The sequence below is a fragment of the Halomonas sp. B23F22_20 genome (assembly GCF_043496985.1).
In the GTDB taxonomy this organism is placed as follows: domain Bacteria; phylum Pseudomonadota; class Gammaproteobacteria; order Pseudomonadales; family Halomonadaceae; genus Halomonas.
Genome location: NZ_JBIEKH010000002.1, coordinates 1 through 230,686, shown reverse-complemented (window position 1 = coordinate 230,686; position 230,686 = coordinate 1). Strand labels below are relative to the sequence as shown.

Annotated in this window: 173 protein-coding genes and 1 tRNA gene (1 of these 174 cut by a window edge); 66 read left to right on the top strand and 108 right to left on the bottom strand. The window is 66.5% G+C overall.

The window, feature by feature from the left end:
* The 5 genes from ACGTN6_RS02180 to ACGTN6_RS02160 form a co-directional block, all read right to left on the bottom strand.
* Window positions 1-413, bottom strand: partial view of an alpha/beta hydrolase gene (locus ACGTN6_RS02180; RefSeq protein ID WP_394589585.1) — the 5' portion only. Its footprint begins 256 nt before the window's first position; the window shows 413 of its 669 coding nt (coding positions 1-413); the start codon lies at window positions 411-413; the stop codon falls past the left edge of the window.
* 61 nt (window positions 414-474) lie between these two features.
* Window positions 475-2,244 (bottom strand): SLC13 family permease, encoded by a 1,770-nt coding sequence (locus ACGTN6_RS02175; protein WP_394589584.1) that lies wholly within the window; start codon window positions 2,242-2,244, stop codon window positions 475-477.
* Between the two features lie 246 nt (window positions 2,245-2,490).
* Window positions 2,491-2,697 (bottom strand): cold-shock protein, encoded by a 207-nt coding sequence (locus ACGTN6_RS02170; protein ID WP_045994373.1) that lies wholly within the window; start codon window positions 2,695-2,697, stop codon window positions 2,491-2,493.
* Window positions 2,698-2,899: 202 nt separating this feature from the next.
* On the bottom strand, window positions 2,900-4,552 hold the full coding sequence (locus tag ACGTN6_RS02165; protein ID WP_394589583.1) for a GMC family oxidoreductase: 1,653 nt from the start codon (window positions 4,550-4,552) through the stop codon (window positions 2,900-2,902).
* Window positions 4,553-4,643: 91 nt separating this feature from the next.
* Window positions 4,644-5,243, bottom strand: a complete 600-nt coding sequence (locus ACGTN6_RS02160; protein WP_394589582.1) for a CBS domain-containing protein — start codon at window positions 5,241-5,243, stop codon at window positions 4,644-4,646.
* A 171-nt stretch (window positions 5,244-5,414) separates the two neighbouring features.
* Here ACGTN6_RS02160 and ACGTN6_RS02155 point away from each other — a divergent pair, with 171 nt between their 5' ends.
* The 3 genes from ACGTN6_RS02155 (at window position 5,415) to ACGTN6_RS02145 (ending at window position 8,814) form a co-directional block, all read left to right on the top strand.
* A complete protein-coding gene (locus tag ACGTN6_RS02155; RefSeq protein ID WP_394589581.1) occupies window positions 5,415-7,055 on the top strand; it encodes an FMN-binding glutamate synthase family protein in 1,641 nt (546 codons plus the stop codon).
* A 325-nt stretch (window positions 7,056-7,380) separates the two neighbouring features.
* Window positions 7,381-7,959: a manganese efflux pump MntP gene (gene mntP / locus ACGTN6_RS02150; RefSeq protein ID WP_394589580.1), complete on the top strand. Its 579-nt coding sequence runs from the start codon at window positions 7,381-7,383 to the stop codon at window positions 7,957-7,959.
* A 327-nt stretch (window positions 7,960-8,286) separates the two neighbouring features.
* A complete protein-coding gene (locus tag ACGTN6_RS02145) occupies window positions 8,287-8,814 on the top strand; it encodes an HPP family protein (RefSeq protein WP_183388264.1) in 528 nt (175 codons plus the stop codon).
* Window positions 8,815-8,841: 27 nt separating this feature from the next.
* Here ACGTN6_RS02145 and ACGTN6_RS02140 read toward each other — a convergent pair whose 3' ends face one another.
* Both ACGTN6_RS02140 and ACGTN6_RS02135 read right to left on the bottom strand, forming a co-directional pair.
* Window positions 8,842-10,494, bottom strand: coding sequence for a phosphoethanolamine transferase (locus ACGTN6_RS02140; protein ID WP_394589579.1), 1,653 nt, complete (start codon window positions 10,492-10,494; stop codon window positions 8,842-8,844).
* Window positions 10,491-11,222, bottom strand: coding sequence for a phosphatase PAP2 family protein (locus tag ACGTN6_RS02135; protein ID WP_183388265.1), 732 nt, complete (start codon window positions 11,220-11,222; stop codon window positions 10,491-10,493). Before ACGTN6_RS02135 ends, ACGTN6_RS02140 begins: the two co-directional genes overlap by 4 nt.
* Window positions 11,223-11,457: 235 nt before the next feature.
* Between ACGTN6_RS02135 and ACGTN6_RS02130 the strand changes: the two genes are divergently transcribed.
* A complete protein-coding gene (locus ACGTN6_RS02130) occupies window positions 11,458-13,416 on the top strand; it encodes a metallophosphoesterase family protein (protein WP_394589578.1) in 1,959 nt (652 codons plus the stop codon).
* A gap of 31 nt (window positions 13,417-13,447) precedes the next feature.
* Here ACGTN6_RS02130 and ACGTN6_RS02125 read toward each other — a convergent pair whose 3' ends face one another.
* The 5 genes from ACGTN6_RS02125 to ACGTN6_RS02105 form a co-directional block, all read right to left on the bottom strand.
* Window positions 13,448-14,782 (bottom strand): PepSY-associated TM helix domain-containing protein, encoded by a 1,335-nt coding sequence (locus ACGTN6_RS02125; RefSeq protein ID WP_394589577.1) that lies wholly within the window; start codon window positions 14,780-14,782, stop codon window positions 13,448-13,450.
* Window positions 14,783-14,878: 96 nt separating this feature from the next.
* On the bottom strand, window positions 14,879-15,325 hold the full coding sequence (locus tag ACGTN6_RS02120; RefSeq protein WP_394589576.1) for a DUF2946 domain-containing protein: 447 nt from the start codon (window positions 15,323-15,325) through the stop codon (window positions 14,879-14,881).
* Between the two features lie 118 nt (window positions 15,326-15,443).
* The gene (locus ACGTN6_RS02115) at window positions 15,444-15,929 is read right to left on the bottom strand and encodes a phosphatidylglycerophosphatase A family protein (RefSeq protein WP_394589575.1); all 486 of its coding nucleotides are present in this window, start codon (window positions 15,927-15,929) and stop codon (window positions 15,444-15,446) included.
* 6 nt (window positions 15,930-15,935) lie between these two features.
* Window positions 15,936-16,502 carry an NnrU family protein gene (locus ACGTN6_RS02110; RefSeq protein ID WP_394589574.1) on the bottom strand — a complete coding sequence of 189 codons (567 nt, stop codon included), beginning with the start codon at window positions 16,500-16,502 and terminating at the stop codon, window positions 15,936-15,938.
* A gap of 85 nt (window positions 16,503-16,587) precedes the next feature.
* Entirely contained in the window at window positions 16,588-17,028 is a 441-nt protein-coding gene (locus ACGTN6_RS02105; RefSeq protein WP_394589573.1) for a YtoQ family protein, read from the bottom strand.
* A 187-nt stretch (window positions 17,029-17,215) separates the two neighbouring features.
* Here ACGTN6_RS02105 and ACGTN6_RS02100 point away from each other — a divergent pair, with 187 nt between their 5' ends.
* From ACGTN6_RS02100 to ACGTN6_RS02065, 8 genes are all read left to right on the top strand, one after another.
* Window positions 17,216-17,806: a gamma-glutamylcyclotransferase gene (locus ACGTN6_RS02100; protein ID WP_394589572.1), complete on the top strand. Its 591-nt coding sequence runs from the start codon at window positions 17,216-17,218 to the stop codon at window positions 17,804-17,806.
* A gap of 288 nt (window positions 17,807-18,094) precedes the next feature.
* Window positions 18,095-19,834, top strand: coding sequence for an isocitrate/isopropylmalate family dehydrogenase (locus ACGTN6_RS02095; protein ID WP_394589571.1), 1,740 nt, complete (start codon window positions 18,095-18,097; stop codon window positions 19,832-19,834).
* Between the two features lie 31 nt (window positions 19,835-19,865).
* Window positions 19,866-20,189: a YnfA family protein gene (locus ACGTN6_RS02090; RefSeq protein ID WP_394589570.1), complete on the top strand. Its 324-nt coding sequence runs from the start codon at window positions 19,866-19,868 to the stop codon at window positions 20,187-20,189.
* Between the two features lie 310 nt (window positions 20,190-20,499).
* Complete coding sequence (locus tag ACGTN6_RS02085; protein ID WP_394589569.1) at window positions 20,500-20,757, top strand: hypothetical protein; 258 nt, start codon at window positions 20,500-20,502, stop codon at window positions 20,755-20,757.
* A gap of 293 nt (window positions 20,758-21,050) precedes the next feature.
* A complete protein-coding gene (sstT, locus tag ACGTN6_RS02080; RefSeq protein ID WP_394589568.1) occupies window positions 21,051-22,277 on the top strand; it encodes a serine/threonine transporter SstT in 1,227 nt (408 codons plus the stop codon).
* Between the two features lie 247 nt (window positions 22,278-22,524).
* Complete coding sequence (locus tag ACGTN6_RS02075; RefSeq protein ID WP_394589567.1) at window positions 22,525-23,055, top strand: helix-turn-helix domain-containing protein; 531 nt, start codon at window positions 22,525-22,527, stop codon at window positions 23,053-23,055.
* The gene (locus tag ACGTN6_RS02070; RefSeq protein ID WP_394589566.1) at window positions 23,052-23,798 is read left to right on the top strand and encodes an AzlC family ABC transporter permease; all 747 of its coding nucleotides are present in this window, start codon (window positions 23,052-23,054) and stop codon (window positions 23,796-23,798) included. Before ACGTN6_RS02075 ends, ACGTN6_RS02070 begins: the two co-directional genes overlap by 4 nt.
* The gene (locus ACGTN6_RS02065) at window positions 23,791-24,135 is read left to right on the top strand and encodes an AzlD domain-containing protein (RefSeq protein WP_394589565.1); all 345 of its coding nucleotides are present in this window, start codon (window positions 23,791-23,793) and stop codon (window positions 24,133-24,135) included. Before ACGTN6_RS02070 ends, ACGTN6_RS02065 begins: the two co-directional genes overlap by 8 nt.
* Before the next feature lie 56 nt (window positions 24,136-24,191).
* Here the strand turns inward: ACGTN6_RS02065 and ACGTN6_RS02060 are convergent, their stop codons facing one another.
* Window positions 24,192-24,908, bottom strand: a complete 717-nt coding sequence (locus ACGTN6_RS02060; protein WP_394589564.1) for a DUF4336 domain-containing protein — start codon at window positions 24,906-24,908, stop codon at window positions 24,192-24,194.
* 129 nt (window positions 24,909-25,037) lie between these two features.
* Window positions 25,038-25,649 carry a TetR/AcrR family transcriptional regulator gene (locus tag ACGTN6_RS02055; RefSeq protein ID WP_394589563.1) on the bottom strand — a complete coding sequence of 204 codons (612 nt, stop codon included), beginning with the start codon at window positions 25,647-25,649 and terminating at the stop codon, window positions 25,038-25,040.
* 218 nt (window positions 25,650-25,867) lie between these two features.
* Here ACGTN6_RS02055 and ACGTN6_RS02050 point away from each other — a divergent pair, with 218 nt between their 5' ends.
* The 4 genes from ACGTN6_RS02050 to ACGTN6_RS02035 all read left to right on the top strand — a co-directional run bounded on the left by ACGTN6_RS02050 (window position 25,868) and on the right by ACGTN6_RS02035 (window position 29,930).
* On the top strand, window positions 25,868-26,473 hold the full coding sequence (locus tag ACGTN6_RS02050; RefSeq protein WP_394589562.1) for a sigma-70 family RNA polymerase sigma factor: 606 nt from the start codon (window positions 25,868-25,870) through the stop codon (window positions 26,471-26,473).
* Window positions 26,470-27,231: an anti-sigma factor gene (locus tag ACGTN6_RS02045; RefSeq protein ID WP_394589561.1), complete on the top strand. Its 762-nt coding sequence runs from the start codon at window positions 26,470-26,472 to the stop codon at window positions 27,229-27,231. Before ACGTN6_RS02050 ends, ACGTN6_RS02045 begins: the two co-directional genes overlap by 4 nt.
* Window positions 27,232-27,342: 111 nt before the next feature.
* A complete protein-coding gene (locus ACGTN6_RS02040) occupies window positions 27,343-27,774 on the top strand; it encodes a DUF7282 domain-containing protein (protein WP_394589560.1) in 432 nt (143 codons plus the stop codon).
* A gap of 269 nt (window positions 27,775-28,043) precedes the next feature.
* The gene (locus ACGTN6_RS02035; RefSeq protein ID WP_394589559.1) at window positions 28,044-29,930 is read left to right on the top strand and encodes a methyl-accepting chemotaxis protein; all 1,887 of its coding nucleotides are present in this window, start codon (window positions 28,044-28,046) and stop codon (window positions 29,928-29,930) included.
* 539 nt (window positions 29,931-30,469) lie between these two features.
* Here ACGTN6_RS02035 and ACGTN6_RS02030 read toward each other — a convergent pair.
* Window positions 30,470-30,700: a hypothetical protein gene (locus ACGTN6_RS02030; RefSeq protein WP_394589558.1), complete on the bottom strand. Its 231-nt coding sequence runs from the start codon at window positions 30,698-30,700 to the stop codon at window positions 30,470-30,472.
* Window positions 30,701-31,452: 752 nt separating this feature from the next.
* Here ACGTN6_RS02030 and ACGTN6_RS02025 point away from each other — a divergent pair.
* Window positions 31,453-35,436 carry an RNA-directed DNA polymerase gene (locus tag ACGTN6_RS02025; protein ID WP_394589557.1) on the top strand — a complete coding sequence of 1,328 codons (3,984 nt, stop codon included), beginning with the start codon at window positions 31,453-31,455 and terminating at the stop codon, window positions 35,434-35,436.
* A gap of 250 nt (window positions 35,437-35,686) precedes the next feature.
* Here ACGTN6_RS02025 and ACGTN6_RS02020 read toward each other — a convergent pair whose 3' ends face one another.
* The 10 genes from ACGTN6_RS02020 to ACGTN6_RS01975 all read right to left on the bottom strand — a co-directional run bounded on the left by ACGTN6_RS02020 (window position 35,687) and on the right by ACGTN6_RS01975 (window position 50,666).
* Entirely contained in the window at window positions 35,687-38,707 is a 3,021-nt protein-coding gene (locus ACGTN6_RS02020; RefSeq protein ID WP_394589556.1) for a DEAD/DEAH box helicase, read from the bottom strand.
* 247 nt (window positions 38,708-38,954) lie between these two features.
* Window positions 38,955-39,413, bottom strand: a complete 459-nt coding sequence (locus ACGTN6_RS02015) for a hypothetical protein (protein WP_394589555.1) — start codon at window positions 39,411-39,413, stop codon at window positions 38,955-38,957.
* A gap of 100 nt (window positions 39,414-39,513) precedes the next feature.
* A complete protein-coding gene (locus ACGTN6_RS02010; protein WP_444875038.1) occupies window positions 39,514-40,395 on the bottom strand; it encodes a nucleotidyl transferase AbiEii/AbiGii toxin family protein in 882 nt (293 codons plus the stop codon).
* A gap of 28 nt (window positions 40,396-40,423) precedes the next feature.
* Entirely contained in the window at window positions 40,424-41,200 is a 777-nt protein-coding gene (locus tag ACGTN6_RS02005; RefSeq protein WP_394589553.1) for a type IV toxin-antitoxin system AbiEi family antitoxin domain-containing protein, read from the bottom strand.
* Window positions 41,201-41,419: 219 nt separating this feature from the next.
* Window positions 41,420-41,776 (bottom strand): nucleotide pyrophosphohydrolase, encoded by a 357-nt coding sequence (locus ACGTN6_RS02000; protein ID WP_394589552.1) that lies wholly within the window; start codon window positions 41,774-41,776, stop codon window positions 41,420-41,422.
* A 107-nt stretch (window positions 41,777-41,883) separates the two neighbouring features.
* Window positions 41,884-44,274 (bottom strand): DNA/RNA helicase domain-containing protein, encoded by a 2,391-nt coding sequence (locus tag ACGTN6_RS01995; protein WP_394589551.1) that lies wholly within the window; start codon window positions 44,272-44,274, stop codon window positions 41,884-41,886.
* 150 nt (window positions 44,275-44,424) lie between these two features.
* Window positions 44,425-44,625, bottom strand: coding sequence for a hypothetical protein (locus tag ACGTN6_RS01990; protein WP_394589550.1), 201 nt, complete (start codon window positions 44,623-44,625; stop codon window positions 44,425-44,427).
* 270 nt (window positions 44,626-44,895) lie between these two features.
* Entirely contained in the window at window positions 44,896-46,239 is a 1,344-nt protein-coding gene (locus tag ACGTN6_RS01985) for a short-chain fatty acid transporter (RefSeq protein WP_394589549.1), read from the bottom strand.
* A gap of 22 nt (window positions 46,240-46,261) precedes the next feature.
* Window positions 46,262-47,188: a bifunctional Delta(1)-pyrroline-2-carboxylate/Delta(1)-piperideine-2-carboxylate reductase gene (gene lhpI / locus ACGTN6_RS01980; RefSeq protein ID WP_394589548.1), complete on the bottom strand. Its 927-nt coding sequence runs from the start codon at window positions 47,186-47,188 to the stop codon at window positions 46,262-46,264.
* A 22-nt stretch (window positions 47,189-47,210) separates the two neighbouring features.
* Entirely contained in the window at window positions 47,211-50,666 is a 3,456-nt protein-coding gene (locus ACGTN6_RS01975; RefSeq protein ID WP_394589547.1) for a molybdopterin-dependent oxidoreductase, read from the bottom strand.
* A 107-nt stretch (window positions 50,667-50,773) separates the two neighbouring features.
* On the opposite strand from ACGTN6_RS01975, the gene ACGTN6_RS01970 reads away from it, so the two are divergent.
* Window positions 50,774-51,688 carry a LysR family transcriptional regulator gene (locus ACGTN6_RS01970; protein ID WP_394589546.1) on the top strand — a complete coding sequence of 305 codons (915 nt, stop codon included), beginning with the start codon at window positions 50,774-50,776 and terminating at the stop codon, window positions 51,686-51,688.
* A gap of 154 nt (window positions 51,689-51,842) precedes the next feature.
* Here the strand turns inward: ACGTN6_RS01970 and ACGTN6_RS01965 are convergent, their stop codons facing one another.
* On the bottom strand, window positions 51,843-52,220 hold the full coding sequence (locus ACGTN6_RS01965) for a type I restriction-modification system subunit M N-terminal domain-containing protein (RefSeq protein WP_394589545.1): 378 nt from the start codon (window positions 52,218-52,220) through the stop codon (window positions 51,843-51,845).
* A gap of 222 nt (window positions 52,221-52,442) precedes the next feature.
* Here ACGTN6_RS01965 and ACGTN6_RS01960 point away from each other — a divergent pair, with 222 nt between their 5' ends.
* Genes ACGTN6_RS01960 through ACGTN6_RS01950 form a run of 3 tightly spaced genes read left to right on the top strand, consistent with a single transcriptional unit; the run spans window position 52,443 to window position 54,493 of the window.
* Window positions 52,443-53,096 carry a MarR family transcriptional regulator gene (locus ACGTN6_RS01960; RefSeq protein WP_394589544.1) on the top strand — a complete coding sequence of 218 codons (654 nt, stop codon included), beginning with the start codon at window positions 52,443-52,445 and terminating at the stop codon, window positions 53,094-53,096.
* Window positions 53,097-53,099: 3 nt separating this feature from the next.
* The gene (locus ACGTN6_RS01955; protein ID WP_394589543.1) at window positions 53,100-53,804 is read left to right on the top strand and encodes a hypothetical protein; all 705 of its coding nucleotides are present in this window, start codon (window positions 53,100-53,102) and stop codon (window positions 53,802-53,804) included.
* A complete protein-coding gene (locus tag ACGTN6_RS01950) occupies window positions 53,804-54,493 on the top strand; it encodes a PP2C family protein-serine/threonine phosphatase (RefSeq protein ID WP_394589542.1) in 690 nt (229 codons plus the stop codon). Before ACGTN6_RS01955 ends, ACGTN6_RS01950 begins: the two co-directional genes overlap by 1 nt.
* A 120-nt stretch (window positions 54,494-54,613) precedes the next feature.
* Here ACGTN6_RS01950 and ACGTN6_RS01945 read toward each other — a convergent pair.
* Window positions 54,614-54,690: transfer RNA gene (locus ACGTN6_RS01945), tRNA-Ile, on the bottom strand.
* Between the two features lie 67 nt (window positions 54,691-54,757).
* Window positions 54,758-55,795 carry a hypothetical protein gene (locus ACGTN6_RS01940; RefSeq protein ID WP_394589541.1) on the bottom strand — a complete coding sequence of 346 codons (1,038 nt, stop codon included), beginning with the start codon at window positions 55,793-55,795 and terminating at the stop codon, window positions 54,758-54,760.
* Between the two features lie 252 nt (window positions 55,796-56,047).
* Here ACGTN6_RS01940 and ACGTN6_RS01935 point away from each other — a divergent pair, with 252 nt between their 5' ends.
* The 10 genes from ACGTN6_RS01935 to ACGTN6_RS01890 all read left to right on the top strand — a co-directional run bounded on the left by ACGTN6_RS01935 (window position 56,048) and on the right by ACGTN6_RS01890 (window position 68,765).
* Window positions 56,048-58,180: a TonB-dependent receptor gene (locus ACGTN6_RS01935; protein WP_394589540.1), complete on the top strand. Its 2,133-nt coding sequence runs from the start codon at window positions 56,048-56,050 to the stop codon at window positions 58,178-58,180.
* A gap of 140 nt (window positions 58,181-58,320) precedes the next feature.
* A complete protein-coding gene (gene fhuF / locus ACGTN6_RS01930) occupies window positions 58,321-59,070 on the top strand; it encodes a siderophore-iron reductase FhuF (protein WP_394589539.1) in 750 nt (249 codons plus the stop codon).
* Window positions 59,067-60,011: a helix-turn-helix transcriptional regulator gene (locus ACGTN6_RS01925; protein ID WP_394589538.1), complete on the top strand. Its 945-nt coding sequence runs from the start codon at window positions 59,067-59,069 to the stop codon at window positions 60,009-60,011. The genes fhuF (ACGTN6_RS01930) and ACGTN6_RS01925 overlap by 4 nt, the downstream gene beginning before the upstream one ends.
* A gap of 105 nt (window positions 60,012-60,116) precedes the next feature.
* Window positions 60,117-62,198, top strand: coding sequence for a TonB-dependent siderophore receptor (locus ACGTN6_RS01920; protein WP_394589537.1), 2,082 nt, complete (start codon window positions 60,117-60,119; stop codon window positions 62,196-62,198).
* A 382-nt stretch (window positions 62,199-62,580) separates the two neighbouring features.
* Window positions 62,581-63,447, top strand: a complete 867-nt coding sequence (locus tag ACGTN6_RS01915) for a heme/hemin ABC transporter substrate-binding protein (RefSeq protein ID WP_394589536.1) — start codon at window positions 62,581-62,583, stop codon at window positions 63,445-63,447.
* Entirely contained in the window at window positions 63,444-64,496 is a 1,053-nt protein-coding gene (locus ACGTN6_RS01910; protein WP_394589535.1) for a FecCD family ABC transporter permease, read from the top strand. Before ACGTN6_RS01915 ends, ACGTN6_RS01910 begins: the two co-directional genes overlap by 4 nt.
* Window position 64,497: 1 nt before the next feature.
* Window positions 64,498-65,271: a heme ABC transporter ATP-binding protein gene (locus ACGTN6_RS01905; RefSeq protein WP_394589534.1), complete on the top strand. Its 774-nt coding sequence runs from the start codon at window positions 64,498-64,500 to the stop codon at window positions 65,269-65,271.
* On the top strand, window positions 65,268-65,966 hold the full coding sequence (locus ACGTN6_RS01900; protein WP_394589533.1) for an O-methyltransferase: 699 nt from the start codon (window positions 65,268-65,270) through the stop codon (window positions 65,964-65,966). Before ACGTN6_RS01905 ends, ACGTN6_RS01900 begins: the two co-directional genes overlap by 4 nt.
* A gap of 102 nt (window positions 65,967-66,068) precedes the next feature.
* Window positions 66,069-68,063, top strand: coding sequence for a TonB-dependent receptor domain-containing protein (locus ACGTN6_RS01895; RefSeq protein WP_394589532.1), 1,995 nt, complete (start codon window positions 66,069-66,071; stop codon window positions 68,061-68,063).
* Between the two features lie 114 nt (window positions 68,064-68,177).
* Window positions 68,178-68,765 (top strand): PadR family transcriptional regulator, encoded by a 588-nt coding sequence (locus ACGTN6_RS01890; protein WP_394589531.1) that lies wholly within the window; start codon window positions 68,178-68,180, stop codon window positions 68,763-68,765.
* Between the two features lie 69 nt (window positions 68,766-68,834).
* Here the strand turns inward: ACGTN6_RS01890 and ACGTN6_RS01885 are convergent, their stop codons facing one another.
* From ACGTN6_RS01885 to fhuF (ACGTN6_RS01875), 3 genes are all read right to left on the bottom strand, one after another.
* Window positions 68,835-70,634 (bottom strand): ABC transporter ATP-binding protein, encoded by a 1,800-nt coding sequence (locus ACGTN6_RS01885; RefSeq protein WP_394589530.1) that lies wholly within the window; start codon window positions 70,632-70,634, stop codon window positions 68,835-68,837.
* A gap of 117 nt (window positions 70,635-70,751) precedes the next feature.
* Entirely contained in the window at window positions 70,752-72,431 is a 1,680-nt protein-coding gene (locus ACGTN6_RS01880) for a multidrug ABC transporter permease/ATP-binding protein (protein ID WP_394589529.1), read from the bottom strand.
* Window positions 72,428-73,243, bottom strand: a complete 816-nt coding sequence (fhuF, locus tag ACGTN6_RS01875) for a siderophore-iron reductase FhuF (RefSeq protein WP_394589528.1) — start codon at window positions 73,241-73,243, stop codon at window positions 72,428-72,430. Before fhuF (ACGTN6_RS01875) ends, ACGTN6_RS01880 begins: the two co-directional genes overlap by 4 nt.
* 451 nt (window positions 73,244-73,694) lie before the next feature.
* Between fhuF (ACGTN6_RS01875) and ACGTN6_RS01870 the strand changes: the two genes are divergently transcribed.
* Complete coding sequence (locus ACGTN6_RS01870; protein WP_394589527.1) at window positions 73,695-74,462, top strand: ABC transporter ATP-binding protein; 768 nt, start codon at window positions 73,695-73,697, stop codon at window positions 74,460-74,462.
* Window positions 74,463-74,726: 264 nt separating this feature from the next.
* Here ACGTN6_RS01870 and ACGTN6_RS01865 read toward each other — a convergent pair whose 3' ends face one another.
* Window positions 74,727-75,338 carry a superoxide dismutase gene (locus tag ACGTN6_RS01865; protein ID WP_394589526.1) on the bottom strand — a complete coding sequence of 204 codons (612 nt, stop codon included), beginning with the start codon at window positions 75,336-75,338 and terminating at the stop codon, window positions 74,727-74,729.
* 190 nt (window positions 75,339-75,528) lie between these two features.
* The gene (locus tag ACGTN6_RS01860; RefSeq protein ID WP_394589525.1) at window positions 75,529-77,163 is read right to left on the bottom strand and encodes a cyclic peptide export ABC transporter; all 1,635 of its coding nucleotides are present in this window, start codon (window positions 77,161-77,163) and stop codon (window positions 75,529-75,531) included.
* Window positions 77,164-77,387: 224 nt separating this feature from the next.
* On the opposite strand from ACGTN6_RS01860, the gene ACGTN6_RS01855 reads away from it, so the two are divergent.
* The 3 genes from ACGTN6_RS01855 (at window position 77,388) to ACGTN6_RS01845 (ending at window position 82,066) form a co-directional block, all read left to right on the top strand.
* Window positions 77,388-78,449: a GNAT family N-acetyltransferase gene (locus tag ACGTN6_RS01855; protein ID WP_394589524.1), complete on the top strand. Its 1,062-nt coding sequence runs from the start codon at window positions 77,388-77,390 to the stop codon at window positions 78,447-78,449.
* A gap of 26 nt (window positions 78,450-78,475) precedes the next feature.
* Window positions 78,476-79,774: a lysine N(6)-hydroxylase/L-ornithine N(5)-oxygenase family protein gene (locus tag ACGTN6_RS01850; protein WP_394589523.1), complete on the top strand. Its 1,299-nt coding sequence runs from the start codon at window positions 78,476-78,478 to the stop codon at window positions 79,772-79,774.
* 141 nt (window positions 79,775-79,915) lie between these two features.
* Entirely contained in the window at window positions 79,916-82,066 is a 2,151-nt protein-coding gene (locus ACGTN6_RS01845; RefSeq protein ID WP_394589522.1) for a TonB-dependent siderophore receptor, read from the top strand.
* Between the two features lie 427 nt (window positions 82,067-82,493).
* Here ACGTN6_RS01845 and ACGTN6_RS01840 read toward each other — a convergent pair whose 3' ends face one another.
* The 6 genes from ACGTN6_RS01840 to ACGTN6_RS01815 all read right to left on the bottom strand — a co-directional run bounded on the left by ACGTN6_RS01840 (window position 82,494) and on the right by ACGTN6_RS01815 (window position 113,988).
* A complete protein-coding gene (locus tag ACGTN6_RS01840; protein WP_394589521.1) occupies window positions 82,494-94,298 on the bottom strand; it encodes an amino acid adenylation domain-containing protein in 11,805 nt (3,934 codons plus the stop codon).
* Window positions 94,298-102,037 (bottom strand): amino acid adenylation domain-containing protein, encoded by a 7,740-nt coding sequence (locus ACGTN6_RS01835; protein ID WP_394589520.1) that lies wholly within the window; start codon window positions 102,035-102,037, stop codon window positions 94,298-94,300. Before ACGTN6_RS01835 ends, ACGTN6_RS01840 begins: the two co-directional genes overlap by 1 nt.
* A gap of 25 nt (window positions 102,038-102,062) precedes the next feature.
* Window positions 102,063-105,215, bottom strand: coding sequence for a non-ribosomal peptide synthetase (locus ACGTN6_RS01830; RefSeq protein ID WP_394589519.1), 3,153 nt, complete (start codon window positions 105,213-105,215; stop codon window positions 102,063-102,065).
* A gap of 32 nt (window positions 105,216-105,247) precedes the next feature.
* Entirely contained in the window at window positions 105,248-112,894 is a 7,647-nt protein-coding gene (locus tag ACGTN6_RS01825) for an amino acid adenylation domain-containing protein (RefSeq protein ID WP_394589518.1), read from the bottom strand.
* 117 nt (window positions 112,895-113,011) lie between these two features.
* Window positions 113,012-113,752, bottom strand: a complete 741-nt coding sequence (locus ACGTN6_RS01820) for a thioesterase II family protein (protein WP_394589517.1) — start codon at window positions 113,750-113,752, stop codon at window positions 113,012-113,014.
* A 5-nt stretch (window positions 113,753-113,757) separates the two neighbouring features.
* Window positions 113,758-113,988, bottom strand: a complete 231-nt coding sequence (locus tag ACGTN6_RS01815; RefSeq protein WP_394589516.1) for an MbtH family protein — start codon at window positions 113,986-113,988, stop codon at window positions 113,758-113,760.
* Window positions 113,989-114,205: 217 nt separating this feature from the next.
* Here ACGTN6_RS01815 and ACGTN6_RS01810 point away from each other — a divergent pair, with 217 nt between their 5' ends.
* Together ACGTN6_RS01810 and fhuB (ACGTN6_RS01805) are read left to right on the top strand one after the other, a co-directional pair.
* The gene (locus tag ACGTN6_RS01810; RefSeq protein ID WP_394589515.1) at window positions 114,206-115,108 is read left to right on the top strand and encodes an ABC transporter substrate-binding protein; all 903 of its coding nucleotides are present in this window, start codon (window positions 114,206-114,208) and stop codon (window positions 115,106-115,108) included.
* Window positions 115,101-117,089 (top strand): Fe(3+)-hydroxamate ABC transporter permease FhuB, encoded by a 1,989-nt coding sequence (gene fhuB / locus ACGTN6_RS01805; RefSeq protein WP_394589514.1) that lies wholly within the window; start codon window positions 115,101-115,103, stop codon window positions 117,087-117,089. Before ACGTN6_RS01810 ends, fhuB (ACGTN6_RS01805) begins: the two co-directional genes overlap by 8 nt.
* 12 nt (window positions 117,090-117,101) lie before the next feature.
* Here fhuB (ACGTN6_RS01805) and ACGTN6_RS01800 read toward each other — a convergent pair whose 3' ends face one another.
* Window positions 117,102-117,803, bottom strand: a complete 702-nt coding sequence (locus ACGTN6_RS01800; protein WP_394589513.1) for a 4'-phosphopantetheinyl transferase family protein — start codon at window positions 117,801-117,803, stop codon at window positions 117,102-117,104.
* Between the two features lie 12 nt (window positions 117,804-117,815).
* Window positions 117,816-118,301: an RNA polymerase factor sigma-70 gene (locus ACGTN6_RS01795; protein WP_394589512.1), complete on the bottom strand. Its 486-nt coding sequence runs from the start codon at window positions 118,299-118,301 to the stop codon at window positions 117,816-117,818.
* A 485-nt stretch (window positions 118,302-118,786) separates the two neighbouring features.
* Between ACGTN6_RS01795 and ACGTN6_RS01790 the strand changes: the two genes are divergently transcribed.
* From ACGTN6_RS01790 to ACGTN6_RS01775, 4 genes are read left to right on the top strand one after another with little or no spacing between them, the layout of a single operon-like run.
* Window positions 118,787-119,680, top strand: a complete 894-nt coding sequence (locus ACGTN6_RS01790) for an iron-siderophore ABC transporter substrate-binding protein (RefSeq protein ID WP_394589511.1) — start codon at window positions 118,787-118,789, stop codon at window positions 119,678-119,680.
* A complete protein-coding gene (gene fhuB, locus ACGTN6_RS01785; protein WP_394589510.1) occupies window positions 119,670-121,673 on the top strand; it encodes a Fe(3+)-hydroxamate ABC transporter permease FhuB in 2,004 nt (667 codons plus the stop codon). Before ACGTN6_RS01790 ends, fhuB (ACGTN6_RS01785) begins: the two co-directional genes overlap by 11 nt.
* Window positions 121,670-122,350 (top strand): DUF1007 family protein, encoded by a 681-nt coding sequence (locus tag ACGTN6_RS01780; protein WP_394589509.1) that lies wholly within the window; start codon window positions 121,670-121,672, stop codon window positions 122,348-122,350. Before fhuB (ACGTN6_RS01785) ends, ACGTN6_RS01780 begins: the two co-directional genes overlap by 4 nt.
* Complete coding sequence (locus tag ACGTN6_RS01775) at window positions 122,335-123,396, top strand: nickel/cobalt transporter (RefSeq protein ID WP_394589508.1); 1,062 nt, start codon at window positions 122,335-122,337, stop codon at window positions 123,394-123,396. The genes ACGTN6_RS01780 and ACGTN6_RS01775 overlap by 16 nt, the downstream gene beginning before the upstream one ends.
* A 97-nt stretch (window positions 123,397-123,493) precedes the next feature.
* On the opposite strand, the gene ACGTN6_RS01770 is transcribed toward ACGTN6_RS01775, so the two are convergent.
* Together ACGTN6_RS01770 and ACGTN6_RS01765 are read right to left on the bottom strand one after the other, a co-directional pair.
* A complete protein-coding gene (locus ACGTN6_RS01770) occupies window positions 123,494-125,560 on the bottom strand; it encodes a TonB-dependent siderophore receptor (RefSeq protein WP_394589507.1) in 2,067 nt (688 codons plus the stop codon).
* A 163-nt stretch (window positions 125,561-125,723) separates the two neighbouring features.
* A complete protein-coding gene (locus ACGTN6_RS01765) occupies window positions 125,724-127,394 on the bottom strand; it encodes a multidrug ABC transporter permease/ATP-binding protein (RefSeq protein WP_394589506.1) in 1,671 nt (556 codons plus the stop codon).
* A gap of 223 nt (window positions 127,395-127,617) precedes the next feature.
* Between ACGTN6_RS01765 and ACGTN6_RS01760 the strand changes: the two genes are divergently transcribed.
* From ACGTN6_RS01760 to ACGTN6_RS01730, 7 genes are all read left to right on the top strand, one after another.
* A complete protein-coding gene (locus ACGTN6_RS01760) occupies window positions 127,618-129,768 on the top strand; it encodes a TonB-dependent receptor (RefSeq protein WP_394589505.1) in 2,151 nt (716 codons plus the stop codon).
* A gap of 214 nt (window positions 129,769-129,982) precedes the next feature.
* On the top strand, window positions 129,983-131,431 hold the full coding sequence (locus ACGTN6_RS01755) for a DHA2 family efflux MFS transporter permease subunit (protein ID WP_394589504.1): 1,449 nt from the start codon (window positions 129,983-129,985) through the stop codon (window positions 131,429-131,431).
* Entirely contained in the window at window positions 131,428-132,477 is a 1,050-nt protein-coding gene (locus ACGTN6_RS01750) for an ABC transporter substrate-binding protein (RefSeq protein ID WP_394589503.1), read from the top strand. Before ACGTN6_RS01755 ends, ACGTN6_RS01750 begins: the two co-directional genes overlap by 4 nt.
* The gene (locus ACGTN6_RS01745) at window positions 132,471-133,469 is read left to right on the top strand and encodes a FecCD family ABC transporter permease (protein ID WP_394589502.1); all 999 of its coding nucleotides are present in this window, start codon (window positions 132,471-132,473) and stop codon (window positions 133,467-133,469) included. The genes ACGTN6_RS01750 and ACGTN6_RS01745 overlap by 7 nt, the downstream gene beginning before the upstream one ends.
* A 2-nt stretch (window positions 133,470-133,471) precedes the next feature.
* A complete protein-coding gene (locus tag ACGTN6_RS01740) occupies window positions 133,472-134,518 on the top strand; it encodes a FecCD family ABC transporter permease (protein WP_394589501.1) in 1,047 nt (348 codons plus the stop codon).
* An 82-nt stretch (window positions 134,519-134,600) separates the two neighbouring features.
* Complete coding sequence (locus ACGTN6_RS01735) at window positions 134,601-135,458, top strand: ABC transporter ATP-binding protein (RefSeq protein ID WP_394589500.1); 858 nt, start codon at window positions 134,601-134,603, stop codon at window positions 135,456-135,458.
* On the top strand, window positions 135,455-136,351 hold the full coding sequence (locus ACGTN6_RS01730) for a sucrase ferredoxin (RefSeq protein ID WP_394589499.1): 897 nt from the start codon (window positions 135,455-135,457) through the stop codon (window positions 136,349-136,351). Before ACGTN6_RS01735 ends, ACGTN6_RS01730 begins: the two co-directional genes overlap by 4 nt.
* Before the next feature lie 42 nt (window positions 136,352-136,393).
* Here ACGTN6_RS01730 and ACGTN6_RS01725 read toward each other — a convergent pair whose 3' ends face one another.
* From ACGTN6_RS01725 to ACGTN6_RS01710, 4 genes are read right to left on the bottom strand one after another with little or no spacing between them, the layout of a single operon-like run.
* Entirely contained in the window at window positions 136,394-137,524 is a 1,131-nt protein-coding gene (locus ACGTN6_RS01725; RefSeq protein ID WP_394589498.1) for a metal ABC transporter permease, read from the bottom strand.
* Window positions 137,524-138,672: a metal ABC transporter permease gene (locus ACGTN6_RS01720; protein ID WP_394589625.1), complete on the bottom strand. Its 1,149-nt coding sequence runs from the start codon at window positions 138,670-138,672 to the stop codon at window positions 137,524-137,526. Before ACGTN6_RS01720 ends, ACGTN6_RS01725 begins: the two co-directional genes overlap by 1 nt.
* A complete protein-coding gene (locus tag ACGTN6_RS01715; RefSeq protein ID WP_394589497.1) occupies window positions 138,672-139,454 on the bottom strand; it encodes a metal ABC transporter ATP-binding protein in 783 nt (260 codons plus the stop codon). Before ACGTN6_RS01715 ends, ACGTN6_RS01720 begins: the two co-directional genes overlap by 1 nt.
* 34 nt (window positions 139,455-139,488) lie before the next feature.
* Window positions 139,489-140,463 (bottom strand): metal ABC transporter solute-binding protein, Zn/Mn family, encoded by a 975-nt coding sequence (locus tag ACGTN6_RS01710; RefSeq protein ID WP_394589496.1) that lies wholly within the window; start codon window positions 140,461-140,463, stop codon window positions 139,489-139,491.
* A 174-nt stretch (window positions 140,464-140,637) separates the two neighbouring features.
* On the opposite strand from ACGTN6_RS01710, the gene ACGTN6_RS01705 reads away from it, so the two are divergent.
* A complete protein-coding gene (locus ACGTN6_RS01705; protein ID WP_394589495.1) occupies window positions 140,638-141,186 on the top strand; it encodes a PRC-barrel domain-containing protein in 549 nt (182 codons plus the stop codon).
* A gap of 61 nt (window positions 141,187-141,247) precedes the next feature.
* Here the strand turns inward: ACGTN6_RS01705 and ACGTN6_RS01700 are convergent, their stop codons facing one another.
* The 6 genes from ACGTN6_RS01700 to ACGTN6_RS01675 all read right to left on the bottom strand — a co-directional run bounded on the left by ACGTN6_RS01700 (window position 141,248) and on the right by ACGTN6_RS01675 (window position 148,192).
* The gene (locus ACGTN6_RS01700) at window positions 141,248-142,036 is read right to left on the bottom strand and encodes an ABC transporter ATP-binding protein (RefSeq protein WP_394589494.1); all 789 of its coding nucleotides are present in this window, start codon (window positions 142,034-142,036) and stop codon (window positions 141,248-141,250) included.
* Window positions 142,033-143,130 carry a FecCD family ABC transporter permease gene (locus tag ACGTN6_RS01695; RefSeq protein ID WP_394589493.1) on the bottom strand — a complete coding sequence of 366 codons (1,098 nt, stop codon included), beginning with the start codon at window positions 143,128-143,130 and terminating at the stop codon, window positions 142,033-142,035. The genes ACGTN6_RS01700 and ACGTN6_RS01695 overlap by 4 nt, the downstream gene beginning before the upstream one ends.
* A 22-nt stretch (window positions 143,131-143,152) precedes the next feature.
* Window positions 143,153-144,124, bottom strand: a complete 972-nt coding sequence (locus ACGTN6_RS01690; protein WP_394589492.1) for a FecCD family ABC transporter permease — start codon at window positions 144,122-144,124, stop codon at window positions 143,153-143,155.
* 56 nt (window positions 144,125-144,180) lie between these two features.
* Window positions 144,181-145,119 carry an ABC transporter substrate-binding protein gene (locus ACGTN6_RS01685; protein WP_394589491.1) on the bottom strand — a complete coding sequence of 313 codons (939 nt, stop codon included), beginning with the start codon at window positions 145,117-145,119 and terminating at the stop codon, window positions 144,181-144,183.
* A 145-nt stretch (window positions 145,120-145,264) separates the two neighbouring features.
* A complete protein-coding gene (locus tag ACGTN6_RS01680; RefSeq protein WP_394589490.1) occupies window positions 145,265-146,161 on the bottom strand; it encodes an ABC transporter substrate-binding protein in 897 nt (298 codons plus the stop codon).
* Window positions 146,162-146,236: 75 nt separating this feature from the next.
* The gene (locus tag ACGTN6_RS01675) at window positions 146,237-148,192 is read right to left on the bottom strand and encodes a ligand-gated channel protein (RefSeq protein WP_394589489.1); all 1,956 of its coding nucleotides are present in this window, start codon (window positions 148,190-148,192) and stop codon (window positions 146,237-146,239) included.
* A 228-nt stretch (window positions 148,193-148,420) separates the two neighbouring features.
* On the opposite strand from ACGTN6_RS01675, the gene ACGTN6_RS01670 reads away from it, so the two are divergent.
* The 9 genes from ACGTN6_RS01670 (at window position 148,421) to ACGTN6_RS01630 (ending at window position 157,901) form a co-directional block, all read left to right on the top strand.
* On the top strand, window positions 148,421-149,332 hold the full coding sequence (locus ACGTN6_RS01670; RefSeq protein WP_394589488.1) for a LysR family transcriptional regulator: 912 nt from the start codon (window positions 148,421-148,423) through the stop codon (window positions 149,330-149,332).
* Between the two features lie 113 nt (window positions 149,333-149,445).
* A complete protein-coding gene (locus ACGTN6_RS01665; protein ID WP_394589487.1) occupies window positions 149,446-149,661 on the top strand; it encodes a DUF1656 domain-containing protein in 216 nt (71 codons plus the stop codon).
* A gap of 2 nt (window positions 149,662-149,663) precedes the next feature.
* The gene (locus ACGTN6_RS01660; RefSeq protein ID WP_394589486.1) at window positions 149,664-150,524 is read left to right on the top strand and encodes an efflux RND transporter periplasmic adaptor subunit; all 861 of its coding nucleotides are present in this window, start codon (window positions 149,664-149,666) and stop codon (window positions 150,522-150,524) included.
* A 6-nt stretch (window positions 150,525-150,530) separates the two neighbouring features.
* Window positions 150,531-152,582 carry an FUSC family protein gene (locus tag ACGTN6_RS01655; protein ID WP_394589485.1) on the top strand — a complete coding sequence of 684 codons (2,052 nt, stop codon included), beginning with the start codon at window positions 150,531-150,533 and terminating at the stop codon, window positions 152,580-152,582.
* Window positions 152,583-152,619: 37 nt separating this feature from the next.
* Complete coding sequence (locus tag ACGTN6_RS01650; protein WP_394589484.1) at window positions 152,620-153,495, top strand: AEC family transporter; 876 nt, start codon at window positions 152,620-152,622, stop codon at window positions 153,493-153,495.
* A gap of 67 nt (window positions 153,496-153,562) precedes the next feature.
* Window positions 153,563-154,738, top strand: coding sequence for a PQQ-dependent sugar dehydrogenase (locus ACGTN6_RS01645; protein WP_394589483.1), 1,176 nt, complete (start codon window positions 153,563-153,565; stop codon window positions 154,736-154,738).
* A 178-nt stretch (window positions 154,739-154,916) separates the two neighbouring features.
* Entirely contained in the window at window positions 154,917-156,119 is a 1,203-nt protein-coding gene (locus ACGTN6_RS01640; protein WP_394589482.1) for a quaternary amine ABC transporter ATP-binding protein, read from the top strand.
* Between the two features lie 5 nt (window positions 156,120-156,124).
* Complete coding sequence (locus ACGTN6_RS01635; protein WP_394589624.1) at window positions 156,125-156,958, top strand: ABC transporter permease; 834 nt, start codon at window positions 156,125-156,127, stop codon at window positions 156,956-156,958.
* An 82-nt stretch (window positions 156,959-157,040) separates the two neighbouring features.
* A complete protein-coding gene (locus tag ACGTN6_RS01630) occupies window positions 157,041-157,901 on the top strand; it encodes a glycine betaine ABC transporter substrate-binding protein (RefSeq protein WP_394589481.1) in 861 nt (286 codons plus the stop codon).
* A 180-nt stretch (window positions 157,902-158,081) separates the two neighbouring features.
* Here ACGTN6_RS01630 and ACGTN6_RS01625 read toward each other — a convergent pair whose 3' ends face one another.
* Window positions 158,082-159,002: a LysR substrate-binding domain-containing protein gene (locus tag ACGTN6_RS01625; protein WP_394589480.1), complete on the bottom strand. Its 921-nt coding sequence runs from the start codon at window positions 159,000-159,002 to the stop codon at window positions 158,082-158,084.
* A gap of 94 nt (window positions 159,003-159,096) precedes the next feature.
* Here ACGTN6_RS01625 and ACGTN6_RS01620 point away from each other — a divergent pair, with 94 nt between their 5' ends.
* A complete protein-coding gene (locus ACGTN6_RS01620; protein ID WP_394589479.1) occupies window positions 159,097-160,023 on the top strand; it encodes a DMT family transporter in 927 nt (308 codons plus the stop codon).
* An 85-nt stretch (window positions 160,024-160,108) separates the two neighbouring features.
* Here the strand turns inward: ACGTN6_RS01620 and ACGTN6_RS01615 are convergent, their stop codons facing one another.
* The 9 genes from ACGTN6_RS01615 to ACGTN6_RS01575 all read right to left on the bottom strand — a co-directional run bounded on the left by ACGTN6_RS01615 (window position 160,109) and on the right by ACGTN6_RS01575 (window position 170,317).
* Window positions 160,109-160,615: a hypothetical protein gene (locus ACGTN6_RS01615; RefSeq protein ID WP_394589478.1), complete on the bottom strand. Its 507-nt coding sequence runs from the start codon at window positions 160,613-160,615 to the stop codon at window positions 160,109-160,111.
* A gap of 86 nt (window positions 160,616-160,701) precedes the next feature.
* Entirely contained in the window at window positions 160,702-162,111 is a 1,410-nt protein-coding gene (locus tag ACGTN6_RS01610) for an aminotransferase (RefSeq protein ID WP_394589477.1), read from the bottom strand.
* Window positions 162,112-162,185: 74 nt separating this feature from the next.
* Window positions 162,186-163,604: an APC family permease gene (locus tag ACGTN6_RS01605; protein WP_394589476.1), complete on the bottom strand. Its 1,419-nt coding sequence runs from the start codon at window positions 163,602-163,604 to the stop codon at window positions 162,186-162,188.
* A 68-nt stretch (window positions 163,605-163,672) separates the two neighbouring features.
* Complete coding sequence (locus tag ACGTN6_RS01600) at window positions 163,673-165,160, bottom strand: aldehyde dehydrogenase (protein ID WP_394589475.1); 1,488 nt, start codon at window positions 165,158-165,160, stop codon at window positions 163,673-163,675.
* A gap of 210 nt (window positions 165,161-165,370) precedes the next feature.
* Window positions 165,371-166,321, bottom strand: a complete 951-nt coding sequence (locus ACGTN6_RS01595; RefSeq protein WP_394589474.1) for a LysR family transcriptional regulator — start codon at window positions 166,319-166,321, stop codon at window positions 165,371-165,373.
* Window positions 166,322-166,498: 177 nt separating this feature from the next.
* A complete protein-coding gene (argE, locus tag ACGTN6_RS01590; protein WP_394589473.1) occupies window positions 166,499-167,710 on the bottom strand; it encodes an acetylornithine deacetylase in 1,212 nt (403 codons plus the stop codon).
* A 149-nt stretch (window positions 167,711-167,859) separates the two neighbouring features.
* On the bottom strand, window positions 167,860-168,534 hold the full coding sequence (locus ACGTN6_RS01585; RefSeq protein WP_394589472.1) for a DUF1028 domain-containing protein: 675 nt from the start codon (window positions 168,532-168,534) through the stop codon (window positions 167,860-167,862).
* Complete coding sequence (locus tag ACGTN6_RS01580; protein WP_394589471.1) at window positions 168,531-168,968, bottom strand: RidA family protein; 438 nt, start codon at window positions 168,966-168,968, stop codon at window positions 168,531-168,533. The genes ACGTN6_RS01585 and ACGTN6_RS01580 overlap by 4 nt, the downstream gene beginning before the upstream one ends.
* On the bottom strand, window positions 168,968-170,317 hold the full coding sequence (locus ACGTN6_RS01575; protein WP_394589470.1) for a flavin-containing monooxygenase: 1,350 nt from the start codon (window positions 170,315-170,317) through the stop codon (window positions 168,968-168,970). Before ACGTN6_RS01575 ends, ACGTN6_RS01580 begins: the two co-directional genes overlap by 1 nt.
* Before the next feature lie 453 nt (window positions 170,318-170,770).
* Between ACGTN6_RS01575 and ACGTN6_RS01570 the strand changes: the two genes are divergently transcribed.
* Both ACGTN6_RS01570 and ACGTN6_RS01565 read left to right on the top strand, forming a co-directional pair.
* Window positions 170,771-171,196 carry a universal stress protein gene (locus ACGTN6_RS01570; protein WP_394589469.1) on the top strand — a complete coding sequence of 142 codons (426 nt, stop codon included), beginning with the start codon at window positions 170,771-170,773 and terminating at the stop codon, window positions 171,194-171,196.
* A 46-nt stretch (window positions 171,197-171,242) separates the two neighbouring features.
* A complete protein-coding gene (locus tag ACGTN6_RS01565) occupies window positions 171,243-172,901 on the top strand; it encodes a BCCT family transporter (RefSeq protein ID WP_394589468.1) in 1,659 nt (552 codons plus the stop codon).
* Between the two features lie 231 nt (window positions 172,902-173,132).
* Here ACGTN6_RS01565 and ACGTN6_RS01560 read toward each other — a convergent pair whose 3' ends face one another.
* From ACGTN6_RS01560 to ACGTN6_RS01510, 11 genes are all read right to left on the bottom strand, one after another.
* A complete protein-coding gene (locus ACGTN6_RS01560) occupies window positions 173,133-174,431 on the bottom strand; it encodes an adenylosuccinate synthase (RefSeq protein ID WP_394589467.1) in 1,299 nt (432 codons plus the stop codon).
* 58 nt (window positions 174,432-174,489) lie between these two features.
* Window positions 174,490-175,686 (bottom strand): ATP phosphoribosyltransferase regulatory subunit, encoded by a 1,197-nt coding sequence (locus ACGTN6_RS01555; RefSeq protein WP_394589466.1) that lies wholly within the window; start codon window positions 175,684-175,686, stop codon window positions 174,490-174,492.
* Between the two features lie 223 nt (window positions 175,687-175,909).
* Window positions 175,910-176,794, bottom strand: a complete 885-nt coding sequence (gene hflC, locus ACGTN6_RS01550) for a protease modulator HflC (protein ID WP_394589465.1) — start codon at window positions 176,792-176,794, stop codon at window positions 175,910-175,912.
* Between the two features lie 2 nt (window positions 176,795-176,796).
* A complete protein-coding gene (hflK, locus tag ACGTN6_RS01545; protein WP_394589464.1) occupies window positions 176,797-178,020 on the bottom strand; it encodes an FtsH protease activity modulator HflK in 1,224 nt (407 codons plus the stop codon).
* 142 nt (window positions 178,021-178,162) lie between these two features.
* A complete protein-coding gene (hflX, locus tag ACGTN6_RS01540; protein WP_394589463.1) occupies window positions 178,163-179,479 on the bottom strand; it encodes a ribosome rescue GTPase HflX in 1,317 nt (438 codons plus the stop codon).
* A gap of 8 nt (window positions 179,480-179,487) precedes the next feature.
* Window positions 179,488-179,739: an RNA chaperone Hfq gene (gene hfq, locus ACGTN6_RS01535; protein ID WP_097790042.1), complete on the bottom strand. Its 252-nt coding sequence runs from the start codon at window positions 179,737-179,739 to the stop codon at window positions 179,488-179,490.
* Between the two features lie 115 nt (window positions 179,740-179,854).
* Window positions 179,855-180,793 carry a tRNA (adenosine(37)-N6)-dimethylallyltransferase MiaA gene (gene miaA, locus ACGTN6_RS01530; protein ID WP_394589462.1) on the bottom strand — a complete coding sequence of 313 codons (939 nt, stop codon included), beginning with the start codon at window positions 180,791-180,793 and terminating at the stop codon, window positions 179,855-179,857.
* 126 nt (window positions 180,794-180,919) lie between these two features.
* Window positions 180,920-182,896 carry a DNA mismatch repair endonuclease MutL gene (gene mutL, locus ACGTN6_RS01525; RefSeq protein WP_394589461.1) on the bottom strand — a complete coding sequence of 659 codons (1,977 nt, stop codon included), beginning with the start codon at window positions 182,894-182,896 and terminating at the stop codon, window positions 180,920-180,922.
* Window positions 182,897-183,127: 231 nt separating this feature from the next.
* Window positions 183,128-184,579: an N-acetylmuramoyl-L-alanine amidase gene (locus ACGTN6_RS01520; RefSeq protein WP_394589460.1), complete on the bottom strand. Its 1,452-nt coding sequence runs from the start codon at window positions 184,577-184,579 to the stop codon at window positions 183,128-183,130.
* Entirely contained in the window at window positions 184,576-185,058 is a 483-nt protein-coding gene (gene tsaE / locus ACGTN6_RS01515) for a tRNA (adenosine(37)-N6)-threonylcarbamoyltransferase complex ATPase subunit type 1 TsaE (RefSeq protein ID WP_394589623.1), read from the bottom strand. The genes ACGTN6_RS01520 and tsaE overlap by 4 nt, the downstream gene beginning before the upstream one ends.
* 2 nt (window positions 185,059-185,060) lie before the next feature.
* The gene (locus tag ACGTN6_RS01510) at window positions 185,061-186,581 is read right to left on the bottom strand and encodes an NAD(P)H-hydrate dehydratase (RefSeq protein ID WP_394589459.1); all 1,521 of its coding nucleotides are present in this window, start codon (window positions 186,579-186,581) and stop codon (window positions 185,061-185,063) included.
* A 114-nt stretch (window positions 186,582-186,695) separates the two neighbouring features.
* Here ACGTN6_RS01510 and queG point away from each other — a divergent pair, with 114 nt between their 5' ends.
* Window positions 186,696-187,799: a tRNA epoxyqueuosine(34) reductase QueG gene (gene queG / locus ACGTN6_RS01505; RefSeq protein ID WP_394589458.1), complete on the top strand. Its 1,104-nt coding sequence runs from the start codon at window positions 186,696-186,698 to the stop codon at window positions 187,797-187,799.
* A 138-nt stretch (window positions 187,800-187,937) separates the two neighbouring features.
* On the opposite strand, the gene ACGTN6_RS01500 is transcribed toward queG, so the two are convergent.
* Together ACGTN6_RS01500 and orn are read right to left on the bottom strand one after the other, a co-directional pair.
* Window positions 187,938-188,969 carry a CNNM domain-containing protein gene (locus ACGTN6_RS01500; protein WP_394589457.1) on the bottom strand — a complete coding sequence of 344 codons (1,032 nt, stop codon included), beginning with the start codon at window positions 188,967-188,969 and terminating at the stop codon, window positions 187,938-187,940.
* 83 nt (window positions 188,970-189,052) lie between these two features.
* Window positions 189,053-189,655 carry an oligoribonuclease gene (gene orn / locus ACGTN6_RS01495; RefSeq protein ID WP_394589456.1) on the bottom strand — a complete coding sequence of 201 codons (603 nt, stop codon included), beginning with the start codon at window positions 189,653-189,655 and terminating at the stop codon, window positions 189,053-189,055.
* Between the two features lie 84 nt (window positions 189,656-189,739).
* Between orn and rsgA the strand changes: the two genes are divergently transcribed.
* The 3 genes from rsgA to asd all read left to right on the top strand — a co-directional run bounded on the left by rsgA (window position 189,740) and on the right by asd (window position 192,793).
* Complete coding sequence (rsgA, locus tag ACGTN6_RS01490; RefSeq protein ID WP_394589455.1) at window positions 189,740-190,774, top strand: small ribosomal subunit biogenesis GTPase RsgA; 1,035 nt, start codon at window positions 189,740-189,742, stop codon at window positions 190,772-190,774.
* A gap of 74 nt (window positions 190,775-190,848) precedes the next feature.
* Window positions 190,849-191,679, top strand: a complete 831-nt coding sequence (locus ACGTN6_RS01485; RefSeq protein WP_394589454.1) for a sulfurtransferase — start codon at window positions 190,849-190,851, stop codon at window positions 191,677-191,679.
* Window positions 191,680-191,956: 277 nt separating this feature from the next.
* Window positions 191,957-192,793 (top strand): archaetidylserine decarboxylase, encoded by an 837-nt coding sequence (asd, locus tag ACGTN6_RS01480; RefSeq protein WP_394589453.1) that lies wholly within the window; start codon window positions 191,957-191,959, stop codon window positions 192,791-192,793.
* Window positions 192,794-192,906: 113 nt separating this feature from the next.
* Here the strand turns inward: asd and ACGTN6_RS01475 are convergent, their stop codons facing one another.
* From ACGTN6_RS01475 to efp, 31 genes are all read right to left on the bottom strand, one after another.
* On the bottom strand, window positions 192,907-193,296 hold the full coding sequence (locus ACGTN6_RS01475) for a hypothetical protein (protein WP_394589452.1): 390 nt from the start codon (window positions 193,294-193,296) through the stop codon (window positions 192,907-192,909).
* 106 nt (window positions 193,297-193,402) lie between these two features.
* Complete coding sequence (locus tag ACGTN6_RS01470; RefSeq protein ID WP_394589451.1) at window positions 193,403-193,597, bottom strand: PAAR domain-containing protein; 195 nt, start codon at window positions 193,595-193,597, stop codon at window positions 193,403-193,405.
* Window positions 193,594-194,637, bottom strand: a complete 1,044-nt coding sequence (locus ACGTN6_RS01465; RefSeq protein ID WP_394589450.1) for a hypothetical protein — start codon at window positions 194,635-194,637, stop codon at window positions 193,594-193,596. Before ACGTN6_RS01465 ends, ACGTN6_RS01470 begins: the two co-directional genes overlap by 4 nt.
* 33 nt (window positions 194,638-194,670) lie before the next feature.
* Window positions 194,671-194,937: a PAAR domain-containing protein gene (locus ACGTN6_RS01460; RefSeq protein ID WP_183388953.1), complete on the bottom strand. Its 267-nt coding sequence runs from the start codon at window positions 194,935-194,937 to the stop codon at window positions 194,671-194,673.
* Window positions 194,934-195,872: a hypothetical protein gene (locus ACGTN6_RS01455; protein WP_246393009.1), complete on the bottom strand. Its 939-nt coding sequence runs from the start codon at window positions 195,870-195,872 to the stop codon at window positions 194,934-194,936. Before ACGTN6_RS01455 ends, ACGTN6_RS01460 begins: the two co-directional genes overlap by 4 nt.
* On the bottom strand, window positions 195,859-197,775 hold the full coding sequence (locus ACGTN6_RS01450; protein ID WP_394589449.1) for a hypothetical protein: 1,917 nt from the start codon (window positions 197,773-197,775) through the stop codon (window positions 195,859-195,861). Before ACGTN6_RS01450 ends, ACGTN6_RS01455 begins: the two co-directional genes overlap by 14 nt.
* Window positions 197,772-199,133 (bottom strand): DUF4123 domain-containing protein, encoded by a 1,362-nt coding sequence (locus tag ACGTN6_RS01445; protein WP_394589448.1) that lies wholly within the window; start codon window positions 199,131-199,133, stop codon window positions 197,772-197,774. The genes ACGTN6_RS01450 and ACGTN6_RS01445 overlap by 4 nt, the downstream gene beginning before the upstream one ends.
* 144 nt (window positions 199,134-199,277) lie before the next feature.
* On the bottom strand, window positions 199,278-199,544 hold the full coding sequence (locus ACGTN6_RS01440) for a PAAR domain-containing protein (protein ID WP_183388953.1): 267 nt from the start codon (window positions 199,542-199,544) through the stop codon (window positions 199,278-199,280).
* Window positions 199,541-200,587: a hypothetical protein gene (locus ACGTN6_RS01435; protein ID WP_394589447.1), complete on the bottom strand. Its 1,047-nt coding sequence runs from the start codon at window positions 200,585-200,587 to the stop codon at window positions 199,541-199,543. Before ACGTN6_RS01435 ends, ACGTN6_RS01440 begins: the two co-directional genes overlap by 4 nt.
* Window positions 200,572-202,470 carry a hypothetical protein gene (locus tag ACGTN6_RS01430; protein ID WP_394589446.1) on the bottom strand — a complete coding sequence of 633 codons (1,899 nt, stop codon included), beginning with the start codon at window positions 202,468-202,470 and terminating at the stop codon, window positions 200,572-200,574. The genes ACGTN6_RS01435 and ACGTN6_RS01430 overlap by 16 nt, the downstream gene beginning before the upstream one ends.
* On the bottom strand, window positions 202,467-203,837 hold the full coding sequence (locus tag ACGTN6_RS01425; protein ID WP_394589445.1) for a DUF4123 domain-containing protein: 1,371 nt from the start codon (window positions 203,835-203,837) through the stop codon (window positions 202,467-202,469). Before ACGTN6_RS01425 ends, ACGTN6_RS01430 begins: the two co-directional genes overlap by 4 nt.
* 3 nt (window positions 203,838-203,840) lie before the next feature.
* Window positions 203,841-205,820, bottom strand: a complete 1,980-nt coding sequence (locus tag ACGTN6_RS01420) for a type VI secretion system Vgr family protein (RefSeq protein WP_394589444.1) — start codon at window positions 205,818-205,820, stop codon at window positions 203,841-203,843.
* 1 nt (window position 205,821) lies between these two features.
* Complete coding sequence (locus tag ACGTN6_RS01415) at window positions 205,822-206,001, bottom strand: hypothetical protein (RefSeq protein ID WP_394589443.1); 180 nt, start codon at window positions 205,999-206,001, stop codon at window positions 205,822-205,824.
* Window positions 206,002-206,031: 30 nt separating this feature from the next.
* On the bottom strand, window positions 206,032-206,646 hold the full coding sequence (locus ACGTN6_RS01410; RefSeq protein WP_394589442.1) for a GNAT family N-acetyltransferase: 615 nt from the start codon (window positions 206,644-206,646) through the stop codon (window positions 206,032-206,034).
* Window positions 206,630-210,283, bottom strand: a complete 3,654-nt coding sequence (gene tssM, locus ACGTN6_RS01405) for a type VI secretion system membrane subunit TssM (protein ID WP_394589441.1) — start codon at window positions 210,281-210,283, stop codon at window positions 206,630-206,632. Before tssM ends, ACGTN6_RS01410 begins: the two co-directional genes overlap by 17 nt.
* A gap of 46 nt (window positions 210,284-210,329) precedes the next feature.
* On the bottom strand, window positions 210,330-211,778 hold the full coding sequence (tssA, locus tag ACGTN6_RS01400; protein WP_394589440.1) for a type VI secretion system protein TssA: 1,449 nt from the start codon (window positions 211,776-211,778) through the stop codon (window positions 210,330-210,332).
* Window positions 211,779-211,789: 11 nt separating this feature from the next.
* Window positions 211,790-212,467: a type VI secretion system-associated protein VasI gene (vasI, locus tag ACGTN6_RS01395; protein ID WP_183388945.1), complete on the bottom strand. Its 678-nt coding sequence runs from the start codon at window positions 212,465-212,467 to the stop codon at window positions 211,790-211,792.
* The gene (locus ACGTN6_RS01390; protein ID WP_394589439.1) at window positions 212,464-214,038 is read right to left on the bottom strand and encodes a sigma-54 interaction domain-containing protein; all 1,575 of its coding nucleotides are present in this window, start codon (window positions 214,036-214,038) and stop codon (window positions 212,464-212,466) included. The genes vasI and ACGTN6_RS01390 overlap by 4 nt, the downstream gene beginning before the upstream one ends.
* Window position 214,039: 1 nt before the next feature.
* Window positions 214,040-216,754: a type VI secretion system ATPase TssH gene (gene tssH, locus ACGTN6_RS01385; RefSeq protein WP_394589438.1), complete on the bottom strand. Its 2,715-nt coding sequence runs from the start codon at window positions 216,752-216,754 to the stop codon at window positions 214,040-214,042.
* Window positions 216,755-216,804: 50 nt separating this feature from the next.
* Window positions 216,805-217,617, bottom strand: coding sequence for a type IVB secretion system protein IcmH/DotU (icmH, locus tag ACGTN6_RS01380; RefSeq protein WP_394589437.1), 813 nt, complete (start codon window positions 217,615-217,617; stop codon window positions 216,805-216,807).
* 3 nt (window positions 217,618-217,620) lie between these two features.
* Window positions 217,621-218,955, bottom strand: a complete 1,335-nt coding sequence (gene tssK, locus ACGTN6_RS01375; RefSeq protein WP_394589436.1) for a type VI secretion system baseplate subunit TssK — start codon at window positions 218,953-218,955, stop codon at window positions 217,621-217,623.
* Window positions 218,955-219,527: a type VI secretion system lipoprotein TssJ gene (gene tssJ, locus ACGTN6_RS01370; RefSeq protein ID WP_394589435.1), complete on the bottom strand. Its 573-nt coding sequence runs from the start codon at window positions 219,525-219,527 to the stop codon at window positions 218,955-218,957. The genes tssK and tssJ overlap by 1 nt, the downstream gene beginning before the upstream one ends.
* Window positions 219,524-220,840: a type VI secretion system-associated FHA domain protein TagH gene (gene tagH / locus ACGTN6_RS01365; RefSeq protein ID WP_394589434.1), complete on the bottom strand. Its 1,317-nt coding sequence runs from the start codon at window positions 220,838-220,840 to the stop codon at window positions 219,524-219,526. The genes tssJ and tagH overlap by 4 nt, the downstream gene beginning before the upstream one ends.
* 4 nt (window positions 220,841-220,844) lie before the next feature.
* A complete protein-coding gene (tssG, locus tag ACGTN6_RS01360) occupies window positions 220,845-221,864 on the bottom strand; it encodes a type VI secretion system baseplate subunit TssG (RefSeq protein WP_183388939.1) in 1,020 nt (339 codons plus the stop codon).
* Window positions 221,828-223,591 (bottom strand): type VI secretion system baseplate subunit TssF, encoded by a 1,764-nt coding sequence (gene tssF, locus ACGTN6_RS01355; RefSeq protein ID WP_394589433.1) that lies wholly within the window; start codon window positions 223,589-223,591, stop codon window positions 221,828-221,830. The genes tssG and tssF overlap by 37 nt, the downstream gene beginning before the upstream one ends.
* Before the next feature lie 7 nt (window positions 223,592-223,598).
* A complete protein-coding gene (tssE, locus tag ACGTN6_RS01350) occupies window positions 223,599-224,033 on the bottom strand; it encodes a type VI secretion system baseplate subunit TssE (RefSeq protein ID WP_183388937.1) in 435 nt (144 codons plus the stop codon).
* A 4-nt stretch (window positions 224,034-224,037) separates the two neighbouring features.
* Window positions 224,038-225,525: a type VI secretion system contractile sheath large subunit gene (gene tssC / locus ACGTN6_RS01345; protein ID WP_394589432.1), complete on the bottom strand. Its 1,488-nt coding sequence runs from the start codon at window positions 225,523-225,525 to the stop codon at window positions 224,038-224,040.
* Between the two features lie 29 nt (window positions 225,526-225,554).
* On the bottom strand, window positions 225,555-226,073 hold the full coding sequence (tssB, locus tag ACGTN6_RS01340; RefSeq protein WP_183388935.1) for a type VI secretion system contractile sheath small subunit: 519 nt from the start codon (window positions 226,071-226,073) through the stop codon (window positions 225,555-225,557).
* A 718-nt stretch (window positions 226,074-226,791) separates the two neighbouring features.
* Window positions 226,792-227,310 (bottom strand): Hcp family type VI secretion system effector, encoded by a 519-nt coding sequence (locus ACGTN6_RS01335; protein WP_379812983.1) that lies wholly within the window; start codon window positions 227,308-227,310, stop codon window positions 226,792-226,794.
* Window positions 227,311-227,506: 196 nt separating this feature from the next.
* On the bottom strand, window positions 227,507-228,481 hold the full coding sequence (gene epmA, locus ACGTN6_RS01330) for an EF-P lysine aminoacylase EpmA (protein WP_394589431.1): 975 nt from the start codon (window positions 228,479-228,481) through the stop codon (window positions 227,507-227,509).
* A gap of 240 nt (window positions 228,482-228,721) precedes the next feature.
* A complete protein-coding gene (efp, locus tag ACGTN6_RS01325; RefSeq protein WP_183388932.1) occupies window positions 228,722-229,288 on the bottom strand; it encodes an elongation factor P in 567 nt (188 codons plus the stop codon).
* Between the two features lie 108 nt (window positions 229,289-229,396).
* On the opposite strand from efp, the gene epmB reads away from it, so the two are divergent.
* Window positions 229,397-230,422, top strand: a complete 1,026-nt coding sequence (epmB, locus tag ACGTN6_RS01320; RefSeq protein WP_394589430.1) for an EF-P beta-lysylation protein EpmB — start codon at window positions 229,397-229,399, stop codon at window positions 230,420-230,422.
* Window positions 230,423-230,492: 70 nt separating this feature from the next.
* Here epmB and ACGTN6_RS01315 read toward each other — a convergent pair.
* Window positions 230,493-230,686: integrase core domain-containing protein (locus ACGTN6_RS01315; protein ID WP_394589429.1), on the bottom strand; the 194-nt coding region annotated here is incomplete at its 5' end.

The following is a 230,686-nucleotide window of genomic DNA, read 5'->3' as shown; positions in this document are numbered from 1 at the left end:
CCGCCCAGCCGCTCGGGGAAGGTGAGCGCCGCCTGGTATGCCACGGCACCGCCTTGAGAGAAGCCGGCCAAGATGATCCGCTCGGCGGGGATACCGTGCTCGATCTGCTCGCGAACGAGGCCCTGGATCCGCTCGGCGGAGGCCTTGAGCTGCGCCTCGTCGACTCGACGGTCAAGGCTCATTTCCTTGATGTCGTACCAAGCCGGCATGACCATGCCGCCGTTGATGGTCACCGGCAAGCGCGGCGCATGGGGCAGGATGAAGCGGGCATCGAGCCCCTCGGGCAGCCCCAGGGCGGGTACCAGCGGCTCGAAGTCGTGTCCGTCGGCCCCCAGGCCATGAAGGATGAACACGCAGGCATCGGCGGGTCGACCGCTACGCGGCTCGATGATCAGCTCGTCGGGTGCACTCATGGGCTCGTCTCCAGCACAAAAGCGACACCCTAGCGCAAAGCGCCCACGTCGGCGAGGGGTGTCAGAACGGCCAGACGAGCGGAATCAACACCAGCGCCACCGCCGCGGTCAGCAGATTCAGCGGCCCGCCCACGCGCAGGTAGTCCTTGAGGTGATAGCCCCCGGGGCCATAGACCATCAGGTTGGTCTGATAGCCAATCGGCGTCAGGAAGCTGGCCGAGGCGGCAAACATCACCGCCACCACGTAGGGCATGATGCTGACGCCCAGGTTCTCGGCGGCGGCAGTAACGATGGGAAAGGTGATCACCGCCGCGGCATTGTTAGTGACCAGTGAGGTCAGCAGCGCCACCATCACGTAGACGCCGGCCAACAGCAGCCAGGGACTGCCATCGATATAGGCCAGGCCGGCAGTGGCCATGCTCACCGCAGCGCCGGAACTCTCCAGCGCCGCTCCTAACCCGAAGGAGGCGGCAATGGTCAGCAGTACCCGAGTGTCCATGCCGCGCTTGGCAGCGCCCACCGAGCAGCAGCCGGTAAGCACCGAGGCCGCTGCACCGAGCATGGCGGCATTGAGCATGCTCATTACGCCGAAGGTGGCCAGCATCACCACGCCGAGCAGAATGCTCCAGGCCAGCCAGGCCTTTTCGTGATTGGGGCGCGCCGAGCCGTTGACCTGGCTGATCAGCAGGAAATCCCGCGACTGACGGTGGCGCTCGATGAACGGCGGTCGCGCCTCGAGCAACAGCACGTCCGCCGGTTGCAGGCGAATCTGCCCAAGGTTGCCGGCGACACGTTCGCCGCCCCGACACACCGCCAGCACCGCGGCCCCGTAAAGGGTACGAAAGTGTCCCTCACGGATACGCTGGCCGATGAACTGGCACTGATCCGAGACCACCGCCTCGACCAGGCGGCGTTCCTTGAAGTCCTTCTCCAGACTCGACTCGCCCTGGTGGGAGGGCATCAGGCCACGGATCTGCTGCAGCTCCACGGCGCCCGCCGAGGTCCCGGCGAACACCAGGCGATCATTGCCCTTTAGCTTCTCGCCGGGCCCCACCACGCTGACCACGTTGCCGCCGCGCTCGATCTCGACCAGAAACAGCTCCTGGAGGTGGCGCAAGCCGGCCTCCTCGACCGTCCGGTCGACCATCGGTCCATCGGGATCGACCTCCATCTCGATGGTGAACTCACGGGGATTCTCGAACACCTGGGTGGCGCTGCCGCGCTGGGCGAGCAGGTGGCGGCCCACTACCAGCAGGTAAGCGACGCCGACCACCGCCACCGGCACCCCGACCCAGGCGATGTCGAAGAGCCCCATGGCCAGCGACGGATAGCGCTCGATCAGCAGGCCATTGACCACCAGATTGGTGCTGGTGCCGAGCAGCGACACGGTGCCGCCGAGGATGGAAGCAAAGCTCAGCGGCATCAGAAAACGCGAGGCCGGCATTCCCAGGCGCCGGCTCCAGCCAAGCACCGCGGGAATATAGGTGGCCACGACGGGAGTATTGTTGAGAAAACCGCTGATGGCGGCCACCGGCAGCAACAAGCGACACTGCGCCCCGGCCTCGCTGGCGGGACGTCCCAGCACGTAACGGATGATCAGGTCGATGCCGCCGGTTTCGCGAATGCTGGCCACCAGTACGTACATGAAGGCCACGGTGAACAGACCGCTGTTGGAAAACCCTGCCAGCGCCTGGTTCGGGTCGATGACCCCCAGGGTCAGCAGCCCGATCACGGCTCCGAGCAGGATCATGTCGGTCCCGATCCGAGTCATCGCCATCAGGGTAAAGACGACGACCACCACGGCAATCGTCAGCCAGGCATCCAAGGGCATGAGGCATCCACGTGAAAAATGAGAAATCACCCCATTGTGACGGTACGCGAATATGCCTGAAAGTTATTTGTAGAAATTGATCTAGAAGAAAAAGAGATAAAAGAGGGAAGAGGGAAGAGGGAAGAGGGAAGAGGGAAGAGGGAAGAGGGAAGAGCAGAGTGCGCGGCGAGGCCACAACGCACAAGGCCCGCCGAGGCGGGCCTTGAGTCTCGCTACTCTGGGGTAGCGAACATCACGGTCAGACGCTTAGTCGATGACCTTGATGTTGGAAGCCTGCAGGCCTTTCTTGCCCTGAGTGACCTCGAAGGAAACCTTCTGGCCATCCTGCAGAGACTTGAAGCCGTCGGCTTGGATCTCGGAGAAGTGAGCGAACAGGTCGTCACCGTTGTCGTCCGGAGAGATGAAGCCGTAGCCTTTGGTGTCGTTGAACCACTTGACGGTACCGGTAGCCATGTTTCGAATGCCTCGAATAGCGTGATTTGTAGCCGGGGGAATACCCGAGTTGCAGTGGGTAAACAAGAAACTTTCACCGGGCGACCGACGCTATTCAGCCTTCGATGACCACTTGCGATGTTCGACTTGCCAACCAACTGCTTCCAGCATGCGCCCTCGAGGGGCGCAGGTCAAACACTATTTGCGTCGTGTGACAACCCCGTTACGTTTCCGCACACAGCCAGGCGGCCGCCTTCTCGGCGATCATCAGGGTCGGCGAGTTGGTGTTGCCGCTGGTGATGGTGGGCATCACGCCAGCATCCACCACGCGCAGCCCCTCCACGCCACGCACCCGCAGGTGCGAATCGACCACCGCCATGGGGTCATCGTCGCGGCCCATGGCGGTGGTGCCCACCGGGTGAAAGATAGTGGTGCCGATCTCGCCGGCCAGCCGCGCCAGATCCTCGTCACTCTCGTACTGCACCCCCGGCTTGACTTCCTCGGGCGCGTAGCGAGCGAAAGCCGGCTGTGCGGCGATGTGGCGAGTCAGGCGCAGGGAATCCGCGGCGACTCGGCGATCGTCCTCGGTTGCCAGGTAGTTGGGTGCGATACGCGGCGCCGCGGCCGGATCCCGCGAGGCGAGGCGCACCGTTCCGCGACTGGTGGGATTGAGATTGCACACGCTGGCGGTGATCGCCGGAAAGTCGTGCAGCGGCTGGCCGAAGGCTTCCAAGCTCAGCGGCTGGACGTGATATTCCAGGTTGGGATGAGCAAGTTCAGGCGAGCTGCGGGTGAAAGCGCCGAGCTGTGACGGCGCCATGCTCATGGGTCCCGAACGCTTCAGCAGGTACTCCAGGCCGATACGCGCCTTGCCGGCCCAGGTCCCGGCCAGGGTGTTGAGGGTCCGAGCGCCGGTAACCCGAAAGACGGCGCGAATCTGCAGGTGATCCTGAAGATTCTCCCCTACCCCGGGCAGGTCGTGGACCAGCGGGATGCCATGCTCGGCGAGCCGCGCCGCCGGCCCGATACCGGAGAGCTGCAGCAGCTGCGGCGAGCCGATGGCGCCGGCAGACAGCACCACGCCACGGTTCGCCGCCGCCTCGACGATCTCACCGTCCCGCATGACGCACACGCCGCTGCAGCGGGGTCGACCACCCTCTCCCGCCGTGAAGGTCAGCCGCTGCACCTGGCTGGAATGCCAGAGGGTCAGATTGGGACGCTTCTCGGCGCCACGCAGGAAAGCCTTGGCGGTATTCCAGCGAAAGCCCGAGCGCTGGTTGACCTCGAAGTAGTCAACGCCCTCGTTGCAGCCGCGGTTGAAGTCGTCGGTGCGTGGGATGCCCGCCTGGACGGCGGCCTCGGCGAAGTCATCCAGCACCTGCCACTTGAGGCGCTGTCGCTCCACCCGCCATTCGCCGCCGTGACCGTGGAAGTCGCGATGAGCGGCGTCGGCGTCGTCGCCGGGGTCCAGCCGGTAGTGATCTTCATGGCGCATGAAATCGGGCAGGCAGTTCTCCCAACGCCAGGCTTCGTCACCGGTGACCTCGGCCCAATGATCGTAGTCACGGGCCTGGCCACGCATGTAGATCATGCCGTTGATGCTCGAGCAGCCGCCCAGGGTCCTGCCGCGCGGATAGAGCAGCGAGCGGCCATTGAGCCCCGGTGTCGGCTCGGTGCGGAAGCGCCAGTCCGTGCGCGGGTTATCGATGCAGTAGAGATAGCCTACCGGGATGTGGATCCACGGGTAGCGGTCGCGGCCGCCGGCCTCGATCAGCAGCACCCGTCGCCGGGGGTCGGCGCTGAGGCGATTGGCGAGCAGGCAGCCGGCGGTACCGGCGCCCACGATAATATGGTCGAAGGTCGCGACGACGCTCACGGGGACTGTCTCCTTGTCGACTCCGGCGTCCAGCGTCGCGCGACCTCATCCGTCTGTCACTGCGGCCTTGGTCGAGACAGCAGCCGGACGCTCACAGCTCGTGGCCCAGCACCACGCGGCAGATGTCGGAGAAGCTGCGCGCCTCCGGCAACGTGGTCATGTCGCTGCCCAACGCCCGGCCAATGTCGGCCGCCGAAACCACGCCGCGGATGCGCCGCTGCCCTCGACGATCGGTCTCGGTGACCAGCAGATGCTGATCGCCGAAGGCCTCAAGGTCGCGCACCAGTTGGCCGATGGTCAGGCTCGCCATGCGCTCCATCGACAGTGACCGCAGCTCTGCGCAAGGAGTCTGCACCATGCGGGCGGTCACGTCCTCGCGGGCGATGCCGCTGCCCTGCATGGCCTGGGTGGTGCGACGACCGCCAATCACGTCGCGGGCGTTGAGCACGCCGAGACAGTCGCCGTCGTGGTCGACCACCAGCAGTAGGCGCACCCCGCCGTGCTCCATGACCTTGCGAGCATCGATGATCGAGGTGTCGGCCGGTACGGTGAGCGGGGCGACGTGCTGGAAATCCGTCAGTACCGTCAGTGCCGGGCTGTCCGGCGAAAGCCGCGGAGGAACCGGCTTGGCGATTGGAGTGTGCGCCGAAAGGGTGTCCAGGCGTGCGGGAGAAGTGGTCAGGGTAGGCATGATGTTTTGGCTCCTTTGACGGGCATCACCGGCAAGTCACGCCGGGTTATCCCTACACTGGACCTCCCCAGCTTAAGAGAACCTTAAGAGATTCGACGCCGCAGGCTCGCGATTGACAGTCCTCCGTCCGAGGCATGCAATGGCAGGCATTCCGCCGCAATGGAGTGCGACATGTCGCGACCGCCCCGCCGCTTTCTCGTCTATGCCCTGAGCCTGCTCGGGCTCGCCGTCTGCCTGCTCGGCCTGGCCCTGGCGCCGGGCTGGAACTGGGGGCTCGCCGCCCTGGCCTGCGCCTTGCTGGCCGCCATGGGTACCCACGATCTCATCCAGCGCCGGCACACGGTCAGCCGCAACTATCCGGTGACCGCCCACCTGCGCTACCTGCTGGAATCCTTCGGCCCCGAGATCCGCCAGTACTTCATCCAGCGCGACACCGAGGAAGTGCCCTTCTCACGGGAACAGCGCAGCCTGGTCTACCGGCGCGCCAAGGGCACCATCGACAAGCAGCCCTTCGGCTCGCTGCGCGACATGCAGGCGCCCGGCTACGAGTGGATGAACCACTCCCTGGCGCCGGCAGCGATCAGCGACAATGACTTTCGCGTCACCGTCGGTGCCGGCCGGGCCCGCCCCTACGCGGCCAGCGTGCTCAACGTCTCGGCGATGAGCTTCGGCGCCCTGTCGCCCAATGCCATCAGTGCCCTTAACGACGGCGCCCGGCGCGGCGGTTTCTACCATGACACCGGCGAAGGCGGCATCTCGCCCTATCACCGCCGCGGCGGCGACCTGGTGTGGGAGATCGGCTCCGGCTACTTCGGGTGCCGCGACGCCGAAGGCGGCTTCGACGCTCGGCGCTTCGCCGAGCAGGCCACCGATGACGCGATCAAGATGATCGAGATCAAGCTCTCCCAGGGCGCCAAGCCAGGCCATGGCGGCATCCTGCCCGGGGCCAAGGTAACCGCCGAGATCGCCGCCACCCGCGAGGTCCCCGAGGGACACGACGTGGTGTCGCCGGCGTCCCATAGCGCCTTCACCACGCCCCGCGAGCTGATCGACTTCATCTGCCGACTGCGCGAGCTCTCGGGCGGCAAACCGGTGGGCATCAAACTGGCCATCGGCCACCCCTGGGAGTGGTTCGCCCTGGTCAAGGCGATGCGCGAGCAAGGCGAGCACCCCGACTTCGTGGTGGTAGACGGCGGCCAGGGCGGCACCGGAGCCGCACCGCTGGAGTTCATCAACCGACTGGGCATGCCGCTCACCGACGCCCTGCTGCTGGTGCACAACGCTCTGGTCGGGGCCGGCCTGCGCGAAAAGGTGCGCGTCGGCGCCGCCGGCAAGGTGATCAGTGCCTTCGACGTCGCCCGCACCCTGGCGCTAGGCGCCGATTGGTGCAACTCGGCAAGGGGCTTCATGTTCTCGCTGGGCTGCATCCAGGCGCGCAGTTGCCACACCGACCGCTGTCCCAGCGGCGTGGCCACCCAGAATCGTCTGCGCGGCAGCCGGCTCGACGTACCGCTCAAGGCCGAGCGAGTCGAGCGCTTCCAGGCCAGCACCCGCGAGGCCCTGGCGGAGATGCTGGGTGCCGCCGGGCTGACGCATCCCTCCCAGCTGGGCCCAGAGCACATCAGCCGCCGAGTCTCGCGGCATGAGGTCAGAAGTTTTTCTACCCTCTTCGACCTGTTGGCGCCCGACGAACTGCTGGAAGGCGGCGCCTCCCGCCACCCGGTGTTCGCCGACTACTGGGACGCGGCCACGGCCGACAGCTGGGCGCCACCGATCGACCTCCAGCGCCTGCGCGACAGCAAGCTGGTGTAAGCAACACCCGGACGCTTATGAGCAACGCGCGAGATGCATCCGCCCTGCGGCGATGGTAGGCTACGCCCATTCCGGTCATGGGCTCACGCTATCGTCCCGTCAGACCGGACTACACCATCGCTGGGGAGTAGCTGGCTCACACCCGACGTGTGAGAGCGCCTGTCAACATAGTCGGCCAGATGCCGTGGCAGGTGCACCGGCGCGTCGCTCGATACGCTAACGTATCGCGCCGCGCCAGGTTGGCGAGACCATCGACGGTACGACGCCCAAGGTCGGGCGCGTCGTGTCGTCATGGTAAATCGCCCGACCGCTACGCGTGACTCCCATGACCCTGCTTTCCACCACCCTGCTCGCCTTCTCGATGTCCACCGATGCCTTCGCCGCGGCCGTCAGCAAGGGTGCCGCAGTCGAGCATCCACGTTTTCGGGAAGCCCTGCGCACCGGCCTGATCTTCGGCATCGTCGAGGGCCTGACGCCGCTGATCGGCTGGACCCTGGGCGTGGGCGCGGCCCACCATATCGCGGCCTGGGACCACTGGGTGGTGTTCGGTCTCCTGCTGGCCCTGGGGGTGCGCATGATCCTCGCCGGGCTGGCCACGCCGGAAACGGACGACGAAGCCCCCGCCGCCACTCCGGGTCGCTACGCCTGGTGGATGATCGCCGCCACCGCGGTGATCACCAGCATCGACGCCCTGACCGTGGGCATCGGCCTGGCCTTCATGGAAGCCAACATCCTGTTGACCGCCCTGGCGATCGGTGCCGCCACCACCCTGATGGCGACGCTTGGCGTGATGCTGGGCCGCCGCCTCGGCGTGCTGATCGGCCAGCGGGCCGAGGTGCTCGGCGGGGTGGTGCTGATCGGCATCGGCACCACCATCCTGACCCAGCACCTGGGGCTCTGGTGACCCTACTCTGGCTATCGCTGTTGGCCATGGCGAGGGCGCCGGGGACGGGTCGTCGAGGGGGTTTTTGGCCATGGGTGAGGCGGATTCCGCCGAACGGGTTGGCCAAGGATGGCCAGCACCGGTCCTGCTAGCGGCGCAGGATGCGAGAGCGCTGCAGGGCCAAAGTAGCGCCCAAGGAGGGGTTCATAGCGCCCCTCGTCGACCTGTCGCCGGATCAGCCCGAACGATGGAGTTATCTGCGATAACCCTGGTGACCCCGCCCCCTGTCTTTACCTTCTTGGTGCATCCTGACACCATGTCGCACCCTTTTTGCGCACGAAAGCGACAATGAAGACCTATTTCAACAAGATGCGCGGTAACCGCTATCGCCGCGACGACATCGACTGGCGCGACGCCTGCTGGTCCTGGCTCGGCGCCTTCATCGGCATGAGCGCCGTGGCCTGGCTCGGCGAGCAGTGGCTGGCCCACCACCTGCTGATCGTCGGCTCCTTCGGCGCCACCTCGGTGCTGATCTACGCCGCCCCCGAGAGCCCCTTCGCCCAGCCTCGCAACGTGCTGCTGGGCAGCGTGCTGTCGGCGCTGATCGGCGTGGGCTGTTTCCAGCTGCTGGGCGCCACGGCACTGACCGTGGCCCTGGCGGTATCACTGGCAGTACTGGTGATGCAGCTGACCCAGACCGTGCATCCCCCCGGCGCGGCCGCCGCACTGATCGCGGTGATCGGAGGCCCCGAGGTTCACGCCCTGGGCTGGGCCTTCCCGCTGGTGCCGGTGGGGCTCGGCTGCGTGGTGATGCTGCTGGTCGCCATCCTCGTCAACAACCTGGCCCGCCACCGCCGCTACCCCCGCCACTGGTAGCCCGCCCAGGGTAGCGTCGCGGCGCTCTCAGCCGCCCCGGCAGTCGCGCGTCAGGTCACGCTCGGGCTGCAGCACCCGCGTCTCCACGCCCAGCACGCCCAGCACGGTATGGAACAGGTTGGCGTGGCTCGCTGGCCGCTTGGCCCGTTCGGCCAGGCAACTGTCGTCCAGCCCTGCCGTGGCGTCGAACCCGGCTGACGACCACCACACCATCGGCACATGGGTCTGCTCGTCGGGCGCGATGGCATAGGGCAGGCCGTGGAGATACAGTCCGTGCTCGCCCAGCGACTCGCCGTGATCGGCGACATAGAGCATCGCCGTGTCCACCCCCGGCAGGGATGCGAGATCCCCGATCAAGCCGTCGAGCAGCGCATCGGTGTAGCGCACGGCGTTGTCGTAGCTGTTCACCACCGCCTGGCGATCGCACTGGCTCAGCTCGGCGCTGTCGCAGGTCGGAGTATAGACGCGGTAATCATCGGGATAGCGGGCATAGTAGCTGGGGCCGTGGTTACCGAGCTGATGCAGCACCAGCACCGTATCCCGGTCGACGCCTTTGGCCACCCGGGCCGCCTCCTCGAACAGGGCACCGTCCAGGCATTCGCCGTCCGGGCACTGGGCGGGATGATCCTGCGCGGCGATCTGGCGCGTTTCCACGCCCTGGCAGACGCCCTTGCAGCCGGACTGGTTGTCCAGCCACAGCACCCGAAAACCGGCATGGGACAGCACGTCCAGCAGCGATTCGTGGCTCTTGATCTCGCGCTCGCTCTGTTCGCCGCGGCCGCCCGGCGCGAACATGCAGGGCACCGACACCGCGGTGCTGGTGCCGCAGCTGCTGACGTCGGTGAAATTGACCAGGTCACGCTCGGCCAGCCGCGGCGTGGTCTGGCGTTCATAGCCGTCCAGCCCCCAGTCGGCGGCGCGCATCGTCTCGCCGACCACCAGCACCAGCAGGCGCGGCTTGTCGCCCTCCACGCCCTTCACCGCATCCTCGCCGAGCGGCAAACGCTCGGCAGGCAGCGGATCGCTGGCCGCCATCACCTGCCCGGTAGACACCAGCGCGTTGCCCGGCGTGACCAGGTAGCGCAGCGCTGGCCGATTGCGCATCTCCGAGGACAGCCCCTGATAGCCGATCATCAGCGACGCCGCCAGCACCGCCACGGCGCCGACCAGATAGCCCGAGCGACGCAGCAGCGCCCTTGGCCAGCGGCTCGCCGTCAATCGCACGCACCACAGCAGCAGTACCGGCAGGCCGGCATACAGCAGCAGGTACAGGGCAAATGACGGAGTCAGCAGCTCGCCGGCCTCGCGGGTGTCGGTCTGCAGCACGTTGTCGATCATGGTGGTATCGAAGTGCGTGCCATAGCGAGTAGTGAAGTAGTTCACCACCGCGGCGAGGATCACCAGCAGGCTCAGCAGCGGCCGCACCGTGTGGCGTGTCATGAACGGCAGGAACACCACGAACTGCAGGACGGTCAACACCAGGGCCTCCACCGACAGGCTTTCCCAGGCGGCCACCGAAACGAGCGGCGCGTCCGCCAGCATGCCGTGCCAGAAAGGCCCGTTGTAGAGCAGCGTGAAGACCACGCAGACCAGCAGGGTCAGCGCTTCGGGGGACAACCGAGGAGACGGCAGCCAACGCCGGGTGCGACGAAGGCCCGGGGCATCGGGGAGTGACATCATGCGGGGGTCTCTGCGAGCGTAAGGGAGGTAACGGGTCGACCCGACAGCAGCCAATGGGCCGCCACGGCGCTGATCGTGGTGCACAGCATCAGCGTCCAGAGGTCATGGGAGAGAAAGTGAGCGCCGCGCAGCTGCTGGGCGACGCCGAAGACGAGCCCCAACCCCAGGCCGACGGCCAGCCCCCACCAGCGCCAGCGCGGCTGAACGGCCGTGAGGAAGGGAAACAGCGCGACCCAGGCATAGCCAGCGCTGGCATGCCCGGCGGGAAAACAGGCGGTGTCGGGAAAACCCGCCGGGCGCGCCTCGAACAGGCCGATGAACGGCGCCCAGCCACCGTAGCGCGTCAGGTCCCAGGGGCACTCCATGCTGACCAGCTGCTTGAGGGTCGATACCGCCAGCGTCGACCCGGCCACCGCCAGGAACAGGAACCACAGCGGGCGCCGCCAGGGGCGCAGCGGCGCCAGCCCGTGGCTCAGCGCCAGCGCCAGGATCACCGCGCCGCCCATGGCCTGGCTGAGATCGCGACCGCCCTCATGCAACAGGGCCTCGGTGAGCGCACCATGGCGGAGCGACCACTCGCCGCCTTCGAGCCGGTAGAAGAAATCGGCGAGGCGGAAGTCGAGCCCCAGCCGCGCGAATGCCAGCATCAGCGCGGCAAAGCCCGCCCAGGCCAGCAGCAGGCGAGGCCAGAAGACAGACAAGCGAGAAGGTGGCAGGGAAGTCGGCATGGTAGCCCCGAGGCGAGGAGGAAAACGCCACGTATCCTGCGCCTCCAGGCTTACCCGGGACTTAATCCAAACTTAACCAGGCCTTAACGTGGCCATGTTGCGGCGTCGCCGGGCAACGACTCCCGCCAAGCCGCGATTGTCGGCTACCATGGCGCCAGACGGGGCACGCCGCTCTGCCAGGCCGCCCGCCTCTCATCTGCACGACTGTTCTGCACATTCAGGAAGCGCCTCGACAATGACGTCCGCCGACATCCCCCGCTCCGACCCCGCCGCGTCCCCCGCCCTTCCGGACGTGCTCGCCGGCCCCATCCTGCGCCGCCTTGACCCGAATCGCCTGCGGATCTGGCTAGTAGGCTCGCGCCATCTGGAAGGCAAACTGCTGCTGCACCCTGCGGGTCACGGCCCGCGCCGGTTGAGCCTGAACGATCATCGGGTCCGCCGCCTGCCACTGGGCCGCCATGCGGTGCTGCACCTGATCGACGTCGCGCTGGAGACGCCGCTGCCCACCGGCGTGGTGATCGATTACGACCTGCGCCTAGCCTCTGGCGGCGGCGTCGAGGCCGGCATCGCCGACTGGGCCCCGCACCTGCTGCACGAGGGCGCACGGCGCCCCTGCTTCGTGCTCGCCGAGAGCCATCGTCGCCTGCTGCACGGCTCCTGCCGGCGGCCCCACCACGATGGCCCGGACGCCCTGGTGCGCGCCGACGCCTGGCTCGCCGAGCGCCGCGATGACGCCGAGGCCTGGCCGGCCTGGCTGCTGATGACCGGTGACCAGATCTATGCCGACGACGTGGCCGGCCCCACCCTGGTGGCGATCCACGCCCTGATACGCCGTCTGGGCCTGTTCGACGAGCCGCTGGAGGGCGCCACTGTCAGCGACAGCCAGGGCCTCTACGCCGCCGAGTCGACCTACTACCGCCGCGAGGCGCTGCTGCCCGACGTGGACAGCAGCGACGACCTGCGCGAACGCGTCTTCGCCGGCGCCCGCAAGCCGGTGTTCACCTCGGCCCACGCCCATAACCACCTGATGACCTTCGCCGAGGTCATGGCCATGTACCTGCTGGTGTGGTCCCCGGTGCCCTGGCGGCTGGTGGAGATCGCCGCGCCGTCGCTGGACGAGGCGAACGCCACGGCCTTCGCCGACGAGGCCGCGGTCATGGAGCGCTTCGTCGAGGGACTGCCCGCCGCCGCCCGTCTGCTCGCCCATGTGCCGTCGCTGATGATCTTCGACGACCACGACGTCACCGACGACTGGAATCTCACCGCCGACTGGGAGGCCTGCGCCTACGGCCACCCCTTCTCGCGGCGCATCCTCGGCAACGCCTTGCTGGCCTACCTGCTGTGCCAGGGCTGGGGAAACGACCCGGACCGCCTGGCCGCGCCAATGGACGAGGCCGCCGCCCTGCTCGACGCCGCCGAGGCGTCCGACGGCTGGCTGTCCGCCGAAGCCCATGACACCTGCATTCACCACCTGCAGCGCTTCGAGGGCTGGGAATTCCAGGTGCCGGGGACCCCCAAGCTGGTGGTGCTGGACACCCGCACCCGCCGCTGGCGCAGTGAACGCAGCCCGCGAAGACCCTCGGGGCTGATGGACTGGGAAGCGCTCTCGGACTTCCAGCAGGAGCTGCTCGATGCCCCCTCGGTGATCATCGTCTCGCCGGCGCCGATGTTCGGCGTCAAGCTGATCGAGGGCATCCAGAAGCTGTTCACCCTGATCGGCAAGCCACTGCTGGTGGACGCCGAGAACTGGATGGCACACCGCGGCGCGGCCAGCGTGATGCTGAACATCTTCCGCCACTCGCGGACCCCAGGGCACTACGTCGTGCTCTCCGGCGACGTGCACTACTCCTTCGCCTACGACATCCGCATCCGCCATCGCCGCTCCGGCCCACGTATCTGGCAGATCACCTCCAGCGGGCTCAAGAACGCCTTCCCCGACACCCTGCTGGACGCCTTCGACCGCGCCAATCGCTGGCTGTACTCGCCGCGCTCGCCGCTCAACTGGTTCACCCAGCGCCGGCCGATGCGCATCAAGCCCCGCGACCCGGACCGTGCCCGGGCCGGGGAACGGCTGTGGAACGGCGCCGGCATCGGCCTGGTGGAACTGGACGACCAGGGCCGCCCCAGCGAGATCCGCCAGCTCGACGCCCGAGGCTTCGACGTGACCTTCCCGCCCCCGCCGGACAAAGACTGAGCGGGGACGGTACAGCCGGATTCCGAACGGATCAGGCCACGGCGCGTCGACCGGCCGCACGACGCCTGACCAGAGCGTCCACCGCTGCCATCACGACCAGCGAGGCGCCGACCAGCGGGAACAGCACTCCACCGATGGCCAGCAGCGCCAGCACGCCGCGCAGCGGACGGGAATCGGCAGGCTCCGGCGGCACGCCCAGCCGCCCGGCCGGGCGGCGCTTCCACCACATGACCGCCGAGGATACGCACAGCAGCACGATACCGGCGCAGGCCAGGGCCAGGATCAGCTGGTTGGCCAGGCCGTACTGCTGCCCCAGATGCACGTTGATGCCCCACTCCAGACCGCGGCCCAGCGGGCCGTAGTCGCCATAGCCCATGTCGAGCAGCGCCTCGCCGCTGTACTGGTCGAGATGCACCACACGCTGACGGCTCAGGTCGTCCGGATAGACTGATCCGGTATAGACGCCCTCGGGCCCGCCCGGCAGGCTCACCGCATAGCCAGGCGCCAGCCCCAGGCCGTCGAAGGTCGCCACTGCGCGGTCGAGGCCGATCGGCGCCGCGCCCGCGCCCTCGGCGGCCGAGGTCGGCAGCTGCGCCTGCTCCAGCGACCAGCTGGTGGCCTCGCGCTCGGCCAGGCGCGCCTCGGACATCGGCACGTTGACCCGCACCCCATCCGGATAGCCGAAGTTGTGGCCGTTGGCCAGTTCGTTGACCTTGCTGCCCCACACCGTCGACCAGGGCATGCCGGTGACCGCCAGGAACAGGATGATCCCACCGACGAAGAGGCCGGTCACCGCGTGCAGGTCGCGCCAGAACACTCGCTTGCCCGGCCGGCCGCGCACCGTCACCACGCCACCGCGCCGACCCCGCGGCCACCATAGGTAGAGGCCGGTCAGCACCAGCAGGATCGCCCAGCCGCCGACGATCTCGATGACCATGCTGGCGTTGGCACCGAAATAGTTGAGGCTGTGCAGGGTCCGGACCAGCCACATCACGGTGCCGCGATAGGGCATTTGCCCGGTCACCTCGCCATCGTAGGGATCGACGAACACCGCCACCCGGCTGCCATCCGGGCGCGTCACGTCGACCTCGGCGGCCAGGGTGTCGGCGGCCGGCGGCACGTAGCGGAACGCCTCGCCGTCGACCGCGGCCAGCGCCGCGTCGCGCTGGGCGCTCGGGTCGACCATCTCGGCCTCGCGGGCCTCGACCGTCATCAGGTCGGCGTGCCACCAGCGGTCGATGGAATCGTGGAAGAGGTAGAGGGCACCGGTGACCGCCAGGGAGATCAGAAACGGGATGACGATCAGCCCGGCATAGAAATGCCAGCGCCAGACGGCGCGATAGAGGTCCTGCGCTTTGTTGCTCATATGAGGTTCGCTCGAAGGGGAATCAGGGCACGCACGCCCTCGCCACTCGTCACGGAGACGGCGGCGATCGGTGGCGTTGCGCTTTACATCAGGGGGTCACGAGCGACGCGGGGGTGGGGCGCGAGTCGGCGCCTGGGGAAAGACCGCGGGGCCGCCGTGGGCGGCGCGGGTCGCCACCACCGGGGCAGTGATGGCCTGGGCGGCCAAGGGCGGCACGCTCGGCAGCATCGCCGACAGCACCGGCATCTGCTGGAACAGCGTGCAGTAGCCGCAAGCCGCATGCCAGCGGGCCTCAGGAGCGGCATTCCGCGCCTCGGCCGGCATGGCCATCCCATGGTCGGCATGCCGCTCCATCTCGCTCGCGCCATGATGGCCGGCATGATGACCGTGCGCCGTCCCGCCGGAGGCGTGGCCGGCGTGATGGTCGCGCTGAGACGCGCTCAGCTGCCCCACCAGCGGCCCCAGCACCAGCAGCAGCATCGCTAGCAGCGCGAGACGCGCGACCGGACGACGATGTCGGTGCAGGGCGTGGAAGGGGGTCATGGGGCGGCGTCGGTTGCGTTGGCAGAGATGGAGGAAGGCCACAGGGTAACGCAGTCACGCCCCTCACTCGGCAGGCGAGTGCGCGGCGCCTTGTCGCAGCGGATAGCCCCCGACCCCATTACCGGCATCCACCGGTGCGGCGACGCCGCCACAGCGCTACGCCGCCGGCCAGCAGCGCCCAGGCGTAAAGTGCCGCCACGGTGTCATCGAGCACGATGCCCACTCCGCCGACGATGCCCTCGGCCTGGGTGACCGGAGGCGGCTTGGTAGCATCCAGCAGGCGGTAAGCGACGAAGGCGCCGGCCATGACCAGCGGCTGGCGGGCCACCGCCTGCCCCAGCACCGCCACCGGGAAAGCGACGATCTCGTCGAGCACGATGCGCCCGTCGTCCTTGCCGCCCAGGGTATCCGAGGCCAGCTGGCAGAGCGGCATCGCCACCGCCAGCAGTATCGCCGCCACGCCGAGCTGCCAGCGGCGCGAGCGCCCGAGCAGCCACCAGGCCAGCGGCAGCGCCAGCAGCGTGCCGACGGTGCCCGAAGCCCAGGGAGACAGCCCCAGGCCGAGGCCGGTGGCCAGCCACATCACCAATGTATCCATCGTCATGGGCCCTTACATGACCGGCACACCGATCAGCGGACCGTGCAACCAGAATGCGAAGAGCGCATAGGCGAGCACACCAATCACCAGGGTGGCAAGGGTGCCCCCACCGGTCGGGGCCACCGGCGCCGTGGCAGGTCGCCGACGGGCGGCACGGAAGTCGAGGATCGCCCAGGCCAGGAAGGCGCCGAAGAAGACGATATCGCCGAGTCGGCCGTTGACCAGCAGGTGAGAGAAGGCCCACAGCTTGACGCCGAGGATCATCGGATGACGCAGCCGAACCTTGAGATGATTGCGCGGCACGTAGGCCGCCGCCACCAGCACGAAGGCCGGGATCATCAGCAACATGACCAGATGGCGCAGCGCCAACGGCGGCGTCCACAGGATGGGCGAATCGAGGCGCATCTGGCCGAAGCCCCAGATCGCCAGCGCCAGTCCCACCAGCGACACCAGGCTATAGAGGGCTTTCCAGCGATTCTCTCCCCAGCGGGCGATGCGCTCCCGCCGCCAGTCGTCGGCGACGATGCGCACGGAGTGGATACCGAGAAAGAGCACGAGGCCGAGCATCATCACAGTCATAGCGGAAGGGCTCCTCGAATCAGCGAGTTGTCGACCCGGCGAAGGGTAGCCGCCGGGGCCGGCGGACACCAGCCCCGGCCAGACGTCAGGCGCGCAGCACGTAGCGGAGAATCTCTACCACCTGGGCCGGGCTGGTCGCCCAGGCCATGGCGGCGGCGTCCACTTCCTTGAGCGGATGGATGATCTCCTCGCTGTGCAAGGTCACGTAAGGCTTGCCCAGGGCCGCACAGTAGCCGGCATCGAAGGCCGCGTTCCACTGCTTGTACTTGTCGCCGAAGCGCACCACCACCAGGTCGCTCTGCTCGATCAGGGTCTTGGTCCGAATGGCGTTGACCTTGGACGACTTGTGATCGCGCCAGTAGCCCTCGCTCTGCGGGCCGAGATGGTCACCGGCGGCATCGCTGGCGTCATGGTCGGTAACCGGGGCGGTGAAGGCGATGTCAAGGCCGGCATCCCGGGCGCCGCGCTGGATCTCCTCGCGCCAGTCGGTATGGATCTCGCCGGACAGATAGACGGTAAAGCTCATGATTCCTCCTCAGGGGGCCGGCTCGCGGCCGGTCTTGTCGATCGGAAACCCTATCTTACGCCATCGATTTTTGTACACAAAACAAACCACCTCATGTACCCATTCGAACCACGTTTCGACAAGGCTCGGTTCCGCACCGCATCATGGTCCAGATACAGTTACCGATCCACGACAACGGCATTCCCCCATGGCCCTCGACACCACCGACCTCAACCGCCGCATGACCCACTTCAACGAACACGACGATCTCTGGCTGTTCGGCTACGGATCGCTGATCTGGAAGGCCGACTTTCCCTACCGCGAACGCCGCCCGGCACGCATCCACGGCTGGGTACGCCGCTTCTGGCAGGGCTCCCACGACCACCGCGGCACGCCCGCGGCCCCCGGTCGGGTCGCCACCCTGGTGGCCGAGCCGGGTGCCGTCTGCGCGGGCATGGCCTATCGCATCACCCCGGCGACCCTGGGGCCGCTCGACGTGCGCGAGAAGAACGGCTACCTGCGCGAGATCACCCCGCTGCAGTTCGACGACGGCACCACCGCGAAGGGTCTGACCTACATCGCCACCGCCGACAACGCCGCCTTTCTGGGCGAGGCCGACGCCGATGCCATGGCCCGCCAGATCGCCGCGGCCCACGGCCCGAGCGGCCCCAATACCGACTACTTGCTGCACCTCGAGACGGCGCTGGCCGAGCTCGGCGTGGTGGAGTCCCACGTCAGTGACCTCGCCCGCCGCGTGCGGCACCTGTCGCCCACGCCGCCCGATCGCCAGCCGGTCTGAGGGCCTGACGCGACAGGACTTGCGCAAGGAGCGCCGGGGACAGGTCGCAGAGGGGGTTTTTGGCCAAGGATGGCCAAAGTAGCGCCCAAGGATGGGTTCATAGCGCCCCTCTCAGACCTGTCGACGGATCGGCCCCAAGCCAGAGCGCTTACTTCCAAAGCCGACGAAAAGGCGCCTTAGCATGTACAATAAGGCCCTGATCTCACGGCAGCCGGCGACGCCCCGATGTCGACCCTGACCGCGTCCGGCGCGCGAGGCCATTCCACCAGCACGAACATGGGAAGAGTGATGAGCGACAAGATTCAGGTGGCGTCCCCACTGGTCATCCTGCACGGCGACGAGATGGCACAGGTGGCCTTCGAGAAGATTATCGACACCTTCGTGACCCAGCCGCTGGCGATCGACCTGGTCGAGATCGACCTGACCGCCGAGAACCGGCTGGTCACCAACGGTCAGGCGGTGACGGACGCCATCGACGCGCTCAATCGCCACGGCGTCGGGATCAAGAACGCTGGCATGACGGTCAACCGCGAGCAGCGCGACGCCCTGCTGGCCAAGCATCCCGAGCTGGACGCCGGCACTCTCAACCCGCTGGCCACCAAGTCGCCCAACGGCGCGATTCGCAAAGGCATCGGCGGCAACATCACCCGCGAGGACATCGAGTTCCGCAACCTCAAGGTCGACCGGCCGGCCTGGGTCGGCCGCGACATCGAAGTCGAAACCATGGAGCACGGCGGCACCAAGGACAGCTACAACGCGTTGTCCTCGGCCACCGGCATCGTCAAGCTGCTGTTCGTGGGCAAAAGCGGCGACCCGGTCGAGCTGCATCGCCGCGAGGTCAACAAGGGCGATCCCTGGCTGCTGGCCACCAACGACCTGGAAGACGTCAAGGCATGGGCCCACCGCTTCTTCCAGCGCGCCCTAGACGAGAAGCGCGATATCTATCTGGGCCTCAAGGACACCGTCATCGCCGGCTACGACGGCGTGATGCGCGCCGCCATCGAGGACATCTATCGCCGCGACTACCAGGCCAAGGCCGAGGCACTGGGGCTCGCCTACCACTACGAGCTGATCGACGCCCAGGCCGCGCGCCTGGTCGCGAACCCGCCGGAGCGGGCGCTGTGGGGCGTGCCGGACAACAACACCGGACGCAAGCTCTACAAGCTGGTGGAACAGCTCAAGCGCTACGGCATTCCCGAGCGCAAGGCCCAGGTGTCGATCTCGCGGATGAGCGCCGGCGGTGGTGACCAGTACGGCAGCTTCAATGCCCCCGCCGCCGAGGACGGCATTCTCAAGGTGGTGGTCGACGGCGAGGAGAAGCACGCCCGCCACGTCAAGCAGGGCGATCCCATCCTGCTGATGTCCAACGATCGCGAGGCGATCAAGGACTGGGTGCTGCAGGTGTTCCGCGATGCGTCGCACAAGGACAAGGAGGTCTACTTCGGCCTCAAACGCGAGTACATGGACTACGACGAGGTGTTCAGCGACGTCATCACCGAGGCCCGCCGCGAGCTGGCCAAGGCCGACACCCCGCCGCCGTCGTTCATGATCATGCGACCCTCCAGCCAGCTGATCAAGATGATCACAGATCCGCCCCGCAACGCCCTCTACCCGGCGCAGAACCTCGATGGCGACATCTTCTCCGACATCTCCGCGGCGCTCGGCGGCAGCCTGGCCACCGCCAGCTCGATCATCGAGAGCAAGAACGGCACCATGCTGTTCGAGGCGCCCCACGGCACCGCCCATGACCTCTACCTCAAGTACCTGGAGAGCGACGGCAAGGAAGCGCACTTCAACTCCTCCGCGCTGATCTACGCCGTGGGCAACGCCCTGGAAACGCTGGCCGACCGCGAAGGCAACGCCGCGCTGGGCGACTACGCGGTTCGCCTCAAGGCGGCGCTGATCGACACCATCGGCGACGGCATCGTCACCGGCGACCTCAAGGGCAAGACCACCGACCCGGCCACCGAGACCGTGGTCGACATGCACGGTTTCCTGGACGCCGTGAAAGCTCGCCTGACGGCGTGAGTGCCCTGCACCCGACACCGGCGGCGTCGCCATGACGCCGCTGATCTACGCCGCCGCTGCCCTGGCCGAGATCGCCGGCTGCTTCAGCGTCTGGGCCTGGTGGCGGCTCGGCGCCACGGCACTGTGGCTGCTGCCGGGGCTGGCCAGCCTGGCGCTGTTCGCCTGGCTGCTCAGCCTCTCCTCGGCCGACTACGCCGGGCGCGCCTATGCCGCCTACGGCGGCGTCTACATCGTCGCCTCGCTGCTGTGGCTATGGGCGGTGGAGCATCGCCTGCCCGACCGCTGGGATCTGCTCGGCGCCGCCCTGTGTCTGGCCGGCGCCGGGATCATCCTGCTTGCGCCGCGGGCCGGCTGACGACCGCTGTCTCACTGCCGACGTCACTCCGGCCGCAACGCCTCTGTCCAACCCACGACGCCGGCGTGAAAGTGACATAGAATCTTCCCGGCGCACTGAATCTTTCCGGCACACTCCACCCTGAACCAGGCAATACCAACCTGACCCCATGCACCCGGCACTCCGCCAATGCTGCCTTGGCGTACGCTTTCGCCTACACCGAGACTCGATAGAACGGACACTAACTGCTGTACATTGCGCATCCAATATCAAGATCACGACGTATAGGATGTACCCCCCTACATGTCAGCGGACCGAACAGACGACACCTATGAACAACATGGCTTCCGTTGCGCTGGGCATGTCCATGGACGCACCCTCCGACAGCACCATCCTCTTCTCACCTGGCCCCAGCAACACCTTCATCCTGCTGTGCAGCTGCGGCTATACCGAAGTTTCCCGGAATCGACATGCCTGGGAGCACTTCCAGCCCGATTTCGATCGGGACCGCTGTTGCTGCCTGGCGTGCGGCCTTGACGTTGCACTGACCTACAATGACGACCCCCGTCTGCATTTCCGCAAGCCCTGAACGGCCAACCTCACCACAATATCGTACTGCCATCAGCGGCATCTTCCGGTAGATCTCCTGCTCTAAACCGAAACCAAAGTCTTACCCCCTACCCGTAGGCGACGATGATAGAATGCGCGCGCCTGCCGGGAGCCCCCCGGGCGATCCCCGGGCGAGCCATCGATGGCCCTACCCCTGCGACCGATTTGCCTCACCTTGGCCACGCGCCGCGGTGATAGCTCGTCGTGAGGCCACCGCCTGGCCTACCGGCTCCCGACCGTTCATGCATTCCGTGATTCCACAAGAGACACCCCATGATCGCCACCCTCAATACTCTGGGCCGCCCGCTGCTGCGGCTGGGGCTGATCCCCCAGATCGCGCTGGGCATCGTTGCCGGCCTGCTGCTCGCCACCTTCACGCCCGATACCGCCCGGGCGGCCGCACTGCTCGGCCAGGTCTTCGTCTCCGCCCTGAAGGCGGTGGCCCCAGTGCTGGTCTTCGTGCTGGTGGCAGCAGCGATCGCCAACCACCGCCAGGGCCAACCCACCCATATCCGCTCGGTACTGGTGCTCTATCTCGTCGGCACCCTGGTGGCGGCGCTGGTCGCCGTGGCGGCGAGCTTCCTCTTCCCGACCACTCTGGCGCTGGACGCTCCCGCGGCGAGCGGCACGCCGCCCGGCGGAGTCGTCGAGATCCTGCGTAACCTGCTGCTGAGCGCCGTAGCCAACCCGATCGGCGCGCTGATGGAGGCCAACTTCATCGCCATCCTGGCCTGGGCCATCGGCCTGGGGCTGATGCTACGTCGTGCCGCCGACAGCACCCGCACCGCCCTCAACGATCTTTCCGAGGCCGTATCGGGCATCGTGCGGCTGGTGATCCGCTTCGCGCCGCTGGGCATCCTCGGGCTGGTCGCCAACACCCTGGCCGAATCCGGCATCGGCGCCCTGCTCGACTACGGCCGCCTGCTGCTGGTCATCGTCGGCTGCATGCTGTTCGTGGCGCTGGTCACCAACCCGCTGATCGTGTTCCTGAAGACCGGCCGCAACCCCTACCCGCTGGTGTTCGCCTGCCTGCGCGGCAGTGCCATCACGGCCTTCTTTACCCGCAGCTCGGCGGCCAACATCCCGGTCAACCTGGAGCTGTGCAAACGCCTCAAGCTGCACGCCGACACCTATTCGATCTCGATCCCGCTGGGCGCGACCATCAACATGTGCGGGGCCGCCATCACCATCACCGTGATCACCCTGGCCGCTGCCCACACCCTGGGCATTCAGGTCGACTTCGCTACCGCGCTGCTGCTGTGCATTGTCTCGGCGCTGGCCGCCTGCGGCGTCTCCGGCGTCGCCGGGGGCTCGCTGCTGCTGATTCCCATGGCCGCCAGCCTGTTCGGCATCTCCGCCGACGTGGCCATGCAGGTGGTGGCAATCGGCTTCGTGATCAGCGTGGTACAAGACTCCACCGAGACCGCGCTGAACTCCTCCACCGACGTACTGTTCACCGCCGCAGCCTGCCGCGCCGACGGCAAGACCGACGAGGGCTGATCCCCCTCACCCGCCTGGCCGCACGGCGGCCAGGCCTCGCTTGACTCACCGCACTTCCCCCTCGCACCACCCACTACCCTCTCCCCACTCCCCACTCCCCACTCCCCACTCCCCACTCACCACTCACCACTCACCAATCACCAATCACACCCCAACACTCACACCTCCCCTTGACAGCCTCTTGTTCCTTTTATAGAACGTTCTCTATATCGAACAACATTCGCATCCATCCACCAGGAGCCCCAACATGGATCGACTCGCCCTCGGCACCCTGGGCCAGCACCTGCAGCGCCTGCGGCAGGAAAAGGGGCTGTCGCTGTCACAGCTGGCCGCCGCCGCCGGCATTGCCAAGTCGAACCTGTCGCGCCTCGAGCAGGGCAACGGCAACCCGACGCTGGACACCATCTGGCGATTGGCGGTGCAGCTCAACGAGCCCTTCGGCACCCTGGTGGCTCCGATCACCGTGCCGCTGGGCGAGGACGGTGTGCAGGTGCGGCTGATCGACCAGGGCCAGGAAACGCCCCAGGTGGATGCCTACTGGATGCGCTGCGCGCCCCACACCATTCGCCATGCCGAGCCCCATACCCCAGGGACCCAGGAGTCGCTCACCGTGATCAGCGGCGAGCTGGAAGCGGGCCCCGAGGGCGAGACCACCCGGCTCAAGGCCGGCGACAGCCTGGCCTTTCCCGCCGACCGACCGCACTGCTACCGCACCGGCGAGCGCTGGGCAACGCTGCTGCTGACCATCGTCTACGCCGAGGGAGGCGCCACGCCATGACCCTGCAAGCTACCTCATCGCTGTCGCGGCCCTGGATGACCGGTGTGCGCGAGGCGATTCCGCTGCTCGGCGGCTACGTACCAGTGGCGATCTCGTTCGGCCTGATCGCCGTGCAGTCTGGCTTCAGCCCCTGGGAGGCGACCCTCATCTCGCTGCTGGTATACGCCGGAGCCTCGCAGTTCCTGTTCGTGGGCATGGTCGCCGGCGGCGCACCGCTGTGGCTGGTGGTCGTCATGACGCTGCTGATCAACGTGCGACACGTGGTCTACGCGCCCAACCTGGCCCCGGTACTGGGCAAGAGCCGCTGGTGGCCGTGGCTGATGCATGGCCTGACCGACCAGGTCTTCGCCGTGGCCCTGCATCGCCTGCCGCAGCTGCCCGAGGCCCAGCGCGCGGGCTGGTTCGCCGGCGCGGCCATTCTGGCCTGGGCGAGCTGGGTGGCCGGCACGGTGCTGGGCGCCGTGGCCGGCGAGTGGCTGGTGGCCCGCTGGCCGCTGCTCGGCCAGGTCATGCCGTTCGCCCTGCCGGCGCTGTTCCTGGCGCTGCTGGCCCCGCGCTTCACGTCGCGACGCTGGAGCCTGGCGCTGCTGGTCAGCATCGGGATGGCCCTGCTCTGCGCCCTCACCGGCTACACCAACGTCGGCATCCCGGTGGCCGCCGCCTGCGGGGCGCTGTGTTTCTACGCGGTGAAACTCCCGCCATCTCGCAAGGGAGACAACGACGAGGGAGGCAACGATGAGTAGCGCTCTCTGGCTGGCCGTGCTGGCCTCGGCCCTAGGCACCCTGCTGATGCGACTGATCCCGCTGCTGTGGATGCAGCGTCGCCTCGAGCGGCTCAACGGCGAGGACGGCGTCGAGGCCATGCCCCGCTGGCTCGCCCTGCTGGGGCCGATGATGATCGCCGCCGTGCTGGGCGTCTCGCTGGTGCCTCGCCATGCCGATGCCACGGCCTGGTTGGCCACGCTGGTCGGCGTGCTGGCGACCCTGGCCGTGTGGTACCGCAAACGTTCGCTGGGCTGGCCGGTGGTGGCCGGCGTGGCGACCTACGGAGCGGTAGTGATCCTGGCGGGCATGCTCTGACGCGCCAAGGCGCTGGCCGGTGCCGCTTTACCCTCTCATGCCGTGAAGGGAGTGCGTCATACCCCCAGCCAGGAAAAGGCCCGCTGGAGGAAGGCCTGGCCGTCGCGTCGCTGCCAGCTCCCGTGGGCCATGATGACCCGCTGCGGGGCGTAATCGATCAGCCGACGGATGGCCGCCCGCGCGGTGCGGCGTCGCACGGTGGTCAGCCGGATCTCCAGCGGCGCCCGACCACGGCCCGCGGTAATGCCCCACAGGCGGGCGATGACCCGCTGCCAGGGCGCCCAGTGCTGTTCGAGGAAGGTCGCCTCGAAGGTCTGGCAGAGATCGGCCACCAGCGCCGTTTGCGACGGGCGATGGAAGAACTCCACCTCGTCGAGCAGCGGCGATCCCCGGACCCAGACCTGCTCGACGATGCCCTGCCAGGCGGCCGGCGGCGTGTCGCCCAGCGGCTCGGCGAACGGCAGGTCACCGCGCTTGCGCAGCGTGGCCGGCGGGCCCCACAGCCGGGCCTCGGGGAAGGCGACATGCCAGTCGTCGAGGCCCAGGTGATGCAGCTTGTTGGGGCTGACCAGGTGGGCGACCGGCCCCAGGCGTACCACCTCTTCGGCGAGCGCATCGTCCAGGGGAATGGGCGACCATATCCACAGCGCTCCGTCCGGCAGTCGAACGATCACGCTGCGAGTGGGATACGCGAAACCGTAGAAGCTCACCACCGGTCCCTCCACCAGCCAGAGATCCGTATCGATGCGTTCCAGGCGTGCGGCTTGTGTCATATGACCTCCTCGACGTTTGTCGGCCGTGGCGCCATGGCCAGCGCAGCGACCCCACTATCCCCGCCAGCCGGTTCCCGGGGCTGGGGACGATCATTCGAACATGCGGCCGGGCATGACGACCTCCCGGGATCAAGACGCCGTGGCACTACCCTGGCGCAGGGTGCCCAGCATCCGGGAAGCCCCGACGGCTGGATCGACGCCGGGATCGAACCAGTGCTGCAGCATCAGACCGTCCAGGGCCCCGACCAGCCAGGCGGCGGTAGCCTCGACGTCGAGATCCGGTGACAGGTCACCCTCGACCTGCCCCTGGCGCAGCAGGGCCATCACCAGCTCCCGGTACTCCCGATACATGCCGGCCATGACCGACTGCAGGCGCTCGCGGCTCGGTCCAGCGCTGGCCGCGGCCCAGAACTCCAGGGTCAGGGGGAACAGGGCGATGTGGCGCTGCAGCCCCGTCACGATGACCGTCACCGCCGCCGTCAACTGGTCCCAGGCACGCGCCTGCCCGGCCATGGCGCGCTCGCACTCGCCCAGCAGCTGCCGCTGCACCATCTCGAAGGCCGCATGAAACAGCGCCTCCTTGTCGGCGAAGTAGCGATAGATCGACCCCTTGCTGAGTCCCGCCGCGTCGGCAATGTCGTCCACGGCGGCGCCCTGTAAGCCGTCCCGGGCAAAGATCTCGATGGCGGCCCGGCCGATCTGTTCTCGACGGGCCTCGACGTCGACGGTACGCGGGGGCATCGGCAGCTCCATTAATGACTGACTGGTCAGTTATTATAAAAGCCGGAGGATGGGCGTCAAATCGGAGCGGCAGCGGACGCCCCGGCCATCCAGAGCGGCATGCCCAGACGGCGCCCCGGGCCACCAGCGTGAAATGGCCGCACCTTGACCGGCGCGGCAACGCACCGCAGTCTGCCGGAAACGGTTTTTCTCCCATCGACGTCTACAGGGATCGTGGTATGTCCGACGCCTCTCGGTCTTCTTCGGCGCCAACCGGCGCCCCCCCATCGCCCTCGTCGGCGGCCCCCGGCGACCGCCTCGCCGGGCTGCTGCAGGGCGTGGCGAATCGCGACCGCCAGGCCTTCGCCCGGCTCTACGAGGCCACCTCGGCGAAACTCTACGGCACGGTGCTGCGTATCTTGAGAGAACGAGGCCAGGCGGACGACATCGTCCAGGAGGTCTACGTGACCATCTGGCAGAAGGCAGCACAGTTCGAGACCGGCCGCGCTTCACCGATCGCCTGGATGGTGGCCATCGCACGCCATGCCGCTATCGACGAGCTGCGCCGGCGGCCGAAGGCGCCCCATGAGCCTGAGGAGACGCTGGACCAGACGCCCTCCGACGACCTGGGCGCCCGGGAGCTCGCCGAGCACGACCAGGACGCACGGCAGCTGCATGCTTGCCTGGAGGAGCTCGAGGCCAACCGCCGGGACATGGTGCGCCTGGCGTACCTGGACGGCTGGTCCCGGGCCGAGCTGGCCGCCCACTTCGAACAGCCGGTGAACACCGTCAAGACCTGGCTACATCGTGCCCTCAAGCAACTCAAGGGATGCCTGGCGCCATGAACGACCGCGACGATATTGACATGCTGGCCGCCGAGTACGTGCTGGGCACCCTCGAGGCCGATGAACGAGCCGCCGTGGCCCGGCGCCGGGCCCACGAGCCCGAGCTGGACGCGCGCATCCTCGCCTGGGAGGCACGCCTCGCCCCGCTCGGCGACGAGGTGAAGGCGGTGGCACCCGGGCCGGATCTGCTGGCGAGGATAGAGCGCCGCATCGAAGCCCTGGAGGCGGGCGACGAGACCCCCGCAACATCCCAGCACCGGACGGCCGATCTCGCCCAACTCTCGGCGCTTCGCCAGCGCCTTCGCTTCTGGCGCTGGAGCACCGGACTGGCGTCGGCCGCCGCGCTGACGCTCGCTGTGGTGCTGATCGCCCCGCTCGACCAGACACCGAAAGAGCCGCCCTTCGTAGCCGTGTTCCAGCAGAACGACCAGCAGCCGGCATTCATGCTCTCGGTGGACCTGGCAAGCCGCCAGCTGCACGTGCGGCCGGTGACCGCCGAGCCGATGTCGGGCAATTCCTACCAGCTATGGATCAAGGAGGCCTCGCTCGGGCCCGATCCCCGCTCGGTGGGCGTGCTGAACGACGACCTCAGCCTGGCGGCCGACGCCCTGAGCGACTTCGACCCCGAGCTGCTCAAGCGGGCCACCTTCGGCATCAGCATCGAGCCCCCGGGCGGCTCGCCCACCGGCCAGCCCACCGGCCCGGCGATCCACGGCTATCTCTATCCCACCAACCGGGGCGCACCGCAGCGGCTGTAAGTTTTTTCGCCCGCCGCTGAAACCGTCCGCCATCGTCTCTCGTAACTAGGAGCACGCCCATCGCCAACCACTTCGAAAGATGGGACGTGCTCAGCACTCAAGGAGAGAATGATGATGACCAAGTTCATGGCAAGCGCATTCGTATCCGCTTCACTGCTCGCCGGCGCTTCCCTGGCCCAGGCGGACATGCACGGCGACATGCATCCGGAAGTCTGGGCCGATGACCAGTCCGTCGCCGGCGGCACGGTTTCCGCGGAGAAAGTCATGGCGGGTAGCAACGGCTGGCTGGTGGTGCACCGCACCGACGACAGCATGAAGCCGGGCCCGGTGGTCGGCTACTCCCCGCTCAAGGAAGGCGAGAACATGGACGTGACCGCCATCCTCACCGAGGAAGTCAGCGCCGGCGACCAGCTGATGCTGATGATCCACGGCGAGGAAGGCGGCATGGAGACCGGCGTGTTCGAATACACCCTCGGCGCCTCGGAAGACGGCCCGATCAAGATCGACGGCAACCTGGTGATGACCACCATCACAGCGCAGTAAGGCACACGCGGGGTCGGCTACCGGCCCCGCCGCTCTTCCCCAAGACAGCCACCAGCGCCTGCCACGAGCCCTCTCCCCCGGCTCGCGCCACCGGCGCTGTGCGCCTATCCGACGTCGCTTTCTCCCTGCCCGCTCGAGCCCGGCCGCCTTTGCCGCGTGTCGATGTCGGATATCGCCTACAGATTCCCGCCACCCTGCCGATAAAAACTGACCAAGCAGTCAACAAAATAATGCGCGCCCGGCGGCGCGCGAGGAGCCAGGGGGAAACCGTGAAGCATCTCACCATTGCCCAGAAACTGATGATCGTCGTCAGCCTCTGTATGGTCCTGATCGTCGGCGGGGCGACGGCCATTCAGTACCGACTGTTCAGCAACCTGATCACCGACCGCGTCACCGGCACCGAGCTACCGGCCACGCTCGAGGGCATTCGTAACGACATCACGGCTACCTTGACCGGGCCGATCACCACCGCCCGGGACCTGGCCAACAACGGCTACCTGCAGGACTGGCTGAGCCAGGGCGAGCCCCCGGCGGCCACCGAGCGTGCCGTGACCTACCTCGACGAGCTGCAACGGCGCACCGGGGCCAACACCGTGTTCTTCGTCTCGGCCCTCAGCGGCCACTACTACACGGCAGAGGGCCTCGAGCGAACGCTGGACCCTCGCGAAGACACCTGGTTCTACGCCATGGTCGACGATGCCAGCGGGCCCGCCTACACCCTCGACGTAGACTCCGAGGGCGGCGAGCTCAAGGTCTTCATCAATCACGTAGTGGAGATCGGCGGCGAGCGCGCCGGCATCGCCGGGGTCGGCTATTCCCTGGACGCCATGGCGGAGACGATCAGCAACTACCAGCTCGGCGACAGCGGGTCGGTGTTCCTGGCAAGCCGGGATGGCACCATCAGCGTGCACCCCGACGGCGCCGCCATGGCCGGTAAGCCGATCGAGAGCCTGCCCGGCTGGGAGACCCAGGCCGACGAACTGCTGACAGGCGACGGCTATCGCTACACCACCCTCACCGACCAGCACGGCGCCGAGCAGTTGGTCGCCGCCATGGAAGTGCCCGGCACCGAATGGATCGCCTTCGCGCGGATTCCCCGCGGCGAACTGTTCGCCGACCTCAACCGGGCGGTGCTGCTGGTCATGATGCTGGTGGCCGCGATCCTGCTGGCAAGCCTGGTGGTGTTGGCATTGCTGCTGCGCACCCTGTTCCGTCCGATTCGGCGCACCGCCGAGGCCATGGGTGAGATCGCCGACGGCGATGGCGACCTGACCCTGAGGCTGCCCGTCCAAGGCAAGGACGAAGCCAGCGAGCTCGCCATCCAGTTCAACGCCTTCGCCGACAAGATGCACGACGTGCTGGCCCAGGTCAGGAGCAGCAGCGAGGCCGTGCGCCACGCTGCCCAGGAGATCGCCAGCGGCGGCCAAGACATGTCGCGCCGCACCGACCAGGCTGCCTCCAGCCTGCAGCAGACCTCGGCCTCCATGGAACAGATCACCGGCACGGTGGAGAACACCTCGGCGTCCTCCCGCGAGGCCAACGGCCTCTCGCAGTCTGCCGCCCGGCTGGCCCAGGGCACCGGCGACACCGTCACCGACGTGGTCACCACGATGGGCGACATCCAGCAGGCCTCCGAGCGGATCGGCAGCATCATCAAGGTCATGGACGACATCGCCTTCCAGACCAACCTGCTGGCCCTCAACGCCTCGGTGGAGGCCGCCCGCGCCGGCGAGAGCGGCAAGGGCTTCGCCGTGGTCGCCGACGAGGTGCGCCAGCTGGCCACGCGCAGCGCCGAAGCCTCGCGTGACATTCGCGGGCTGATCGAGGCCTCCGGCGAGAAGGTCCAGGGCGGCACCCGGCTGGTGCGCGACGCCGGCAACGCCATGCACGAGCTCGTCGAAGTGGTGAACCGCGTCGCCGGCATGCTCGGCGAGATCAGCCACGCCACCACCGAACAGAGCGACGGCATCGGCCAGGTCAACGTTGCCGTCGCCGAACTCGACCGCATGACCCAGCAGAACGCCGCCCTGGCGGAAGAATCCACCTCCGCCGCCGAGCAGCTGCGCGAACAGGCCGACCGCCTGGCGGAACTGGTCGGCAGCTTCAGGCTCAACGACGCCCCCCAGGACAGCCAACGCTACCCGGCCCTGACGTAGCGACGAGGACCGGACGCAACAGAAAGCCTCCCGCCTCGGCGTGAACCGCCTGCTGGGAGTGCTTTTCGTGGGAACGCACTTCAGTGCGCGATGGTGTGCCCTTCGTGGGAGCGCACTTCAGTGCGCGATGGCGCCGCCAGGCGCCGGGGTACGCAACCAGGTGCAGAAGAGACACAGCCCAGTTCGACATCGTGGAGTGCTCTTCGTGGGAGCGCACTTCAGTGCGCGATGGCGCCGCCAGGCGCCCGGGGTACGCAACCAGGTGCCGAAGCGGCACAGCCCAGTTCGACATCGTGGAGCGCCCTTCGTGGGAGCACACTTCAGTGCGCGATGGCGCCGCCAGGCGCCCGGGGTACGCAACCACGTGCCGAAGCGGCACAGCCCAGTTCGACATCGTGGAGCGCCCTTCGTAGAAGCGCACTTCAGTGCGCGATGGCGCCGCCAGGCGCCCGGAGCCTCTCCCCTTTTATGCTAGCCGGCGATGAACCAACAACAAGGGGCAACCGACACGACTGTCGGTCGCCCCGAATCCCGCCTCATCAACCCGAAACAGCCTCCTCGGGCACGTCCCGCTCGTCCTCGCTTGCGTCCAGCCGTGCCTGGCCGCCGCAGGACAGGCAGGTGACCTGGAAGCGAATCTCGGACAACGCCAACACCTCGAAATCCAGCCAGGTCGTCTCGGCGGCTGGGCGTATCTCCTTGCACCCGCACTGGCACGACAAGATCCACCCGTCATGCAGAGGGTCCGGCAACAAGTCAATGCTGTCCATTCGCGCTCCTCCCTTCGATCACACAAAGCTAATTGGAAAGAGCTGACATGGATGTGAGAAATACGCCATCTATGACGTAGGCCAGAAGAGCCTGAGGCGTAAGCCATCCTTGAGCCGCCGTTAGGCACGGTGACTGGGGGAGATGAGCACCAAGGGACGGTGCCGAGAGGTGGCGAAGGGGAAAAGAGAACGCCGATATGCAGGTGGATGCCTGGTGGGCCCAGCTGGACTCGAACCAGCGACCAAGGGATTATGAGTTCGCTTTTAAAACAATAAGTTACTGATACCCAAGGGAAAGTGACCGAAATCTAGCGAAAGGTACAGTTCTTTGGAATCAGTAGGTTAGCGAAATCTAAGCATACCATAGAAAACTTAAGTGTGTACCGGTACTGTACCGATCAGGAGATCGGGGCGCGCACGTGAGCCCTCAGTACGGCCCCTCGGCACCTCTCGTGCATAAACACCGCACCTGACGTGTGGCACTATCCAATGACGGGCCCTATGGACCGGCAAAACAACAGTAAGTGGACGGTGTGGTACACCATCGGCTGCGCAGAGGGTGGCAAGGATCATCATGATTTCAGGCGAGCTGGTCGTCGAGCAGCTGACTGTGCGAGGCGTGGTGGCGTTCCAGGTCAGCCATACCTGGAAAAGACGCTGCACATCTATCAATACATCAAAGGATAGGCCCAAGGCTAACCAAGAGGCACCGAAATATTTCGTTGACAAGGTAGCCGATCAAGGAAAAACAAATGCCAGTACTTAATTCAAAATATGACCAGCTATTTCTGAATGACGAATACCTGACCGACCCCTTACTTCTGGCATTGGCCTGGAAAAAGGCCCATGACTATATCCGCACCACCAATTGGTATGCAGATAACTTTGAACTGGACGTTTCATCCATCGATCTGCGAAATCGATGTGCCGAGTGGGCCCACGATATTGAGGGTAAACTTAAGTTTGAACCTCTCGAGCTGGTTCCGGCCCCCAAGGCCTGCCCATGGGGGTTTATAGAGCCCAAAGGGGACATAGAAAAAGTAATTGCAGAGTTCAAACTTATCTGGAAGCCGGCAGATGAAAAACAGCTCACTCTGAGACCACTGGCGCACGTAGGTATCCGCGAACAGACCATCATGACTCTACTGATGATGTGTCTAGCCAATGACGTGGAGTCAACCCAAGGCGATCCCACGACTTCTTACGACGAAGTTCACGATAAAGAAGTTGTCAGCTACGGCAATCGACTCTATTGCAGATACGAAGACGACAAAGCCGAACACAGCTACGGTGCAACCACAACATACAGCAAATATTTCAGAGACTACCGCAGATTCCTGCAACGTCCTTACTATTTCGCCAGCAAGGCGTTACCAGAGAAATCGAGAGATGAAGAGGTGTATCTCGTAGAGCTGGATCTGAGCCAATTCTTTGACCGCGTTGACAGAAAAGAGCTCATCAAACAAGTCAGGGATCTGTCTGACGAGCAAAAATTAACAGGAACATCAAATCACACAACCAGAGACCACGTGCTGGCCGCATTTGAGCAGTGGGAATGGTCACTGGAAGCCGAGCAGCGTTTTCCTGAAGTATGCCAAACCCCTGATATCAAGACGGCACCGAAGGGTCTACCTCAAGGCCTAGTCGCGTCAGGCTTCCTTGCCAATATCTACATGCTCGGATTTGATGGTGTCATGAGTAGCCTTATTGGTGACACCATTGATCTGGCGGAACCGCCTGATACCCCCATCAAACTTATCGATTATTGTCGTTATGTCGATGACATACGCTTGGTCGTTATTGCCCCCAATCGAGAATATTTTGAAAGCAAATCACAACCTGAGAAAAACGAGGGGGAAAGCCATCTCAAAGCAATCAAGAAGGCGTTAGAGAGAAAAATAGAAACTGAGCTAGACACTCTTAATTTGAACCTGAAGCTCAATGAGAAAAAAACCAAGATAGAGATCTACAGAGGGAAATCTGTCGGCATTTCGAAAACACTGGAAGACATCCAGTCAAGCATCAGTGGCCCAGTCTCTCTTGAGGATGCAGACACCTACCTCGGGCAACTAGAATCATTGCTATTGCTGTCAAACAACAAGACCCATGAACAATCTGAAACCGAATCTTCTAGGCGCTTCAATCGCCTTGCAGCCGTAGAGAAGGATATCTTCGATGTACGAGAAGATACACTGAAGCGATTCACGGCTAATAAGGTAACGAGCCTACTAAGCGATATCCGGCATTTTACTGCCAGAGAAGTTGATGACAACGGTCAACCCATACCCGGTGACTGGGACTATCTCCAAGAACGGCTCGCGCGGCGTTTCATCGCCAACTGGAGCCATGAGCCCTCTCTAGTTCTTCTGCTGAAAAAAGGGCTGGAGCTGTTCCCGAGCACCAAGCTTCTTACACCAGTCCTGCAGCAGCTCCGGCACCTTCAGGACTATGAATATCATCTCTGGGAGGACCGTTGTCCCAAACAAGCGGAAATAGCAAATTACTGTATGGCTGAAATCTTCCGCCACTCCGCTACCGTAATTCATCGCAAAGATAGACACGCCATTCCCGCTCACGCAGATATTGATGATTTTTTCGAGGTATTGCAAGATCTGGCTGTCGACATTGCTTCTCGCCCTATAGATAATGATAAACCAAGTAAAAAAGTGGAAGTTGATGCGGCCACCCAAGAAACGATTGAACCTAGCTTAGGTGAACATCGAAAAAGATTCGACTTCCTGGTGGACCAGGCACGTTTCCTTCTTCTAGTAAGGCTTGATACCACCTTAGAAGAAAATAGTACTGATCCGTTCTATGATTTCATCTTAAAGCTCACCAAGGGTTTCAGAAATATTAGCTTACCTAAAAATTTCGGTATTCGCGATACTGCAGCCAGCATCCTTATTGCCAAGCAACTGGTAATCGACCAGAAACCTGTTTTGAGAGCAACGGCTTCTTTGCTTGAAGTTCATAATGACCCTGTAGGGATAACTGAGCTTATCGCAATCCAGGATATGGCATTCTGTCGTTCACTCATACTGCATGCTCGTCCCCTTAAGTACGGCTGGCTTAACCAACTCAAGACGAACAAGATCTACAGCAAGCTCTACCTCGACACCAAGCCATCGGCAAAGGCGCTCAAGGATATCAAGGATGACATAGCTATCTACAAGCTTATCAGTCGGCCGGACAACCCTCTGGCCAATGAAATCATGGCACTTAAGTTAATGCAGGCTCTACTGGGGAAAGAAAACGATTTCCAGAAGGCTAAGCCTGACGATGTAATAGACTTGGGTCAGACAAAGATTCAATTTGGTAGCTACTCGAATCCACCTAAGTTCAAAGCCTTTGAAGCCGAGTTGAATATCAGTGAACTAGCATTTCATGCATCACTTAGCCAGCTAGCCTACCACCTTCACCGCGAGCAAGATGAGCTGGACGATACATTTATACTGCAACGCATAGCTCTCTGCATAAGAGCCGTTCTAGCCGGTTCTGATGACCCAACAGGATTTGGTCAGTCTATCACCCCGAACGTAGGCTACCGAGGCTTGAGATCAACCCAATATAAAAGGCAAGTCGGCCTACTTACTACCCCTGAGGCTCTAGTAGGTGAGGCCGCACAGTTCTCGGCTTGGCTTACGACGTTACTTTCAAAGTTGCTAAAATGGCCTGGCATTCGTGTGAATGATCAGGGTTATTCCTGGCCGAATGCGCTCACTGTGGAAGCTGTAAAACAACTCGTGGAAAAACGCCTTTCTACACTGAAAGAAAGCTACTGCCAGCAATCCGAGATCCCAGGACTCCCAGAGTTGATCACACCTAACTGGGACAACACAAAAGACACTAAAAACAGCCTGAAAGTTGCCATGGTTCAGGCCAAAATGCCCCAACAGAATGATTTTTCTAAGCATGGTATTTTATTGAATGATCCTGTATATCGGACCAAACACCGCCGACACGTGGCAAGAGTCGCAACACTAATAACCAAGCATATCGAGGCCCAGCATCTTGAAAAGCCTAAGAACGGAGAGCGCGAACAGGATATTGACCTGATAGTGCTTCCAGAACTGGCCGTCCACAATGATGACCTAGACATCCTTGTCCAGCTTTCGCGCAAGACTCATGCAATAGTACTTTCCGGTCTTGGCTTTATTAATCAACCTGGAGTAAAAGGCCCAAACAACTGCGCAATCTGGATTGTCCCCAGGAAGCACAACGGCAACCAGAACGAGATTCAAAGATTCCAAGGAAAACATCATATGATGGAGGGAGAAAGGCAGATAAACATCCAGCCATGGCGACCATACCAACTGATGCTGGAGCTGCTTCACCCAAAATTCTCTAATGACCGCGGATTTGTCCTGACCTCTGCGATCTGCTTTGACTCCACCGACATTTCATTAAGCGCCGATCTTCGAGACAAATCTAATGCACTATTGATCCCGGCGCTAAACAGAGATGTAAATACCTTTGATTCAATGGTAGAGGCACTGCACTACCACATGTATCAATACATCGTTCTGGTCAACAGCGGTGAATTTGGTGGTTCATATGCCATGGCTCCTTATAATGAAAGGCACAAACGCCTGATAGCGCATTCCAGTGGCAACGACCAAGTGACTATCAATACATTCAAATTGAATATGTTTGATTTCCGCCGTGACGGTGTTGGCACAAGCATGAAATCAGGGATTAAGCAAAAAACGCCCCCCGCCGGGGTTTGTATCAAATAAGCGGGGAGCCAATCTTTATGGCCATCTGAAGTGCTCTCCCCTCTAACTCACCCTATAGGGGCGAGGGGGGCACTGCAATGCCCCATGGGAGTATCAGCAAGTTGCTTTTCATTAACCCAAACACGGAGTTCTATCACAACCCTCAACTTACACCATAGTCTAGAAATCATTAGAACAAGAATTAAAACCAAGAGACACCTTCTCCAAGAGCTTCTTGAAACTCTATTCTCTTATAGGACCTAGTCGGTAACTAACTACCTATGACAACCATGTTGTGCCCTGTGGTTTCTTTGACATACAGATCAATGGAACCCAGGAGTGACAAAACGTCAGCACTAACATTCTTGGTATCCAAACCGGGCTGAACAACATAAAACTTATATTCTTTCCTAAGGCGCCCACCATGTTGTCTTAGCAACTCAAAGTCACGAAACTCTCCTTTTTCCAACCGACTAGATTTACTAGCGTTAACACGCGAACGCTCCCTTTTCTTCAACTGATCTATCAACTTATCAAATTCGCCAACCCATTTGCAGCACTTAACGACCTGCCCACAGACTTCATAAAAATCAATAATGCGCGACCCTGGGGAAGCACCATGGGAATACTTAAGATGAAAAAACTCTATCACCAACACTTCACCTTCATTCCTAAATGAGACTATGTCTGCTACCTCATTAGCTCCATCGTCATCAAATACAATCCAACTTTCATGCTGTTGTACAATTTTAGAAATTACGGCATATTGAATAGTATCTTTATTTTTTTCCTCTCCTTGGGATTCTCTCCTCACGTTGACACCCCAGGACCACTGTTTCAACAGACCCACTCTATAATGAGGAATTGTGAAATCATCCGGACGAACAATATGCAAGTTCTCAAATAGCTTAGAACCGTCCTCAAAGAATACCGAAGGTGATTCCTCATTATCAAAAAACTCCTCCAACAGCCTTTTTCCATCTTTATTATTTAAATACAAAAAATCCCCGCTTAACCTTTTAACTTGATACCCATTCTGAGAAATCGTATAGCTGTATTTTTCTGAAAACCCACCAACAGAAACATCAAAATCAATCTTGCCCGACTGGAACTCAAAAATTGAGAAACAGGCATCCTCAAGGTTATAGGATCTCCCCATCACCTCTAGACTTACTGATGAGAATCCATACTCGAACAAATAGTCAGGCCAATCCAGGCATATTGGAACTAAGTCAGGGACATGGCTGACCTCTCTTGTTCTCATAACCTTATCCAATATCGCATTGGGGTCTATAAGATCATCATTTAGCTTACTTCCTATTTCTCGACACCAATCTATCCAATCAATAACTGGCGCGCTACTCATAGACCACACTCGACCTTTATAAGAGCAGCCTATGCTAACTTTCGAACCGCTCTCAAACCCTTTTCCAAATAAGTTTGATTTGTAAGAGCCACCCTGCGCCAAGTCATTGATTGCAGTTTCGATATCTATACCTGTATACATCACATAGCGCAAAGGGCCACGCCTACCTTTGTTAAGCCCAGCGTTCTGTAAAACCAGCCTTTCGATGTTACCAAAACTTTTGAAAACATGATCACCTTTCAGGAGGTCTGGATTCTTTGCCAGACATTTCACCAAACGAGATCTAGCTCCTGTTTTAGAAGAATCATGTATAAATAAGAGTCCCTCCTTTTCATCATGGAAGGCTATAACAAGACGCCACTCGACTTGAGACAGCTCAGACAACGGGGCCCATTTAGTAGAAATATCTATCTTTGTCACTAACACCAGAATATTAGGATCTGATATCTTTATTGAAGCTACTAGCTTCTCACCTCTTTCCAAAGGCACTTTAGATATTTCAACATCAAAGTTTGCAGAATCAACCTTGTACACAATTGCACTTAGCGCAGGCTTTATATTTTCCAGCGGAACTTCATTTCCTGTTGTCACTGAATTCTCAATAAGCTCTTGGAATTCCACCTCTCTCTTAATGCTTGCCTCGCTTATTCTTTGGAGAGACCTATTCCAATCAGGGTCTTCTTCATACAGGCTCTTTAAAGTATCTTCGACCTTTTGGTCACAGATATTCGCTACAAAGGTAGGGTTTCCTAAATCAGGACGATCTCGCACAAATCGCCCAGCAAACTGCAGAGTTATAGGCAGACTTTTATGTATATCATGCAAGGCGCAAACTTTTAGCTCTGGCAAATCAAAGCCCTCCCCTAGCATGTTAACACAAACAACAACACGGTGTTCTTTCTCAACAACTGCTTTCAACTTTTTTTTCTGACCAGCCATCCCGCTATAAATAACCACTGGATTTAAGTCACCGTAATTTTCCTTGTAAATCTCCCCCACGTCGTTTGCTCTTTGCTTTGTCTCACACCTTGCCATAAGGATGTGATCGTAGCCATTCGACAAATCTTCTCGCAGTTGAGCTACTGCTGTTTCAGCGACTTTCTCATCACCAATGATATCGCTGACTTCATACACGGACTTAAAAGTAATGTTTCTAAAATAACCACTTTTTTGCGCCAGGGATATCGGGTAGTTGTAAATTATCTTACCCCCTACTTTCTCCCTATCCTCCCTAAACGGAGTAGCTGTAAACTGAACAACATCTTTTCCAGAAAATGCCTCTTTCACAGATCGCCAGATTTTAGCTTTAACGTGATGGGCTTCATCTACAAATAAGTGACTACAAGCTTGAAAAAGCTTTTTCTTGATCTGTGGACCTGAGAGGTTAAGAGAATGCGGCGTGGTCACAATCACATTAGCGGACAGAAGGAAACTAAGCTCTTCATTACTTTCAAGCCTTCCTGAGATTAACGCAACTACTGGGTTGAGAGTTTCTTTATGTATCGCATTTAACTCCCTTAGCTTTCCCAAACTGATGCACTTATTGAAAGTTTGTTCGCGCAAGCTATCTGTCGGCACCACTACTAATGCTTTATCAACCGGCAACCCACATATGGAAGCTAACATTGTTTCAGTTTTTCCAGTTCCTGTCGGCATCACAACAGTAACATCTTTTCTTTCGTGCCCAGTCAAGTGAGACAAAATAGAATATAGTGCTGAAACCTGAGGCTGCCGTAAGCTTTTAATTTCATAACAGGGGTCAAGCGCGTCGACAGGAGTAACTTTTAGAGAAGTTCTCCAAGACTCTTTGACAGCTTCTGAAACTTTCTCGAAGCTCTTAACTAATAGATCATCTCTACTAGATGAAAAACACAGCTTAACGTTTCCAAGTTCCCTCTCTATAACCCTATCTTCTCTGCTTGACATATCCCTGCCTCATGGTTGTCATTTGTAACTGACTTAATAGCTTTACTTTTTCCAGCAAATCAAATCCATCAGCTTATTATAGGAGTTCACGACCTCATGTTTCACATCCGCCGTCGCGGCGGTGTCGAAAAATTTATAAAATCGGTGGCAGACCCTCATTATTTCACGCATTTTCTGACCGGTAAGTCGACAGCTCATTTGTTTGCCTGCACATTTTGCGCTGACTTGCCCGCCAGCAACTTGAGTATCAACAACGCAAATTGCCGCCCTGTTTCCTCTTATGTTCGCTGAGGACGTCGAGCACGGCGTCAGTGACCTTCTTTGGGAATAGGACGTGCATCACCTGGTCTTCGCTGTGATTGCGCACCTGAGCCCTAACCACTTCTTTGCGCTCGATGCGGTCGGTTATGCCGTTGGCGAAGTGCAGCTTGTCGTCATCGCTGACCTCGGGGCCGTAAAGATCGTTGAGCCGGTTGATGATCTCGGCCAGGCGCTGCCTCTCGGGGTCGCGGGGCTTGCCAGAGCGAGCATCGTTGACCGAAGTAAGGCCGTAGTCCTCCCCAGCCACTGCCAGGAGAAGGCGTTCCTCCTCAAGCTTGATGAGGCGATAGTGGGGCAATTCCAGCCAGCCGACATACTCCCAGCCGCCGGCAGACATGACCTTGGTGACGTTCCACTGGGACTGAGCTTCCCTGCTGTTCGCCATGTCATCCCCTGCGCGTGGCGTAATTATACGTAACAGCCTAGCGTTTAAAGGATATAAGGAGAAGTCTACTTAGGCCGTTAATCCGCCAGGGCACGCCGCATCATTGTCGAAGCCTGCCCAAGGCCTGCACCAACAGCTCCAGTGATTGTCGGTGCTTATCCGAATGCATGTTATGAATGTTGGCGAGCTTCCAGCGCACGGCTGGCAGCCGATCGACACCCGGCAGCGGAAGCAGCGTCCAGTCAGGCGCCCCCTGCTTGAAGGACAGAAGGAAGCGAACGTCTTCATCCGTCATCAGCTGCCCCAGCCGCGACAGCAGCTCATTACGGACGCTCTCCAGCTCCTGCAACTGAAGGTCAACCCTGGCCATCCCGACAAACTCCTGTCGGTAGACGTCATCCAACGGTTTCAGCCGTGGGTTGATCACTTCGTTCAAGGGCCTGGGATGCCCCAGCAGATAGACCAGGAAACCTTCGAATACACTGCGATCCAGGCCGCCCTGGTTCAGCAGCAGCTTCACATCGAAAAGGTCCCGGGGGTGCTGGCGATCCAGCGCGGCGCAAATCTTGCCGCCGTACAGGTCCGGCAGTGACACCACCTGCACCGCCGCGAAGCCGTAATCATCCTCCACGGCTTCAACGACATCGCGCTCCCGAGGCAGGTGCAGGGTGCCACGCAGTACCGGCGATACCTCGACCTTCACCTGGCTACGCCCTCGGCGTACCAGAATCCTCAGCTCATCTCGGCGATTATCCTGAAGCTCGGCCCGTACGCCTGGCAGTCTGGCGCTAAAGGTCCCTGCCAGTCGCTGCAGCGCCTCACGACAGCGTCGCAGCGCCTCGTCTCGGGGCTCCAGCGGCAGGTAGGCCAGGTCGATGTCGACCGATAGACGGGGTAATGGCTGCACGAAGAGGTTGATGGCCGTACCGCCCTTCAGGGCGAAGCACGGCTCGTCATTGAGGAAAGGCAGCAGCGAAACCAACAGCCTGACCTGTTCATGGTAGCGAGCTTCAATCGGCATGCAGGAACGCCTCCGGCACCGTCACGTGATATTCCCTGTCCAGCTTGCCGCCCTGGCAGAGCTGCCGCTTGCCTTTGCCGAGATCCAGTCGGCGTGGTTCCAGACGACCGTACCAGGCATGCCCGGCGTGGCGAGCCAGCACCAGGAAGGCCCGCTTCGTTCTCACCGAACGGCACCCCTCCAGCAATGCCTGCAGCCGGCGCGGGCGCAGCGTATTGAGCCCGCCGAAGGTGTCCACCAGCTCACTGCCGAACAGCAGCGCATTCGGCGTCACGGCGATCCACTCCAGCACCGCTCGTTCGGGGGTCGATACCTGCAAGCTGAAGGCCCTGCCATCCGGCGCGTAGTCCGTGAAGCTGCCGGGAAGCTGCACCGACAGGCCCTTTTCGGAGTGAAGCATCATCCGCCCTGCCCACTCGGCATCACTCAACCAACGGGGCAGCCGAACGGCTTCCTTGCGATACAGGTGCGTCGTGCGCTCCCCCATGTGCAGGTAGTGGGAAAAGCCATGGAGTGCGAGGGCAGTCTGGCCACCCGGCCAAAGCGGTGGTAAGCCCGTGTCGTCGCTCGCCTGCAAGGCGAAAACAGCGCTCTCCCAGGTAAGAGGCTCCCCCGCTTGGCAGTAGGCGCCGTGCCCCACGCGTTGCAGCCAGCCACTGCTGGCCAGCTTACGCGCCTGATCCGAGTTGACACCCTGTGACGCCAGCCAGGCGGTCGTCACCACGGCGCCATACGGGATCTTGTGCAGCAGCTGGTTTATTTTCACGTAAAAAAGCGGCCTTAAATTCCGTCTTCAGAGTGAAGAATAAACCACGCTGGTTTATCTTCAAGCACAGAAGCGCCATTAAAGGCCGCTTTTTGCGTAGAATTTAAACCTAAGCCGAGTCTCCGGCCCTGCTTGAGCCGAATTCAGCGGGAGGAAGCTTGAGGGACGAAGCCAGGCTGAGAAGGCCGCTGCAGGGGGACAAAGCGGCCACACATCACGTCAATCCTGATAGTGCGTGTATTTTTTCGCACTTCCCTTCACTTGGTCGGCGGGATATTTTTCCGCATTCTTCTCCATCTTCGCCCGGCATGCCGCTTCGATATCCACGTCCAGCTTGCCCGCCAGCCGGATAAGATAGAGCTGAACATCGGCAATCTCATCGCGCACGGCGGCCAATTGCTGCTCATCCAGCTCCCTGGACTGCACCTCGGTCAGCCACTGGAAACATTCCTGCAGCTCAGCTGCCTCCACCGTCAGCGCCATGGCCAGGTTCTTAGGCGAGTGGAACTGGTCCCAGTCGCGCTCGGTGGCGAACTGGTCCATGGCGTCGCGAAGCTTCTTGAACGGGTCGGACATGTGTCACTCACCTGGTTCTGCAAAATCGAATAGCGGTGAGCATGCCTGCTCTGCCGCTCGCTATCCAGCCGGCATCGGCATAGGCGACCATCCGGCCGCCCACTCGCTCACAGCACGGAGAGGAATTCGCCGATGACCTTCAGGTCCTCGAGCTCTTCCTCGAGCACGATGTCCTTGTAACCGAAGGCGTTGGTCTGGGGCTTCAGCACGATGCGCTGGTTCACGAACTCGCCGTACTCCTCGATCTTCTCGCTCTGATACAGCTTGATAGTGAAGCTGCCGCCGTGGTCCGGGTCCTCAATGGCGCGATGCTGTACCACGATGACCTTGCCTTGCCGTGTGCCGCCAGGGTTGGCACGGAACAGGCACCAGGCGCCATTGGGAATGCGCCGGTTCATCGACTCCCCCACCACCCGGCTGACGAACAGGTCGGGGCTCGCCCGCATGAAGTCCGGCAGCTCGACCCAGTGCTCGGCGTCGGCGATCTGCATCTCGCTGAACTCGCCGGCGGCGATGCTCAAATCGTACACGGGCACATGGCGCTCGAACGGCACTGCCTCATCACGCGTCACGATGGGAAGGTGCAAGCCATCCAGCGTCTCGGCCTCTTCAGCCAGATCGGTATGCTCGGTAGCTGCCTGCGCACGAGCGAAGGCCGCGAAGTACTCGCGGGTCTCGGGGTCCGTGGCATAGACGTAACAGCCCTTCTGGCCCCGCGTCATCAGCGTGCGATAGGTGTTCTTGATGATCTGGTCTGCCAGGGCACGGGCATGCTCGGGCTGCTCCTTGAGCATCTTCTTGTAGCCATGCACCGAACGGTCCTGCCCTGCCCGCTTGGCCGCGTCCGTCACCACGCGGCCGTCACGAATCACGAAGTCGTCGCCGATGATGACGCCAACGTAGTCGAACTCGAGCCCCTGGCAGGTGTGGATGCAGCCGACCTGCTCTGCTGATCCATCGGCGATCGCCCACAGCATGCCGTCGTCATCGAGGTTCCACTGGGCGGCGAAGCCATGTTCGGGAAACACGATGTCCATGGCCTGCTTGTCTTTCTTGCTCGCCCAGGGCCAGCAGTAGCCCGCCACCATGCGTGCCTTGTTGGCCTTGCGGTTCTTCTCGAGAATCGCATGGCGCATGGCACTCGGGTCATCGAACACCTGGAAGTCGTAGTCGATGTCCTCCAGGTCGGTGTTGGCCGTGGTGCGAATCTGAAGGGCATGATCGAGCCAGGCCAGATAGCCATCCGAGCCGTTGCAGCGAAACTGCGACGCCAGCTCAAGTTCGTGGACATCAGTGCCGCACTCGGCTGCCCGCCGCCGGATCTCCTCAACCGTGCCCACGTCCTTCAGCGTCACGCGCTGCGCTTCATCGATGAAGAAGATCGAGAAGCGTGACGCGGCGAGCACCTCCTTGATCTGGCTCTCGCCCAGATTCTGATACATGCCCGACTTCTCGTTCAGGCGGTGCGCCTCGTCGACGATCAGCGCATGGAAGGTATCCGGCTCGGCGTTGACGTAGCTGCCCGAGCCCTTGAACAGGTTGTCGATGTGGGTCTTCTTGCGCGTGCCGGTCAGCTTCTTCTTGAAGACCTCACGAGGGGCGGAGTTGCGCGAGACGTACTGGGTCATCATCTCGCGCTTCGTCAGCTCCACCAGCAGGTTGATGGCCACCACCGACTTGCCGGTACCTGGCCCGCCCTTGACGATCAGACACTGCTTGTTGCCGCTGCCTGCGCGATGCGCAAAATCGATCGCGGTTTCATAGACCAGCTTCTGGTCGTCGATCATGAGGAACTCGGGGTTGCCCTGCATCATCGAGGCCAGGGCATCCGCCAGGTTCTTGCTCGGCTTGATCACACCGTGCTCGATGCGATACATGATGTTGTTGCTGTCGCCGTACTTGATGTGCTGGCTCAGAAACGCCGAGAGCTTCAAGGCATCCTGCGAGATGAAGACCGGGGCACGGCGCGTGTGATGCTCGTAGAAGGGATCATTGATAGCGTTCCCCTGCTTCATGTTATGCAGGTAGGCGCAGGGCACCAGGCGGATCGACTCGGAGCGTACCGTCTCGTTGTAGTCCTCGATCAGCGCGCCATAGGACCACGCCTGATACGACGGATGGTTGGTCTCGCGTACGCCGCCGCCCAGCTGGGTGCGAACGATGGCGTCCTTCTTCGTCACCTCGACGGACTGCCACTGCTTCAGCTCCACGATGACCGCCGCGTCGTCCCGCTGATGATTCTTACCGGTCAGGATGAAGTCCACACGGCGATTGGTCAGCGGGATGTTGTATTCGATGGCCACCCCCGCCGACGCGGGAATCGCCTCGTCCAGCAGCGCGCTCATCATGAAGCGAAGAGAGTTCTCCCACGACGTCACCTCACTACGCGGCGAGTTTCGGTTCAGCCTGCGTGCCACCTCGTTCTCGATGGCGTCGGTGATGACGTTGGCTCGTACATCGTCGATGAACTGCTGCTTGGTGGCGTTATAGACCAGCATTCCCCAAAAGTTCCCTTTTCGGTCAGTTAGTTATAGGTTTATAGCATGAATGAATTTGACAATTATGCACGCTAGCGGCTGCCACAGCACAGATCAGAGCTAAAAAGCTGGGAGGGCTTGGGTCTGTGCATACGGGCTTCGGTGCCCAGCCTAACTATCTGTTTTTCGTCGTTTCAGTTCAGCCCGCGCCCAAGCAGATGCTTCGGCCATGTCCCGCCGCAGTTCATCCAGTTCTTCGGAAGTCAGCCACCGAACCGCCGGCTCCCCGCTTTCTGGGTGCGCCTCGCCGACCTGCTCGACGGTCTTGGTTTCCAGCTCTTTCCGCTGTTGTCGGCGTGTCTGTTCGTCCATGCGCTCCTCTTGGCGGTCAGACAGCCATTGGCCGCCTGACCTATGGTTGGTCAATGGCTCCCATGATGTCAGAAGCCAGTATCGGAAAATCCCGCCGCTTCTGAAAATGGGGTTATCCCGGTTTCAGCTCCTACATCGTTGCTAGATACCATCTCTGAGATCAAATATAGATATGATGCAAGTGCCACTCATCAAGAGTGGCACCTGGACACCAGACATTATTTATATAGAAAAGTCAGGTTGATGATATTGCATTGACGACTTTTACTCTCAGAACAGCAACAGTGCCAGACTAATGATAATGCCGCTCACCGCCAACACAACTGCACAGAACCCCATGATATCTCTAGCCTTGAGACCTGCAATCGCAAGGGCAGGTAAAGCCCAGAACGGCTGCAGCATGTTGGTCCAGCTATCTCCCCAGGCAAATGCCATTGCCACAGTTGAGATGTCGGCATTCAGTGCCTGGGCAGCCTCCATGACAATCGGCCCCTGCACTGCCCACTGGCCACCACCCGATGGCACAAACATATTGATTACGCCAGCAGAGAGAAAACTCCAAACGGGTAGTGTGTCTGCCGTTGAGATGTTAACGAACATTTGTGCGAGGTCACCGGCCAAGCCAGATTGAGACATGATACCCATGAGGCCAGCATAGAAAGGGAACTGAATGATGATGCCGCTGGCGCCTTTCACCGCTTCATTGATTTGCGCCAGAAACTGACTGAGATTCTTGTGCAAGCCGATACCAACAAAAATCAGCGAGAAGATAATGACATTGAGGTTGAGGCCTCCTCCTTTGACTACGTAAAGAACCACCGCGGCTATACCTGCCGAAGAGATGAGCAGTGCAGGCCAGATTGAGTGCTCGAGGCGTTCTGCTGGACGTGACACGTCATCATTCGATGGTTTCGGCTCATCTTTAAAGTCGGTAAAAGACACCGTCTTGCTGTTTTTCATCATCAGGTAATTGGTGAGAGGAAGCGCGACAAAAATTGCCACGACAAGACCAATATTCAAAGGACTGAACAATGTTTCGCTGGTAGGAATCAGGCCAACACTACCCTCTAGAAAGTGACCAGGAGTCGCTAGGCTAAGAGGTATCGATCCAGACAACCCAGCATGCCAGACAAGGAAACCAGAATAGGCACTCGCAATCAGCAGCCGATAGTCGACGAATGGTACGCGCTTGGCCAACTCCTTGGCTAGCACTGCCCCAACCACAAGCCCTATACCCCAATTCAACCAGCTAGCCAGAAGTGACACCACGGTCACGATGATAACCGCACGCCCAGGAGTTCTGGCTGAACTAGCGATGCGTAACGTCAGAGACTTGAACATTGGCGTAGTGGCCACTACGAAACCTGCAACCAAGATGAGAACCATCTGCATAGCAAACCCATGCAGACTCCAGAACCCATCCATCCAATAGCCGAGAATATCGGCAGGAGCGTCCCCCCTGAATGACACGCAAGCCAGCATAATCATAATTGTAAGTACGATAACTATGACTAATGGATCAGGAAGGTATCGGTCGAAAATACGTGTCAACCCATTGGTGACTCCACCGAAGAACCTGTTGTTCTCACTGGCATTTATAGTATTGTTTGACATTATTGTTCTCCTGAATATAATTTTAACCTTGATGGACAAGTATTGCTGCTGCCAAGTCCTCCAGTGCGGTACCAACTGCCTTGAATACCGTGCATTCCTGCTGCGAGCTTCGCGTAGGGCATCGACGTAGGCAGAGGTCTTCCAAAGTCCCGATGACGGCATCGGGGCTCAGGGCACCCGAATGTATCGGTTGAGTCAGATCCCCTGACTTTTCCAGAGCTTCTTCGGTATCAATGAAGAGAGCATTAGCAACCACTGCATCGGTATCCGCCTCGCGCATACTCGGCGTAAAGCTGCCGATCAGATCGAGATGACTGCCAGGGGACAGCCAGGCTCCTTTGACTAATGGCTGTGTCGACAAGGTCGCGCAGGTGATAGCATCTGCCCAGCTCACTGCCATCTGAAGATCCTCGACGGCGCGGGCCTTGAAGCCATCTTGATTAAGCTGCATCACCAGTCGTTCCGATGCGACGGGATTGATATCCCAGACCGCGACTTCTTCGATTGGCAATACTTCCCGATAAGCGTAGGGAATCAGGCTACCCACACGTCCTGCCCCCAGTAGCGTCAAGCGCGAGGAGGAAGGGGATGCCAGAAATTTGGCTGCTAGTGCTGAAGCGGCAGCTGTGCGCCTTGAAGTGATCTCGTTACCATCGACTTGAGCTACGGGTTCTCCCGTATCACGGTTATACAATGTGTAAGTCGAGAACAATCCGGGTAGCGATTTGCTAGCATTGTTAGGGGCAATGTTGACGGTTTTAATTCCCATAAACCCGACATCACTCCAGGCAGGCATTATCAGTGTTGTCAAGGGTGTTTCCGGCGTTCCGATGTCGTGAATGTGCCTACGGGGCGTTGTACAGCCATGCTTGAACATACTTTCAAGCACTGGGATTAAACGGGAAAATGGAAGTGCCTCTCTCGTCTCTTCACTGGCATAGATTCTCACACTCAACTCCTTCTTAAATAATTCACACATCAAGTTCCAAATTGCTCACAGGAACAGCCTGGCAAGTCAAGCAAATGGCCGGGTCTTCCGGCTCCTGGCCATTCAGGTGATAGACTTGCCCGGAAATAATGCGAACTGCGCAACTTTCGCACTGCCCTACCCGACAGCCGCTGGGTAGGTTTATACCCTGAGCCTCCGCAAAATTAAGGAGCACCCCTTCCGCTGAGTTCCACTTGTAACTTCGAGGATTTGAGCGTCGGAAGGAGACACTGTATTGCTTGTCATTATCGACAGTGAGAGTCGCAGGAGACCGAAACACCTCACTAAAAATATCGAATCTGGGAACTCCCCTCTCAACTAGCTGATTGGTAATAGCTGTCATCATCGGGTTCGGACCACACAGATAAAACCGTGCCCGACGTTTGATCAGAGAGTTCGGGACAACGTCAGCCGACACTAGTTCATTGGAGTCGTAGTCAACCCCCTTGATCTCGGTCGCTAGCGGATCGTTGTAATAGTTGATCACTGTCAATCCGGCCAGACGGGTTTTCAACTCGTTGACACGCGATGCAAAGGCATGGCTCTGACTGTTTCTGTTCGCATAGTGCAGCCATACCTCAGGCATGTCGTCAGACTGTGCCAGAGTCTCCAGGTAACTGATAAAAGGTGTTATTCCGATTCCCCCGGCGAAGATAACGACGGGTTGATGCATTGTGGTAGGCAAAACAAAGTTTCCACCGGGCGAGCCAAGGTGCACTTCCTGCCCAGTCAGAAGATGCCTGTGAAGATAACCTGACATCCGGCCCTCAAAAGCATTACCTTTCTCGTCCGCTCCCCGTAAGTGGCGAACAGCTATGCGGTAGCTAGTCCTGTCTTGTTCTTGTGCAGTGCCGGTCAGGGAGTATGCACGGACGAGTTGCTCGTTCGAGCCGTCCTTTCCAACGCGCATAGTAATGTGCTGGCCGGGCAGGTAATCAGGAAGCAGGGAGCCATCTGAGGATGCTAGTTCGATAGCTAAGACATCAGCCGTCTCACGCTTTATGGTACGAACCCGGAATGGCCTAAAACCTTCCCATGTGCGTCGTCTGATATCTTGAGCAGGGTCTCTCTGAATATCACAGTGGAACGAACGCATCGGCACGGAGCCACTGATTGGATCCGAATCACGCGCGCTGATCAGAGCATTGTAGTTGCTATTACCATCACCTATGACAGCATATCCGCCTCGCCCAAGTTCGTTACAGCTTTGCCACCACCCGAATTCCGCGACAATTACTCCAGCATCTAAATCCGGGCTCAAGCTGGCGCAGAAACGAGCCTGCCCTTCTGTAGTATTGATCACCACCCAATCACCCTTCGTTATACCTTTTTTAGCCGCCAATTCAAGGCTGAGTTGGGCAACAGGCAAAGGCGACCTCTTGCGCAGCGACACAATAGAACGGTGCTGGCTATGGCAGAAAAATCCGTTTTTTATTGAAGTGAGCGTATAAGGGTATTTTGAAGAAGCTTTGTGGTCCGTGAGCACGCCTTCGGCTTTGGGCAGCGGGTCATAACCATAACGCAGCAGCATTTCTGAGTAGAGCTCGACCCTCCCGGTGAGTGTTTCGAAGCCTTTGATCTTACCATTGCTGATACAGCTGTACTTCTTCGGCTCCTGTGTCAAACTGTAACGCACACCTTCCGGCTTCTGGCGCAGCTGGGATACGGTCAAATCCAGCGGTTCCAGCATCCAGTTCCAGCCAGCCTCGAGACTACCGTTAAAAAAGAGCTCGTCCATTCCCAACGCTTTTGCCAAAGCGAATACAATCTCAATGTCGGATTTTGATTCTCCCCGGGGTGAGACTGCCCGCTGACGGAGCTGAACATGCTCCACCGCAACGTTGTTGATCTCGAATCCGGCACGCAGTGCTTCTCTCTCCCAAGGCGTATTAACCGGTAATATAATGTCGGCAAAGCGAGAAGATGGAGTTTCAAACAGGTCGCAATGCACATGGAATTCGAGCTGCTGCAAGGCTGCTTTTCCCAGCTCGACATCTCCTTGGCTGGCCATCATGTTAGTGCCGAATCCTATGAGTGCTCGAACACGATAAGGCTGGCCGAAGACGATGGCTCGATATAGGTCCCGAGCAGTAACCCAACCTTGGGCAGGAGGTCCAAGTGGGCGTTGGCCAATGCCCAGGGCTTTGTGTAATTGCGCCGGTTCAATAAGCTCTAATCCTTTGATTGAACGAACAGGAACTTGTGCGTATACGCGGTTGCCACCAAGAACATCGAAGCTGCCCGTCAGAGCGTAGAGAATGGAAACGGCACGCTCGGTCTGTGTCGCGTTGCTATGCTGCCCGATGCCCGTCCATGAATGATATGCAACGCGTTTACTGGCGCTTAGCAATTCCGCAGCCTGGATCATCGAATCGGTGTCAACGCCAGAGATTCGCTCGACGACATCGGGCGTATAGGGAGCACAAGTACGCTCAAGCAAAGCTAATACAGGCTCGCATGTAACTACTTCACCATTGACCAGCGACACACGATAGCGCCCAGCCAGTGCTGCACGGACTCCATGAGAAAGTGACGATCCGCTGTGTGGGGTATAACAAACCGGTGCATTGACCTCACTGTCCCACACGACGAAGCTATCGAGAATTGGGTCATCCCCTTGCGTCCGCGCAAACTCACAGTCTTCTGCTCGCAACAGCGTCCCATCATCAGAGCGGACCAGAAAAGGAGCATTCGTCCAGCTGCGAACGAAATGATAATCAAAGCTTTGGTGCAGTAACATCTGCCGCACCAGGCCCAACGCAACCACCATATCGGTACCGGGGCGTACTCGAAGCCAGACATCCGCACTGGCCGCCAGTGGCGTCTTACGCGGATCGACCACTATCATCCGTGCCCCTTTATCTCTCCCTTTGCCGATTGCATTTGCTTGGCTGAGCCACGTGCTCGTAGGATTATGGCCCCACAGCATAATGAGATCAGCGTTAGCATAGTCAGCCGTAGGCATACCGCAGCCGAATGTAAAGGCATGGGCATAATCTTTGTGCCAATTGCAGACCTCAGTGCCATAGCAAATATTGGGGCTTTGAAAGGCTCGGACAAATCGCTCAACCCAATCGATGCTATCCGACATGGGCGTACCACTGGGCGTGGTCACACCAAACGCAACTGATTCCGCCCCTGATTCGTCTTTAATCTCCGATAGTCTCGCCGCGATAGTGGTGATTGCTTCGTACCAGGAAATTCTTTCCCAGCCAGGGTCTTCTGCGGTCTTTGGCTTTGTTCGACGCATCGGGTAGAGCAGGCGGTTGGGGCTATGAACCAGCTCGGGAGCAGCACGGCCCTTCATACACATGGCTGCGCCAGTGGGATGATCAGTGTCCGGCTCCACCTTGATAAGGCTATCGCCATTTACATGATTAATGGTCCCGCACCGCGATCGGCATAAGGTGCAGTAACCTCGCTTCTCTTCGACTGGCATGGGGAAATCTCCGGCCACAACGTTGATCTTCTTATCAACGAACCTAGACTCCGCATGACCTCATTGCTAATATAGATTATGAATTCATCAATATTGATTTTTTCAATATGAACACGGGCATAACCCTCCGACAATTGGAGTACCTAGTGGCACTGGCGGAAACGGGCCAGGTGACCCGCGCCGCCTTGCGCTGTCACGTCTCTCAATCGTCGATGACAATTGCACTAAAGAACCTGGAGCAGAGCCTCGGAGCTCAACTGTTCCAGCGACATGCCAAGGGCGTCCGCCTGACGCAAGCTGGGGAACGATTCGCGCGCCGGGCGCAAGACACGCTGTTGGGGGTCGAAGACGCCATAAAGGAAATCCAACGCTCCCCTGACGACCTGCATGGACAGATCCGGATCGGTGTCACTGAGACGATATCCGCTTACTTGATCCCATTGTTGTTAGTATCGCTTACTGGGCAATTCCCTAACCTGAATATCATAATGGAAGAGCGCGACAGGGCCAGTATCGAAAAGGGGCTTCTGGAAGACTGCTTCGATCTAGCGTTCATTCTTGTCTCCAACATGCAGGTCCATGACGAACTAGAGCACGAGACAATGCTGCGGTCTCCCAGGCGGTTATGGCTCGACAGCGAGAGTCCTCTTCAGCATCCGGAAAGTCTTACTCTTGATGAGATTGCCGAGAGCGATTTCATTCTTCTGGACATGGATGAACACGTAGAAACGGTGAACCACTACTGGGGGGAGCATGGCCTCGCCCCCAAGGTCGCATTCAAAAGCAGTTCGCTAGAGGCTGTTCGCAGCCTCGTGGCTCTCGGAAAAGGAGTCACGATCCTATCAGACCTGGTGTATCGACCATTTTCTCTAGAAGGACGACGCATCATTCGGCGCGAACTAAGTGAAAGCCTCCCGACGATGGATATCGGCTGCGTATGGAAGAAGAGAGATGAGCTTCCGCGCAATATTATCGCCGTTAGAGACTTCATTCGACGAACAATTAGCGAGCAAGTCAATTAAACTCGAGACAGTGACGATAGAAAGGTAGAAAACGGTAGGTTTAATGCCCGGCATCAGACGTCTTCGATGTCAGGCGGCCCCACCGGTGAACAGCAGCGAGACGTCGGAGACCCGCGGCAGACCAGGACCGAGGCGGCCGTCGTAGCCACGGTGCTTATGCTCGCCGGTGATCGCCTTCTTTACCTTCTTTCACTCCACCCCGAACGGAGGGTTGGAGAGCATGAAGTCGAAGCGCTCGCCAGACAGCTGGTCGTCGGAGAGCATGCCGAGGGTCAGCGGCGAGGCGTTCGAAGAACGGCTGATCCGCCGCGCGCAGCAGCAGCTTCTCGCGCACCGCCTCGGGCTTGGCCTGATGGGCGTGGGCTTCACGGAGCACCGCGTCCTTGGTGGGCTCCAGCACGCACTCCAGGCGGCGCAGTAGGGTGAAGGGCAGGATGATCCGGCCATACTGGGATTGACGGAAATCGCCGCGCAGCAGGTCCGCCACGGACCAGATGAAGGCCGCCAGTTGAGAATGACTCTCCGTGTTCACGATGCTTCCCCACGTCTTATGCTGTTCAGGACTGATTGAGGCGCATCATACACGCAGGGCTGGGGCTCTCAGCAGCCCTGCCAGCGCGGAGGTATGCGCGCCCAGATAGAAGGTGTTCAAAGCACACCGCCCGCACCGCACGGTTTTCCTTGACAGCGAAGCAACTCTTCATCGAGCCTGTCCCGTGTCCTAGGACGCGGGACATTCAATCTTGGTGGCAGTATGAAAAGTCAAGACATAGGTCTGCTGTTGAAGCTAGTGGCTCTCAGAAGCCGGGAAAATCATGGCTCCAACCGTCATGCTGGCAAAGGCTCGAAGGCGCTTCCCGATGACTGGCGGGACTGGGCGCTTGATGACGTCGACATCGAGTTGCATCAGGACTGCTTGCCTGGGGTTGAAGACGATCAGTTGCTCGCCCGTTATAGCGTGCGGGCCCTGGCCGAGGAAACCGGGATAAGCAAAAGCCAAGTTAGCCTGGCCCTGCAGCGCTGTCTGGAGGTTGGCCTGATTCGCAAGGATCGCAGGAGTGGCGTGCCACGCACCAACGCCCGGGCCCTGTTCAACTTCATTGTGCATGGGGTGCGCTATGTGTTCCCGGCAAAGCCCGGCGAAATCACCCGCGGTATCGCGACGACCTTCGCCGCGCCAGTATTGGAAGGTCAACTTTACAGCTCGGGTGAGCTACTGATGGTTTGGCCGGATGCCCGGGGCAACAGTAAGGGCCAAGCCATTGAGCCGCTGTTCAAGAGTGTGTCCTACGCGGTGCGTCGCGACCGCGAGCTGTATGCCATGCTGGCCCTGGTCGATGCGATTCGGCTTGGCCACCCTCGCGAGAGCAAACTTGCCGCCGAGAAGCTGGCAGAGTACCTGGAGTAACGAATGAGCCTATTCGATGATCAGCGCGACATGCTGCGCCAGGTGGCCGAAGCCTTGGGAGAAGAGCTGCGAGAGCAAGTGGCTTTCGTAGGCGGCTGTACGACCGGGCTGCTGCTGACCGATCCCTTCACCCGCGAACAGGTGCGTAGTACCGATGACGTGGATCTGATTATCAGCGTCATGACCTACGCCAGCCTGCAACGCTTCAAGGAGACACTGAAGGCCCAAGGGTTCAAGGAGCCCTCATCAATGGACGATGACATGCCCATCTGTGCTATGAAGCTGGGTGAGTTGCGGGTCGACCTGATGCCGGACAATGACGAGGTGCTGGGCTTCACCAACCTTTGGTATCGCCAGGCGCTTGAGAGTGCCGAACCGGTCACTCTGAGCGACGGCCTTTCCATTCGCGTGGTCAATCCCCCGCTTTTCGTCGCCACCAAGCTTGAGGCCTACAAGGGGCGCGGCCAGAATGATCCGTTGGAAAGCCGCGACATCGAAGACATCCTCAACCTCGTGGACGGCAGACCCGAGCTCTTCGAGGAGGTGCGCAGCACCGATAGCACACTCCAGGCCTATATTGCCGCCGAACTTGCTCAGTTGCTCGACAATGATCTCTTTGGGTATGCCGTGCAGAGCCAGGCCAGAGATCCGGACCGCGAAGCGCTACTCTTTGAGCGTCTGGAGATCCTGGCCGGAGAGAGAGGCTAATGCAGGCCAGTTGGTTCAGCCGGCAAGGCGGCGAGCGAACTCGCAACAGTGATGCCGCAGCCGTGAGCCAGCAAGACCAGCACCTCCTGGCGGTGCTGGTCGACGGCGCAGAGAAAGGCCCCGGAGGCGCAGAGCTAGCCCGGCACTGGGCCGATGTCGTATTGCAAGTGCTGGCCGACGCATCTGCTCGCTCACCGGCGGCGGTTCATGCTCGCCTCAAACAGGAACAGACCCGACTCCGGCACGGCTTCCTCCACGATATCGCCAGCTACTGCATGATCCGCCTCGACCTGAAGACACTTGCGACGCAAGTCTGGCACTGCGGCGACTGCCGGGTAGGCCTACAGCTCAAAACCGAAACGCGATGGCTGACCACACCACATATTCTGGCGCAGCAGCCCGGTTTACCGCCCCCTCGTTCAAGCGAAGAGCAGGAAAGGCATGAACAGCAACTGACCAGGTGCCTTAACGCCAGGCGTTTCAGAACCCCCGATTACCAAGCCTTGACGCTGCAGCAGGGCCAAACTCTGCTGCTCAGCACCGACGGCTACTGGAAGGAGTATCTTGACGCGAGCACACCAGAGCACAGTCTGCGCGACGATGCCAGCCTGCTCACTTTGCCGGTTGAGCAAGCTTCCCTTGTTGACATCGGCCAGGACTCGGATACCGACAACCTTAACCATCTTTAACAAGGTAAGCCGACGTTGCGCGATGAGACACAACTCTTCACCGGACACAATATGGACGAGCCTGTGAGATACAGGTAACGAGAAGAAGGCAGGAAGAAAAAAACCTAAACGCTTGTTTGATGGTGGGCCCAGCAGGACTCGAACCTGCGACCAAAGGATTATGAGTCCTCTGCTCTAACCAACTGAGCTATAGGCCCGTATCAGCGGTTGCGTATGATAGCGAATGCCGCCGGCCGAGGCCAGCGGCATGGCGATCCGACCGAGTCATTCCAGCCCCAGAATGGTATAGGGCGCTTCGCAGGCGTGGCGCTCGTCACGTTCGTCGACGCTGCCGAGCTTGAGGTTGCGGTCGTTGTCATAGGCCACGAACAGTCGCTCGCGGTCGAGCACCGCCAGGCCTTCGGCCTTGTGCTCGAACTCCAGCGGCGCGCCCTCGGGGGTGGTTACCAGCCGCGGGATTTCGCCGTCGCGGAATTCCTCCAGGCTCATCTCCCACAGGTAGCCGCCAATGCGTTCCTCGCCGCCCTCCTCGACCTCGAAGCTGGTCAGCAGGTAGAGCCGGGCGTGGTAGGGGTCGTATTCCAGGCTGGAGAGCCCGCACTCGAAGCGCACGCCGGCCTGGTCGTGGGGCACAAAGCTGAAGTGCTCGCGCAGGGCGTCGACGAACTCGATGTTGCCGTTGTCGGTGATCTGGTAGTGCGCCCCCACCACGCGGCTCACGTACGCGAAGTCGTCGTGAGCGTTGCCCTGTTCGCGCACGCCGAACAGCAGCAGGCCATCGCCGCGGTCGCCGGGCACCGCGGCCAGCCCCTCGATCTTGTAGTAGGGAAAGCCGATGGCCGCGTCGAGCTTGCGGCGCAGCTCCAGCGAGCCCTCCACGCCGTCGCGCGGGTCGGGGTCCACCACCTGCACGGCTTCGGGCTCGCCCAGCGGCCAGATCAGCAGGTGGTTGTAGTCATTCAGCGCATGGCTCTCGTCGTCGATGCGGTCGAAGCCGGTCGCCGCCAGCACGTGGCGGCCGTCGGTGGTCAGCGCGAAGTCTTCGTACTTCACCGCCTGCTGGAGCCGCTGGGTGGTGAAGTATTCCAGCCGCGTATCGTCGGGGCCTTGCGGCGTCAGCGGTAGAGCGAACACCGCAGAGCGCTCGTCGCCGGGCACCGGCTTGTCGCTGGCCAGCAGCAGTCTCTCGCCGTCGTAGAGTACGGCCGAGATCTCGGCGTTGACGATCTCGCCGCCTTCGTCGCGCAGGCCGGCGGGAAAGCAGTGGATGGTGCCTTGCTGCAGGATCCGGGCGTTGGCCATGGGTAGCCTCCGTGTGGGAATGGCGAAGCTTGCCCAGCCTAATACAGCCGCCGGGCACTGCGCGATGACCTCGCAGCCATGCCAGCTCTGGCGTACCCGGGCCATCTCATCGGACGCCCCCAGCCAGCCGTGCCACCACTCTGATTCGACCATAGCCACGAATAAGAACCTTTCTTGCTCTTTGCATATTTAGCTATACTCGCCCGCGTTTCATGCAATTGACATCCATTATCAGAACGATTCAGAGATCCCATGAACCCACGTTACCTCGCCGCCAGCGTCGCGGCCCTGACCGGCGCCCTAGCCGGCCCGTCTTTCGCCCAGGCCAGCGCCCAGGCCACGGATGAGGCTGACATTCAGGACACCATGGTGGTGGTCGGCTCGCGCACCCCCACCGAGATCAGCCGCATTCCCGGGGCAGTCTGGGTCGTCGACCAGCAGCAGCTGCAGACGCAGCTGCGCACCGGTGCCGACCTGAAGACGGCCCTGGGCAAGCTGGTGCCCGGCCTGGACCTGGCGCCGCAGGGACGCACCAACTACGGCCAGAACATGCGCGGGCGCAGCGTGCAGGTGCTGATCGATGGCGTCTCGCTGAACAGTTCTCGGGGCCTGTCGCGCCAGTTCGATAGCATCGATCCCTTCAATATCGAACGCGTCGAGGTGCTCTCGGGGGCCAGCAGCCTGTACGGCGGCGGCGCCACCGGCGGCCTGATCAACATCATCACCAAGAAGGGGGATCGAGAGGGCATCCACCTGGCCACCGAGGCCGGCATGACCTCCGGCTTCAACGGCGCCGACGACCTGGACTACCGCCTCGCCCAGTCGATGAGCGGCGGCAACGAGACCGTCCGCGGCCGCCTCGCTGTGGCCTACCAGGACAACGGCCGCCACTTCGATGCCGGCGGCAACGAGATCTTCCCCGACATCGCCCAGACCGACCTGCAGGACAATCGCAGCATCGACGTCATGGGCGGCCTGGACGTGCAACTGACCGAGCAGCAGAGCCTGCAGTTCGGCGCCCAATTGTACCGCTCCGGCTACGAAGGGGATCGCGGGGTCTACTTCCCGAACCTGGACGCCGCCAGCCCCGACCTGAACGACGCCGAGATCCGCGACGGCTATTCCTCCGACCGCGATCCGGCCACCGACCGCAAGATGGTCAACCTGCAGTACCACCATGCCGACCTGCTCGGCCAGAATTTCTACCTGCAGGCCTTCCACCGCGAGGAGGAAGCCAGCTTCCAGGCCTTCCCCTACCCGGTGGCCGGCGGCTCAGAGTTCCGTGCCTCCCAGCAGAACACCGACCTCTCGGGCCTCAAGGCGCTGTTCGATGCCGACCTCACCGACACCCTGTCGCTGACCTACGGCCTGGATCTGGACCGCGAGTCCTTCGACGCCAGCCAGATGACCTTCGACAAGGCCGTCTCCGACGCCACCGGCGGCCTGGTGCAGGAAGAGGCCGGCGTGACGCCGCGCTACCCCAGCTACCGGGTCGACGGCATCTCGGCCTTCGCCCAGGGGGAATGGCAGGCCACCGAAGGGCTGCAGCTCTCCGCCGGCGTGCGTCGCCAGCACATGGACGTCGAGGTCGAGGACTTCCAGGGAATTCCCGGCGGCGAGAACGACTATGACGCCACCCTGATCAACGCCGGCGTCCTCTACGACTACGGCAACGGCCACCAGAACTGGCTGCAATTCAGCCAGGGCTTCGAGCTGCCCGACCCGGCCAAGTACTACGGCAAGAGCGCCGAGGTCAGCGTCGACCAGAACCCGCTGTCCGCCATCAAGACCGACCAGGTCGAACTGGGCTGGCGCTACAACAGCGGCGCCTGGATGACCCAGGCGGCGCTCTACTACGCCTGGTCCGACAAGGCCGTGGAAAATGCCGAGGATCTCAGCGTCAGCGTGGTCGAGGAGAAGAAGCGCGACTACGGCTTCGAGGGCGCCGTGACCCGCTACTTCGACAGCGGCCTGGAGGCCGGCGCGACCCTGCACGTGGTGCGCTCCGAGCAGGAAAACGCCGACGGCGAATGGGAGAAACGTGACGCCCGCTACGCCTCGCTGTCCTCTGCCACCGCCTTCCTCGGCTGGCAGGACCTCCAGGGCGAGCGTTCGGCGCGCCTGCAGGCCAACCACGCCTTCGACCTGGAAGACGACAACGACCGCAAGATCGACGGCTTCACCACCCTGGACCTGAACCTCCGCCAGGCCCTGCCGGTCGGGGAAGTCAGCCTCGGCGTGGCCAACCTGCTGGACAAGGAGTATTCCACCGTCTGGGGGCAGCGCGCCGCGATGTTCTACTCCCCCTATTACGGCCCGGAATACCTCTACGACTATCAGGGCCGCGGTCGCACCTATACCCTGACCTGGTCCATGGACTACTAGGGAAACGCTGCTTCATTGCTGCGATTGCCCCACCCCGCGCCCACCCCTCGGTGGGCGCTGTCGTTTCGCCGCCCGCCATTTTGATAACGATTACCATTTGATATAAGATGCCGACGTTTCCCTTCGGCGGTGGATGTGCCATGACTCTCGCGCTGTCGCAGCTCTATATCGGCCCCCTGCAGCACCTGCCACCCCCGCAGGTCGCGGCGACGCCCGCGGCCGACAGCCTGCCCGCCCGCCAGCTACTCGACCCGGCCTACCTGGCGGCGCTGCTCGAGCGCTTCGGCGTCCAATACGGCAACGGTGATCGCCGGGCCGTGGCCTCGCTATGGTCCAAGTGGCATTTCAGCGCGCTCTGCGCCCATGGCCTGGCCGCCAATCTGCTGCTGGAGCGCGACCTGCCACTGGGGCTGGACGAGCTGCACCTCTCTCAGTCGCCGGAGGGCCAGACCACCGGGCTCCACCTGCTGCACGCCGGCCGTCCGCTCGATGAGCTCGACGGCCTGTCCCGCTTCGCCACCCTGCTCGATGGCCATCTGACGCCGCTGATCGAGGCCCTGGCCTCCCTCACCGGGGCCTCACCGAAGGTGTTCTGGAGCAACGCCGGCAACTACTTCGAGTACTTCGCCAGCGCCCTGCCGAGCCACCCCATGGCCTCGCCCCACGGCGCCGACGAGGCCCACCGCCTCATGGCCAGTCGCCAGCTGGCCGACGGGCGCCGCAACCCGCTGTATCGTCCGGTGCGCTACGTCGAACCCGACGACGCCGAGGCGCCGCGTCGGGTGCGCCGGCTATGCTGCATCCGCTACCTGATCGACGAGCTCGGCTACTGCGGCAACTGCCCGCTCGAATGCCGACGCGATGCCCGAGCGGCAAAGGCAGCCTCATGAGCGCGATCGCTTCCCAGGTGCGCCAGCATACCGCCCGCGATCTGCAGGCCTACGGGCGGCGTTACGGCATCGATTACCGGGTGCCCGCGCTGCACGCCAGGGCCGAAGAACCGGTGGTGCGCGGCGAGGTCCGCGAGATGGCCCTGGGTCAGGGCATGGAGCTGGTGGCCTCCGACGTGGAGGTGCTGCATCGCTACGACTCCCGCTCCCGGGCGCCCTCGCCGCTGTCGATCGTGGTCATGCTGGAGGGTCGAGCCGAGGTTCGCCTGGCGGACCGCCGCCTGGTCCTGACGCCGGGTACGGCGCTGAGCGTGCAGCTCAACCGCCGCGATGGCCTGCAGGCCACCCAGCCCGCCGGGCAGCGTATCCGCGCCCTGACCCTGGGACTCGACGCGTCGCGCCTGGCAGAGCTCGGCGCGGCGCCTGCGGGACACGAGGGTTCGCGCATGCATTCCTGGCAGCTGCCCACCCCGCTGCGTCAGGGGCTCGAACAGGCCCTGGCCTCGCCGCTGCCCGAGCGCGCCCAGGGCCTGCTGCTGGAAGGGCTCGGCCTACAGCTCCTGGCCCACGGCCTGCCCCCGGCGATGGCCCGGGCGTCCGGCCCCGCGATGCCCCTGCCTCCCGGGGAACACCAGCGCCTGGAGCGGGTGCGCGCCGCGCTTGAGGAGACCCCTGCCGCCGAGCACCGTCTGGAAACCCTGGCCCGGCTGGCCGCCATGAGCCCCGCCAGCCTGCGGCGCAAGTTCCAGGCCGCCTTCGGCCGCAGCGTCTTCGACTACCTGCGCGAATGCCGATTGCGCCTCGCCCACGACTATCTGCGACGTGGCTACAGCGTGCAGCAGGCCGCCCACTTCTGCGGCTATCGCCATGCCTCCAACTTCGCTACCGCATTCCGTCGCCGCTACGGCGTGGCGCCGAGTTCCCTGCTCCACGACGACTGAGCATCGCGCATAGAGCAGTGAGCATTGCGCATACCTCGACCCGCCCCATTAAAAGCAATAATTCTCATTACTTCGCGTTACCCATTCACACCAAGGATCACCCACATGTCGACCCCACGCCCATTGGCGCTGGCGGTAGCGCTCGCCGCCGCCGGCTCGTCGTTCATGGCCCAGGCCCAGGACACCGAACAGCTCTCCACCCTGACCGTTACCGGCACCGCGGCCACCAAGACGGAGACGCCGTTCAACGAGACGCCCCAGGCCACCTCGATGGTGGCGCGTGAAGAATGGGAGGAGAAAGGCGCGGAGACGGTGCAGCGCGCCCTGAACTACACCCCCGGGGTATACGCCAACCAGGTCGGCGCCTCCAACCGCTACGACTACATCGTGCTGCGCGGCTTCTCCGACGGCAGCCTGAGCAACACCTTCCTCGACGGCCTCAAGCTGATGGGCGATGCCAACTCCTACAGCTCGCTGGTCATCGATCCCTACTTCCTCGAGAGCATCGAGGTGGTCAAGGGGCCGGCCTCGGTGCTCTATGGCCGCGCCTCCCCCGGCGGCCTGGTGTCATTGACCAGCAAGCGCCCCGAGTTCGAACGCGCGGGCCAGCTGCGTCTCGGCGTTGGTAACAATGCCCAGAAGAGCGCCGCCTTCGACCTCACCGGCCCACTGGACGACGAGCGCCGCCTGGCCTTTCGCCTGACCGGCCTGGCCGAGAGCGCCGACACCCAGTTCGGGCCGGTTGAGGAGCAGCGCTACGCCATCGCCCCGCAGCTGACCTGGGACATCACCGACGACACCAGCCTGACCCTGCACGCCTACCTGCAGCAGGACCCCGAGGGCGGCTATCACTCCGGCGTGCCCTACGAAGGCGCCGTGGACAGCCGCAACGGCCGCCGTATCGACAACACCTTCTTCGATGGCGAGGACGACTACGACAAGTTCGAGCGCACCCAGCGCCTGATCGGCTACGACCTCGAGCACCGCTTCAACGACGCCTGGACGGCCCGCCAGAAGCTGCTCTACCTCAATACCGACGTGACCCTCGACCAGGTCTACGGCTTTGGCTGGGCCAACGACACCGAGCTCAACCGCTATTACTCCGGCGGCGAGGAGTCCATGGAGGCCTGGACCGTCGACAACCAGCTCCAGGCCGAGCTCGTCACCGGCGCCGTGGACCATACCCTGCTGTTCGGCGCCGACTACCAGAAACGTGAGAACGAAGTGAACTGGCCCTCCGGCGCCTTCCCGACGCTGGATGCCTTCGATCCCGAATACGGCGCCGAGCCCACGGCGATGTACGCCGCCACCGAGGAACAGCACGACATTCGCCAGACCGGGGTCTACGTCCAGGATCAGATGGCCATCGGCAACTGGCGCCTGTCCCTCGGGGGACGCTACGACTGGGTCGACATCGAGAACACCAATGAAGCCAGCGGCGCCACCAGCGAGCTGGACGACACCCAGTTCAGCGGCCGCGCCGGGCTGCTCTACCTGTTCGACAATGGCCTGGCCCCCTACGTCAGCTATTCCACCGCCTTCACGCCGACCAGCTTCGTCGACGCCAGCGGCGACCTGCTGGAGCCGATGGAGGGGCATCAGCTCGAGACCGGGGTGAAGTTCCAGCCCGAGGGCTCCAGGGACCGCTACAGCGTCGCGCTGTTCCATATCGACCAGGAGAACGTTGCCACCAAGGAGCAGCCCACCGACCCGTATCGCGCCATCGGCGAGATCGAGTCCCAGGGCGTCGAGCTCGAGGCCCATACCCAGCTGACCGACGAATGGAGCCTCCAGGCAGGCTACAGCTTCACCGACATCACCTATGCCAAGAGCGACGACGGCAACGAGGGCAACCGCGCCATCTACGCCCCCCGCCACATCGCCTCCGTATGGGGCGCCTACGCAGCCCAGGACGGCGCCCTCGCGGGCCTCGGCGCGGGCCTCGGCGTTCGCTACCACGCCGATATCCAGGCCGACCGGGCCAACACTGAACAGGTCCCGGACTACACCCTAGTCGACGCCGCCCTCAGCTACGACCTCGGCCAGGTCGGTATGGAGGGCATCACCGCGCGACTCAACGTCAACAACCTGCTCGACAAGGAGTACGTGGCGTCCTGCAACTCGCTGCAGTACTGCTACTTCGGCGCCGAGCGCAGCGTGAAGGCCACCGTTAGCTACGATTTCTGATTCGGCCGAGTCGCCTCACGCTCCGCACCGGCGGCCCTCGGGCCGCCGGTGCGGCGTCGGGCCGTCTCGTCCGGCGCCCTCTCGGCTCGCCGGCGCTCGCCCACGTCGTCCTCGCGCCCACCCCCGCACGGCCACCCCCTCGCATCCCTCGCCGTATTCCACTCCCGCGTTACTCTCTCGCATCACTCTCCCGTATCACTCTCCCGTATCACCCCCTCCCTGCTCGACGCTGCTCCATGGCGGCTTATCCCTGAACCGGGCCGGTCGTCTCCGCCATTGCGTGGGCAGGCTGGACTTCGCATTAACAATGATATAGATTCTCATTCAAATTATCGTAAGATAATTACTCACGCTCACCAGACACCCATCAGGAACCCGGGAAATGACCCTTGCCCTGCCCTCCGTCCCGTATCGGCATTGGTGCCTTGCGCTCGCGATGCTCGCCACGATACTGCTCGCCACCGACACCCGCGCCGCCTCCCGCATAGCGGTGCTCGACCCCGGCCACGCCGAGATCCTCGAGGCCCTGGGCGCGGGCGAGCGACTGGTGCTGGTCCCGGACGACCCGACGCTGGCAGGCGGGCTGCCCTACGCCGCACGCTACCAGCGCCAGCCGTCCGCCGAGGGCCTGCTCGCCCACACCCCAGACCTGCTGGTCGGCGGCAACCCGCAGCGCGACGCCGCGCTGCTCGAGCAGGCAGAACGCCTGGGCATCGCCCGGGTGATGCTCGAGCGCACCCTACCGGCCGTCACGCGGGTGCAGCGCCTGGCCGCGCTGGTGGATCGCCGGGAGCGCGGCCAGGCGCTGGTCGCCCGCATCGAGGCCGGCTACGCCAGCGCCGACGCCCTGAGTGACGGGCGGCCCGCGGTTCGCGTGCTGCACCTCTCCAGCAGCGGCGCCGGCGCCACGGGGTCGGTTACCGGCGCCGGAGGATCGACCTCCGCCGATGCGCTGATCCGTCGGGCCGGCGGCCTCAACGTCGGCGCCGAGGCCGGCCTCGACCGCTATCAGACGCTGAGCGCCGAGGGCGTGATGGCCATGGCTCCCGAGGCGGTGCTGGTCTCGCGTCGCGAGTTGCCCGCCCTGGGCGGTGCCGCGGGGATCTGGGACGCGGTCCCGGGGCTCGCCCATACCCCGGCCGCACGTCAGCGCCACCTGGTCGTGCTCGACCACGCCGCGGTCAAGTTCGATGGCGCTAGCAGCGGACGCGCTACCCATGCCCTGGCCGAGGCGCTGCACGCGCCATGATCAAGACACTGACCTCAAGCGCCGTGCCCCGCCGTCCTTCTCGCACGCACCAGCTGTATGGCGCGCTGGCGCTCGCCATGTTGGCGGGACTGGCGATCAGCGTGGCCAGTGGCGTGGTGCCCGTCGCCCCCCGGGCACTGCTGGCGGCGCTGGCCTCACCCTTCGCCACCGCCGACGAGCACGCCGTCGCCCATGCGGTGCTGTGGGACCTCAGGCTGCCTCGCGCACTGATGGCGCTGCTGATCGGCGCCTCCCTGGCCATGGCCGGCGCCGCCATGCAGGGCCTGTTCGGCAATCCGTTGGCCGACCCAGGCATCGTCGGCGTCAGCAGCGGCGCCTCGCTCGGCGCGGTGATGATCATCGTACTGCGCATCGACGCCCTGGGCGCCTGGACGCTGCCGGTCGGCGCCTTCTGCAGCGGCTTTCTCACCACCTGGCTGATCTACCTGCTGGCGCGCCAATCCCGGGTCGAGGGCGACAACGCCCGGCTGCTGCTGATCGGCATCGCCATCAACGCCGTGGCCGGCGCCTTGACCGGTTACCTGACCTATCTGGCCAGCGTAGAGCAGCTGGAGAGCCTGATGTTCTGGTCGATGGGCTCGCTGGCTCGGGTCGCCTGGACGCCGGTGCTGACCGTCGCCCCGCTGGCCCTGCTCGGCCTGCTGCTGCTGCGCCGCCAAGCGGTATCGCTGGACCTGCTCGCCCTCGGCGAGCGCCAGGCCCGCCACGCCGGGGTCGATGTCAACCGGCTCCGGCGCCGACTGATCGCCCTGACAGCGCTACTGACCGCCGCCGCGGTGGCCTTCACCGGCACCATCGGTTTCATCGGCCTGGTGGTGCCGCACCTGGTGCGCACCCTGATCGGCCCCGGCCATCGCCACCTGTTGCCATTGAGCGCCATGGGCGGTGGCCTGCTGCTGATGCTCGCCGACCTCGGCGCGCGCAGCCTGGACCCGCCCAACGAGATCCCCATCGGCATTCTGACCGCCAGCCTCGGCGGGCCCTTCTTCCTGTGGCTGGTGGCCCGGCGCGGCCCGGGAGCGCGCTGACATGCTGACACTCGACAACCTCTCGCTGACGCTCGGCGGCAGGACGCTGCTCGACGACGTTTCCCTCGACTGCCCCGCCGGCAGCCTGACCGCCCTGATCGGCCCCAACGGGGCCGGCAAGTCGACGCTGCTCGGCCTGATGGCCGGTGACCGCGCGCCCAGCCGGGGCAAGGTGCGGCTCGACGGCCGCCCGATCGAAGCCTACGGCATCCGCGCGCTGGCCGCCCGGCGGGCGGTGATGCCCCAGGACAGCGTGCTGCGCTTCGCCTATCGGGTCGAGGAGGTGGTGCGCATGGGCCGCGCCCTGCGCGACCTACCCCCGGAAGACGACGACCGACGCATCGGCGAGGCCATGGCCGACGTGGAGATCACCGACCTGGCCGGACGCGACGCCATGACGCTGTCCGGCGGCGAGCAGGCCCGCACCACCTTCGCCCGCGTGCGGGTGCAGGAGACACCGCTGCTGCTGCTCGACGAACCCACCGCCGCCCTCGACCTGCGTCACCAGGAACGCCTGCTGCGCCTGGCCGCCGGCTGGGCCGCCCAGGGGCATTGCGTGGTCGCGGTGATGCACGACTTGAACCTCGCGGCCGCCCATGCCGACCGCCTGGCCCTGCTCGACCAGGGGCGCCTGGTGGCCCACGGCACGCCCTGGGAGGTGCTTGAGCGGCGTCAGTTGGAGCACGTTTATCGCCAGCCCGTGTGCGTGATGTCGCACCCGGATCGCCATTGCCCGGTGGTCGTCACGACCGCCCCCACCCAGGAGTTCACATGACCGGAGTTCACATGACCGACACCCTCGACCGCGACGATGTCGCCCGCACCCTCGACCGCGAGCACGCCGAGGCTCGCGCCCAGGCCGAGGCCCGGCGCCAGGAGCGCGCCGCCCTGGCCGAAGACGGCGCCGAGGCGCCTGCCCCACGTCGCGGCTGGCGTGATTTCCGCGAGGCCCAGCATTTCCAGCACGCCTACCTGTCCATCGGCCCCGCCCAGGGCGCGCTGCTGTACATGCTGGCCCGGGCCGCCGGTGCACGCCGCATCGTCGAGTTCGGCTCCTCCTTCGGCATCTCGACGCTCTACCTGGCGGCCGCCGCCGAGGACAACGACGGCCACGTCATCGGCAGCGAGTACTACGCCAACAAGCGCGAGCATGCCCTGGCCAACCTGCGCGACGCCGGCCTCGCGCAGCGCGCCGAGATTCGCCTGGGCGACGCCCTGGAGACCCTCGGCGACGTCACCGACCCCGTCGACTTCGTGTTCCTGGACGGCGACAAGTCGCTCTATCTACCGGTCCTGGAATGCCTGCTGCCGAGCCTGGCCCCGGGGGCATGGATGGTCGCCGACAACCTCGACCATTTCGACGAGACGCCCGGCGACTTCCGTCACGAGATCCTCCGCGACCCTCGCTTCACCAGCCGGTTGATACCGGTCGGTCGCGGCATGTTCAGCGTCTCGCGCCATCGCGGCTGAACGCCGGGCCCCAGAGCCGGCCCGCGTCGAAGGCCGGCCGACAACGACGTCACGGCCGTCGCTGGCCCCAACCATCGCCACATAAGGGAACGCGCAAACCCCATGACTTCAAACCTCCGCCATCCCCTCGCCCGTCGGCGCCTGCTCCTCGGCGGCGCCTCGCTGTGCTGCCTGGCGGGCGCCGCCCAGGCCCAGGACGCAGCCACCACCCTCGACACCATGACGGTCACCTCCGCCTCGGCGTCCGGCTATGCCGTCGACCCGGTACGCGCCCCCGCCAGCATATCGGTGGTCACCCGCGACCAGCTCGAGGGCAAGTCCTACCGCGACATCACCCAGGCGCTGCAGGACGTTCCCGGCGTCTACGTCGACGACGGTCCCTCCGGCAAGGGCGGCACCGGCGAGATCTCGATTCGCGGCATGGATGCGAAATACACCCTGATCCTGGTCGACGGCATTCCCCAGGGTTCCCAGCAGGCCTACTACAACGGCTACGGCTCGGGCGCCGAGTTCGGCTGGCTGCCGCCGATCTCCGCCATCGAGCGCATCGAGGTGATCCGCGGCCCGATGTCGACGCTATACGGCTCCGACGCCCTGGGCGGGGTGATCAACGTGATTACCCGGCCGGTCGCCGAGGACTGGGGCGGCTCGGTCAACCTCGATACCATGGTGCAGGAGGACTCGGCCTCCGGGGATCGCCAGAAAGCCCAATTCCGTCTCAGCGGACCACTGGTCGAAGACAGGCTGTCGGCGACCCTGACCGGCTCCACCCTGCAGCGCGACGAAGACCGCCGCGAAGGCGGCTTCAGCGAGTACGACCGCCGCGACATCAGCGCCCAGCTGGACTGGACCCCCGACGAGGCCAACCACCTCAGTTTCGAGGCCGGACACGGCACCCAGGACACCCGGGCAGACGCCGACATGACCGGCAGCGACCGCGACCTCGATACCCGACGCCGCCACCAGGCGCTGCGTCATACCCTCGACTGGGGCGACGGCCTGACCACCCGCAGCTACGTGCAGCGCGAGACGCTCGAGCAGGACGACAGCTCTTACCGTTCGGTCTACGAGCGGGTCACCGCCAATAGCGCCACCGTCATGACGTTCGGCGACCACCTGCTCACCCTGGGCGCGCAGTATCGCGAGCAGCGCACCGAGAACCCTGATCGCGGCTTCGGCGAGCAGACCCTGGAACGCTGGGACATGGCACTGTTCGCCGAAGACGAATGGTTCCTCACCGAGCGCTTCTCGCTGACCACCGGCGCCCGCTGGGTCGAGGACGAGAACTACGGCAACGAGTTCGTGCCGCGCCTCTACGGCGTCTTCAGCGCCACCCCCCAGCTGACCTTCAAGGGCGGCGTGAGCGCCGGCTATCGCACCCCGGACCTCAAGCAGGGCGACTCCAACTGGATCGAGGGCGGCGGCGGCCCTCGCTGCGCGGACTGCCGGGACATCGGCAACTCCGACCTCAATCCGGAGAAGAGCACCACATATGAGCTGGCCGCGCTGTGGCAGGGAGACACCGGCCTGGCCGCCGGCGCCACCCTCTTCCACACCGACTACGAAGACAAGATCGAAAAGCCGGTGATCTGCGATACCCGGGAGGGCGATACGAGCTGTTTTTACCAGGGCGAGGCCTATACGGCCCTGTATCAGTACACCAACGTGGACGAGGCCACCGTCAACGGCCTAGAGCTGAGCCTGGACGCTCCCTTGAGCGAGCGGCTGGAGATGCGTGCCACCTACACCTTCACCGACAGCGAACAGCGCAGTGGCGCCAACCGCGGCCTGCCGCTCAACGACCAGCCACGGCATCGCGCCACCCTGGGCCTGGACTGGCAGGCCAGTGCTCAGACTCGCCTGTGGTCCCGGGCCCGTTACAAGGGCCAGGCCGAGCGGGTCGCCGGTCGTGGCGGGCTAAGCGAGGCCTACCCCAGCTATACGCTGGTCGACGCTGGCGTACGCCATGCGCTGACGCCCACGGTCTCCCTCTACGGTGGCATCTATAATCTGTTCGACAAGGAGATCGATCAGGACGACTACGGCCGCGTGTTGGACGGCCGACGCTTCAATGCCGGCCTGCAGTTGCAATTCTGACCACCGCGAACTACCCCGGGAGCGGCCAGGCCGCTCCCGGCCATGCATGGCGCAACCCCTTGGCGGCCCCTACAATGTCGCACCGCGCCCTTTCCAACTGCTCAAGGCGTCTCGATGCCCGATCAGCTTTCCTCACGACACGACGACACCACCCCGAACTCGGGCCAGGACGCCGCGCTACCGCTGGGCATGCCCGCCACCCGCAAGCTGTCCGCCCACGACCTTGGCCTGGTCTCCCTCGCCCTGCTGAACGAGGGAGAAAGCTACGGCAGCCGGCTTAGCGATCACATCGAGCAGCTCTCGAACGGCTTCTATCGACCGAGCCCCGGCATGCTCTATCCCGTGCTCGGCGGACTGACCGAGCGCGGGCTGGTGAGCCAGCAGCGTCAGGGACGCCGCAAGTACTATCGGCTTACGGACGAGGGACACGCCTATCTGGACGAGTACGCCACGACAGCCCGGCGGGTCAGGGCACGCCTCGAATCGGCCGGACGCAAGCTCAACGCCCTCTTCGCTTCGTTGAGCCAGACACTGGACGACGAGACCGAGGCCATGCCGCTGGCCCAGGACATGCTCGGCGCACGGATGGACCTCAAGGCCGCCCTCCACGAGAGCCGTCATGCCTCGCCGGCAGCCCAGCGACGCATCCTGCTCCTGCTGCAGGACACCGCGGCACGCATCCGCGACGAAGCCCAGCGCTGAATCCCGGCGGGCCATCGCCGCGCCTCGCCTGGAGGACGCGAGGGACAGCGGGGAAAGGGGCGACGCGCCTCAGCCGAACGGCTGCTCCGCCGCCTCCAGCTCGCCGGTCTGCACCCGCCACTGGGCGGCGTAGCGCCCGTCGCGGGCCAGCAGCTCGCCGTGGGTGCCGCGTTCGGCCACCCGCCCCGCCTCGATCACCGCGATCTCGTCGGCGTGCACGATGGTCGAGAGGCGGTGGGCGATCATGATCACCGTGCGCCCGTGGCCGATACGACGCAGCGAGCGCTGGATGGCCGCTTCGGTCTCGTTGTCCACCGCGCTGGTGGCCTCGTCGAGCACCAGGATCGGCGGATCCTTGAGCAGCGCCCGGGCCAGCGATAAGCGCTGGCGCTGACCACCGGAGAGCCGCACGCCGCGCTCGCCCACCGCGGTGTCGAGCCCCTCGGGCAGCGCCTGGATGAAGTCCCAGGCCTCGGCGGTGCGCGCCGCCGCGACGATCTCGGCCTCCCCGGCGTCGGGCTTGCCGTAGGCGATGTTGTCGCGGATCGAGCCCTCGAACAGGTAGACGTCCTGGCTGACCAGCCCGATCGCCCCGCGCAGCGAGGCCAGCGAGACCTCGTGAAGCGGCTGGCCGTCGACGGTCACCCGCCCCGCGGCCGGCTCGACGAAGCGCAGTAGCAGCTTGATCAGCGTCGACTTGCCGGAGCCGGTGGCGCCCACCAGCGCCAGGGTATGCCCCGCCGGCACCGCCAGGTCGATGCCCTCGACCCCGGCGCCGGACTCGCCGTAGCGGAAGGCCACGCCCTCGAAGCGCACCTCGCCACGCACCGGGGCGGCGAGCGCCTGGCCGGCGTCGTCACGCACCTGGATCGGCGTGGCCAGCAGGTCGAGGATGCGCCGGGTGCTGGCCATGGCGCGCTCGAACAGGTCGATGACCTGGGCCAGCCCGGTGAGCGGCCACAGCAGCCGCTGGGTGAGGAACACCAGCACGCCGTAGGCGCCGACGTTGAGGTCGCCGCGCAGGGCCATCATGCCGCCCACCGTGAAGGTGGCCAGGAAGCCGGTGAGGATCGCCATGCGGATCACCGGAATGAACGCCGAGCTGATGCGAATCGCCCGGCGGTTGGCCGCCACATAGGCTTCGCTTGCCTGGCGCAGGCGCTCGGCCTCGCGGGCCTCGGCGGTGAAGCTCTTGATGGTGGCGATACCCGCCAGGTTGTTGGACAGCCGGCTCGAGAGCTCGCCGACCCGCTCGCGCACCTCGGCGTACAGCGGCCCGGCCTTGCGCTGGAAGTAGAAGGCGCCCCACACGATCAGCGGGATCGGCGTGAAGGCCAGCAGCGCGATCAGCGGCGAGAGCACGAAGAACACCGCGCCCACCGCCACCACGGTGACGCCGACCTGGATCATGGCGTTGGCGCCGCCGTCCAGGAAGCGCTCGAGCTGGTTGACGTCGTCGTTCATGGTCGCCACCAGCTGCCCGGAGCTGCGCGACTCGAAGAAGCCCATGTCCAGACGCTGGGCGTGCTCGTAGGCATCCTGGCGCAGATCGGATTGCAACCGCTGGGCCAGGTTGCGCCACAGGATCTGGTAGAGGTACTCGAACAGCGACTCGCCGGCCCAGATGAAGAAGGTCAGCACCCCGAGGATCAGGATCTGCTCCTTCGCCGAGGTGAAGCCCAGCCCGGCAACGAAGCTGTCCTCCTGGTTGACCACCACGTCGATGGCCACCCCGATGAGGATCTCCGGGGCGATATCGAACAGCTTGTTGATGATCGAACAGGCGGTGGCGGCGACGATCCGTCGGCGATAGCCGCGGGCGTAGCGCAACAGGCGTCCCAGGGCCCGGAAGCTACTGGTACTCGACATGCGTGACTCTCCATGGCAGCGCAGAGGGCGTCGCCCGGCGGCCTCATGGCGCCGCCGGGCGAGCGGGGATGGCTACCATACCCTGTCGACGAGCACCTGTCCCGCCGCGGGCGCCGCTCAGGAACCGGCTTGGGGAGCGTTCTCGATGCGCGCCAGCGCGTCGCGACTGGCCGCCTGGCGAGCGCCGCCGGTCAGCTCGTGCAACCGGCCATGGCGCATCTCCAGCAGGCGGTCGGCCACATCGAAGTAGTGATCGTCGTGGCTGATCACCACCAGGGTCTTGCCCGATGCCCGCAGCCGCGGCAGCAGCTCCCGGTAGAAGACGCGCCGGAACTGCGGGTCCTGGTCGGCGGCCCACTCGTCGAGCAGCAGCAGGTCGCGCTGCTCGGCCACCGCCAGCAGCATGGCCAGGCGCTTGCGCTGCCCCTGGGACAGCTTGATGCTGGTCACCCGGTCGCCCTCGAGATCCAGCTTGTCCTGCATGCCCAGCTCGGCGAGCCATTCGGCCACCAGCGACGGATCGGGGGAGCTGCCCTCCGGGCCGATCAGGCGGTCGAACAGATGAAAATCGGTATAGATCGCCGAGATCTGCTGGCGGTACACCGTCCATTCCGCCTCGCGCAGCGGCCGACCGTCGATCCGGATGTTGCCCTCGTGGGGGCGGTATAGTCCGGTCAGCAGCCGGGCCAGGGTCGACTTGCCGCTGCCGTTGCCACCGATCAGGAACACCACCTCGCCGCGCGTCAGCGTCAGGTCGATGGGCCCGACGGCGAAGCCCGGCCGTGCCTGCTGCGGCGGGTAGCGATAGCTCACTGCGTCCAGCGACAGCGTCTGCCAGTCGTGGCCCCCCGCGGCGCGATCGAACTCGGGGCGATGTTCGGCCAGCGCCAGCGCGGTCAGCTTCTCGAAGGCGACCCGGGCATTGATCAGGGTGGGAAAGGCGCCCACCGCCTGGATCAGGGGCGCACGCAGGAACAGCAGGGTCAGCGAAAAGGTGGTGGCCACCTGCACGGACGCCCAGCCCAGGCCGTTGGCAAGGATGAACACCATGCCGATGGCGCCCAGCATCATGATGTTGAACCAGTTGATGGCGCTGAGGTGGAAGGTGTCGCCGATCACGATGTGGCGACGATAGTCCTCGGCATGGGGGAGATAGCGATCCCGGTAAAGCCAGGCGGCACGGTCGCGGTTGAGCGTCAGCTCCTTGCTGCCCTCGATGATCGCCTGATAGTCCTCGTAGAGGCGGTCCTCCACATCACGCACCTTCGCCATCTGCCGGTAGACGCGCTTCACCAGCCGGAAGCCAACCACCAGCACCAGCGACACCCAGAGCACGGTGACGCCGAGCAGCGACGGCGACAGCCAGGCCAGATAGAGGCTCGCCCCCAGGGTCAGCACGCCCCCTTGCACGAGCTCCGGCAGGCGCACGAAAGCGACGGTGATGTAGCGCACGTCGGTGGACAGGCTGGCCAGCAACCGTGCGCCGCCGATCTGCTCGAGATGCTCGATGTCGGTGTCCAGGATGCGCTTGATCAGCTGGCTGCGCAGCCGATAGACGAAACGGTGGCCCAGGGTGGTCAGGGCCAGCTGCGAGGCCAGCGTGATGCCCAGCAGCAAGGCGATCAGCCCCAGGAACGTCGGCAGCACGCGCCAGGGGTCGGCGAAAGTATCGAGCAGCCGCTGGTTGATGAATGCGATCACCCCCACGCCCAGGCCGGCACTGGCCAGGCTCAGCGCCACCACGGCGAGGAACGGACCACGATAGTCCTGCCACACGATCCTGACGAGTTCTCTCACACATCCTCCCCGGCGATATCGGTTCTCGGTCGTCTGCGCCCGCGCTTGGCAGGCAGGTTCTCAGGCTTGAGCGGGCAACCGCCGCACAGCGCCTCCTCGGGCAGGCGATACTTGATGCAGCACAGCCGTCGCACCCGGGCCGGCGCCTCGCCACCCAGCTCGAGATAGCGGATCGGGCGAAAAAGCGGGTTGCGGCGTCCATCCGACAGGGTGCGGATCTCGAGCAAGCGCAGAAGCGGCTCGCCGGAGCCAGCGAAGTCGGGGTGCCGGTTACAGGTCTGCCCCGCGTATTCCACGTAATGGCCGAGGTTGCTCCAGAACACCTTGGGCGACAGCCCCGAGATCCCGGCCAGAGCCTCGATGAGCGGGCCACAGTGGGCGTCGATCAACCGCCGGAAGCGCGTCTCCGGCGCCTGAGAGCTCAGCGGCCAGCCGCCGTGGGGCAGCCACAGCCGCGATGTCTGGCCCCTGTCGCCCACGCTGAGCCGCATCTCGTCCGGCGCCACCGGCAGCTCGAGGTCCAGCAGCAGATTGGCGACCAGGGCCGGTATCGAGACGGCGCTGAGATGGAACTTCGACCAGATCGAGGCCGCCGCACGGCGATCGGCGTCCTCCCCGAAGCTGGCCGTGAAGCGGTCCAGCAACTCCGTCAGCGTCTCCCGCTCGAGCAGCGCCGCCACCGGCAGCGTGGGCCCTTCCGGCGCTTCGAAGGCCGGCGGCTTGAGGGCGTCGAGGGGCGGCTGACGATACAGGGCCAGCACGGCCTCGGCGGGGGCGCCCCGGCGCAGCGAGGCGAGTGGCATGTCGGTCATTCGAGATCTCCCTTGCCGGTGGCATCGTTCATAGTCGCCGCAGCCCCCACAATCCCCCGCCCTGGAACGGCAGCCCCAGTCAGAACAGGATCAGCAAGAGCAGGTGGGCGCGGTTCGGTGATACGCCGCGTATCGCCAGGTTCGTCATGAGTACTCTCCCAACTGCCCTCTCATGCCTACCGCCTCCATCACCCCGCCACACGTCTTGCTGAACGCCTTCGGGTTCAATGCCGACCGTAATGGCATAGCGCCGTGCTACACTCTACATGAAAACGATTCTCAGATGTATTGTCGTCCGACTTTCCCCGCTGAAAAGCTGGACCCGACGGAAGATCACCCTGCTCACCGACAGGGCGCTGACTTGATCTCGGCTATGGAAGCGCCACGGTAGATATATATAACGATTCTCGTTTACTCTATAGGGCGAGAATCATTGCGCAAGGAATTCACCATGTTCGAGGTCCAGGGCGCCACCTTCGAGGTCAACGGCAAGCGCCTGCTCCACCCCGTGGAGCACCGCTTCGAGGAAGGCAAGGTCTACGGTCTGATCGGCCATAACGGCTCCGGCAAGTCGACGCTGATCAAGCTGCTCGCACAGCAGCAGCCGGCCAGCCAGGGCCAAATCCTGCTCGATGACAGGGCCGTGCGTGACTGGGGCCAGCGCGAGTTCGCCCGCCGGGTCGCCTACCTGCCCCAGCAACTGCCCAGCGCCGAGAACCTGACCGGTCACGAATTGATCGGCTTCGGCCGCTATCCATGGCGCGGCCTGCTGGGACGTCACACCTCGGCGGACAAGGCCGCCATCGAGCGCGCCATCCAGCTCAGCCATACCGAGGACTTTGCCGACCGCCTGGTGGACACCCTGTCCGGCGGCGAGCGCCAGCGGGTCTGGCTGGCCATGCTGTTGGCCCAGGAGAGCCGCTTCCTGCTGCTCGACGAGCCGCTGGCGGCGCTGGACATCGCCCATCAGGTCGAGGTGCTGGCCCTGGTGCGCAAGCTCTGCCATGAACTGGGCCTGGGCGTGATCATCGTGCTACACGACATCAACATGGCCTCGCGCTACTGCGACCGCCTGCTGGCACTGCACAGCGGGCGGGTACTGGCCCATGGCGCCCCCGACGAGATGATGACCGACACCAATCTCGAAGCCATCTACGGCTTGCCGATGCGCGTAATGCCGCATCCCAATGGCGATCATCACATCGCTGTCGCCCACTGAGTCCATGAGGCATGGCGCACGAGCTCCCCGGGCGCGGGATGCCGGCAAGACGGCACCAGGTCACGGCATTACCGGCGACGATACCGCCGGCTTGCCGGTGTACGACGCCTAGGACCAAGTCGCATTTCGCGCACTTCGTGCAGACGCAACGTGGCCGAGCACGCTGGCTCGGCCACAGATCCATCATGAACATCTGATGGAGGAATGCCGACGGCTACTCGGCCGCCTATGTCCTTCCGGCAAGCCGATGGTAACCGTCTCGCCTCACGCGATGGCAGCCTGGTAGCGCCGCTCGACCTCGGCCCAGTCGACCACGTTGTAGAAGGCGGCGATATAGTCGGGACGCTTGTTCTGGTACTTCAGGTAGTAGGCATGCTCCCAGACGTCCAGCCCCAGCACCGGCGTGTTGCCGTGCATCAGCGGGCTGTCCTGGTTGAGGCTATTCTCCACCACCAGCGTCTTCTGCGGGGTGACGCTAAGCCAGGCCCAGCCGCTGCCGAAGCGCGTCAGGGCCGCCTTGGTGAAGGCTTCCTTGAAAGCCTCGAAGCCACCCAGCTCGCGCTCGATGGCCTCACCGACCCGGCCCTCCGGTGCGCCGCCGCCCTGGGGCGACATGAACTGCCAGAACATCGAGTGGTTGGAATGACCGCCGCCGTTGTTGATCACCGCCTGGCGTTTGTCGTCCGGCACCCGGTCGAGGTTGGCGATCAGCTCATCCACCGGCACCTCTTCGAGGCCGGTGCCCTCCAGGGCGGCGTTGAGGTTGTTGACGTAGGTTTGGTGATGCCGCGAATGATGGATCTCCATGGTCAGCGCATCGATGTGCGGCTCCAGGGCATTGTAGGCGTAGGGAATGTCGGGCAACGAATGCGGCATGTTGATAGTCCTCCTGGTCAGAAAATCACGGGGTGTGTACCCGTTGCCATCCAGCGGCATGGCAACGCAAGCCCGCTGAGAGCCAAATAAATAGCAATCATTATCACTCTATCCGATATCACTCCCCGCCGCCAGATTGATACGCATTCCTGTTTGCCACACTGCGGTCCGGCGCGTGCGACCTTCGGGGTCACGCCGGGCAGCAGGCGGCGTCGCCGGATGAGACGGAGTCGGCGATCACCTTACCGCTCTCGAGCCGCAGCAGCCGATCGGCGAGCGGGAAATAGCGGTCGTCGTGGGAAATCACCAGCACCGCCTTTCCCATGGTCCGCAATTCGGGCAGCACTTCCCGGTAGAAAACGTCCTTGAACAGCGGATCCTGGTCCGCCGCCCACTCGTCGAACACCAGGAAAGGACGATCCTCGAGGTAGGCGACGACCAGCGCCAGGCGCTTGCGCTGACCCTGTGAGAGGGCCTGGGTAGTGAAGGCGCCCTCCTCGACCCGCACCTTGTGCTGGAGATGCAACTTGGCCAGCAGCCGATTGCCCTCCTCGTCGAGGTCGGTTCGATGGGCTTCCAGCAGGCGTTCGAACAGATGGAAGTCGGAGAAGACCACCGAGAAGAGCTGCCGATAGGCATCACGATCGCACGCCTCGATACGCTCGCCATCGAGCCAGATCTCGCCCTCCTCGGGGGTGTAGAGGCCCACCAGCAACTTGGCGAGGGTGGTCTTGCCGCTGCCGTTGCCGCCGACGAGGAAGGTCACCTCACCCGGCGTGAAAACGAAGTCGAGCGGACCGAGTTCGAAGAAGTCGTCGCTCTGCTCGTGGTAGTAGCGATGCTTGACACCCCGCAGCTCCAGCGTTTCCAGGCGTGTCGGCGACGCCGCCGTCGAGCCCTGCGCGGGAGAAGGCAGTTCCCGGGTGATCTCGTCGATGCGATGTGCCGAGGCGAAGGCCAGGTTGGCACGCGGAATATTCACCAGCAGGGCCTGAAGTGGCGTCACCAGGTACACCAGCATCAGGGCGAAACCGGTCATCACCCGGGCGCTGTCCGGTCCGGAACCGACCAGCACGAACAGCACCAGACCGATGAAGGCGTAGATGAGGCACTGACTCCAACTGGTCGACGCCACGAAGAGCGACATCCCTCGGGTCCGCGCCCGGCGCACCAGGTCGATCGACGTGCCCAGCTCGCCGGAGACGAAGACGTCACGCTTTCGGCGGTGCAGGCGCAGTTCCTTGGCACCGTCGGTGAGCGCCCGGAAGTGGCCGAACAGCCGATCCTGCTCGACCGAGGCCGCGTTGAGATGGCGGATCGCGCGCAGATGAACCAGATGATAGCCGACCGATCCCAGGCCGATGACCGCCACAGCGATGAGGAACACCTGCCACGACAACAGCGCCATGTACACCAGCCCACCGAAGACGATGACCACATTGGTCAGCAGCCCCGGCAGGCTGACGAAGAACTGGGCGACATTGGTGCTGTGTTCCGACAAGGCGGAGTGCACCCGGGCACCGCCCAGTTTCTCGAGGCGATAATAGTCGGCGTCCATGGCACGCCCCACGATGAAGCGTCGCAACTCGGCCAGCGTCGCCTGTCCCAGCCGCTCGAACAGCATCGACGCCAGGGTGCGGCTGAGCATCACGGCCACGGCGATGGCGGCGAATCGCCATGCCAGATCGAGACGCGCTGCGGCGTCGGCGGTCAGGGCGGCATTGATCTGCGCCACCAACAGGACGCTACAAAGGCCACCGGCGATGCTGGCCACGACCGCGGCGAGCATTAGCCAGTGGAACTGTCGAATCAGATGAAGCAGCACGACGACCTCGGCTAGACAGGGAATCTATCCGTCAAGGACGAAGGACATCGCCCGGTGTTCAGCAATCTCCGCTACGGCATATACGCTCCCACGCGGAGACCACGGATCTTGGCGTGGCGGCGGCGAAGACGACGAAAAAATCTTAATAAGAAGCATACTCATTCGTCATTGGGTGTCAGAAGGGGCGCTTTCCGCCCTCGGCACACCGTCAAAGGAGCTTGCCAGTGCTGGATACCGTTCAGGAGCCACAGCGCTCCATTCCGCCGCGCCAAAGTGGCTTCCGCTCCCGCCCCGAAGGCCGCGAGTTCGAGATCCGTCATGTCTCCTCCGGGCTGATCGCACTTGACTCCCAGGGCAGGGAGTGCGGCTGGTGGCAACTCTCGGCCGACCAAGACGGCCTGGTGCTGGACTGGGCCGGCTCATGTTCGAGCGGCCCGAACATCCATGACACCCTCGCCGCCGTCGAATCGGTGTTCGCCGGACGGCCTGAGCTTCCCGAACTGCTGCTGCCCCCCGCGTTGGTCGATGCCGCCGAACTGCAACGCATCGGCAGGGTGGCAACGCGGCGTGACGGCCTCGTACGGATAGCGCAGGACGACTTCTTCCGGTTTGCCCGAATGTGGCACGCTGTCGCCGATGCTGGCGGCACCCCCACACCACCCGGTGTCATGCCTGCGCCCGGCACCACCGTCTACCGCCGCCATATACCGTGGCTCTCCCAACTCCTGAGCTTTCGCGTCGCCGATCCGGAGCGGGATCTGGCGCGTTTCCACCGCTGGATGAACGACCCGATCGTCGCCCGGTTCTGGGAGGAAGAGGGTGACATGGCCCAGCATCGAGAGCGCCTGGAAAGCACGCTCCAGGATCTCAATAGCGTCCCGCTCATCGCCTGCCTCGACGATACGCCCTTCGGCTACTTCGAGGCGTATTGGGCCAAGGACGACCGCATCGCGCCCCATTACGACGTCGGAGACTTCGATCGCGGCTGGCACGTGCTGATCGGCGAGGCCGCCTTCCGCGGCCGGCCCTACGTCGCCGCCTGGATGCCTTCCATCTCGCACTACCTGTTTCTCGACGACCGCCGGACGAACCGCCTGGTCATCGAACCCCGCGTGGATAACGCCAAGATGCTGCGCAACCTGGGCAAGTGCGGATATGCGCTGGTCAAGGAATTCGACTTCCCGCACAAGCGCGCCATGCTCGGCATGCTGCAGCGCGAGCGTTTCTTCGCCGAGCGCCGCTGGGTGCCGGCCTCCCCTCACCCTGGCTCGGCCCCCGCTGTCTGACCACCTTCCAACCCCGAGGAAACCTCATGCCTATCCATGACCTGATCGGTATCGGCTTCGGCCCCTCCAACATCGCCCTGGCCATCGCGCTCGAGGAGCAAGGCGATGACAAGCTCGACGCCTTCTTCATCGAGCGCCAGCCCAGCTTCGCCTGGCATCCGCACATGCTGCTGGACCACGCCCACATGCAGATCTCGTTCCTGAAGGACCTGGTCACGCCGCGCAATCCCGGCAGCCGCTTCACCTTCCTGAACTACCTGCATGAAAAGGGGCGCCTGCAGGACTTCATCAATCTGCAAACGTTCTTTCCCAGCCGCCACGAGTTCAACGACTACCTGAGCTGGACCGCTTCCCACTTCGACGACCGCTGCGCCTATGGCGAGGAGGTCGTCGAGATCCTGCCCGAGATGCGGGGCGACGAGGTCGACTTCCTGCGTGTCCGCTCGCGCGATGGCGACGGACGCCTTCACGAGCGACTGACGCGCTCACTGGTCATCGGCGTGGGAGGCGCCCCCAACGTGCCGACCTGTTTCACCGACCTGCGCGACGACACGCGGGTCTTCCACTCCAGCCATTATCTCCGGGATCTCGCACGGCAGGACTCGCCGCGCCGCATCGCCGTCATCGGCGCCGGCCAGAGCGCCGCCGAGATCTTCCTCGACCTGCACAATCGGCCGGGGACGGAGGTCGACCTCATCACCCGCACCTGGGCCTTCAAGCCCTCCGACGACAGCCCCTTCGTCAACGAGATCTTCAACCCGGAATACACCGACTACGTGTTCAACAACCCCACCGGACAGCGCCAGGCTCTGCTGGAGGAGTACAAGAGCACCAACTACTCGGCACCCGACCTGGATCTGATCCAGCAGATCTACGATGTCTTCTACCAGCAGAAAGTCACGGGCAACGCCCGTCATCTGTTCCGTCGCCGCCACGAGGTCGATCAGGCCCGGGCGTCGGACGAGGGCATCCACCTGGTCGTGCGCAACCTGGAAGACGGGCACACCGACGAGGCCGCCTACGACGCCGTGGTGCTGGCCACCGGTTACCAGCGTGACACGCACAAGTCGCTGCTCGACCCGCTCGCCGATCAACTCTCGGACTTCGCCGTGGATCGCCACTACCGGCTGTTCACGCCCCCCCATTTCAAGCCGGTGATCTTCCTCCAGGGCTGCTGCGAGCCCACCCACGGGCTAAGCGATACGCTGTTGTCGATCTTGGCCAGCCGCACCGAGGAAATCACCACCGCCCTGTGCGCGTCGCTACGCGAGACGGCACGCCCGGTCGCCACAGAGGACGACAAGCGTCCCCTGGCCTTTACCTGATTCGCTGAAGGCTGCGTCGCAGGGCCATTGGCCGTTGAATTTTGCTAGCGCAGCCTGTATTTTTAAAAATAACAAGAATTATTATCATTAGTATAAAAATTCAGTTTCACGGGATCACTCAAGGAACCATGGAGATTGTTCATGCATCACCCTGCCTTTCGCAGGCGGTGGCTGGCGTATGCCATTGCCAACGCCTGCGGCACCCTGCTGGTCACCGCTCCCGCCCTGGCACAGGATGCCGCCTCGGCCAACCGTCCCGATGACGCCGGCACCCTACCGACCGTCACGGTGACCGAGGAAATGATCCGGGATGCCGCCACCGAGAATAGCGGCTCCTACACCTCGGACCGGGCGACCATCGGGATGAGCGAGCGCTCGCTCAAGGAAACCCCCCAGTCGGTCAGCGTCGTCACCCGTGAACGCCTCGACGACCAGAACCTCACCACCCTGGCCGATGCGCTGAGAAATACCACCGGCCTCACCGTGAGGCAGTTCGGCCCGAGCCAGTACGAAATCAAGGCGCGCGGTTACGTCTCCGATTTCTTCCTGGTCGACGGCAGCCCCGTTCAGGACGTGGGCAGCTCCTGGGAAAGCAGCGGCATGTTCGACACCGCGCTGTTCGACCGCATCGAGGTGCTGCGCGGCCCCGCGGGTATCCAGCATGGCACCGGCGAGCCCAGCGGCACCATCAACATGGCACGCAAGCGCGCCCTGGCGGAAAGTCAGGCCAGTGTGGCGCTCTCGGCAGGCACCGAGGACGCCTACCGCGGTGTGGTCGACGTCACCGGCGCCCTGGACCAGGAAGGCCGGGTGCGCGGCCGCCTCGTCGGCGTCTACGATGACCGCGACTCCTTCATCGATCATGTCTACTCGGAGAACCAGGTCGGCTACGGTACGCTGGAATTCGACCTGACCCCGGCCACCACGCTGTCGATCGGCGCGACGGTGCAGGATGAGGAATATCGCCCCCATTCGGGTCTCCCCGCCTACAGCGACGGCTCACTGGTGAACGCCGACCGTTCGACCTACCTCGGCTCGCGGTGGGACCGCCAGACCGGCGACGCCCAACGCTACTTCGCCGAGCTGGAGCATCGCCTGGACAACGGCGGCTCGATCACCCTCAAGGCCAACCGCGTGGAGCGCGACACCCGCCTGAAGAAGAGCAGCGAGGGCGTGCTTGCCGCCGATCCCACCACGGGGGACTTCGCGACCCGACAGATCGCCTGGGACCTGGACAAGCAGGACGACTACCTCGAGGCTCAGTTGCAGTCGCCCTTCGGTCTCTTCGGTCGCACCCACGAGGCGGTACTCGGGACCAGCTACCAGGACAGCACCATCGACCAGCAATACGCCTTTGGTGATCCTCTCTATCTCCCCAACAACGTCTTCGAGCCCAACCACGACAGCCCCGAGCCGGATTTCCCGACATGGAACCCACTGCAGGCCAGCACCGAGCAGACGGCAACCTACGGGCAGGCGCGGTTCAACTTCACCGACGCCCTTACCCTGGCGCTGGGCGGCCGCGTGACCTGGTGGGAGACGACCAATAACGACACCGAGGATAGCGGCACCGAGTTCACCCCCTACGTGGGGCTGATCTACCGGCTCACGCCCGATCTCAACCTCTACACCAGCTACACCGGCATCTTCGAGCCGCAAACGGCCACGCGCAGCAACGGCGACACCCTGGAGCCGCGCGAGGGCGATCAGGTCGAGCTGGGGATCAAGGGGTCGCATCATGAGGGCCGGCTGAACTGGCATGCCGCGGTGTTCCACATCGAGGACAACAACCGCGCCTTCCAGGACCCCGACAACCCCGCCTTTTCGATTCCCGTTGGCGAGGTCGAGAGCCAGGGCTTCGAAGCGGAAGTCAGCGGCCAGCTCACGCCTCGTTGGGACGTCACCGCCGGCTACGCCTACACGAGCACCGACTACGTTCGCGACGACAGCAACGAGGGACTCACTTTCTCGCCGGACACGCCGAAGCATAACGTCAACCTCTGGACCCGTTACCGCTTCAGCGACGATCCGACCCATGGCTGGCGCATCGGGGCCGGTCTGAACACCCTCAGCGGTACCTATGCCGAGAGCGGTGGCCAGACCATCGAGCAAGGCGGCTACACCACGGTATCGGCCCTGGTGGGCTATCGCGTCAACGAGCACCTGGATATCGCGCTGAACGGTAACAACCTGACCGACAAGGAGTACTACACCACCGTCAGGGGACTGACCAAGCACAACTACTATGGTGCGCCGCGCAACGCCATGCTCACCATGAAGTACGCCTTCTGATCCAATTCCGCGACGGGGGCCTGCTCCCGTCGCTTCTTTAGCCCCCCACCGACACCACTGCCGGTTTTTCTCTCCCCCTTGTCAGCAGCGCCCCGGCCCGGCCTCGCCGCCCTCCGCCACGACTCCGATAGCCATCGCCAAGCGTTCCTCATCCCACTGAGCGGCAGCACCTGCGGCCCCGCTGGTCCTCGCTCTCGCCTGGACGAATCGCGTCTCTCCCCAGGCCCCATGACACCACCGCCGTCTCGGCATGGCCGTCACACAAGACGCACGAAACACACGAGACACGCGAAAAGACGCGTGGCGGAAAATGCCATTGCGTAGGACATGAAAGCCCGGCCCCGCTCGGCGTGTAGCTGAGCGGGGCCGGGCATCAAGGCGGGAAAGGCCGTCCCGGCGCCGCGCGGGGCACGGCGCCGGGAGACGGTCAGGCGAGCGCGGACTCGCCATGCGCCGGGCGCGGCACACGGGGCGACATCAGCAATGGTGCGGCCTGGTTCAGGAACAGGGGATCGCCAGCGATGGCGAAGTGGTCCGCGTCCACCTCGAAGGGCGCCTCGCCGGCCAGCGTCAACCATTGCGACAACCGCTCACGGTCGGCGAGGGGGCGCTCTGCCACCCACCAGCCATAGGGGCGACAACGCAGCGCCGGCAGCGTCGAGAGGCGCAGCGACAGCGCCTTCAGTTGCCTGGCCGCCAGGAACATCCGAGCCAGTTCCCGGCTGCCCAGCCCGGCGGACTTCTCGCCCGAAGCATGCCGGCCCGACACCAGCCCCTCCAGCGCGGCCTCGAGCGTCGCCGGCTCGGGACACCGGCCTTCATCGAGCGGTACCTCGGCCGCCAGGGCCTCCTGGGTCGCTCCGGGCAGGACCGTATCGACGAAGTCGGCGAAGTCCCGCCGCCAGTCCATCTCCACGCGCAGCGAGGGGTCGGGCACGAAGGGGTCGACCAGCCCCAGGAAGGCGACCTCCTGCCCCTCGGCCTCGAAACGGGCCGCCATCATCGATGCCAGGGTGCCGCCCAGCGACCAGCCCAGCAGGTAATAGGGCCCTCGGGGCTGGATGCCTCGAATCAGCTCGCAGTAGTCCCGCGCCATCTGCTCAAGCGACGTATCGAGGTGCCCGGGATCGGCGAGCGTCCGGCAGGGCAGACCATACACGGTGCGCTCGCCCTGCAGCCGTCGAGCGAGCGGCCGATAATCGAACACCGTGCCCATGACCGCATGCACGCAGAACAGCGGCGCCGTGTCGTGGCACTCGGCGTTGAGCGGCACCAGTCCGTGGCCGGGGGCCGCCGATGCGCCTCCCAGCAAGCCGTCGATGGTCGGCCGCTCCATCAGGTCGCGCAACGCGATGTCGGGCGCCGCCTCGCCGAGACGTCGCAACCGCGACACCACCTGCAAGCACAGCAGCGAGTCCCCGCCCAGCTCGAAGAAGTTATCGTGGATACCCACCCGGTCGATGCCCAGCACCTCCCGCCAGACCTGCGCCACCAGGCGTGCCTCGGGCGAGGCGGGAGCCACGTGACGGCGCCCCGGGGCCGTATCGGGCGCCGGCAAGACGGCACGGTCCAGCTTGCCGTTGACCATCGTCGGCAGGCCCGGCAAGGCCATCAGGTGGGCCGGCACCATGTAGGCCGGCAGACACGCCCTGAGGTGGGCATGTGCTGCGTCCAGGAGCTCGGCATCGTGATGCCCCGCCGCGGCGACGAGGTAGGCCACCAACTGACGACCGCTGCCAGTGTCGCGGGCGATCACGGCCACTTCGGCGACGCCGTCTATGTCACGCACCCTGGCCTCGATTTCCCCCAGCTCGATACGGAAGCCGCGGATCTTGACCTGATGATCGGCGCGACCGCGATACTCGATGTTGCCATCGTCCATCCAGCGCACCAGGTCGCCGGTGCGATACAGTCGGCCGCCCTCCGCGGCGAACGGATCGGCGACGAAGCGCTCGGCGGTCAGCCCCGGTTGCGCGAGATACCCACGGGCCATGCCATAGCCGCCGATGTACAGCTCGCCGGTCGCGCCGGGGGGCAGCGGCTGCAGGTCGGCATCCAGCACGTACAGGGTACGCTCGCCCACCGGGCGGCCGATCGGCGCGTAGGGACCGTCGAAGGTCTCGCTCGCCGGGGTCTTCCACAACAGCGGCGTCACCACCGTTTCGGTGGGGCCGTAGCCGTTGATCAGCGTCTCGGGGCACAGGGTGTGGCGGACCTTGTCATAGGCAGCCTTGGGCATGGCCTCGCCGCCGAAGACATAGAGCTCGACACCGGGCACCCGCTCGCTGTCACCGGCCCAGTCGGCGATTTGACTGAGGTACGCCGGCGGGAAGGCCACGTTGCGAACGTCATGCCGGTCCAGGGCCTGGAGGGCCTGCTCCGGCGTCCATAACGCCTCATCGCGCATGGCCAGGCCGGCACCGACGCACAACGCCGTCAACCAGCGCTCATGGGCGCCATCGAAGGCAAATGACATGAAGTGCAGTTCGCAGGACTCCGGCGGCATCGCGTACAACTCGGCGATGGCCCGGCAGTGCATCGACAGGGGACCATGCGCCACGCTGACCCCCTTGGGGGTACCGGTGGACCCCGACGTGTAGATCACGTAGGCCAGCGAGTGCTCGTGCACCTCGACGCGTGGATTGTCCGCCCGCCGTCCGTCGAGCCCCAGGTCGTCCCAGGCCACCGTGGGCAGCGCCAGGGGCGGCAATTGCGACAGTACGGCGCGCTGAGTGAGCAGCAGCGACATGCCGCTGTCGTCGATCATGAAGGCCAGGCGCTCGGCGGGATAGGCAGGGTCCAGGGGCACATAGGCGCCACCGGCCTTGAGCACCGCCAGCAGACTGACGATGACGTCGGGGCAGCGCTGCATGGCGACCCCCACCACGCTCTCCGGTCCGACCCCCTGCTCGATCAGGTAATCGGCCAGGCGGTTGGCCCTCGCGTTGAGTTCGGCATGGCTCAGTCTCCGATCGCCCATGCACACCGCCATGGTATCGGGACGCCACTCGGCGTGGCGCTCGATCAACCGATGCACCGGCGTGCGGACGTCATCGTCCCGATGCGGGCCGCGCCCCTGGTCGAACAGCCGACGACGCTGGCTCTCGGGCAAGGCGTCGATCTCTCGCAGGGCACGCGTTTCGTCCCCCGACAACGCTTGCACCAGGCGCAGCAGCTGTTGCGCCATGGCCTCCACCCGACCGGCGTCGAAGTGCCGCCGCTGATGGATCAGCTTGAGGCTCAGCGTCTCGCCGACCTGGACCTCGACCCCCAGGGGATAGTTGGTGACATCCGACGCCACGGCATGGTGGAACGTCAGCGCACTGTCGCCCTGCTCGGTGAGCACCTCATCCACCGGATAGTTCTCGAACACCAGCAGGCTGTCGAACAGCCCCTGGCCGCCGTGCCCGGCCCAGCGCTGAATGTCCGATAGCGGCGTGTGCTCGTGCTCCCTGACCGCGAGATTGATGGCTTGAACCTGGCGCAGGAGGTCGCCCACGGCGTGACCCGGTTCGACGTCGACGATCACCGGCAAGGTATTGATGAACAACCCGAGCATCCGCTCGGCCCCGGCCAGGTCGCCGGGTCGCCCGGCCACCGTGGCGCCGAAGCTCACCGTGCGCTGGCCGGTGTAGCGCGACAGCACCAGCGCCCAGGCCGCCTGCACCAGGGTGTTGAGGGTCACGCGCCGTTCCCGGGCGACGCGGCTCAGGGCGGCGGTCTCGGCCGCGTCCAGAGTCAGGGTTACCTCGCCGTGCCCCGCCGCCGGCGCCACTGGACGTGGCAGCGCCGCGGCCAGGCGTGTCGGCTCCTCGACCCGCGCCACCTGCTCGCGCCAGAAGGCCTCGCCACTGTCGCGGCCCTGTAGCCAGGCGATGTAGTCGCGGTAGTGAGCGGTGACCGGCGGCAGGGATCGGCCGGCGTAGTGGCGCAGCACCTCACCGAGCAACTGCGACTTGCTCCAGCCGTCGAGCAGCAGGTGATGGCAGGTCCAGATCAGGTGATGGTGTCGCTCGCCGGTGCGCACCAGGGCCAAGCGCATCAGCGGCGGCGCCCCCAGGTCAAGTGGCCGATGCTCGTCGCGGGCCAGGGCGTCGAGCGCCGCGGCCTGGTCGTCGCGCTGCCGCCAGTCGGCCTCGACCAGCGGCAGTTCGACCTCGCGGGCCACCCACTGCAGCGGCGGCGCTTCATGATCGAAGAAGCCGCTGCGCAGGATGTCGTGACGGGCCAGTACCGCGCGCCAGGCGGCCTGGAAGCGTGCGGCGTCGAGGCCGTCGATGTCGACCCGCAACTGGATGAGGTAGGCACGCCCCGCCTCGTCGTAGAGGCTGTGGAACAGCATGCCCTGCTGCATCGGCGACAGCGGGTAGAGATCCGCCAGGTTGTCGAGCGGCATCGGCAGGGCATCGAGACGCGCCTGGCCGAGCGTTGCCAGCGGGAAGTCGCTGGGCGTCACGCCGCGCGCACCATGCTGGCAGTGCTCCACCAGGGTCTCCAGTGCCTCTTGGAAGCGCGTCACGAAGGCCGCGACCCGGTCATGGCGATAGCGTGATGCGCTGAAGCGCACCTCGAGGGTCAAGCGACCATCCCGCACCTGGCCGTTGATCGCCAGTTCGTGCTGCTGCGGCGCTGCCTCGTCCACCGCTGTACCGGGGCGCTCCCGTGCCAGACTCCAGTCCGTATCGGCGTCGACACCGGCCTCGACCTGGCCCAGATAGTTGAACACCACCTGGGCGCGCGGCAGTTCGTCGAGCGCCTGACGCTGGGCGTCACTGCCCAGGTGCCGGAATATGCCGTATCCCAGGCCCTTGTGCGGGATGCCACGCAGCATCTCCTTGGTGCGCTTGAGCGTCTCGCCCGGCTCGCCGCCACCCTCGAGGGCCACCGGGAACAGGCTGGTGAACCAGCCCACCGCGCGCGACAGATCGATGCCAGCGTCGAGGTCCTCGCGGCCATGCCCTTCCAGATCGACCAGGATCCGCGGGTGTCCCGTCCAGTCGCATAGCGCCTGGCCCAGCGCGGTGAGCAAGAGGTCGTTGACCTGGGTACGGTAGGCCGCCGGGGCGCTCTTCAACAGCGCCTCGGTGCGTACCGCATCCAGGCGCACCTCGAGTCGCGTCTGGTCCGCCGCGGCGTTGGCGCCTCGGGGATCGTCACAGGGCAGCGTCGTCGGAACCCCGGACAGCGCCCGCCAGTGGACCAGTTCGTCGGCATGCTCGTCGGCATAGGTCGCGAGCGTGCGTGCCCAGTCCAGGTAGCTGCTGCTCTTGGCCGGCAGCGCGATGGCCTCGCCGGCCAGCGCCTGCCGGTAGGCCCGCTGCAGGTCCTCCAGCAGGATGCGCCAGGAGACCCCATCCACCACCAGGTGGTGGGCCACCAGCAGCAACCGCCGGCTACCATCGGCCATGTCGATGGCCAGGACGCGCAATAGCGGCCCCTCGTCCAGGTCCAGGCTGCGCTGGGCGGCGTCGCACAGCGCCTCGAGTTGCGCCTGGTCGCGGGCCTCACGCACCCACAGGAGCTCCCGCCACTGGGCCGGCGTGACCGCGGCGTAGCTCTGGCGCCAGCGGCCCTCGGCGTCCTGGCGGTAGCGCAGTCGCAGGCTGTCATGGTGATCCCCGACGGCGGCCAGGACCTCGCGCAGGGCGGCGATGTCCAGCGCCTCGCGGCACTGCAGCAACACGGCCTGGTTCCAGTGGTGGCGCACCGGCATGGACTGGGCGAAGAACTCGGCCTGGATCGGCAGCAAGGGCACGTCACCCTCGGCCTGCCGCGTGCGAACCTCGCTCTCCGCTTCCACCGGCTCGGCTACCGCGGCAAGCTCCACCACCGTCTGACGTTCGAACAGCTGGCGCGGCGTGATGCGCCAGCCATCGCACTGGAGCCGCGAGACGATCTGCAGGCTGATGATGGAGTCGCCGCCCAGTTCGAAGAAGTTGTCATGACGCCCCACGCGAGCCACGCCCAGCACCTCGCCCCAGACCGCCGCCAGGGCCATCTCCGTCGCCCCTTCGGGGGCGACGTAGTCGGCGGCACCGGCCATCTCGGGCACCGGCAGCGCGCGGCGATCCACCTTGCCGTTGGGCAACCGCGGCAGGGCCGACAGGACCATGACCTCCGCCGGCACCATGTACTCGGGCAGCCGTCCCTTCAGGACCCGGCGGATGGCCTGACCCTCCGCCTCGGCGCCAGTGACATAGCCCACGAGACGCTGACCCAACGCGGTCTCGCAGACCTGGGCCAGCGCCTCGTCCACCCCCTCGCAGGCCGCCAGGGCCGCCTCCACTTCACCGATCTCGATGCGGAAGCCGCGCAGCTTGATCTGCTGGTCGACACGCCCCAGGTATTCCAGTTGGTCATCGGCGTTGAGGCGTACGCGATCGCCGGTGCGGTACAAGCGCGCCCCGTCGTCGCGGAACGGGTTGGGCACGAAACGCTCCGCGGTGGTGGCCGGCCGGCCCAGATACCCGCGCGCCAGGCCATCGCCGAGATACAGCTCACCCACCATGCCGGGCGCTACCCGATTGAGGTCGGGGTCGAGCACGTAGGCACGGCGTTCGCCCACCCGTTCGCCGATCGGTGCGTAGGCGCTGGTGAAGTCCGCCTGTCCGGCGGCCACCCGCCATAGCGTGGGCGTCACCACGGTTTCCGTCGGGCCATAGCCGTTGATCACCCACTCGGGCTGCAGGGTCGCGACGGCGTGGCGCAGCATGTCGCGATCGAAGGCCTCGCCGGCGAAACAGTACGTCTTCACGCCGGGGGGCGCGCCCCGATGGTCCGCCCAGTCGGCCAGTTGCCGCAGATAGCTCGGCGGGAAGGCCGCCACAGTGATGCCCTCGTCGCGCAGGCAGTCATAGGTCCGCTCCGCACTCCACAGCTGCTGGTCGCGCAGCACCACCCGCGCGCCCTGACTGAGCGGCGACAGCCAGCGCTCGTGCGCTCCATCAAAGCTGATGGAGAGGAAGTGGAATTCGCGGTCGTCGGGCGTCAGCTCATAGCGAGCGGCGATGGTCTGACAGTGCATCGACAAGGCCCCATGGGCCACCGCTACGGCCTTGGGTCGCCCGGTGGAACCGGAGGTATAGATCAGATAGGCGAGCTGCGCCGGGTGGACCGCCACCGCCGGAGGCTCGGCGGATTCGCGCGACACATCCAGGCGGTCCAGGTCTATCCTCTCGATCGACTCGACGCATGGCACCCGCGCCTGGGCCGCGCCATGGCTGAGCAGCAGGCGAATGCCGGCGTCCTCCTGCATGAAGTGCAGACGCTCGGACGGGTAGTCCGGGTCCAGGGGCACATAGGCACCACCCGCCTTGAGCACGGCATACAGGGCCACCAGCATGTCGGCGCCACGCTCGAGCGCCACGCCGACCCGCACGTCGGCCTCCACGCCCCAACGACGCAACCAGTGCGCCAAGCGGTTGGCACGGGCCTCGAACTCGGCGAAGCTCAGGCGCTCGCCGCTCGCCACCACGGCGACGGCGTCCGGGCGCGTCGTCGCCTGTCGGGCAATCAGCCGATGAATCGGCTCGGCATCGTCGAAGCACCGGGCATGGTCGCTCCAGGGAGCCAAGCGCCGATGCTCCTCCGCGTCGAGCAGGTCGACGTCGGCGAGGGGGCGCTCGGCCGAGGCGATCAGCTGCATGAGCGCCCCCTGGCAGTGTCGCGCGAGCCACTCGACGCCGTCCCGATCGAGCTCCGCCCGGACGAAGTGGAAGCCCAGGCGTAGCGTCTTCCCTTGATGGACCGCCACGGTCATCGAGTAATTGGTCGCCTCATGGTTGTCGACGCTGCCGAAGGTCACGCCGCCGGGACTCGCCTCGGCCAGGGCCGAATCCACCGGGTAATTCTCGAACACCAGCAGGCTGTCGAACAGGCCCTGTCCGCCGTGGTCGGCCCAGCGCTGGATCTCGAACAGCGGCGTATGCTCGTATTCACGGGCTTCGAGATTATGCCGCTGCAGGGCACGCAACCAATCGCCGACACCCAGATGTGGCTGCGGTGAGGTGACCACCGGCAAGGTGTTGATGAACAGGCCCAGCATCCGCTCGGCCCCGGCCAGCTCCCCGGGTCGCCCGGCCACCGTGGCGCCGAAGCTCACCGTGCGCTGGCCGGTGTAGCGTGACAGCACCAGCGCCCAGGCTCCTTGCACCAGGGTGTTGACCGTCACCCGCTGGCGGCGGGCGAAGCTCGCGAGCCGCTCGGACTCCGCCGCGTCCAGGGCCAAGGTCACCTCGCCGTGCCCCGCCGCCGGCGCCGCCGGACGTGGCAGCGCCGCGGCCAGGCGTGTCGGCTCCTCGACCCGCGCCACCTGCTCGCGCCAGAAGGCCTCGCCACTGTCGCGGTCCTGCAGCCAGGCGATGTAGTCGCGATAGTGAGCGGTGACCGGCGGCAGGGATTGGCCGTCGTAGTGGCGCAGCACCTCGCCGAGCAGCTGCGACTTGCTCCAGCCATCGAGCAGCAGGTGATGGCAGGTCCAGATCAGGTGATGGCGTCGCTCGCCAGTGCACACCAGGGCCAGGCGCATCAGCGGCGGCGCCCCCAGGTCGAGTGGCCGGTGCTCGTCGCGAGCCAGGTCGTCGAGCGCTGCAGCCTGGTCGTCGCGTGCCCGCCAGTCGACCTCGACCAGCGGCAGTTCGACCTCCCGGGCGACCCACTGCAACGGGGCGTCACCCTGGTTGAGAAAACCGGTGCGCAGGATATCGTGGCGAGCCAGCGCCGCCCGCCAGGCGGCCACGAAACGCGTGCTATCGAGACCATCGATATCGACCCGCAACTGGTTGAGGTAGGCGTGCCCCGCATCGTCATAGAGGCTGTGGAACAACATGCCCTGCTGCATCGGCGACAGCGGGTAAAGATCCGCCAGATTGTCTCGCGGCACCGGCAGGCCGTCGCGACGCGCCTGCTCCAGTGTGGACGAGAATGACAGCGACGCGATCTCCCCGTCCGGCGCCCGTGAGGAGGCCGACAATGGCTCGGCGGCGATCGCGAGTCGGGCCAGGGTCTGGTGCTCGAAGAGTTGTTGCGGGCTGATCTTGAGCTCGGCGCGTCGCGCGCGCGCGACGATCTGCAGACCGAGGATGGAGTCGCCCCCTAGTTCGAAGAAGTTGTCGTGGCGCCCCACCCGCGCCACGTCCAGCACCTCGCTCCAGATCTCGGCCAGCGCCTCTTCGGTGGCACCCTCGGGGGCGACGTACTCGGCCTCGCCGGCCAGCTCCGGCGCCGGCAGCGCCTTGCGGTCGATCTTGCCGTTGGGGCTCAGCGGCAGCGCCGCCAGCGTCACCACCACCCCGGGCACCATGTAGTCCGGCAACGACCGGCCCAGCCGCTCACTCAGCTCGGCGCCATCGAGTCCGACGCCGTCGTGCGGCACCACATAGGCCACCAGACGGTCGCCGCCCGGCCCCGGCTGGGCCACCGTGACCGCCTCGCGAACGCTCGGATCAGCCAGCAGCTGGGCGTCGATCTCGCCCAGCTCGATGCGCAGGCCACGGATCTTCACCTGATGGTCGAGCCGGCCCAGGTACTCCAGCTGGCCGTCGGCGCGCCAGCGCACCCGATCGCCGGTGCGATACAGCCGACCGCCCGCGGCATCGAACGGGTCGGCGACGAAGCGCTCGGCGGTCAGCCCGCGGCGCTGCAGGTAACCCCGCGCCAGGCCGACACCGCCCAGGTAGAGCTCGCCGGCCACCCCCACCGGTACCGGATTGAGGTCGGCGTCCAGCACCCAGGTCTGGGTGTCGGCGATCGGCCGGCCAATCGCCACCGGCGAGCGACCGTCGTCACGACAGGTCCAGTGGGTGACGTCGATGGCCGCCTCGGTCGGCCCGTAGAGGTTGTACAGCGCGACATCGGGCAGCCGGGCGAACACCTGCCCCTGGAGTTCCGCCGGCAACGCCTCGCCGCTGCACACCAGCCGCGTGAGGCTGGTGCACGCTTCGATGCCGTCGTGGGCCAGGAAGGCCTGCAGCATCGAGGGCACGAAGTGCAGCGTGGTGATGGCGTGGGTGCGGATCGTCTCGACCAGTCGCGCCGGGTCGCGGTGGGCGCCGGGGGCGGCCATCACCAGCCGCGCGCCCTGCATCAGCGGCCAGAAGAACTCCCACACCGAGACGTCGAAGCTGAACGGGGTCTTCTGCAGCACGGCATCGTGCCGTGCCAGCCCGTAGGCGTCCTGCATCCAGGCCAGGCGATTGGCCAGCGCGGCATGGCGGTTGGCCGCGCCCTTGGGCTTGCCGGTGGACCCGGAGGTATAGATCACGTAGGCCAGGTGCTCGCCGTGCAGCGCCACCTCGGGGTCGTTGTCGGGCCGTTGCGGCAGCGCCAGGCGGTCGAGCTCGATCACCGTCTGGGCGTCGTCGAGGGGCAGCGTCTCGCGCAGCGCGTGCTGCGTCAGCAGCAGGGCCAGGCCGGCATCCTCGATCATGTGCCGCAGGCGCTCGCGCGGATACGCCGGGTCCAGTGGCACGAAGGCGCCGCCGGCCTTGAGGATGCCCAGCAGGCCCACGACCATCTCGACCGAGCGCTCGACGGCGAGGCCGACGCGGATCTCGGGCGTGACGCCCAGCGCGATCAGGTGATGGGCGAGGCGGTTGGCGCGGGCGTTGAGCTCGGCGTAGCTCAGCGTACGCTCGCCGCAGACCAGGGCGGTGGCCTCGGGGCAGCGCGCTACCCGGCGCTCGATGGTCCGGTGCACCGGCTCGGCGCCGGCATGGCGCTGGGGATTGCGGCTGAAGCGGTCGAGCTGGCAGCGCTCGTCGCTCCCCATCAACGCCACCTCGCTCAATGCCTGATCGGGGGCCGTGGCCAGCGCCTGCAGCAGCGCCTGGTAATGCCCCGCCAGGCGCTCGATGGTCGCCGCATCGAAGAGTTCGGCGGCATAGACGAACGAGACCTGAACGGTACCGTCGGCCTCTTCGACGGTGTGCAGGCTAAGCTCGAACTGCGCTCGCCGCTCGCCCAGCGCATAACGTTCGACGCTCAGGCCCGACAGGCGCTCCAGCGAGCGCGCATCCTGGCGCTGATGGTTGAACATGACCTGGAACAGCGGGCTGTGACTCAGGCTGCGTTCGGGCTGCAAGGCCTCCACCAGGCGTTCGAAGGGCAGGTCCTGATGCTCCTGAGCGCCCAGCGACGCCTGCCGGGCCTGGTCCAGTACCTCGCCCAGGGCAAGCCGGCCCTGGAGCGGGTTGCGCAGTACCTGGGTATTGACGAACAGGCCGACGACGCCGCCGACCTCGACCCGGTGACGGTTGGCGATCGGCACGCCGACACGGATGTCCGACAGCCCGCTGTAGCGATGCAACAGGGCCTGGAAACCGGCCAGCAGCGCCATGAACAGGGTGGCGCCTCGATCCTGCGCCCGACGGCGCAGATCGGCGGCCAGCGCCGCGGGCAATTCGATGCGATGACGGGCCGCGCGGTACTCACCGCTGGCCTGGCGAGGTCGGTCCGTCGGTAATTGCAGTACCGGCTGTTCCCCGCCCAGCTCGGCCTGCCAGTATTGCAACTGGCGTTCCTGCTCCCCGGCGTCGAGCCAGTGACGCTGCCACAGGGTGTAATCCGCGTACTGGATCGCCAGGGCCGGAAGCTGAGGCGCCCCGGCCTCGATACGCGCACGGTACAGGGTCGCGAACTCGTCCATGATGATCTGCACCGAGGCACCATCGGCAACGATGTGGTGCATGACCACCACCAGCAAGTGATCGTCGTCGTCGCGCTGGATGAGCCCCACCCGCAGCAGGGGGCCATCGGCGAGATCGAAGGGTATCTCGACGATCTCGCCGATCGCCTCGTCGGTTCCTGCCTGGCGCTCGCCGGCCGGGGCCCGACGCACGTCGACATGACGAAGGTCGACCTCGCCCTCGGCCAGGATGACCTGCTCGGCGAGCCCCTCACCGTCGTCCCGGAATACCGTGCGCAGCGACTCATGGCGAGCCACCAGCGCCGCGAAACTGTCTCCCACGGCGCCATGGTCGAGCTCGCCGCGCAGCGACAGCGCCCCGCTGATGTGGTAGGCCGTGCTGGCCGGATCGAGTTGCCACAGGAACCACTGACGCGCCTGCGCCGGGGAGAGCGCATGAACGTCCTCGTCCGAGGCCGGGCGAGGGAGAATCGGGAACTGCCCCATGCGCATGCCTTGGGCGCGAATCTTGTCATACACCGCCCGGCGCTGCTCGGCGGGCAACTGGGCGAAGCGCTCGGCGATGCGAGTAGTATCCAACTTGGTCATCACACGGTGTCCAGACTGTCGATGAAGGAATCAATCTCCACCAGAGACTGATCGATGGGGGTCGCCGGCCGTGTCGCGTCGATGCGGGCCGCCAGCGCCATCAAGGTCGGGTGCTGGAAGACGTCCTGTACCGAAAGGTCGGCGTGCCAGTCCCTCTGGACGTGCCCCGCCAACTGCACGGCGAGCAGCGAGTGCCCCCCCAGTTCGAAGAAGTTGTCGTGGCGCCCCACGCGCGCCACGTCCAGCACCTCGCGCCAGATCGCGGCCAGCGCCTCCTCGGTGACGCCCTCGGGGGCGACGTATTCGGCCTCGCCGGCCAGCTCCGGCGCCGGCAGCGCCTGGCGGTCGATCTTGCCGTTGGGGCTCAGCGGCAGCGCCGCCAGCGTCACCACCACCCCGGGCACCATGTAGTCCGGCAACGACCGGCCCAGCCGCTCGCGCAGCTCGGCGCCATCGAGGCCGGCGCCGTCATGCGGCACCACGTAGGCCACCAGGCGGTCGCCGCCCGGCCCCGGCTGGGCCACCGTGACCGCCTCGCGAACGCTCGGATCGGCCAGCAGCTGGGCGTCGATCTCGCCCAGCTCGATGCGCAGGCCGCGGATCTTCACCTGATGGTCGAGCCGGCCCAGGTACTCCAGCTGGCCGTCGGCACGCCAACGCACCAGATCGCCGGTGCGATACAGCCGACCGCCCGCGGCGTCGAACGGGTCGGCGACGAAGCGCTCGGCGGTCAGCCCGCGGCGCTGCAGGTAGCCCCGCGCCAGGCCGACACCGCCCAGGTAGAGCTCGCCGGCCACCCCCACCGGTACCGGATTGAGGTCGGCGTCCAGCACCCAGGTCTGGGTGTCGGCGATCGGCCGGCCAATCGCCACCGGCGAGCGACCGTCGTCACGGCAGGTCCAGTGGGTGACGTCGATGGCCGCCTCGGTCGGCCCGTAGAGGTTGTACAGCGCGACATCGGGTAGCCGGGCGAACACCTGCCCCTGGAGTTCCGTCGGCAACGCCTCGCCGCTGCACACCAGCCGCGTGAGGCTGGTGCACGCTTCGATGCCGTCGTGGGCCAGGAAGGCCTGCAGCATCGAGGGCACGAAGTGCAGCGTGGTGATGGCGTGGGTACGGATCGTCTCGACCAGTCGCGCCGGGTCGCGGTGGGCGCCGGGGGCGGCCATCACCAGCCGCGCGCCCTGCATCAGCGGCCAGAAGAACTCCCACACCGAGACGTCGAAGCTGAACGGGGTCTTCTGCAGCACGGCATCGTGCCGTGCCAACCCGTAGGCGTCCTGCATCCAGGCCAGGCGGTTGGCCAGCGCGGCATGACGGTTGGCCGCGCCCTTGGGCTGGCCGGTGGACCCGGAGGTATAGATCACGTAGGCCAGGTGTTCGCCGTGCAGCGCCACCTCGGGGTCGTCGTCGGGCCGTTGCGGCAACACCAGGCGGTCGAGCTCGATCACCGTCTGGGCGTCGTCGAGGGGCAGCGTCTCGCGCAGCGCGTGCTGCGTCAGCAGCAGGGCAAGGCCGGCGTCCTCGATCATGTGCCGCAGGCGCTCGCGCGGATACGCCGGGTCCAGCGGCACGAAGGCGCCGCCGGCCTTGAGGATGCCCAGCAGGCCCACGACCATCTCGACCGAGCGCTCGACGGCGAGGCCGACGCGGGTCTCGGGCGTGACGCCCAGCGCGATCAGGTGATGGGCGAGGCGGTTGGCGCGGGCGTTGAGCTCGGCGTAGCTCAGCGTCCGCTCGCCGCAGACCAGGGCGGTGGCCTCGGGGCAGCGCGCCACCCGGCGCTCGATGGTCCGGTGCACCGGCTCGGCGCCGGCATGGCGCTGGAGATTGCGGCTGAAGCGGTCGAGACGCTGACGCTCCGTCGCGCTCGCGGCGACGATGGCCCCGAGCGTCCGTCCATCGGCGACGGGCAACCGGTGCAGCAGGTGCTCGAGTTGCTCGACCAGCATCGTCGCCGTGGCGGCGTCTAGCCGGTCCCGGGCATAGCCGCAGTTCAGGTGCAAGGTCGCCCCCTGGTGTACGACCAGGGTCAGGGCGTAATGGGTCGTCTCGCGATTGGCCACCTCGCCGAAGGTCAAGCCGTGCGCGGCGTTCCGCTCGAGCGCCTCGTCCATGGGATAGTTCTCGAACACCAGGATGCTGTCGAACAAGCCCTGGCCGCCCTGCCCGGCCCAGCGCTGGATGTCGAACAGCGGCGTATGTTCGTGCTCGCGCGAATCCAGGTTGTGGGCGAACAATTCGCGCAGCCAGCCCGTCAGTTCCTGCTCGGGACGCGGCGAGGCGATGACCGGCACGGTGTTGATGAAGGGGCCGATCAGGCGATCCGCCCCCGCCAGGTCGGCGGGCCGCCCCGCCACCGTCGCCCCGAAGGTCACCGTGTCCTGGCCGGTGAAGCGCGACAGCAGCAGCGTCCAGGCCGCCTGCACCAGGGTGTTGACCGTCACCCGCGCCTCACGGGCGAAGGCCACGAGCCGCGAGGTGGCGTCCGCCTCCAGGGTCACGTCGATATTCCCGTGGCCGCTGCCCGGCTCGGCGGGTCGGGGCAACGCGGCGCTCAGCCGGGTAGGCTCGGCCAACCGTTCGAGCTGGCCGCGCCAGTAGCGCTCGCTGGACAGGGTATCCCGCTCGCGCAGCCAGGCGATGTAGTCCCGATAGCGCCCGGTGCGGGCCGGCAGGGCCTGTCCGTCGTAATGCCGCAGCACCTCGCCCATGAGCTGCGCCGTGCTCCAACCGTCCAGCAGCAGATGGTGACGCGTCCAGATGACGTGATGACGGCACTCGCCGGTGCGCACCAGCGCCAGGCGCATCAATGGCGGCCGGGCGAGATCCAGCGGCTGGCGCTGCTCGCGTGCCAGGGCATCGAGCGCGTCGTTCCTGGCCGGACGTTCGCGCCAGTCGGCCTCGAACAGCGGCAACTCGACCTCACGAGCGACCCACTGCAGCGGCACCTCGTCGATCGCCAGGAAGCCCGTGCGCAGGATGTCGTGTCGCTCCAGCACCGTCCGCCAGGCGGCCGCGAAGCGCGCGGCATCCAACCCTTCGATGTCCATGCGAAGCTGGTTCAGGTAGGCGCCGCTCTCGGGGTCGTAGAGGCTGTGGAACCACATGCCCTGCTGCATCGGCGACAACGGGTACAGGTCCGCCAAGTCGTCGAGTGGTAGCGGCAGGTGATCGAGGCGTTCCTGGCTCAGCGACGCCAGCGGGAAGTCGGTGGGCGTCACGCCCTGAACGCCGCCGCGACAGTGGTCGATCAGCGCGATCAGCTGTTCGCGGAAGCGTTCGAGCAGGCGGCGCACGTCCGCTTCCCGATGCACCTCGCGGCTGAAGGACCAATGCAGATGCAGACGCCCTTCCCTGACGATCGCCCCGATCCCGAACCAGGTGCGCCGCCGCCCTTGAGGGGCCCGCAGCCGACCGGCGTCCTCCCCGGCGAGCCGCCAGTCGGAACCGGCGTCCAGGGTCTGGTCGAACTGGCCCATGTAATTGAACGTGACCTGCGGATAGGCTCCCCGCGACAGGACCTCGTGACCGTCGCCTAGATAGCGCAGCACACCATAGCCCAGCCCCTTGTTGGGCACCTCCCGCAATTGCTCCTTGACGCCCTTGAGACTGTCGCCGAGCGTCGCGCCGCCCGGCGCCAGGCGCACGGGGTAGAGCGAAGTGAACCAGCCGACGCTGCGACTGAGGTCGACGCCCTCGAACAGGTCCTCTCGGCCATGGCCTTCCAGCTCGACCAGCACGCTGTCGCGTTCGCCCCAATCGCACAGGGTGCGGGTCAGCGCCGTGAGCAGAATGTCCTCGACCCGGGTGCGATAGGCCCGATGGACGGGGCCCAGCAATTGGGCCGTACACTCGGCGTCCAGTGCACAATCTAGGGTGTCGGCGTCGCCCACGGTATTGCCGCCCCGCGCATCGGCGGCCGGCAGGCTGGGCTCGTGGCGGCCGACCATGGCTTCCCAGTAGGGCCGTTCGGCTTCCAGCGCCGCGGAGCCGGCATGCGCCTCCAGGGTACGCACCCACTGGTCGAGCGGCGTCGTCGTCGCAGGAAGCTCGATGGCCCGGCCGGCACGCAACTGGCGATAGGCCAGCTGCAGATCGTCGAGGATCACTCGCCAGGACACGCCATCCACCACCAGGTGATGGGCGGCGAGCAGCAGCCGGGCGCGGCGCTGTCGGCCCAGATCCATCCACAGGGCACGGAACGGTCGTTGCAGGCTCAGGCTGCGCTGACCGTGATCGGCAGCCCGGGTGATGGCCGCCGACGGATCCACGGACTCGCTCAGGTCGATGCGCTCGAACGGCGGCTCCCCGGCGTTGCCGGCACCGTCGACGGTCTGCCGCCAGTGCTTGCCGTCGCGGGCGAAGCGCAACCGCAGCGCCCCATGATGGTCGACCACGGCCGCCACGGCGCGCCGTACCAGCGACGCCTCGGCGGTATCGGGCGCTTCCAGCATCACCGACTGGTTCCAGTGCTGTGGATCGGGAAAGTCCTGCTCGAAGAACCAGCGCTGAATGGGCAGCAGCCCGAAGGGGCCCTGTTCGGACACGTCGCCCGATGGCGTCGCGGCCAGCGGCTCGGCGACACGCGCCAGGGCATCCAGTGTCTGACACTCCATCAGTTGCTTGGGCGTCACCCTCAGCCCCCGCCGACGGGCACCGGCGACGACCTGGAAGCTCAGGATCGAGTCCCCGCCCAGTTCGAAGAAGTTGTCGTGGCGTCCCACTCGGCCACAGCCGAGCACCTCCGCCCAGAGATCCCCCAGCATGCGCTCGACCTCGCCCTGCGGCGTCGCCTCGCCCTGCCGTTCGGGGGCGGCCGGCTCGGGCAGCGCCCGACGGTCGAGCTTGCCGGTGGCACTCAGCGGCAAGGCGTCCAGACGCGTGATGGAGGCGGGCACCATGTAGTCCGGCAGGCCCGCGGCGAGGTGCGCGCCGAGGCCGTCGATGTCGCCCTCGCGCCCCGGCTCGGCGACCACATAGGCATGCAGCCGCGTGCGCCCCTCCTCGTCGCGGGCGATCACTTCGGCCTCGCTGACGGCGGGTCGCTCGCACAGCGCGGCGGCGATCTCGGCGAGTTCCACCCGGTACCCCCGGATCTTGACCTGATCGTCCACGCGGCCGAGGAACTCCAGGCTGTCGTCGGCCAACCGGCGCACCCTGTCGCCGCTGCGATAGAGACGCTCACCGGCGACGAAGGGGCTGGCCACGAAGCGCTCCGCCGTCTGGCCGGGGCGCTGCCGATACCCTCGCGCCAGGGCGGGGCCGCCCAGGTAGAGCTCCCCCGCCATGCCCGGCGGCACGGGATTGAGCCAGGGATCCAGGACCCAGGCCTGGCTGCCGGCCAGGGGCGTCCCGATCGGCAGCGTGGCGGCGCGACGATCCGCCCGGCGCGCCTCCTGGGTCAACACCCCGACCGTGGTCTCGGTCGGTCCGTAGTGATTGAGGACCCGGCACTCGGGCGCCAGGGTCTCGATCCGCTCGAGCAGCGCCCAATCGGTGGCCTCCCCGCCCAGGACCAGGCGGTGCCGAGGCAGCACGTCCGCCGGCTGGCCGGCATTCAACAAGGCACGCAGGTGGCTGGGTACGATCTTGAGCACGTCGATCCGGTGCTTGCGCATGTAGGCCGCGAACGCCTCCGGATCGAAGGTGCAGTCGGAGGCCGGCAGGTGCAGGGTGCGTCCACTGCATAGCGCCCCGAACAACACGGTGTGCCCCAGATCCGCCGCCACCGTCGAGACCATGGCCATGCTGCGGGCCGCCTCCGGCAGCGCCAGCGCCGCCATCGCTCCGTCCAGATAATGGGTCAGGGCCGCGTGACTGACCGCCACACCCTTGGGTCGGCCGGTGGAGCCCGAGGTGTAGATGAGATAGGCGGTCTGCTGGGGATGCGGCAGGGGCCAGGCGGGCGCCGGGGATGGCGACGCCATCAACGCCACGTCCAATGCGATGACCGGCAGTTCGCCGTGCCAGGCCGGTGGCGCGTGGCTGAGCAGCAGCCGGGCGCCGCTATCGATCAGTTGGTAGGCCAGCCGTTCATCCGGCAGTTGCGGGTCGAGCGGCACGAAGGCGCCGCCGGCCTTGAGCACCGCCAGACTGCCCAGGACGAACTCGACGGAACGCTCGGCGTGCACGCCGACGCGAACGTCGGGGCCCACCCCGTGCTCGCGCAGGCGCTGCGCCAGCCCCTCGCTGAGCGACTCGAGGGTGGCGTAATCGAGACGGCGCCGACCGTCGACCAGGGCGGTCCGTGCGGGGTGTCGTTCGGCCCCTCGGGCGATCAGCCGAGGCACCGGCGCGTCGAACGCCCGCTCCACCGGCGCTGGACTCGCGACGCGCGGCGTCGGGAGGCCCCATACCTCGAGTTCGCCCAGCCGCCGCGTGGGGGCGTCGGCGAATGCCGCGAGAATGCGCAGGTAGCCATCGAGCAGGCGCCGAGCGGTGTCCGGCAGGTAGAGATCCACATCGTACTCCAGCCGCAAGCCGATGCCCTCGGGCGTGATCCGACACCCCAGCGACAGCTCGAACTTGGCGACGTCGTCCTTGAACCGCTGCTCATCGGTTACCGTCACGCCGCCCCAGTCGGCGGTGTCGGGCGCGCCCCCCATCTGTACGTTGAGGCGGACCTGGAACAGCGGGTGGCGGGCGGGGTCGCGCCGTTCCGGGCGCGATTGCAGCAGCAACTCGAAGGGCGTGTCGGCATGGTCCATCGCCGCCATGGCGTCGGCCCGCACCGCACGGCAGACGTCCAGCGGCGTCATGTCCGGCGCCAACTCGGCGCGGTACACCTGGGAGGAGACGAAGAAGCCCATCATCTCCATGACTTCCTCGCTGTGCCGGCCGGCGTGGGGTGCGCCCACCGCGAACGACGACTGTCCGGCGTAGCGGAACAGCAGTACCTGCCAGGCGGCCATCATCACCATGAAGGGCGTGCACTTCTCCTCACGGCACAGCGCCTGCAGGGCGGGCATGACCTCGGCGGGAAGCGCGCCATAGACGCTGCCTCCCGCAAACCCCGGCACCATCGGCCGGGGTCGATCCGTGGGCAGCTCGAGCGCTGGCACCTCGGGCCCGAGATAGCCATTCCAGTAGTCGAGATTGTCGTCGAACCCGCCCCGCGCCTGGGTATCGCGCTGCTGGCGCGCCACGTCGAGATAGGACATGGCCAGGGGCGGCAGGCGTACCTCTGCCGTCCCCAGCGATGCCTGTCGGTAGGCCTCGGCCAGGTCTGCGGTGAAGATCGGATGAGACCAGGCATCGGAAACGATGTGGTGAAGACACAGCACCAGCACGTGCTCGCGTGGCGCCAGCCTGATCAGCCTGGCCACCAGGGCGGGAGGGGCGCCGAGGTCGAAGACATGCCCCGCGACCTCATCGATCGAGGCATCGAGCCGCGCCTCACGCGCGGTCGATGACAGCGCCGACAGGTCCTCCCGATCGAGCACGAAGGGAACTTCCGGCAGCACGACCTGGACCGGGCCGTCCGCGCGCTCGACGAAGCGCGTGCGCAGCACGGCGTGACGCGCGATCACCGCCTGGAGGCCACGTTCCAGCGCCTGGGGACTCAGTTCCCCCTGCAAGCGCCAGACGCGAGGCAGGTTGTATGCCGTCATGTCCGGCTCGAGACTCTGCAGCAGCCACAGCTGATGCTGGGAAAACGAGAGCGGCCCCTCCGAGGCCGCCGTCGTCATGGCGGCCGGCTCCCGGCCGTCCTGTCGCTGCGGGTTCGCGTCTTTCATCGATGCATCCTTTTGCTGTGCGAGCCTATTCGGCCGTCGATACCGATTCCGCGGCGTCCGCGAGCGCAATCCCTTCGCGGCGCAGTGCCTGCGCCAGTTCGGCGGCGCTCGGGTGGTCGAACACCAGGCCGGGGGCGATCTCGATATCCAGTTGCTTGCGCAAGCGCGCCACCAGCTTGATCACCAGCAACGAGTGCCCGCCGAGGTCGAAGAAGTTGTCGTCGATGCCCAGGGCGTCCCGACCCAGCAATTCGGCCATGGCCTCGCATATCGCGGCCTCGCGGGCATCGCGCGGTGCACCGTTTTCCTGGGAGGTGGGCTGATCGGCACCCAGCGAGGGCAGCCGGGTCACATCGACCTTGCCGTTGGCGAGACGCGGGAAGGCATCGACGATCACCAGGCGCGTCGGCCGCATGGGCTCCGGCAAGCGACCGGCGAGATGCTCGCGCAGGCGCTCCTGGCCGTCGGCCGAACGGGTCTCGGGATCGGCCATCAGGAAGGCGACGAGCTCGCGTTCGCCGTCGCCGCGCGGTAGCGAACGCACCACGGCCTGGCGCACGCCATCCGCCTCCAACAGCGCCGTTTCGATCTCTGCCGGCTCGATGCGGAAGCCACGCAGCGTGATCTGGTCGTCGGTGCGCCCCAGCAGGCGAATGCCGCCCTCCGGCAGCACGCAGGCCGCGTCGCCACTGCGATAGAGCCGTTGGCCGGGATGCCGGGGATCGTCACGAAACGCCGCGTCGGGGCCGCCGTTGAGGTAGCCGCGGGCGAGTTGGGCGCCGCCGATGTAGAGTTCCCCCACCGCCCCGATGGGGACCGGTCGCATGGCATCATCGAGGACGTGACAGCGGCAGTTCGCCAATGTCCGGGTCAGGGGCATGGGCGCCGTCTCGGCCATGGCGGCGCGGTGCACCATCACGCCCACCGTGGCTTCAGTGGGTCCGTAATGGTTGTAGAGCCGGGCCTCGGGCGCCAGCTCGGCGACGCGCGCCAGCAGTGCGGCGCTGGCGGCCTCGCCGCCCAGCACCAGGGTCGAGGGCAAGACGGGGACGTCGCCCTCGAGCAGGGCCGCCAGGTGCGATGGCACCATCTTGAGGGCGTCAATCTGGTGTGCGTCGAGAAAACGCGCGAAGTGCTCGCCGTCGGCCATGTCCTCGGCGTCGGCGACGACCAGCGTGGCACCGTGGAACAGCGCCCCGAACAGGGCCGTGTTGCCCAGATCGGTAGCGATCGAGCCGGTCAGCGCCCAGCGGCGACACTCGGCCAGCGACATGGCCTGGGAGGCGGCGGTCACGTAGTTGAGCAGTTGGCCGTGCTCGATGACCACGCCCTTGGGCGTGCCGGTGGACCCCGAGGTGTAGAGCACATAGGCCACGTCTTGCAGCGCCGGGGGCTGCCAAGCCGCCGACGCCTCGCCGGCGTCGAGCGACGCCAGGGTGACGTCATGCCCTCCCGCCGACGCCGCCGCGGCCGGTTCACCGGTCGGGGCCACCGTCAGCACCGGACGGGCATCCTCCACCACCCGGCGGCGACGGGCCTCGGGCCAGCCGGGGTCGAGCGGCAGATAGGCGGCGCCGACGCGCCAGATAGCCAGTAGCAGGACCACCAGATCGATGGAAGGCGGCAGGCATAGGCCCACGCGATCGTGAGGCGCCACGCCCTGCCGGCGCAGCCCCTCGGCCACGGCGGCGACGCGGCGTTCGAGCGCCGCATAACTCAGGGTGCGCCCACCCTCCGTCAGGGCGATGGCGTCCGGCGTCGTTTCGGCCCAGGCGGCGACGCGTTCGGCGACGCTACGCTCGCCGACATCGAGACTCAGCGACGAGCCGCCCGCCCGGTCGGCCTGTTCTTCGCGAGTGACGAGTTCGACCTCCGCGACGCTCCGGGAAGGCGACGCGAGCGCGGCGTCCAGCAGCGTGCGGTACTGCGCCAGCAGGCACTCCGCCGTGGCACGGCCGTAGCAGGACGGGTCGACATACAGCGCGGCGATGGCCTCGCGCTCGTCGCGCTCGACCTGCAGCGCCAGCTCGAAGGCATGCCTGGGCCCGGACCGCTCGCGCCGCCGCCAGGTCACGCCAGCACCGGCCCACTCATTGGTGCCCCGGGTGAAGGCGAATCCCACCGCCAGGTGCCGTTCATCGTGCGGCGCGTCGCACGGCCAGTATTCCTGGGCCTGGGTATGTGCATCGAATTGTTCGGCGAGACGCTGGATCCAGGCGGACAGCTCGTCGTCGGTCGACAGGTCGACCCACACCGGCAGCACCTTGTCGAAGACGCCCATCGCCCCGTCCATCACCGCATAGTCATGGCGACAGTCATGCTGCCAACCGCCCAGCGCGGGCCGGTCTCCGCCGATGCGGGTGAGCAGCGCCCACCACGTCGCCTGCAGCACCGCGGGCTCGGACACCTCCAGCGACTCGGCCAGACGTCCGACTCGCTCCCACGAGGCGGCATCGATCGGCATCTCGATGCGCTCGCGAACGCCCTGGCCATCCCCTGTCCCGGCGAGGCGCGTCGGCAGATGGAAAGCCGGCGCATCGCCGGCACGCTCGTACAGGGCGCGCCAGTGTGCGTGGCCCTCGGCGGCGTCGTCATCCTCGAGGAGCGAGGCCCGCCAGTCGAGGAACTGGGCATACTGCAGCGCCTGCGCCTCCACGGCCGCTTCTCCCGTGTCGTAGCGCTCGGCCCATGCCAAGAACAGCGACTGCAGGCCGTGGTTATCCGCGACCAGCGATGCCACGGCGAGCATCACGACCCAGCGATCGTCGCCGGTGCGCAGCAGTGCCGGGCGCAGCAATTCCCCCTGCTCAAGCGCCAGGGGACGTTGCCGCAGCGCGTCACGCTCCCCATCGAGCAGCGCCCGAATCCCCTGGTGCCCGCGCAGGTCAGCGTGACGCCAGGCGATCGTCGGCCACGACGCCAGCGCCTGATGGCGCAGCCCGCGATACCCGGGCACCACGCACAGCGCGGTGTGCAGCGCTTCGTGCTCGCGCCGGAGGTAGTCGAGCGCACGCTCCAGCCGGTGCGGATCGAGTTCGCCCTCGAGGTCGATTTCCAGCACCTCGATCTGCATCGACGCCGCGGCCAGCGGGTCCTGTCCACTATCCGCGGCCGCGGCCAGCACGGCGCGCTGTTCCGGGCCGAGCGGCCAGCTCTCGTGGTCCCGTGTGTCGGTCATGTCGTTCATCATCGCTCCCGAGGTTCGCGTATTCATTGGGCGACCGGCTCGGCGCCGGCCGTCGGGCCCGCGTCGACGGCCAGGTCCGAGCGCTGGTAGATATCCCCCATGGCCACGACGATCTTGCGTGGCCCCTGGTACGGATCCCGGGCGTGGGCGGCGAGCATGTTGTCCAGCATCACGACATCGCCCTGGCGCCAGTCGAAGCGCACGGCGCACGCCTCGTACGCCCCGCCGACCCGCTGCATCACCTCGTCGTCGATGACCGAGCCATCGCCGTAGTAGACGTTGCGCGGCAGGCGCTCCGCGCCGACCAGTTCGAGCAGGTCACGACGCACCTCGGCGTCGAGGCAACTGACGTGGTGCAACTGGACCTGATTGAAGAACACCCGCTCGCCGGTGAGCGGATGCGTCACCACCGCCGGGCAACGGGTCCGCGTCTGCAGCTCGTCATCGCCGAACCAGTGCCAGTCGATGCCCGCCCGCTCGAGCCGTGCCTCGACCTCCCGGCGACTGTCGGTGCGGAAGAAATCGCGCCAGCTGACGTCCAGGTTGCGAGTGAAGGTGCGCACGTAGAGCAACCCCTTGCGCTCGAAGGCCTCGACGATGTCGGCGGGCAGGCGCTGGAGCATCTCGCGGCAATCCACGATCGGCGTCGCCCCGCCCACCGGCGACGGCCGCTCGCAGAAGAACAGCTGCTTGCGCGGCCAGCATTCGAGGTGCGAACTCTCGTTGTGATAGAGGATCATCTGCCGCTCGGGGTACGGCGTGGAGCGATAGATGTTGCGGCCGCCCTCCTTCTTCGGCAGGTCGCCGTAATTGCCGTAGAGCCCGGGATGGATCGCCTCGGCGAAGGCCTCGAAGGCCTGGGGCGTGTCGATGTCGAAGTGGCGGAACAGGATGCCGCCATGCCGGCGCAGGGTCCGCTCGATGTCGTCGCGCTGGCTCGCGGCCCAGGCCAGGGCATCCAGGCCGTCGTCGGTGGGCTCGATCACGATCGGGAAGCGGCGTCCCTCCTCGAGGAACCGGGTGCGCACCGGTGCGGTGCTGCGAGCCAGCTTCGCCTGGCGGGTCCGGGCGGTGAGCTTGCCCAACTTGTCCAGCTTGGTGGTCTTCTTCTCCGGCATGCTATCTTCCTTCAGCGTCGGCACCTGGAACGCCGCCATGGGCTGATCCGGCGCTTCGACGATCTGTTGCAGTAGTGCCTGCCAGGCCTGCGACAGGCGCTCCATGGTGTCCCGGCGATACAAGGCGGTGGCATAGACCCACTCCGCGCTCATCCCGGCGTCGCCTTCGTCGACGAACACCGCCAGATCGAATTTCGATTCCTTGCGGGACTGCGGCACCAGCGACACCTCGAGCCCGGGAATCGAGAACCGCTCGGTGGGCGTGTTCTGCAGGACGAACAGCGTCTGGATCAGCGGGTTTCGGTTGCGCTCCCGGGGGGTGCCCAGCGACTCGACGATCTGGTCGAACGGCACGTCCTGGTGCTCGAAGGCGTCGAGCACGTCGCCCTGGAGCCGCTCGAGCCAACCATCGAAGGCACTGCGGTCGTCCGCCAGACGCGACCGCAGGGGAATCACGTTGACGAAGAAGCCGATCAACGCCTCCAGGTCCGGATGCGGGCGGCCGGCGACGTCGGTTCCCACGACCAGGTCGCGCTGGCCGGTGCAGCGATGCATCAGCATCAGGAAACTCGCCAGCAACAGCGTGAAGAGGGTCACGCCGCGCGCCCGGGCCAGCCGATTCAGCGCCCGGGTGAGCTCGGGCGACAGGGACAGGGACAACGAGTCGCCGGCATGGGACATCACCCGCGGCCTGCCGGTGTCGGTCGGCAGCGTGGAGAGCCTCGGCGCATCGTCCAGATAGCGACGCCAGAAATCGGCATGGCGAGCGAAGGCTTCCCCGGCCAGACGCCGTGCATGCCAGTCCGCATAGTCGGCGTACTGCAGCGGCAGGGGCGGCAAGGCGATGGGTCGTCCGGCCTGAAGCGCCCGATAGATGGCGACGAACTCACGCACGAAAACGGCGACCGACCAGCCATCGAAGGCGATATGGTGAATCGCCAGGAACAGCACATGCCGCTGGGGCGACAGCCGAGCGAGGCGGGCACGCAACAGCGGCCCCGCCGACAGGTCGAAGGGGGCGCCGGCGTGTTCCGCCAGGAGCTCCTGAATCCGGGTTTCGCGCTGGGCATCCGTGAGGCCCTGGACGTCGACCCGCGGCAGTTCGATGGCCTGACGCGGCGCTATGATCGCCACCGGGTCTCCCCGATCGTCCTCCGCGTAGACCGTGCGCAGCACCTCGTGGCGTTCGACGAGGGTATTGAGTGTCTTCTCGAGCAGCGCCGGTTCCAGTCGACCCTCGAGACGCAGCGCCGCCGCCATGTTGTAGGCGGACTGACCACCGTCCGTCGACAGCGTCGCCAGCCGGTCCACCAGCCATAACCGCTTCTGCAACGGCGACAGCGGCATGGTCTCCCGGCGGGGTACCGGGTGTGGCGCACTCCCCGGTGACGCCTGGTCCGCGGTCGGGGCGGCATCGATCCGGGCCGCCAGGTCGCCCAGCGTGGGGTGTGCGAACAACAGGCGAATCGGCAGGTACAAGCCGGTCGCCGCGCGCAGGCGCGTCGCCACCTGCACCGCCAGCAGCGAATGCCCGCCCAGTTCGAAGAAGTGGTCGTGGCGGCCGGGCGACTCCACGCCCAGCACCTCCGACCAGGCCTGGGCCAAGGCGATCTCGGTATCGCCCCGCGGCGCCTCATGAGGGCGTTCGCTGGCCGGCTCGGGGGCGGGCAAGGCACGGCGGTCCAGTTTGCCGTTGGCATTCAGCGGCAGGACGTCGAGCGCCACGATGGCGGCGGGAATCATGTAGTCGGGCAACGTCGCGCCCAGTCGCTCGCGCAGGGTGGCGGCATCGGGCGTCCCGGCGTCCGTCCCTGACACATACGCCACCAGTCCCACGCCGCGCTCGCCCTCCTGGGGGATCACCACCGCTTCCCGGACCTCCGACTGCGCCAGCAGTTGGGCTTCGATCTCGCCCAGCTCGACGCGAAAGCCCCGCACCTTGACCTGGTGATCGAGGCGGCCCTGGTACTCGAGCCGTCCGTCCGAGCGCCAGCGTGCCCGATCGCCGGTGCGATACAGCCGCCCGCCGCGGGCATCGAAGGGGTCGGCGATGAAGCGCTCCGCCGTCTGGCCCGGGCGATCGAGGTAGCCCCGCGCCAGCGCCTCGCCCCCGACGTACAGTTCGCCGCTGACTCCGGGAGGAACGGGCGCCAGGTCCGCGTCGAGCACGAGCAGCCTGGTGCCGCCGATCGGCCGGCCGATCGGCGGCAGTTCGGCATCGTCATCGGTGACCTCATGATGACTGACGACATGGGTCTCCGTGGGTCCGTACTGGTTGATCAGCCGACACTGCGGCTCCCGCCGCCTCCACTCGACCAGCGTCGGCGTCAGCTTCAGTTGCTCCCCCGCCGTGATCAGCTGGATCAGCCGGGGCAGCCGGGTCGCCGTCGTCGTGGCGGTCTCGGCGAAGCCTTGCAGCACGGCATAGGGCAGGTACAGCCGCTGTACCGACTGCTCCGCCACCCGCGCGACCAGCCGCGAGACGTCGTAGCGGTCCTCGCCGGCCGTCTGGACCAGGCTCCCGCCGGCGGCGAGGGTGGACATGACCTCCTGGAAGCCGACATCGAAGCACGGTGAGGCGAACATCAGGGTGCGGTAGGCGCCCGGCAAATGGTCCTGCTGCCACGCCATCAGCTCGGCGACCGCCCGATGACGCATGGCGATCCCCTTGGGCCTACCGGTGGATCCCGAGGTATAGAGCACGTAGGCCAAGTGGTCACCGTGTACCGCCGGCGTCGGATCGTGATCGGCGCCCTGAGCCGCCGTCAGGCGCTCCAGTTCGATCACGGCCAGGGTCTCGTCGACGGCCAGGGACGCCGCCAGGGAACGCTGCGTCAGCAGCAGCTCGATGCCGCTGTCCGCCACCATGTGGGCCAACCGCCCGCGGGGGTGATCCGGGTCCAGCGGCACATAGACGCCGCCGGCCTTGAGAATGCCCAGCAACCCCACCACCGACTCGATGGAGCGCTCCACGGCGATGCCGACCGGGGTCTCGGGGGTCACCCCCAGGCCGATCAGGTGATGCGCCAGGTGGTTGGCGCGACGATTCAGTTCGGCATAACTGAGTCGCTGCGTCCCGAAGATCAGCGCCTCGGCCTCGGGGTGCTCGGCGACCCGCCGCTCCACCTGGCGGTGAACCGGCTCGGCGTCGGCCACCCCGCCGGGACCGAGGCCCCACCGCTCGAGCCACGCGCGTTCGTCGGCGCCGAGCAGCGCCACGTCTCCCAGCGCCTGCGCGGGCGACGTGGCCAGGGCCTGCAACAGGACCCGGAAGTGTTCCGCCAGGCGCGCGATGGTATCGGGCTCGAACAGCTCCGCCGCATAGATCATGGCGAGCTTCAATTGACCGTCGGACCGTTCCCGCGCCTCCAGCGTCAACTCGAACTGGGCCTGCCGCTGGTACAGGTCGGCGTCGCTGACGGTAAGGCCGGGCAGCGCGTTCAATGCCCGGACATCCTCCTGGCGGTAGTTGAACATCACCTGGAACAGCGGGTTGTGGGCCAGGCTGCGCGCCGGCTGCAGGGCCTCCACCAGTTGCTCGAAAGGCAGGTCCTGATGCGCCAGGGCGCCGACGGTCGCCGCCTGACACTGCGTCAGCAACTCGTCGAGGGACAGGCGACCATGCAGGCTGCCACGCAGCACCAGGGTATTGACGAAGAAGCCGATCACCCTCTGGGTCTCGAGCCGCGGCCGGTTGGCGACCGGCACCCCCACGCGGATGTCGCGCTGACCGCTGTGGCGCTGCAGTAACGCCTGGAAACCGGCGAGCAGCACCGTGAATAGGCTCGTGCCGCGGCGAGCGGCCAGCGCCCGCAGGGCCTCGAGCAACTCCGGCGGCAGCTCGAATGCCTGGTGGCCGGCCTGATGAGCGGACGAGGTCCGGCGCGGATGGTCGGTCGGCAGTTCCAGAACGGGGTGGTCGCTGCCGAGCCGGTCGCGCCAGTAGGCCAACTGGCGCCCCCCCTCGCCGGCCTCCAGCCAGTCGCGCTGCCACACCGCATAGTCGGCGTACTGGACGGCCAGGTTCGGCAGACAGGGGGCCTCACCCCGTGTGTGGGCGAGATAGCAGGTTGCCAGTTCATCGATCAGCACCTGCATCGAAGCGCCATCGGCGATGATGTGATGCGCGACGACCACCAGAACGTGCGCCTCGTCGCCGACCTTCAGCAAGGCACCACGCACTAGCGGCCCCTGCGCCAGATCGAAGGGCCGGTCGCTGACATCGCGAATGTGCCGTTGCACCTCGCTGTCCGGGGTCCCACGCAGATCGACCCTCGCCAGCGCGAACGGCTCGGGCGCCATGATCCGCTGCATGGGCACACCGTCGTCGCCGGGACGGAAACGGGTACGTAATGCCTCATGACGGGCGACGAGGCTGTCGAAGGCGCCTTGCAGCGCCTCGCCGTCCAGGCGACCGCTGAGGCGCAGGATGCCGCTGATGTGGTACGCCGTGCCCTGCGGTTCCAGCTGCCAGAGGAACCACTGGCGCTGCTGGGCATACGACAACGGCAGCGGCGCGGCGCGCTGGTCGTCGGGCAGGGCCGCCAGCGCCGGGCGCGCGGCACCGCCCCGCTCCCGCAGGCGTTGGACCTCGGCGGCCAACCGGTGCAGGACCGGATGCTCGAACACCGCACGGAGCGGAACATCGGTCTGCCAGCGCTCGCTGAGGCGCGATGCCAGGCGCACCGCCGCCAGGGAGTTGCCGCCGCTGGCGAAGAAATGGGCGTCGCGCGCCGGCGGCTGGGGCGCGGCGTCCTCGAGCACCGCTTGCCAGAGCTCGGCCACGGCCTTCTCGACGACATCGCGTGGCGCCTCCGAGGCAACCGCCGCTGACGGCGCCCCCTGCACGAACCGGCCCTGCTCGTGGAGGGCATAGGCATCCAGCGTGCCGGCCTGCCACCCCTGGCGACAGGCGCCGCGCTGCAACTTGCCACTGGAGGTCTTGGGCAGGCCACCGGGGTTGAGCAACACGGTCACGGCGACCGGCTCGTGACAGAGGCCGCTCACCGCTTCTCCCAAGGCCGCGACCAGGGCCTCGGCCGGGACCAGCTTCTGCATGCCCCGCGACACCTCGGCCGCCACCCCGATGCCCTCGTCGCCATCCCGCTTGGTCACGGCGAATGCGGCGACCCGACCCTTGCGTACCGCCTCCACCTCGGCCTCGATGGCGGCCTCGATGTCCTGCGGATACAGGTTGTGGCCGCGCAGGATGATCACATCCTTGATGCGACCGGCGATGTACAGTTGCCCGTCGTGCAGGAAGCCCAGGTCGCCGGTACGCAGCCAGCGCCGCCCGTCGCGCTCGACGAAGGTGGCGGCGCTTTCCTCGTCACGCTGCCAATAGCCCCTGGCGACACTCGGACCGCTCACCCAGATGTCACCGACACGCCCCCCGGGCAGCACGGCCTGGGTCTGCGGATCGACGATCTCGATACGGTGGCCGAATGCCGCCTGGCCGCACCCCACCAGCACCTTGCCGTCGCCCGCCGGACGGGCCTCCCCTTTCGCCAGCGACGAGGCCTCGAATCCCCGGGCAACGACACCGCTGTCGCGCAGATTGCAGCTGACCAGCAGCGTGGCCTCGGCCAGCCCGTAACAGGGCGAGGCGGCCTCGGCGGCAAAGCCCGCCGGCGCGAAGCGCTCGAGGAATGCGCTCAGGGTATCGTGGCGCACCGGTTCGGCCCCGGAGAACGCCACACGCCAACTCGACAAGTCCAGTTCGGCCAGTTGGCCATCCCTCACACGCTCGAGACACAGGCGATAGGCAAAGTCCGGCCCACCGCTGACGGTACCGCGATGGCGGGAAATCGCTTCCAGCCAGCGGAACGGGCGCTGCAGGAAGAACGCGGGACTCATCAGCACCACGGGAATGCCGCGATGGATCGGCTGCAGCAGCCCGCCGATCAGCCCCATATCGTGATAGAGCGGCAACCAGCTGACGAAGACATCGTCGTCTTCGATGGAGAAACCCGCCTCGATGGCACGCTCGTTGGCCATCAGGTTGGCGTGACTGACCATCACGCCCTTGGGAGTGGCGGTCGATCCTGAGGTGTACTGCAAGAAGGCGATGTCATGCTCGCCGGGCCAATACGGCGTCCAGTGCTCGGCCGAGGTCTCGTCCACGGCATCCACCGCCATCAGGGCCGTGTCACCGAAGGCCTCCCCGTCGGCGATGACACCGAGAATCGCCGACGAGGTCAGGACACAGGCCGCCTGCGAATCGGCGGCGATGGCCCGCAGGCGGGCCAGATGCTGTGGCTTGGCCGATTCGGGCGGAAACACCGGCACGGCGATCAGGCCCGCGTACAGGCAAGCAAAGAACGCCACCACATAGTGCTCGTCGTTGTCGAGCAGCAGCAGGGCGCGCTCGCCGGTCGAGAAGCGCCCCTGCAATTCGCTCGCCAGGGCACGGACGCGGCGGTCCAGGGTCGCGTAGTCGAATAGGCGCTCATCGTAGGCGCCCACCACGATCAGCGCCCTGTCGTGCGGACGCTCGCTGGCGAGCCGGCACAGGTGATCGACCAGCGTGGAGGAGGGCTCGCTGCGTGACATCGGGTGTCTTGCGTTCATTGACATACCTGCAGGCAATTGGATGGACCTCGGAACGAGGCGCCCCTGGCCGTTCGCCAGATCGGCGTCGCAGGGAATCGGGACGCCGGCATGCTCGGTTCAGCTGACGGCCGGCGAGGCCCGGGGCTGCTCCACGCCCGGGCAAGCCAGCAACCGGGCGATGGTCGCCAGCACCCGGCTCTGCTGCTGACGGATGAAGAAATGGCCGCCCTCGAACCAGTCCAGCGAGAAGGCCCCGCCGGCCTCGTGCTCCCACGCCGCCACCTGCTCGGTGGTGATGGCGTCGTCACGCCCGGTGAAGGCATGTACGGGCATATTCAGGGGCGCCGCCCGCCGATAGCGGAAGCTCGCGCACAGCCGATAGTCGGCGCCCAGGGTGTCGAGGGTGAGGCGCAACAGTTCGGGCGTATCGAAGACGGCCTCCGGCGTACCGCCCTGCTGGCGCAGATCCGCGATCAGTGCCGCATCGTCACGGGTCTCGATGAAGCGTTGCGGGTCACGCCTGGCCGGCGCCGGGCTGCCCGAAGCGAACAAGGCACAAGGCATGGCCTGGCCGCGGTCGCGCAGGCGACGCGTCACGCCGTGGGCCAGCAGCGCTCCCATGCTGTGTCCGAACAGGGCAAAGCGACCGTCCCGGCGAGCGCTCAACTCGTCGCACAGCTGGTCGACGAGCCGCTCGTAATCCTCGACGAAGGGTTCGGCGAGGCGCATGCCGCGTCCCGGCAGTTCCAGCGGCACCACATGAACCCACGCCGGCAGCGACTGACGCCAGCGCAGGTACATGGTGGCGCTGGCCCCGGCACAGGGCAGACACAACAAAGCAAGGGGAGAGGACGACACCGGCTTCACTCCGTCTCGGCCGCAGCCTGCTCCGCCATCCATTCGCGTAGCGAGCGGGGGCGCATGTCGGTCCACATCGATTCGACGTAGTCCAGGCAGGTGCGCTTGTCGCCGATCTCTCCGCTGTCCGTCCACCCACCGGGGATCGCCTTCCACTCCGGCCAGATGGAGTACTGCTCCTCATGGTTGACCAGGACACGGAACACGCCATCTTCGCGATCGAAACAGCTCGTCATGTGAGGGACCTCGCTCTCGCTGGATACGAATGTGATTGCTTCTCATTCGGAATGACGAGCGACGCGCCGCAGAATTTAGTGGCCTAGGCGAATCCGGCAAACCGAGGTGCCATGATTGATAATCATTCCTTACTGTTTTAAGGTGCGGACCTTTGTCTGCGTGGCGCCGGGGCAGCGACGAGCCCAGCCTGGCCGCCAGGCATCATGGGAGATCGCAGTGCCACGCTTCATGTTGCCGCCCACCCGCCGATGCTGGCTATCGGCCCTCTGTCTCGCCTGGCTCTCATTGCTACCGATCCAGCCCGCCGCGGCCGGGGGCTCGGCGCCGGTCGCGACCTTCGACTGGGCGACCGCCGAAACGCTGCTCGCCCTCGAGGCCAGCCCCGTCGCCATGGGCAGCCTCCAGGCCTTTCATACCTGGACCGGCAATCGCTATGCACAAGCGGATATCATCGACGTCGGCGTCCAGTCGCTGCCCAACGTCGAACTGCTCAGCCACATCGAACCACGCTGGATCCTGCTCCCCCCCCGCCAGGCCCACCTCGGCGTCAAGATGGAGGGCATCGCGCCCACGACAGTGCTGCGCCCCTACCCCTATGCGGGCGAGCAGGACCTGCTGGCGACGCTCGATGCCTTCACCCTCGAGACCGGCAAGCTGGTCGGCCGCGAGCGCGAGGCCCGGCGCCTGATCGCGGAGACAGACGCCCACTTCACGGCGTTGAAGGAGACGCTCGATCCGCAGCCCCCGCTGCTCGTCGTACAGCTTCAGGACGAACGCCATGCGCGGGTGTACGGCGAGCACAGCCTGTTCGCGGCAGTACTGGAGCGGCTCGGCCTGCAAAGCGCCTGGCAGGGGGCAACCAACGCCTGGGGCTATTCGCTGGTGGGCGTGGACGAGCTGTTCGCCATCGATAACGTGCGCCTGGTGGTCATCCAGGGGGCCTATCCCTCGGGCTTCGAGACCCGCCTGGCCCGCAGCGGCATGTGGCAATACCTGCCCAGCGTCCGCCGCGGCGATGAGCTCGTGCTACCGGCGGGCTTCTGGATCGCCGGCACGTTACCTTCCGCTCGACGCTTCGCCGATGCCCTGGTCCAGGCGCTGGAGAACCCCGATGCTTAGCCGTGTATGGCCGGCGCCATCGCCGAGCCGGGCCTGCCTGCTCCTGGGGCTGCCGCTGCTGATGCTGGTGTGGCTGGGCATCGAGCGCCATGCCGGACTGGCGTTCAGCTTGCAGGCGCTGTTCTCGCCCTCCCTCGACGACATCGACCAGTTGCTGCTGCACCAGACCTGGTGGCCGCGCCTGGCCATGGCCCTGCTCGCCGGTGGCGGCCTAGCACTGGCCGGGGTACTGCTGCAGCAGGTGCTGCGCAATCCGCTGGCCTCCCCGACCACGCTGGGCGTCGCCGCCGGCGCCAACCTGGCGCTGATGGCGGCCACCCTGCTCGCACCGGGGCTGCTGGTGCTGGGCCGCGAGTGGGTCGCGCTCGGCGGCGGCGCCCTCGCCGTGGGGCTGGTGTTCCTGCTCTCCTGGCCACGCGGACTGGCCCCGGTGGTGGTGGTGCTGTCGGGCCTGGTGGTCAACTTCTACCTGGGCGCACTGGCTACCGCTCTGCTGCTGTTCAACCATGAATCGCTGGTACGGTTGCTGATCTGGGGCGCCGGCTCGCTGGTTCAGAACGGCTGGGACGACGTCGCCTTCCTGTGGCCACGACTGCTGGTGGGCGCCGCGCTCGCTTGGCTGTTGCTGCGCCCGCTGGCGATCCTCGAGCTGGACGACGCCAGCGCCCGCAGCCTGGGCGTATCGCTCAAGTACCTGCGCCTGGGCGGCCTGGGTCTGGCGGTAGTGCTGACCGGCAGCATCGTCAGCGTGGTGGGAGTGATCGGCTTCATCGGCCTGGCGGCCCCCAACATCGTGCGCCTGGCCGGGGGGCGCTCCCTCGCCCAGCGGCTGGTCTGGGGCACCCTGCTGGGCGCGCTGCTACTGGCGCTGACCGACCTGGTGATCCAGCTACTGGGCGGCGAGCTGGTGGCCACGATGCTGCCCACCGGCGCCATCACCGGGCTGCTGGGCGCCCCCCTGCTCCTGTGGTTGATCCCACGCCTGCGCCTGGAGCGCGCGCCACCCCAGCGGAGCACGGCAAGTCTGGAGCATCGCCATCCGGCGCCGCGGCGACTGGCGATCATCCTGACCATCGTCCTGCTGCTGGCCGCGGTCCTGGCGATTGTGCTGGGGCAAGGGCCCCAGGGCTGGTACTGGCTGACCATGGAGAACGGGGCGGTGGTCGAGTGGCGGTGGCCACGGATGGTGGCCGCCGCCGGCAGCGGGGTGATGCTGGCAATCGCCGGTACCGTGCTGCAGCGGCTGTCCGCCAATCCCATGGCGAGTCCCGAGGTGCTGGGCATCAGCGGCGGGAGTGCCATCGCGCTGATCCTGGCCATCTACCTGCTGCCGGGCCCCAGCCAGCTGACGCTGGTGGGCATCGGCACCCTCGGCGCCGTGATCACGCTGGGACTGCTGATCGCACTGAACCGCCGCAGCGGTTTCGCACCGGCGCATCTGCTGCTCAGCGGGGTGGCCATCGGCGCCCTGTTCGATGCGCTACGCAGCGTGATGCTGGTCAACGGTGACCCCCGCACCCAGCAGGTCATCGCCTGGGTGGCCGGGTCGACCTACCAGACCACCGCCACCAGTGCGACGATCATCGCCGTCCTGACGGTCGCCCTGACACTGGCGGTACGCCCCTTCACGCGCTGGCTGGACATCCTGCCGCTGGGCAGCGCCACCGCCGGCGCACTGGGCATCCACTTGAGCCGCGCGCGACTGGTGCTGCTGCTGCTGACGGCCCTGCTGACCGCCTGCGCCACGCTGGTGGTCGGGCCGCTGTCCTTCATCGGCCTGCTGGCACCGCACATGGCGCGACTGGCGGGCTTTGCCCGCGCGAGCATGCACCTGCTGGGAGCAGGCCTGATCGGGGCGCTGCTGATGGTAGTGGCCGACTGGCTGGGCCGACAGTTGCTGTTCCCGAGCGAGATCCCCGCGGGCGTGATCGCCTCGCTGCTGGGCGGGGCCTACTTCATGTGGGGACTGCGGCGGCTGTGAAGTAGGCCGCCTTCAGTGGTGGGAAAGGGCCAGGGCGGCGGCATAGCCCGCCGGGGCCGCGAGCGCCCAGGCCTCCAGCCTCGGCCAATCGGCCCGGGCGTGCTGCAAGCGATAACGCGCCTCTCCCACGCCTCCTCCCGGCAACACCGATAGCGCCTGCAGGTGATCGCCGATGCCCAGCCCCAGCGCCTTGAGCACCGCCTCCTTCGCCACCCAGCGCTCGTGAAAGCCGAGTCGCGCCGTCATATCGGGCCGCCGTTCGCGCGGCGACAGCACCAGCGCCGCCAGCGCCTGCTCGTCGGTGGACGCCAGGCGACGCTCGATGTCGATCCCCACCTCCCCCTGCGTCGAGAGCGCAATCAGCGCGAAATCCCCGGCATGCGACACGTTGAACGCGAGCCCCGCGGGGTCGGGGAGACGGGGCTTGCCATGGCGGTTGATGACCAGGCGCAGACCGCGCGGCTCGGCGTCGAGCCGCACCGCCAGACGACGCCTAAGCGCTGCCCGGGTGGCCACGGCACGCAGGCGATCCTCGTGCCGTCGCAATCGCCCCACCCGTGCACGCTCGCCATCGCTGAGCAGCGCCCAGTCCGCCGCCGCCAGCGGCGCCGTCGGGTCCAGCGCCAGCCGCCACACCTCGACTTGCGCCGGCACGCTGCCGGGCAGTCGCTGGAGCCGCTCGGCACCGCCCTCATGTTCGCCCCAGTGCATCATGACGCGCCTCGGCTATTGTCGATCCAGCGCAATGCGGCAATGATCGAGGGCCTCGCGGATCATGAAGTTGACCAGCGTCGTCGAAACACCAAGCTGCTGAGCGATCTGCCGCTGGGTATAGCCCCCCGAGCGATAGAGCTCGAAGGCACAGCGCGTTCGCCGGGGAAGCGCATCCAGGGCCTCCGCCATCAGACCCAGTTCCTGGCGACTGATCTCGAGCGCCTCCGGCGTCCCCGTGGATGCCGGCACCCCCGCGCCCTCTTCCTCGATAGCGAACAACCCGGCCTCGAAAGCCTGCCGGCGATAGCGGTCGAGGGCTAGATTGCGCACGACCTGGAACACATAGGCCGTGGGCCGTTTGACGTCGAACGCCTTGCCGGCCTCAGCGATCTTCAGATAGGTGTCATGGACGACGTCGTCCGCCCGCTCCCGGTTGCCTAATATCTTCATCGCGGCCTGGCACAGCTGCGCCCGGTGGGTGACGACGATGCTTTCCAACTGGGAAATTCCTTCATGCACTTGCAGGGCTGGCACTGTCAGAGCCTCCTGGCAGCCCCCCGTTCGGCCAGGGGGAAACAAATTGAAGCGTAATGATAATAATTATTGTTCACACTCTGTCAACTCTACCGACTCCCGAGGGTAACCGCTCGGGGCCCCCGACGAGCCAATGAGGCCCCTCCGTGGCAATCCGGCCGCCGGGCTGCCCGATGCCCATGAACGCCAGCGGTGACCGGCATCTCGTACAGCCATATCTCCCCCGTCGGTCTGGGGCGAAACGCCACAGGCCAATATTGATAACCATTCGTTGCTGTTTTACCCTTCCGGTCCGCACCGGAGTGGCCGGAGCGCCAGCGCCCCAACCTGCGGAGTCCACCATGTTCGACGTCCAGGCCATGTTCTTCGCGGTCGGCGATCAGTGCCTGACGCCTCGCGCCGGCGGGCCTCGGGTCGCCATCGTCCGCTAGCCGCCCTGCCAACTGACCATGGAGCCCTTCTTGTCTGCCCTTCGCCGCCTCCGGCGCCGCGTCGCGCGGCCCTTCGTCGCCCTGCTGGCTCTGATCTGTGCGGCCTCGGCCCTGGCCGCTCCGCCGCGCCTGGTCACCCTCGACTGGACGGTGGCCGAGACGCTGGTCGCCCTCGGCACTCCGCCCGCGGCGGTCGCCCAGGTCGACGCCTATCGCGCCTGGGTAAAGAACCCCGCCCTGCCGGACTCGGTCACCGACCTGGGGCTACGCACCCAGCCCAACCTCGAGCTGCTGGCCGACCTCGCCCCCGAGCGCATCCTGATCTCGCCGATGTTCGCCAACCTGACGCCCCGCCTCGAGCGCATCGCGCCGGTGGACAACCTGTCGCTCTACAGCCCCGGCCGCGACACCTGGACGGAGATGCGCGAGCTGACCCGCCGGGTCGCCGGCATCGTCGGCCGTTCCGAGGCCGCCACCCGGCTGATCGAGGACACCCAATCGCGCCTGGCGACCCTCGGCGAGCGGCTCGACGAGGGCACCCCGCCCCTGCTCATCGTACAGTTCATGGATGCCCGCCATGTGCGGGTGTTCGGCGACAACGGCCTCTACCAGGCGGTGCTCGAGCGCCTGGGCCTCACCAACGCCTGGACCGGCACCACCAACGCCTGGGGCTTCTCTCTGGTGCCGATCGAGGCCCTGGCCGGCCTCGACGCCCGGCTGGTGGTGGTCGAGCCCTACCCGGCCGGTGTCCGCGAGGCCCTGGCCGACAGCGGCCTGTGGCAGCGGCTGGTCGCACCGGACCGCGGCACCCCGCTGACCCTGGCCCCGGTCTGGAGCTTCGGCGCCCTGCCCTCGGCGTCGCGCTTCGCCGAGCTGCTGGTGGCCGCCCTGGAGAACGACCATGTCCGCTGACGCCCTTTCCTCTCCTGCCGCGCCGCGCCGACTGACGCCGGGACGCGCCTGCCTGCTGCTCGGCCTGGCGCTGGTGGCGCTGGCCCTCGTCCACCTGCACGCCGGCCCGGGCCTGGCGGACGGCCTGGCCGCGCTGTTCGCCGCCCCCGGCGCGGCGACCGCCCCCCTGGTGCTGCACTTCGCCTGGTGGCCGCGCCTGGCCATGGCGCTGCTGGCCGGCGCCGGCCTGGCGCTGGCCGGGGTGCTGATGCAGCAGGTGCTGCGCAACCCGCTGGCGGCGCCCACCACCCTGGGCGTGGCCAGCGGCGCCAACCTGGGGCTGATGGTCGCCAACCTGGCGGCACCGGGCCTGCTGGCGCTGGGCCGCGAGTGGGTGGCCCTGGCCGGCGGCGGCCTGGCCATGGGCCTGGTGTTCCTGCTCGCCTGGCGGCGCGGCCTGTCGCCAGTGGTGGTGGTGCTCGGCGGGCTAGTGGTCAACCTCTACCTCGGCGCGCTGGCCATGGTGCTGCTGCTCTTCCATCAGGAGGAACTCAAGGGCCTGCTGATCTGGGGGGCCGGTTCGCTGGCCCAGAACGGCTGGCAGGACGTCGCCTTCCTGGCGCCGCGCCTGGCGTTGGGCGCCCTGCTCGCCGCCTGGCTGCTGCGCCCGCTGGCGGTGCTGGAGCTGGACGACGCCAGCGCCAAGAGCCTCGGGGTGTCACTCAAGTGGCTGCGCCTGGGCGGGCTCGGCCTGGCGGTGTTCCTCACCGGCTGCGTGGTCAGCGTGGTCGGCGTGGTCGGCTTCATCGGCCTGGCGGCGCCCAACATCGTGCGCCTGGCCGGCGCCCGCCGGCTGGGGGCGCGGCTGGTCTGGTCGACGCTGCTCGGCGCCCTGCTGCTGGCGACCACCGACCAGCTGCTGCAGCGCTATGCCGGCATCCTGCCGACGCTGATTCCCACCGGCGCCACCACCGCCGCCCTGGGCGCCCCGCTGCTGCTGTGGCTGATTCCCCGCCTGCGTCTCACCGGCAATGCCCCGCCACACGAGGCCCATACGGTCGGCTCCCGACACCCGTCGCCGCGGCGACGGGCCGCACTGCTGGCCGTGGGCCTGCTCGGCGTGGCCGTCCTCGCCGTCTTCGCCGGCCAGGGCGGCGACGGCTGGCAATGGGCCTCGCCGGGCCATGGCGAGCTGCTGCAGTGGCGATGGCCCCGCCTGCTGGCCGCCGCCGGCTGCGGGCTGATGCTGGCCATCGCCGGCACCCTGATCCAGCGCCTGACCGCCAACCCCATGGCCAGCCCCGAGGTGCTCGGCATCAGCGGCGGCAGCGCCATCGCCCTGATGGGGGCGATCTTCCTGCTGCCCGCCCCGGGCAACCTGACGCTGGTCGGGGTCGGCACCCTGGGCGCCCTGGCGACCCTGGCGGTGCTGGTGCTGGTCAACCGCAAGAGTGGCTTCCAGCCGGCGCGCCTGCTGCTCACCGGGGTGGCGATCACCGCGCTGTTCGAGGCAATAAAAGCCGTGGTGCTGGCCGGCGGCGACCCGCGCGGCCAGCAGATCATCGCCTGGCTCTCCGGCTCCACCTACTACGTCGACGCCACCAGCGCCTCGACGGTGACCGGCGTCGCCCTGCTGCTGGCGCTGGCGGCCGCCCCCCTCGCCCGCTGGCTGGACATCCTGCCGCTGGGCAGCGCCACCGCCGCCGCCCTGGGCATCCACCTGCGCCGGGCACGGCTTGCCCTGTTGCTGCTGATGGCCCTGCTCACCGCCGCCGCTACCCTGGTGGTGGGGCCGCTGTCCTTCGTCGGCCTGCTGGCGCCCCACATGGCCCGGCTGCTGGGTTTCGCCCGCGCCCGGGCCCATCTCGCCGGGGCCGCGCTGATCGGGGCGCTGCTGATGGTGCTGGCCGACTGGCTGGGCCGGCAGCTGCTGTTCCCCCAGGAGATCCCGGCCGGTCTGGTCGCCTCGCTGCTCGGCGGCGCTTACTTCATGTGGGGGCTGAGACGACTATGAACACATCGCACCTGCCTGGACAGCGCCCTGCCGTCCTGGGCCTCGCTATCCTGCTGCTGTCGCTGTGGCCGCTGCTGGCCGCGGCCCATCCCCACGGCTGGGTGGACGTCTCGGTGCGGGTCATGACAGATGAACAGGGACGAGCCGAGGCGCTGCAGCAGCGCTGGCGCCTCGATCCCTTCTACAGCCAGCTGCTGCTGGAGGAACTGCGCGCCGCCAAGGGCGAGGCCTCGATGGAGGCACGCCTCGACCGGCTCGGCGTGGAGATCCGCCATAACCTCGCGCCCAAGCACTACTTCACCCACGTGACCCGGGACGGACGGCCGGTCGCGCTCGGCGAGGTCGACGACATCACCACCCTGGCCCGAGATGGCCGCGTCGAGCTAATGTTCCGGCTGCCGCTGGCCACGCCCCTGCCCCTGGACGGGGCGCCGATGCGCTATCGCATCTATGACCCGACCTACTATCTCGAGGTCGTGCACGAGGCGGACAACGAAACGCCCAGGCCGGACGCGCTGCGCGTCGCCGGCGCCGACTGCACCACCCGCATCCTGGCCGCCGATCCCGATCCGGCCAAAGTCGCCGAGGCGGCCAGCCTCGACCGCGGAGAACAGGCGGAGGAAGGACTGGGACGCTTCTTCGCCGAAACGGGAGAAGTGCAATGCAGCCCTCACTGAAGCGCACGAAATCTGCGCCGCGCTGGCCCTGGCTGGTCGGGCTCGGCGCGCTGACCCTGGCGGTGCTGGCCAGCGCCTGGTACATCGCCGGCCAGGGCCTCGGCCTGGAGCTGGTCGCCTGGCAGCGGGACCTGCATCGCGCCCTGACCGAGGCGATCACCCGCCTCGGCGCCGCTCCGAGCACGACCGCCTGGCTGAGCCTGCTGGGCCTGAGCTTCGGCTATGGGGTCTTCCATGCCGCCGGGCCCGGTCACGGCAAGGCGGTGCTCAGCACCTACCTGCTCAGCCAGGGTGGCGCGCTGCGCCGGGCGCTGCTGCTGTCCTGCCTGGCCTCGCTGCTGCAGGCGCTGGTGGCCATCGGCCTGGTCACGGTGCTGGTCCACGGCCTGGGCTGGCTGACGCGCCAGGCCATGGGGTCGGTATTCTGGCTCGAGCAGGCCAGCTATCTGCTCGTCGCCCTGCTGGGGGGCTGGCTGTGCTGGCGGGCACTGGCCGGGCACGGCCACGCTCACCGGGCCGACGCTCATACTCACGACCATGACCATGACCATGACCATGACCACGACCACGACCACGACCACGACCACGACCACGACCACGACCACGACCACGACGCGCATGAGTGTGACTGCGCCCATCACCTGACGCCCGACCAGGCCGCGGACTGGCGCGGCGCCCTGGCAGTGGTGGCCTCGATCGGCATGCGCCCCTGCAGCGGCAGCGTGCTGCTGGTCGGCGCCGCCTCCCTGCTGGGGCATTACTGGAGCGGCGTGCTCGCGGTACTGGCCATGGCCGCTGGCACGGCCCTGACGGTCTCGGCGCTGGCACTAGCCAGCGTGATGGCCCGGGACTGGGCCGAGCGCCGCCTCGCGCGCTCGACGCTCGGCTCGGGCATCGAGCGCTGCCTGCGTGCGGCCGGCTTCGCCGGCGGCGCGATCATCCTGATGCTGGGGCTCTCGCTTTTCGTGGCCGGGGTGAAGGCCCCCGCGGACCTGCCGCTGCTCGACACGCCCCCCACGACCTCGCCCTCGCCTTTCGGCGGCTAGTCGGCCGCACGGCCACTCCCATGCCACGGGTCGCCTGGCCCAAACGACGGCGCCCGGCCAGTGGGCCGGGCGCGGGAGGCTCGATGAGCGGGGCCGCTCAGAAACGGTAGCTGAGGCTACCGATCACGCTGCGCGATTCACCGTAGTAGCACCAGTAGTCACAGCTGGCGACGTATTCCTTGTCCGTCAGGTTATTGACGTTGACCTGGGCCCGCCAGCTCCCGGCGAAGTCGTAGCGGGCCATAGCGTCGACCAGGGTGTACTCAGGCACCGAGACATCGCCGTAGACGCTGCCGCCGACGTAGCGCACGCCGCCCCCCAGCTTGAGCCCTTGCAAGGCACCTTCCTGGAAGGCGTAGTCCAGCCAGGTCGAGGCCTGATGACGCGGAATCAGGCTCTTGCGCTGGTCGTCTTCATCTTCAGCGTCGGTGTAGGTATAGGCAGCGGTGAGCTGCAGCTGGTCGGTGAGGTAACCGACGCCCTCCAGCTCGAACCCTCGGGAAGTCTGCTTGCCGCTCTGCTCCTGACGGCCGCCATCGGGCGAGGTGACCAGGCTATTGCGCTGCTCGAGGTCGAAGACCGCCGCGGTGACGTAGCCATCCCACCCCGGGGGCGCCACCTTGATCCCGGCCTCCCATTGCTCGCCCTCGAGCGGCTCGTAGAGACGACCGTCGTCATCGACGCTGGCCTGCGGCTCGAAGGACTCGGTATAGCTCAGATAGGGGTTGATGCCGTGGGCGCCAAGATACATCACGCCACCGGACCAGGAGACCTGGTCGTCGTCGGCACGTTGCGTAGTCCCGGTGGTGCGATCGACGTTATCGGTCTGTGCCTGGTCGTAGCGTACGCTGCCGAGCAGCACCCAGCGGTCGTCGATTCGCAGCTGGTCCTGCACGTAGAGGCCGGCCTGCTGCTTGTCGATCTCGCGATCGGTCAGCTGGTCCTCGGACACCGGGGTAAAGTTGCCGTACTGGGGATCGAAGATGTCGATGGGCGAACCGAAGGGGTAGGGATCGGCTTCCTTGCCCTCGAGGCCCAGGTCCTGATAGCCGACGCCGAGCAGCAAGGTGTTCTCCGTGCGATCGGTATACCAGTTGCCGATCAGGCGGTTATCCATCGTCCAGCTATCGATCTCGCCATCGCGGTAGACCAGGCCCCGGCCGGCGGTACGCTCGTCGAGCTGGGCCAGCACGTAGGTGCTGCGCAGCTCCAGGTCCATGTGGCTGTAGCGCAGGTTCTGCTCGAAGCGCCAGGTATCGTCGAGACGATGGCGCAGCTCATAGCCGATCGACGCCTGGGTGCGCTCGTTCTTGTCGTAGTCCGGCTCGCCGTAGCTGGTCTGCGGATCGACCTTGCCGAACGGGGTGTCCTGAACGGTGCCGTAGAGCAGCTTGAAGGGATTGGTCGGTACCCCGTCATCCTTCTGCACGCTGGCCAGGAAGGTCACGCTGGTATCGTCGCTGAGATCCACCGCCAGGCTCGGTGCGAAGTAGTAGCGCTCGTTGTCGGTGTGGTCGAGATCGCCGTCGCGCTCCTTGTAGAGCCCCACCAGACGATAGCGGACGTCGCCGCTCTCGGTCGCGGGCCCCGAGGTATCGACGGCGAACTGGCGATAGGCGCGGTTGCCGACCTGGACCTCGATCTCGCCCTGGCGCTCGGCGGTGGGCCGCTTGCTGACGGCGTTGATCAGGCCACCCGCCGGCGCCTCGCCGTAGAGGATCGATGACGGCCCCTTGAACACGTCGACGCTTTGCAGGCCATAGGGCTCGGGCAGCCACTGGTAGTAACCGGTCCGATAAATGCGCAAGCCGTCCTGGTAGGTGGACTGGTCGAAGCCCCTCACCTTGAACCAGTCGGTATCGTTATCCGCCCCGTAATGGCCGGAGAGCACGCCGGCCCGGTAGCGGAATGTCTCGTCGAGGCGCTGGACGTTGCGTTCGTCGAGTTCTTCCCGTTCGACCGTGGAGACCGGACGCGGCGTCTCCACCAGCGGGGTGGCCACCTTCAGGGCGGTGGCGCTGACCACCAGGCGATCGGACGCGATATCGGTGACGTCGTCCTGGGCCAGTGCCAGGGAAGATGCGCCGACCAGGGAGAGGCCCAGGCCATAGCGGACGGCGGCTGTCAGGGGAGACAACCGCCATAGGCGGGAGGATGCACGCATGTTGTATGCCTCGGAGAGCAGGGAGCAAGGGAGAGCCAGTACGGAACGATATGTTCGACATTAGCGATCAAATGGATGATAATCGCTTTTATTTAGATAGGCAATTTCCCTTCCCGCCCCGCCACCCGGTGGCGTCACGAACGCGCTCCTCCTCACGCCATCCTCAGGGCGTCGCTTCGTCCAGCCGTGCTACGGCATCTCGGCTGACCCGCTCCCGCTGACGCCCCGTCAGCTCGCTCAGGCGTCCGCCGTGCATCTCCAGCAGGCGATCGGCACGATCGAAGTAGTGATCGTCATGGCTGATGGCCAGCACGGTCTTGCCCATGTCCCGCAGCCGCGGCAGCAGCTCATGGTAGAAGACGCGTCGGAACTGCGGGTCCTGATCGGCGGCCCATTCATCCAGCAGCAGCAGGTCGCGCTGTTCGGCGACGGCCATCAGCAGCGCCAGACGCTTGCGCTGCCCCTGGGAGAGTTCCGGATTGGTCACGCGCTGTCCCTCGAACGCCAGCTTGTCGCGCATCGCCAGGTGCTCGAGCCACGCCTCGACCAGCGCCGGGTCGGGCGTCGCCCCCTCGGGACCGACCAGGTCCGTGAACTGATGAAAGTCGGTGAAGACCGCGGAGAACCGCTGGCGATACGCCGCTCGGTTGGCCTCGTGCATCGGCTCGCCGTCCAACAGCAGTTCCCCCGTCTCGGGGCGATACAGGCCGGTCAGCAGCTTGGCCAGGGTCGACTTGCCGCTGCCGTTGCCGCCGATCAGGAACACCAGCTCGCCGCGACGCAGAGTCAGGTTCAGGGGGCCGACCCGAAAGCCCGGCGTCCCATTGTCGCCGGCATAGGCGAAGCTCACGCCGCGCAGGGTCAGGGCCTGCCAGTCGCCCGCCGGGGCCTCGGCCACCGCGAAATCCGGCCGCGGCTCGGCCAGCGCCAGCGCGGCGATCTTGTCGAAGGCCACCTGAGCGCTCAGCAGCGTCGGCAGGGCCCCCACCGCCTGGATCAAGGGCGTGCGCAGGAACAGCAGCGTCAGCGAGTAGGTGGCCGCCACCGAGGTGCTCGCCCAGCCCAGCCCGTTGGCCAGGTAGAACACCACGCCGATGGCCCCGAGCATCATGATGTTGGACCAGTTGACGGCGCTCAGGTGGTAGGTATCGGCGCGGATGATCTGCTCGCGATAGTCCCGGGCGTCCGGCTCGTAGCGCTCCCGGTAGAGGCGCCGCGCCCGCCCGCGGTTGAGCGCCAGTTCCTTGCGCCCGTGGATGACCGCCTCGTAGTCACGATAGAGCCGATCCTCGCTCTCGCGCACCTGCGCCAGGTGCCGGTAGACCCTCGCCACCAGCCAGGAGCCGCCGGCGATGGTGACCGCCAGCCACAGGGCCGTCACCGCCAGCAACCCGGGCGACAACCAGCCCAGGTACAGCGCCGAGCCGATGGTCAGGATCACCCCCTGCACCAGTTCGGGCAGCCGCACGAAGGCGATGGTGATGTTACGCACGTCGCTCGACAGGCTGGCCAGCAGCTCGGCGCTGCCCAGCCGTTCCAGCCGCTCCACATCGGTATCCAGGATCTGCTTGACCAGCCGCCCGCGCAGGCCGTAGACGAAATGGTGCCCAAGGGTGGTCAGCGCCAGCTGGGACGCCAGGGTCACCACCAGCAGCGCAACGATCACCCCCAGGAAGGCCGGCAGCACCCCCGTCGGGTCGCCTATCGTCTCGATCAGCCGCCGGTTGATGAAGGCGATGGCACCGATGCCGAGCCCGGCGCTGGCCAAGCTGAGCAACATGACGGCCAGGAAGGGCCAGCGATAGTGGCGAAAAACGACGCGCAGCAGTTCCACGAAGCATCCTTGAACCATAAGGGAGGGCGAAGGGCATTGTCCGCCCCTGAGTGCCGGCGTCAATGCGTCTCGAATCCGTGCCAGCGCCAAGCATCGCGACTGTGCCGCTTCATTGCAACAGCAAATGAAAAACGTTATCGTTCGCTTCGATTTTTACTGCCGCATCAAGTAATTAAAACAAGAAAAGCTAATATATCGAATCGAACAAGGGACATTCCTCACCATGTCAACGCTACAACGACAGCGCCGATCTCGACTGCGCCTGCTGCCCCTCGCCCTGTGCTCCGCCCTGCCCGCCACGGTCCTCGCCCAGGCCACCACCACTGTCGAGTCCACTCAGGCGAGCAGCGGCGGCAACGAGCTTAACCCGCTGGTGATCACCGCGACCCGCAATCGCAGCACAGAGGGCGAGACCCCGCAGAAGGTCACCATCATCACCCGCGAGCAGATCGAGCAGCAGCTGGCGATCACCCAGGACCCGGGCCAGGTGCTCAGCAACCTGATCCCCTCCTACTCGCCCAGCCGCCAGAAGCTCTCCAACGCCGGCGAGACCTTCCGCGGCCGTGCGCCGCTGTTCCTGGTCGACGGCGTACCCCAGTCCAACCCGCTGCGTGACAGCAGCCGCGACAGCTACACCATCGACCTGTCCATGGTCGAGCGCATCGAGGTCATCCACGGCGCCAGCGCCGAGCACGGCCTGGGCGCCACCGGCGGCATCATCAACTACGTGACCAAGCGTCCCGACGGCGCCGGGGTTCGCCAGCATGCCGGCGTCAGCTTGACCAGCGACGACGACTTCGAGTCGGACGGTTTCGGCCACAAGCTGGACTACCGCCTCAGCGGCCAGACCGGCGACTGGGACTACGTGGTGGCCGCCAGCCGCCAGGAGCGCGGCGTCTTCTACGACGGCAACGACGAACTGGTGGGCATCGCCTATCCCGGCGAGCTCCAAAACTCCGAGAGCTACAACCTGCTGGCCAAGGTGGGCTACTGGATCGACGACAACCAGAACATCGAGGCCTCGATCAACCGTTTCGAACTGGAAGGCGAAGGCGACTACGTCCCGGTGGCCGGCGACCGCGATGCCGGCGTTGCCACCACCGCGCGCAAGGGCAACCCGGACGGCGATCCGGGCTTCAACGAGGTCACCACCGCCCGGCTGTCCTACTCTCACGACGACTGGTTCGGCAACAGCCTGGACGCCCAGCTCTATACCCAGAACTTCCGCGCCCAGTTCGGCACCACGCCCTACTTCCCCTACCAGGTCGACGGCGAGACCCGCTTCGATCAGACCCGCAACGAATCCGACAAGGTGGGCGCCAAGTTCACCCTGTCCCGCGACGGCCTGCTGAACGACCGCCTGACCCTGACCACCGGCCTGGACCTGCTGCAGGATGATACCCGCCAGATGCTGGTCCATACCGGGCGTACCTATGTGCCGGAAAGCCAGTTCCGTAACGTGGCGGCCTTCCTCCAGGGCGACCTCGACGTCACCGACTCGCTGAGCCTGCACGCCGGCGTCCGCCAGGAACATGCCGAGCTGGAAGTCGACGACTTCTCGACCATCGACCGCAGCAACGTGACCCAGGACAACGTCAGCGTCGAGGGCGGCAACCCGGACTTCGATGAGACGCTGTTCAACGCCGGCATCGTCTACCAGGCCACCGACTGGGCCCAGCTCTACGCCAACTACTCCGAGGGCTTCGGCATGCCCGACGTGGGCCGGGTGCTGCGCGGCATCGGCGATCCCGGCCAGGACGTCGACAACCTGCTGACGCTGCAGCCGATCGTCACCGACAACCGCGAGATCGGGGCCCGCTTCGACTGGGATCGCTACGGCCTCGAGCTCAGCTACTACGAGTCGAACTCCGACTTCGGCGAGCGCCTGACCGAGGAGAATGGCACCTGGGTCGGCAGCCGCGAGAAGACCGAGATCCAGGGAGTCGAGATCACCGGCGAGGCCCGGGTGAACGATGCCCACCAGCTGCGGCTCAGCTATACCCATGCCGAGGGCGAGTCCGACACCGATGGCGACGGCAGCGTCGACACCGAGCTGACCGGCATCAACATTGCCCCGGATACCCTCAAGCTGGCCTGGAGCGCGACCTGGAACGACAAGCTATCTTCGCATCTGCAGTACAGCCACTACTTCGACCGCAGCATCGACGACCCGGCGCTGGAGTTCGACGGCTATGGCCTGGTCGACGCCTCGCTGACCTATCGCCTGCCCGTGGGCCGTACCAGTCTGGGCGTGGAGAACCTCACCGACGAGGATTACTTCACCTACTATTCCCAAGCGGCTCGCATCAGCGATGAGTACTACTTCAAGGGCCGGGGCCGTACCCTCACCCTGAGCTATCAGCTCGACTTCTGAGTCTTCACCTCCGATTGAACTAGCTTGTTGAGCGGCGCCCCGGGGCGCCGCTTTTTTTTATTACCCCACACTCCCCACCCTCGCTTCTCGCCCCTCTCCAATTGACAACGTTTTGCATTCACCGCGGCGCCCTGTCATCATCCAGCCCCCAAGCCGCGTCCCCAGCGGCAGGCCGCCGGCCGAATGCTCCCCGCACCCCGCCGAGTGAGAGTCCATGCCGAATGTGTCCGCGCATGGCGGAAGGGTATTGATCAGCGTGCTGCTGGGTACCTTTACCGTCAGCCTCAACAACAGTGCCCTGAACCTGGCGGTGGCCGAGCTGATGGCCACCTTCGAGGCCCCCGCCACGACGGTCAGCTGGGTGGTGACGCTGTTCATGATCGCCATGGGCATGACCATGCCGCTGACCGGCTACCTGGCCGACCGCTTCGGGCGCCGGCACATCTACCTGCTGGGCCTGTGGGGCTTCCTGGCCGGCTCCGCGCTGGGCGCCCTGGCCCAGAGCCTGGCCGGCATCATCCTCGCCCGCGGCCTCCAGGGCGTGGCGGCGGGGTTGATGATTCCCCTGTCGCTGTCGCTGATCTTCTCCGCCTACCCCGCCGACCAGCGCGGCCGAGCCAGCGGCATCTGGGGCTTCGCGGTGATGATCGCCCCGGCCATCGGCCCGAGCGTCGGCGGACTGCTGCTCGAGATCAGCCACTGGCGGGCGCTGTTTCTGATGAACATGCCCTTCGCGCTGCTGGGGCTCGTGTGCGGCTATCGCAATCTTCCCGCCGAGGCCGCCAATCGCCGGCGTCGCTTCGACCTGCCCGGCTTCGCCTCGATCACCCTGGGCATGGGCGCGGTGCTGTTCTCGCTGAGCCGGGTGGAAACGCTGGCCGACCTGGGACATGCCCGGGTGCTGGCGCCGCTCGCGCTGGGCCTGCTGGCACTTGCGCTGTTCGTGCGCCTCGCCCGGCGCGCCGAGGCGCCGCTGCTCGACCTGTCGCTGTTCGCCCATGGCGGCTATCGGCTCAGCGTCGTGCTGGCTTGCCTGCAGTCGATCATCCTGTTCGGCTGCATCCTGCTGGTGCCGCTGTGGATGCAGAACGCGCTGGGATTCGGCCCGCTGACCACCGGCCTGACGTTCCTCGCCACCGCGCTGGCCGCCTCCTGCTGCTCGCCGGTGGCGGGACGCCTGATCGACCGCTACCCGCCCCAGTGGTGCATCGGCGCCGGCCTGCTGCTCACCCTGGTGAGCCTCGCGGGCCTCGGCACCCTGACCGAGGCCACCCCGGTGTGGGTCATCTCGGCCTGGATGGGCCTGCGCGGCCTCGGCCTGGGCGGCGCCTACCTGCCTTGCACCACCGTGGGCATGAAGGACCTGCCTGAGGGCAGCGTCGCCCAGGCCTCGGCGATGAACAACATGGCCCGCCGGCTGGTCTCGTCGCTCGGCATCGTCGCGCTTTCCCTCTACTACGACACCGCCGTGCAGGCCGCCCTGCAACGGGGCATGCCCTACACCGAGGCGAGCGCCGCCGCCCTCCACCACGCCTTCCTGGCCCTGGCAGTGATCGCCGCGCTGTGCCTGCCGCTGGCCTGGCGACTGGGGCGGACCGTGACGGCCCCGGTCCGGGCATCCGGACACGACCTGCCGACCGCGCCCGCCAGGAGGCCGCAATGATCCCCCGCGCTCGAGCCCGACGCCGATGGCCGGCCGCACTGCTGGCGGCCCTTCTACCGCTGGGGGCCGCCGCTGCCGACGGTGGCCATCGCGTCGCCCATGCCTTCGGTGAGACGCAGATTCCCGCCACCCCGCAGCGCATCGTCACCCTCTACCAGGGCGCGACGGACAGCGCGGTGGCGCTGGGCATCACCCCGGTGGGCGTCGTCGATGCCTGGCTGGAGAAGCCCATGTACCGCTACCTGCGCGACGACCTGGCCGGCGTCGAACACGTCGGCCTGGAGACCCAGCCCAACCTGGAGAAGATCGCCTGGCTGGACCCTGACCTGATCGTGGCCACGCGCTTTCGCCACGAGCGGGTCCGGCCGCTGCTGACGCAGATCGCCCCCACGGTGGCCACCGACACTGTCTTCGACTTCAAGGCCAGCCTGGCGCTGCTGGCCGAGGCCACCGGCCGCGAGACCCGCGCCGGGGAGCTACTGCGCGACTGGGACGCCCGGGTGGCGGACTTTCGCCGACGCATCGAAGCGACCCTGGGCGACGCCTGGCCCCAGAAGGCCGCCGTGGTGCGCTTCAAGAGCGACCACGTACGGCTCTACTCCACGGGTTTCGCCGGCTCGATCCTCGATGAGCTGGGCTTCGAGCAGCCGGATGCCGTGCAGGACCAGGGCTGGGGCATGAAACTGACCAGCGAGGAGAACATCCCGGTGCTCAACGCCGACGTGATCTTCGTGCTGCTCGAACCCGACCCCGCCATCGAGCGGAACTACCGGCACTGGCGCTCACACCCACTCTGGCAGCGTCTTGACGCCGTCGAGGCCGAGCGCGTGTTCGAGGTGGATACTGTGAACTGGATCATGGGCGGCGGCATCCTGGCCGCCAATGCCATGCTGGACGACCTCTACCGCCACTACGGGCTGGATCATCCCGTCGCGCACGAGGCGCCTGGCGCGGCCGGGGCGAGCGAATCGACCGCAACGGCCGGCTGCTACGCCGAGTCCGACGCCGGGTCCCTGTCCCACGACGCGGGGGGCGAAGCATGCTGAACCGTGGTATCACCCGGGGCCTGGGCCTGCTGCTGGGCCTGGCGCTGACCGCCGCGGCCTTCGCGGCCAGCGTCATGCTGGGCACCACCGAGATCGCCGCGCCGACCTTCGTCCAGGCGCTGCTGCACTACGACCCCGCCCGGGTCGCGCACATCATCATTGCCACCGAGCGCCTGCCGCGGGCGGTGATCGCCGCCCTGGTCGGCGCCAGCCTGGCCATCGCCGGCGCCCTGATGCAGACCATGACCCGCAACCCCCTGGCCTCGCCGGGCCTGCTCGGCATCAACGCGGGGGCCATGTTCTTCGTGGTGATCGCGGTCTCGCTGCTGCCCCTCCATGCGCCGGCCGACGTCGTCTGGGCGGCGCTGCTGGGGGCCCTGGTCGCGGCCTGCCTGGTGGTCGCGTTGAGCCGCGGCCGCCATGGCGAGCTGTCGCCGCTGCGGGTCGTGCTGGCGGGCGTGGCCATCACCGCCATGTTCGTCTCGTTCAGCCAGGGCCTGCTGATCATCGACCGGCAGAGCTTCGAGAGCGTGCTCTACTGGCTGGCCGGCTCGGTGTCCGGTCGCGAGCTGTCACTGGTGGTACCGCTGCTGCCGCTGTTCGGCGGCGCCCTGCTGCTGTGCGCCCTGCTCGTCCGCCACGCCAATGCGCTGCTGCTGGGCGACGACATGGTCAAGGGGCTCGGCATGCGCGCCGGCACCATCAAGCTGCTGCTGGGCCTGGCGGTCATCCTGCTGGCCGGCAGCTCGGTCGCGCTGGCCGGCATGATCGGCTTCGTCGGGCTGATCGTGCCGCACATGGCGCGGGGGATCTTCGGCGTCGACCACCGCTGGCTGCTGCCGGCCTGCGCCCTGCTCGGCGCGAGCCTGCTGCTGCTGGCCGATGTGGTCTCGCGCTTTTTGATGGCCCCGCAGGATGTCCCGGTGGGGGTCATGACCGCCCTGATCGGCACGCCCTTCTTCATCTACCTGGCACGCAGGAAACCGGCCTGACCATGTCTCACTCTCTGTCCCTGACCGGCGAAGACGCCGCCGGCATCGCCCCTCGGCGGTGGCGCGACCTGGCCATCGCGAGTCTGCTCGGGCTGCTGCTGGTCGCCAGCATGGGCCTGTCGCTCTCCCTCGGCAGTTTTCCCACTCCGTTCGGGAAGATGCTGCACGCCCTGGCCGCCCCCCAGGACAGCGACATCGCCTTCATCGTCTGGGAGCTGCGCCTGCCGCGCATCGTGCTGGCCGTGCTGGTGGGCGCGGCCCTGGCGGTGGCCGGCGCCATCCTACAGGGCATCGTGCGCAACCCGCTGGCCTCGCCGGACGTGATCGGCATCACCAGCGGCGGCGCCTTGGCCGCCGTGGCCTTCCTGGCCCTGTTCGGCGGCGTGCTGAGCGTCCACTGGCTGCCGGCCGCCGCGCTTACCGGCGCGCTGCTGGCGGCCCTGCTGGTGTTCCTGCTGGCCTGGCGACGCGGCATCACGCCCTCGCGCATGGTGCTGGTCGGCATCGGCCTCTCCGCGGCGATGGGCGCCTTCACCACCCTGCTGATCGTGATCAGCGACGATGCCGCCGCCATGACCGCCTACGTGTGGCTGACCGGCAGCCTCTACGCCGCCCAGTGGCAGGACGTGCTGGGTATGCTGCCCTGGCTGCTGGTCGCCGTGCCGCTGTGCCTGACCCGGGCGCGGCACCTGGATGCCATGGCGCTGGGCGATCACGTGGCCCAGGGGCTAGGCGTGAACGTGCTGCACAGCCGGCTGGTGCTGATGGCCTGCAGCGTGGCTCTGGCCGGGGCGGCCGTGGCCTTCGCCGGCGGGCTCAGCTTCGTCGGCCTGATCGCGCCGCACATCGCCGCCCGGCTGGTGGGGCGCGGCTTCGCCCGGCTGGTGCCCGCCGCCGCCCTGGTCGGCGCCCTGATCGTGCTCTACGCCGACCTGCTGGGCCGGGTGGCCTTCCTGCCCAAGGACCTGCCCGCCGGCATCTTCGTCTCGGGAGTGGGCGCGCCCTTCTTCGTCTATCTGCTGCATCGCACCCGCTACCAGCGTCAATAAAGACAACCGTGCGCCAAGCGTTGAAAATGAGAATGTTTTGTCCTAGGGTTGCGAGCCCGAGACCACGCCGACGAGCCGCCCCATGCCTCCGACCCCAGCCAAGCCGCCACGATTGACGGGCGAAGCCCTGTGCGCCGGGTACGAATCCCGACGCGTGCTGGACGGCGTCGACCTGGACGTGCCCGAAGGCAAGCTGACGGTGCTGCTGGGGCCGAACGGTAGCGGGAAATCGACGCTGCTGAAGACGCTGGCGCGTACGCTGACGCCCAGCGCCGGCCGGGTCTGTCTCGATGGCGAGGACATCCACCGCCGTAACACCCGGGAGGTAGCGCAGCGCCTGGGCATCCTGCCCCAGGGCCCCTCCGCTCCGGAGGGCCTCACGGTCAGGCAGCTGGTCGGCATGGGCCGCTTTCCCCACCAGCGGCTGTGGCGACAGGACGCCGAGCGAGACGCCCGGGCCGTCCGCGAGGCGATGGCCTATGCCGACGTCACCGAGTTCGCCGAGCGCAGCGTCGATGCGCTGTCCGGCGGCCAGCGGCAGCGCTGCTGGATCGCCATGGTGCTGGCCCAGCAGACGGACCTGATCCTGCTCGACGAGCCCACCACCTTCCTCGACCTCAAGGTGCAGGTGGACCTGCTGGAACTGCTGTCCCGCCTGGCCCACGAGCACGGCCGCACCCTGCTGCTGGTGCTGCATGACCTGAACCTGGCGGCGGCCTACGCCGATGAGCTGGTGATGATGCGCGACGGCCGGATCGTCACCCGCGGCACCCCGGCCCAGGTGTTCACGGCCGCTAATCTCGCCCGCGTCTTCGATCTCGATGCCCACGTGCTCGAGGATCCCGAGACGGGCAGCCCGATCTGCGTGCCCCACCGGCGGCCGGGGATGCCCGCCGCCCGGCCCGCGTCGGCCACCCTCGAAAGGTGTCGCGTGTCATGAGCCATGTCTTCTGCAGCGATCTCAGCCGCGAGCAGGACGACCCGCTGGCCGGCAGTGGCGCTCACGCCGAGCACAACCTGCTGATCAGTTGGCCCCGCGCCAAGTGGACCCGCAAGGCGCGCCAGGCCAGCGACATGCCGGACGGCCTGGTACGCACGCTCGAGGCCATCGCCGCCGAGGGGCGTCGGGTCAACCTGATCCATCGCCATGACCAGCCCGACGGGATCCATCGGGTGTTCCTGATGCCGGAGCGTCGGGGCTTCGTCGTGCCGCGGGAGGCCCTGGAGGCCTTCCTGGCCGCCTGGCAGTCGGGCGAACCGCTGACGGCATGGGAAGAGGAGACGCTCGAGCGGGACCTGCTGCTGTGCTGCACCCACGGCAAGAAGGACAAGTGCTGCGCCCGGTACGGCTACCGGACCTACAAGGCACTGGCGCGGGAGGTCGCGACGCATGAACTGCCCTTCGAGGTCTGGGAGAGCAGCCACCTGGGCGGCTGTCGCTTCGCCGCCAGCGTCATCCTGCTCTCGCCGGTGCGCAAGTATGGCCGCATCACGCCGGAGCAGGCACGGCCCTTCCTGGAGGCCGAGGCCCGCGGCCAGCGCTTCCTGCCCGGCTATCGCGGCGATGCACGGCTGACGCCCGCCCAGCAGTGCGCCGAGCTCGCCGCGCTGTCGCGCCTGTCGTCTCCGCGGCTGACGCTGCTGGAAGACCGCGGCGACGAGCATCGTCGCCATCAGCGGTGGCACTGGGAAAGGGAGGGGGAACGCGGCCTTCTGCGTATCGTCTGCGAGACGACCACTGTCCAGCGCGTCGACATGTGCTCCGACCTGGGCGAGGGCCCCACCGACAGCCTGGTCTGGCGGGTCAGCGAACTGGAGGCGGAGGAGGCCTGAGGCTCTCCCGGCGGCCACGGGCCGCCGTGAACGGTGCCCCCGTCAGCGACGCCCCGGCTCGAGGATCTCCCGGGCCAGCTCGCGCCCGGCGGGGGTCAGGTTCAGGGCCTCGCCGCTATCCTCGATCAGCCGTCGCTCCCGGCTGCGCGTCACCACCCGGCGCGCCTTGGCGTCGTCCCACAGCAGGTGCTCGCGCAGCGCCCGGGTGACATTCTCCTCGTGCTGCTCGGGGCTGCCCTCGTGGTTGTAGAGGTGCACGGCCAGGGTACGGATCTCGTTGAGCCGCCGCTGACCGCGGCGCCGCAGCCACTGGGCGAAGACCCCATAGCGAGGCCCGCCGAGGAAGGCCAGCAGCAGCAGCACGCCGGTCATCACCGCCATCATCCCGCCGATCGAGACGTTCCAGGCCACCGCCAGGGCATAGCCGCTGACGCTGGCCAGGATCGACACCAGGCTGCCGTAGACGAACATCAGCCACAGACGGTCGGTGAGCAGGTAGGCGGTGGCCGGGGGCACGATGACGAAGGCCACGAACAGCACCGCCCCCACGGCATCGAAGGCCGCCACCGCGGTGCCGCTGGTCAGCAGCAGCAGACCGTGGAACAGCAGTCCCGGCGCCAGCCCCAGGGCCCGGGCCAGGCCCTCGTCGAAGGTGGCAAGCTTGAGTTCCTTGTAGAAGCAGCCGACGAAGACGGCATTGAGCAGCGTCATGGCGCTCATCGACAGCAGCGCCTGGGGCACCCGATAGTCGCCCAGGGTCACGGTGTCGAGCCACACGAAGCCGATCTCCCCAAGCAGCACCGTGTGGGTGTCGATATGCACGTCCCGGGCATAGAGGTTGAGCAGCAGCACGCCGATCGAGAACAGCACCGGGAACACCAGGCCGATGGCGGCGTCCTGCTTGACCCGCCGGGTGCTGACCAGCAATTCGGTGAGCACCACCGTGAACAGCCCGGTCAGGGCGGCGCCGAGGATCTGCACCGGGCCGCTCTGCTGGTGGGTGAGCAGCCAGACGATGACGATGCCGAACACGATGGCGTGGCCGATGGCATCCGAGAGCATGCTGTTGCCGCGCAGCACCAGGAAGGTGCCGACCAGCGTCGAGGCGATGCCCACCAGGGCGCCCACCAGCATGATCATCAGCGGCGCGCTGTCGAACATGGCGGCCAGCATCAGGCGCCCTCCCCGTTCAGCGAGGCCAGGATCCGCTCGGCCTCGGCGAGCCCCGCCGGGGTCAGCAGCCAGCGATGCGGCGGCCCGGGCTCGCCGGGCGGGGCATGGCCCCACTCGACCAGGCCGCGACGCTCGAGCTTGCGCAGCGCGGAGCGGGTGCGCAGCCCGTGGTAGGTGTCGAGCAGGCCCTGCTCAGAGCGGAACACCGGGTCCTCGTGATGGGCGGCGAGCCGGTAGAGGGTGGTCAGCACCTGCTGCTGGCGCAGCCGGCGACGCCCGCGCCATAGTCGCAGCGCCTCCCACACCAGGCCGCGCCCCGGGGCCAGGGCGATCGACACCAGCACCACCGCCGAGACGCTCAGGATGATCAGCGGGCCGGTGGCCAGCCCCCGGGACAGGGCGCTGAGCAGCGCCCCCAGCACCCCACCGGCCACGCCGATGGCCGCGGCCAGCCCCACCATGCCCTCGAGGCGTCGGCTCCACTGGCGGGCTGCCACCGCCGGGGCGATGATCATCGCCGCCATCAGCACCACCCCGACCATCTGCAGCCCCACCACCACGGCCAGCGCGACCATCACCGTCAGCAGCACCTCGAGCCACATCACCGGCAGCCCCAGGGAAGCGGCGAACTCGGCGTCGAAGGTCACCAGCTTGAACTCCTTCCACAGCGCCGCCACCAGCGCCAGGGCGAGCGTCGTGACCCCGGCCATGATCCACACGTCGGAGCGCAGGGTGGCCGCCGCCTGGCCGAACAGGAAGGCGTCGAGCCCGCCCTGGGCGGCATTGTTGGTGCCCTGGATGTAGGTGAGCAGCACCACGCCGAGGGCGAAGAAGGTGCTCAGCGCGATGCCCAGGGCGGCATCGGTCTTGAGCCGGCTCAGCCGGGTCAGCATCAGCATCACCAGGGCCGCCAGGGCGCCGGTGACCAGCGCCCCGACCAGGATGCTGCCCAGGTGGCGGGTCCCGGCGATGATGAACCCCAGGCAGACCCCGGGCAGCGCCGCATGGGACATGGTATCGCCGAGCAGGCTCTGGCGGCGCAGCACCGCGAAGCTGCCCAGCACGCCGCTGATCAGCCCCAGCAGGGCGGCGCCGGCCATGACGTTCTGCAGGGTGTAGTCGCGAAACAGGCTCAGCAGCAGGTCCATCACGCGCCGGTCCCCTCCCCGGCGAGGAAGTCGGCCTCGTCGAGCAGGGCGATCTGGCCGCCGTAGGCCCGGCGCAGGTTGTCGGCGGTGTAGACATCGCGCACCGGCCCCTGGGCGATGACCCGGACGTTGAGGATCAGCAGCCAGTCGAAGTAGCTGCGCACCGTCTGCAGGTCGTGGTGCACCACGATCAGCGTCTTGCCCTGGTCGCGCAGGCGCCGCAGGATGTCGACGATGGCCTTCTCGGTGGTGGCGTCGACCCCGGCCATGGGCTCGTCCAGGAAATAGATGTCGGCCTGCTGGACCAGCGCCCGGGCCAGGAACACCCGCTGCTGCTGGCCGCCGGAGAGCTGGCTGATCTGGCGCTGGGCGAAGTCCTGCATGCCGACCTGCTCCAGGGCCGCCAGGGCCTCGTCGCGCTCGCGGCGCCCGGGCCGCTTCAGCCAGCCGAGCCGGCCGTACAGGCCCATGGTGACCACGTCGAGGGCGGTGGTGGGGAAATCCCAGTCGACGCTGGAGCGCTGGGGCACGTAGCCCACCCGGCGGCGGTGTGCCTTGTAGGGCAGGCCGAACAGCCGCACGTGGCCGGCCACCGAGGGCACCAGCCCCAGCACGCTCTTGATCAGGGTGCTCTTGCCGGCCCCGTTGGGGCCGACGATGCCCGCCAGCACCCCGGGCGGCACGTCGAAGTCGATGTCCCACAGCACCGGCTTGCTGTGATAGCTGACGGTCAGGTCCTCGATGTGCAGGGCGAGGTTCGGTTCGTGCAACTGCTGTGTCATGGAATGCCTTAATGATGCGTGCAGGCCGCGACGCTCAGGCCCCGGGGACGTTCCAGTTCGAGGCCCAGTCGTCCAGCGCCTCGGGCAGCGGGGCCGGCGTGCCGCCGAGCGCCTCGACGACGTGGCGGGTGTTGGTATAGAGCATGCCGATATAGGTGCCGTCGGCGCTGCCCGCCTCGCCCATGGCATCGGAGTACAGCTGGCCGCCGATCTCCACCTCCTGGCCGCGCTGGCGGGCGGCATCGATCACCGCCTGAACGGTGCGCGGGTTGATGGTGCTCTCGACGAACACCGCCGGCACCTGGCGCTCCACGACTACGTCGGCCATGGCGCGGATATCGGCCACGCCGGTCTCGGTCTCGGTGCTGATGCCCTGGATGCCGGCGACCTCGATGCCGTAGGCACGGCCGTAATAGTTGAAGGCGTCATGGGCGGTGACCAGGATGCGCTGGGCCTCGGGAATCGAGGCGATGCTCTCGGCCACCCAGTCGTGGAGGGCGGCGAGCTGTCGCCCGTAGGCCTCGGCGTTGGCTTCGAAGGTCTCCGCGCACTCGGGACGCGCCTCGGCGAAGGTGTCGGCCACCACCGGCAGGGTCTTCGCCCACAGCGAGACGTCCATCCACAGGTGGGGATCGATGCCGTAGACGTCCTGGACGCTGATCAGTTCCCCGGCATCGATCGCCGCCGGCGACACCGCCAGGGTGGGCTTGATCTCGGCGAAGCGCCCCAGCACCTCGCCGAGCTGGCCCTCCAGGGAATAGCCCGAGTAGAGGATCACCTCGGCCCGCTGGAAGGTGGCCACATCACGGGCGCTGGCCTGATAGAGGTGCGGGTCCACGCCGGGGCCCATGATGCCCGTGACGTCGACACACTCGCCACCGACACGCGCGGCCACATCGCCGAGCATGCCGATGGTCACCACCGCCTTCAGTGGTTCGGCCGCCTGGGCCGACCCCAACGAGGCGCCCAATGACAAGGCGAGCCCCAGTGCCGCCCTTCCAATTCGCATATACGCCTCCCGCGTTCAAGACCATCGCAGATATATCATCCTACCGATGCCGGAGTAAAAGCGCCGTCTTTACATTTCGTTACCCAGTGCACCGAACCTCGGCCATTGCGAGAACACTAATGGAGTGACGCGCCGCCTAGCGGCGCCATGGACACCGACTCAAGGAGAGACGCCATGACTCGCGACACCCTGCGCCTGCCGACCCTGACCGCCGCTCTGCTCGCCGCCGGCCTGGCCTGGAGCGCCGGCGCCCAGGCCGCGCCCCAAGGCCTCTACTCCGCCGACGAGCTACTCGATGCCGACGTCTATACCCAGGCCGATTCCGCCCAGTCGATCGGCGAAGTAGAGGATGTGCTGCTCGACGACGACATGCGCCTGCGCGCCCTGGTGGTCGACACCGGCAGCCTGCTCGACCTGGGCGACAAGCAATACGTGGTCGAGGCCGACCAGTTCCAGGTTGAAACCCGCCACGGTGAGCGGATCGAGGACATCGAGTACCGCGTCACCCTGAGCCTCGACGCCGCCACCCTCGCCGAGCAGCCGGAATACACCGACGGCTGGTGGAACCAGGCCCGCGACAACATGCGTCAGGCCTGGGAAGACACCCAGGAAGGCGCCGCCAGCGCCTGGGAGACCACCCAGGAGGGCGCCTCCAACGCCCTGGATCGCATCGGACAGGCCCTGCAGAACGCCGGCGAGAGCGCACAGAAGGCCGCCGAATAATACGCCCCACGACACTTCCCCTATCCTCACGTGCCCCGGCCCTCGCCGGGGCACGTCGCGTTCAGGCCCGACGCAGGTCGGCCAGCAGCGGCGCGCCGGTGGCAGGATCCGGAACCAGCGTGCAGGCCACCCCGTAGAGCTCGTGTACCAGCGCCTCGGTGACCACCTCGGCGGGCGCGCCCTGGGCGACGATCGCCCCGTCGCGCATGGCCACCAGGTGATCGGCGTAGCGACACGCGCTGGCCAGGTCGTGCAGCACCAGCGCCAGAGTCCGCCCGTCGGCGGCCAGCCGCCGCACCAGCTCGAAGACCTCCAGCTGGTGGCCCAGGTCCAGCGCCGAGGTCGGCTCGTCGAGCAGCAGCAGCGGCGTCTGCTGGGCGATGGTCATGGCGATCCAGGCCCGCTGTCGCTGGCCGCCGGAAAGCGCCTCCAGCGGCCGCTCGGCCAGCGCCTCCAAGCCGGCCGCGGCCAGCGCCTCCTGCACCGCCCGCTGGTCGTCGCCGGACCACTGGCGCAGCCAGCCCTGATGGGGTTGGCGGCCGAAGCGGATCAGGTCGCTCACGGTCAGCCCCTCCGGCGCGCTGGCCTCCTGGGGCAGCAGCGCCAGCCGCCGGGCCAGTTCCCGGGCCGGCAGGCGCTGGATGTCCTCGCCGTCGAGCAGCACCGCGCCGGCGCTCGGCGCATGCAGGCGGGCCAGCCCAGCCAACAGGGTCGACTTGCCGCAGCCGTTGGGGCCGACGATGGCGGTCACCTTGCCCGGCGGCAGCTCGACGGCCAGGTTGTCGATGATGGGGGTGCGGCCATAGGCCAGGCTCAGCTCGCTGGCCTGGAGGCGATGGAGCACGGTCATGGCGATTTCCTCTTGGCGGGACGCATCAGGATCCACAGCAGCCAGGGCCCGCCGACCACGGCGGTGACGATACCCACCGGCAGTTCGATAGGCGCCAGCAGCAAACGCCCCGTCAGGTCGGCCAGCACCATCACCAGGGCCCCGGCCAGCGCCGAAGCGGTCAGCGGCACGCCCCGGGTCGAGGACAGCGAGCGGGCGATCTCGGGGCCGATCAGCGCCACCATGCCCACCGGGCCGGCCACCGCCACCGCCAGGGCAGTGAGCAGCACCGAGAGCCCCAGCACCTGGCCGCGCCGGCGGCGCAGCCCGACGCCCAGCCCGCGGGCCACGGCGTCGCTGAAACGCATCAGCGACAGCGAGCGCGACAGCGCGATGGCCAGCGGCCAGCCCACGGCCAGGCCGAGGGCGAGCACCGTGACGGCGCCGCCCGGGCGGGCGTTGAGGGTGCCCACCGTCCACGGGTAAGCGGCGTTGGCGGTGTCGATGTCCACCCTTGCCAGCAGCAGTTGGGTGACGGCGCCGAAGACCGCGCCGATGCCGATGCCGGCGACGATGAAGCGATAGCCGCGGGTATCGCCGCCGCTGGCCACCCCGAAGGTGATGGCCGCCGCGGTGGCGGCCCCGGCGAGCGCCATGGCCGGCGGTGCCAGCGACACGCCGAGCCCCACGACGGAGGCCACGGCGAAGGCGGTGGCGCCGTTGTCGATGCCGATGATGCCCGGCGTGGCCAGGCGATTGCGGGCCAGGGTCTGCATCAGGCAGCCGGCCAGCGCGAAGGCGGCGCCGGTCAGCCAGGCCGCCAGCAGGCGCGGCAACCGCAGCTCCTGGACCACGAAGGCGGCCATCACATCGCCCTCGCCGTGCAGCGCCGCCCAGGCGCTGGCGGGTGACAGCCACTGCTGGCCCAGGCACAGGTAGGCCAGCGAAGCCACCACCAGCAGCGCCAGCAGCGCCAGGCCGACGCCCAGGGCGCGGCGCTCGACCAGCAGGTGCCACTCGCCACGGGCCAGCCGCCAGCAGCCGGGAGGCGGCGCCACCGGGACAGTTCGTGGCAGGGACTCGGCGCGCTGCGCCATCGGGACGGTCTCTGACATGGGCCTCACATGACTCTCCGGCTCACAGGGTCGGCAAACGGCGGGCCCGCACCACGGCCACCAGCACCGGGGCGCCGACCAGCGCGGCAAGCACCCCCAGCGGCAGCTCCGAGGGCGCCACCACCAGGCGCGAGACCACGTCGGCCGAGAGCACCATCAAGGGGCCCAGCGGCAGGCACAGCCACAGGGTGCGGCGGATGTCGGGGCCAGCCAGGGAGCGCGCCGCGAAGGGCACCACCAGGCCGACGAAGGCGATCGGCCCGGCGATCGCGGTGGCCGCGCCCACCAGCAGCGCCACCGCCACCACCACCAGGGCCCTCACCCGTCCGGGACGATGGCCGAGCCCCGAGGCGACCCGCTCGCCCAGCGCCAGGGCAGCCAGGGGGCGGGCGATCAGCGCGGTGACGGCGAGTGCCAGGGCCAGGCTGGGCAGCACGGCGACAAGGTCGTCGAGGCGGCGCCCGGCCAGGCTGCCGACCACCCAGAAGCGAATCTCGTCGGCGGTGCGCTGATCGAACAGCAGCAGTAGTGAAGTCAGGGAGGCGAGCAACGCCGAGAAGGCGGCACCGGCCAGTACCAAGCGCACCGGATCATCGCCCAGGCCTCGCAGACGCACCACGCTCATCACCGACAGGCAGCCGACCAAAGCGCCGACCTGAGCCACGGCCACGCGCAGGGTCGCCGCGCTGGCGCCGAGCCACAGCGCCACGGCCACGGCGAAGGCCGCCCCGGCGCTGACCCCGAGCAGCCCCGGCTCGGCCAGCGGATTGCGCGACACCGCCTGCAGCAGTGCCCCGGACACGCCAAGCGCCAGCCCCACGGCGATGCCGATCAGGGTCCGCGGCAGACGCAGCGTCTCGACCACGAAGCGGGCCTCTTCGTCGCCCTGGCCGACGAGCGCTGCCAGCGCCCGGGCCGCCCCGACCTCGCCGGCGCCCCACAGCAGGCTGGCCAGCGCCGCCACCGAGAGCAGGCCCGTGAGCAGCAGCAACATACTCGAAAGCCCCGCCGGAGGGCGGGGCTCGGTGTTGACGGTGACGTCCGCCGGCATCAGGGCAGCAGCGCCGCTTCGATGTCGTCGAGGATCGCCTCGGCGGCCAGCGGGCCATTGGCGCTGGTCCAGAGCTGGCCGTCCACCGGCACCACCCGGCCGTTCTCGACCACCGGCAGACGAGCGAAGGCCGGCGAGGCCTCGGCGGCCGCCAGGGCATCCTCGCCCTCCTCGTTGAGGGTCGCCAGGAACAGCCAGTCGCCCTGCAGCTTGGAGAGGTTCTCCAGGCTCAGCGGGTCGCTGTGTACGCCCCGGCCGTTGAGCAGGCCGGCGTCGTCCACCTCGAGACCCACCGCGGCGAGCAGCCCGGTGGAGAACAGCTGGTCGGACATCACCAGTGGCCCCTGGGGCATCCAGCGCACCAGGTTGGCGGTGGCGCTCGTCTCGGCCGCATCCAGGCGTTCCGCCAGCTCGGCGGCACGGGTCTCGACGCCCTCGATGGCATCGTTCATCGCGGCCTCGCGCCCTAGGGCCTGGCCGTACTGACGGGCCTCGGCCTTCCACGCCTCTGGGGTGATGCCCGGGCTTTCCGGCACCACCGTCGGCGCAATCTTCGACAGCAGCGCGTACTGGGCATCGGCGAGGCGCGGCCCGGCCAGGATCAGGTCCGGCCGCTCGCCGACCACCGCCTCCATGTTGACCTCACGCACCACGCCGACGATCGACGGGCGCGCGTCGTCGAGATGCGGCTCGATATAGCGCGCCACATCATCGCCGCCACGAGTGGTGACCGCGCCGACCGGCATGACACCCGCCGCCAGGGACGCATCCAGGGCACCTTCATAGAGGGTCACCACCCGTTCGGGGGCGTCGGGCACCTCGACCTCGCCATTGGCGGTGTCCAGGGTGCGGGCCTGGGCCGGGGCGACCGCGATGGCAAACGCCGTCGCCAGGCAGGCGCCGACCAGAAACGGGCTCTTGGGCAGGGAAAACGGCATGGAGTCTCCTTGGCTCACTGGCGGCCACCGCGTCCGATGGAACAAAGGCCGCCAATGATAATGAATCTCAGAAAAATTCTCACCCCCAACATCAGGCAACGCTGCGTTCGATTTCGCGCAACGCTGTCGACATCGAGGCGTCGACTTACTCGGCCACCAGGGCCTGGACGACCTCGTCGACCTGGGCCTGGACGCTCTGCAGGCCATCTCCCGAGAGGTACCACAGCGCCGGGGACAGTACCGTCACCGCGATCGCCTCGCCGCCCTCGGCCGCCAGCGCTTCCTCGAGCGTCGTGACGTCCAGCGGCGTCGCGCCGATGGCGGCACTGCGGTCCACCACCAGTAGCGCATCCGGCGCCATCTCGGCGATGGCGGCCGGGGTGAGCGGAGTGAAGGTGCGAGTGCCGTGACTCACCGGCTCGACCGACGCCGGCACCGCCGGCTGGGCAATCTGCAGCAGCTCGCCGACCACCGGCGCCTGGCGCAGCGAATAGTGGCCATCGTTGTGCGTCACCACCACCGCCTCGAGGTCGTCGGCCAGGCTCGCCCGAGCGGCCTCGATGTCGTCATGCAGCGCGGCAAGCCGCTCGGCCGCCTGGGCTTCGGCCCCGTAGTGCCCAGCCAGCCCCGTCACCTTGGCGCTCAGGGCCTCGAAGTAATCGCCCTCGCCGAGCGCGACCTGCTCGACCTCGGCGATCGCCTGCAGGTCCTCAAGCGCCGCCGACTGGCGACCGGTGGCCAGGATCAGGTCCGGTGCCGCCTCGGCGACCGCCTCGAGGTCCGGCGTCTTGAGGCCGCCCACGTCGGCGCGCCCTTCCAGCAGGCCGGCCGCATAGGCCGGCGCGGCCTGGTGCGGCAGGCCTACGAGATGATCCTCGAGCCCCAGGGCCGCCAGGGTGTCTGCGGCGCCCCAGTCGAAGCTGACCACGGCGGGACCGTGTGCCCCATCCGTACTCTCAGAGCCGGCCTCATGGGCCTGGGCCATCATCGGGGCGGCGCAGGCGCCGACCACCACCGCGGTGCGAAACCATCCGTTCGTCATCATGCTCTCCTGTTGTTCATCCTTGAGCGCGACCGGGCGACGGGCCCGGCCGCGAGACTGGTGTGATGCCGGCGATCAGAATTCGACGTTGATGCCCAGCCACAGGCGACGGCCGTCGTCGACGTAGCCGTACTCTTCCTCGGTGATGTCCTCGTCGAACAGGTTGTAGAGACCGGCGTTGAGGGTGGTCTGCGGGGTCAGCTGATAGCCGAGTCCAGCGTCAACGAAGGTGTAGGACGGCGCCACCGTGCTGCCCTGGGACGGGCCGGTGGTGGGCTGACTCTCCTCGCCACGGTACGTCACGCGGGTCCACTGATTCAGCCGCTCGGTGGCCTGCCAGTCCAGCGATGCCGTGACCTGGTGCTTGGGCAGCTGGTTGAGCGGCTCGCCCTCGTACTCACCGCTCTTCTGCTCGGAGTCGGTGTAGGTGTAGCTGGTACTCAGGTCCAGATCGTCGGCCAGCGGCGTGGACAGGGAGAATTCGACGCCCTGGGTGATCGCCTCGTCGACATTGAGACGATAGGTGGGATCAGAGCCGAACTGGTTGGCACCGTCGGTGCACACCGAGGCCGGGCAGCCGACGCGGTTGATCTTGTCGTCGAAGTCGGTATGGAAGACGGTCAGGCCGGCCATCAGGCCGTGGTCGCCGGCATAGTGCAGCCCCAGCTCCTGGCTGAGCGAGGTTTCCGCCTCCAGGTCCGGGTTGCCGTAGATATTGCCGCCGCGGCTGACCTGGACCCAATTCGCGTTGGTGGCGCGCAGATCCGGGGCCCGGAAGCCGGAGGAGACGCCGCCCTTGAGGGTCCAGCGTTCGTCCAGGTGCCAGACGCCGTAGAGACGCGGCGACCAGTGGCTGCCGTACTTCTCGTCCTCGTTGAGGCGCACGCCGCCGGTCAGCGAGACGTCCTCGGTCAGCATCCACTCGTCTTCGGCGTACAGCGCCCAGCGATAGCGCTCCAGCTCGCTCAGGCCGGAGGTGCTGGACTGGTTGCCGCCGTCCTCCAGGCGCTGATTCTCGTACTGGCCGCCCAGGGTCAGGATGTGGGCGCCCAGCGGCAGGACCGCCTTGGTGTCCGCCACCGTGCTCTGGTAGTTCATGTCGCGCGAGGGGTTATCGACCTCTTCATGCTGCACGTAGCTGGTCGTGCTGCCGAAGTCGAAGTAGCCGTCATGACTCAGCGCGAAGTGACGGCGATCGTAACTCTGTTCCGAGCGCTCGTTCGGCCCTCGACGACCCTCCAACGCAACGGACTGCCCGGGGTTGGTGATCCGACGCTGCTCGCTGTAGCCCGCTTCCAGACCGATCTCGTTGGTCTCGTCGGGCGTCCAGGACAGTTTCGCGGTGCCGCTGGCCAGGCGCTGGTCGGCATAGCCGCCGATGATGGCATCCTCGTCGCGCTGGTCGTACTGGCCGTAGACCTGCAGGCCGAGCCGGTCTGCGACCAGCGGGCCGGCAACGTAGAAGCGGCTGTTGTGCTCATCCCCGGAGGCGGAGTCTTCCTGAATCGTCATGCTGGTCGAGACGTCGCCACCCCACTCCTGAGGCACCTTGCGGGTGATGACGTTGATCACGCCGCCCAGCGCATCGGAGCCGTAAAGCGACGACATGGGGCCGCGGATCACCTCGATGCGCTCGATGGCCGACAGCGGCGGCAGCCACCCCTGCTCAATGCCCGGGCCATCGCTGTTAGGCCGGGTTTCCCGTGAGCCCTGGCGCTTGCCGTCGACGAGCAGCAGGGTGTACTTGGCTCCCATGCCGCGAATGCTGATGTCCTGCGACGACCCGCCGCCGGTAACGGTCACGCCCGGCACGTTACGCAACGCATCGGTGATATCACGATAGGCGTGGCCTTCCAGATCGTCTCGGGTGATCACGCTGATAGAGGCCGGAGCGTCCTGGACCTGCTGCTCGTATCCGGCGGCGGTGACCACGATATCATCGAGCTCGGCCGCTTCCTGGGCCGCGGCGGCAGAGGCCGCCAGGCCGGCGATCAGCGAGGCGAGAACGGTACGGGAAGAAGGGAACGACATGTGTTGCGACTCCTGAAGATCCTACCGGCTGTTATTGGGCCGGCCCATTTCATGAATAAGAATTTTTATCATTAGTATTCTTCCACACCCGCTCGCTCGCGTCTTCGCACATCGCGTTGCGCAATCCGCAACGGTGCTATGGCCTGTCTTCACCCCAAAAACGAGAATGATTTTCAACCAATGGATTGGTACGATGACGCTTCCGTTAGCACCCTATGGCTCAACCCCATGCACGATGCCGATGAACTGATCGCCTTCGCCGACGTGATGGCCAGCGGCAGCCTGACGCTGAGCGCCCGCCGTCTCGGCGTGGCGAAGTCGACCCTGAGCCGCCGCCTGCAGCAGCTCGAGACCCGGCTCGGCCAGCCGCTGATGCGCCGCCAGTCGAATCGCCTGGCACCCACCGAGGCCGGGCGCGTTTTCCACGACTACTGTCTGCGCCTGATTGCACTGGCCGAGAAGGGGCAGCAGGCCCTGGACGAGCTGCGCGAGGACATCAGCGGCGAGCTGACCCTCGAGGTCCACGAGGCCCTGACCCGCTGCTGGGTGGGACCGGCCATCGAGGAGTTCATGGAGCGCCACCCGGGGCTACAGCTGAGCCTGGTCACCCGCGAGCGGCTGCCGGAAAACGCGACCAACGGCTCGGTGGTGGCCTGGTACGGCGACACCGGCAATACCCCGCTGCGCCAGGAACCGGTGGCCCGGCTCACCCGCGGCCTCTACGCTCACCCCGACTACCTGGCCCGCCATGGCACCCCGGCCCACCCCCGCGACCTGGACGATCATGCCTGGATCGACCTGCTCGGCGAGACCAACCGCGAGCTGGTGCTGCGTCATCCCCGCCTGGGGGAGTACGACGTGCGGCCACCCGGCTCTCGCCTGCGCGTCGATCGCCTGGTGCTGCAGTCGGACGCCATCGTCCGCGGGCATGGGCTGGGAGTCCTGCCGGTCTGGATGGCCGGGCGACGCCAGGCGGCCCACCCGGATCAGCTCGTACGCTGCCTGCCGGAGTGGGAAGCCCCGGCGATGCCGGTCAGCCTGCTCTATCCGCACGGCCATCGACCGCGCAAGGTCACGGCCCTGCTCGAGTTCCTGCGCGAGGCCCGGCCGACCGACTGGCACATGACGCCCGGCGGCTGAGGATCGCCATCGCGGCGCGGCTTATCGTCGGCCCAGCGTGACGAACCTGCCACCGTGCCTCCCGCTGCCTCGGTTGCTAGAATGAGTCTCTCTCCGACGCTCAAGGAGCGAGCATGGCCCTTCGTGAAATCGCCATCGGCGGCCTCTACCTCTCTCCCCTGCTGCTGTATGCCCTGAGCGGACTCGTCGTCACCCTGCTGATACGCGCCGTGCTCTACCGCCTGCTGGGCACGAAACGCCTGTGGTTCGAGGCCTGGTTCGACACCGCCCTGTTCGTGATCTGCACCGCCGGCATCGCCTACCTCTCTTCCGCCACCGGGATCGTCTGAATATGCGCACCCTGCTACGAAGCCTCGTCACCCTGGCCATCGTGGCCCTGGCCATCGCCGCCGGCCTGTGGCTGTGGCACTACTATCTCTACACGCCCTGGACCCGCGACGGCCGGGTACGAGCCGAGGTGATCACCATTGCCCCGGACGTCTCTGGGCGAGTCGTGTCGCTGGCGGTGGAGGACAACCAGCGTATCGCCGAGGGCGAGCCGCTGTTCCGGATCGACCAACAGCGCTACCAGACGGCAGTCGACAAGGCCGAGGCGGTGGTCGCCCAGCGCCAGGCCGAACTCGAGCTGAGCCAGCATCAGGCCTCGCGCCGCAACCGGCTGAGCCGCGAGGCGATCAGCGCCGAGAGCCAGGAAACGGCGCGCATCGACAGCCAGGTGGCCAGCGCCAGCCTCGCCCAGGCACGCAGCGAGCTCGCCAGCGCCCAGCTCGACCTGGAACGCACCACGGTCCAGGCCCCGGCAAGCGGACACGTGCTCAACCTGCAGCTCGCCGAAGGCAACTACGTCAATGCCGGCACGGCGGTGATGGCGCTGGTAAAGGCAAACTCCTACTACGTCACCGGCTACTTCGAGGAAACCAAGACCCCGAACTTCCAGGTCGGCGATACGGCCCGGGTGACGCTGATGAGCGGCAACACCGAGCTGCGTGGTCACGTCGAGAGCATCGGGCGTGCCATCGCCGATCCCAACACCTCACCCAATGCCCAGCTGCTGCCACAGGTGGCCCCCACCTTCAGCTGGGTGCGGCTGGCCCAGCGCATCCCGGTGCGGATCGCGCTGGACGAGATCCCCGAGGGCACCCTGCTTAGCGCCGGCATGACCGCCTCGGTGCACATCGAGCCGACGGAGTAACCGCGCATGTCGCCCTGGTTACAGGCCTACCTGACACCCAGCGGCCAGGCCGTTCGGTTCGCCATCAAGGCAACCCTGGCCATGCTGCTGGCGCTCTACGTGGCCCTGTGGTGCGACCTGGAACGCCCCTACTGGGCACTGATCTCGGCAGCCTTCCTGCAGATCCGTCCGATGAGCGGCATGGTGGTCGAGAAGGGGCTGAGCCAGATCACCGGCACCCTGATCGGCTGCGGCGCCGGCATCGTCATCATGGCGCTGTTCGCCCAGGCGCCGATTCCGGCGCTGGCCAGCCTGACGCTGTGGATCATGCTGTGTACCTACGGCAGCTCGTTGCTGCGCAACAATGCCTCCTACGGCTGCATCATGGGGGCCGTCACGGCCATGCTGATCGTGGTGATCGGCGCCAGCCAGCCCGACGGCATCTTCGCCATCGCCGTGGCCCGCCTCTCGGAACTGGCCCTGGGCGCCGCCTGCGCGACCCTGGTCAGCGCACTGCTGTGGCCGATCAAGGTCGGCGACCATCTGGGCCAGCAGGCCGACGAGGTCGTCAACCAGGCTTTCTGGCACGCCGCTCGGCGGCTGACCGATTCCTCCGACCTCAGCGAGCTACAGAGCACCCTGACCGGCAGCCTCGAGCCGCTGACCCTGCTCGAGGGCGACAGCCAGGCCGCCCGCTACGAGGGGCCCGAGGGGCCTGGACGGATCCGCGCCAGCCATGTGCTGACCCGCCATACCCTGAGGCTGATGGCCACGCTGCATGCCCTACAGCAGCTATTGCATCACTACGGCGAACGCCTTTCGCCGGAGGTCCACGCGCTGGCCGGCGACATCGCCGAGGGCTTTCGCGACGCCGCCGAAGTCAGCGGCGTCGCTCCGGCCCATCATCGCCTGCACGAACTGCGCCACCGGGCCCTGTCGTGCCCCGACGAGGGACTCTCTCCGCTCGAGCAACGCTGCCTGCTGGGCATGCGCGAGGCGCTGGGCCATGCGCTGGTGATGCTCGATGCCCGCGACGCCATCACCCGCCCCGGCGGCAAGCGGTTGCGCGGCGTGGCCCTGGCCTGGCACCGCGATCACCTGGTCGCCGGACTCAACGCGCTGCGCGCCGGGCTCATCTTCACCGTGCTCGCCACGTTCTGGCTGGCCACCGCCTGGAACAACGGCCAGGTGGCCATGCTGCTCGGCACCCTGTTCTCGGCCTTCTTCGCCAGCCGCGACAATCCGGTCATGGTCTGCATGATGTTCGCCAAGGGCATGCTGGCCGCAATCCCCAGCGCCTTCCTGTTCGGCCATGTGCTGCTGGCCCAGGCCAGCGGCTTCCCGATGCTGGCGATGATCTTCCTGACACCGCTGTTCCTGGGCCTGCTGGGCGCGGCCAACCCGCGCCTGATGGGCTACTGCCTGGCCTTCACCATCGGCAACATCCTGCTGACCATGCCCGGCAACGGCATGGATTTCTCGTTCGACAGCTTCATCAACCGGGCCATCGCCGTGATGATCGGGCTGGCCACGGTGGTGACGGGATTCCGACTGCTGCCCGGCTTCGGCTCCACCCTGCGCAAGCGGCGGCTGGTCGGTGCCATCGTCGGCGACCTGCGCCGCCTCGCCGATCCCCCGATTCACGAGGCGGAGGCCCGCTTCGTCGGCGGCATGGCCGACCGCCTACTGCACCTGGCCAAGCACGACGACGTGTTGCCGGAGGATCAGCGTCACCTCTTCACCCTTGGCCTGACCGGCCTGGATATCGGCTACGCCTGCTTGCAGGTACGCCGGCGTCTCGATGACCTGCCGGGCGACGATCTGCACCGCGCCAAGCGAGCCTTCTTCTCCGCCCTGGCCAAGGCCTATGCCGACAGCGCCCGGGGCCGACAGCCCGGCGATATTCACGCCGCAGGCGAGTCGCTGATCGAGGCTGCGCGCCGCCAACCCGGCTTGACCGAGCGCCATCATGCCCTGCTCGCCGGACTGGTGGAACGCCTGGACCTGTCGCTTCAGCGCCAGGCGAAGCGGGCTCGCAGCTCGCGCGGCCTCGACGCCGCGAGCGCAGAAGTGGCCTGATGCCGGCCGCCTCATTCATCTGCCAGGGAGGAGCGCCATGTTCGCCGAACTCTTCGCCGTAATGGCGCCGGTCATCGCCGGCGCCGGTCTGGGCTTCGGCTGGGTTCGGCTCGGCCATGATTACCCGGTGGCCTTCGTCACCCGCCTGGTATTCAACATCGGCACCCCCTCGCTGGTGCTCGCCTCACTGGCCAACGCCGAGATCGATGCCGGCAGCTTCGGCCGGACCATGCTGGCCACCGCCCTGGTGCTGATCGCCATGGGAGCGGCTACGTTCGTCACGGCTCGACTGCTGAAGCACGACTGGCGGGTGCTGCTGGCGCCAATGATGTATCCCAACACCGGCAACATGGGGCTGCCGGTGGTGCTCTATGCCTTCGGCGAGGCGGGATTCGCCTTCGGCATCACCGTGATGGTCACGGTATCGCTGTTCCAGTTCACCCTGGGCACGATGATGACCAGCCGCGGCAATCCGCTGACATCGCTGGCCAAGACGCCGACGGTCTACGCCATCCTGATCGCCCTGGCGCTGCTGCTCACCGACACCAGCCTGCCGCCCTGGCTGGCCAACAGCGTGGAGCTGATCTCGGGCTTCACCGTGCCCTTGATGCTGATCACCCTGGGCGTCTCGCTGGCCAACATCCAGGTCAGGAGCCTGCGCTCCGGCCTCGGCTTCTGCCTGATGCGTCTGCCGCTGGCCGCGGGCCTGGCCTGGGCCATCGGCGCCCTGCTGGCGCTGCCGCCCATGGCGCATGCCATCCTGGTGCTGCAGATGAGCATGCCGGTGGCGGTGTTCAACTACCTGTTCGCCCAGAAGGCCCGCCGCGAGCCTGAGTACGTGGCCAGCCTGGTGTTCTGCTCGACCCTGCTCTCGCTGCTCTACTTGCCGGGGCTGCTGGCGCTGCTGATGTAGCGGCGGGACCGGCACGCCCGGGGGCGCTGCCTATACTGGGAAGCGCCATTTTCCACGGAGCCGGAACATGACTACCTTCTCGCGACGCCTGCCTGCGGCGCTGCTGGGCCTGCTACTGATCGGCCAGGTCCAGGGCGCCCCGATTCCTGTCGACACCCGGGACCAGCCGCTGTGCCTGAGCCGCATCGCCGACGGGTTGGCCCATCCCTGGGGGCTGGCCCAGCTGCCCGACGGCCGCTTCCTGGTGAGCGAGCGCGCCGGCGGCCTTGTCCTGATCGGCGACGGTGAGCTCACCCGGCTCGACGGCCTGCCCGAGGTCTCGGCGCGCGGCCAGGGCGGGCTGCTCGACCTCGCCCTGCATCCCCGCTTTGACCGCGACGCGCAGGGCAATGGCGAACATGACTGGCTCTACTTCACCTGGAGCCGGCCGGGACCGGGCGGCGATGCCACGGCGCTGTCGCGGGCCAGGCTCGGCGAGGCCCGACTGGCCGATCTCGAGCACCTCTTCGTCCAGGACCGCTATTCCCGCCCCGGGCGCCACTACGGTTCGCGGCTCGCCTGGTTGCCCGACGGCACCCTGCTGATGAGCGTCGGCGACCGTGGGGTGACCCCGGAGCGGGCCCAGGACGACGGCGATCACGCCGGCAGTATCCTGCGCCTGACCGACAGCGGCGAGGTCCCCGCCGACAATCCCTTCGTCGACGCCCCCGAGGTGCTCGACGAGATCTTCAGCCGCGGTCACCGCAACCCCCAAGGCCTGATCGTCGCCGACGATGGCACGGCCTGGTCCACCGAGCACGGCCCGCGCACCGGTGACGAGCTCAACCGCCTCGTGCCCGGCGCCAACTACGGCTGGCCGGTGGTCACCCGGGGCCGGGACTATGTCACCAACCTGCCCCTCGGCCGCAACAGCGCCCCCGGCATGCGCGACCCCGTGTACCTATTCGAGGGCCGCTTCGCGCCCTCCGGGCTCGCCCAGGTCTCCTCGCCGGCGTTCGCCCCCTGGCGCGGCGACCTGCTGGCCGGCGGCCTGCGCAGCGAGGCCCTGCTGCGACTGCGCCTCGAGGGCGATGCTGTGGTCGAGCGGGAGACGATCCTTCAGGGAGAAATCGGCCGTGTCCGCACCGTCCTGCAGGGCAACGACGGCATGATCTACTTGCTGGACGACGATGCGAACGGTAGCCTCTGGCGCCTGTCGCCGGCAGCCGACACCAGCGGAACGGCTGCACAATGCGCCGAATGAGTCCTGTTCGACGACATTCGGCGCAATTTGAATGACCATTCAATAAACGCTAGGGTATGGCGCTTCGATTCGCGTCAACGCAGCCGACTGGCATGCTGGAGCGACGCTCCATCCCGACAACCCATTCCCGGCCCAACTCCTGCGCTAGCGTGGCCGGGCGCCGACCAAGGCACCGCCAATGAGTGACAACCGAAACGTCAAGATTCGGGTCCGCAATCTCAGCAAGGTCTTCGGCAACCAGCCGAAGAAGGCGCTGGAGATGCGCGACCAGGGACTGAAGCGCCCCGAGATCCTCGACAAGACCGGCCAGACCCTGGGCCTGTCCAACATCGACTTCGATGTCTATGAAGGGGAGCTGCTGGTGATCATGGGGCTCTCCGGCTCCGGCAAGTCGACCCTGATCCGTTGCCTCAACCGGCTGATCGCCCCCACCGAGGGCGAGATCGTCATCGACGGGCAGAACATCCCGAGCCTCAAGGAGAAGGAGCTGCTGGAATGCCGCCGCCGCCACTTCTCCATGGTGTTCCAGAACTTCGCCCTCTTCCCGCACCGCACCGTGCAGCAGAACGCTGAGTTCGGCCTTGAGATCCGCGGTATCGATGCCGGCGAGCGTCGCGAGACCGCCCGCAACGCCCTCAAGCAGGTCGGCCTTGAGGGCTGGGAAGACGCCCTTCCCCGCCAGCTCTCCGGCGGCATGCAGCAGCGCGTCGGCCTGGCCCGGGCGCTGGCCAACGATGCCAGCGTGCTGCTGATGGACGAGGCCTTCTCGGCCCTCGATCCACTGATTCGCGGCGACATGCAGCAGGAGCTGCTGCAGCTCCAGCACCGCATGAAGAAGACCACGGTCTTCATCACCCACGACCTCGACGAGGCTCTGAGCATCGGCGACCGGATCGTGCTGCTCAAGGACGGCGAGGTGGTGCAGATCGGCACCCCCGAAGAGATTCTCACCAAGCCCGCGGACGACTACGTGCGCCGCTTCATCGAGGGCGTCGACAAGTCGCGCATCCTCAGCGCCGAAAGCGCCATGCGCAAGGTGCGCTCCACCGTACGCGACACCGACGGCCCGCGCACCGCGCTGCGCAAGATGCGCGATCATAGCCTCGATTCCATCTACATCCTCGATCGTGACCGCCGCCTGATCGGCCTGATCGACGCCGATGCCGCCAGCCAGGCGCTGGAGGACGGCAAGGAGACCGTCACCGAGGTGATGACCCAGGACTTCCGCAAGGTCACCCGCGAGGAACCGCTGCACAACCTGTTCGCCATGTTCAGCGAGAACCGCTTCCCCATCGCCGTGGTGGACGATGACCAGGTCTTGCAGGGAGTAGTGGTGAAAGGCGCCGTTCTCGACGAACTCGCACAGGCAGGAGATCACTGATGGCTATCGAATTTCCGCGCATCCCGCTGGGCGACTGGATCGAAGGCGGCCTGAACTGGCTGACCACCGAATACTCCGCCGTGACCCGTGGCATCTCGCGCATCACCCAGACCGGCATCGATGGCCTCAACGATGCCCTGATGTGGCTGCCCGACTGGTCGCTGCTGGTGATGATCGCCGGCCTGTGCTGGTGGCTGGCCAACGTACGCCTGGCCATCGGTGCCGTCGCCGGTCTGGCGCTGATCTGGAACCTGGGCCTCTGGGACCCGATGATCGAGACCCTGACCCTGGTGGTGATCGCCACCCTGGTGGCCGTGGTCATCGCCCTGCCAGTGGGGATCGCTGCCGCCCTCTCCGAGCGGCTCTACAAGACGATCATGCCGGTGCTGGACTTCATGCAGACCATGCCGGCCTTCGTCTACCTGATCCCGGCCATTCCGTTCTTCGGCATCGGCTCGGTGTCGGCGATCTTCGCCACCGTGATCTTCTCCATGCCGCCGGCGATCCGCTTCACCACCCTGGGCATTCGCCAGGTGCCCACCGAACTGGTCGAGGCCGCCGACGCCTACGGTGCCACCCGCGGCCAGAAGCTGTTCAAGGTCCAGCTGCCGCTGTCGCTGCCCACCGTGATGGCCGGCATCAACCAGACCATCATGCTGGCGCTGTCGATGGTGGTGATCGCCGCCATGATCGGCGCCGACGGGTTGGGCAGCGAGGTATGGCGCGCCATCCAGCGTCTGCGCCCGGGCGACGGCTTCGAGGCCGGTATCGCCGTGGTGATCCTGGCCATGCTGCTCGACCGCCTGACCCAGTCGCTGCGCAAGAAAGGCAAGGCCTGACACCCGCGTGAGCGAGCCGCCGGTTGCATCCGGCGGTTCGTCCCTGCATCCTCAGACCGCACATCTAATAAAGGCACGTCCAATGATCAAGCAACCGATGCGTCTCACCGGCCTGGCCATGATCGCCGGCGCCAGCCTCTCCGCGGCGACCGCCCAGGCTCAGGACGAGGGAACCGTCCACCTGGCGTACGTCGAGTGGTCGTCCACCGTGGCCTCCACCAACGTGATGCGCGCCGTGCTGGAACAAGCCGGCTACGAGGTCGAGGTCTCCTCGCTGTCCGCGGCCGCCATGTGGCAGTCCGTGGCGACCGGTGACACCGATGCCTTCCTGGCCGGGTGGCTGCCGACCACCCACGAGGACTACTACGCGCGGCTCAAGGACCAGCTGGTCGACACCGGCGTCAACCTGGACGGCACCAAACTCGGCCTGGTGGTTCCGGCCTACAGCGAGGCGAACTCCATCGCCGACCTGAACGAACATGCCGAAGACTTCGACGGCAAGCTCACCGGCATCGACCCGGGCGCCGGCATCATGCGCCTGACCGAGAAGGTCGTCGACGAGTACGATCTCGACCTCGATCTGCAGAGCGGCAGCGGCGCCACCATGACCGCGGCCCTCAAGAGCGCCATCGACAACGAGGAAGACATCGCGGTGACCGGCTGGACGCCGCACTGGATGTTCGCCCGTTGGGACCTCAAGTACCTCGAGGACCCCCAAAACGTCTACGGCGGCGCCGAGCAGATCCACACCATCGTGCGCCAGGGCCTCGAGGAAGACCTGCCGGGAGCCTACGCCATTCTCGACGCCTTCGCGTGGACCGCCGAGGACATGGGCGAAGTCATGCTCATGAACCAGGAAGAAGGTGCCGACCCCTACGAGAACGCCAAGCAGTGGGTCGAGGACAACCAGGACCTGGTCCAGGAGTGGCTGCCGGAGGCCTGAGGCTTCCCGCCGACCATTCGGCTGCAGCAAGAGGGGGAGATGCCACCAGGCATCTCCCCCTTTCGTTTGCCGCTCCGCCCGAGGCACGGTCAAGTGACATAGGCAGCCATGCGGCGCGTTGCCAGGATCCCTCATCTGGCAGGCCGCCGAGCAATGCAACACACGCCAAGGACGACGGCATCACGACGGTGGCACGTCGTCTTCCAGCCGTTCGTCCAGCCACGCCAGCAGCGCCCGAGTGGCGGCTCGCCGCGACGCTCCCCGACGGGTAAAAATGGCGATGGCATCACGCTGCGGCAGACTGTCCACGACCGGCCGAACCAGTTCGCCACTGTCGATGAGGCGCTGCGTGGTACGCCGCCAGCCGAGGGCGATCCCCTGTCCGGCGACCGCCGCCTGCAGCAGCAGTGGATAGCTGTCGAAGTCCACGCCTTCACCGAGCACGAGATCGCCACGCCCCATGGCCCGCAACCAATCCGGCCATTCCAGCCAGTCCGCCGGCTCGACCCGATAGTGCAACAGCCGATGGCCAGGCAGGTCATCGAGACGCAATGACCCCGCCGGCCCTTCCAGATAGGCGGGACTACAGACGGGAAAGATCTCGTCCGCGGCCGTCAATGCCAGTTGATGAGTGCCACTGGGGCGCCCACTGGTCTGCAGGGCGACATCGAAGGGCTCGCCGAATTCCGTGATGGGACGCGTCGATGTCGCCAGCTTGATATCCAGCTCGGGGTGGCGCCGGTTGAAATCATCCAGACGCGGCATGAGCCAATAGAAGGCTTCGCACAGCTGGCAGAACAACACCACCTGCGTATCGCGGATATCGCCTCTCAGAACGCGTGCATCGGTAGCGATGCTGTCCAGGGCCTGCGATACCGTTCGGCCGAACTCGCGGCCTTCGCGGGTCAGGAAGACACGGCGGTGGCGTCGCTCGAAGAGCGTCACCCCCAGATCCTCTTCCAGCAGGCGTATCTGACGGCTTATCGCTGCCTGCGTCAGGTGTAGCTCGGCCGCGGCACGCGTGAAGCTCTCGAGTCTCGCGGCGGCCTCAAAAGGTCGTAGCGTCGCGAGCGGGGGCAAGGGCCTGGTGGGCGAATCCATAACGCTCCCTTATGTGTAAGGGCCGAGAAATCGTTTGAGGGCCTGACCGGGAAATCGGCACTCTCCTTGTCGAATACCAGCAGGAAAGCCCGTGATGACGGCAGATGATACGCATGAAGACGACACTTCCCGAGGCGTGACCTTGATCGTGGGAGCCGTCTTCCTTCTCGCCCTGGCCGACGCTCTGGTCAAGTATCTAAGCGCAGGCATCACCCTGTGGCAACTCTATGTCCTTGCCTCGTCGGTATCCTTGCCCACCCTGGCCGGGCTGATCATTGCCCAGCGAAAGACACGCCCGCTATCTCTCACATCATGGCGCTGGGTCGGCATCAGGAGCCTGCTGCTGTTGCTGATGTGGATGGCCTACTATATGGCCCTGCCCTTGATACCGCTGTCCGTGGCGGCCGTCGCCATTTACACGACGCCGCTGTTCATCGCCATCCTGGCCTCCATGGGCGCCCGAGAGCCCCTCCCCCCCATCATATGGGGCGGCATCCTGTGCGGCTTTGTCGGGGTCGTGGTAGTGCTCCGTCCCACCGGCGACGCCTTCACACCCGCGACACTACTGCCGGTCATGGCGGCAGTGCTGTATGCCCTGGCGATGGTGGCGACAAGACGCTACTGCCAGAAGGAACATCCGCTGACGCTGGCACTGGGCCTGAACCTTGCCTTCCTGATGGCCGGTGGCGGCGTCAGCATCCTGCTCGCCTTCACCGACACCTCATCCCTCGCCGAGCAGTCGCCCTTCCTGTTTGCCTCCTGGCAGCCCATCGGGCGCGATGAACTCATCATCATCGTCGCCTACGCCCTGTTGATGGTGGCCGTGAACACCAGCGTCGCGAAGGCCTACCAGGTCGCCCCCTCCGCGCTGATCGGTACCTTCGACTACGCCTACCTGCTGTTTGCCAGCCTCTGGGGCTACCTGCTGTTCCATGAGGTCCCCGACGGAATGACCTGGCTGGGCATGAGCCTGATCCTCGCATCGGGCCTGCTGGTGCTGAGGCGCCGGCCATCACGATAAAGCGAATGCATCCCGCTGCGGCAGAACATCGGCGCCCAATCCCCCGAGGCATGGTCGAGCCCCGCCGTTGAGCAAGGCTCGACATTCAGGTGGCATAGGCCGCCACGCGACGGGTCATCAAGCTCACGCCCACATAGCAGGCTGCCGAGGCCAGGCAGCCGTAGAGCGGGCCCTGCACCCAGCCGAGATCGCTCCCCAGCAGCAGCCAGGCGCTGACGACGAACCCCGCCGCGATGGACGCAAAAGCGCCGGCGGCACTGCCCTGCCAGAAGGTTGAGCACAGCGTCACGCCGAACAGCGAGGCCATCAGGGTGCCGTTACCGAGGATCCCCAGCCACAGGATCATCACCGGCGGCAGATAGGCCATGCCGATGAAGGCACTGACGCCGACGATCAGCACCATCAGCCGATTGAAGGTCATGGTCGCGGTGAAGCCTTCCCGCTTGCCCAGTGCCGACCGCAGGTCATAGGACAGCGCCGTGGACACGGTGTGCATCAGCGAGTTGGCCGTAGACTTCATGGCGAACAGGATGAACAGGGTCATCACGCTGGACATCAGCGGGCCGACGCCATGCTCCAGGAAGGTGAGCATGGCAAGATCCGGCGATGCCGGAGCGCGGCGGAAAAGCGTGTTGGGTCTTGAGTGCCCCGGTCTCGCGCGAGACCGGGGCGAGGGGATCAATCCGGCAGGTAGCCGTCGGCCTTGAGCGATGCGGTCGCGGCCTCGATGCTCTCGCGCAGGGTGGCGACCACGAAGTCGACGTGCTCGCGGGTCAGGATCAGCGTCGGGGAGAGGATGTTCATGTGCGCCAGGGGACGCACGATCAGCCCGCGCCGCTGACACTCGTCGGCAATGCGATTACCCACCTTGGCCTCGGGCGCAATCAGTTCCCTGGTCGCCTTGTCGGCCACGTTCTCCAGGCACATCATGAACTTGCGGCCTCGCACGTCGCCCACGATCTCGAGTTCTTCGAGCTCGTGGAGGCGGCGCTCAAAGTAGTCGCCCACGTCCTCGACGTGCTCGCACAGGCCCTCGCGCTCCATGATCTCGATGTTCTTGAGGCCCGCGGCGCAGCTGACCGGATGACCGGAATAGGTGAAGCCGTGGGTGAAGATGGCGCCGTCGGCCTGTGGCTTGCTGATCACTTCGTAGATGCGATCGGAGAAGATCGTCGCCCCCAGCGGCAGGTAGCCGGAGGTCAGCCCCTTGGCACAGGTGATGATGTCCGGGACGATGCCGAACTCGTCCTCGGAGGCGAACATGTGCCCCAGGCGACCGAAGGCGGTGACCACCTCGTCGGAGACGTAGAGGACGTCGTACTTGCGGCACACCGCCAGGGTCTTGCGGTGATAGCCCTCGGGCGGCACGATCACGCCGCCGGCGCCCATGATGGGCTCGGCGAAGAAGGCCGCCACGTTGTCCGGCCCCAGCTCGAGAATCTTGTCCTCCAACTCCTGGACCTTGGCATCGCAGAAGTCCTCCAGGCTCTGGCCCTCGGGCCGGCGATAGGGATTGGGACAGGAGATGTGATGCACCAGCTGGCGATCGATGTCGAAGCCGATGTGGTCGAACTCGACCCCGGTGATCGACATCGCCATATAGGTGCTGCCGTGGTAGCCGTCGATGCGTGAGATGATCTGCTTCTTGCGGGGCCTGTCGAGCTGGTTGAAGTAGAAGTGGATCATCCTCACGGCGGTGTCGTTGGCCACCGAGCCGCCACAGCCGTAGAAGACGTGATTGAGGTCGCCCGGCGCCAGCTCGGCCAGCTTGGCGGCCAGGCGAGCGGCCGGTGCGGTGGTGTGATGGCCAAAGGTGGAGAAGTAGGGAATGTCGCGGATCTGTGCCGCCACCGCCTCGGCGATCTCGTCACGGCCATAGCCGATGTTGACGCACCACAGCCCGCCGATGCCATCAAGGTAGCGCTTGCCGTCGGCGTCCTGGATCGAGACGCCGTCGGCCTGTTGAAAGACCATGGAACCGGTCTCCTTGAAGGAAGAGAAGTCGGTCCAGGGATGCATGAAGTGGTCACGATCCTTCTGCCAGATTTCCTGTTTTTCGAGGTTGGCGGAGGTGTTCTGACTGGTCATTGTGATTCTCCTTCGGGGTCGGGAGGCGGCGCCCGGCGGGGCCGCCTCGCGTTGGGTCCGGTTGGTGCGTCGACTCAGCGCTTGGCGATCTCGTTCAGGGGCTCCGGCCGGAACAGCGGCTTCTTCATCACCAGCTTGATCCATGCCACGGCCACCACGCTGACAAGGCCCAGCACCACGCCGGCATTGGTGAAGATCTCCGCGGTCAGTTCCGGGGCCGGCGAGGCATAGACGATGGCGTAGACCATGCCGGCGATGCCGAACAGCTGCGGCAGCGGGTAGAGGGGCGAGCGATAGGGCCGCTTGGCCTCGGGATAGCGGACGCGCAGGGCAATGACGTTGACGTGGGCGATGATGTAAGCAATCAGCCAGGCGATGGCCGCCGAGATCAGCAGCAGGCCCACGGTGCCCGGATCGTTGCCCCAGATCAGCAGCGGCAGGCCGGTAACGCCGGCGGTGAACAGCACCGCGACCCAGGGCGCACGGGTGGTGCCGGTCTTCCAGCCCAGCACCGGGAAGGCCTGGCCCTGCTCGGCCATACCCTGCAGCATGCGCGGCACGGCGGCCAGCGAGGTATTGACGGTGCTGCAGGTGGCGGTGATCGCGGCCACGGCCAGCAGGAAGGTGCCGGACCCGCCGAAGGCCGCGGTGGCATACTCCAGGTGCGGCAGCTCAGCGCTCATCAGCACGTCCCGTGGCAGATAAAACAGCGCGCCCAGGCAGTAGAGGGCGAAGACGGCGAAGATCACCGTCAGGCCCAGGTACATGGAACGCGGGATATAGCGCTCCGGGCGGCGCGCGTCGTCGACCAGCGGGCAGACAAACTCGGCGCCCACATAGCCCCAGATGGCCAGGGCAATCAGGGTGAAGGCGCCCTCGCCCAGGTTGAAGTCGGCGGCCAGCGCGCTGGCCTGGAAGGCATGGGGAGCGAAGCCGCCGGTCAGGGCGCTGACGCCGAGCAGGGTCAGGGCCACCACCATGGCGAAGGCCAGCAGGTTCTGCAGCTTGGCGAAGACATCGATGCCCAGCAAGTTGAGCGCCGTGAACGCGCCGAGGATGCCGAAGGCCACGTAGTGGGTGCCCTCCACCGCCGGGTAGAGCACGCCGAGCAGGAAGTTGACCAGCAACAGTTCGGCGGAGAGCGCGAACATCGCCACCACCACATAGCCGGAGAACACCGATAGGATCGCCGGAAAGTGGCCGAGGGCCACCTCGGTATAGGCACTCAGGCTGCCGGCGCGGGGAATCATCAGCGACAGCTCCGAGAAAGACGCCGCATAGCACAGCGCCAGCACCCAGGCGATCGCCAGCGGCACGATGAAGGCGGGTCCGGCGATCCCGACGCCCTGGAGCATCAGCACCATGACGCCCTGGGACACCACCAGGCCGACCGCGACGGCCATCAGCGACTTGAGCCCCAGGACGCCGCGCGCCTTCTTGCCGGTAGCGGCCGGGGCCGCCGCCGATTTGGACATGGCATCTTGCATGGTCATCCACCCTCTTGTTGTTGTGGGGTTAGCGATCCGCCGGCGAAGCACCGGCGGGCGAAGTCAGGGGCGGCTCACAGGCGCACCCAGGTGGTCTTGAGCTGGGTGAACTTGTCCAGGGCATGCAGCGACAGGTCTCGACCGAAGCCGGATTGCTTGTAGCCGCCGAAGGGCGTGGTGAAGTCGATGGCATCCACGGTGTTCACCGAAACGGTGCCCGCCCTCAGGCGACGCGAGACGCGGTGCGCCCGCGACAGGTTCTCGGTCCACACCGAGGCCGCCAGGCCATAGATGGAGTCGTTGGCGATGGCCACCGCCTCGTCCTCGTCGGCGAACTCGATCAGCACCGCCACCGGGCCGAAGATCTCTTCCCGGGCGATGGTCATCCGTGGGGTCACGCCCTCGAACAGCGTCGGCGACACGAAGGCGCCCCGCTCCTCGCCGCTGGGCGGCGTGCCCAGCGCCAGGCGGGCGCCCTCCTCCAGGCCCAGCGAGATGTAGCCGCGCACCTTGCCGGCGTGACCGGCGTCGATCAGCGAGCCGACATCGGTGGCCGGGTCCAGCGGGTCGCCGACCACCAGCGCGGAGGCGGCCGCCACGAAGCGTTCGACGAAGGCTTCCTTGGCCTCGCGCTGGATCAGGATCCGCGAGTTCGCCGAGCACACCTCGCCCTGGTTGAAGTAGATGCCCTGCACCGCGGTCTTCGCCGCGGCCTCCAGGTCGCTGTCAGCGAACACCAGGTTGGGGCTCTTGCCGCCGCACTCCAGCCACACCTGCTTCATGTTCGAGCGGGCGGCATACTCCAGGAAGCGCTTGCCGGTCGTCGTGGAACCGGTGAAGGCCAGGCAGTCCACGTCCGGGTGCAGGCCCAGGGCCTGGCCGGTGACGTGGCCGTGGCCCGGCAGCACGTTGAAGACGCCGTCGGGAATCCCCGCCTCCTTGGCCAGTTGGGCCAGGCGCAGCGCGGTGAGTGGGGACTGCTCGGCGGGCTTGAGAATCACGCTGTTGCCGGCGGCGAGCGCCGGGGCCAGCTTCCAGGCGGTGATGTCGAGGGGGAAGTTCCAGGGGATGACCGCGGCCACCACGCCGACGGGCTCGCGGGTGATCGTGGCCAGGTTGTCGCCGTCGGTGGGGGCCACCTCGCCGTAGAGCTTGTCGGTAGCCTCGGCGTACCAGCCGAAGCAGCCGGCAGCGCCGGGAATGTCGAGTTCGAAGGCATCGCGGATCGGCTTGCCGGTGTCCAGGGTCTCGAGCAGGGCGAGCTCTTCCTGGTGCTCCATCATCAGCACCGCCAGGCGTTGCAACACCGCCTTGCGGTGGGCCGGGGCGGCCCGCGACCAGTCGCCGGCCTCGAAGCTGCGCCGAGCCGCGATCACGGCGCGCTCCACGTCGTCGACGCCGCAGGCCGCCACCTCGCCCAGGGCCTCGCCGGTGGCCGGATTCCAGGTGGTCAGGGTCTCGCCATCGCCGGCCAGGACGCGCCGGCCGTCGATAAAGGCCCCGTCCGGCAGGGTCAGCCGGGTGCGCAGGTCATGCCAGTAGGACAGATCATGTGCCGCCATCGGGTAGGTCTCCGTAGTCAGTGCGTTGTTGTTGGGCGCCGGTTACGACCGTGGAATCACGATAGCCCCGGGCTCTTGATTAACTAAAATATTTTTATTCGAGGAACAGCATCATAATTTTCTATGCAAAGGACCGTCGCTTGCCCTCCCCCCTAAGGGAGGAGAGCCATCCTTTCGTGCGGTTCGTCCTTGCGGGTCGGGCGACGCCGCTCAGGGTATGGCCACCTCGGCCAGGCCGGCACCGAGCCGCGCGAACACCTCGCCGCGGGCCTCGGGATCCTGCGCCAGGCGATGCATGGCCTCGGCGGCGGGGCTCAGGCGCAACCCGCGCAGGCAGGCGATGCCCATCGACAGCGGGCGGGCGTCGCCGATCAGCCGCAATGGCTTGAGGCTACCGCCATCGAGGGATTCGAGGGCGGTCAGTGGGGTATTGAACAGCGAGAAGCCGAAGCCGTTGGCCACCAGGCCACGCATCATGTCCATCGACTTGGCACGGTGGGCTACCGCCGGCGACAGGCCATGGTGGGCGAAGATCGACAGGAAATACTCACGGCTCAGCGGCCAGTCCAGCAGCACCATGGGATGGGCCACCAGCTCCTCCAGGGTGACGCTGTCGCGCTGCCCCAGCGGATGGTCGGCCGCCACCACGGCATAGGGAGGAAAACGATACAGCGGCGTGAAGTCGATCTCCTCGGGCACCTCGAGATCGTAGGTGAAGGCCAGCTCGTAGTCCCCCTGGCCGAGGCCACGGACGATATCCACCTGGTTCATCTCGTCGCAGTAGAGGCTCACCGAAGGGTGGCGGTCGGCGAAGCGCCGCAGCAGCTGCGGCAGGAACACCGGAGCGAAGGTAGGAAAGGCCACCAGGCGCAGCTCGCCGCCAATCTCCTCGCCCAGCGAAAGCGCGTACTTTTCCAATCCTTCGGCATCGCGCAGCAGTTGACGTGCCCGGGTCAGCAGCTGCTTGCCCGACGGCGTCAGCGACAGCCCCTGGGCATGGTGGCGCACGAACAGCTGCAGCCCGGCAATTTCCTCGACCTGCTGGATGGCCGCGGAAATCGATGGCTGTGAAACGTGCAGCTTTCGAGCCGCCTGGGTGACGCTGGAGAGCTCGCCGGCGACAACGAAATAGCGCAGCTGCTTGAGGGTGAATTGACGCATAGATTCGCTACCGCCGCTGGACGAACAAGGTCGCCCCGCGACGGGCGCAGGGCTGTTGCGTTCAGCATATCAGGCGCCCGTGCCGGGCGTCTCGACGGAGGGCCATCCCTGCCGCCTCTCGATCGGCGCCCTGCCTCGGAAGCATCGCAGCCTTGGCGAGCCGCCGGGGCGGCTCGATCATGCCGTGGCATCCTCCAGCAGTTCACCTGCAGCCAGGCGACGCCGCGCCTCGGGGCCCGAGAGGGCATCGATCAAGCGGACCAGGAACGCCTCGCAGCGGGCTAGCTGATCGCGGGTCACGAACTCGTCGGGCTGGTGGCCCTGGGCCATGCTGCCGGGGCCACAGACCAGGGTGGGAATACCCAACTCGCGCTGGAACAGCCCGCCTTCGGTGCCGTAGCCGATGCGCTCGAGCTCCCGCTCATCGAGCAGCGACAGGATGAAAGCCACCAGTGCATGGTCGTCGTCCATCGACAGCCCGGGATAGTCGCTGAGGCGCTCGAGCCGAATGCCCGCCTCGGGCGAGATCTCGCGCATCTCGGCTTCCAGGGCGGCGGCAACGGCCATCAGCTCGTCGAGCAGCGCCTCCGGATCGTCTTCGGCGACGTTGCGTATCTCGATGTCCAGCCGGCAGTCCTGGGGCACGATGTTGAGCGCCGCCCCACCCTGAATGGTGCCCACCTGCAGGGTGGTGCAGGGAATCGCGAAGCGTGCGTCGAAGGGCCCACGGGTGGCCTTGTCAGCGGCCGTCCGCTCGACCCAGGTGGCCAGCCGGGCGGCGGCGTGAATGGCATTGACGCCCTCGGGCGCCATGCCCGAATGGCAGGCCTTGCCGCGCACGTGCAGGCGCACCGCGAGCTTGCCCTTGTGCGCCGTGGCCGGCTTCATGGAGGTCGGCTCGCCAACCAGGCAGGCCGCAGGACGTACCGGTTGACAGGCGAGATCGACGAGCAGGGTACGCACGCCCAGGCAGCCCACCTCCTCGTCATGGGAGAAGGCCAGGTGCACGGGCACCGCGAGCTCGGCCTCGACAAGCGCCGGCACGGCGGCCAGCACCGCCGCGATGAAGCCCTTCATGTCGGCCGTGCCGCGCCCGTACAGGCGCTCGCCCTCGGCGGTCAGCCGAAAGGGGTCGACGCGCCAGGCCTGGCCGGTGACCGGCACGGTATCGGTGTGTCCGGAGAGCATCACGCCGGGACGATCCACCGGGCCGATGGTGGCATAGAGGTTGGCCTTATCGCCGGTCGCGTCGGTCACCCGACGCGAGGCCACGCCATAGCGGACCAGGTACTCCTCGATGAAGGCGATCAGCGGCAGATTGGAGCGATGGCTGGTGGTATCGAAAGCGATCAGCTCGGCGAGCAGGTCGACGACGGTATCTTGTGACATGGAGACCCCGGATGGTCAGGGAAGAAAACAAGGCAGCGATGACGATCGCAGCGGCTAGGAGCAGATCCGTCGACAGGTTTACCTCCTTTTCAACCTGTCCCCGGCGCCACTCACCTTGTCCAGCGTGGGCCGGCCTGGCTAGAACGATATCAACGCTCGTCGCCCGGCACCCCGTAGGACGGCGAGTCGTCGGGACACACCGCCCGCAGCACATAGGCGTCGCGCTGAGGCAGATAGGTCTCCCAGACCATGCGCAGCTCGGTCAGCGGGGCCACATGCCAGTCGACCCGCAGGTCAACCACCGGCCAGCTGGCCCGGTCGGTGACCTTGAGCCCCGCCGAATGGACCGGCCCCATCTCGCCCCCGGCAGCCAAACCGGCGTCCAAAGCGGCCAGCAGGCGCTCGGCCAGCTCGCCTTCACAGCACTCATAGGCCGCGACCATGGCATCGATCACGCCCGGATCGGCGAGCATGTTGCCGCCGGCCACGCAGTCTCGGCCCTGCCGGGTGGCGTGAATGCCCAGGGTCTGGGCGCCGCTGTGCACCGCGCTGCGCCCGTCGGCGTCGAGCACCTGAAGCTGGCGCCACTCAGGATACGCTTCGTTATCGACGAGCCGCGCCAGCACGTCCTCGGCATCGAGCCCTTCCTGGAGCAGTCGCACGCCCAACTGGCCGAGCTCGGGATTGGTCACATTCTGGGTCAGCACCGCGCCCTTGCCGGGGGCGATGAAGGGGCAGCGGCTGGCCACGCAGATGCTGGAGGAACTGATGGCGGTGCCGAACTGACCCGTCTCGCGGCACATACCGGCGATGGAAAAGGTCATGGGGTGCCCTCCCCGTCGCTTGAGGTATCCGGTATCACCGCGATCACGTCGATCTCCATCAGCCACTCCGGCTGGGCCAGGCCGGCTACCACCAGGCCGGTGGAGATCGGGAAGACGCCCTTGAGCCAGCGACCCACCTCGCGATAGACCGGCTCGCGGAAACGCGGATCGGTGATGTAGGTGGTGGTCTTGACGATGTGGCCAAGCTCGGAGCCGGCTTCCTCGAGCAGCTGCGCGACGTTCTTCATCGCCTGCTCGGCCTGGGCCTGCGGATCGCCCAGGCCGATCAGCCGCCCCTCGAAGTCGGTACCGACCTGGCCGCGGACATAGACGGTGTTGCCCGCCCTGACCGCCTGGCAGAGGTCGTTGTCCAACGCCTGGTTGGGGTACGTCTCCTGGGTATTGAACATGCGAATTCGGGTATGTGTCGGCATCAGTTGACCCTCTCTGCGCTGGCATCGTTGACCGATGGTTCGGATGTCGTGTGCGTTTCCTGGCGCTGAGCGGCCTCATGGTAGGCCAGGTACTTGCGCTGGGTGGCGATGTGGTCGGCAACGTGCTTGGCATCGTGCCAGACGCCCCAGATGAAGCTGGAGCCACGGCGCGACAGCCACGGCAGCCCCACGAAATAGACGCCCGGCTCGCTGGACACGCCGCGCTGGTGTCGAGGCTTGCCGTGCTCGTCGAAGGCATCGACGTCCAGCCAGCCGTAGTCCACCGAGAACCCGGTGGCCCAGACGATCGAGGTCACCCCGGCGGCGGCCAGATCGAGCTCACGCAGCGGGCGGGGCACGCACTCGGGATCCGGCAGGATGCGGCGGGCCTCGGGCTCCTCCGGCAGATCGAGGCCATTGCGAGCAATGTAGTCATCGGCGGCATCCAGCAGCGCCAGATAGTTCGCATCGCCGCGGCACAGGTTATCGGCAAGGTCAGGCTCGAAGGTCGCCACCCCATCCTCGAACGCCCTCGTCCGCCCCACCAGCGTCATGCCACGATGGGCCAGGGCGCGGAAGTCCACCGTGTGCCCGCCGTTCGCGCCGCTCACGGCGATGGTGACGTGTTCGGTGCCGGGCCTCATGGCCTCGGCATCCCACTCGCCGAGCACGCCCAGCCACCAGCAGAAATCGCGGCCGCGATAGGCACGGGGCGGACGATCGTGCGGCCCCACCGAAAGGTAGACCGGCCTGCCCGCACGCTGCAGTTCCTCGGCGATCTGCACGCCCGAGGAGCCGGCACCGACCACCAACACGGCGCCCTCGGGCAATTGCCCGGGTTGGCGGTACTCGGACGAATGGATCTGCGTGAGCGGCACCTCGTCGCCGGGCGCGATCGGCGGAATCACCGGGCGCTGGAAGGGGCCGGTGGCCGCCACTACGCGGTTGGCCTGCATCACGCCCGCAGACGTCTCGATGGTGAAGCCCGGCCGACCGTCATTACGCGTTACCTTGTGCACATCCACCCCAGTGTGGATGGGAGCCTGGCAGCGCCTGGCATAGGCTTCGAAATACGCTGCGACACGCTCCTTGGGGGCGAAGGCATCGGCGCCGATCTCGGCATCGACCTCTTCGAAGGTCATGCCCGGAAAGCGATCGTGCCAGGCCGGGCCATTGGCCACCAGGGAATCCCAGCGAGCCGTGCGCCAAGCTTCGGCGATGCGATGTCGCTCCAGCACCAGGTGGGGCACCCCGAGATTGCCCAGGTGCTCGCTCATGGCCACGCCGGCTTGACCGGCACCAACCACCAGCGTATCGACGTTCGTGTTCTCAAGCGCAAGCTCGGTCATGAGCGGTCTCCTTGCTGTCTCGTATCGACGTGTTGTTGTGTGTCGATCACCATATGAGCCGCTCTTGATTAGTTAAAATATATTTATTATTTAACCAGCATCACAAAAAACTATACAAAGCTGACTAACGCCGCGCACCGGGAGAATTGCCTCTCAACGTTTTGACGGCGTTCGGCGTCGAGGACGCCAGATGACACCCGGATGACGCGAACGAAGATGCCTCGGAAAGACAGATTGATTTACTAATTTACTGTTATCAGAAAACAGAAGTTCGATTAGAATCACTTATCCGAGATGACCCCATCGCCATCTCCAAGCGCGACATGACCCAGGAAGGGTGGAGTGAGGCGACGCTAGCTGCTGGAGCCCGTTGAAAGGCGGGCTCCCAGAATCGTCGTCCAGCGGCCACACTGATCGTGTGATCCGCTGACGCAACCCGTAAGGAGCGCAGGCATGTTCAAGAAGATTCTGGTGCCAGTGGACCTGGCACACTTTGACGTGATCGAGCCATCGCTACAGGTGGTCGCCGACCAGGCCAGGCACTATGGTGCGGAGGTCTGCTACGTGGCCGTCACCGCCACCACCCCGGGCTCCGTGGCACGCACGCCTGAGGAATACCAGCAGAAGCTCGAGGCCTTCGCCCGGGAACGCGCCAAGGTGCACGGCCAGCCGGTCAGCGCTCGAGTCATCACCAGCCCCGATCCCATCGCCGACCTTGACGACGTGCTCGTCGATGCCATCGACGAGGTCGGCGCGGACCTGGTGATCATGCCCACGCACCCGCCCAAACACCTGGATGTGGTGATTCCCTCGCATGGTGGCAAGGTCGCCACCCATACCCAAGCATCGGTGTTCCTGGTGCGACCTCAACAGGACTGATGCCACACTCACACATCGTTCATCGACGTCAACAAGGAGAGATCCCGTGACGAACGACAATAAAGCCCAAGATGCGACGCCTGGCGAGGGCATACCTGCCCCCGAAGGGCCGGCCAACCTCATTGATACCGATTACGTGATCGGTCAGGACAACATCACCGCCAGCAAGTTCGGGGTGAACCTTGACCTGCACGGCAAGGTCTTCACCGTGTCGTCTCTGGTGATCCTGTTCTTCGTGATCATCACCCTGGCGCTGCAGAACCAGGTCGAACCGATCTTCAACGCCATCTTCAGCGTACTGACCGGCAATCTCTCCTGGTTCTTCCTGCTGGCCGCCAATATCTTCGTGATCCTCGCCATCGCGTTGATCTTCACGCCGATGGGCAAGGTGAGGATCGGCGGCGCCCATGCCTCGCCGGACTTCAGCTATGCCGGCTGGTTCGCCATGCTGTTCGCCGCCGGCATGGGCATCGGCCTGATGTTCTACGGCGTCTCTGAACCGCTGACCCACTTCGGCACCGCCATGGGAGGGACCACTGTCGAGGATGGCGTGCGCACCGACTGGGCCCCGCTGGGCGCCGCCGCCGGCGACCAGCAAGGCGCCATCTCGCTGGGCATGGCTGCCACCATCTTCCACTGGGGCCTGCATCCCTGGGGGATCTATGCCGTGGTCGCACTGGCACTGGCGCTGTTTTCCTTCAACAAGGGCCTGCCGCTGACCATGCGCTCGATCTTCTACCCGATCCTGGGCGAGCGGGTCTGGGGCTGGCCGGGCCATATCATCGACATCCTGGCGGTGTTCGCCACGCTGTTCGGTCTGGCCACCTCTCTCGGCCTCGGCGCCTCCCAGGCTTCAGCGGGGCTGGGCTACTTGTTCGGTATCCCCGATACCAACGTCACCATGGTGCTGTTGATCATGGGCATCACGATTGTGGCCCTGGGCTCGGTGATGCTGGGCGTGGACAAGGGCGTTCAGCGCCTGTCGCAGCTCAACATGGCGCTGGCCTTCCTGCTGCTGGCCTTCGTGATCTTCGTCGGCCCGACCGTGCTGATCGCCACCGGCTTCTTCGAGAACCTGATGGCCTATGTGGTCAACCTGCCGGCGCTGTCGATGCCCTTCGGTCGTGAGGACGCCAACTTCAGCCAAGGCTGGACCGCCTTCTACTGGGCCTGGTGGATCTCCTGGTCACCGTTCGTCGGCATGTTCATCGCCCGGGTCAGCCGTGGCCGCACCGTGCGTGAATTCCTGATCGCCGTGCTGCTGGTGCCTTCCTTGGTCTCGGTGCTGTGGATGACCGCCTTCGGCGGCACCGCCATCGACCAGGTGATCACCGACGGCTTCCAGGGCGTCCAGGAGGCGGCGCTGGAACTGCAGCTGTTCGAGATGCTCGGCCAGCTACCGCTGACCGCCATCACCTCCTTCGTCGGCATCGTGCTGGTGATGGTGTTCTTCATCACTTCCTCCGACTCCGGCTCGCTGGTGATCGACTCCATCACCGCCGGCGGCAAGGTCGACGCACCCAAGTCGCAGCGCGTGTTCTGGTGCCTCATCGAAGGCGCCATCGCCATCGCGCTGCTGCTGGGCGGGGGCCTGACCGCACTGCAGACAGCGGTGATCACCACCGGCCTACCCTTCACTCTGGTCCTGCTGGCGGCCTGCTACGCCATCGTCAAGGGTCTGATGAGCGAACCCAAGAGCGTCTAAGCCCGCTTGAACGAGCCGGCCCCGCCGGCTCTCTGACAAGGATCGCCCCGCCACCGTGCGGGGCGATCTTTTATTGTCCGACATCGTTCCAGGGAGCGCCGCATCCCGACATCAGCATCGTGATATCGTCCGAAGCCAGGGCGCGCGGCTGTCAGCATGAAAAAAGCGCCCCCTATATGGAGGCGCTTCGTGCGCAACGGCGCGGGTCACGGCGCCAGAAGGCGCTAATGGTCAGTCTTCACCGAAGGGATTGCGCAGCACGATGGTCTCGTTGCGATCCGGGCCGGTGGAGATGATGTCGATGGAGGTGCCCACCTGCTCCTCGAGGAAGCTGATGTAGGCCCGGGCATTAGCCGGCAGTTCCTCGACCCGCTTGACGCCCAGGGTCGACTCGCTCCAGCCCGGCAGGTCCTGATAGACCGGCTCGATGGCCTCGTAACCCTCGGAATCCACCGGGTTGTCAAGCACCTCGCCGTCCTTGCTGCGATAGCCCACGCAGACACGGATGTTCTCCAGGCCATCGAGCACGTCGAGCTTGGTCAGGCAGATACCGGACACCGAGTTGATCTGCACCGCGTGACGCAGGGCCACGGCGTCGAACCAGCCGCAGCGACGGGCGCGGCCGGTGGTGGCACCGAACTCGTGGCCCTTCTCGGCCAGGTGGCGGCCATGCTCGTCGAACAGCTCGGTCGGGAAAGGACCCGAGCCGACGCGGGTGGTGTAGGCCTTGGTGATGCCCAGCACGTAGTCCAGGTACAGCGGGCCGACGCCGGAACCGGTGGCGGTGCCGCCGGCCGTGGTGTTGGAGCTGGTCACGAACGGATAGGTACCGTGGTCGATGTCCAGCAGCGAGCCCTGGGCACCCTCGAACAGGATGTTGTCACCGGCCTTGCGGACGTCGTGGACCAGGGTCACGGTATCGCAGACCATGGCACGCAGCTCGTCGGCCATGCGCATGGCGTCGTCGAGCACCTGCTGGAAGTCCACCGCCTCCTCGCCGTGGTACTTGGTCAGCACGAAGTTGTGGTAGTCCAGCACCTCGCCGAGCTTGGAGGCGAAACGCTCGCGGTGCAGCATGTCGCCCAGACGCAGACCACGGCGCGCCACCTTGTCCTCGTAGGCCGGGCCGATGCCGCGCCCGGTGGTGCCGATCTTGGCCACGCCGCGCGCCTTCTCGCGGGCCTGGTCGAGGCGCACGTGATAGGGCAGGATCAGCGGGCAGGCCGGCGACAGGCGCAGGCGCTCGCGCACCGGCACGCCCTTGGCTTCCAGCTCGCGAATTTCCTCGATCAGCGCTTCTGGGGACAGCACCACGCCGTTGCCGATCACGCAGGTCTTGTCGTCGCGCAGGATGCCGGAAGGAATCAGGTGCAGGACGGTCTTCTCACCGTCGATGACCAGGGTGTGGCCGGCATTGTGCCCGCCCTGGAAGCGCACCACCGCGCCGGCGGACTCGGTGAGCAGGTCGACCACCTTGCCCTTGCCTTCATCACCCCACTGGGTGCCCAGTACGACTACGTTCTTGCCCATAGTGCTCTCGTCTCTCGTTGCTGCGCCGCCGGTCTCGGGGGCGGTGCCGATATGGTGTTCAGGCCCGATCGCCGGACGGCGCCAGCGGTGCCACCTGCCAGCCGCCGTCGGCCTGGACCAGGCGTCGTTGACAGCGGTGTTCCTGCGGGCCGGTGCGCTGCCCCGGCAGCGCCTGCACGACCCGTTCGCCCTGCTGGCGCAGGGCATTGATGACCTCGGCCAGGCCATCGCCCTCGGCCGGGGCCCAGATGCCGTCGTGGCGCGGCTCGCTGGGCACCAGGGAGGCCAGCAGCTTGAGCTCCAGCGAGAAGCCGGTGGCCGGTCGGGCGCGGCCGAAGGCGCGGCCGGTATCATCATAGCGGCCGCCCTTGGCCAGTGCCTGGCCATAGCCGGGCACGTAGGCGGCAAACATCATCCCGGTGTGATACTGGTAACCGCGCAGCTCGGCCAGATCGAAGTACAGGTCGACCTCGGGATGCTCGGCGGCCACGCCGGCATGCAGGGCACGCAGCTGGTCCAGCGCCGCGCCCACCGCCTGGGGTGCCTCGGCGAAGGCTTCACGGGCCTGGTCGAGCACCTCGGGGCCACCGTGCAGCTCGCCCAGCGCGCACAGCATTGCCGCCAGCGCCGGATCGCTCACGCTCTGCTCGACCCGCGCGGCCAGCTCGCCCGGCGACTTGAGCTCGAGGGCCTCGAACACCGCCTTCTCCTGCTCGGGCGTCAGCTCGGCGGCCTCCACCAGGCTGCGGTAGATACCGATGTGGCCCAGCGCCAGGTGCACCTCACCGGCGCCGGCGGCCTGCAGGCTGGTCAGCGCCAGGCGCAGGATCTCAAGGTCAGCCTCCAGGCCGGCATGACCGAACAGCTCGAGGCCGACCTGCACCGGGCTGCGGCCCCCCTGGTGCTGGTCGGCCTTGGCGCGCAGCACGGTGGTGCAATAGCACAGCCGAACCGGACCCTGGCGCTTCAGGGAGTGGGCGTCCATACGCGCGACCTGGGGGGTGACGTCGGCGCTGACGCCCATCATCCGCCCGGTCATCTGGTCGGTCAGCTTGAAGGTCTGCAGATCCAGCTCGGTGCCGGTGCCGGTGAGCAGGGAATCCAGAAACTCCACCGGAGGCGGCATCACCTGATCGTAGCCCCAGCGATGATAGAGATCGAGCAACGCCCGGCGCAGCTCCTCCATACGGCTGGCCTGAGGCGGCAGTACCTCGTCCATGCCGTCGGGCAGCAGCCAGCGGTCAGCGATGGTCATGTCGTTCTTCCTGCAAGACGGTGATTGGCCTTCGGCATGCCTCGCGGCGTGACATCATGGCGGGGGTGCCGGAGGGGATTGCCGGGCAGTGGTGCGGCCACGAAAATCCCGTGAAGAGGCCACAAAAAAACCGGGCCACGCCCGGTTACAGGAGTCTATCACGTTTGCCCGCGGGATGAACCCCGAGACGGGGCGACGACACCGCCGCCCCGTGACTCGGTCGTCATCCGTCGGTCTGGGCGTTCGGGCTCTTGAGGTACTGGAAGAAGTCGCTGGACGGATCCAGCACCAGCATGTTGCCGTCGCCCTTGAAGCTCGAGCGATAGGCATCCAGGCTGCGCCAGAAGGAGAAGAACTCCGCGTCCTTGCCATAGGCCTCCGAGAAGATGGCCGCGGCCTCGGCATCGCCCTCGCCGCGCAGTGTCTCGGCGCGCTCGTTGGCCTGGGCCAGCAGCACCCGGCGGCGGCGATCGGCGTTGGCGCGAATGCGCTCGGACTCTTCCTGCCCCTGGGCGCGCCATTCGCGGGCTTCCCGCTCGCGCTCGGAGCGCATCCGCTCGTACACCGCAGAGGACACGTCCTCGGGCAGGTCGATGCGCTTGACCCGGATGTCGAGAATCGCCACCCCGAGTTCATCGCGCAGGCGTTCGTCGAGATCCTCGGTGGGCCCGGTCATCAGCTCGTCGCGCTGCTCGGAGATGATCTGCTGCAGGTTCAGGCGACCGAACTCGTTACGCAGGCTCTCGTCGACCCGCGGCTGGATCAGCCGCACGGCCTGAAGTTCGTCGCCGGCGGTGGCCTCGTAGTAGCGAGTCGGATTGATCACCTGCCACTTGACGTAGGAGTCGACGATCACCGCCTTCTGTTCCAGGGTCAGATAGCGGCTGGGATCGGTGTCCAGCGTCAGCACCCGGGTATCGAACTTGCGGATGGTCTGAGTGATCGGGATCTTGGCATGCAGCCCCGGCTGGATGTTCTCTTCGACCACCTCACCGAAGCGCAGCTTCACCGCGCGCTCGGTCTCGTCGACCACGTAGAGGCTGTTGCTGGCGAGCCAGGCCGCGGCGGCCAGGCCGCCGACGATGAGCAGGGAACGGTTATTGATCATGATTAACGGCCCTCCCTGCGGATTCCGTTGCTGCTGGAGTTGTTGCTGCTGTCATTCTCGGACTGGGAAGTCCGCAGGCGCTCGAGCAAGCGGGGATCCAGCGACGAGGCGTCGTCGTTCTGGCCGGCGGCAGCCCCGGTGGTCCCTTGGCTGAGACGATCCATCGGCAGCACCATCAGCGGCGCCTCGCTGCTCACGTCGACCATCACCTTCGCGGTCTCGCCGTAGACCTCGGACAGAGCGTCGAGATAGAGGCGTTCGCGCATGATCGCCGGGGCATCCTGGTACTGGGTCAGCAGCGCATTGAAGCGGTTGGCCTGACCACGCGCCTCGGCCACCACCGACTCGCGATAGCCCTGCCCCTGCTCGACGATGCGCTGGGCTTCACCCTGGGCGGCCGGGATCACGGCGTTGGCATACGCCAGGGCCTGGTTGATGGTGCGCTGGCGATCCTCGCGGGCGCGAATGACGTCGTCGAAGGCATCCTGGACCGGATCGGGCGGCGCGGTGGACTCGACGTTGAGCGTCTGCAGGCGGATGCCGGTGCCGTAGCTGTCCAGATAGGACTGCAGGCGGCTGGCCACCGCGGTGCCGAGGATCTCGCGGCCGGAGGTCAGGATGTCGATCATGTCGGTGCCGCCCACCACGTGGCGCAGGGCGGAGTCCAGGGCGTTCTCCAGCGACAGCTCGGGGTCGCGCACGTTGAGCACATAGCCGCGCGGATCGGCGACCTGGTACTGGGCCGAGATCTCGACGGAGACGATGTTCTCGTCCTGGGTCAGCATCGACTGGGTCTGAGTGACCGAGCGCACCCGAGTGACGTTGACCATGCGCACGTCATCGATCAGCGGTGGGTTCCACTGCAGGCCCGGCGTGACCACTTCCTGGAACTTGCCGAAGCGCAGCACCACGCCGCGTTCGGACTGGTCGACCAGGTAGAAGCCGGAGGCGGCCCAGATGGCCAGCGCCACGATCAGCAGCAGGCCCGGCAGGGTAAAGGCGTTGCGCGGCTTGCCACCGCCGCTGCCACCACTGCTACCGCCGCGCTTGCCACGGCCGCCCAGCATGCTGTTCAGCTTGTCCTGAAACTTCTTCAGGGCCTCGTCGAGGTCGGGCGGCCCTTGGTTACCGCCGCCGCGGTTGCCCCCGCCACCGTTACCGCCTCGGCGCCCGCCCCCGCTCCAGGGGTCGTGCTGGTTGCCGCCACCGGGCTCATTCCAGGCCATACGTCGTCTCCAGTCTACGTTGCATTCCGTCGCGCTTTTCGCGCGCCGGGCATCGGTTGCGATCCTTGTGGTGCCGGCCCTCACTGGGCCACCGGCACCCGAAGGCGACTTCTTTCATTTTCCGCGGCGCACTGCCCGCGACTCACTGCTCCCAGAGCGGGCGCTCCTGCAGGGCCTCCGGCAGATAGTCGTCGGCGCGCTCGCCGAGCCGTGCCATCAGCTGCAGGAAGTCACGCCGCGGCAGGCGCACCTCCAGCAGGGTATGCCCCATGTCGTCGAAACGCTCTTCGCGTACCGCCCCCAGTTCGTGCAGGCCGGCCCGCAGTTTGCCCTGCTGCGGCTCCAGGGAGATGTCGAAGTCGATGATGTCATCGGCCAGGCACTCGGAGAGCGCCTGCTCGAACAGCTCCAGTCCCTTGCCGTCTCGCGCCGACAGCCACACCGTCTCGGGGCGGCCATCGGCACCGCGCTCGATGCGCGGGGCACTGTCGAACAGATCGATCTTGTTCATCACCTTGAGCGTCGGCACCTCCAGGGCCCCGATCTCGTCCAGCACCTCTTCCACCTGACTCACGTTGAGCTCGCGATCCGGATCGGCCGCATCGATCACGTGAACCAGCAGGCTGGCCTCGGAGGCCTCCTGCAAGGTGGCCTGGAAGGCTTCCACCAGCTTGTGCGGCAGATGACGAATGAAACCGACGGTATCGGCCAGCACCACCGGCCCCACGTCCTCGACCTCCAGACGTCGCAGCGTCGGGTCGAGGGTAGCGAACAGCTGGTCAGCCGCATAGACCCTAGAAGCGGTCAGGGCGTTGAACAGCGTCGATTTGCCGGCGTTGGTGTAGCCGACCAGGGAGACGCTGGGAATCTCGGCCCGCGAGCGCGCACGACGATTCTGGTTGCGCTGGCTGCGCACCTTGTCGAGTCGCTTGTGAATCGCCTTGATACGCGCCCGCAGCAGCCGGCGGTCGGTCTCGAGCTGGGTTTCGCCCGGTCCGCGCAGGCCAATGCCGCCCTTCTGGCGTTCCAGGTGGGTCCAGCCACGCACCAGTCGGGTCGACATGTATTCGAGCTGGGCCAGCTCCACCTGCAGCTTGCCTTCATGGGTCCGCGCCCGCTGGGCGAAGATATCGAGGATCAAGCCGGTACGGTCGAGCACGCGACACTTGAGCGACTGCTCGAGGTTGCGTTCCTGGGAAGGGCTCAAGGCGTGGTTGAAGATCACCAGCTCGGCCTTGTGGACCTGCAAGGCATCACGCAACTCCTCGACCTTGCCCGAGCCGATGAAGGCCCGGGGGTCGGGACGGTTGCGCGACCCGGTCAGCAGGGTGGCCGGCTCTGCACCGGCCGAGCGCACCAGCTCGAGAAACTCGCCGGCGTCTTCTCGCTCTTGTTCGTCCTGAAAATCTACATGGACGAGAACCGCCGTCTCACCGGCGTCGGGACGTTCGAAAAACAATCAATACCTCACGCGTTGCTATCCGACTGCGCTCCGGCGTCGGGGGCCGGCAGCCGCACGTTGCGCGACGGCACGACAGTGGAGATGGCGTGCTTGTAGACCATCTGACTGACGGTGTTGCGCAGCAGGATCACGAATTGGTCGAAGGATTCGATCTGGCCCTGCAGCTTGATGCCGTTGACCAGGAAGATCGATACCGGAATGCGCTCCTTGCGCAGGATGTTCAGGTACGGATCTTGAAGGGACTGCCCTTTGGACATGTTGCTCTCCCTGAATTGTTTCTGGAGTTGATCATTCTGTGCTCGCCCCGTCCGGGGGCGACACGGGTTAACCGATGGGCTCGATCATACGGCCACTCGAAACGACCATCTTACGCTAAGTCCCGAATTCGCGCACCAGTTTCAGGACCTCGGCGAAGGGATCGGCTCCCAGGCTGTCGACCCAGTGCAGGCCCGGCCAGCCGCGCATCCAGGTCAGCTGTCGCTTGGCCAGTTGCCGGGTCGCCACGATGCCCCGGTGGCGAAAGGTCGCATGGTCGACGTCGCCGGCCAGGTATTCCCACCCCTGACGATAGCCGACGCTCTTCAGCGACGGCAGCCCGGGATCCAGGTCCCCTCGCGCCCGCAAGGCGGCGACCTCGTCGAGGAAGCCACCCGCCAGCATGGCGTCGAAGCGAGCGGCAATGCGTTCGTGCAGCACGGACCGGTCGTTAGGGGCGAGCCCTATCGACAGCGTGCGCCAGGGAAAGGTTTCCGGACGCTGCTCCGCCCACAGCTCGGAGAGCGGACGCCCACTGACCCGATACACCTCCAGCGCCCGCATCAGGCGCTGGGGATCGTTGGGGTGAATGCGCTCGGCGGCCTCGGGATCGACCCTCGCCAGCTCGGCATGCAGCGCGCCCAGCCCATCGCGGTCGGCCTCACGTTCCAGCGCCGCGCGCACCGCTGAGTCCGCCGATGGCAGGTTGGCGACGCCCTCGACCAGGCGCTGGAAATACATCATGGTGCCGCCCACCAGCAGCGGCATCTTGCCGCGCGCCGTGATCTCGGCCATCTCACGGCGCGCATCCTCGCGGAATTCCGCCGCCGAGTAGGCGTCGGCCGGGTCGCGGATATCAATCAGTCGATGCGGCGCCCGGGCCAGCTCATCGGCCGACGGCTTGGCACTTCCGATATCCAGGCCGCGGTAGACCATCGCCGAGTCGACGCTGATCAGCTCACAGCCCAGACGCTCGTGCAGCGCGATGGCCAGGTCGGTCTTGCCGGCGGCGGTGGGGCCCATCAGGAAGATGGCGGGTGGGCGGGTATCGGGCATGGGGTGTTCTGTCATTCTCTTGGCTTAGCGTGAAAAGGCGCCCGGCAGCGGCCTCCGACATGCCCGGCTCATCAGGGACACAGTCTGCCCCTGGCGCCGCTCGACACGCGGATGGCTCACTGACCGTTATTGCCCCCTGAGGAAGAGGCGGTCCAGTTCCTTCATGCCCAGCTCGGTCCAGGTGGGTCGGCCATGGTTGCACTGGCCGCTGCGCTCGGTGATCTCCATGTCACGCAGCAGGGCGTTCATCTCCTCCACCGTGAGCTGGCGGTTGGCGCGCACGCTGCCGTGGCAGGCCATGGTCGAGAGCAGCTCGTTGATGTGCGCCTCCAGGCGGTCCGAGCGGCCGTAGCGCTCGAGGTCGCCGAGCATGTCGCGGATCAGCGGCTCGACATCGGCATCGACCAGCAGGGTCGGCACCTGGCGCACCAGCAGCGTCTCGGGGCCGGCCACGTCGAGCTCCACGCCGAGCCTGGCGAAGGCCTCGTGCTCGGCCTCGGCGGTGGCCACCTCGGCGGCGCTGGCGGCCAGCGAGACCGGCACCAGCAGCGGCTGCGCCTCGAGCGCGCCTCCATGCACCTGGGTCTTCATGCGCTCGTAGACGATCCGCTCGTGGGCGGCATGCATGTCGACGATCACCATGCCGCGCTCGGTCTGGGAGAGGATATAGACGCCGTGGAGCTGGGCCACGGCGTAGCCCAGCGGCGGCGCCTTGGTGGCGTCTGCCTCGGGCATCGCCGGGCGCGGCGCGACCTGGGGCTGGCTCGGGTAGTTCGACGTCGCCTGGCGCTCGGCGAGCGCCACATCCGCGGCGGTGCCGCCGGCACCCGGCGCGGCGGGCTGGGGCGTCAGCAGGCTCTCCTCGTGTTCGGGGTGCAGCGCCCGATAGCCTTCCATGAAGGCCCGCACCCGGTCCGGCGTCACCTTCTGCTCTCCGCTCTCCTCGCGGCCGTGCAGCGCCATGGGCTGCTGCTGCCAGGCGGCTTGGGGCGCGGCCTCGCGCACTTCGCCCGGGGCTGCCGCCAACGGCTCGCCCTGGGTCTCGGCGTCCTGCCCGCCCGGCCCTTCGCCGTCAGGCGTCACCCCGGCCCGCGCCTCACCCAGCGCTCGGTGCAAGCTGGAAAACAGGAAGTCGTGGACCATCCGCCCGTCGCGGAAGCGTACCTCGTGCTTGGTGGGATGGACGTTGACGTCGACCACCGTGGGATCCACCTCGAGATAAAGCACGAACACCGGATGGCGGCCGTGGAACAGCACGTCACGGTAGGCCTGACGGATGGCATGGGCCACCAGACGGTCGCGGACCACTCGGCCGTTGACGAAGAAATACTGCTGGTCGGCCTGGGCCCGGGAATGGGTGGGCAGCCCCACCCAGCCCCAAAGGCGCAGCCCACCGGTCTCGATGTCCAGGTGCAGGGCATTCTCCAGGAAGGCCTTGCCAAGCAGCGCCTGGAGACGCCGCTCGTGGCCCACCAGGTCACCCCCGGGACGCAGCTGGTGGATAGTCTTCTGGTTGTGGCGCAGCACCCAGCCAACGTCGAGCCGCGACAGCGCCTGGCGGCGGAACGCCTCCTCGACGTGGCCGAACTCGGTCTTCTCGGTTCGCAGGAACTTGCGTCGGGCCGGGGTATTGAAGAACAGGTCGCGCACCGTCACCGAGGTGCCCCGCGGGTGCGGCGAGGGCGTGACCCGCGGCTCCATGCGCCGCCCCTCGACCACCACCCGCCAGCCGCCGGTGGGGTCGTCATGGACGTTGGAGACCAGCTCGAGACGCGACACCGAGCTGACCGAGGCCAGCGCCTCGCCGCGAAAGCCCAGGCTGGCCACGCCCTCCAGATCCTCCAGCGAAGCGATCTTGCTGGTGGCATGACGCGACAGCGCCAGCGGCAGGTCGTCCTCGCCGATGCCGCCGCCGTCGTCGCGCACGCGAATCAGCCGCGCGCCGCCGGCCTCGAGCTCCACCTCGACGCGGCTGGCGCCGGCGTCGATGGCGTTCTCGATCAGCTCCTTGACCACCGAAGCCGGCCGTTCCACCACCTCGCCGGCGGCGATCTGGTTGGCCAGTCGGGGGTCGAGGATCCGGATGGGTTGGCTGTCTGTCATATCACTCCCTATGAGCTGGAAGCTGGAAGCTGGAAGCTGGAAGCTGGAAGCTGGAAGCTGGAAGCTGGAAGCTGGAAGCTGGAAGGCAACATGGGGCCTCCAGAACCCGAGTCAAGAGGGTTTTCTTCAAGCTTCCAGCTTACGGCCGCGAAGCGGACGATCTTCCAGCTCCAGGCGAAGCCCGGTTCTTCCAGGCGCTCAGCGCCGCGCTTCGAGCGTCAAGCTGCACGCTCATGAACTCGGTATCCGCAGCACCTGCCCGACGCGAATGACGTCGCCGTTGAGCTCGTTGGCCTGGCGCAGCTGGGCCACCGGCACGCCGTGGCGGGCGGCAATCTCCGACAGGGTATCGCCGGGCTGGATGCGGTATTCGTCGCCGCCGGTACTCCGCCCCTGGTCGCGCTGCCAGGCCAGCAGGCTGGCCGGCGGCGGGTTGCGGTGGAAGTGGGCGCGGATGCCGCCATACACCGCATCCATCATCCGCTCCTGATAGTTCGGATCGCGCAGCCGTCTCTCCTCGTCGGGGTTGGAGATGAAACCGGTCTCGACCAGCAGCGACGGGATGTCCGGCGACTTGAGCACCACGAAGCCGGCCTGCTCCACCCGCGGCTTGTGCAGATCGTTGACCCGGCCCAGGCGGTCGAGCACCTGGCCGCCGATGGTCAGCGAGTCGTTGAGGGTCGCGGTCATGGTCAGGTCGAGCAGCACGCCGCGCAGCACCTCGTCCTTGTCGTCCAGTGACAGGTTGCCGTCCACACCGCCGATCAGGTCGGCGCGATTCTCCGTGGCGGCCAGCCACTGGGCCGTCTCGGAGGTCGCCCCGCTCTGCGACAAGGCAAACACGGAGCTGCCGTGGGGGCGCGGGCTGCGGAAGGCGTCCGCGTGGATCGAGACGAAGAAGTCGGCCTTCTGCTCACGGGCGATGCGGGTCCGCTGGCGCAGGCCCACGTAGTAGTCGCCGTCGCGGATCATCACCGCCTTGAAGCCCTCGGTGGCATCGATCTTGCGCGCCAGGCGGCGCGCCATCTCCAGCACCACGTCCTTCTCGCGGGTGCCGCTGGGGCCCGTGGCGCCAGGATCCTCGCCGCCGTGACCGGCATCCACGGCGATGATGATATCGCGCTTGGGATGCGGCTGGGCGGGCTCGCGCGTCGGCGTCACTGCGACCGGATCGCGCCCCTGCACCTTCGCCTGAGCCTGGGCACGGTCGGCGGCAATCTCCTGGTCGCGGATCATCGCCTCGATGGGATCGATCGGGTCCTCCACCGCGCTCTCGCCGGGATACTCGAGATCGACCACCAGACGATGCCCGTACTGCTCGTTGGGTGCCAGCGTGAAGTGGCGCGGTTCGATCGCCCGGTTCAGCTCCAGTACCACCCGCAGGTCGTCCCCGTGGCGCACGCCGGTGCGCACTTCACTGATGGCGCTGCCGTCGAGGTCGAGGCGATTCACATCGGCGGCCAGGCGGGTATCCGCCAGATCGATGACCAGCCGGCGTGGATCGTCGAGGCTGAACACCTCGGCCTCGGCGGGCGATGAAAGATCGAAGACCAGGCGGGCATGGTCCGGCGCCGCCCACAGGCGCAGATTGTCGACGTTGGCCGCCAGCCCGCAGGACGGGGCCAGAAGTACCAGTGACAGGAGGCCACCAAGCAGGCGGCGAGACAGGACTCCCTTCCTCATGAGACGCGGTCATCCTCCCTGCTCCACTCGCCGGCGAGGCGCTCGATCACCCGACGGCCATGGTCGCTGCCGGCGATCAGGGTCGCCTGGCGGCCATCTCCGTCCAGGGCCAGCTGCACGACCAGGTCGGGTGACGGCAGCCAGCCCTCCCCCCGCGCCGGCCACTCGATCACGCACAGGGCGTCGTCCGCGAGCAGGTCGCGGCCGCCAATGAACTCGAGCTCCTCGGGATCGCCCAGGCGGTAGAGGTCGAAGTGGTTCACGCGCACGGCCTCGAGCTCGTAGGGCTCGACCAGGGTATAGGTGGGGCTCTTGACCGCGCCGCGATGCCCGTAGGCGCGCAGGATGCCACGGGTCAGGGTCGTCTTGCCCGCCCCCAGCTCGCCCTCTAGATAGAGGCGGCCGTGGCCGCCGAGGGCCTGGCCCAGGGATTCGCCGAAGGCCACCTGGCGGTCTTCGTCGTCGAGTCGCAGCTGCATTGTCATTCGCCCATCGTCGGGTTGACCAGAATTCGCGCACAGGATGCCAGATCGCCGGCCAGCAGGCCACGCTCACCGCCCGCCGCAGCGGCCATGTCGGCGGCCAGCGCATGCACCATGACGCCAACCCGGGCGGCGGTCTCCAAGGATAGCCCCAGGGCCAACAGCGCGCCGAGGATGCCGGATAGCGCATCGCCCATGCCGCCGCTGGCCATGCCCGGGTTGCCATAGGGGCAAGCCGCCAGGCCCGAGGGACCCGCCACCAGGCTGCCGGCGCCCTTGAGGATCACCGTGCCGCCATAGCGGCGCTGCAACTCGGCGGCCGCCGCCGGGCGGTCGACCTCCACGTCGGCGGCGCTGGTGCCCAGCAGGCGTCCCGCCTCACCGGGATGCGGCGTCAGCAGCCAGTCGTCGCGCCACAGGCCGGTGAAGCGATTGGCCAGCAGATTCAGGCCGTCGGCGTCGACCACCAGCGGCCGGCCGGCCTCGAGGGCCGCCTGCAGCACCGCCTGGCCCCAACTGCCCTGCCCCAGCCCGGGGCCGACGACGAGTACATCGGCCCGGGCAGGCAGCTCGCCGAGATCCCCGGCGCCGCGCACGCCATGCACCATCACCTCGGGGCGACGCACCAGGCAGGCGGTGACATGCGCCGGCGCGGTGGCCAGGCTGACCTTGCCAGCGCCAAGCCGCGCAGCGTGTTCGGCGGCCAGCAGCGCGGCTCCGCCGAACCCCGGCGCCCCGCCGAGCACCAGGGCATGGCCGGAATTTCCCTTGTGGGCGTCCCGCGGCCTTGGCGGCAGCGCCGCGGCAATCATATCGCGATGAAGCAGCCAGGCCGCCGGTGTCATGTCGACCGTTACTGTTGCAGGGGCATCCGATCCCGGGGCAGTCAGGTCACGGAAGACCACCCGGCCGGCCAGCGCCGGGGCGCGGCCGGTGTGCAGCCCCAGCTTGTCGCCGATGAAGGTGATCGTGCGGCTAGCCCGCACCGCCACGCCGAGCTCCGCGCCGGTATCGGCGTGGACGCCGGAGGGAATGTCGATGGCCAGCACCGGCCGGTCGCTTGCGTTGATCGCGGCGATGGCCTCGCGGAAGGCGCCGCGCACCTCGCCGGAGAGCCCGGTGCCGAGCAGCGCATCCACCATCACCTCGCCCTCGAGCGCGAGCCCGGGCCGCCAGGTCTCCAGGCCGACGCCGGCCGCGCTCGCCATGTCGGCGGCCAGGCGGGCATCCCCCGAGAGGTCTTCGACGGGCTTGAGCGCCACCCGCTGCACCACCCAGCCCTCGGCGGCGGCCAGCGCCGCCAGCACATGGCCGTCGCCGCCATTGTTGCCGCCGCCGCACAGCACGCTGAGCGAGCGTGCCTCGGGCCATGCAGTGCGCAACTCCTGCCAGGCCGCCGCGGCGGCGCGCTGCATCAGCGCGAAGCCCGCAATACCGGCGGCGATGGTGCGTCGATCCAGCTCGCGGACCTGCTCGGCGCGATACAGCGCACGGCCCGACGACCGGGGCGATCCCGTCATTCCCTGTCTCCCTCGAAGGCGATGCTTTACCATGTTGCGTTACAACGAAGTGTGTCCTGTATACCGCCGAACGCCAAGCGTTGCGGCTCCTTCCCGAACGGTGTTTCCTCGATCATGACCCAGCCGTCTCCCCAGGGCGACGCCCCCGACCTCGATCAACTGGCCGCGCTGATCAAGACTTGGGGTCGCGAACTCGGCTTCCAGCAGGTAGGCATCACCGACGTCGACCTGACCGAGGACGAGGCCCGTCTGCAGCGCTGGCTCGACGCCGGCCACCACGGCGAGATGGGCTTCATGGCCAAGCACGGCACCAAGCGCACCCGCCCCGAGGAGCTAGTGCCCGGCACGGCGCGGGTGATCAGCGTGCGCCTGGACTACCTGCCCCCCGAGGTGGAGACGACCAGGATGCTGGCTCGCCCGGCGAAGGCCTACGTGTCCCGCTACGCCACCGGCCGCGACTACCACAAGCTGATGCGCAAGCGCCTGGCCACGCTGGCCAAGCAGATCCAGGCCGAGATCGGCCCCTTCGGCTACCGCGCCTTCGTCGACTCCGCCCCGGTGATGGAGCGCGCCCTGGCGCGCAAGGCCGGCCTCGGCTGGTTCGGCAAGAACGCCATGCTGCTCAACCCCAAGGCCGGCTCACTGTTCTTCCTCGGCGAGCTCTACACCGACCTGCCGCTGCCGGTGGACGCGCCCTTCGAGGCGGAGCACTGCGGCAGCTGCAGCGCCTGCCGCAGCGCCTGCCCCACCGATGCCATCGTCGAGGACAAGGTAGTCGACGCGCGGCGCTGCATCTCCTACCTGACCATCGAGCTGCACGGCGCCATTCCCGAGGAATTCCGCACCGCCATGGGCAACCGGGTGTTCGGCTGCGACGACTGCCAGCTGGTATGCCCCTTCACTCGCTTCACCCGGGCCAGCCGGGAGCCGGACTTCGCACCACGCCACGACCTGGACCGCGCCGACCTGGTCGCGCTGTTCGCCTGGGGCGAGGAGGAGTTCCTGGACAAGACCGCCGGCAGCCCGATCCGCCGGATCGGCTACGAGCGCTGGCTGCGCAACCTGGCGGTGGGTCTCGGCAACGCCCCCTGGAGCGAGACGGTGGAAGCCGCGCTGCGCGCCCGGCTGGCGTATCCCTCGGACCTGGTCCGCGAACACGTGCGCTGGGCGCTGGCGCGCCAGAAGGAGAAGCGCCAGCGGGTCATCGCCGCCAGCTAAAAGCTGGAAGGCAGCATGAACCCCGACTTCATGGGGTCCAGGTTTTTCTTCAAGCTTCCCGCTTAAGCCTGCGAAGCAGGCGTTCTTCCAGCTCCCGAGCGAAGCGCCGCACTTCCAGCTTACGGCTTATCACCAGCGCTAGGCCTCGGGGGAAACACCGGCCTTCTTCAGCGTCTTGGTCCAGCGCTGGCGGGCGTACTTGCGCAGGTTGGCGACGTTATCGGTCTCGTCGACGATGTCTTGGCCCAGGATCGCCTCGATGACATCCTCCAGCGTCATCAGCCCCACCCAGGTACCCAGGTCGTCGTACACCACGCAGAGATGCTGGCGATCGCGCACCATCATGGCAAAGACATGCTCCACGCTGTCGTCCACCAGGACCGTCTGGACCGGATGCATCAACGTCTTGAGCTCCGTGCCCTCCTCGGCGTGGTAGGTATCGGCCTTGTGCACGTAGCCCAGCGCCTGCTCGCCCCCGTCCATCACCGGGAAACGCGTGAAGGGCGTCGTACCGAACGCCTCGTCGAATTCGCCGACGGTGATCTGGGGCTTGACGGTCACCGACACGGTGCGAGGCGTCATGACATCCTTCACCGGAATGTCATGCAGGTTGATGATGTTGGTGATGACCCTGACCTCGTCGGCATCCAGGGCCTCTTCCTCCAGCCCGATCTGCGCCAGGGCCTTGATCTCGCCGCGCATGTCCGTGTCCTGGCCATGCTTGCCAATGCGACGAGTAATGGCTTCCGACAGCCAGATCAGCGGCTTCATCGACCAGATCATCGCCCTCAGCACCACCACCATGCTGGGCGCCAGCTGCCGCCAGTAGGTCGCCCCGATGGTCTTGGGAATGATCTCGGAGACAAACAGGATCAGCAGCGTCATCACCGCCGAGGCAATCCCCAGCCAGGCCTCGCCGAAGACCACGGTGACCTGGGCACCGACGCCGGTGGCGCCCACCGTGTGGGCGATGGTGTTGAGGGTCAGGATGGCCGCCAGGGGCCGGTCGATGTCCTGCTTGAGGCGGGCCAAGCGGGCATGGAGTTCGGGCCGCGTCTCGCGCAGCTGTGCCACGTAGCTGGGCGTCATGGACAACAGCGAGGCCTCGAGCAGCGAACAGAGGAAGGACACGCCGATGGAGAGGATGGCAAACGCGGCCAGTAGGATCATGGAGCCTCGAAGGGTTACTCAGGGAAGCCGCCGGGCGGCTTCCGAATCATCCATCATGAGATAAGCCGCGACAACCATCCTTCTCACTCTTCTTCGTCGTCCTGCTCGTCCTCGAGGCGCAGGAAGGTCTGGCGGTAGTGCGCCAGTTCGGCGATCGATTCCTTGATGTCATCCATGGCCAGGTGGACGTTGCGCTTGCTGAAGCCGACCAGAGCGCCGGGATTCCAGCGCTTGGCCAGCTCCTTGAGGGTCGAGACGTCGAGGTTACGGTAATGGAAGAAGGCCAGCAGCTCGGGCATCTCGCGCTCGAGAAAGCGGCGATCCTGGTGGATGCTGTTGCCGCACATCGGCGAGCTGCCCGGCGCCACGTGCTCGTTCAAAAACGCCAGCGTCTCGCGCTCGGCCTTGGCGGTGTCGACGGTGCTGGCCTTCACCCGTGCGACCAGACCAGAAGCGCCGTGAGTCTTCTGGTTCCAGTCGTCCATCGCCTCGAGCAGGGTGTCGGGCTGATGCACGGCGATCACCGGCCCCTCGGCGACCACGTTGAGATCGGCATCGGTGACCAGGGTCGCCACCTCGATGATGCGTTCGCGGTTCGGATCGAGCCCGGTCATTTCCAGGTCGATCCATACCAGGCGCTGGGTACGGGGGTCTTGAGAGTCCTGGGCGTCTTGGTTTGCGGCCATGGGAGGATCCTTGGTCGAGCGGCCGGCGACAGCCGGCCCCGTTGATGAGTACAATGCGGCCATTGTACCGACCTTCGGGCCACCATGAACAAGCGCAAGTTGAGCCGCCAGCAGCGCTGGCGCGTCGAAAAGATCCAGGCCGAACGCGCCAAGCGTGCCGAGAAGCGCGGCGAGCAGGATGCCGAGAAGCTGGCCGCCGGCGAGTACGGCCCCGAACAACCCGGGCGAGTGATCGCTCACTTCGGCCGCACCCTGGACGTGCGCCCCGAGGGCGACTCGACTCCGGTGCGCTGCCACCTGCGTGCCAATCTGGAAGGCCTGGTCACCGGCGACCGCGTGATCTGGCGCGCCGGCCAGGACGGCAGCGGCGTGGTGGTGGCCCGCGGCGAGCGGGGAAGCGTGCTCGAACGCCCCGACGCCCGGGGCCAGCTCAAGCCGGTGGCCGCCAACATCGACCAGATCCTGATCGTCTTCGCCGTGGAGCCCGAGCCCCACGCCAACCTCATCGACCGCTACCTGGTGGCGGCCGAGGCCACCGGCATCGCCCCGGTACTGGTGCTCAACAAGGTCGACCTGCTGCCCGAGAACGGCGGCGAGCTTCGCGCGCTGCTGGATCGCTACGCGGCGCTGGACTACCCGGTGGTGACCACCAGCACCGCCCGCGACGGCGGGCTGGACGCGCTCCACCAGCGTCTGGCCGACCGCACCTCGGTGTTCGTCGGCCAGAGCGGCGTGGGTAAGTCCTCACTCATCGACCGCCTGCTGCCTGACGAGGACCTGCGCATCGGCGCGCTGTCGGAAGACTCCCGCAAGGGCCGCCACACCACCACCACCGCCCGGCTCTACCGCTTTGCGCCGAGCGACCGGGGCGACGCCGAGGCCGGCGAGCTGATCGATTCCCCCGGCATCCGCGAGTTCGGCCTGATCCACCTGGACGAAGTCCAGGTCGCCGAGGGTTTCATCGAGTTTCGCGACCTGCTCGGACGCTGCCGCTTCCGCGACTGCCGTCACCGCCAGGAGCCGGGCTGCGCCCTGCTGGCCGCCGTCGAGAGCGGCGAGATCCACGCCGACCGTTTTGCCAGCTATCGGCGCATCGTCGACAGTCTCGACGAGACTTGAGATAAAGACGACATACCCGAGCCGGAACGATGCCGGCCGGCGCGCGTCAGCCCGGGAAGATCAAGGAGAGCCCCATGAGTTCAGAAGCCAACCTGCTGCCGCTGATCGTCGAGCCCGAACAGCTCGCCGAGCAGTTGGATGCCCCTTCGCTGCTGATCATCGACGTGCCGCTCAAGGCCGAGAGCCATGAGCAGGGCCACGTGCCCGGCGCGGTCCTGCTGGACCACAAGCGGCTGCTGCGCGGCACCGGCGAAGTGCCCAACGAGGTGCCGGACGAGGAAGCGCTGTCGGCGCTGTTCTCGTCGCTGGGGCTGACCCGCGACACCCATGTGGTGGCCTACGACGACGAGGGCGGCGGCTGGGCCGGCCGGCTGCTGTGGACCCTGGAACTGATCGGCCACACCCGCTACTCCTACCTCAACGGCGGCATCCACGCCTGGCGCGCCGCCGGACTACCGGAATCCACCGAATCGAGCGCGCCGACGCCCAGCGACTACCAGGCCGAGATGCTCCACCCCGAAGTGGCCATCGACCGCATCGAACTGGCCGAGCGCCTGGGCGAGAAGGGCTTCGCGATCTGGGACGCCCGCACCCGCGCCGAATACGACGGCGAGAAAGGCGACAACAAAAGGCTCGGCCACATCCCCGGCGCGGTGAACCTGGACTGGACCGATGCCATGGACAAGGAGCGCGACCTGCGCATCCGCGACTACGCCGAGCTGGTCACCGAACTCGAGGCGCTGGGCCTGACGCCGGACATGGAAGTGGTCACCCACTGCCAGACCCATCACCGCAGCGGCTTCACCTGGCTGGTGGGCAAGGCGCTGGGCTTCGAGAAGATGCGCGCCTACGCCGGCTCCTGGAAGGAATGGGGCAACCGCGACGACACGCCGGTCGAGAAATAAGCTGGAAGCTGGAAGCTGGAAGCTGGAAGCTGGAAGCTGGAAGCTGGAAGCTGGAAGGCAGCATGAACCCCGACATCATGAGGTAACGGTTTTTTCAAGCTTCCAGCTTCAGCCCGCGAAGCGGGCGTTCTTCCAACTCCGGGCGAAGCCCGGCTGGGTTTTCTTCCAGCTTCCAGGCGCGAAGCGCCGCTCTTCCGGCTTCAAGCTAGCCGGCCACATCACCTGCCCAGTCAATCTCACCGAACTCCAATTCACCGCATAACTGGAACGCCCCCTCGTGACCCCAGCCAAGCTGTTCGCCCTGCTCCAGTATCCCCTGCCCCACCACCTGCTCTCGCGGCTGATCGGCCGGCTGGCCGACTGCCGGGTGTCCTGGGTCAAGGACCTCGCCATTCGCGCCTTTATCCGCCAGTTCAAGGTCGACATGGGCGAGGCCCATGAGCCGGACCCGAGCGCCTATCCGAGCTTCAACGCGTTCTTCACCCGGCCGCTGAAGGACGGCGCCCGGCCCATCGGCGAAGGGCTGGTCTCGCCGGCCGACGGCACCCTGTCGCAGTTCGGATGCCTCGATCACGGCCGGCTGGTCCAGGCCAAGGGCCACGACTTCACCGCCGCCGACCTGCTGGGCGGCGACCTGGAGGCCGCCGGGCGCTACCGCGACGGCAGCTTCGCCACCGTCTATCTCTCACCCAGCGACTACCACCGCGTACACATGCCGGTGGGCGGCACGCTCCGGGAGATGGTCTACGTACCGGGCCGGCTGTTCTCGGTCAACGCCGCCACCACCCACCACGTGCCCAACCTCTTCGCCCGCAACGAGCGGCTGGTGTGCCACTTCGACACCGAGCACGGCCCCATGGCGCTGGTGCTGGTCGGCGCCATGATCGTCGCCGCCATCGAGACGGTGTGGGCGGGGCAGATCACGCCCCTGCCCCGCGGCGGCGTGCAGCGCATCCGCTTCGACACCCCGGTGCATCTCGAGAAAGGCGAGGAGATGGGCCGCTTCAAGCTCGGCTCCACCGTGGTGATGACCTTCGCCGAGCCGGTGAACTTCGACGGCCTGGACGAGGAGCAGACGGTCAGGATGGGCCAGCGGCTCGGCGAGTTCAGCTGAAACACACCGCCCGGCTCTCGGCTTCACCATCGAGCCAGCAACGACAGGGCCCACTCGAGTGAGTGGGCCCTGTCGTTACCGGCCGATCACGTTACGTCACGATCACCAGTGGCTCAGCTCGAGCGCTCCAGTTCGATCTCGACCGGCGAGCGCACGGCCTTCTTCGGCTTGCCGATGAGCTGAACGCCCATGGCGACGATGAAGATCGCCCCAAAGACCGGCGTCGGGATCTTGCCGAAGAAGTGCAGCGCCAGGGTGGCCAGGATGATTGGAACCGTCACCAGCACGATACGAGAATACTTCTTCGCTGCCTCCTCCATCTGGCGAAGATGACGGGACAGCGCCTCGCGCGACGCCCCCGCCATGAGATCATTCGCCCCGCACTTGGGGCACTCGGCCGTCTCGTGTCGCAGCAGGCGCAGCGCATGGCGATGCCGCAGGCCGACCCGTTCCTTGCATGCCGGGCAGACATAGGTGGCGACCTTGATACCCGAATCTTTCATGATGCGCTTTCCAGACGATGAATGATGGCCCCATTGTAACGGCCTTGCGGCGTCCATCGTGCAGATCGTAGCGTCAGCTCTCATCAAGCCGAGAGCAGCGTTGCCTCTACCTAGACCCGGCAATGGTGGAGGCACTGCCCGAGCCCTCGATGATGGTGGCACCGCAGGCGGTCTTGTCGCCGACGCGGGCCACCGGCTGCCCCTCGACGCGAGACTGGGGCGAGCCCGAGACGATCGGCGTGACGCCGTGGCCGCTACACGGGCAGCGGTGCAGGTCGCCCTGGCGTGCGATAGGTTTCATAGATTGGTTAACACATCGCCAACGTGCCATTTACCGTCCTGGGTGCGGTAGAAGGCGACGGGAAAGCTGGCGAAGTTTTCACTGCCTTCCGGCGGATGTTCCCACACGATCGGATTGGGTCGAATACGCACCAAGCGGTTATTAGCCATAAACTCCACCTTGTCCTCTTCAGGAGCGCCCTCCCAGTAGGGGGCTGGCAGCAGCTCCGCCCCATCCGGGCGAGTCTGGCTGAAGCGTGCTAGTCCTTGGCTGGAATTTTCGATAAAGCTTCGCCCATTTTCCTCAGTTGTGAGCATATAGGCCACTCGGTCCCAAACTGGCTTAACTTCTTGGAAAATAGTTTCAGTCTCACCGCGCTTGATCAGAGTATGGAAGCGACGATAAGCCTCACGCAGCTCGCGCCGCAGCTGCGGGCTGTCTTCCAGCTCGACGGCCTGCCCCTTCCAGTGTAGCGGTGGTACAGGATCATCCAGACGGAAGTCAATATCCAAACGGTAACCACTAAGAGTTTGCCCACCACTGAAGATGATGTTGCTATCGTACTCACTCAGCTGCCAGTCGCCGCTGCTTCTCATATGGGCTTGACTGAGCTGACGAGGCTCGCCGCCCGCGGTCTCGTCCAGCGACTCGAACCGGCCACTGTCCTCGTTATAACGCAGACGCAAAAGATGCAGGCGCTCGCTGGTATTCCCCTTCCAGTTATTGCGCCCGATGGCGATATCGATCTCGACGCCATCGTGTAACGAGTACTCATACTCCCCCGTCTCATCGTTCTGGCCAGTAATCGGTGAAAACAGGAGGGATAGCGTGTTGCGCCCCTCGCGGACCTCCATGCCAATGCTGGGCGAATAGTCGGCATAGGGCACATCGATATTATCGCGCACGAAGATATCATTGACCCGCAATGACCAGGCCGATCCCTGAGTGTGGACATGAGCGAAATATAGGTTTTCCGCATTATCCGCCATGGCAGGGGCTTGAAAGCCCTGCCAGAGCAGGGCGAAGCAGAGGCCATACAGCCATCGTGGCCAGATTGTCATGGGGCACCTCCCTGTGCCGTGGTGGGATTTAGCTCACGGCTCGACCATGGCCTGACTGGCGGCGGAAATGATCTCGCCGCCGTGGTCGGTCTTGCAGCCGAGGTACGCGGTGGGCTGGCCATCGGTGGTGGCACTGCCCGAGCCCTCGATGATGGTGGCGCCGCAGGCGGTCTTGTCGCCCACCCGAGCCACCGGCTGACCCTCGACGCGAGACTGGGGCGAGCCCGAGACAATCGGCGTGACGCCGTGGCCGCTGCATGGGCAGCGGTGCAGGTCGCCCTGGCGTGCGATGGGTTTCATCGGCAGATTTCCCACTGACCGTTGCGGCGGATGAAGTAAGGCCTCACCTTGCTTGAAACGCCCTTTTCGTGCACATGATTAAACCTGAGAGGGACCTGAACCCCCTCCGTTGTCAGCCAAGCTACTCGATTATCTGCCGCCAAATTCAGGGTTAATGGCTCTTTCGGAAAATCATTTAATTGATAGATATCAGGATTGTCGAAAAACATGTTGTAGCTGAAGCGGTGTCTCACATAGTCTTCCGGGGTACCCGAGGCCAGGGCGAGTTCCTTGGTTCTTGTCGACGCGGCCGCCAACAACGCATCGTTGTTGCCCTCGGCAAACAGCGAGTGAAGGCGGCGGTATTCGCGAGTGAGGCTATCGCGAGTTGCCTCGTTGTCACGCAGCATGTCACCCTCTTCCCAACACCAGGTGGGCATCGGCTGGCGGTTATCAAAGGATATATGTAACGTATCAAAGTCTTCTTTCCTGACAAATCGTATCTCACTTTCCCGTGGCTGCAAGGGAGCGACTAAGGCTCTCGAGACGATCTCGGGATCAGCACCTTCCACTCCAGGCCTCATCACGACTTCAAAGGCGGTACTGGCGTCGGTGTTGGGATTTTGTCCCGGCTCCCAGTACAATAGTGAAATTCGCACTTCGTGCTCGGAATCGTACTCATATGGAAAAGTATTTAAATCAATAAAATTCTTACCACTTTTGATATACTCACTAACCGGCTGACGACGATCAAAATTACTTGGAGTTCCGGCAAAATCGAGCATAATACCATGCATGTATAGAGATGATGGCAAGCCGTTAACACTCCACCGAACGCCAAACTGATACTCTTCACTCTGTGCCATTGCCTGTGCCCCCATACTGAGTATAAGCGATAAAATAAATGCAGTCAGCGATCTCATACGGCGCCGTAAACCTTCGTTATGTAAATGCATGAAACTCTCCTTCCCAGGATTCGGCCAAGCGGTAGGAGTGGGTGCTGCCATCTTCTTGCCAACGACTACCATCGGCGGTCTCAATTACTTGGGCGCTGCGACGCCTTGTATTACCACCACTAGCCGACTCGTCCTCACTAGACTCTACATCCGCTTTTTTATAGCCTTGCACGCGAAGCATAGCGCCGGCATGGGAAAGCTGGTAACCCCATTGCCCATCCTGAATAGTAATATCGATGCTGCCACTGGTAGCCACTTCCACGCTATACTTGAAGACGGTTTTTTCGGTAAAAAGGCTATCAAAATAGCCCATCATTCCGCCACCGACAACAGCACCCAACTTGATGCTGATCTGTCCTGCTTCATTCTCAAAGCATTTTTTCTTCACACTGTAATCGGCTCGTAGCATATGGCTTCCGAGCGTATCTTCCGTGGGCGATGGGCCAATACCCAGCCCCACTTCCATAAAAAACGAGGGAGTAAAACCATATTCTATTACCAACAAATCACGGCCCGATTCGGCATCTTCCAGAAAAGCAAGCAGGGACCGTCCGGCAGCACCCGCGGGGGTCGTCAAGGGCAGCGCCTCTAACACCCTCTTGAGGGCTTCATAGATATCCAGCCTGATGCCACATTCATAGGCGATGGAAAGTCCAGGTGTGATCTTCCAGATGGCCCCGGGGGTGCCTTCTTCTTCGGCCTGTTCGGTCGTGGCACCGAACATCAACTCTGGCCCGTGGCTATAGAAGCTGAACAGCTTACTGCCATCACTTTCTGTCGCACTGATATTTTGCGCGATACGCTGCGATGCATCGCTCAAGGTGCCGATGAATCGCCCAATCATGCTCTGCTGTTGCCGTTGGTTTCGCGCTTGATGAAGCGAGGGGCCGGTATCATAGGTTATGGTGTCACTGGGGCTTGTCCCCACTTTTAGCTCTTCATTGTGTGCACCACATACGACGGTAAGTCCCGCATGGATCCCCCAGCCCTCCCGCGCCGTGACCTGTCTGACCCGCGGCCCCATGTTCTGTTGGGCAGCCAGAGCGCGACCTTCGCGTTTTCCCACGGGGCGTGTATCCACGCTGGGCGGCGCCACCGTCACCAGACCATCGAATTTGAGTTGCGGCAACGTCACCGAGGTAAAGCAGAAATCATTGGTGCCATCATGACTGATACGGAAGCGCTGCTCGCTTATCATGGCGGTGCGATTCATGATGATACCCAGCAGCATGGTGGCTGCTTTAACGGCGAGCCCCGCTTCCGGTGGTATCACCCCCATGGGCGGAATGGTGATGGGCGAAACTGGCTCAGTCATCAGCGTAAAGTCAACGGTCGTGGTCGTTCCTGGGCTGAGCACAGTGCCGTCGATTTCGTCGGTCCAGTACACTCGGTGCTCTCCGTGTGAGCAGTTGTCGAGCGTAATCGCTACCTGGCCCTCGTCCTTGAGCTGCGTTCCCTCCAGAAAATCCTCTAACGTCCCCTCACCTGTCACAAACTGATGCGCCACGAAAAAGATCTGGCAGTCTGTATCCTCAAGCTCATTTCCTCCTTGCAGAGTGACACGGTGGTTATCTCCACCATGACACACAAACTCGACTTTCTTAATGCAAGGCGTCAGTGATGCGCACACGACACAGCCGCCACCGAACTCGCTATCGTGCGTGGGAGCGTCGGGTTCCGGTGTGGTCGTGATCGGACTTTCCGTGAGCGGCTGGCCGCCGTGGTTCAGGTAATCCTCGTATTGGGCACGTACCGTATTCTCCTGCACGACCTGACCCACCGCGTTGTCACCCTGCTGCAGTGCCGATCGAAGGGAGCGCAGGGTCTGCACCGGGCTGGAAAAATGCTCCGGCTGTTGCTCCACCAATACCGCCATGTCTTCAAGGCTCGGCTGATAGCTCATGAGCGTTCCTCGTCCGTGATGGGCCGATAGTTATCCAGGCTTGCCGCGTCATCTTCGGCATTCATCAGCGCATGCCGGACTCGGCCACGGGGCAACCAGGCCGCCAACAGCTCACGCTTTCGCCAGCCGGCGGTGCGCGGGTTGTCGAGTATCTGGCCGGCCTCCGGATGGCGCTGCGGGAAGTCCGGTCCCACTTCCATCACGCACCTGGCCAGCGTCTCGATCTGCCGGGTGGAGGACAGTCGATAGCGCTGTCCCAGTTGAACCGCCTCCTTGGCAACGCGCCGCCGCCTGTCCTCAGAGGATTGGGGATAAGGCTCGGCAAGCGACCGGGCCAACGCCTGTCGTGATCGAGCCTGGGCCAGCTCACCGAAGCGCCGGTACTCCTTGTCGCCAATTACGAACTGGCGACCCGGGGCGTTGCCGACAGGCGTGTCTGCATTGGCCGTGACGCGCAACAACCGCCCCTGCACCTCGTCGGCGCCGGCATCCAGGCCAATCGCCGGCATCGGCTCCAGATCGGCCGGCAAGGTCATCGAAGGCGAAAGGCTCATCACCAGGCTGTCCATGGGCGCCATCAGGGCGGTCAGCTTCCACCACGCCAACGCCTGGCTCATGTCCAGCGCCACCCGCGGATCGTAGAAGCGGAAGTAGACCGGCGCCTGGTCGTTGGCCGGGGTCCAGAGCATGGTGAACTTGCGCAGGTGGGTACGCAGCTGCTTCAGGGTGGCCGTGGACTGCAGCAGGATGCCCCAGTGCTGGTCCTGGGGCAGGCCCTTGAGCCAGCTGACCAGTTCGCTGTCGGGCTCCAGGCGCACCAGCCAGGGGGCCATGGCGCGGGTGTCGGCGTCCGTCGAGGCGTAGAGGCAGGCGCTTTGCACATCGGTCTCGGCGAGCCGTGCCATGACCTCGCGGCAGTTCACGCCATCGATGACGGCCCACAGCGGGGGCTGAGTGGCGCCGAACAGATCGTCCCAGCCGATCTCGGCGTAGGTCGGCGCCGGGGGCGGTGCTGCCTCCTGCGGCGCTGGCGCCGCCTCCGGCTCGAGCAGGATCGGCAGCATCTCGCCGAAGGCCACGGGTGAGGCGGTGGACGTGCGGTCGGCGAGGTCCACCAAGGGCTGTGACATGCCCTGCTCGCGGAAGCGCTGCAGCAGGGTCTGCACGTGTTCGAACGTCAGCAGGTCGAGCCCGGCTTCCTCGAGCCGCTGTGCCACCAGTGCCTGCCCGGTCGCGGCGTCGCTTGCCGTCACCACGGCGACCAGCACGGCCTCGTCGACCGCCGCCGACCATTGGCGGGCTTCGGGATAGCGGGCCTTCACATGGCAGCGACCGACCCACAGATCACGCTCTGCCATGAGTCATTCCTCTTCGACCGGGCAGTGTGAGAGAAATGGCGGGCGCTTGAAAGCCCTGCCAGAGCAGGGCGAGACAGAGGCCATACAGCCATCGTGGCCAGATTTTCATGGGAGGCACCTCCCTGTGCCGTGGTGGGATTTAGCTCATGGCTCGACCATGGCCTGACTGGCGGCGGAAATGATCTCGCCGCCGTGGTCGGTCTTGCAGCCGAGGTACGCGGTGGGCTGGCCATCGGTGGTGGCACTGCCCGAGCCCTCGATGATGGTGGCACCGCAAGCGGTCTTGTCGCCAACCCGGGCCACCGGCTGGCCCTCGACGCGAGACTGAGGCGAGCCAGAGACGATCGGCGTGACCCCGTGGCCGCTGCACGGGCAGCGGTGCAGGTCGCCCTGGCGTGCGATAGGTTTCATAGGTTGTTGACCACTTCACCGACATGCCATTTACCGTCCTCGGTGCGGTAGAAGGCGACCGGAAAGGCGATGAAGCTCCCGCTGCCTTCCGGCGGCTCTTCCCACACAATCGGATTGGGCCGAATCCGCACCAGGCGGTTATTAGCCATAAACTCCAACTGATCGTTCTCGGGGCCTCCTTCCCAGTAAGGGGCCGGTAATAGATGAGAACCATCCGAAGGGGTCGCACTAAACTCATCGTTCAGCCCTCTTTCAGAATTTTCTCTCCAAGCTCGAGCGGAGGGTTCTGTGGTCAACATATAGGCCGTCCGTTCCCAAACTGGCTTGAGCTCCTGGAAGATGGCTTCGCCATCGCCGCGCTCGATCATCCCGTAGATGCGGCGGTAGGCCTCGCGCAGCTCGCGACGCAGCTGCGGGGTGTCTTCCAGCTCGACGGCCCGGCCCTGCCAGTCGGGAGCGGGAATCGCATCGTCCAGACGGAAATGGATATCCAGGCGATAGCCATCGAGGGTCCAGCCACCACCGAAGATGATGTTGCGGTATTCACCGAGCCGCCAGTCGCCGCTGCTTCTCATATGCGGTTGACTGAGCTGACGGGGCTCGCCGCCCGCGGTCTCGTCCAGCGACTCGAATCGGCCCTTTTCCTCGCTATAGCGCAGCCGCAGCAGATGCAGGCGCTCATTTTTATTCTCGGTCCATTTGTTACGCCCGATGGCGATATCGATCTCGACGCCATCGTGTAACGCATACTCATATTCCCCCGTCTCATCATTCTGGCCGGTCACCGGTGAAAACAGAAGGGAAAGCGTGTTACGCCCCTCGCGGAGCTGAAGGCCAATATTGGGCGAATAGTCGGCATAGGGCACATCGATATTATCGCGCACGAAGATATCGTTGACCCGCAATGACCAGGCCGCACCACGTGTATGCACATAAGCGTGGTAAAGCATTTTGAAATTGGTACGCTCTTCTGCCATTGCCCTTTCCTGCCAGATCATGGTGATAAATAACAGGCCGACCAGGCCCTTCAGTAGGTTTCCCATGTACCCTCTTTCTTTTTCCATATCGTTACCTCCTCCTCGTCGGGATCGTCTTCCGTATCGGACTCGGAGGCGCTTTCGTCACGATCATCTTGTATCTCCTCGGATTTCTTTGTGGAGGCCTCAATATCTTCATCGACCCGCTCGAAGAGATCCTCCCACTGCTGCTCATCACTGGCTTCGCCTCCCATATTGGGACCGGTCTGATTGGCGTTGCCCTCTTTGCTTCTAACACTAACTTCTGCGTGAGCTTTGTAGGCCACCACGACGCCCTCGAAGTCCCGGCGCCGCTGACGCTCGCCATCCTGCAGGCGCACCTTCCAGGCCCAGGACGTATGCAGGCTGCCGCTGACGCCGGCCTTGGCGGTAATCACCCAGACCTTGGCTTCTATCTCGATGGCGATTTCTGCCTTGCCCGAGATCTTGAGCTCGCCTTCGAACTCCTGCTCGAGCCCCTCAATGGCGACGTCAGGGTCGCCATGGGCGGGCAGGCGAAGCGAGACGCCGCTGGCTATGCCATGCGTCAGGGTGCCCTCCGCGCCCAGTTCCAGATAAGCTTCCAAGGTGGCCTTGACATGCCGCCCCGATGCCATTTTTTCCCGGGCTTCCTGAATGGCGGCGGCGCCTATCTGGGTGGTGAAGGCCGTCGCCAGGGCATCGATAAAGTCAAGCCGGCCCGTCACCCCGAGCTTGAAGGTCGAGGTCAGGCCACCGATCTCGAGCGGCAGGTCGGGGCTGCTCTCGACCGGCGTCAATTCGACGGCTTCGGGCGCGAAGGTCAGAGACTGGCTCAACACGATGCGGCTGGCGTACTGGGTTCTATCCCGACTGGGCTGTTCCCGCGTATTGCCCTTCCCCAAGTAGAACTCGAGGGTCTCGATGACGTCGGCCATGGTGCCAATCAGCCCCGGGGCGCGGCTGCCGCCATCGCCATCGAGCGCCTGGCCGGTATTGGCCGTATGCCGCGCCGTCTGTTCCGACTTCAACTGATAGGGGCCAAACTGGCCTTCGAACGTTCCCTTGGCTTCAGCGTTGGCGCTCACACCCGCCGTGCTGAAAACGAGCCGCAGGGCCAGTTTCAGCTCGCCGCTCAGTTTGGCATAGGGCAGTGCAACGACCCGCAAGGTCTGCCCCATGGCATCGTCGGTGACGCACTGGTTGGGCGTGAAATGTGCGCCATCGCGCCCTTGCAACGTGGACTTGAAAGCCAGAATCGCATCCATGGCGAAGACGGCCTGGAGCACGTTCTCGGGCACGTAATTTCTCAGCGCCATGCTCATGTTGAGAAACTGCGGGTAGCCCAGCGCTACCTCGCTCGGCGTGGTATCCAGCCGCTGCTGTCCCTCGGTCAGGCCGCTGGTGATCAGAGAGGGACGATCGGTATGCCCGACCTGGCAGGTCGGCTGGTCCCACTCGGCCTTCACCTTGGCCGACAGGTGGCGCCCCTCGACCTCCTTGGCCACCACCAGTAGCGTCGTCGCCTTGCGGCACTCCCCATCCACCTCGATATCGGCGAGCGGCCAGGTGATCTTGCGGGTGTCGTCCGTGCTGTCGGTCACACTGCCAGACACGAGACAGCAGGGCTCGTTGGGCCTGCACTCCACGCAAGCCGCGGCGAAGTCCGGATCGAAGATCTCGCCGTCTCCGGGGGCCGGCGGAAGCGGGCTTTCGGTGAGCGGCTGGCCGCCGTTACCACCCAGCGCGACCCAGCGATCCGCCCAGGCACGCATGACCGGGGCCTCCAGACCGCTGGCGGCATTATCCTGGCGGCGTTGCAGCGCCTTGTGAATTTCGCTCTCCAATTGGCGGCGGGCGGACGCCGAAAAGCGTTCTCCGTCGCTTTCCAGAATGTACAAGAGATCATCTGCTGTGGGGCTGTAACTCATGCTGGCCTCCCTGGCTCATGATGCGTCGATGGCCAGGCCTCGAGCTCGTTGTCGGATATTGGCTGACGCGCCAGAAAGTCTCGCTGCAATCGGCCTCGCGGGCGCCAGGCCTCAAGGTGATTGCGGCGTTGCCAGGCCAGGGAGGAGCCATCAGTGAGCAACCGCCCTGCCTCCGGATAATCCCGTGGAAAGTCGTCGCCGAACTCCATCAGGCACTTGGTCAGGGTCGTCACCTGCTTCTTCGAGGTCATCCCATGCCGCTGGCCCAGCCGCTGGGCCGCATCGACGGCCGCCAGCACCTCATCGGGAGAGGTTTCGGTGAACTCTTCCAGGACATTGCGTGCCAGGCCACGCTGAGCCCTGACGCGCTGCAGGCGACTGAAGTCATCGAATTCCGGCCGAGTGATGGCAAATCGACGCGACGGTGCGGCATCAGCCCCCTGGCGATGCGGCAGGGCGATCTGAATCAGGCGGCCCTGACAGATATCCCGTTCGCTGGCAAAGGTCACACCGGGCACCAGTGACAGGTCGTCCGGCCATGTCATCGACGGGGATATCGGTAGCGTCAACGTGTCGATCAACGCCAGCCACTGGGCACTTTTCCACTCCGGCAGCACCTGGGGAAGTTCCAGCGCCACCCGCGGATCGTAGAAGCGAAAGTAGACCGGCGCCTGGTCGTTGGCCGGGGTCCAGAGCATGGTGAACTTGCGCAGGTGGGTACGCAGCTGCTTCAGGGTGGCCGTGGACTGCAGCAGGATGCCCCAGTGCTGGTCCTGGGGCAGGCCCTTGAGCCAGCTGACCAGTTCGCTGTCGGGCTCCAGGCGCACCAGCCAGGGGGCCATGGCGCGGGTGTCGGCATCCGTCGAGGCGTAGAGGCAGGCGCTTTGCACATCGGTCTCGGCGAGCCGTGCCATGACCTCGCGGCAGTTCACGCCATCGATGACGGCCCACAGCGGGGGCTGAGTGGCGCCAAACAGATCGTCCCAGCCGATCTCGGTGTAGGTCGGCGCCGGGGGCGGTGCTGCCTCCTGCGGCGCTGGCGCCGCAGGAGGCTCGAGCAGGATCGGCAGCATCTCGCCGAAGGCCACGGGTGAGGCGGTGGACGTGCGGTCGGCGAGGTCCACCAGGGGCTGTGACATGCCCTGCTCGCGGAAGCGCTGCAGCAGGGTCTGCACGTGTTCGAACGTCAGCAGGTCGAGCCCGGCTTCCTCGAGCCGCTGCGCCACCAGTGCCTGCCCGGTCGCGGCGTCGCTTGCCGTCACCACGGCGACCAGCACGGCCTCGTCGACCGCCGCCGACCATTGGCGGGCTTCGGGATAGCGGGCCTTCACATGGCAGCGACCGACCCACAGATCACGCTCTGCCATGAGTCATTCCTCTTCGGCCGGGCAGTGTGACACGAACGGCGCGCCTTCGCCGGCGGCGGCTTCCAGCACCGCCGGGATGGCGGGCGTGGCGGCGGCCCCGGGAGACGCCGAGCCGACGTTCAGCGCCGGTGTGACGTCGACGCTGCCGTTGGCGACCACCAGCGCCGTGCCTCCGGAGACCAGGGTGATCTTGCTGGCATCGAGCACGATCTCGCCGTCGGCCTTGAGGGTAAGATCACCGCCGATCCGTGCCTGGCTGTCGCCGCCGACCGTCTGGCCGTGGTTGCCTTCCACCTTCTCGGTCAGGTCGGAGACGACGGTCACATCCCGCTTGCCCTCGATGGTCTCGACGCGGTCCTTGGCCACGGCCAGATAGGAGTTGTTGCCGATGGACGCACTGTCATCGAATTCCACTCGCTTCTGGCGCGAGTTGTTGACCTGGAGCTCGAGATTTCGCTGGGCGTGCAGGTAAATGAACTCGGCGTCCGACTTGTCCTCGAAGCAAAGCTCGTTGAATCCGTCCCCCTGATGGGTCTGCGTCTTGAAGGTGGTACGCGTCTTGTGCTCGGGCAGCGGGTACGGCGGCGTGTTGACCGCGTGGTAGGTGCGTCCGGTGATCAGCGGCTGGTCGGGGTCGCCCTCCAGGAAGGAGACGATCACCTCGTGGCCGATCCGGGGGATGGCCTGGAAGCCGTAGCCGCCGCCGGCCCAGCCCTGGCTGACGCGCAGCCAGGCGCTGCTGGTCTCGTCCCCTGGCGCGTAGCGGTCCCAGGGGAACTGCACCTTGACCCGGCCGTGCGCGTCGCAGTAGATCTCCTCGCCTTCGGGGCCCACCACGAAGGCCACCTGGGGGCCGTCGACCCGCGGCCTGGGCTCGGGTTCCGGGCGCCAGGTGGCGTCGTCCGGGGTCAGCGTCAGGCTGTTGTGGTAGCGGGTCATGCCGGCCCCATCGCCCTGGACGACGCTGTCTTCCTCCAGCGCCTGGGGCTGCTCGCCCTTATGGACCACCTTGACGACCTGCCAGCCGCGGTTGAACTCGCCGACGTCGTGGTCGGCCAGGCTGAAGCGCGTGCCAGGGGCCAGCTCCGGCAGGTCGCTTTCGCCGCCCAGCGTCAGGGCGTCGTGGCGCAGGTGCTCGAGGCGGTGGCGGGTGAAGGCCTGGCCCGAGGCATCGGCCTTGTAGCGCCCCGGATAGTCGTAGTGCTCGTAGTCTTCCCGCTGGCTGTGCTGCTCCAGTCCGTCGCCCTGGCGCTCGTGCAGTTGCGCATAGGCCGGGCGCTTGAACGAATAGTCCTTGAGCTGGGCGCGGGCCGGGCGCACCCGGGCGGTCTGTGTCAGCCGCCGCAGGTGGCGCTGGGGCGGCGTGCCGCCGGCGCGATGGTGGTAGGTGCGCTCGCCGAGCCCGGTGAGCACCTGAGGGTCGTCGGCGAACACCAGCCGATGGGCGCCGAGGTCGGAATCCTCGAATTCATGGAAGTAGAACAGCCCCTCCTCGGCGGCCAGGCGTTCGATGAAGGCCAGGTCGGTTTCACGATACTGCACGCAGTACTCGCGTTCGGCGGGCTCGCGGGTCACCGCGAAGGCCACGTCGGTCAGGCCGCGCTCGTCGCACAGCGTGTTGAGGATGGTCAGCGGCGAGACGCGCTGAAAGATCCGCGAGTTCTGGCGCAGCGAGAGGCGCCACAGCGACGGGCGGATGACCACATCGTAAAAGCTGCGACGATGGCCGCGGTCGCCGCGGCCGAACTCGGCGACGATGCCGTGGACCCGGCGCTGGGCCACGCCGTGCTGCCACACGGTCAGGCTCGCCGGCCGGTCGAGCAGCGCCTCCGGCGAGAGGTCGCCGGCGCGGCTGGCGAAGCGCACCCGCAGGTGGAAGGGCGAAGAGAGCGCCTCATCGAAGGTGAAGTCGATCACCGAAAGCGCCGCCTCGCCGGCCCCGGCGAGGCTCAGGGTGAACTGCAGTCCGCTACGGTCGGCCATGTCAGTTGCCCTCCCCGCTGGCGCTGCCGATCACCACGCCGCCGCCGTTCACGGCATGGCCGGTGAGCACCATCGGCTTGCCGTCGACCATCGTCGTCGGGCTGCCGGCCATCACCGGCGTGGGGGGAATGCCCTCGTGATCGGTGCCGAGATCCCCCAGCCATACGAACTTGCGTCCCATGCGTCGTCCTCCTGCCGATGCGGGCGCCGTTCAGGCGCCGCGCGTGCGTTGGCGTTGATCGTTCCACTGTACGGGCGCCTCGAAGCTGGCCACGCCACCGGCGTCCACGTGCATGCGCCGGAAGCCGGCCGCTTCCAGGCTGGCCGGCGCCGCCCCCGCCAGCGGCAGCCGGGTCTTGAGCGGCGTGCCCTGCAGCTCGCGGCGGGCGGCCAGCAGCAGCCGGGCGCCGTGGCCACGGCCCTGCCACTCCGGGGCGATGAAGAAGAAGCGCAGCTGCCAAGCGGCCTCGTCGTCGCGCCGGCACACCAGCAGCATGCCGAGCACCGGCCCCTCGCCGTGGCGCAGCGCCAGCAGCCGGCCCTGCCAGTGCGCCACCTCGCCGGCCTCGCGCTGCAGCCAGAGGCCGCGGTGCACCACGAACTCCAGCGAACGGCGCAGGGTCTCCAGGCGCGCCTCGTCGCGCAGCACCCAGGGAGAGAGCCCCTCCCCCTCGGCGCGCCGGGCGGCCTCGAGCAGCAGCGCGATGTCTTCCTCGCCGGCGGCCACCAGTGCCGGCGGCACGTCCTCCGGCACCGATTCACCGCTGTCTCCCTTGGCGGGCTCGGCCGATGCCGCGCCCAGCCAGCGCTTAAGCGTCGCCAGCATCGTCCTGCCCTCCTTCGGCGTAGAGGGCCGTGGGCAGGCGGAAGCCCGCCACCAGCGACCGGGTGAAGGGATTGCGCGGCCCGTCGGCGACCAGCCGATAGCGCATGCTGCCGCCGTCGACCTCGAAGCTGAGCTCCAGCTCACTCTCGCCGGCACCGGTGAGCTGGGCCTCGTCGAGCAGACGGAACCAGGCCCAGGGGCCGTCGCGGCGCAGGGTGCGCGGCGAGCGGTTGACCTCGCTCGGCACCAGGGTGACCCGGCTCTCGTTGGTGTCGCGCAGGCCGTTAGGCCAGATCATCGGCACCCGGCGGCTGGCGCCGTGGGCGTAGTCGATCAACTGGCCGTCGACGCTGATCACCCCGCGGCGCTTGTCGGCGCTGAGGCTCAGCGGCTCCAGGCTGAAGGGCACGTCGAGCACGCCGTCGCGGCTGAGGTAGGCCTCGCGGATGCGCTCGGCGCGCTGCACGGCGTCGAGCACGCCCTGGCGCAGCAGCGAGTCGCCCTCGGCGTTGCGCAGGGCCTCCGGCGCACCCTCGATGAACGGCTTGAGGTTGCGCTGGTAGAAGGCGTCCAGGGTGCCGTCCGGGGCGAAGAAGGCCTCGAAGTCGGCCAGCGCCACCTCGCGGGAGGCCTGGGGCGCCAGCGGATAGCGGCCGGCCAGGCGCTGCTGGAAGGGCACTACCACCTCATCCATCCACTGGCTTTCCAGATGGCGAATCGCACTGCCGATCAGCAGCTGCCAGCTCTGGTCGGCCAGGCTCTCGAGCATGCCCCCCACCGGTGCCGGGGTATCCTCGGCGATGCGCTGGAGCCTGGCGATGGGGTCCTCGCCCTGCAGGGAGAGGCGGTCGCGGGCCAGCAGGAAGGCCCGCTGGCCGCGGTCGCTGGCCTCGTCGACCTGGCGCAGGTAATCGCGCAGGTCACCGATGGCGGCCTTGATCTCGTCGAGGTTGGAGGGATTGTCGCCGCGTGCCTCGCCGAGCTCGTTGAGCGCGGCGAAGTGGCGCTCGATCTCGCTGGCCAGCCGATAGCGCGGCGACTGCTGCAGGGCCTGGCGGGCGGCCTCGTCGTCGGCCGGCAGCTCCGGGTAGAGCCGGGTCTGCTCGGCCACCTCGCCAAGCAGCCGGTCCAGCGGGCGGCTGGCGCCGAGCAGGCCGTCGGCCACTACCACCGCCTGATGCAGATCGGGCAGCGGCACCAGGCGAATGTCGGCCAGGGCCTCGCGCCAGGTGACGTGATAGTCGCTGATGTAGCGCTCGCGCAGGGCATCCTGCAGGCGGCGACGATCGGCGTCGCTGAAGTCGATGTCGTCGCGCTGGCCGAGCACCCAGGTATCGATCAGCGCCAGCTCGGTGGCCTGATCCAGCTGGTCGAGGAAGTAGCCCTCGAAGCCGTTGCGGGTCAGCAGCGCCGGGATGCGCACCCGCTCGGCCTCGTCGTTGCGGGCCATGAACACCAGGCTGAAGGACGAGCCGACGCTCGAGCGCAGGTCCAGCTGGGCGGCGCTGCGCCGCGCCATGCCGGCCTTGAGCGAGGCGTAGACGCGCTCGGCCATGGGCTGGCGGGCGAGCTCCCGCTGGGCGGCGTCGATGCTGCCCTCGAGCGGCGCCATGGCCTGGCGGGCGCCGGCCTGCCCGGCCGCGGCGTGGCCCGACAGGTCGGTGTAGGCCAGGGCGTAGTCGAGATGACCGAGCAGCCGACGCTGGACGTCGCCGCGGCCCGGGAAGGCCTCCTGCCAGCGATCCTCCATGAAGTCGTGGACGCGCTGGGGCTGACGACCGCTGGGGTCGGCCATCATGCGCAGGATGCGCAGCAGCGCCAGCTTCCGGTTGCTGCCCTCCGGCGCGCGGTTCATCTCATCCATGATGCCGATCATCAGCGCCGGCAGGAACTGCTGCTCGAGCAGGCGCAGGTAGGCGTTGTCGACCTCGACGCCCAGCTCGTGGCCCTGGTAGAGCCCCATGTCGGCCAGCAGCCAGGGCCGCGAGCGATAGTCGCCGAACTCCTGGGTGGCGCCGAGCAGGCGGTCCAGCGGCTCGAGCAGCGCGTAGCCGGTGGGATCGTCGCTCTGCCAGTTGCCCGGGCGCACGGCGAGGAAGGCCTCGGCCTTGTCCTCCACCGCGGCCAGGGCCTGGGTGTTCTTCTCGTAGAAGTGATACCAGCCGCCGACCAGGGCCGCGCCGACGAACAGGCAGGCCAGGGCGCTGGCGCGATGTATCCGGTGCCGGCGGCGCGCCGCCCGGGCGTTGTCGCCGGCCAGCCCCGATTCCGGATAGATGATGCGCTCGAACAGTTCCTCGGTGAAATAGAGCGCCGAGCGGGTAGCCCGGTGGGCCGGCTGTACGCCGTCGGTCATGCCGTAGCGGCGCGCCGCGGCGTCGACGAAGGGATCCTCCGGCACGCCCTGCTGGTAGACCGAGGTGAAGTAGGCGCCGCGGACCAGCGCTGCGGTGGAGAAGCGGTCGCTGGACAGCGCCTCGCCGAGGAAGCCCAGCAGCACGTCGCGCAGCCCGGCGAGCTGGCGCACGAAGCGGAACACCGCCTCGCGTTCGTCTCGGTCGCGGCACTCGGCGAGCAGGCTCGGCAGCGTCTGGTTGAGCCGTTCCAGCATGCCGTCATAGGCCTCGGCGAACTCCTCCTCCCATCGCCCGGGGCGTTCGAGGGACGCAGCGGAGAAGGTGAAGCCGAGCGGCGCCCGCCGGGCGGCTCGCGAGTAGTGGCGGAAGAAGTCGTCGAAGCCGTGCAGCAGGTCCATCTTGCTGAAGGTGACGTAGACCGGCAGCCGGCTGCCGTGGCGTTCCATCAGCTCGCGCAGCCGGGCGCGCAGCAGCGAGGCGTAGGCCTTGCGCACCGCCACCTCGGCGTCGCTGAGCCGCGCCAGATCGAGCACCAGTACCACGCCGTCCAGTGGCCGGCGCGCGCGGTGGCGCTCCAGCCAGTCGACGAAGTGATCCCACAGCCGGCTCTCCAGCTCCGCCGGTTCGCCGCCCTGCAGGGCGCCCTGGGTCAGCAGCTCGCCGTCGGGATCGATCAGCACCGCCTTGTCGCCGATCCACCAGTCGAAGCCCAGCCGGCCGCGCTTGCCCTGGCCGGAGGCCTTCATCACGTGGGTCAGGGCAAAGTTCTGCCCCGAGCGGTTGACCAGGCTGGTCTTGCCGGCGTTCTCGACGCCCATCACCAGGTACCAGGGCAGCTTGTAGCGGGCGTTGGCGCCGCCACCGAGGCTGTCGGTGAGCTCATGCAGGGTGGCGTCGAGGCTTTCCTCCTGGCGCTCGAGCTGGGCGATCACCGGGTCCTGCAGGCGCTGCTCGTCGTGGAGGCGTTCCTCGTCGATGGCACGCAGCCGCCGCGCCAGGCGAATGCCCCATACCACCGCCACCACGCCGGCCAGCGCCAGGCTGGCCAGCAGGCGGTTGACCCAGGGCCCCAGCGGGCGGCCGCCGAAGGCCTGCCACTGCGGCCCCAGCCACCAGATCGCCACCAGCAAGGCGATCGCCGCCAGCCCCCACAGCCAGGCGCCAAGGCGCTTCAGGCCCTTGGCCTTGTTGGCGTGTCCGCGTGCCTGGTTGAGCTGGCTTTCCGCCCGGGACATGCCCGGCACCCAGCGGCTCAGCCCGGCCTTCACTTGTTTCCACATGAGCCTTGCTCCCTCGTCCCTGTCGATTCCGTCGGATCGCCGTGTGTCATGCCTCGAGCGCCGCCGCGAGGCGAGCCGGCAGCGCCGGCTCCCAGCCTTCCAGCGCGAGATTCGCCACGGCATCCTGCAATGCTTGATAGTGCTGCCGGGCCAGCGCGGCGAGACCGGCCTCGTGCAGCAGGTCGGCGCTGGCCAGGCGCCAGTAGACACCCTCGCGGGGCGACGCCGCCGCCGCCAGCCCCTGGTCGAGCACCGCCAGCGCCGGCGCCAGCCCCTCCTCGGCGAGCCGTTCCCGGGCCGTGTCCAGGCCGGCCTGCCAGGGATCGCCGCCGCCCATGGGCGCCGCCGGCGCCCCGGGGCCGGCCACGTCCGCCAGCCAGCCCTGGGTGGCGCCATCGAGGAAGGCGGTGCCGTCGCTGAAGGTCAGCGCCTCGATGCCCGGCATCCGCTCGACGAAGCGCGCGGCCTCGTCGCGGATCGCCTCGGCGCAGCGCGGATGCTCGAGCCGGCGGGCCACCTCGGCGCTCAGCCGATGGCCCTCGAGCCAGTAGGGGGCGAGCGCCAGGCTGTTCTCGATGCGCCGCCAGTCCTCCGCCGTCGGCCGGCCCGCAGCGGCCTCGCGATATTCCGCGACCCGGTCGGCGGACACCGGTGCCAGCTCGGTGCGCTGGCCGTCGCGGGTCATCGGCAGGCCCTGGATGGCATGCCAGACCGCATGGCGCCGCAGCCGGTAGCCGAGCGCCTCGCCGGGCGACTGTTCGTTGAGAAAGTCGGCCATCTTGAGCAGCGCCTGGCGATTGCCCCGCTCGTTGCCGGACTCGAGCCGCGCCTCCGGCGCCCGGGGCGCGGCGGGCTCTGCCTCGCCGGCGGATGGCCCGGTGGTCGTACCGCCGGCGCTGGCGGTGGCGGTTGCCTCGGAGCGGGTCGACGGCGCCGGTGCCGAGGCCGAGGGCGAGGGCGCAGACTTCTCGAACAGCCGCGCCAGCTCCGCCAGCGGCTCGTCCGGCAGTTCATGGCCTGCGGCCCGGTCGCGCAGCCGCGCCAGCGCCTCGCGGCAGGCCTGGTGCTCCTCGGCGGCGCCCAGGAAGTCCAGCGCGCCGGCCAGGCTCAGCGCCCGCTGGGCGAACTGCTGGAACAGCTTGGGGCGCGCCCGCTTGCCGCGCGGCCCGGCGAAGGGATAGGCGTCCTCCCACCAGGCGTCCAGCGCGCCGGCCAGCAGCGACAGCGACAGTGCGAAGCGCGCCGGGTCGGCGTCGTGCTGCAGGCAGTGCAGCAAGTGGCCGAGTACCTTGAGATCCTTGCCGGTCTCGGCGAGCAGCCGCGCGGCGCGGGTCTCGGCGCCGCTCCAGTCGACCTCGCCGTGCTGCAGCGAGCCGACCTTCATCATCTGCTCGTCGAGCCAGTCGTAGTCCTCGTGGTCGGCGACCGGGACGCCGACGCCCTCGGCGAGGGGCGCGAGCAGCGGCTCGAGCTGGGGGGGCTGGGTGATACGCATGATCCTCCTCGCTACCAGCGACACATGGTGCGCAGCGGCTCGATCGCCGCGCGCCAGCCGTCGAGATCGAAGCGCAGCCCATCGATGGCGGGCAGCTCGCTGCCAAGTTCCAGACTCTCGCCGCCCAGCAGGCGCTTCAGGGTGCCGATGGCCGGCAGTCCCCGCCCGCCGCTGACCACGTGGCCGTCGTCGAGCGCCCGCCAGGTCTGGTCGAGGGTCACGCCGTCGCCGCGCAGCCTGAGCGGCGCCCGCGTGGCCTCGATGGGCTCGTGCAGATGGAGCTGGAAGCGGGTGATGGCGTCGTCGCAGCTGATCACCAGCAACGGACGCGGCGGCAGCGTGCCCAGCGCCGGGGCGCTCATCAGCACCCGGTCGGGGCTCTCGCGCACCAGCACGCCGACATCGTCGGGGCCGCGCTCGGTCTCCTGGTCGGCGACCGCCTGCCACAGCGTCGAACGCGTGGCCGATGCGTCGGCCGACACGGGGCGATCGCGAAACAGGCCGTCGTAGCACTCGAGCCGTCCCAGCCGAGAGGGCTGCTCGGCGCAGGCCTCGGCCGCCTGCAGGCGGCTGTCCTGGTCTTGGGCCAGAGCCGGAGCCGGCGACAGCCCGGCGGCCAGCAGCAGGGCCAGGCCGGCCAGTCGGCGCCGCGGGGCGCGCGAACCGGAGAAAAGGTCTGTGGTGTTCATGGGCTATCCAGTTGCAGCTGTCGGCACTTGTGGGCCAGGGTCCGCTTGGGCAGGCCCAGGCTCTCGGCGGCCAGGGTGCGATTGCCGTCGAAGCGGGCCAGGCGCTGGCGGATCAGCGTCGCCTCGTAGTCGCGCAGCGCCCGGCGCAGGTCGAAGATCTCCTCGTGACCGGCGCCGGGCGCCTCATCGTTGTCGCCGAACGGCGCCGTCCCGGCGACGGGCAGCGCCTCGGGCGCGATGTCCTCGCCGTCGCGGGTCATGGCGCAGGCGTAGTCGACGAGGTTCCTGAGCTCGCGCACATTGCCGGGAAAGTCACGCTCGGCGAGCGCGCGCAGCGTGGCGCGGCCGAGGCCGATGTCCTCGCGGCCTTCACGCCGGCAGAAGTCATCGACGAAGGACTGGGCCAGCGCGGGGATGTCCTCGCGCCGCTCGCGCAGCGCGGGCAGCGTGAGCGGGAACTGGCCGAGCCGGTAATAGAGATCGGCCCGGAAGTCGCCTTCGCGGATGCGCCGGTGCAGCGGCTGATGGGTGGCCGCCACCAGGCGCAGGTCGACCCGACGCTCGTGGTCGCCGCCCAGCGGGCGATAGCAGCCCGACTCCAGCACGCGCAGCAGCTTGGCCTGCAGCGCCAGCGGCATGTCGCCGATCTCGTCGAGAAACAGGGTGCCGCCGTCGGCCTCGCCGAACAGCCCCTCGCGGCTGCGTTCGGCGCCGGAGAAGGCGCCCTTCACGTGGCCGAACAGCTCGGCCTCGAGCAGGCTTTCGGGAATCGCCGCGCAGTTGATCGCCATGAAGGGGGCCTCGTGGCGCGCCGAGACCTCGTGGATGCCCCGCGCCACCAGCTCCTTGCCAGTGCCGGTCTCGCCCTGCAGCAGCACCGCCAGATGGGTCTCGGCGGCACGCACCAGCTGGTCGCGCAGCGCACGGATGGCCGGCGACTCGCCGAGAATGCGCTGGGCGAGGCGTTCGCCGAGCGTGCGCCGGCGCGCGCCGTCGTTGAGCTCGGCCAGGGAGTCGCGCAGCCGCGCCTGGTCGCGGCGCTCGTCGTGCTGGCGAGCCAGCCAGGCCCACAGGCGACACAGCAGCGACTCGAAGGCCAGGAAGTCGTCGCACTCGCTCAGCGCCTCGACGCGCTCGGCGGGGCCTGCGAAGGCCAGCGCGCCGAGCCACTCGCGCTTGCCGTCCTGGGCCCGCAGCGGGCGCACCGCCAGGCGCCAGGCCGCGGGCAGCCCGGCGATGGCCGCCTGGAACGCCTCGTGATCCAGCCGGATGCGGGCCTCGCCGAGGCCCAGCACGAGCGGCTTCCCGCCGCGGATGGCATGGGCATAGGGGTGACGAAAATCGTCGCAGGCAAGCCAAGCGTCGTCGCCGTCCTCGCCCAGCCAGCGGCCGCTGGCATCCAGGAACAGGCAGCGTGCCCAGGCCACGCCCAGCCGCTCGCGCAGCAGCGCGAGGCCGCGCTGGCGCAGTTCGGCAGGCGAGTGGCCCTCGACCAGCCGCAGCGCCTCGGCCATGCCGGCCAGCGCCGGGGCCTCGCCGTGGGCCACGTCGAGCACGCCGTCGACGCTCACTTCAGTCCACCTCCGCGGTGAAGCCGTGCTCGTCGGCGCCGAGCGCGACGCGGCTTACCGGCTCGCGGCGCGCCAGGCGCTCGAGCAGCGCCCGGGACACCGGCGGCAGCAGCTCGCCGTCGATCACCGACTCGAGCATCCGCGCGCCGTTCTCGCTGCGCGTGGCGCGGGCACAGATGGCCTCGGCCAGCGTCGGCGACAGCGTCACCTCGGCCTGGCGATGGCGGTCGCGGATGCGTCCGGCCAGGGTCTCGAGCTTGGCGCCGACGATGTCGTGGAGGATCTCGCGGGACAGCGGCAGGTAGGGCACCACTTCCATGCGCGCCAGCAGCGCCGGCTTGAAGAAGTCGGCCAGCACCGGGTAGAGCGCCGCGTCCATCGCCTCGCGGTCGTCGGCGTGGCGCACGATGGCGTCATAGCCCAGGTTCGAGGTCATGAAGAACAGCACATTGCGACAGTCGATGGCGCGCCCTTCCCCATCGGCCAGCTCGCCCTTGTCGAAGGCCTGGTAGAACAGGTTGAGCACGTCCGGGTGGGCCTTCTCGACCTCGTCGAGCAGCACCACCGAGTAGGGCCGCTGGCGGATCGCCTCGGTCAACAGGCCGCCCTCGCCGAAGCCCACGTAGCCGGGCGGCGAGCCGATCAGCCGCGAGACGGTGTGCTTCTCCTGGTACTCGGACATGTTGATGGTGGTGAGGAACTGGCGGCCGCCGTAAAGGCTCTCGGCGATCTGCACCACGGTCTCGGTCTTGCCCACGCCGCTGGGGCCGACCAGCAGGAAGGCGCCCAGCGGGCGCCCGGGGCGGCGCAGGTCGGCGCGGGCGGTGAGCAAGTGGCGGTGCAGGCGCTCGATGGCCAGGTCCTGGCCCTTGATCAGCCGGCCCAGCTCCTCCGGCAGCTCGGTGAGGCGCGCCAGCTCGTCGCGGGTCATGCGCTCCACCGGCACGCCGGTCCAGTCGCCGATCACCTGGGCGATCTGGGCCTCCTCGACGCTGGCGTTGACCAGCGCGAACTCGTGCTGCAGCTCGGTGAGCCGCGCCTCGTGCTCGGCCAGCGCGGCCGTGCGCCGGGTGCGCGCCTGGTCGGCGCTCTCGCCGCCCTCGTTCTCCCCTTCTGTCTCGCCTTCTGTCTCGCCTTCTGTCTCGCCTTCTGTCTCGCCTTCTGTCTCGCCTTCTGTCTCGCCGTCGCGCGCGTCGTCTTGCGCGCCATCGAGCAGCTCGCGATGCAGGGTCAGGATGGCGTCGACGCACTCGCGCTGCTCGCGCCAGGCGGCCTCCAGCGTCTCGCGCTCTTCGTCCAGCCGGGCCAGGCGCTCGGCCAGGGCGTCGCGGTGGGCGGCGTCGGGATGGCGGCCGAGCAGCGCCTCGCGCTCGAGCTGCTCGTGCTCGCGCCGGGCGGCCAGCTGCTCGCTCATCAGGTGGCTGAGCCGGCGCGGCGGCGTGTCCAGGGCCTGGGCAAGGCGAGTACCGGCGGTGTCGAGCACGTCGATGGCCTTGTCGGGCAACTGGCGTCCGGCCAGGTAGCGGGCCGAGAGCTCGGCGGCGGCGCGCAGGCCGCTGTCGCCGATCAGCACGCCGTGGGTCGACTCGTAGACGTCGCGCAGGCCGCGCAGGATCACCAGCGCCTGCTCGACGCTCGGCTCGCCCAAGGCGACCGGCTGGAAGCGCCGCGACAGCGCCGGGTCCTTCTCGATGTGCTTCTTGTACTCGCGCCAGGTGGTGGCGCCGATGGTGCGCAGCTCGCCGCGGGCCAGCGCCGGCTTGAGCAGGTTGGCGGCATCGGCGCCGCCCTCCGGGTTGCCGGCGCCGATCAGGGTGTGGGCCTCGTCGATGAACAGCAGCGTCGGCACGGCGGCGTCCTTGACCTCCTCGATCACCGCCTTCAAGCGTTTCTCGAACTCGCCCTTGACCGAGGCCCCGGCCTGCAGGGCACCGAGGTCCAGCGACACCAGCTCCACGCCGGAAAGCGCCGCAGGGACCCGGCCCTCGACGATGCGCGCGGCCAGGCCCTCCACCACGGCGCTCTTGCCGACCCCGGCGTCGCCCACCACGATGGGATTGTTCTTGCGCCGGCGGCCGAGGATATCGAGCATCTGGTCGATCTCGGGGTCGCGGCACAGCACCGGGTCGAGCTCTCCGCGGCGGGCCTGCCCGGTCAGCGAGGTGGCGAAGCGCGCCAGCGCGCTGTCGTCGCCGGCGGTGCCCCGCGCGGGGGCCGGGCGCTCGCCCTCGGGATCGGCGGTCTCGGCGGACTCGCGGGTGAGCCGCGCGAAGTCGCGACGCAGCCGCTCGCGGTTGATGCTGGCCAGCAGCCGCTCGCCGCGCGGCCCCAGGTAGCGCCCCGCATGGTGCAACAGGGCGGTGAAGATCACCCCGGTGCGCAGCTCGCGATGCTCGAGCTCGGTGCTGGCCAGCAGCCAGGCGTCCTGCAGCAGCTCGACCAGCAGCGGCGAGAAGCTCGGCGTGGCCACCTCCAGGTCGCGGGGCGGCCGGGCGTCCTCGGTGAGCGCACGGCGCAGCGCCTCGGGCTCGATCGCTTCGGCGTCGAGCAGCACCCGCAGGTCACACAGCGGCTGGTCGAGGCCGGCCAGCAGCAGGTGGGAGACGCCCACCTCGGCGGCCTGCTGCTCGGCGCACAGCGTGGCGGCCCCTTCCAGTGCTTGGCGGGCGATGGCGTTCAGTCGGCCGATCAGTGCCGGTAGCTCTACCCTGAGCATGGTCTCTCCCTCGATATCGTAAGCAAGCGGTGGTTCGAGCCGCCCGGCGGCTAGTCGATGATGCGTTCCAGCAGCAGACCGACCTGGTCGGCCTGCTCCTCCAGCGACAGTGAGAAGCCGGCGTAGACCAGCGCCATGGCCAGCGCGAACAGCGCGAAGATGCCCCACAGCGGCAGGCCGTCGCCCTGGCGGCGACCGGCGGCGAGCACGTTGTCCAGCGGATGGGTCAGGCCCTCCTCGCCGGGTTCGTCGAGGGCCACCAGCTGGTCGCCGAGCTCGCGCAGCACCTGCTCGTACTCCTCGCGTCCATGGGGCATGACCTTGTAGCGCCCCTCGAAGCCCAGGCACAGGCACAGGTAGATGAAGGCCAGCAGGTCGCGGTAGCGGCGCGGTTCCTGGCGCAGCCTGGCGAGGATCGAGAACACCTTCTCGCCGCCCCAGGTCTCGTTGTGGAAGCGCGCCAGCAGCGAGTGTCCGGCCCACTGGCTCTGCTGGCCCCAGTCGGTGCCCATCACCGCCTCGTCGATGAACGAGCACAGCACGTAGCGGTAGGCCAGCAGGGTCGGCCGGTCGTAGCCCTGCTCGGTGAGCTCGACCTCGATGGCGGCGATCTCGTCGACCACCTGGCGGTAGAGCCGCTCGATGTCGTCGAGACGGTCGAGCTGACGGACCCGCACCACCATCCCCAGCAGCGAGCTGGCGGCATCCACCAGCGGGTTGAGGTTGTGGCCGCGCAGCCGGAACCAGTAGTCCTCATCGGCGTCCAGGTGGTTGGCGTGGCTGTGGATCAACCGCTCCAGGCCCTGGACGTCGATGCTGTCCTCGTGGCGACGAGCGTCGTCGCGGGTGGCGAGTTCGTTCATGGCTTAGCTCCTGATCGCCCAGAACTGCATTTCCAGCCCCGGGAAGTCGCCGGCGACGTGGAAGGCAAAGCCGCTGGCCCCGTTCAGCATGCTCCAGGCCTCGCTCTGGCGGTCGAGGCGGAAGTAGGTGTAGCCGGCATGGAACGGCAGCTGGCGCGGCGCCACCGGCAGCGGCTCGAGCGGGATGCCCGGGAGCTGCAGGCTGATGAGGTCGCGGATGCGCTCGACGCTGGCCACCTTGGTCTGCTGCACGAACAGCTTGCGCAGGCGCTCCGGCGGCAGGTCCGCGCGCACCGCCAGGATGAAGTCGGCGTCGTCGAGCAGGCTGCGGTCGGCCAGGGTGGCGACCTTGAGCCCGAAGCGGCGCGTCTGCAGCTGGATGGCCATGGCGCGCGGCTCGAGCACCGTGGACAGCGACTGGCGCAGGCTCTGCATCAGCGGGCGGAAGGCGGCCTCCGGCCGGTCGTGGTCATAGGCCGGAAATTCCGGCGGCAGCCGCGACTCGGCGGTGAAGGTGGTCAGCTCGCAGCAGGTCTCGAGCATGTCGGCATAGAGCCGCTCGGGATGCAGGTGGCCGAGCCGCGCCAGGTGCTGGAAGCGCGGCTGGGCGCGATTCAGCGACTGCAGCAGCATGAAGTCGGTGACGTCGGCGACCCCGGACTGGTTGGGGGTGGCCAGGCGCTGGGCCAGGTTGCGGGCCCGCTCGCGCATCAGCCCGGCCATCTCGCCGACGAAGCGCTGCAGCACCGGCGCGGCCTGGACGTTGAGCAGGGTCGGCAGGAAATCCTCGTCGAGTACCAGGCTGCCGTCCGGACGCCACTCGAGAATGCGCGCCACCGCCAGGCAGGCGTAGGCGCTGCGGTCCTCCTGTTCGAGCAGCAGCCGCGGTGCCACCCGTGCCAGGTCCAGGTCGGCCAGGTCGCCGACACGCGAGTGCAGGTCGCGCACGCCGCGCGACTCGGCGCGGTAGCGCGAGGGCAGCGAGGTGGCCTCCCAGTTCACCTCGGCCACGCCGTCGGTGGCCAGCGGCACGCCCAGGTAGACCACCTGGTTGGCCACCGAGGCGTCGTCGATCTCCAGCGCCGGCGGCTCCAGGTCGTCGTCGGGCAGCCGGAAGGGGGTGCCGTCGGGCAGCACGCCGCTGGCCTCGCTCAGGGCGATGCGCCCGAAGCTCAGGTACTCGGTGTTGAGCGTCAGGGTCAGGAAGCCGTGCAGGTAGCCGCCGACGCCGCGCAGGCGGGTGTCGACCAGCCCTTCCAGGCTGCGCCGCTGCTGCTGGAAATGCTGGGGCTTGATGAACAGCCCCTCGCTCCAGACCACGGGGTTGCGACTGGCCATCAGGTCTCCTTCCTCAGCGCGGCCTCGCGCTCCAGCAGGTGCACCAGCAGGTGGTAGTCGCGCCCGCGGGCGTCGACTTCCACCACCTTCTTCCACTGCGCCTGGTTGGGGTCGGCGTAGAAGGCGATGATGCCGATGTAACGGGTGTCTTCCTCGACCTCGAAGGGCTCGTAGAACTTGAACTGACCGGGCAGCAGGGTGAAGTCGTCATGGGCCAGGTAGTTGGTGCCGAGCGCGTCCTCGAGGTCCTTCTGCAGCTGGCGATGGTCGGCCGACATCAGCATCGAGTCGTCCTTGAGCTGCAGGATCTGGAAGCGCAGCGGCGTGCCCTCGCCCTCGACGTTGGGGTTGATGTCGGAGGCGGCCAGCATGCTCAGATCGACCCGCGACGGGCGATCCTCGGGGTAGCCCACCGGGATCGAGGGGTCCTTCATCACCTGATAGGTCTTGCCGGCGGCCTCGAAGGTGGAGGCGCAGCCGGCCAGCCCCGCCAGCAGGCCACCGAGCACCAGGCACCGCGCCAGCGACGCGGCCCCGGCCCCGGCCCCGGCCCCGGCCCACCGGGGGATCATGCGCCCTCCCGCTGCTGGCGGCGCACCGAGTGGTCGTAGGCCTGCTCGAAGACCTCCCAGAACAGCTTCTCGAAGCCCTGCTGACGACCGGAGTTGAGCTCCTGGTAGTAGTGGCGATACATCTCCCAGGCCCAGCCGCCCTCGTCCTCGCCCTGGCGACCGGCGCCGCGGTAGGCGTGGAAGCGCTTGAGCAGGGCATCCGGCGAGAAGGCGTCGAGGATCGACTTGAGGGCCGTGCCGATGGCTTCCTCCACCGCGGCCTGGTGCTGCTGCTGATGCTCGAGGCACTCCGCCACCGCCGCCGGCGCGGAGAGGTGCACCGGGCTGCGCTGGGCGGCAAACAGGGTGGTCAGGGTCTGCTCATAGGACTGGCCGAGGCGCAGCGGGTTGTCCTCGATGGGCTGCAGGCGCCGGTCGCGCAGCGGATAGCGACTGCCGTCATGGGCCTGGTGCAGCGCCAGCAGGCCGTCCACGGCGGCCTTGAGGGTGCGGCCCGCCTCCTCGAGGAAGGCGTGCTGCTCGGCGCTGTCGCGAAAGCGCAGCTCGCCCCCCAGGGTCTGCAGCAGCGGCGAGGCGCCGATATGGCCGACCTCCCCTGTCGCCGGCTCCTGCCAGCGCTCCTCGAGCTGCTCGCCGACCGAGCGTTCCAGATCGTTCAACAGGCGTTCGTCCATGTCAGGGTCCTCGTAGCGTCGGTTCCTCGGCGCGGCCGGCGCATCGGCGGTCGCGCCCTGCCCTTCCAGGGCATCGAGCAGTGGGTGATGATCGTCGTCGCCGGCGATGGTCTCGTCGCTCAGCGCGGCCATCGGGTCCTGGTGGCGCTGGGCCGGCGACGCCTCGCCCAGCGCCTCCAACGGATCGTGCTGGGCCCGCGGGGCCCCGGCGGGCAGGATCTCGGTCGCTTCCAGCGTCTCGTGTTCCTCGTCGACCAGGGTGGCCAGCGGCTGCACGCCGGTGGCGTCGGCCTGCAGGTCGCCAAGATGCACCCGCAGCCGATACTCGCCCACGCGCAGCTCGTCGCCATCGCGCAGCGCCACCCGGCGACCGCGGCCGACGGGCAGGGTCGCGTAGTTGACGAAGGTCTGGCCGCTGCGATCGATCAGGCAGAAGTGCCCGTCGATGCGCTTAAGCTCGGCGTGACCGGGGCGCACCCGGCCGGCATGGTCCTGCAGCAGCCAGTCGTCGACCGCCGCGCTGCCCAGGGTGCCGCCCGCCGCCGGAAAGACGTGGCTGCTGGTGGAACGGCCCTCGAGCCGTTCACTGTTGGTGACCACCAGGGTGATGGCCTGCTGCTGGGAGAGCGTCGCGTTCATGGATTCACCGTGTCATCTGAATGCGTACCCGGCGGCGCCGGGCCGCCGCGTCAGCCTCGGGCTTGACGAAGGTGGTCCAGCCCAGCTGGCAGCTGCCCCCTTCGCCCAGGCGCATGGGTCTCACTTCGCGTTCCAGGAGCTCGAGCTCCAGGTCGTAGGCCAGGGGCTCGCGCAGCACGAATTCCATCAGGGTGCGCAGCGCCTGGTGGTCGCGGCCGTCGGGCAGGAAGTCGCGGAAGCGGGCCAGGTCCAGGCCGCGCAGGCAGAGCGCGAACTTGCCGCTGATGTCGTCGACCCGGCTGCCGGCAACCATGTCCTGCCCCAGGGTCGAGGCGCCCAGGCCGGTACGGGTGCGCTGGTCCGGCGGGATCTCGACCCGCCGATGCACCCAGGACTCGATCTCGACCCCGTCGAGGTCGAAGCAGTGGCCGACGATGCCCGCCACCACGTCCGGCGAGCGCGAGCGACCGGCCAGCAGGCCGGCGTAGGCCAGCATCTTGCTCCAGTTGATCGGCGTCTCGCCGCGCAGGCGCTCGTCGGCCAGGCCCACCAGGGCGAAGATCGCGGACGAGAAGCCGTCCTCGGCCCCGTCCTGGTAGCGCACGTGATGGCGGTACTTGCGCCAGCCGCGATGCAGCAGCGACAGCACCCGATGGTTGAAGAGGTTCAGGAAGTCGCCGGCCGCCCCTTCGCGATGGGCCTCGGCGTGGGCCATGGCCTCCAGGTAATAGCCCGGCAGCGGCGACTGGGCGCCCTGCAGCCCCAGGAAGCTGACGCGCATCGCGTAACGCCCGTCATCGCGGGGCGCCAGGGCCAGGATGTCGCTGCCCGGAAAGCCCAGCGAGGCCGAAGCCTCGAAGCGCACGCGCTCGGCGGTCGGGTCGGCCTCGCGATCGCCCTCGAGGTCATCGCCATGGTGCCGGTGAAGCAGCTCCACCAGCTGGTAGAAGTCGTAGCGTCGAGCCCTGTCGACCAGGGGAGCGAGCGCTACATCAGGGGCTGCTGGCCCGGCTGCAAGGTCCATGCGTAGCGCTCGCGGTTATGGAGGTTGGTGACGTGCAACTCGTGGAAGGAGTTGATGCTGGCGTACAGCGAGAAGAACCGGGACAGCACGCTGGCGAACAGGAACAGGCTGCCCTCGTCGCCGAACGCTTCCTGGTCCAGGGTCATCTCGGAGCGCAGCCCGCGTACCGGCAGGCCGCGATGCAGCCGGTCCACCGGCTGGGTCTGGATATCGACGATGCCGGCCAGGCGCTTCTGGGCGATGCGCTCGGCCTGGCGGTCGACCAGCGCGCGGAAGTCGTAGACCCGCAGCACCGAACACAGGGCGTCGCGGTCGAGCAGCGACAGGTAGTTCAGCGACAGGTTGGAGATCAGCGTCCACAGTAGGCTGCCGTCCAGGGTCGGCCGCATGGCCGGCGTCGGCCGGGTGATGTTGCGAAACTCGGCGAAGGCCGGGCTGTCCTGGGTGGGCACGCAGATGTCACCCACGGTCAGCCGCTCGGGCAGCTCGCGATTGCTGCAGGTCAGGCGCAGCGAGATGGTCTCGCGCAGCCCCAGGCAGGCCTGTTCGTCGCCGCGCACGAAGCCGATGTCATGGTCGAAGCCGTCGCCGCGCAGGCTGTCGCGGACCCGTACCCGGTAGTAGCGGGCCTCGCGCCCCTGGTCACGCTCGATCTGGTGCTCGAAGCTCTCGAAGGGCACGTAGCGGCGCGGCTCGCCGCGGATGCGCCCGCTTTCGCTCTCCAGCCAACCCTCCACGCCATCGACGCTGAACACCTCAAAGTGGGCCGGAAAGCGGCTGCTGGGGCGAATGCGGTACTCGCTGCGCTCGCCGCTGAGGTCCACCGGGTCGGCATCGTGGGCGAAGAGGTTGATCGCCGGGGTGCAGTACAGCGCCAGGCTCTCGTCGCCGATCCGGGCATCCGCCGGCAGGGTACGCGAGAACGTGAAGCGCAGCGTCACCCGCTCGGCCAGCCGCGACGGCAGGAAGTCGCCGAGCCGCTGCAGGTCGAAGAACTGGAAGGCCTCGGGGAAGCACAGGTATTCCTGCAGGATGCGGTAGCCCTGGTAGACGTTGCGCGGGTACGGCAGCAGGGCGTCCTCGGCGGCGAACCCCACCGGCGCCAGCAGCCGGGTGGGCAGCGCCACGCGCTGGCCGTCGACCTCCAGCTCGAGCCCGGCCAGGTAGTGGCTCAGCCATAGGTAGAGGGTGCGGGCCGTGTAGCCGCTGCCGCCCAGGTGCAGGCGCAGGTCACCCACGCCCAGGGCGTCCAGGGGCTGGTCGCTGTGTACCGCCAGGTCCAGTTCCACCACCGATGACTCACGGGAGTGATGGGCCGAGACCCCGTCGTGGGCCAGCGGGTAGAGCGCCAGCTCATGGCAGGTACGAAACTCGCAGGCCGTGCCCTCCACCTCGCGGCTGGCCAGGGTGGTGCCGCGCGGCACCGCCTGGCTCCCGCTCAGGCCGTGCCAGTGCGGGGTGAACTGCACCACCGTCATGCTCGGCACCGGGCGCAGGTAGTTGGGCCACAGCATGCCGATCAGCGAGTGGGTCAGCTCGGGGAACTCGTCGTCGACCTTCTCGCGCAGCCGTCCGGACAGGAAGGCGAAGCCCTCGAGCAGGCGTTCGACGTCGGGGTCGGTGCTCTGCTCGGACAGGAAGCGGCTGAGCCCGGGATTGCCCTCGGCAAATTCCCGGCCCTGACGCTTCAGGAAGTCCAGTTCGTCCCGGTAGTAGCGGTTCAACATGTCGGCCTCAGTTCAGGCACTGGTAGCGCTTGTCGTTGAGCAGCAGATCGATGGTGGTCTGGGTCGAGTCGCGCCCCAGGTCCAGGGTGGCCTGGACCTGGAAGCGCAGCTGCAGCGGCGTGTCCTCGTTGGGCATCGCCTCGACCTCGACGCGACTCACCCGCGGCTCGAAGCGTTCGATGCACTCGCGGATGGCACGCTCGACCTTGAGCTCGAGGTCAAGCACCCCGAGCGTGGCGTCGTTGAAGTCGAGGAGCCCCAGCGCCGGAGCACATTCGCTGTGCCCGGGGTGGCTGTTGAGCAGGTCGACCAGATGACGCTTGATGGAGGTCAGGGTGGCCTCGACCGCCTCATCGTCGGTCGGCACGGGCCGTGCCGGCGACGACAGGCGTTCGAACAGCCGGGCCCCGAGCGGTCCGCTTCGATCCCTGAAGGCGGTCATGGGCTCAGTCCTTGTCGAGGCGTCCCACCAGCGACAGCTCGAAGTTGGCGCCCATGTACTTGAAGTGCGGACGCACCGCCAGCGACACCTGATACCAGCCCGGGTCGCCCTCGACGTCGGAGACCTGCACCGAGGCGGCGCGCAGCGGACGACGGCTGCGCACGTCGGCCGGCGGGTTCTCCTGGTCAGCGACGTACTGGCGAATCCAGGTGTTGAGCTCGCGCTCGAGATCCTGGCGCTCCTTCCAGGAGCCGATCTGTTCGCGCTGCAGCACCTTGATGTAGTGGGCCAGGCGATTGACGATGAACATGTAGGGCAGCTGGGTGCCGAGCTTGTAGTTGGTCTCGGCCTCGCGCCCTTCGGGAGTGTTGGGGAAGGACTTGGGCTTCTGCACCGAGTTGGCGGAAAAGAAGGCGGCGTTGTCGCTGCCCTTGCGCATGGTCAGCGAGATGAAGCCCTCCTCGGCCATCTCGAATTCCCGCCGGTCGGTGATCAGCACCTCGGTAGGAATCTTGCTCTGCAGCTGGCCCAGCGCCTCGTAGGTGTGCACCGGCAGGTTCTCCACCGCCCCGCCGCTCTGCGGGCCGATGATGTTCGGGCACCAGCGATACTTGGCGAAGCTGTCGTTCAGGCGCTCGGCGAGCAGGTAGGCGGTGTTGCCCCACAGGTAGTGGTCGTGGCTCTCGCTGACCGATTCCTCGTAGTGGAAGGACTTGACCGGGTTCTCCACCGGATCGTAGGGCATGCGCAGCAGGAAGCGCGGCGCGGTGAGCCCCAGGTAGCGGGCATCCTCGGATTCGCGCAGGCTGCGCCAGCGGGCATACTTGGGCCCCTCGAAGATCGCCTTGAAGTCCTTGATGTTGGGCAGCTCCTCGAAGCTGTCGATGCCGAAGAAGCTCGGCGCCACCGAGGACAGGAAGGGGGCGTGCGACATGGCACCCACCGAGGCGGTGTACTGCAGCAGCTTGATGTCCGGCGTCGAAGGGGTGAAATCGTAGTGGCCGATCATCGCCGCCACCGGCTCGCCGCCGAACTGGCCATACTCGGCCGCATAAACGTGCTGGTAGAGCCCGCTCTGGCTGATCTCGGGGGCGAACTCGAAGTCATCGAGCAGCTCTTCCTTGGTGGCGTGCAGCACGTTGAGCTTGATGTTCTCGCGGAAATCGGTGCGGTCGACCAGCAGCTTGAGGCCGCGCCAGGCCGATTCCAGATGCTGGAACTGCTGGTCATGCAGGATCTCGTCGACCTGGTGGCCGATCTTGCGATCGAGTTCGACGATCATGCGGTCAACGACCGACTTGTTGACCTGCTGCTGGCCGTCGTCGCTCTTGAGCAGCTCACCGATGAAGGCGGCGACGCCCTGCTTGGCGACGTCGTAGCCCTCATCGGCCGGGGCCATGCGGGTCTGGGCCATCACCTGGTCGAGCAGGGAAACGTCCTCGGTCTCGGTGTTCTTGGCGGACTGGGCCTGAGTCTGGGTAGATTCGGTCATGGTACGTGCCTCGCTTCCGTGCGTGGAAATCAGGAATCGCTGGCGGGAGATTCGCCGTCGAGCAGCTCGAGCTCGCTCAACAGCTGATCCCGGGCTTCCGGGTTCTCGATCAGGGCCTGAAGGCGTTCGCGAAACGCCGGCACGTTGCCGAGCGGCCCCTTGAGCGCGACCAGCGCCTCGCGCAGCTCGACCAGCTTGCGCAGCTCTGGCACCTGACGCGCCACGCTGTCCGGTGCGAAGTCCTGCAGGGAGTTGAACTCGAGCTCGACGCCCAGTTCGCGGCCCTCTGCCTCGGCGCCTTCCTCGAGACGATTCGGCACGCTTGCCTGCAATCCCAGGCCAGCCTCGCGCATCACGGACTGGAAGTTGTTCTTGTCCACCGAGACCGCTTCGCGCTCCTCGATGGGCGTCTCCTCGCCCCCGCCCTTGAAATCGCCGACCACCAGCAGCTTCTGGGGCAGCTCGGTCTCGGCCTGTTGATCACCGGTAGCGGGAACGTACTTGATGTTGATGCGCTCTTTGGGCGCAACGGAGCCTTCCTTGGACATGGCGAACCTCTCCCTGCGAATGACGACTCGAACTCGTATGGAGCACGACGAACCACTTCCGAGTCCAAGCGAAGCAAATCGCATGAAACGAACGTGGTTAGCCAGCTGAATTCGGCGGCGAGTGGAATGCTTGAACCATCGACCGGCCTGTGAAAGTGCGTGACGCTAACACCCAACCAAAGACCACCGCAGCCTGACGCCAGATGGCGACAGGTGATATCACAAAGAGTTACAAAGAAACTTATTCGGGAAATATCCTCTAAAAAGCCACGATCTATCGTCAATTTCGTACAAGGCGATGCATGAGCGTACACAGATGCCATATGTGTAAGATTTTTCTTACATCAAGGGCCTGTGATCACGCACATTGCTCATCGAACGAATAGGACACAAGACAGAAAATGAGAATCACTTTTTTCGAGAGGATGCTACCGGCTACATTCCAGGACGGAGTGCTTGGGCAGGCGCTGCAATATGTCCGCTCCAGTTGAGCCATCCCACATGAAGTGCGGGGCCGGTGAGGAGCACACCCGACATTCGCGGTAGCAGGTTGCGCGAATGCGTCTTCAGCGCAAGGCAGCAGCGGCATGCATCAGCGCTCACTCATCAGGAAGTCGCCAACGCTGACATATGCCGCCGCCAGGGCCTCGGCCCTGGCGGCGAAGACGGTGCCCGCCAACGCGAGCATGGGCGGGAACACCGCCAAGGCGCGAGGCGATCAGGCCTCGATCGGGGCGCGCCAGTCGTCGGAGCCGGAGGTGCCGGCGACGGTGTGTTCCCAGTCGATCTTGCGGTAGGCCAGGGACACGTCCATCAGCTGGGTGAATTCAGCGCTGTTGGAATCCTGAGCGTGGGGCATGCGCAGGTTGATGTCGACGATGGTGGCGTCGGTCAGCGAGGTGGTGAAGAAGTGCTCCTGCTTGCCCTCCACGGAGGTGCGATACCACTTCAGCTCGACGTTGGGCAGCATCTCGCCGGAGGCCAGGGCGTTGTACATCAGCGGCACGGCCTTGTTCAGGGCCACGGTGAAGATGAACGGCTTGTGGGCGCGCTGGCCGGCGGGCTGGCCGGACTGCGGGTCGGTCGGCACGGTGACGATGTGCTTGAACTCCTGCACCAGCATCTCGTCCTCGTGGCCCTCGACGTAGATGTTGCCGACGGACTCGGGGGTGAAGGCTCCGGCGGTGATGTTGCCCTGGGTCTGGCCTTCGATGCTGATATAACACGGCGTGGGCATGGGTCTGCTCCTTGACGTTGAATGATAATGTCCGATGGACACCCTAAAAGGAGCACGCCCTGTGCCAATAAACACATTTCATTTAAAAATCAATAAATTGCAAAAATACTCACTACAATGATTAAGTTGGTTTAGGCAAGATCTTGCCCAGATCGAGCAAAAAGTTGCCCAGCGGGCAAAAAGTTGCCCGCTCCTCTCAGGCCCTTGGCGTGGCGAAAGCCATCACCTCGGCCACGCCAGCCTTTGCCAATGCCAATTGAATCAGGCGGTCGAGGCCCAGGGCCACGCCGCTGCCTGCCGGCATGCCGGCCTCGAGAGCAGCCAGCAGACGCTCATCCACATCCACCTCGGGAATGCCGGCCATGCGGCGGGCGGCATTGTCCTCTTCGAAGCGAGTGCGCTGTTCCTCGGCGTCGGTGAGCTCGTCGTAGCCGTTGGCGAGCTCGATACCGTCCCGGTAGACCTCGAAGCGCGAGGCCACCCACTCGCCGTCTTCCGGGTCACGATGGCGGCGGGCCAGCGCCGCCTGGCTGGCGGGATAGTCCACCACCACGTCGATGCTGTCCCGGCCCAGATGTGGCTCGATGGAAAGACTGATCAGCAGATCGAGGCAGTCGTCGCGGGTGGCCTCCGCCATGCCGAGCCCACCGGTCTCGGCGGCCAGGCGGCGCAGCGCATCCAGCGGCTCACGAAAGGGGTCTAGCGCGAGATGCTCGCGGAACAGCTCACGATAGCGGCGGCGGCGCAGCGGCCCGGGGTCGGATGGCAGCACTCGGCGAATCAGCGCCTCGGTCTCGGCGATCAGGCCGTCCAGATCGAGGCCCGGGCGGTACCACTCCAGCATGCTGAACTCGAGGTTGTGTCGCCCGCCTACCTCCCCGTCGCGGAAGCTGCGGGCGATCTGGAAGATCGCCCCGCTGCCGGCGGCCAGCAGCCGCTTCATGTGAAATTCCGGCGAGGTCTGCAGCCACAGCCGCTCGCGGCCAGAAGGCGTCACCGCCTCGCATGACAGCGACGCCAGGTGCAGGTCGGTGCTGCCGCCGTGACCGAGCACCGGCGTCTCCACCTCCCACACCCCGCGTTCGGCGAAGAAGGCGCGCACCTTGGCCAGCAGCCGCGCCCGCTCGCGTAACGTCGCGATCTCGGCCGAGGGCCGCCAATCAACCATCATCGATACATCTCCTGAGACAACAAAGGCCACACCCGAGAGAGTGTGGCCATCGGAGCCGTAAGCTGGAAGCTGGAAGCTGGAAGCTGGAAGCTGGAAGCTGGAAAACAGCTTGCCACCCAACCCTGGCGCCAAGGTTTTTCCTCCCGCTTCAAGCTCCCGGCGAAGCCGGGTCGGGTTGTCTTCCAACTTCCAGGCGCGAAGCGCCGCTCTTCCAGCTTCAACCTCCGGGCAAAGCCCGGCTCAGGCGCGAGAGACGTACTCACCCGTACGCGTATCGACCTTCAGCACTTCGCCCTGGTTGATGAACAGCGGCACGCGCACCACGGCACCTGAGGACAGGGTCGCCGGCTTGGAGCCGCCCTGGGCGGTGTCGCCCTTGAGGCCGGGGTCGGTCTCGGTCACTTCCAGTTCGATGAAGTTCGGCGGGTTAACGGCGATGGCGTTGTCGTTCCACAGGGTCACGGTGTAGACGACCTGCTCCTTGAGCCACTTGTCGGTATCGCCCAGGGCCTTCTTCTCCACGGCGTACTGCTCGAAGGAGCCGTCGGTCTTCATGAAGTGCCACATGTCGCCGTCGGTGTAGAGGTACTCCATGTCCAGCTCGAGAACATCGGCGCCTTCCAGGGACTCGCCGGACTTGAAGGTCCGCTCCCAGACGCGGCCGGTCATCAGGTTGCGCAGCTTGACGCGGTTGAAGGCCTGGCCCTTGCCCGGCTTGACGTAGTCGTTCTCGAGGATGGCGCAGGGGTCACCATCCAGCATGACCTTCAGACCGCCCTTGAATTCGTTGGTAGAATAGTTCGCCATGATGATCGTTCCATATTCCAGCGCGCCGACGGCCGATGCCGCGGGCGCGAGCAAGCAAATGACAGTGGCCGAGGGGCTATCCCTCGCTCGCCTCGAAGTGTGCCCCGCATGATAACCCGAAGCCCGATTCCTTTGCAGTGCCACCCCGCCGAGCCCGCTCCCGGCGCCTGGCAGGCCCAGTTGGCCGGCGCTATCCGCGACCCGCACGAACTCTGCCGCCGCCTCGGCCTCGCTCCCGAATGGGTGCCCGGCGCCGAGACCGGCCATACGCTGTTCGAGGTGCGCGTACCCGAGGCCTACCTGGCCCGCATCCGCGCCGGCGACCCACACGACCCGCTGCTGCGTCAGGTGCTGCCGCTCGGCGAGGAGGGCGAGGCCACGCCCGGCTACGTGGCCGACCCCCTCGAGGAAGCCGACCACACGCCCCGTCGCGGGCTGATCCACAAGTACGCCGGCCGGGTCCTGCTGATCGCAAGCCCCGCCTGCGCGGTGAACTGCCGCTACTGCTTCCGTCGCCATTTCCCTTACGAGGAGAACGCACCTTCGCGGGCGCAGTGGGAAGAGACGCTGGCCTACCTGCGCGATGACGCTTCCATCGTTGAAGCGATTCTCTCCGGCGGCGATCCCCTGGCGGCCAGCGACCGGCAACTGGCCTGGCTGGTCGAGCGCCTGGCGGCCATCCCGCACCTCAAGCGGCTGCGGATACACACCCGGCTGCCCGTAGTGATCCCCGACCGCATCGATGGCGCCCTGCTCGACTGGCTGGGCGGCACGCGGCTTCAGAAGGTCATGGTGCTGCACATCAACCACGCCCAGGAGATCGACGAGGCCGTGGTCGAGGCCTGTCGTCGGCTGCAGGCGACGGGAGTGACGCTGCTCAACCAGAGCGTGCTGCTGCGCGGCGTCAACGATAACGTCGAGTCGCTGGCCGCGCTCTCCGAGCGGCTGTTCGAGGCCGGCATCCTGCCCTATTACCTGCACGTGCTCGACCCGGTGGAAGGCGCCGCCCACTTCAACGTGGCCGACGACACGGCCCGCGCGCTGGTCACCAAGCTCAGGACACGGCTGCCCGGTTTTTTGATGCCGACCCTGGTGCGCGAGGTGCCGGGCGAGACCAGCAAGACGCCGCTCTGAAGAGGGAAGAGGGAAGAGGGAAGAGGGAAGAGGGAAGCCTGAAGTGACCCTGAAAAAGTAGACACCTCGATCAGGCTGCGGCTTCAAACGCCTCGGGCGACAACCCGCCCAAGGCACCATGAAGCCGCACCTTGTCGTAATACTCTTCGATATAATATTCCGCCTCGGCCTGCAGGTCGGTGCGACTCTGCTTCTCCAAACGACGGAGCCACTCTTCCTTCAACTGGGCAAAGAAGCTCTCGGAGCAGGCATTATCCCAACAAT

What these genes read in the sequence shown, in the direction of transcription:
- ACGTN6_RS02175 (WP_394589584.1), bottom strand. Translation starts at nt 2,244, where the DNA reads ATGCCCTTGGATGCCTGGCTGACGATTGCCGTGGTGGTCGTCGTCTTT.
- ACGTN6_RS02170 (WP_045994373.1), bottom strand. Translation starts at nt 2,697, where the DNA reads ATGGCTACCGGTACCGTCAAGTGGTTCAACGACACCAAAGGCTACGGC.
- ACGTN6_RS02160 (WP_394589582.1), bottom strand. Translation starts at nt 5,243, where the DNA reads ATGCCTACCCTGACCACTTCTCCCGCACGCCTGGACACCCTTTCGGCG.
- ACGTN6_RS02155 (WP_394589581.1), top strand. Translation starts at nt 5,415, where the DNA reads ATGTCGCGACCGCCCCGCCGCTTTCTCGTCTATGCCCTGAGCCTGCTC.
- mntP (WP_394589580.1), top strand. Translation starts at nt 7,381, where the DNA reads ATGACCCTGCTTTCCACCACCCTGCTCGCCTTCTCGATGTCCACCGAT.
- ACGTN6_RS02145 (WP_183388264.1), top strand. Translation starts at nt 8,287, where the DNA reads ATGAAGACCTATTTCAACAAGATGCGCGGTAACCGCTATCGCCGCGAC.
- ACGTN6_RS02140 (WP_394589579.1), bottom strand. Translation starts at nt 10,494, where the DNA reads ATGATGTCACTCCCCGATGCCCCGGGCCTTCGTCGCACCCGGCGTTGG.
- ACGTN6_RS02135 (WP_183388265.1), bottom strand. Translation starts at nt 11,222, where the DNA reads ATGCCGACTTCCCTGCCACCTTCTCGCTTGTCTGTCTTCTGGCCTCGC.
- ACGTN6_RS02130 (WP_394589578.1), top strand. Translation starts at nt 11,458, where the DNA reads ATGACGTCCGCCGACATCCCCCGCTCCGACCCCGCCGCGTCCCCCGCC.
- ACGTN6_RS02125 (WP_394589577.1), bottom strand. Translation starts at nt 14,782, where the DNA reads ATGAGCAACAAAGCGCAGGACCTCTATCGCGCCGTCTGGCGCTGGCAT.
- ACGTN6_RS02120 (WP_394589576.1), bottom strand. Translation starts at nt 15,325, where the DNA reads ATGACCCCCTTCCACGCCCTGCACCGACATCGTCGTCCGGTCGCGCGT.
- ACGTN6_RS02115 (WP_394589575.1), bottom strand. Translation starts at nt 15,929, where the DNA reads ATGACGATGGATACATTGGTGATGTGGCTGGCCACCGGCCTCGGCCTG.
- ACGTN6_RS02110 (WP_394589574.1), bottom strand. Translation starts at nt 16,502, where the DNA reads ATGACTGTGATGATGCTCGGCCTCGTGCTCTTTCTCGGTATCCACTCC.
- ACGTN6_RS02105 (WP_394589573.1), bottom strand. Translation starts at nt 17,028, where the DNA reads ATGAGCTTTACCGTCTATCTGTCCGGCGAGATCCATACCGACTGGCGC.
- ACGTN6_RS02100 (WP_394589572.1), top strand. Translation starts at nt 17,216, where the DNA reads ATGGCCCTCGACACCACCGACCTCAACCGCCGCATGACCCACTTCAAC.
- ACGTN6_RS02095 (WP_394589571.1), top strand. Translation starts at nt 18,095, where the DNA reads ATGAGCGACAAGATTCAGGTGGCGTCCCCACTGGTCATCCTGCACGGC.
- ACGTN6_RS02090 (WP_394589570.1), top strand. Translation starts at nt 19,866, where the DNA reads ATGACGCCGCTGATCTACGCCGCCGCTGCCCTGGCCGAGATCGCCGGC.
- ACGTN6_RS02085 (WP_394589569.1), top strand. Translation starts at nt 20,500, where the DNA reads ATGAACAACATGGCTTCCGTTGCGCTGGGCATGTCCATGGACGCACCC.
- sstT (WP_394589568.1), top strand. Translation starts at nt 21,051, where the DNA reads ATGATCGCCACCCTCAATACTCTGGGCCGCCCGCTGCTGCGGCTGGGG.
- ACGTN6_RS02075 (WP_394589567.1), top strand. Translation starts at nt 22,525, where the DNA reads ATGGATCGACTCGCCCTCGGCACCCTGGGCCAGCACCTGCAGCGCCTG.
- ACGTN6_RS02070 (WP_394589566.1), top strand. Translation starts at nt 23,052, where the DNA reads ATGACCCTGCAAGCTACCTCATCGCTGTCGCGGCCCTGGATGACCGGT.
- ACGTN6_RS02065 (WP_394589565.1), top strand. Translation starts at nt 23,791, where the DNA reads ATGAGTAGCGCTCTCTGGCTGGCCGTGCTGGCCTCGGCCCTAGGCACC.
- ACGTN6_RS02060 (WP_394589564.1), bottom strand. Translation starts at nt 24,908, where the DNA reads ATGACACAAGCCGCACGCCTGGAACGCATCGATACGGATCTCTGGCTG.
- ACGTN6_RS02055 (WP_394589563.1), bottom strand. Translation starts at nt 25,649, where the DNA reads ATGCCCCCGCGTACCGTCGACGTCGAGGCCCGTCGAGAACAGATCGGC.
- ACGTN6_RS02050 (WP_394589562.1), top strand. Translation starts at nt 25,868, where the DNA reads ATGTCCGACGCCTCTCGGTCTTCTTCGGCGCCAACCGGCGCCCCCCCA.
- ACGTN6_RS02045 (WP_394589561.1), top strand. Translation starts at nt 26,470, where the DNA reads ATGAACGACCGCGACGATATTGACATGCTGGCCGCCGAGTACGTGCTG.
- ACGTN6_RS02040 (WP_394589560.1), top strand. Translation starts at nt 27,343, where the DNA reads ATGATGACCAAGTTCATGGCAAGCGCATTCGTATCCGCTTCACTGCTC.
- ACGTN6_RS02030 (WP_394589558.1), bottom strand. Translation starts at nt 30,700, where the DNA reads ATGGACAGCATTGACTTGTTGCCGGACCCTCTGCATGACGGGTGGATC.
- ACGTN6_RS02025 (WP_394589557.1), top strand. Translation starts at nt 31,453, where the DNA reads ATGCCAGTACTTAATTCAAAATATGACCAGCTATTTCTGAATGACGAA.
- ACGTN6_RS02020 (WP_394589556.1), bottom strand. Translation starts at nt 38,707, where the DNA reads ATGTCAAGCAGAGAAGATAGGGTTATAGAGAGGGAACTTGGAAACGTT.
- ACGTN6_RS02015 (WP_394589555.1), bottom strand. Translation starts at nt 39,413, where the DNA reads ATGGCGAACAGCAGGGAAGCTCAGTCCCAGTGGAACGTCACCAAGGTC.
- ACGTN6_RS02000 (WP_394589552.1), bottom strand. Translation starts at nt 41,776, where the DNA reads ATGTCCGACCCGTTCAAGAAGCTTCGCGACGCCATGGACCAGTTCGCC.
- ACGTN6_RS01995 (WP_394589551.1), bottom strand. Translation starts at nt 44,274, where the DNA reads ATGCTGGTCTATAACGCCACCAAGCAGCAGTTCATCGACGATGTACGA.
- ACGTN6_RS01990 (WP_394589550.1), bottom strand. Translation starts at nt 44,625, where the DNA reads ATGGACGAACAGACACGCCGACAACAGCGGAAAGAGCTGGAAACCAAG.
- ACGTN6_RS01985 (WP_394589549.1), bottom strand. Translation starts at nt 46,239, where the DNA reads ATGTCAAACAATACTATAAATGCCAGTGAGAACAACAGGTTCTTCGGT.
- ACGTN6_RS01975 (WP_394589547.1), bottom strand. Translation starts at nt 50,666, where the DNA reads ATGCCAGTCGAAGAGAAGCGAGGTTACTGCACCTTATGCCGATCGCGG.
- ACGTN6_RS01970 (WP_394589546.1), top strand. Translation starts at nt 50,774, where the DNA reads ATGAACACGGGCATAACCCTCCGACAATTGGAGTACCTAGTGGCACTG.
- ACGTN6_RS01960 (WP_394589544.1), top strand. Translation starts at nt 52,443, where the DNA reads ATGAAAAGTCAAGACATAGGTCTGCTGTTGAAGCTAGTGGCTCTCAGA.
- ACGTN6_RS01955 (WP_394589543.1), top strand. Translation starts at nt 53,100, where the DNA reads ATGAGCCTATTCGATGATCAGCGCGACATGCTGCGCCAGGTGGCCGAA.
- ACGTN6_RS01950 (WP_394589542.1), top strand. Translation starts at nt 53,804, where the DNA reads ATGCAGGCCAGTTGGTTCAGCCGGCAAGGCGGCGAGCGAACTCGCAAC.
- ACGTN6_RS01940 (WP_394589541.1), bottom strand. Translation starts at nt 55,795, where the DNA reads ATGGCCAACGCCCGGATCCTGCAGCAAGGCACCATCCACTGCTTTCCC.
- ACGTN6_RS01935 (WP_394589540.1), top strand. Translation starts at nt 56,048, where the DNA reads ATGAACCCACGTTACCTCGCCGCCAGCGTCGCGGCCCTGACCGGCGCC.
- fhuF (WP_394589539.1), top strand. Translation starts at nt 58,321, where the DNA reads ATGACTCTCGCGCTGTCGCAGCTCTATATCGGCCCCCTGCAGCACCTG.
- ACGTN6_RS01925 (WP_394589538.1), top strand. Translation starts at nt 59,067, where the DNA reads ATGAGCGCGATCGCTTCCCAGGTGCGCCAGCATACCGCCCGCGATCTG.
- ACGTN6_RS01920 (WP_394589537.1), top strand. Translation starts at nt 60,117, where the DNA reads ATGTCGACCCCACGCCCATTGGCGCTGGCGGTAGCGCTCGCCGCCGCC.
- ACGTN6_RS01915 (WP_394589536.1), top strand. Translation starts at nt 62,581, where the DNA reads ATGACCCTTGCCCTGCCCTCCGTCCCGTATCGGCATTGGTGCCTTGCG.
- ACGTN6_RS01910 (WP_394589535.1), top strand. Translation starts at nt 63,444, where the DNA reads ATGATCAAGACACTGACCTCAAGCGCCGTGCCCCGCCGTCCTTCTCGC.
- ACGTN6_RS01905 (WP_394589534.1), top strand. Translation starts at nt 64,498, where the DNA reads ATGCTGACACTCGACAACCTCTCGCTGACGCTCGGCGGCAGGACGCTG.
- ACGTN6_RS01900 (WP_394589533.1), top strand. Translation starts at nt 65,268, where the DNA reads ATGACCGGAGTTCACATGACCGACACCCTCGACCGCGACGATGTCGCC.
- ACGTN6_RS01895 (WP_394589532.1), top strand. Translation starts at nt 66,069, where the DNA reads ATGACTTCAAACCTCCGCCATCCCCTCGCCCGTCGGCGCCTGCTCCTC.
- ACGTN6_RS01890 (WP_394589531.1), top strand. Translation starts at nt 68,178, where the DNA reads ATGCCCGATCAGCTTTCCTCACGACACGACGACACCACCCCGAACTCG.
- ACGTN6_RS01885 (WP_394589530.1), bottom strand. Translation starts at nt 70,634, where the DNA reads ATGTCGAGTACCAGTAGCTTCCGGGCCCTGGGACGCCTGTTGCGCTAC.
- fhuF (WP_394589528.1), bottom strand. Translation starts at nt 73,243, where the DNA reads ATGACCGACATGCCACTCGCCTCGCTGCGCCGGGGCGCCCCCGCCGAG.
- ACGTN6_RS01870 (WP_394589527.1), top strand. Translation starts at nt 73,695, where the DNA reads ATGTTCGAGGTCCAGGGCGCCACCTTCGAGGTCAACGGCAAGCGCCTG.
- ACGTN6_RS01865 (WP_394589526.1), bottom strand. Translation starts at nt 75,338, where the DNA reads ATGCCGCATTCGTTGCCCGACATTCCCTACGCCTACAATGCCCTGGAG.
- ACGTN6_RS01850 (WP_394589523.1), top strand. Translation starts at nt 78,476, where the DNA reads ATGCCTATCCATGACCTGATCGGTATCGGCTTCGGCCCCTCCAACATC.
- ACGTN6_RS01845 (WP_394589522.1), top strand. Translation starts at nt 79,916, where the DNA reads ATGCATCACCCTGCCTTTCGCAGGCGGTGGCTGGCGTATGCCATTGCC.
- ACGTN6_RS01840 (WP_394589521.1), bottom strand. Translation starts at nt 94,298, where the DNA reads ATGACCAAGTTGGATACTACTCGCATCGCCGAGCGCTTCGCCCAGTTG.
- ACGTN6_RS01835 (WP_394589520.1), bottom strand. Translation starts at nt 102,037, where the DNA reads ATGAAAGACGCGAACCCGCAGCGACAGGACGGCCGGGAGCCGGCCGCC.
- ACGTN6_RS01830 (WP_394589519.1), bottom strand. Translation starts at nt 105,215, where the DNA reads ATGACCGACACACGGGACCACGAGAGCTGGCCGCTCGGCCCGGAACAG.
- ACGTN6_RS01825 (WP_394589518.1), bottom strand. Translation starts at nt 112,894, where the DNA reads ATGTCACGCAGCGAGCCCTCCTCCACGCTGGTCGATCACCTGTGCCGG.
- ACGTN6_RS01815 (WP_394589516.1), bottom strand. Translation starts at nt 113,988, where the DNA reads ATGACGAGCTGTTTCGATCGCGAAGATGGCGTGTTCCGTGTCCTGGTC.
- fhuB (WP_394589514.1), top strand. Translation starts at nt 115,101, where the DNA reads ATGCTTAGCCGTGTATGGCCGGCGCCATCGCCGAGCCGGGCCTGCCTG.
- ACGTN6_RS01800 (WP_394589513.1), bottom strand. Translation starts at nt 117,803, where the DNA reads ATGATGCACTGGGGCGAACATGAGGGCGGTGCCGAGCGGCTCCAGCGA.
- ACGTN6_RS01790 (WP_394589511.1), top strand. Translation starts at nt 118,787, where the DNA reads ATGGAGCCCTTCTTGTCTGCCCTTCGCCGCCTCCGGCGCCGCGTCGCG.
- fhuB (WP_394589510.1), top strand. Translation starts at nt 119,670, where the DNA reads ATGTCCGCTGACGCCCTTTCCTCTCCTGCCGCGCCGCGCCGACTGACG.
- ACGTN6_RS01780 (WP_394589509.1), top strand. Translation starts at nt 121,670, where the DNA reads ATGAACACATCGCACCTGCCTGGACAGCGCCCTGCCGTCCTGGGCCTC.
- ACGTN6_RS01775 (WP_394589508.1), top strand. Translation starts at nt 122,335, where the DNA reads ATGCAGCCCTCACTGAAGCGCACGAAATCTGCGCCGCGCTGGCCCTGG.
- ACGTN6_RS01770 (WP_394589507.1), bottom strand. Translation starts at nt 125,560, where the DNA reads ATGCGTGCATCCTCCCGCCTATGGCGGTTGTCTCCCCTGACAGCCGCC.
- ACGTN6_RS01760 (WP_394589505.1), top strand. Translation starts at nt 127,618, where the DNA reads ATGTCAACGCTACAACGACAGCGCCGATCTCGACTGCGCCTGCTGCCC.
- ACGTN6_RS01755 (WP_394589504.1), top strand. Translation starts at nt 129,983, where the DNA reads ATGCCGAATGTGTCCGCGCATGGCGGAAGGGTATTGATCAGCGTGCTG.
- ACGTN6_RS01750 (WP_394589503.1), top strand. Translation starts at nt 131,428, where the DNA reads ATGATCCCCCGCGCTCGAGCCCGACGCCGATGGCCGGCCGCACTGCTG.
- ACGTN6_RS01745 (WP_394589502.1), top strand. Translation starts at nt 132,471, where the DNA reads ATGCTGAACCGTGGTATCACCCGGGGCCTGGGCCTGCTGCTGGGCCTG.
- ACGTN6_RS01740 (WP_394589501.1), top strand. Translation starts at nt 133,472, where the DNA reads ATGTCTCACTCTCTGTCCCTGACCGGCGAAGACGCCGCCGGCATCGCC.
- ACGTN6_RS01735 (WP_394589500.1), top strand. Translation starts at nt 134,601, where the DNA reads ATGCCTCCGACCCCAGCCAAGCCGCCACGATTGACGGGCGAAGCCCTG.
- ACGTN6_RS01730 (WP_394589499.1), top strand. Translation starts at nt 135,455, where the DNA reads ATGAGCCATGTCTTCTGCAGCGATCTCAGCCGCGAGCAGGACGACCCG.
- ACGTN6_RS01725 (WP_394589498.1), bottom strand. Translation starts at nt 137,524, where the DNA reads ATGCTGGCCGCCATGTTCGACAGCGCGCCGCTGATGATCATGCTGGTG.
- ACGTN6_RS01720 (WP_394589625.1), bottom strand. Translation starts at nt 138,672, where the DNA reads ATGGACCTGCTGCTGAGCCTGTTTCGCGACTACACCCTGCAGAACGTC.
- ACGTN6_RS01715 (WP_394589497.1), bottom strand. Translation starts at nt 139,454, where the DNA reads ATGACACAGCAGTTGCACGAACCGAACCTCGCCCTGCACATCGAGGAC.
- ACGTN6_RS01710 (WP_394589496.1), bottom strand. Translation starts at nt 140,463, where the DNA reads ATGCGAATTGGAAGGGCGGCACTGGGGCTCGCCTTGTCATTGGGCGCC.
- ACGTN6_RS01705 (WP_394589495.1), top strand. Translation starts at nt 140,638, where the DNA reads ATGACTCGCGACACCCTGCGCCTGCCGACCCTGACCGCCGCTCTGCTC.
- ACGTN6_RS01700 (WP_394589494.1), bottom strand. Translation starts at nt 142,036, where the DNA reads ATGACCGTGCTCCATCGCCTCCAGGCCAGCGAGCTGAGCCTGGCCTAT.
- ACGTN6_RS01695 (WP_394589493.1), bottom strand. Translation starts at nt 143,130, where the DNA reads ATGTCAGAGACCGTCCCGATGGCGCAGCGCGCCGAGTCCCTGCCACGA.
- ACGTN6_RS01690 (WP_394589492.1), bottom strand. Translation starts at nt 144,124, where the DNA reads ATGTTGCTGCTGCTCACGGGCCTGCTCTCGGTGGCGGCGCTGGCCAGC.
- ACGTN6_RS01685 (WP_394589491.1), bottom strand. Translation starts at nt 145,119, where the DNA reads ATGCCGTTTTCCCTGCCCAAGAGCCCGTTTCTGGTCGGCGCCTGCCTG.
- ACGTN6_RS01680 (WP_394589490.1), bottom strand. Translation starts at nt 146,161, where the DNA reads ATGACGAACGGATGGTTTCGCACCGCGGTGGTGGTCGGCGCCTGCGCC.
- ACGTN6_RS01675 (WP_394589489.1), bottom strand. Translation starts at nt 148,192, where the DNA reads ATGTCGTTCCCTTCTTCCCGTACCGTTCTCGCCTCGCTGATCGCCGGC.
- ACGTN6_RS01670 (WP_394589488.1), top strand. Translation starts at nt 148,421, where the DNA reads ATGCACGATGCCGATGAACTGATCGCCTTCGCCGACGTGATGGCCAGC.
- ACGTN6_RS01665 (WP_394589487.1), top strand. Translation starts at nt 149,446, where the DNA reads ATGGCCCTTCGTGAAATCGCCATCGGCGGCCTCTACCTCTCTCCCCTG.
- ACGTN6_RS01660 (WP_394589486.1), top strand. Translation starts at nt 149,664, where the DNA reads ATGCGCACCCTGCTACGAAGCCTCGTCACCCTGGCCATCGTGGCCCTG.
- ACGTN6_RS01655 (WP_394589485.1), top strand. Translation starts at nt 150,531, where the DNA reads ATGTCGCCCTGGTTACAGGCCTACCTGACACCCAGCGGCCAGGCCGTT.
- ACGTN6_RS01650 (WP_394589484.1), top strand. Translation starts at nt 152,620, where the DNA reads ATGTTCGCCGAACTCTTCGCCGTAATGGCGCCGGTCATCGCCGGCGCC.
- ACGTN6_RS01645 (WP_394589483.1), top strand. Translation starts at nt 153,563, where the DNA reads ATGACTACCTTCTCGCGACGCCTGCCTGCGGCGCTGCTGGGCCTGCTA.
- ACGTN6_RS01640 (WP_394589482.1), top strand. Translation starts at nt 154,917, where the DNA reads ATGAGTGACAACCGAAACGTCAAGATTCGGGTCCGCAATCTCAGCAAG.
- ACGTN6_RS01630 (WP_394589481.1), top strand. Translation starts at nt 157,041, where the DNA reads ATGATCAAGCAACCGATGCGTCTCACCGGCCTGGCCATGATCGCCGGC.
- ACGTN6_RS01625 (WP_394589480.1), bottom strand. Translation starts at nt 159,002, where the DNA reads ATGGATTCGCCCACCAGGCCCTTGCCCCCGCTCGCGACGCTACGACCT.
- ACGTN6_RS01620 (WP_394589479.1), top strand. Translation starts at nt 159,097, where the DNA reads ATGACGGCAGATGATACGCATGAAGACGACACTTCCCGAGGCGTGACC.
- ACGTN6_RS01615 (WP_394589478.1), bottom strand. Translation starts at nt 160,615, where the DNA reads ATGCTCACCTTCCTGGAGCATGGCGTCGGCCCGCTGATGTCCAGCGTG.
- ACGTN6_RS01610 (WP_394589477.1), bottom strand. Translation starts at nt 162,111, where the DNA reads ATGACCAGTCAGAACACCTCCGCCAACCTCGAAAAACAGGAAATCTGG.
- ACGTN6_RS01605 (WP_394589476.1), bottom strand. Translation starts at nt 163,604, where the DNA reads ATGACCATGCAAGATGCCATGTCCAAATCGGCGGCGGCCCCGGCCGCT.
- ACGTN6_RS01600 (WP_394589475.1), bottom strand. Translation starts at nt 165,160, where the DNA reads ATGGCGGCACATGATCTGTCCTACTGGCATGACCTGCGCACCCGGCTG.
- ACGTN6_RS01595 (WP_394589474.1), bottom strand. Translation starts at nt 166,321, where the DNA reads ATGCGTCAATTCACCCTCAAGCAGCTGCGCTATTTCGTTGTCGCCGGC.
- argE (WP_394589473.1), bottom strand. Translation starts at nt 167,710, where the DNA reads ATGTCACAAGATACCGTCGTCGACCTGCTCGCCGAGCTGATCGCTTTC.
- ACGTN6_RS01585 (WP_394589472.1), bottom strand. Translation starts at nt 168,534, where the DNA reads ATGACCTTTTCCATCGCCGGTATGTGCCGCGAGACGGGTCAGTTCGGC.
- ACGTN6_RS01580 (WP_394589471.1), bottom strand. Translation starts at nt 168,968, where the DNA reads ATGCCGACACATACCCGAATTCGCATGTTCAATACCCAGGAGACGTAC.
- ACGTN6_RS01575 (WP_394589470.1), bottom strand. Translation starts at nt 170,317, where the DNA reads ATGACCGAGCTTGCGCTTGAGAACACGAACGTCGATACGCTGGTGGTT.
- ACGTN6_RS01570 (WP_394589469.1), top strand. Translation starts at nt 170,771, where the DNA reads ATGTTCAAGAAGATTCTGGTGCCAGTGGACCTGGCACACTTTGACGTG.
- ACGTN6_RS01560 (WP_394589467.1), bottom strand. Translation starts at nt 174,431, where the DNA reads ATGGGCAAGAACGTAGTCGTACTGGGCACCCAGTGGGGTGATGAAGGC.
- ACGTN6_RS01555 (WP_394589466.1), bottom strand. Translation starts at nt 175,686, where the DNA reads ATGACCATCGCTGACCGCTGGCTGCTGCCCGACGGCATGGACGAGGTA.
- hflC (WP_394589465.1), bottom strand. Translation starts at nt 176,794, where the DNA reads ATGATCAATAACCGTTCCCTGCTCATCGTCGGCGGCCTGGCCGCCGCG.
- hflK (WP_394589464.1), bottom strand. Translation starts at nt 178,020, where the DNA reads ATGGCCTGGAATGAGCCCGGTGGCGGCAACCAGCACGACCCCTGGAGC.
- hfq (WP_097790042.1), bottom strand. Translation starts at nt 179,739, where the DNA reads ATGTCCAAAGGGCAGTCCCTTCAAGATCCGTACCTGAACATCCTGCGC.
- miaA (WP_394589462.1), bottom strand. Translation starts at nt 180,793, where the DNA reads ATGCCCGATACCCGCCCACCCGCCATCTTCCTGATGGGCCCCACCGCC.
- mutL (WP_394589461.1), bottom strand. Translation starts at nt 182,896, where the DNA reads ATGACAGACAGCCAACCCATCCGGATCCTCGACCCCCGACTGGCCAAC.
- ACGTN6_RS01520 (WP_394589460.1), bottom strand. Translation starts at nt 184,579, where the DNA reads ATGAGGAAGGGAGTCCTGTCTCGCCGCCTGCTTGGTGGCCTCCTGTCA.
- tsaE (WP_394589623.1), bottom strand. Translation starts at nt 185,058, where the DNA reads ATGCAGCTGCGACTCGACGACGAAGACCGCCAGGTGGCCTTCGGCGAA.
- ACGTN6_RS01510 (WP_394589459.1), bottom strand. Translation starts at nt 186,581, where the DNA reads ATGACGGGATCGCCCCGGTCGTCGGGCCGTGCGCTGTATCGCGCCGAG.
- queG (WP_394589458.1), top strand. Translation starts at nt 186,696, where the DNA reads ATGACCCAGCCGTCTCCCCAGGGCGACGCCCCCGACCTCGATCAACTG.
- ACGTN6_RS01500 (WP_394589457.1), bottom strand. Translation starts at nt 188,969, where the DNA reads ATGATCCTACTGGCCGCGTTTGCCATCCTCTCCATCGGCGTGTCCTTC.
- orn (WP_394589456.1), bottom strand. Translation starts at nt 189,655, where the DNA reads ATGGCCGCAAACCAAGACGCCCAGGACTCTCAAGACCCCCGTACCCAG.
- rsgA (WP_394589455.1), top strand. Translation starts at nt 189,740, where the DNA reads ATGAACAAGCGCAAGTTGAGCCGCCAGCAGCGCTGGCGCGTCGAAAAG.
- ACGTN6_RS01485 (WP_394589454.1), top strand. Translation starts at nt 190,849, where the DNA reads ATGAGTTCAGAAGCCAACCTGCTGCCGCTGATCGTCGAGCCCGAACAG.
- ACGTN6_RS01475 (WP_394589452.1), bottom strand. Translation starts at nt 193,296, where the DNA reads ATGAAAGATTCGGGTATCAAGGTCGCCACCTATGTCTGCCCGGCATGC.
- ACGTN6_RS01470 (WP_394589451.1), bottom strand. Translation starts at nt 193,597, where the DNA reads ATGAAACCTATCGCACGCCAGGGCGACCTGCACCGCTGCCCGTGTAGC.
- ACGTN6_RS01465 (WP_394589450.1), bottom strand. Translation starts at nt 194,637, where the DNA reads ATGACAATCTGGCCACGATGGCTGTATGGCCTCTGCTTCGCCCTGCTC.
- ACGTN6_RS01460 (WP_183388953.1), bottom strand. Translation starts at nt 194,937, where the DNA reads ATGAAACCCATCGCACGCCAGGGCGACCTGCACCGCTGCCCATGCAGC.
- ACGTN6_RS01455 (WP_246393009.1), bottom strand. Translation starts at nt 195,872, where the DNA reads ATGCATTTACATAACGAAGGTTTACGGCGCCGTATGAGATCGCTGACT.
- ACGTN6_RS01450 (WP_394589449.1), bottom strand. Translation starts at nt 197,775, where the DNA reads ATGAGCTATCAGCCGAGCCTTGAAGACATGGCGGTATTGGTGGAGCAA.
- ACGTN6_RS01445 (WP_394589448.1), bottom strand. Translation starts at nt 199,133, where the DNA reads ATGGCAGAGCGTGATCTGTGGGTCGGTCGCTGCCATGTGAAGGCCCGC.
- ACGTN6_RS01440 (WP_183388953.1), bottom strand. Translation starts at nt 199,544, where the DNA reads ATGAAACCTATCGCACGCCAGGGCGACCTGCACCGCTGCCCGTGCAGC.
- ACGTN6_RS01435 (WP_394589447.1), bottom strand. Translation starts at nt 200,587, where the DNA reads ATGGGAAACCTACTGAAGGGCCTGGTCGGCCTGTTATTTATCACCATG.
- ACGTN6_RS01430 (WP_394589446.1), bottom strand. Translation starts at nt 202,470, where the DNA reads ATGAGTTACAGCCCCACAGCAGATGATCTCTTGTACATTCTGGAAAGC.
- ACGTN6_RS01425 (WP_394589445.1), bottom strand. Translation starts at nt 203,837, where the DNA reads ATGGCAGAGCGTGATCTGTGGGTCGGTCGCTGCCATGTGAAGGCCCGC.
- ACGTN6_RS01420 (WP_394589444.1), bottom strand. Translation starts at nt 205,820, where the DNA reads ATGGCCGACCGTAGCGGACTGCAGTTCACCCTGAGCCTCGCCGGGGCC.
- ACGTN6_RS01415 (WP_394589443.1), bottom strand. Translation starts at nt 206,001, where the DNA reads ATGGGACGCAAGTTCGTATGGCTGGGGGATCTCGGCACCGATCACGAG.
- ACGTN6_RS01410 (WP_394589442.1), bottom strand. Translation starts at nt 206,646, where the DNA reads ATGCTGGCGACGCTTAAGCGCTGGCTGGGCGCGGCATCGGCCGAGCCC.
- tssM (WP_394589441.1), bottom strand. Translation starts at nt 210,283, where the DNA reads ATGTGGAAACAAGTGAAGGCCGGGCTGAGCCGCTGGGTGCCGGGCATG.
- tssA (WP_394589440.1), bottom strand. Translation starts at nt 211,778, where the DNA reads ATGCGTATCACCCAGCCCCCCCAGCTCGAGCCGCTGCTCGCGCCCCTC.
- vasI (WP_183388945.1), bottom strand. Translation starts at nt 212,467, where the DNA reads ATGAACACCACAGACCTTTTCTCCGGTTCGCGCGCCCCGCGGCGCCGA.
- tssH (WP_394589438.1), bottom strand. Translation starts at nt 216,754, where the DNA reads ATGCTCAGGGTAGAGCTACCGGCACTGATCGGCCGACTGAACGCCATC.
- icmH (WP_394589437.1), bottom strand. Translation starts at nt 217,617, where the DNA reads ATGAACGAACTCGCCACCCGCGACGACGCTCGTCGCCACGAGGACAGC.
- tssK (WP_394589436.1), bottom strand. Translation starts at nt 218,955, where the DNA reads ATGGCCAGTCGCAACCCCGTGGTCTGGAGCGAGGGGCTGTTCATCAAG.
- tssJ (WP_394589435.1), bottom strand. Translation starts at nt 219,527, where the DNA reads ATGATCCCCCGGTGGGCCGGGGCCGGGGCCGGGGCCGGGGCCGCGTCG.
- tagH (WP_394589434.1), bottom strand. Translation starts at nt 220,840, where the DNA reads ATGAACGCGACGCTCTCCCAGCAGCAGGCCATCACCCTGGTGGTCACC.
- tssG (WP_183388939.1), bottom strand. Translation starts at nt 221,864, where the DNA reads ATGGACCTTGCAGCCGGGCCAGCAGCCCCTGATGTAGCGCTCGCTCCC.
- tssF (WP_394589433.1), bottom strand. Translation starts at nt 223,591, where the DNA reads ATGTTGAACCGCTACTACCGGGACGAACTGGACTTCCTGAAGCGTCAG.
- tssE (WP_183388937.1), bottom strand. Translation starts at nt 224,033, where the DNA reads ATGACCGCCTTCAGGGATCGAAGCGGACCGCTCGGGGCCCGGCTGTTC.
- tssC (WP_394589432.1), bottom strand. Translation starts at nt 225,525, where the DNA reads ATGACCGAATCTACCCAGACTCAGGCCCAGTCCGCCAAGAACACCGAG.
- tssB (WP_183388935.1), bottom strand. Translation starts at nt 226,073, where the DNA reads ATGTCCAAGGAAGGCTCCGTTGCGCCCAAAGAGCGCATCAACATCAAG.
- ACGTN6_RS01335 (WP_379812983.1), bottom strand. Translation starts at nt 227,310, where the DNA reads ATGCCCACGCCGTGTTATATCAGCATCGAAGGCCAGACCCAGGGCAAC.
- epmA (WP_394589431.1), bottom strand. Translation starts at nt 228,481, where the DNA reads ATGATGGTTGATTGGCGGCCCTCGGCCGAGATCGCGACGTTACGCGAG.
- efp (WP_183388932.1), bottom strand. Translation starts at nt 229,288, where the DNA reads ATGGCGAACTATTCTACCAACGAATTCAAGGGCGGTCTGAAGGTCATG.
- epmB (WP_394589430.1), top strand. Translation starts at nt 229,397, where the DNA reads ATGATAACCCGAAGCCCGATTCCTTTGCAGTGCCACCCCGCCGAGCCC.